The following is a 230,686-nucleotide window of genomic DNA, read 5'->3' as shown; positions in this document are numbered from 1 at the left end:
TACCCCGGTAGTACCCCTCCTGGGCATCCGGCAGGTACAGTGTGGTCTGGATAATTCCGTTCGACAGCTCAGCCTGCGGCCACTCCACTACGGGTACGGTACCAGCGCTTAAACCCCATACTGCACAAACGGAAATAAGAAGCTTTTTCAAAGTCGTCGCCTTAGTTGAAGTCCTGATCCGTTATCCACATCGAGCCCCATTTAGACAACCCGATGTGGACAACGTATCGCTTACTGATTCAAATTTGGGTTGATGGACGTATCTGAGTACGGCAGCGTAAACCAATAGTTCGCTTTGGTAATGGGCTTGATGGGCTGGAGGTCCTCAGGGCTCTTTTTGGCATTGGCCTCTTCTACCTTTTCGAGCCGGATCAGGTCAAACCAGCGCGTGTATTCACAGGCAAACTCCCAGGCCCGCTCCTGCACCACGTCGTCGGCAAACTGAGCCGCCGAAAGGCCATCGGCTGGCGACAATGGCTTGGTTCCGGCGGCCCGGCCGCGCAATCGTACCTTGTTCAGCGCATCGTAAGCTGCCTGGTCAGGGCCGCCCGTGCCCCGTGCTTTGGCTTCGGCATACACCGTTAATACGTGTGGATAGCGCATCATAACCGATGGCAGCGAAATGCTGGACGTAACAACATTGCCTTTAATATACCACTTTTTGTAGTACGGGTGCTTCGTCAGGCTTTGCTGCCAGGGGATTGTCGTGGCACCCAGTCCAAACTGCGTCCGGAAAGTGGCGTCTTTGCGGGGTCCTTCGGGGAAATCGCGGAAAAAGTTGAGTTCGGCAAACATATCGTCCCAACCGCCTTCTTCGCCCGGCATGGTGGTATTTCCGTACGTAGCGTTGGCCGTTCCGCTGCCGCCCGTAAATCCATTGATCTGGAAAACTGATTCCGGAAGAATAGCTACTGCCGGATCATTCGCAAATACCTCCGCAAACGTAGGCAGCAAGGCAAACCCGTATCTGGTGCTGTTGTCGATCACTTCTTTGGCTTTAGCCGCGGCCAGATCGTATTTGTCGGTTTGCTTGAGCGGCCAGCCCGCCATGGTCAGGTACACATCGGCCAGATACGCCTTCGCAGAACCGGCATTGGGCCGACCCGGATCGCGCCGAGTGTTCGGCAGCATCGTTTCCGCTTTTTTCAAATCCTCAACGATCAGCGCGTATACCTCTGCCGGTGTCGATTTTTTAACGGTAAGCAGATCCGCCGAATATTCGCCCACCGTAATCAGCGGAATATTGCCGTAAAAGCGGGTTAGCCAGTAGTACGAGAACGCCCGGATGAAGTGCGCTTCGCCCGCAATGATGTCGATCGTGGCTTTGGTACCGACCGTTTTCTGGTAGTTATTGATCACATTGTTCGCCCCCTGAATGGCTTTGTAGCAGCCATTATACACCGCGCCCGAACGCTGGTTAGTGGTCGATACGTTGAACTGATCGAATTCGCGCCAGTCAGCTTTGTTACTCGCCGGGTGCGTCGTTACGTCGTCGCTGCCAATGGTAGCTGCGGTAGCCGATGGATGCAGAAAGCCGTATCCCCACTGGTTACCCAGGCCCCGGTAAGCGCCGGTCAGCGCCGATTCAAGCCCGTCCTGCGTCGAAAGCACGTTACCACCGTATAACAAGCCGGTTGTATCTTCTTCCAGATAACCGGTGCAGCCCGCCGTCAGCAGAGCCGCTATGCCAATGATTACTAATTTTTTCATGGTTGCTTAAAGAAGGTTAGAAGCCCAGGTTGATGCCGAGCGTATAGGTTTTCGCGTTTGGATAAGAACCGTAGTCGATGCCGATGGCCGTGTCGGTGCCCGAACCGACCCGCGCCGACTCTGGGTCCGGTCCTTTGTACTTGGTGATCGTCAGCAGATTGGTCGCGCTGGCAAATACCCGAACGTTGGCCTTATTGCGCAGAATACCACTGGGTATGTTGTAGGACAGGCTCACGTTTTTCAGCCGAACGAAGCTGCCATCTTCCAGGAAGCGGCTCGACTGGGTGAAGGGCTGATACGTTCTGGTAAAGGCCGGAATATTCGACGTTTCGTTGCCCGGACGGTAGTAGTCCCGGATTTCGGACAGAATGAACTGGCGGGCGTCACCCGAACCCGACAAGGCAGCCGCCCGGGTGTAGTTGAGTTTATCGACGCCGAATACCCCGTTAAAGAATACGTTCAGGGTCAAGCCTTTGTACGTAAGGGTGTTGTTCCAGCCACCGGTTGCTTTGGGAAAGGCGCGGCCAATGATCTGAAAATCGTCGGTCGTGATGGCATTATCGCCGTTGAGGTCCTGATAATGCGGATCGCCCGGAACGCGTCCCTGCTTGGCCGCCTGATCGGCTTCGTTGGGTTTCCAGGTACCCAGGTATTGCAGACCCCAATAGGAACCCAGCGGCTCACCCGGCAGCAGCATGAACTCGTTGGTTGTCGACATACCGGCCCCTACGCCCGTACCCTGGCCCAGCCGGGGGAGCCCGCCCAGGCTAATCACTTTGTTTTGCAGGGTCGAGAAGTTCAGGTTGGTCTCCCAGCGGAATCCGGCGTTGTCGACGGGCGTACCACCAATGGAGAATTCAAATCCCCGGTTCTCAATTTCCCCGACGTTACGTGCCTGCGTACCACCCCCGGCATAGCTCGGTATGGCTACGTTCAGAAGCAGATCGACCGTGTTTTTCTTGAAATAATCGGCTTCAATCCGTATCCGGCCGTTCAGGAATTCCATTTCCAGACCTGCGTCAATCTGACGGGTGGTTTCCCATTTGAGGTCGGGGTTACCGGGGTTGCCCAGGATGACACCCGCGGTTGCGGCCGTGTTGTTGAACGCCGAAACGATGGTATTGTAAGTCGATAACGTAGCGTACGGGTTAATGGCCTGGCTGCCCGTCATGCCCCAACTGCCGCGTAGTTTCAGGTTGCTGAATACGTTGAGCTTCTGGATAAACGCTTCTTCCGACAACCGCCAGCCGAGGGCGACGGACGGAAAAACGCTGTACCGGCTCGACGGACCGAATTTGGACGATCCATCCCGACGAACTGCTGCGGTGACCAGATACTTATCTTTAAAGCCATAGTTGACACGGCCCAGCAATGAAAGCAACGTCCATTTCTGATAACCCGATCCAACGGTAGCCGCGGTATTGCCCCCAATATTGTTGTATCCTAACTGTGGAAACCGTAAGCCCGACGCACTAGCGGTAAAGTTTTGATCTGTAAACTGCTGGGTTTCCAGCACGGCTACCGCATTAATAGAGTGGTCACCTACTTTAAGGTCGTAATTCAGTTGGTTCGTGTTTTGCAAGGTTAGCTGCTCGAACGACTGCCGACTAGCGGTTGGGTTATTATTGGACAGGCGCTTGCCGTTCAGGTTCAGGTTTTGCGCATTTACGTAATTGATCGCGTACTGTAAATCGAGCGAGAGGCCCTTGATCGGAAGTTTATAGTTCAATCCCCCGTTAATATTTAAACCGGTTCGGTTCTGATCGACCGACTGATCATAGAGGTAATCTAGCGGATTTCGGTAAACCGAGCCGATGGGGTCGGTAAACGTCGGCTGGCCATCCGCACCATACGCCGGTGTGGTGGGTGCCCAGGCCAGCGCCTGCACAATGGCGCCCCCATCGAGGGTGTTGTGGTTCTGCGTACGCGTACCCCATAGGTTCAGCCGCAGCGAAAGCTTGTCGTTAATCTGCGTATTGATGTTCGAGCGCAGAATGTAGCGTTTGAACCCACTGTTATTCACAATACCGTTCTGATTCAGATAGTTGCCGGAGATCAAAAACGTGGTTTTGTCGCTGCCGCCCGATAAGGTAACCTGGTGCTGCTGACCGCTTCCCGTCCGGAAAACCAGGCTCTGCCAGTCGGTGCCGCCGTTCTGCCTGAACTGGGCAATCTGATCGGTAGTAAACGGCAGCCCCGAGCCAACGGCCGTAGCGCGGGCATTCACGATTTCGGCAAATTCACCAGCGGGTAATACGTCGTACCGTTTGATGTTCTCGGCCAGGCTGAACTGCCCTTCGTAATTCACTTTAAGTCCTTTAGCGCCTTTTTTGGTTGTGATGATCACCACGCCGTTGGCCCCCCGGCTACCATAAATCGACGTAGAGGCCGCGTCTTTCAGGACCTGAATGGTTTCGATATCATTGGGGTTCACAAAGTTAAAGTTGGCCCCCACGAACCCGTCGACTACGTATAACGGGTCATTATTGCCTAATACAGAGTTGGCACCCCGAATCCGGATGCGGGCATCGCCACCGGGTGCGCCATTCGTCTGGGTGACCTGTACACCCGCTGCCCGTCCCTGCAAAACCTGATCGATCCGGGTAACGGGCTGCTGGGCAAATTCTTTCGTAGAAATAGCCGTTAAGGCCCCCGTTACGTCTGTTTTACGCTGCGTACCGTAACCGACGACAACGACTTCGCTGAGTGTTTTCTGATCTTCTTCCAGTTGCACATTGATAACGCTGCGTCCGTTCACCGGCACGGTTTGACTCACGTAACCGATGTTCGAAAATACGAGGGACGCGTTACCGGCTACGTTCAGGGCAAAATTGCCGGAGGCATCGCTGGATGTCCCCAGCGTGGTGCCGCTCACCTGCACGTTAACGCCCGGCAGACCTTGATTGTCGGGGCCGGTCACTTTGCCGGTCACCCTGCTGGTTTGCGCAAAGGCATAGCTCCGGCACAACAGCAAGACTATAACAAAAAGCTTTACACAGTTTTTCATGGGTAATTTATAAAAAGGATTAAGAAATGTGACGTTGTTACAGCCTGGTTACCAATCGACTACTGACCCGTCGAGGGCGTTGTACGTTTCGGGGTTCTTCCAGTCGTGGCCGATCTTGTCTTTCATCTGGGCTTCGTCGAGTTCAATGCCTAACCCCGGCCCGCGTGGTATCAGAACCGTGCCATCCGACTGGAGCTTGAACGGATTTTTCAGGTAGCCTTCGCCCAGCGAAACCTGTTCCTGGACGAGGAAATTCGGCACACTGGCGGCCAGATGAAGCCCTACCGCCAGCGAGATCGGTCCCATTGGGTTATGGGGGGCGATGGGTACGTAATAGGCCTCGGCCATACCGGCGATGATACGTCCTTCGGTAATGCCTCCGGCATGGCAGAGGTCAGGCTGAATAATGCTGACCGCCCGCTTTTCGAGCAGTTCGCGAAAGCCCCACTTCGTGAAGATGCGCTCGCCAGCGGCAATGGGCAGGTGCGTTCCCCTGGCGATGTCGGCCAGTATGTCTACGTTCTGCGCCTGCACCGGCTCCTCAACGAACATGGGCTTATACGGCTCCAGCTCTTTAATCAGAAGCTTTGAGGTTTGGGGCGGAATGCTGCCATGGAAGTCAATGGCAATGTCCATGTCGTCGCCCCCGGCATCGCGCAACGACGCAAAGTTGTCGATGGCGTACTTGATAAATTTCGGGTTCTCAACGATGTTGGCCGGGTTCTTTTTGGCAACGCCGGTCTTAATAACCGTGTAGCCTTCCGCCTTTCGTTTCTTCATATCCTCGGCGTTGCTGGCCCGGCCGTATACGCGCACCCGATCGCGCGTTGGTCCGCCCAGCAGTTCATACACCGGTACGTTCAGCAGCTTCCCTTTAATGTCCCACAGGGCATGATCTATACCGCTCAGGGCGCTCGTCAGGATAGGGCCACCCCGGTAAAAGGCGTGCCGGTAAATTGCCTGCCAGTGGTGCACGACCTGTCGGGGGTCTTTACCCAGCAAGTAGGGCTCAACTTCTTTGATTGCCGTTTGGATAGTCAGTGCCCGGCCTTCGAGCAGAGGTTCGCCTAAGCCGACAATGCCTACGTCGGTATGAATTTTCAGAAAAATCCACCGGGGCTTAACCAGAAAGGTTTCGAGCTTCGTAATCTTCACTTTACCATAGTCCGCAAAGTGGCCGGGAGTATGGGCATACGACGCTTCGGGCAAAGCCGTTATGCTCGCTCCAACAGCGCCTAATACCGACTGTATAGCTGTTCGGCGGGATACAATACCAGTTTTCTTCATACATATTGTCGGCTAGGGGTCAATTTAATCGTTTAAGCAGTAAAAGGGTTAAGTATAAGTTTGCAGTGGGCTTACCAACCTATGTAAGTCATTGTGGTGTCAGGTTTAAGAACCTGACACCAGGGTAATGCCATGCTGTTCTTTATGGCCGAATGATCGTCCCGTCCATCTTCCGTACCTGCCAGTTCGACTTGGTCGAAATCGGGTATTTAGCCGCTTCTTTCTCGTTGATATCCACCCCCAGGCCGGGTACTTCGTTTACCGACATGTAGCCTTTGTCCATAGTTGGGCAACCGCTGAATACGTCCTTCATTTTATCGGAAAACGATACGGCTTCCTGTATCCCGAAATTCCAGACGGCCAGGTCAATATGCGCGTGCGCTGCGTGCCCCACGGGTGATACGTCTCCCGGTCCGTGCCAGGCGGTACGTACGTTGAACCACTCACCCAGCCGGGCCACTTTCATGGCGGGCGTAATGCCCCCGATCTGCGAAACGTGAATCCGGATGTAGTCGAACCACTGGTTCACCATCGGCTCCTTAAACTCATTGATGTTGTTAAACAGCTCCCCCATCGCGATCGGCACGGTGGTTGTCTGGCGCAGTTGGGCGAACCATTTCATGTTCTCGGGCGAGAAGGGGTCTTCAATAAAGAACGGGCGATAGTCTTCCAGCTTTTTGATCATGTTGATGGCTTCCATTGGCTGCACCCGCTCATGGATGTCGTGGAGCAGTTCAATCTCTTCCCCGCATTGTTTGCGTACTACGTCGAACATCTTGGGCACCGATTTTAGATAGCCCTGTACGTTCATATAAGCGTCACCTTCGTAACCAAAATTAGCCGTTTTGAAGTCGGGCTTATCGGTGGTTGAGCCAACAGCACCATAGCCGCCCTGTTGAATTCGAATGTATTTGAAGCCCTGTTCCATGAACTTCTTCACACTCTCGGCGGCTGCTTCGGGTGTGTTACCACCGGCGTGGGTATAGCAGGGAACGGCAAAGCGAACCTTGCCACCGAGCAGTTGGTAGACCGGCATGCCCGCCCGTTTGCCTTTAATGTCCCACAGGGCCTGATCCAATCCGCTCAGGGCGTTATTCAGCACCGGTCCGTTCCGCCAGTACGAGCTTACGTAGGCCGATTGCCACATGTCTTCAATGTTGTCGACATCTTTACCCACGCAGAAATCATTGAGGTAGGAGTTGATGGCCACCACCACAGCCGCAGCCCGCTGGGTAAACGTAGCGCAGCCTAAACCGTACAGACCAGGCTCGGTGGTTTCAACTTTAACGACAATCAGATTTGAGCCCTGCGGAGCCGTAGCAATGGCTTTTACACTTTTGATTTTAACGGGTGCCGCTCCTTTTGCATAGGCTGGCGTCTCTTTCTGCGCCTGTGCCTGGGCAGTCGAGTTGCCCCCAAATAAACCGAGCATACCGGCCGATGAGCCGAAGCCAAGCATTTTCAACGTTTCCCGGCGATTGTAATCCAGTTGATTCATAAGAAAAAAGACTTGATAAGTTTACTACGTGACGGACGGCGCTTTACCCCTCCACTCGTTCTGGTGAAGGGGTAAAGGGGTAAATCCTACTTTTTATCCCACCACACGCGGGTATCCAGGGTGTTCGGTCCCTGGCGGGTGATGGCTTCGTTCAGTTTGCCGGAGTTGACAATAATCTCACTATCCGGATAAGGCAGCCGGCGGATGAAGTCGCCCTTGACTTCCGAGCCGGGATACGGGTTTTTCTTCAAGGCTGGATAGCCACTGCGCCGGAAGTTGGCCCAGGCTTCGGTACCATCCAGGAAACTGGCCACCCAGTATTGCGTATTGATCAGTTCCAGTCCATTGGCGGCATCGTACGGATGCGCATCCAGATACGCCTTAATCGAAGCTTCGGGAATAGGGGTGCCATAGGCGGCCATTTGTTCCAGATTGGCCCGGATACCTTTGGCGTAGTAATCTGCCGCCGTTCCGGTTACCCAACCGCGTGTAGCCGCTTCGGCCAGCAGGAGCAGGGTTTGTGCATACGTAACGTGAAACTCGGGAGAGTCCAGTTTCAGCACCGTACTAAGGTTGACCTGGGTGTAATCCCACAAACTGACGACTTTGTTGGCCGCAAACGTGCTGGCAATCGATACATCGTTATAGCCCATCGGCATTCCGATCTGAACCGCCGGGTCCGACGAGGCTCGTGCGGCAACCTGCTCCTGACCACCTTTGGCCCCTACGTAACGTACCGCGAAAATGGGCAAACGTGGGTCGTTGTTGGCTTTCAGGTAATCGACAAAGGGGGCCGCCAGGTAGAAATTGGTTTTCTCCCGGGCTTGCAAGTGATTGGCAATGTAATTGTTATACAGCGACGTATGCCGAAGCGTCGAATTGTCGGCGTTCGACTGGAATACACCACCCGCCACGGCTTTTTTCACGTACGACTCCGCCATGGCCGGGTCAACTTTGGTCAGGCGCATGCCGGCCCGTAGCATGAGCGAGTAACCCAGCTTTTTCCATTTCGCTACGTCGCCCCCGTACAGAATATCCGTCACCACGGCGGGCTGAGCGGTGGTCAGCGCGGTCGAAGCCTCGTCCAGTTCTTTCAGAATATCCTTGTAGATGTCCTGCTGGGCGTCGTATTTGGGTGTAATGATTTCAGTTGTATACCCCTGTCCCGCTTCCGTATAAGGAATATCGCCATACGTATCGGTCAGAATCATAAACACATACGCGCGCCAGATGCGGGCGGCCTGATACGTATTGATTTGCAGCGGATCAGACTTGGTTTGATCAAGTACGGCCACCAGCTGTTTCACGACGTTGCGGTAGAAATTCTGCCAGACCAACGGCGTATTGCTGTTGTTGACCTGGTCATAGTTCGCGCCGGAAAGCGAGCTGCCATAAGGCGTAATGATCTGTTGCACAATGCCGAAGTTATACGTCAGCATGCCCAGCGTACCGAATCCGTCGAGGTAGCTGGTGTTGATGATGGCTTTGTTCAGCACCATCGACGCAGCCAGCGAAGTCGGATCTACTTTGTTGGTGTTTACTTCGGTAAAGCCCTTATCGCAGCTCGTCAACAACCCCAGCGAGAGCGTTAACGTGAGAATATACTTGAGATATTTTTTCATGTCTTTACGTCGTTACAACGGCTGGGTTTAGAATCGAACATTGAGGTTGAATCCCATCGTACGGGTTGGCGGAAGGCCGGGCCAGAAATCAAGTCCAACCGAGTTGTCCGACGATACCATGGCTTCTTCAGGGTCCATGTTTTCAGTCCACTTCTTGATCACCAAGACGTTATTGGCGACAGCGCTCAGCTTAATGCCTTTGATGAACAGGCGCTCGGGTAGCAGTTTGGTGAAATCGTAGCCAATCGTGATCTGACGCAGCTTCCAGAAACCAGCGTTGTTCACAAAATCTTCGTGGATGCCCAGCGGGTTGAGCGACTCGTAGAAAGGCTGTACGGCAGCTTTGGTTTTGTTGATTTCACCGTTCGGGTTCACGCCATCGCCAATCACGTAACCTACATCGCGACCGGGTAATGTCCGTTTCGACAGCCCGTGACGCAGGTAATTAATGTTACGCCCCGTGATCATTTTGTGGCCCAGTTTGAAGTCGATCAGGGCCGATACCGTAATGCCCCGGTAGGTAAACGTATTCGTAATCCCACCAAAATAGGTTGGCAAGGCGTTACCCACATTCACCAGCGTATTGTTTCGGAGTGGCATCCCGCTGTTGGCGTCGTACACTTTACGCCCCTGCGCATCACGCAGGTACATGAAGGTGTACAACTGCCCGATGGGTTTTCCCACGACCTGATTCAGCACCCGGCCGCTGCCACCGCTAACTGTAATCACCGTATCGTTCGGCGACAGACCCAGCTGCAGCACTTTGGATGTATTGTACGATACGTTGGCGTTGATATCCCAACGGAAGGCGTTCGTAACTACCGGCGAGAAGTTGACGGCCAGCTCAAGCCCCTGGTTCATACTACGGCCTACGTTGATCAGCTTGTTGGTATAGGAAGAAGCATCCGAAACCTGAGCGGCCAGAATCTGGTCGTTGGTGGTTTTGTGGTAATACGTGAAATCTAAGCCTAATTTGCTATTAAACAGCCTCAATTCCAGACCCACTTCGGCTTCCTCGATACGTAATGGACGCAGGTTTTTGTTCGGAACCGTCGATGCATTAATGCCACCTACCGGCACGAGCTGACCCGCCGGATTCGGGAACGAGTTGTTATCGACCTGATAGTAAAGCGCGTTCGAATAGGGCGCTACGTTGTCCGAACCGACCTGCGCGTAAGCTGCCCGGATTTTGCCGAAAGAAATCCATTCTGGCAGTTTGGGGAAGGCCTGCGAGAACACGAAGCTCCCCGTTACGGATGGGTACAGAATGCTGCGGTTCGATTCGGCCAGCGTTGAGAACCAGTCATTACGGGCCGTTGCGGTCAGGAAAAGATAATCGTTATAGGAGACTGTAGCCGAGCCGAACAGCGAGTTGATTTTTTTCTCCGACAAGGCGTAAACTGGATTTTTGACTCGTCCGTTCGCTACTGTATACAAGCCCGGCTGCACGAAATCCTGGACTGTTACGCTGTTATAATCGTTGCGTGCGTAGCGGGCATTACCACCTAGCGCAACATCCACGCCAATTTTGCCAAACGTTTTGTTACCGCCCAGAATAAAGTCGATGTTCCGTTCGGTATTCTGGCGTACGTCCTGCGTGTACGAACCGTTTACGTAGCCGGTAGGCGCTTTAGCGATAGGCGCGTAACCGTTCGGAATATTATAGTCCTGATTCCGAATGTAGTAATCCTGTGCGATACGTCCCTGGAGGTAGAGCCAATCCGTTATCTGGTAGCGAAGAGCGAGATTACCAAAAATGCGGTCGCGGAGGATATTTTCGAAGTGGTAGTTCATCGAATAGTACGGGTTGTTGCGTACCAGAAAGCGCGAGAACACAAATTCATCGCCATTTGGCTGGGTCTGATTCTGACGCAGCGCATCGAACGGCATGGAGTTCGCCAGCGTGAAAATTACGGTCGATACCGAGAAATCCTGCGCGTTCAGCTGGGGGGGGTTGATGTTATTCTCTTTTGAATAATTAATGTTTCCCGAAGCGGTCAGTCGGCTGTTGATGTTCTGCGAAAAACCCAGGTTAATCACCTTTCGGTTGAAGGAGTTGTTCTCCATAATACCCTTGTTATCGGTATTACTGAACGACAGGTTGAAGCCGCCATTTGGCCCGTTGTTGGACACCGCTACCGTATTGGTAAAGTTGGTACCAGTGCGGTAAAACTGTTTCACCCGGTTCCGAACGGGCTCATACGGCCAGGTTTCGTTGTCGAACAGCACCTGCGTCATGCCCGGCTCGAATTTTTCGCCAAAGCTCCAGACGCCAGAAGTTGGATTAGCTGCCGTGGGCCGTTTTCCACCTTCACCCTGGCCGTATTCGTATTGAAAATCAGTGAAGTCCAGCGCCGTTTCGGTGGTGAAGTTTGTGTTATACGTAACGCCAAAGCCTTTGCCTGCGCCCCGACTTTTGGTCGTGATCATCACCACGCCATCTTTTGCGCGGGAACCGTACAGGGCGGCTGCCGTACCGCCTTTTAGTACGGTCATGGTTTCAATGTCGTCGGGGTTAATCGACGACAGACCATCGCCACCGTCGGAGTTGTTCATGGCGCGGTTACCAAAGTCACCGCCGAGCGAGTAGTTGGAGTTGTCGATGGGAACGCCGTTCACTACGATCAGCGGGTTGTTCTGACCACTGAACGACGACTGACCGCGAATCCGAATCTTTGCCGTTCCGGCCGGTCCAGAACCCATCGTCGTAATGTTGACACCGGCCATTTTCCCCTGCAAACCGCTCACGAAGTTGTTGGTGCGGTTTACCGAAATCTGGTCGGCACTGACCGTTGCGGTTGCATAACCCAGCGTCTTTGCTTCCCGCTTGATACCAAGCGCCGTAACGACAACTTCGTCAATGGCTTTCGCATCTTCTACCAGTTGCACGTTGATGACTGATCGGTTCTTAACCGGAATCGTCTGCGTTACATAGCTAATAAAGGAAAACACCAGCGAGGCATTGTCAGAAACGGTAATGGTGTAGTTACCCGAGGCATCGGTAGCTGTACCCGTCGTACTACCATTCACGACAACGTTCACCCCCGGCAGCCCCTGGCTGTCAGACCCGGTCACTCGGCCGGTCACCCGGTTAGTCTGAGCAAACGTAATGCAGACGCCCAGCAACAGATAACACAAGGTAAGGATTAGAGATTTTTTCATATTTGAAAAGGATTAAAGGAAAAGGAATAGGCACTGAATTCATCTGGGTTAAAGGATAATAAAAGCTTGAGTAGTTAAATTTTCTTCAGCGTACGAAAACACGTTCTCACTCCAGTACTTTTCCGGACCAACATCGTTCTGAGCGCTGTATACAGACTTTATATAATTCGAGAAAGTGTTTGCTTACCAGTTATGGATTGCGCCGTCGGGGCTTTTCAGAATCGGGTGTGGAAACTTGGTTTTCTCGGTTATTTCCATGACGAAGGTGGCCTTCTTCGGATCAAACTTGACGCCTAGACCCGGATTGGGATTCAGATACAGCTTCCCATTTTTGAAGTTTATGTAATCTTCGTTGAAGTAAGCGGGGCGCTCCGGCTCTCCGCCACCTAATTCCATCAGGCACCGATTGGGACTACTCGAGCCTAATACGTGGACCAGTGCCGCCGTTGATAAAGGGCCCGTAAAATGCGGGATCATGCCTATGTAATGCGTTTCGCACAGGGCAGCTATCTTCTTTAGCTCTGAAATGCCACCCGTATTCGGTAACGTAACGCGGGTGTAATCAATCAGGCGATCTTCGATCAGTTCGTTAGTATCCCAGCGATCGCCGAACTGCTCACCGACGGCAATCGGTACTTTTGTCATGGTACGTACCGTCTTATAAACGCCGGGATTTTCGGACCGGACAATGTCTTCGATGAAATACGGCTCTAAGTTTTCCAGGGCCGAGCAGATTTTAATTCCTTCGGTCAGGTCAAACCGGGTGTGCAGGTCGATGGCCCACTTGCCCCCACCGCCTACGGCCGCATCAATACGTTTACAGAATTCGATCGTCTTTTTGGCGTTATCATAAAAATCGAACGGCTGATCGCCATTACCCCCGGTCGGTCCAATCCGGTAGGCACGTAGCCCCGCTTCAATACAATCGCGGGCGCGCTCTTCTTCGGTTTTAGCTTTCGAAGCTCGGAACCCGGTCGCGTAACACTCCACGTAATCACGGGTAGCCCCGCCGAGCAGTTCATACACCGGTACGTCAAGCGCCTTGCCTTTGATGTCCCAGAGGGCCATTTCGAGAGCACCTAACGCATGAAGTTTTTCGCGGCCGGGCGGATAAAACATACCCCGGTACACATTCTGCCAGATGTGCTCAGCGCGGAATGGATCTTCGCCAATCATCATTTGTGCGCACTGCTCAATAACGTCTTTGAAACCGCCTTCACCAATACCGACTATGCCTCCGTCGGTTTCGATCTCGACAATACCACGAGCCTGATTAAAAAGCGGCTTATTATAGCCCGGTGCGCTGTAGTAGCGAATTTTGGTGATTTTCAGCTTCGGTGCGCTTTGAGCTAAACTCGCCGGTATACCAGTCCATAAGGCGGTAGAACCGATTAAAGCGGATTTTATGAAATTACGTCGTTGCATGAAAAGTTAACGGTTTGGGAAAAGCTTAAACGATTAAGCACCTAGTTAAAACTATATCGGAATCAGTCGTTTTGTTTCTGAAGACGCTTTGGCAATTAACTCTGCTTCCATACGTATCTGGGCGGGTTCTTTCAGCTGACCTTTCATTTTATTGACCAGTACCTCAACAGCCGTTTGGCCTAAACGGACAATAGGCTGCTTTAAGTAGGTTATCGGGCAGTAGTAAAGCTCAAACACCTCAGCCTGACCGAAACTGACAATAGCCAGATCAGTCGGCACCTTCAACTTTAGTTCGTTGATGCGTTTCAGGCCGTTAATGGCCAGACTATAGGTTGCGAATAGTATAGCATCGACCGCTGGCTCGGCGGCAAGCATGGCGTTGAGAGCGGCTTTAACCCCACGATCAATGTCGTTTATTCGAACCTTTTTCAACCAGGCTTTCTGAACCACGATGCCCTTATCGGTAAGTGATTCGGTATAGCCTCTGATCCGTTCCTTCATATGGAACATCGCTGATTCGTAGGCAATCATGCCAATTCGCTGGTAGCCGTTCCCGATCAGGTGTGTGCCAGCGTCGTAAGCGGCTTTATAATGGTCGGTGGATACGAAATCAGTTGATATATCGGGAAAATACCTGTCCAGTAAAACGAACGGTACGTTCTTATCTTTCAGAAAATGAATCTGCTCTTCGGAACCTTCGGACGACACGATAATGAAGCCGTCCACTTGTCTATTGATCAATACGTTCAATAAGTCACGCGACTTATCGGCACTTTCGTCGGAGCTACCGATAATGACCGTGTAGCCGTAATGCTTCGCTTCGTCTTCGACCACGCGGGCGATGTTGGCAAAAAACGGGTTCGATATATCGGCGATAATCAACCCAATGGTGTGCGTTTTTCCGCTTCGTAAACTTTTCGCCAGATGGTTCGGGCGATAGTTCAGTTCCTCAGCGATCTGCCTGATTTTAATGGCGATCTCCTGCCCTACCCGACTCTCTTTTTCTTTCCCGTTCAGCACGTACGACACTAAGGCTATGGAGACGCCTGCCCTTTGTGCAATATCCTTTAAGGAAGTTTTTTTAGTATTCATCCACGATCAAAAGTATGCTTAATCCTTTAAACAAAAAATATTTCATACTTTTTTTTACGAAACTGAAACAAGTAGGTGATGTAACCGACGCAAATCCGCTGGCTGAACAGCCTTAAAAAAGCACGAGCAGGCTCTGAACGCCCACTCGTGCCATGAGTACTATAAAAGTCGAAACGCCCTTAAAAGCCTTCTGCTTTAATTTCCTTTTCTGTAATAACTCCGTATTTTTTCACCTTGTCCCGGATAGCTTCGGCCTTACCAATCAAGACAAATTGCAGGTTATTCTTCGGGAAATATTTATCAATGATTTCACGCGTCTTCGCCACGGTCAGCCCATCGACGTTCTTCTGAAAATTGTTAATAAACGATTCATTGAAGCCTAAACTGAACATATCGGTCAGGAGGTTTGCCAGTGAACTAGCCGATTCGTAGTTAGGCGGAAAATCCCCCTTTACGTAGTTCTTGGCCGAACTCAGCGTTTTTTCGTCGATACCCGTGCGGTGCAGACTATCGAGCACCTGCAAAGCCATATCGATTGCCTGCGTGGTGGTGCTAACCTTGGTGAAGGTTGAGATAGCGAACGTACCGCTGTTTCGATACGTACCAAAGCGGCTATTGGCACCGTAAGTCAGCCCGGAGTTTACCCGCAAGGCGTCGTTCAGCCAGGAGGTAAAGCGCCCACCCAGAATCGTATTCACGACCACAACGGGAATGTAATCGGGATTACTCTGCGTAATGCCTTTGCCACCGATCAAAAACGTCGTCTCGCGAGCATCGTCTTTGTTGACCAGCAGCACCCGATTCTTATCGAACGTAAACGTAGGTTCGGCTAGCTTGGATGACGTAGCGGCCGCCGTTTTCCAGTTACCGAACAGGTTCGTAATGCGCTTTTTCATGTCGGCGGTGTTGAAATCACCGACAACAGCAATGGCCGCCCGATCAGCCGTGTAGTTTTTCTGGTAGAACTGACGGGTATCATTGGCGCTGATGGCCGACACAGCTACAGGCGTACCCGTAATCGGGTTGGCATACGGATGGCTTTCGAACACAAACCGGTTAAAATACGAGCTAACCACCGATCGAGGACTTTCTTTCTGCTGCGTCAGTTGGAGCAATTGCCGCTGCTTGTACTTATCAAACTCGGCCTGGTCGAAGGTTGGCTTTGTAATGACATCCTGAATAATGTCGAACAGCAAATCCTGATCTTTTACGGCAAACGAGGCCGAAAGTTTAGCTACTTCCTTACCGGCATACGTATCAATGCTGGCACCAACGTACTCAGCCTTTTCTTCCAGTTGTGCCTTGGTGTACTTCGAGCTACCGAACAGCAAGGCATCGGCCGTCATGTTGGCCAGCCCATAGCGGTTACCATCCTGCACCGCCCCGGCATCGAATACAACCGAAACGTTAATTAAGGGCACCTCACGTTGCTCCATCAGGTAAACAGTAAGGCCGTTCTTCAATTTAAACGTTTGGTAAGGCGGCACCTTAAACGTTTGCGCCATCGACACCCCCGCCAGGAGCAGCGCCGTAATCAGGGTAAGTATGAATTTCATGTATGGTCGTAATGAGGAGATTAGTTAGAACCGGCCGACTTTTTGGGTTCGGGAAGCAGGTAGCCAACGGTACGGTTACGCGTTGTCAGATAGGTTTTGGCTACGCGTTGTACATCTTCTTTGGTTACTTTCTCGTACAACTCCGGGGCCTCGTAGAGCTTTCTATAGTCACCAAAGAACAGTTCGTAGGTGCCCAGCGAGTTAGCTTTACCGTTAATAGTCTCCATCGTCCGGTAGAACTCCATCAGTTTCTGATTTTTCAGCTTCTGCAACTCAACATCGGTGATGCCTTCGTTAGCAACTTTGTCGATCTGATACAGCACCGACCGTTCCAGTTGCTCGGCCGATACGTTGTTGGCCGCAATGGCGTAGACATAAAACAGGTTTGGATCAAACGATTCGCCGAAGTTGGTGAACGTGCGCGACGCAATGGTTGAGTCGAGCACCAGCGATTTCACCAGACGCGACGAGTTGCCACCACTCAATATACCGCTCAGCAGATCCAGCGCGTAATAATCAGAATGGCGGGTAGCGGGCGTATGGTAAGCCATCAGAATGTTTGGCGTAGCAATGTCTTTGTACGTCGTTACGCGTCGCTCACCGTTCTGGAGAGGTTCTACCGTACGCAGGCTATCGGGTGATTTTTGAGCCGGAATTGGCTCGATGTATTTCTGGGCTAATTGCTTAACCTGAGCCGCCGTGATGTCGCCAACGACAACAGCCACTGCGTTGTTCGGCGAATAATACGTTTTAAAGTACCGCTCCAGATCCGCCTGCGACCATTTTTTGATGTCCGACTCAAAGCCAATAACGGGAAACATGTACGGGTGCTCGGTAAACGCGGTAGCTTTCACCAGCTCACTAATAACCCGATAGTTGCTGTTTTCGAGCCCCGTGCTACGTTCCGACAGCACCACACCCCGCTCGCTCTCGACCATCTTCGGGTCAATGGCCAGATCGCGAATGCGGTCGGCTTCGAGGTCGAAAATTGTTTCGAGGGCTCCACTTTGAAACCAGTCGGTATACACCGTAGTATTTTCGGTCGTATAAGCGTTGTTCGACCCGCCGTTCGCTTCCATAACCCGGTCGAATTGCTTAGGACCGTATTTCTTGGCTCCGTTGAACATCATGTGCTCGAAGAAGTGCGACAGGCCCGTAATACCGTGCACTTCATTACGGGCACCCACCTTCCAGAAGGTATAGAAGTTCGCGTTGGGAATCGAGTGGTCTTCGAGAACCATGAATTTCATGCCGTTCTTCAACGTAAATGTCTGCACATCTTCGGGCTTGGGCTTATTTTGCGCCACGGCCACGACGGCAGCCGAAAGCAGCATCCCCGCCAACAGACTCATTGGTTTGTTCATATTACAGGTAATGTGGTTGGGTAACCCCTAAAATTAAGCGTGGCTGAGCGTATTACAAAAAGGTACTTTTGCCGTGTTGACACGTGAAGAACACCTAAACGCTAATTCCATGAATCAATCGATATGGTCGCTGAGCGGCCAGCGTGCCCTGGTTACCGGCGGCACCAAAGGCATCGGCGAAGCCATTGTGCGGCAGTTTCTCGACCTTGGCGCTGCCGTCTTCCTGGTCGCTCGCGACAATGAACTATTACAAACCCAATTAGCGGGCTACCGGCAGCAGGGCCATACGGTTGAGGGCATTGCTGCCGATGTCAGTCAGCCCGGCGTAGCGACTCAGGTCATTGACGCCGTTCGGGCCAAGTGGGATAGCCTGCACATTCTGGTCAATAACGCGGGGACGAACATTCGTAAACCTACCGCCGAATACAATACGGATGACTACAACCATGTGCTGAATACCAATTTGCGCTCGGCCTACGAGCTAACGCAGGCTGCTTACCCGCTTCTGAAAGCATCGGGCGATGGCAAAGTCGTGATGGTATCGTCGGTGTCGGGCTTGTCGCACACAAGCAGTGGTTCACTCTACGGTATGACGAAAGCCGCCATGTTGCAGTTGACCCGCAATCTGGCAGTTGAGTGGGCGGGTGATTCGATCCGTGTGAATGCTGTAGCGCCCTGGTACATCAAAACGCCACTGGCCTCGCCCGTGCTTACAAATCCCGAAAAACTGGAAGGAATCTTAAAACGGACACCGATGAAGCGCGTCGGCGAACCCGATGAAGTAGCCTCAGTGGTGTCATTTCTGAGTATGCCCGCATCCGGTTACGTCACCGGCCAGACCATCGCCGTAGATGGTGGGCTCTTGTCGTGGGCGTATTGATTGGTACCGCGGGCTTTAACACCGTTGTTAATAGAAAGGCTGACACGCAGCCGCGCTGCGTGTCAGCAAAATGCTGGCTGCTAATCTTAAAGACAGGCTAAAGTTCGTACTCCGAACTACACACCTTTTACCATCGCTTTCATCTTCTCGAAAGCCGTTTTGGTTACGGTCAGCGGGTCCTGGGCGTAGTAATTTTTGTTGAACACTTCCAGCGATAACACAATTGGACGATCGGGCCGTTTGATTTGCGTCAGCGTTTCCCGAATGGGAGCCACTCCATCACCGGGGAACACGCGATCAGCATCGGTGATTTTCTCCGGGGTAAAATCGGCGGTATAGTCGTTGACGTGGAAAATTTCGATGGCCGGTTTGCCCACTAATTTGAGGCTGTCCCGGCTAGAGCCTCCTTTATAGAGGTGATAGATATCCAATAATAACCGGGCTGATGGGTGACCGCTTTCGATCGCAACGAACATTACCTCGCTCAGCTTGTTCAGGTTTTTTGAAAAGCCCCACAGTTCAAGCTGCGGAATAACGCCCGTCTTGTCACTTACTTCGAGAATTTTTCGGTAGCGCTCTGCGATTTTATACAGATCAAGTTTTGGGCTGTTCGGTGCCTGAGCGCCAACGGCTGGGGTCGCCACGCGCTTACAGTCGATTTGCGCCAGCAGTTCCATCTCCCGTTGAAGCTGCTCGACACCTTTGGCACGGGCTGCATCATCGTCGATAATCCAGGGAGCAAAGCCAATCGCGTTTTCTACGCGTATGCCTAAGTCACTAAGGCGTTTTTTCAATTCTGGCAGCGTTCCGCCCGATTTAAGGTACTCCTGAAGGCTGTCGATCCAGATTTCAACGGCTCGAAATCCGCCTTTCGAGGCTGTTTCCAGCTCTTTTACCAAACCGAGCTTATGCCCTCGGATGGTGCTCAGGTTCAGGCAGAGGGTAAAGCCAGGGTCAGCGGCTACAGAATTCGCTGGCGAACCGGATACTGCCGCCGATGCGTCATTGGAAACGAACGGTAAGGTGAAACTAGCAGCTACTGCCGCCAGGGTCTGGCGACGGGTTACGGATTGGGACATAAACGTTGGACGATCGTGCAGGTTGGTTTACGTACGAACAGTAGGCGTCAGCTTGTCAGAGCTGACGCCATATATAGCTTTAAACCTAAAACCGGGCCTGTCCTACTCTAACAGGCGTTTCTTTTATAACAAAGGCTCATCAACCTGCGTATCGAAAACGCCCGTCAGCACGCGCCCATTGCGCTTCACCTGCACCCAGATACGATAGTGCCCCGCCCTCGGAAACGCATAGGGAAACTGCACCATATTGTTGGTCGCCATCGTATGATCCATCTGGGGCATAGCTGCCATTAGCATTCGATTTTTCTCAGCCTCGGGCAACGTTTTCAGCTTAGCTACGTACGTATCGATACTGTCGCGGAAATGCTTTGCATCGGGGTAATGGAATGTCCGGGACGTATCAGCAATGCGCCCAACCAGCGACTCTTCGGCAGCCATCGAATACGTACCGACCGGGTGAAGGTGGATGTAAACGGAACCGTCGGAACGTAAGATTGCCGCGTGACCGCCCATACCCAAATACGGCTCCAGCGCAGCGGCTTTGCCCTGCGAATCAGCTACGGCAAATTTCAGGTTATACAATTTCCCGGACTCCAGCACTTTGCCGGGTTTATCCATCCAAAGCATCGTTGACCCGTCATCGAGCTTCACACTGGCGCCGGGCTTACCGCAGACAACCATGTCGTTGTCCAGGTGCGGTACGTTTAAGGCATTCGCCTTTATACCCATTGGTTCGGTCACGACCCAACTATCATCGGAGTCGGTGAGCTTAGCCGCTGCGGCTGCACTCGCATCTAGTTTCAACGACGGCACCTCAACCGTATCGGTCAGCGTTTCGGTAAAGCCGCTCCGGTATACTATGTCGGCGTAGATTAAATAGCGTCCGCCCGGCAACAGCGGCAGCTTTGACTCGTAATGCAACGTATCGCGTCGCTCCGGGTGAAGGTGCGCAAAGGCATCAAGCCCCGGCGTCCGCACCATAAATACGTGCATCAACTTACCATGATCGGGTAGAATATAGCTCAGCATCCGGCGCTTTTGCCAGTTTTTACCGAAACCCGTTGTGTCCAGCTTTATAGTCAGTTGCGGTTGCGACTCCGCCCCGCGAACCGACGCATGAATCGGCATTGGCTGATAAAGCTGCTCGTTGCGATACTCCTCGGCCGAGCTGTTCCACCAGGACCGCCAGCCCGTTAGCATCAACGCCAGCACAACAGCCCCAACGCCCATACCGACCAAACGGCGACGACGTAATGTGGCTGGTATTGCTTGTCCAGGGACAACAACACCGTCGGCATTACTGGCTCCGATGATGGTGATCATCATCACAACCAGCAGCAAACCCAATAAGGCTAACCCGATACCCGTACCTTCGGGCATAGTACGCATAGCGGTGGCCACTGACATCACCGGCACCACCACCGTTTCGTGACCATCCGGCCCGTTCAGTTCAATCTCGATACTCGACGAACCCGAATCCATCAGCCACAAGTCGCCGGTATACCGATTGTTCTCTACCCGCGTCAGTTCATCATGGCCAGGCGACCCTTCGTCACCCGATCGGAAATATACCGGCCGCGCCCCCAGCTGATTCACGCGCCCCTGCTCCACAAATACAGTAACCTGAGCCGTGCCGGGCACCACATCGGGCGGCTGAACACTGATCAGAAGCCGGTATTTACCAGCCTGTTTCTGCACGATCACGCCCGCACTGCCGACGTGCGCTTCCGCACTGGGCGAAAGGGTGAATAAGTAAATGAGCGACAGAAGCAGTACAAACCACTTTCGACTATATCTGATTTTCATGTTTTCAGTATTCACAGTTTTTAGCGCACCACCCGTTTCATCCAGTTCCCCCACAGCAAACCGATTCGAGCCGAAAGCGTGGCGTATATCAATGCTTTTCCGAAGCCAATCCAGAAATCAGTGGCTGTCTGCGTATGCCAGGGCGCAAAGGCGTATCGATATTCCCAGTCCGGTGGGCTGTCATACCCCCACGAATAGGATAAGAAAAATCCATTACGAGCCAAGGGAGATACTTGCAGGAACTCCCCGAAAGGCCATTGCACGACCAGGAATACGAACATGAACGCAACGGCCAGCAAGCCCGCCAGAAGCCAGTCGCTCCATTTGCGACCCTCCCCGTTCGATCTGTCAAAACGGTGCATGAGCCAATCAACCACAAAGGCCGGAATAATCAGTAACAGGGGAAAATGGAACGGCTGGTAGTGCGTGATCGGATTGAGCACCGGGCCGAGTCGTGGAGTGGCCGGAAAGTTTTGCAGTATCCAGCTTGGCACAACTAACACCAGCATATACACACCGGCAATGGCTGTGATTGACCAGCGCAGTAACGACGCCCGGCCGACGGCCAGCAGAAAGAACGGAAAAATAATGGCCGCCGTGGCATAATAGCTTGACTGATGGGATTCGTACGGCCCTAACGACTCCGAAGCCAGCCCAAACAGCATCGTTAATAACAGTCCGGCACTGATGGCAAATAACCACTTCAATCGGTTTACGGCTGGTTGTGGTGACCCGGCAAGGTCACGGTATTTGTTTTGCAACGCCAATACGCCCACCATAGCCCCGAACTGCACCGTCATAATACCAATGATCAGGATCGTGTGGGGCGGGGTAAGAATCTGCACATCCAGCCCGTAGGTATTGTGCCACCAATCGTCGAACGGGGCCGACGTTAGCATGGCCAGCGCGCCCCATACCGAAAACATGGCCCCCAGCGGCCCATAAAAAACACCCCAGAACGGCACTGCATTGATACGTCCCGGATGGTTTCTGACCAGCGTAAGCCGTAAAATCTGATACGTCGAAAACAGGCCGGACACGATAGCGCCAACGTAGATAACGACGTGAGGGGGAGCAAACAGTCCGTCCCGGCCGATGCTGATATGCCACATAATGTCCCAGAGCAAGCCCCAGACGACGCAGAGCGAGGCAAAAATTACGGCGTAGATATAGGGAGGAATGGACGTACTGGCCTGAGCTATTAGCGTAGTCGACGGCCTAGTTTCGGCCTGCTGGTGAGCAGGTTGAAAGGAGGAAGGAATAGCGGATTCCATAGACAACAGATTTTGAGAATGGGCTATGAAAGATAAAAATAAGGTAGCGGTTTAACACATAAACCCTAGCTGAACCAGCGTAAAAATGATCTGAACCGACAAAAAACTTGACAAGATGTACCGAACATAGACAACTGATACTGAACAGCTTCTGGCATTTTGAGTTAGTGGAACAATATGTTAGCTGATTTAGCCCGTTATTCGTATAAGAATTTCCTGCGTTCACCGCCATGCGACTTTTGCCGAATTCCCCTCTAAGACATCTCATTGCTACGTTACCCTTATTCATCAGCTTAACTTTTCTGATGAGTGGATGTATTCCCGACTTTCTGGCGTCTGACCCGGACTGGGTGGTCATCGAAGAAGGCGATCACGAACCCCTGCCCAAACGTAAAGTGGGCGTGGTTATCGCGCCGGAAGAGATTTCGGCAACCGTTACCTTCGATAGCTCCTGCATTTACGACCTTGGCGCGGTCGATGCCGACGACTGGAACAAGGTAATTGGCTTGGGGTTTGTGGGTTCTAAAGATCAGGACGTAACAACCGGCGTTCCTCCCCATCAGGTAGATGGTGTGCGGGTAGGCTGGCGATGGAACTCCCAACGTGGCCGTATTGACCTGGGCGCTTACATCTACGTTGCCGGAAAACGAACCGATTTTAAAGTTGCCGAAGCGTTTATCAACGTACCGACGAAACTGACGATCAAGATCGATTACAACCGAAAAATGTATCAGGTAATCGGTGGTCAGACGGTACCGTTTACGCATAACAAGACCTTCGCGTATAAAACGGGCTTATACTTCGGCGGTAACCAGCCCGCTCCTCACCGCATCCGGGTCAAGATCGAGGATTAAACCTACACGCGCTTCTTTGACCGTTTCTTCGTATCTGCGAAAGTAAGTTGATTTGCCTATCGCCAGAAGCTAAGCTGAATACCGGAAAGTGGTTGCTGGCACGTAGCGCGGCTACGCGTCAGTCTTTTACAATTCGCGCTACGTTAAATCACCTGCCAGACACCGTACACGCTGACGCTTAGTATCGAGAGGATACTAAGCCATAGCCAAAGATCGTAGACAATGGATGGTTTCAGGATGGTGGGTAGTTGTCGATAACGAAACTGAATAGCCGCCCATACGACGACCAGCAGCAGCACCGACGTAGCGATACCGCCCAGGAGAATCATCAGTACGGGTAGTTTGATGAACAGAAACAGCAGACACCACAGCGCCGGAAATGCCCACGACAATGTAGCAATGGCCTTACGCCGAACGATTGGATCACCGAAATTGATCCAGCCCAGTTGGCCAAAGGCATCCGCAAAAATCCGTGACCAGCTGGCTGTTGCGGTAAAAAGTGTAGAATACAGGACAAAGAAAGCGCCGATCATAAATACCACCTTGGCACCAGGCCCCAACGTAACGGTAAACAGCCGCGACAGCGTTTCGACCATGGCATACCCTTCGGGTACGCCACCGCCTTCGTGCAGCAACGACGCGCCGAGTACATAAAAAGCTGCCGTAACCAGCGTGTACACCACCATAGAGCACAGGGCGTCCAGCGTCATCACCCGAATCCAGCCGCGGGCTCGCTCTGCCCATTCGGCCGTATCCTGATAAGGGCCCGTGTACGCGGCATAGCCTTTTTCAATGCACCAATACGTGTAATACATGATTTCGTCGCCACCAACCCCCGTAATTCCAAAAGCAGCCAGGGCAATGCCAACTGTGGCGGGCGGTAACGAAAAGGTAAACCCTTCGGCAAGCTGTGCCCCGCTGATGGCGTACTCAGTACGTTGCAGCATCAGGAGTGACACCAGAATCATGCCCGTGAACAGCAAAATCATGAGCAGCGACCCCTTCTCTACCCAGCTGTAATACCCCCGATAAATAAGCAAAGCAGCCGATGCTGCTGATAATAGGGCCCATACACTCGCGGATACGGCGGGAAAAGCCATATTCATTACCAACGCAACACCGCCTACAATGCCACCCACCTGCAAAACCTTCAGCGTCTGTAGACTTAACCAGAGCCAGATCGTCCAATGCCCTTGACCTAGTCGCGGCCCCGACAATCGGTTAAGTGACTGCATCGTCGGTAAGCCGCTATAAATGGCATTTTTGCCGAATTCGAGCTGCAAGGCCACTTTGACAAAACAGCTGACCAGAATTACCCAGAAAGCCACAAAACCTGCTTTAGCACCGAGTGCCGTGGTGGCAATCAACTCGCCCGAGCCAACAATAGCCGCCGATAAAATAAAGCCCGGCCCGAGGTGACTTAGTTGTCCTCGAAGCGTGGTGGGAGCGGGTTGAATCAGGCCAGACGAGCGGGTATATAAGTCAGCCGCAACCGGCGTCGGTGGTGTTGAAGAGCTAGAAGGCGTCAAGGCTGTCGGGATAGGGTTCGTTCTACGTAAAAAGTAGTAGAGGCTAAAGGACCTACCGTTCTGATTCTCAAATTACGTTGATTGCGTCATCCATAAAGAAAAATTGATTTCACTGGACTAAGCAGACCAATTTTGGTAGTTTGCCCACATGACGATTTCACCCTTCGACCTGATCCTGCTGCTAGGCGCTACGCAAGGCTTTATCCTGGCTTTGCTGCTATGGTCCAACCGGAAGGGTAATCGATTGTCGAATCGCTTATTAGCCGGGCTAATCGGCTTTATGGCGTTGATGAGCTTTTGCGTCGGTATACCTATTCCTAACCGATACGTTAGTTTGTTCATTGATCTGGTTCCAATGATCAATGCGATGCCCCTGGGTCCGCTGATTTACTTTTACACGAAGTCAGTACTTAACCCTGACTTCCGATTGGGTGAACGGGAACGGCGGCAGTTCTACCCCATTGTGCTTGACTGGGGTGGTAACTTAATTGCCTGGACGTTTGTGATCGGGGCAATTCTTCGTTTTTTTCCAGAGCAGGAAGGTCCCTCATGGGGGAATGTAATCAACGAATACAACACCTACGTCGATATTCCACGGTGGCTGTCCATGACCACCTACGTAGTGCTGGCGTACAACCGGCTCAATGCTCATTCGCGGTCCGAACGTGAATTCAGCGTTCGCTGGCTGCGCCAGTTTCTAACGATTCTGCTTGTATTTCAAGTCATCTGGCTAGTGCATCTGGTGCCGTACATCATTCCCGACACGCGTTCGGGGTTGCTGAACAAATTTGGCTGGTATCCGATTTATATCCCCATTACCGTTATGATCTACTGGCTGGGGTTAAAAGGGTATCTGGTTTCACGCAATAGCGCTGTGGAGCCCGTTGGCCGAAAAACCAGCCCAACCACCTTACCCAGTGAAACAGTAACGCAAGTTGCCGACTCATTGATAAAAATAATGGAATCAGATAAGCTGTACCTTGATCCCGAACTAACGGTTGAAAAGGTAGCCCGACGTTTACAGGTACCGGCTAGAACCATCTCGTTTGTGCTTAATCAGCATTTGCAAAAAAGCTTTAATACGTTCATCAACGAGTATCGTATTGAAGCGGTCAAGCAGCGATTAACTGATCCGGCCAGTGAACACCTTACCTTGACGGGAATTGCCTTCGAGTGCGGGTTCAATTCGCAGGCTACCTTCCAGCGAACGTTTAAACAGTTTACCCAGCTGTCTCCTTCGGCCTTTATGGCTCAGTTAGCTTCACCGTCGTCACGCCAATAAGCTGAAAAACTAACGTACCACCAATAAGACATTGGTGGTACGTTATAAAGGCTGGCACTATGTCCTGAGCGGAGTCGAAACGTTCCGCTATGGCGGAGCCTACCACTGGTAAATTATAGCTACCGGAAGCAAAGACAAACTTACCTTACGCTATAAGCTTTTTTACTGAAAAGCCGCGCGTAACTGCTTAGCGGCCAGTTCCTGTGCTTGGGCCGCTTCTGGCACAATAGCATACATGCCAAAAAATTCATGTGTCACACCCGTATATAGCTGGTAGGTAACAGGAATTTGAAGCGATTGTAGTTTATCGGCCAACTGTTTACCTTCTGATTGCAACGGGTCAATTTCAGCTCCAATAATAGTAGTTGGTGGTAAACCACTTAGATCAGCCACATCTACCAACGAAATTAGTGGACTATCACCGTCGGCTGGCGTGTTGAAATACTTGTCGACAAACCACTGGACTAAGGGCTTGCTCAAGGGCATTGCATTAGCGTATTTATTATAGGAGGGTGTATTCAGATCGTTATTGGCAACTGGGTACACGGACAAAATATGCACAGGCAAGCCCACTTCTTTCCGATCGCGGGCCATCATACTAACCGTTACAACCATGTTTCCCCCAGCACTTTCGCCTGCCACGGCAACTTTGTTCGCATTTCCATTCAGAGAAGCGGCATTCTGTTTTACCCATTTATAAGCCGCATAAGCATCTTCGTGAGCGATAGGAAATTTGTTTTCAGGAGCCTTACGGTACTCAACCGAAACCACAATTGCGCCCGTATTCTGAGCCAGTGCCAAAGTCGAATACTCGTATACTTCCGGATTAGCAATTACCCATCCACCGCCATGGTAATAGACAATAACAGGAGCCATCGGCGATGCGCCTACTGGTGTATACACGACCGCCCGAATGGGTACTCCTCCGGCACCTGGGATCATGCGTTCGCTCTTCGATACGCTGGCCTGAGGTTGGCTAATGCCATTCTTGCTGAGTAAGCTATTGACCGCATCCTTAAAGCTGGGTTTAGCACGCGCTTCCTGCGGGGTCAGCGTGTACAAGGGAACGGGATTTAGTCGCATCAACTCTTCGATAACAGCCAGATTTTGGGGTGTAATAGTCGGCCCCCAATCTGGTTTAGGACTGTTCGATTGAATACCTTGGCCTGGTAGAGGGATGCGGTGGTCCTGGCAGGAAGTCAGTGCAACAGTGAGCCCACAAAGAGCGAAAAAACAAAGACGGCATAAGCCATTCACGTAATTGGGTAAGTGGTTTTTCATCATGTTGAGTATTTATGTACAACCCTTAACCTGGTTCTACCTGGTTTGTTCAGTAAATACGACGGAAAGCGCTTTGTAACCAGACAAATTGATTAAGCGACTTTTTGACTTATAAGACAACTCCAGCTATGATGCTAAGTGAGCGATGCTCAAGAACTGATCCATTTTTCCTTTTACCCCAGTCTTTACAGAGGACAAGAGAGTCTATAATTGTAAATAGACGTAGCCTCTCTATAGTCTGGGTGTATGATATAGGGTACAAGTACACACAAAACTCTGCTCAAATCCGGATTTGAGCAGATATAAGCAATCGGTTTAGCTTGTTTTGAGGCATAAACCAACGTCCGATGAAAGCCCTCCTCTGTCTTTTATTCTTAATTCCATTGTTAGCCAATGCCCAGCCTGCAATCGATTCGTTAGCTGGCAAAACGCTGCAACCAGCCGATATGCAGGCCGACTTCCGTTATCTGCGTCGGATGCTCGAAGAAACGCATCCGGGTTTGTATCGCTATACGTCCAAGTCGGTCATGCAGGCAAAACTGGATAGCATCGACCGCAGTCTGAATCAGCCGATGTCGTTTTATGCTTTTTATAAAACCATTGCGGCCCTCATGGCCGACATTCGCTGTGCGCACACGCATGCTCTACCCTATAAGAAGTATAGCGAGCAGTTCATGCACACGCTGAAAACGATTCCGTTTTTCCTGTTTCCGTCTGAGAAGCGAGCTTACGTATTGATGAATGGCACGACCGACCAAACCATCAAACCCGGCTTTGAACTTCTCAGCATCAATGGCCAACCTATGGAAAGCATCCGGCAGCAAGTGGCTCGCTATTACTGGGCGGATGGCTACATTGAATCGGCTAAAGCAGCTACGCTGAAAGGTGAATTATTCGCGTTGTTCTACTACTGGTTCATTGATCGACCGGACACGTTCAAGCTCACGTTCCGCACCATGACCGGTGATACCGTCCGGTTCGAGACACCCGCAACATCATTCGGTGCTTCGCTGCCAATCATGAAGAAAAACCCCGTCAACAAACAGATGGTAGCCTGGTACGTAACGAAAACACCCAAGCGTCCGTGGCGGCTCTATTTTCCGGATACCCTGGCTAGTACAGCCTATCTACGGCTTGATGGCTTCGGCAGTAAAGGCATCAACAGTAACGAAGAGGCCGTCCGGGTGTTTAATCAGTTCATGGACAAGAGTATGAGCAGAATTCAGAAGAAGCAGTCCAAAAACCTGATTGTCGATGTTAGAGCGAACACCGGCGGCTGGGATAGTCAGGGCATCGAACTACTTACGTATCTCCTCAAAGCCGACACCGCCGTAGCTTATTACGCCCGGCAGCACAGCATAACGGATAATGCGGATTCTGAGTTTATCAGACTCTCCGATCTCTCCGAAGCCGATCGTAAAAACGTAGAGAACGAGTTGATTCCCGAGCCCGACGGTACGTTTACGCTCAAACAAGGTAGTGATACACGCGAACCAAAACGGTACGTCCCTAAATCGAACCGCTTCAAAGGTCAGGTGTACATTCTGATGGACGGCCAGAGTGCCTCTACGGCATCGGAGTTTCTGGCCGTTGCCCACGCGAACCGGGTAGGTGTGTTTGTGGGTGAAGAATCGGGCGGAGCCTACGAAGGGGGCAACGGCAGCAGCTTTGTCCATCTTGAACTACCCAAGTCGGGTATACAGGTCAGTACTCCTTTGGTGTATTACAACACCGCCGTACCGACACCGAAGCAGAAAGGCCGTGGTACCATGCCCGATTATTCGGTACCCCTTACCATCAGCCATATTCTGAACCACACGGCTCCTCAATTCAATTTGGTCAAAGAGTTGATTCAGAAGCAAAGCCGATTATCCGATTGAAGTCAATTAGTCGCGAGAAAAAGAAAAGGTAAACAGCAGATTTTTGGGTTGCAAGTCTTTCAACAACAGGTATAGCACAACTTCGCCCAGCCACCGTCGGACAATGAAATCGTTAGCCCTGATTTTACCGCTGTCTCTATTACTCATTAGCCAGAAAATTACCGTATCTCCCGTTGTAGAAACGGACATAAAATCAGACAGTACGTGGAAGCTGGTATGGGCTGACGAGTTCAATACCGACGGTGCCCCCAACCCTAAAAACTGGAAGTTTGAGCAGGGCTTTGTCCGAAATAACGAACTCCAGTGGTATCAATCCCAAAATGCGCGTTGCCAGGGTGGCGTGTTAGTTATTGAAGGACGGCGTGAGCGCAGGGCTAATCCGATGTATCGAGCTGGCAGCACCGATTGGAAAACAAAACGCCAATACATTAACTATACGTCCTCCTGCTTACAAACCGCGGGCTTGCACAGCTGGAAATATGGCCGCTTCGAAATGCGGGGACGTATTGAAACCCGTTCCGGCCTATGGCCCGCTTTCTGGACGCTGGGTGTAGCTGGAGAGTGGCCGTCTAACGGCGAAGTCGACATCATGGAGTACTACCGAAACAAACTGCTGGCGAACGTGGCCTGGGCAACAAACAAGCGCTACACGGCCGAATGGCGAACAAAAACAAAACCCATCAACTCGTTCAACGATCCTGATTGGGAAAAGAAGTTCCACGTCTGGCGCATGGACTGGACCGAAACGGCTATCGACTTGTATGTTGATGATTTGTTGCTGAACCATGTCGATCTCAACGAGACAACTAATGGCGACGGTTCAAACATCAACCCATTTCACCAACCGCATTATATCTTACTAAATCTGGCCATCGGTGGTGATAACGGCGGTGACCCTGCTGCGACTCCGTTTCCAAGCAAATACGAAGTCGACTACGTACGCGTCTATCAGAAATGAGCCGTTAATTAAACCAGCGCTCTCTCTTAGCGGTTAGGAACGCATGGCTACCTACAAACATCTTCACGACTGGACAAATATCTCACCTGCCGAGGCTGTTGCGCTCCAACAGCAACTGCGTTCGCAGATACGTATTGAACCGCTAACGAAAACGCCCCAAACCATTGCGGGCTGCGACATTTCGTTTAACAAGTTCGAGGAGACCGTCTACGCTGGCATTGTGGTGCTGAATCTGGAAACGCTGGAGACGGTTGAGGAAGTCGGCGTAATCAGTTCGGCTACCTTTCCTTACGTACCGGGATTGTTATCCTTTCGCGAAATTCCGTCGCTGCTCGAAGCGTGGCAGAAATTGAAGACCGAGCCTGACGTTGTCATGTTTGACGGTCACGGCACAGCGCATCCGCGCCGGATTGGAATCGCTTCACACGCGGGTCTGTTTCTGAACCGGCCCACATTTGGCTGCGGGAAATCGGTACTGGTCGGTAAGTACGAAGAACCCGCCCTGGAACGTGGTTCGTGGTCGCCGATGATGCATTACAAAGACGTAGTGGGTGCGGCACTACGTACTAAGAACAAAGTCAATCCGGTATACGTATCGCCCGGCCACCTAATTGATTTGGAAACCGCCATCGCCCTTACCCTGCAATGCGACGGCGGCTACCGAATTCCCGAACCCACTCGACGAACGCACAATCTGGTCAATGCCTTGCGAAGAGGTGAGCGCCAGCCCGATTAAGCAATTAATTGACATTCAACGACCGCTCTCTAAAAAATATGCGCAATGAGTGTTAGCTAAAGCGTAACTTTTTACGACAATCAGGTTCATCGGCAAACGGCAACGTCTTGTCACCAAGATCAATTGTTGTAAACAAACTTTAGTTATGAAAACTGCCTTTCTAATCACCTCATTGTTACTCAGCGCAACCTGGGCTAAAGCACAGGCTGATTCAGCTTCAACACCTATGACAGTGTTCACCGTCGTGGAACAGCCACCCGCGTTTCCGGGAGGTATGGCTAAATTAAGTACATACCTCCGACAGAATCTGCGTTATCCCGAAGCGGCCCAAAAGGCAGGTATCAAAGGCCGCAGCTTTGTTAAATTTCTAGTCGCTGATACAGGTGAGATAAAAGACGTACAGCTCATAAAGAGCCTGAGTCCGGAACTCGATGCTGAAGCTATACGGGTTGTTAGTGAAATGCCGCGCTGGTCACCCGGTCGCCAAAATGGCAGACCAGTTAATGTGGCTTATAATCTGCCGATCAATTTTCCTTGATGAAAGATGATAGTCACCCTTGTCATCACGACTTCTCCTCTCCGAGCCTATAATCTGGCCTAGTCACTTAGGCGCAGGGGAGTTCAGGAAATAAATATAGTTATTCCAGCTAATCATTTACCAAGAGCCATCGATTATCGCTTAATACCTCTGTTAATAGCGATAGTTTATCCTCCCACCCCGTCCTGGCACCGTACGTTGATAGTAAGGTATTTAAGTCTTCGCATAAGGATACGAAGTAATCTTTTCGCTCAAGTTTCTCAGTTTCTGAGCTAAAGTAAAGTTGAGAGGCTGCTCCCATAGCCTGGCGAAGCACAATCTCTTCGTTGTGTGGGTAGGCCTGAGCTAGGCCTGCCAGCTCAGCGTACCGAGCTTCGGCCTGAGCCTACTGCTGAGCGGTGCCGTAGGACGTAGTCAAATTATAGTGTAAGCCTGACCAGTCTATCCAGGTTAATTCATCCGTTATGGTAGGTCGGCTGTTTTCCAGGTAAGCACGCGACTTTTTACCTGAAAAATTGGGAAAGTCACTGCATGTCAACCAAATTGTCCACCAAGCCCCGGTTGATCCATCATCCCATGCAGTCTGTAAGAGCGCCTTTACGGTATCTTCACCAATAAAATCGTCATTCAGTAGTTGGTCAATGCGTTTCAACACATAGTATTCACCGATCAAATCTGGCTGTAGCCCTTCGTACACCTTCTCTGTTTCCCCTTCTGGTGAGTCGTTCTCTTTAATGTTGGATAGGCGCTCGTACAAGTCCGTATCTGGTCGGCGTTCGGGCAGCCACTCTATTCCGCGTTTAAAAATATCAGCTAACCGTTGTGCTGATAACCCCCGTGTCAATGTTGTCAGAACCAACAGGTTTTTATGTCCTTCGCGACACCGTTCATCCTGCCATTTTGGGTGGTGTCTCCATACATTATTTTCTTCACGCTGTAATAGATTGTCCAGCAGATCGTGCACATCCCACCGGCGAATATCCTCACCATCAGCTAAGGCCATTCCCGTCAAAAATGCAAAAAGCGGTCTGCCTTCAGAATCGATCTGGGCTATTTTTTCTAAGGTATACTCCCGGCTAACCTTTACCAGTTTATGCTGCTTGCGGTGTACTTCCGTTATTATTTGCCAGCAGTTTGTATCGTCGAAAGGGCGTAAGGCCAATACCTGATGCGGACTAGCAGCATAATAACTACATTCGGCTACATTGCGGTCAGCTAAAAATCGATTCCACCAGTCGTCACGGGTTTCGCGCTCTAGCAACAACACACGTACTGGCTGCTTTAAGAGCTTATTTTGAGCATTAATATTAAGGTCCGCAATCATTTGCCTGACTGGCTCTGCATAAGCAGCTACATAATCTACGACCAGTAGGGTTGGGTAAGCCGGTCGCCAATTACTCCAATCGAACGTAGCAATATGGCGGCCTTCCAGAAAACCAACATGGTGGTTTACGCATCGGGCTTCTAGGCAAAATTCCAGTGCCAAGCGACTCTTTCCCATACCACCAGGCCCAGTGATCAGCCACCAAAGCATTTTTCGGCTAGACTGGTCATTCAGGAACCCCATAACTGGTTGATCTCCTCTTCACGGCTAATAAAACTTGTATAACGTAAAGCGTACTGGTAACTGAATGAAGTAGGAAGGTTATCAGGATTTAAATCGGGAATGTTTAATACAGGCTCATACCGTTCGTCGATACGCTGTTTAAAATCGGCAAAATCATTAACAAAAACTTGTAAGTCAACCCGTAGCTTCCGTAATGAGTCATAGATCAACTGCTGCGACTGTGCAATCTGTCGCAATAAATCGGTATGTTCTTGCTGAACCTGTTCAACATCATTAAGAGCTTGGCTAATCTCTTGCAGAACAACAGCGTTATCTTGATTAACCCTGGCACTATACTCTAAGAGGTGAATGAAGTAAGCCGTTTTTGCCTTATCATTTCCTTTCAGTTCTTCATTGATGTACCGCTGAGCATATGGCTCCAAATTCTTAAGCAGAAACTCGATCAGCTTTTGGCTTGTTTCATCAGTCAATACAAGAATAAATACGTCGGCAATACCCCCAACCTCGGTTGGTTCATTGTTTGCAGGTAATTCATGTACTCGTTTTAACAAATTGTCGAAAAATTCTGACCGATCAAGTATGTATTCGTTTACTAGATCATCAGTTAATTCCTTATGGCTGATATGATAGATCAGCGATCGAAAGTATAACCTGATTTGGTCAGCCTCCTGGTTTGATAGCGTCTCTTGGGCAAAAAAATCTGTTTGTAGTTCAGCTAATGCATGGCCCATACCACCTTGCATGGCTCCTTGCAAGTCATGGTTAATTCCAAAATGAGCATTACTTCGGATCTCTTTGTAATAGTCGCTTAGCTTACCGGAAGCTAAGCTGCTGACGATCTCACAAGCCCCACCAATGTGTTCGGCTCCGACGCCCACAGTAGCAAGTGCTGCTGCCAGTTCTGTGCTGCCAGTTAAGTGCTTAGATAACGCGGTAATCCCTAACCAAAGACCAAACTTACCTAATGACGGTAACGCTTTCTGTAAAGCGGGGGAAGTTGACATGTTTGTAAACTGATGTGGTAGTATTGTCTTACCAAACTAGCCAATGAAGCTGTTTAAACTTTCGTTTTACGTTTGATTTTGCGCAGGAAAATGACTGAGAATGCGATAAAATGCAGGCTCATCCAGTTTTTTACGGAAAATTCAAACCGCACTAACAGGGCCTTCAAGCCATCCATCCAAGCATTGGCATGTTCGATCACCGAACGATCCGCATACAGTTCCCCATCGAACACATGCGTACCCGTTTGGTAAGGGAGTTGGGCGGAGTTGACCGAATTACGCCTGTTCGCTTTCACATTGGCGATGATTTCTTCCTTTTCACAAGCCGCTTTAAAATCAACTGAGTCAAAGCCGGGGTCGGCATTTAGAAACAAGCCTTTCAAATCAAGACCTGCTTCTTTGAGAAGGCTACAGATTTCGTCAAACAACGCTTGAATTTGAAACAGATCGTGTTGCTGCCCTTCTTGAGGTGTGGACATGGCCAACATAACGCCCTGACTATCTGAGATAAACAACGCATTGGTGGTCTTGCAGGCTTTTCGGCCTTGAAAGCCCACCGCATCTCCCCCGTTTTTTGCCGGGCTATGGCTACCATCAAATTCGACACTTGACAGATTCAGAAATTTGCGGTTTTTGAGCAGGATATTGACCCAAATGGTGCGCCAACAGTCGGCCTTACTCCCTTTATTGTAGTAGTAAAAGACCGAATTCCAATGCAAAACGTTGTCGGTAAAGAACTCTTTAGTAGGCAACTCTCGCCACTGGCAACCAGTTTTCAGGCGATGAAAAATACATTCTACAATTTCACTAAGGGGTACGGTGGTCTCAAAACCGCGCGTTCCGATGGAGAGATGTGGCAAAATCCATTTTTCAATCATAGCTTTGTCAATAATCCCCATTGCTGTGTTTATTTGAAGTTCGCACCTCAAAATTCATACGGTTTTGGGGATTTTTTGTAAAGTTTAAACAGCTTCAATGTTTACGACATGTCAGTAATTAAACTCACTATGTTTTTCTAATCAATAACTATTCTCTTCGAGCTTCACCTTGCCCCGAAAGGTCCAGAACATAAACAGCATATACGTACGTGCATAGTGATACAGACGAAGAACAGAACAGCGAGGAAGGTTTTGTTCTGTTGGTGGTATACCACCAACAGAACGAGAAGAAACAGTAAATTTGTTATAGATTACAAAGCAAAATCAGTTTAGCTATGCAACAACTAAGTGGCTTGAATGACGTGCAGCTCAGTTTATTACGAATGTTCAACCGACAGATGAGCTACGAAGAGTCCGTCGAAATTAGAGATTTACTGGCGAAACACTATGCCGAAAAACTTTTCGATGAAGTAGACAATGTAGTTGCCAGGAAGAACATTACAGAAGCCGATTATGAAACCCTCCGTAATCAGCATCAGCGCACTAAGTCTAACCAGGAATGACCTTTTCAGATCTGCCCTCCCTTCCTCTGGTCGTTATTGACACAAATGTTCTCATCGCGACAATCAATCGCAGGAACACAGAATTTTTTGTATACGAAGCGTTTGCCGCTAAAAAGTTCACTTGGGTTGTTAGCACCGAAATCCTGAATGAGTACGCCGAAAAATTGACGGAGTTTTACTCACAAAACACAGCGAATTATATAATCGATATTTTATGCACTGCCACCAATGTGACATTTCATGAGCCCTTTTATCGCTGGAGGTTGATCGAAGTCGATCCGGATGACAATAAGTTTTCAGACCTCGCTCTATCTGCGAATGCTTATTGTTTAGTTACGTTCGATAATCACTTCAATTTATTCAAATCGCTCCCATTTCCTTCGCTTCGAATAATGGCCCCTAATGAGTTTAAGCAGTTTCTTGACCGATAAACCGCCCTACACTCATTCAATAACTGTGCTCTTCGAGCTTCACCTTGCCGCGGAATGTCCAGAACATAAACAGCGTGTACGTAGCGACCAGCGGCATACCGATGAAGGCGAACAGCAGCATCGTGCGCAGTGAGCCATCCGACGAAGCGGCTTCGTAAATACTGATGTGTCCTTTCGGATCAGCATTTGACAGTACAAGGTTCGGATAGAGTCCCATCGCGAATAGAATTAACAGCAGCGCTGTCGTAATCGCCGATGAAACAAACCCACGGCGGTACTGCCGCTTCTCGATACTCCGACGGATGTTCAGCACGATCAGAACGGCCGCGACCGGCAAAACGAACAGTTCCGGATAGGCTTTAAAAATGGCCGTCATGTGCGGCACGTAAATCAGCGTTGCCAACGACGTTGCGATAAAGCACAGGATGAAAAACTTACTCGTGTTGTTCGCAATGATGGTTAGCTTGGCGTACAGCCGGTCCTCCGTTTTCATGATGAGGTACATCGCTCCGTGCATCATAAACAGCGCTAGAACCGTAACGGCGATCAACCCAGCATAGGGATTAAAAAAATCGCTTAATCGACCGATAAACTCGTGATCAGCATTCAACGGAATACCCTGAATCAGATTACCTAGAATCAGACCCAGCAGAAGAGAAATCGCGATGCTGGACACTGAGTAACTAACGTCCCACAGCGTTCGCCACCACTTCATCTCTTCTTTGCTCCGAAACTCGATCGAAATTGCCCGGAAGATGATGGCGACCAGAAACAGAATGAACGGCAGATAGAAAACCGACAAAATAGTACCGTATACCAACGGGAAAGCCGCAAACAATGAGCCTGCTCCAATCACAAGCCAGACTTCGTTCCCATCCCAAACGGGCCCAATGGCATTGAGCGCAATGCGACGGCTTTGCTCTTTACGAAAAAACAGGTGGAGCGCCCCGGCACCAAGGTCGAAGCCGTCCAGGATGCCGTAACCGCTAATGAGTGCGCCAATCAGCAAAAACCACCAGGTTGGCAAATCTATACCAAGAACAGTATCCATAGTTTGAAAGAGCGAATGAGTGAATGAGCGAAAGAGTGAGTATTCTGCATGTGGTGTCAGGTTCTCAAAGCCGGTATCACCTTACTGTATATTTTAAAGAGTGGATGAGCGCTGGAGCGCTTATGTATTCACTATTTCACTCTTTAATTAAGTACTGGGTTCATGCGGGAACTGGGCTCGTGCTTGTCTGAATCCACGTCGGGACCGTGCTGAATCTTTTTGTTCAGCAGGTACAGAAACAGGGCAAACAGCATGACGTAGATAAACGTGAACAAGATCAGGGAAGCTAGTACATGCTCAGCTTTGACCGCTTGCGACAGCGCGTTTGAGGTTCGGAGCAAACCATATACAACCCACGGCTGACGACCTACTTCGGCCGTGTACCAGCCAACCTGATTGGCAATCTGAGGCAACAGCACCGAAAAGACGAACACAACCATTAACCAGCGCGTCTGGAACAGCTTGTTCCGATACAGCATGAACAGACTGAACAAGGTCAGCGCAATCAATGTCATGCCGATTGCGACCATCAGATGGTACGTCTGAAAGACGAAGTTGACAGCCGTTGGGCGGTTTTCCGGGCGGATGCTGTTGAGGCCGGGAATTGGTTTCCTGAAGTCCTGATGCACCAGAAAGGACAAGCCACCCGGAATTTTAATACCCGACGTTTTCTGTTCTTTGGCGTTCACCCAGCCGACCAGGTACATATCGGCCGGGGCTGATTTCTCGAAGTGGCCTTCCATAGCCGCCAGCTTAGCGGGTTGGTATTTGGTAACGACCTCCGCCGATTGGTGCCCGGTAAACAACTGCCCCAGCGACGACACAGCCGCCACCCACAACGCAATTTTAAAGGCAGCCTGCGCATGAACGACGTGTTGTTTCTTAAGGATGTACCAGGCGCTGACACTCAGCACCAGGAACGAACCCGCCAGAAACGCCCCGATCAGTACATGTGAGTAGCGCTCGATAGACGATGGATTGAACACCATCGCCCAAAAATCGGTCACAATAGCGCGGGCCTGCAATCCCTTTCCTTCGATCCGGTAGCCCGAAGGCGTTTGCTGCCAGGAGTTAGCCACCACAATCCAGAGCGCCGAGAAAATCGAGCCAAGCGCGACCAGCACCGTAGCCATGAAGTGAACACGCGGACTCACCTTGTTCCAGCCGAAAACCAGAATACCCAGGAAAGCCGACTCCATCGCGAAAGCGAAAATTCCCTCAGCAGCCAGAGCCGAGCCGAAGATGTCGCCGACGTAGCGCGAGTACGTAGCCCAGTTGGTACCGAATTCAAACTCCATCACAATGCCCGTGGCAACGCCTATTCCAAAAATAAGCGCGTAAATTCTGACCCAAAAGCGGGTCAATTCTTCGTAAACCTTGTTTTTAGTTTTTAGATACAGTCCTTCCATAACCACCAGACAAACGCCAAGGCCGATACTCAAGGGCGGGTAGATGTAATGGAAAGCGATGGTGAACGCGAACTGTATGCGAGAGAGGAGCTCTACATTGTCCATACGTGTAGCGATAGCCGGGACAATCGCCAAAGCTGCACACCGACAACGCAGCCAGCAGCACAACTGACGAGGAAACTATCTATCGAAGGTACAACCGGAACGAATAGGAGAATCTTGGTTCAGACAAAGATTTTATAATTTATACAATCGTTTACATTCTCCAGATAGAAGCGCTACATTGACCATGCTGTCCTCTTAACTCTTCTGTTCGTGCAGCCGACTCGTCCGCATACTTTTTCTCAGCAAGCCCGCAACTACATCGTTGCTTTTTATCAGACGCAACGTAACGCGTTTGTAGTGATTGTTACGTTGCTGATCGCCTTTTATGTCCTGACGGGTCCCGACCAGGCGGAAGACATGATCGATGCCGTTATTTCGACAAAAGTCTTCAGTGAGCTGTTTCAATATATTCTATTCAGTACGTTCATCTGGAGCTGTGTCGTGTATGGCTGCACCCGCATGATTCTGCACATTTCACCGGTTGGATTACGCATTAATCGACAGTGTGATTGGCTATTACGCTGGCTGCCTAAACTAGGCGGTGTAATTCCGTCGCTGATCTTGGCTTATGCGTTTTGGGAACCTCGTCACTGGCATTTCTATCTACTGCTGCTCGAAAGCGGTTTGCTGCTGGTTTTATTCCTGTGGCTCGAAAAGAACGTAGTCGTTTTTGCCATACCAACTCGATGGAAGTTCTCAAACCGCTACACGAGTTTCAAACAAGACATTCGCGAGTTGTGGCGGCATCCGCTAGGCCGACGAGTCGTCACGGCTGGGCTTTCCTTGACGGTTATTTTGATTACGTTGTTCAGCTTGCCGGTTGAGTGGGAAATTGCCCGGCGGCTGCGTCCCACGGCCGTTATTATATTCGGTATTACGCTCTTTACGTTCTGGGGCAGCTTAGTGGTGTATTTCAATGACTATCGCTACCGTCCTTTGGTCCTGATTGTGTTCGCCTATTTCGTTCTTGTCAGCGCCTTCAACGATAACACAGCTGTACGGCAGATTGATGTACCCATCTCATCGAGTACCCAGCGCCCAACGGTGAAGGCGCATTTTGAGCAGTGGGTTGCCGCTCACCGCCTGGAAGACCACGATACCATTCCGCTTATTCTGGTAGCAGCTGAGGGTGGCGGCATCCGCGCGTTGAACTGGACCGCTGAAACCCTGATCCGACTCGATTCCATCATTCCGGGGTTTAGCCGCCATGTGTATGCACTTAGTGGTGTATCGGGCGGTGGGGTTGGTACCGTCTTTTACACAGCTTTTCTGCGCGACGTAGCCGAATCGCAGCGAATCAGCCGGTTCGACCGGTTTCGCAAGGTTATTCGCGACGATTACCTGTCGGGAGTATCGGCGGCTCTGTTGTTTCCCGAATCCGTTCAGCGAATCCTGCCTTTTCCCATCTCCTCCTTAGAACGGGCTAAATGGCTGGAAGACTCCTGGGCCGACTCGTACCACGACAATCTTGCGCTTAATACGCTCAACGAATCGTTAACCCAGTTATACCAGACGCCGGCCGGCTACAATTACAATCTGCCATCCCTGCTGTTGAACGGAACCTTGGCCGAATCGGGTCAGAAAATCATTACGTCGAACCTGAACCTTGATCCGAGCTACTTCAGGGATGTAGTATCGACGCTTGATATACTGGGTGCCGATGTGCCACTCAAAACGGCCGCGTCGCTGTGCAGTCGTTTTCCGGTGGTTACCAATGGTGGATTAATTCAAAAAGATACCGTTACCACCAGAAACAGAAAGCAGACGTACAGCGGACACGTAGTGGACGGCGGTTATTTCGACAATTCAGGCATTGAAACCTGTATGCAGTTGCTCAACAACCTTGTACCGTCTATTCGTCAGCTAGACGCGACCGAACACGTAAAAATCATTCCATACATAGTATTCATTCAGAATGGCAATACGGTCGGAAAACTACCTCGCAAACGGTCTGTCCTGCAGGAAATTCAGGTGCCATTGCTGGCTTTCTTCAATGCCTGGGATAACGGCTCCATCACCCGCGATTATATGTTCGACTCGTTTATGGATCGCTTTGCCAACCCTAAGACAAACTATCTCACCCTACGCCTGAAGTACAACAACAAATATCCGCTGGGCTGGTTTCTATCTGATAGCGTTGCCAGTAATTTGAGCAGACAGGCTACCGATTCAATCAGTTTAAACAACGAAAAGTTACGCGAACTTAAGCAGTCGTTTAGACGAATGGGCATAAATCCGGTTAGGTAGTTAACCAACCCGTTGTCGCCTTCAATCAACTGTCTTTCTCGCTAACTAATCCAATGTCCAGCCCTACCTTTTTGCTCTACGGTGCTAATGGCTATACGGCTCAATTAATCATCGGGCAGGCTGCCGCATTCGGACTAACTCCAACTCTGGCCGGTCGTAGTGAGACTAAACTGAAACCACTGGCCGACAAATTTGGTCTTACGTACCGAGTAGCTGACTTAGCGAATCAATCAGCCTTGGATAAGATACTCGTTGATGTACCCGTCGTTCTGCACTGCGCCGGTCCGTTTTCGAAAACAGCTGCACCAATGCAACAGGCCTGCCTACGAACCGGTACCCACTACCTCGACATTACCGGCGAAGTAGCCGTTTTTGAACAGGGAATGGCGCTTCATCAACAGGCACTTGAACGTAACGTCATGCTCATGTCGGGCGTAGGGTTCGACGTAGTACCCACCGACTGTATGGCTCGCTATCTGAAAGACCGGCTTCCTGACGCAACGCACTTGCAACTGGCGTTTGCGAATGAGGGCGGTGCACTTTCGCACGGCACCGCGCAGACAGCTCTCGAAGGCATGGGCGTCGGCGGTATGGTTCGGCAGGATGGCCAGCTCAAAACGGTCCCTTACGCTCATAAGACGCTATCCATCGATTTCGGTAATGGGCAAAATCTGCCCTGTATGGCCATTCCGTGGGGCGATGTAGCGACCGCTTTCTGGACTACAGGTATTCCAAACATCGAAACGTTCATGGGCTCATCGACGGGCCAGATCTGGCTGGCCAAGCTTGGGAATTACCTCGGCGGGTTACTACGTTATCGGGCGGTACAGTCATTCCTGCAAAAACGAATTAGCAGTACCGTTACAGGTCCTGATGAATCAACTCGACAACGAGCGAAAACCCACGTGTGGGGTAAAGTCTGGAACGAAGCCGGGCAAACTGTCGAAGCCCGGTTACACGGACCTGAAGGCTACACACTTACCGCTCAAACCGCCTTGCTGATTACCCAGAAAGTTTTGAATGGCAACTGGAAGGCGGGTTATCAGACGCCTGCTGGCCTATATGGCGCCGACTTAATTCTGAAAGTAGCCGGTACGACCCGCGACGATAAGATGTGAGTGTTGGCACACATAGCTTCAGGTGTTACATGTTAACTCCCGATGCATATTTAAGACAGTTGCGCAAATACGTTAGGTATCAATGAAGCACATCTGACTCGCCCTCTCTGCCGACTGGAATTGCCTGGTCACAACGTATAAGTTACTCAATGAGGCTGCCAAAGCCATGCGTATGCCCTGTAAACGCATTAGGCAGCAAGTACCCTCTTGACTCGCGGAAAGGATACTTACCGATCAGCGATTTTTCAACTCGTTGCATACCGCACGTTTTCAGCCGCCAAGGCTGACGTCAATCGAGAACAATCACCGACTTTCCAATGCTGTTACCCCGACGGGCTCCCTGGTAGGCTTCCCTGACGTTGGTGAGGGGATACGTCTTATCCAGCACGATCTGCAGGTCAGTTTCAGCTAGCTTCGCCAACGTATTGAGCCCTTCAGCGGTCGGTTTCACGATCAGGATTTTATGTTTTTGGCCGGAGAAGATGTTATTGATGAACGAAGTAATAAGTGCCACCGGAGAGGGAAGCGTACTGACAAAAACGGCTTTTCGCTTCATCAGGCTCTTGGCCTCGTTAAAGGACAGCTTGGTAGATAGGTCAATAACCGCGTCGAACTTCTGATTCAGGAGGTTAATAGGTTGCTTTGTGTAGTCAATTACGGTATCTGGGGCCCATTTTTGGGCTTCGGCAACGCCTTTCGTACTGACAACCGCCGTCACCCTGGCACCGCGTTTTTTGGCAATCTGCACGGCAAATATGCCAATCCCACCAGTAGCACCGTTGATCAATACGTCCTGGTTCGGACCGACTGCGGCCAGTTGGTCGATGATTTGCAGGGCTGACAGTCCGGTTACAGGAAGAGCAGCTGCCTTCTCAAACGAGATGTTAGCCGGTTTCAGGGTAATGTCGGTCTCTTTCAGGGCAACGTATTCGGCCAGTGCTCCACCTTTGAATACGTCCAGTAAGCCAATGACCGCATCGCCCACCTTGAAGCGTGTAACGGTGCTGCCCGTTTGTTCGACAATACCCGAGAAATCGATACCCACCGATTTAGGAAACTTAGAGCCCGACATCAGTTTCATTTCTCCGCCATACACTTTCCAATCCAAAGGATTGATCGAAACCGCTTTCACCCGGACCAGCAGCTGATCTTTCTCGATACCTGGCACTGCCTGCTCGACTAACTCCAGTACGCTTTCGTCGCCAAACTGGTTATAAATTACGTTTCTCATGATTTTTGTGAGTTTTAGGTTGAATAATAAGCCCGGTCACGGAAGAAGGCGCCGGGCCTTGTAGGAAGCTATACGAGTTGGGCCAACTCTTCCAATACAGGATAATCGGTGTAGCCTTGCGCCCCAGGGGTGTACAGGGTTATGTAGTCCACCTCATTTAAGGGACTGTTTTTTTCTATCCTCCTCATGAAGTCTGGGTTAGACAGGAAGCTTCTGCCAAAGGCTACCAAATCGGCCGACCCCTCCTGCAATTTGGCTTCGGCGGTTTCCGCGGTTAATCCATTACAGTAGATTAGCGTATTGAAAAAGGCCTTCCGGATCGCCTGATGCGTTTTCTGTGGTATCAAAAGGCTGTCAGAAATGTGAATGTAAGCGATGTCCAGGCGGTTCAATTCGCCACTCAGGTAAGCATAAGTCTGGTGTACGTCGGCCTCTTCGTATGCGGGCATATCGCTCAAGGTAGAATAGGGAGAAATGCGAAGGCCAATCTTAGCTGTACGAATATTTTGGCACCGTCCTCATGAACGCCCTTTGTGACAGCTTTCCAGCCTTCGACCTGCGCTTCGGAAAAATACCCGGAATACGTGGGTAGCCCAACCCTTCCGGGCTAGGTGAGGTACCTTCAGTAACGATCAAGCCAGCTCCGGAACGCTGCTTGTAATAGGTAGCCATTAATTCATTGGGGATATTATTCAGCGCCCGGCTGCGGGTCATCGGGGCCATAACGACATGGTTCTTTAACCTGAGTGCGCCTTTAATAAAAGGCATTACTAACTTTTTCATTGTCGTGTGTTTTAATTTCAACACAGCAAAGTTGGGACTGCTACAGACGGGGAAATAGCGCAAAAAGCCGAAAAAACAGTCGAATCCGACGAGGCCGGTTAAGCTGGATGACTACGCAGCAATGTGGTTTTAGCTGATTACCAGACAAGGCCGTGGATTGTAGGATCTGGTTTGTCTGATACGACTGATTTACGGTCACATCGGAATATTTTCCAACCTGAAGCCTTCCGAGCTTTGTGGCGTATTTACATCAGCTATCATGGAAAATCACAAAAAACCAATCACTGTAGGCGCTGACGAAGGGAAAAGCATTTCCGTGGTTGGCGGCACCTACCGAATTCTAGTCAGCGGGGAAGAAACAGGAGGAGCTTTCGCCACGATTGACATGCTTATCCCGCCCGGTGGTGGCCCTGGACCGCACGCCCACGCCGATTTTGAAGAATCCTTTTACGTGCTCGACGGCGAAATCGAAGTGAAATCCGAGTTTGGCCATTACACGGCGACTAAAGGATCATTTATTAACATTCCTAAAGGAGGTGTGGTGCATGCCTTTAGAAATAAGACTCAGCAAACGGCCCAGTTGCTTTGTACGGTGGTTCCTGCCGGTCTGGAAAGATTTTTTGAGGAAATCGGCCAGCCCGTTGCTGCGGGGCAGTTTCTTTCTCCACCACATTTCGACGAAGCAACCATTAAAAAACTACAGGCTACTGCTGCCAAGTACGGTCAGCAAGTATTCCCACCCAATTATCTGGGGTAACAATGGCGTTACGAATACGAGTACCGCTTCGGGTTCAGGCCATAATGCTTTTCAAATAGTCGGCTAAAGTGGCTCAAATTGGAAAAGCCCAGCTCATAGCCTACTTCGCCAACGGAATGTTTGCCCTGTTTCAGGAGGAAGGCGGCTTCTTCCATTCTGGCTTGCTGGTAATAATTATAAATCGTGTTGCCAAACGTCTGCTTGAAAAGCTGTTTTAGTTTGGTTTCGCTCATGGCTGCGACTTGTGCCAGTTCACGGATTACCGGCGGTACGCTCAGGTCGCTGATGATCTCATTCCGTACATACAGGAGTCTTTCCGCGTCGGCGCTGTTAATTGTTTGATGAGCAGCGCTTTCGCGTAAAGACAATTTATGGAAAACCAGATAAAGCAGTTCCTGCACTTTGATCTGCATATAGAAATTGCTCAGGGTATCATTCATATCCATGGCTGTCAGGTTTTTAAGCAACAGCTTGGTCTCGGCAGCCATGGATTCAAAAAAGAGAAAGGAATTGCCGCTGCCGGTTATAGTTTGAAGAACCGAATTAGGATCACTGACGGCTAATAATTCGGTTAAACGAGGTGGCTTTATGGCGACAACTACGTAATGAATCGTTTGATGGGCAGGAAAACGGATAGTCGAACTGAGATCGTTAGACGTAACCTGGATAGCCGACTCGTCGCGCTGAGAAAACAAGACCTGGGTGTCATCATTGAAAGCGATCTGGAGCGCCTGTTCGTTGTTGTAAAAAAACACGGTGATCAGGTCGTTTCCCTGGCCGGATGTACTGCGTTTAATGATCAGATCTTCCTTGAGACAGTAACGGTGTATGGTGATCTTAAAGTCCTGCCCGAATGATAATTTACGTATGTAACCCTGTCCAAGATAATCCGGTATCGTTAGGAGGCCATTCTGTACTGTTGCCTGTATGTGACGGGCAAAGTACGTCATAAAGTCAAAATCGGGTGTAGCGGTGAAGCTGAATAGCATGGCGACCGTAGGTTGCTGACGTTTAGCACTCTTTCAGAATCGTAATTTATAAGTACAGATTTAGATTTGAAAACCGTTCCCGTAAGCCAATAACGTTTCTGCTATCGTATTTTAGCGTTCGTTACACACGAATAGCATGAATACGTTACGCATCAACGGCCGCATCTGGCTCGAAACGACCTCCACCGACGCCACCGAACGATTCATGGGCATCGGCCGAATGGAGCTACTCGGCCATATTCAGCGTACCGGCTCAATCAACCAGGCGGCAAAAGCCATGCGTATGTCGTATAAGCGGGCCTGGGAACTGGTGCATTCCATGAACACCCAGGCCAATACCCCTTTAGTCGTGACCCAAACGGGGGGTGATAAAGGGGGCGGTGCCGTTGTCACCCCAGAGGGCGAAAAATACCTTACTCATTATCGGGGTCTTCACGAGCGGTTCCAGCAATTTCTGGCCAATGAATTAGCCAATCTTCCTGCCTGATCACTGTCCGTTTCTAAACCAAGTTTGTCCACTTACGGACATATCTTACTGGTTCAATACGCTATAAACAGGCGTTTCCAGCCTGTTCTGGCCTTTTAGCTAGTTTGGTCACAGATTTGTACGATAAAATATAAACTAATCCTCAAACCAATGCGTCGCACGTATCTAGGTGAGTTTGAAGAGATCGTTTTGCTCATGGTGGCTATCCTCGATGGGCAGGCGTATGGCGTTACGATATCGCAGGAGATCGAGCAACAAGTGGGTCGTTTGGTGACGTTCGGTACTGTACATAACACGTTGATTCGCTTAGAAGAAAAAGGATTCGTGACATCCGAGTTAGGCGGAGCTACTACCGAACGCGGAGGACGGCGCAAGCGCCTGTTCAGAGTCACAGCCCTGGGTAGCCGGGCACTGCAGGATATTCAGCAGCTCCGAAACGAGCTGTGGCAGCTGGTACCTCCCAATGCATTAAAGCTAAGCGGCCTATGAGCTCCTCCGGCGTACAACCACCGCGCTGGGCCGAGCGGCTGTTAATCTGGCTGCATCCTTCCAACACCCTGGAGGAAGTGCAGGGCGATCTGGATGAGTTATATGCCTATTGGCACCAACGCGCCGGTGAACCCCAGGCCACGCTTCGCTACGTACTCAATGTCTTATCCGTCTTGCCCCCACTCGTGCGCAGGCGCCCTCAACCTGACCATTATTCGCAACCGTCATCCGTTCATCCTGACATGATCCGCTCGTACATCAAAATCGCTTTGCGTAACCTCTGGAAAAGCCGGGGCTATGCAACTATCAACGTAACGGGTCTTGCCGTTGCGTTCTGCATCTGCGTGTTCCTGTTTCTGATCGCGTACCTACATCTAACGTATGACTCGTTTCACCAGGATGGCGACCGGATTTTCCAAACATATACCTTTTCAAACGACCCGGAAAAGCCAGTAAAGAGCGGTTCAGTGCCTTTACCACTGGCACCTGCCTTAAAGGTAGACTATCCTGAACTGGAAGCCGTTACCCGGGTTGTAGTCGGCCGGAAAAGCTTAGTAGAAGCGAATGGAAAGTATTTTGACAAATTGATCAATTATACCGACCCTGATTTTCTAAAGATGTTTTCGTTTCCGCTTGTTACTGGAAATCCGCAGACAGCCCTGCGCGGATTAGGCAGCATCGTTATCAGCGAAAACATGGCGAAAGACGTATTTGGGTCGGAAAACCCGATTGGCCAGCGCCTGCGAGTTGGTAACGATAACGATCGAAAAGACTTTATCGTAAGCGGTGTTATAACTGATGCTCCCGAAAATTCATCGGTCCGCTACGATGCTTTGGTGCGGATTGAAAACATCCCCAATTATCAGCGTAATAAAGACCAATGGAATGATAGAAACTTCACTGTGTTCGTTAAACTACCGGCTCAAATCAACCAGACTGAATTTGAAAACCGGTTGAAGCCGTTCGCCCACAAATATTTTCCGACCACGTTCGACGAACTTAGTCAGAAGAAAGCCAAGCCCGATCAGTATGGCGATGTGTTCGCGGTACGTTTGCAGAAGCTCTCCGATATTCATTTCAATCGCGAAATAGCCGGTAACAGAGGGACACCCGTTGCGGTGATATACGTATTGATGGGCTTAGCCTCCTTTATCCTGCTGATTGCCTGCATCAACTTCATCAACCTGAACATTGCCCGGTCGTTCACACGGGCGCGTGAGGTGGGCGTTCGCAAGTCGCTGGGTGCCCTGAAACGTGGCTTGTTCGTTCAGATCTGGAGCGAGTCCGTTCTTGTATGCATGGTGGGCTTTCTGGGCGGTTCGCTGCTGGCCTACCTGCTTATTCCCGCCTTTAACGCTACGTTCGGCTCCAGGCTTAATTTAGCGAATGCCTTTCAGCCAGGTTTTATCGCGTTGATGCTGGGGGTGATGCTGTTAGTTACGCTGGTTGCCGGTGGATATCCGGCCTGGCAAATGGCTAGGTTCAACGCAGTCGATGTGCTAAAAGGGAAATTGGCCGTCAAGCGGCCCGGCGTCCTGCGTAATTCGCTCATCGTTACTCAGTTTAGCTTATCTTGCTTACTAGCTTGCTGCACTATTATTGCCTATCAACAAGTCGGACATTTACGCCAGAGTCCACTGGGTTTCGACAAAGAGCAGGTCATTAGTATTCCAGTGGGTAATCAGGTGAACGGTCGTCAGGTGCTCGGACGCCTACGTAACAAGTTTGCCAACGACCCGACTATTCTAGCCATTACGGGGTCGGGGGTTAATCTGGGTAAGGGAAAAGACCACGTAACATCCAGAACAACCTTAGGCTTTACGTACAAGGGCAAGGATATAGCTACCGACTTGCTGCTGGTTGATTATGACTACCTGAAAACGCTGGACATCAAACTGGTTGCCGGACGTGACTTTAGCCGGGCTTATGCATCCGATTCGGTTAACCGGGTTCTGATCACGCAAAGTATGGCAAAGATGATGGGCAAAGAGAACCCCGTGGGTATGTTACTTGGCGATGATAATGACAGCACGGGCACTAAGTCACAGATCATTGGCGTAGTCTCCAATTTCCAATTGTATTCCATAGCCGACGAGGCCCGGCCAATCACTATGCATGTATCGAACACCGAACCAATCAGTTACATTTTCGTACGGGTGACACCGCAAAGTTTAGTTGGTTCGATGGAGAAACTAAAACAGGTATGGACCGAAATAGCCCCGCAGTCGGAGTTTATCGCATCCTTCCTGGATGAAAACGTCGATGCCTGGTACGACAATGAAGAACAACTGTCAAGAATTTTGAGCCTGGCATCGAGTATTGCCATTTTGCTGTCGTGCATCGGCTTGTTTGCGATAGCGCTACTCATGATTCAGCAGCGGACCAAAGAAATTGGCATTCGAAAAGTAATGGGAGCCAGCATTCCCGGCATTGTTCTGCTGCTGTCCCGCGACTTCGTCCGGTTAGTGTTAATAGCTCTCTGTATCGCGGTACCACTCGCCTGGTTCGGCATGCAGAAATGGTTGGATAACTACTCGCAGCGGATCGTGGTGAGCCCGTGGGTTTTCGTAGCCGTCGGCCTTTCGGCCGTCCTGATTGCCCTGATAACGATCAGTTTCCAAAGTATTCGGGCTGCGTTAATGAACCCGATTAAATCATTACGCTCCGAATAGCACAGTTCTTGAACGATTCTACTCATGAAACTTCTATTGATAACCCTGCTATTGGGCATCTGTCTGAGTACGAACGCCAGAGCCTATACGCCAACCTATCTCCGGACACGTATCTCCGACGACGGTACAATGCTTTTGATTCAAATAGACGCTTACAAAAACGGTCGTATGATTCATTTTAAGCAGACAACCGACGTATCAGGTCTAAACCGTCTGCAAACAGAACTGGTTATGTACCGCGCGTTCAACTCACAAGGCATATTCTTACCAGTTCACAAGATGCCTACACTGTGTACGATGGCTTTTGGTTTAGTGGCGCTGATTGGTATGCTGTTAATAGCGGTATACAGAATCAGACAAACCAGCCAGATGACTCAGGTACAGACCGTAACCAATTACTAAAACACTCTACCTGAATTTCCCGTAACTAAATATTTGTCTGTCAACCCAGCGTTATTTTCCTAAAAACAGAACGGGTCGTTATATTTCAGCAGAAATAACGATCCGATGAAGCCCCTTTTCTACTTTTTACTTCTACTCAGTCAACTCAGCAACGCGGGCACTCCGCCCGACAGCACTATAACGCCTACGGATTCGTTACGTAAAATTCAACTTACTGAAATTGTCGTAACGGCTTCGCGGATACCTGAAAATGTCTTAAAATCACCGGTAAGCATTGAACTGCTGGATGCTCGTCAGATCCGGCTGTCGGCCCAGCCTTCTTACTTCGACGCGATTGAAAATCTGAAGGGAGTTCAGCTGCTAACGTCCAGTTTAGGCTTCAAAGTGTACAACACGCGGGGCTTCGCCAACCCGACCAACGTTCGGTTTGTGCAGCTCGTCGACGGCATGGACAATCAGGCTCCGCATATCGGTGCTCCTATTGCCAATGCCCTGGCCCCGTCAGATCTGGATATTCAACGGGTCGAAATCGTACCGGGGGCAGCATCGGCGCTCTATGGTCTGAATGCGCTGAATGGCCTGGCGCAGCTGATCACTAAAGATCCGTTTACCTCGACTGGCCTGAGCATCAGCCAGAAAACAGGGGTTAACCACGTCAACGACCCGCTGGTTTCCGCTAAAGTCTACAGCGAGACAAGTCTACGGTACGCCAGGACGATTGGCTCTCAGATTGCCTTCAAAGTTAACCTGACGTATCAACGGGGCTACGACTGGATCGCCCGCGACGCTTCGGACCTCAACCCGAATGCAAACACTTCGTTGGGGCTGGTGGGCGCAGACAATCCCGGTCGTGATTTAGTAAATAACTACGGCGATGAATCGGCCAACCGGCGTTCGCTGACGCTCAACGGCAAGCGGTACGTAGTGGCCCGAACGGGTTATTTCGAAACCGAAACGGCCGATCTGCGACTAAACAACCTGCGGGGAGACGCAGCACTTTTCTGGCGTATCCGGCCTAATCTTACCGTTTCTTACCGCTACAAAGCCGCTACGCTTGACAATATCTACCAGCGCACAAACCGCTTTCGGCTCGACAACTACCGGCTCGATCAGCATGGCCTAACGCTGGAATCTCCATCCGTGCAGTTGCGCGTTTATCGAACTTCCGAGAACACGGGTGATTCCTACAACATCCGGTCAATGGCCGAAAATATTGACAAGTCGTTTAAATCGGACAACCAATGGTTCACTGATTTTACGAATCAGTTTAATGCCAGCACCCAGGCTGGTCAATCGGTCACGAATGCGCTTCAGACCGCTCGGACAACCGCCGACGCCGGGCGACCGCAACCGGGCACTGAAGCCTTTGAGACCCAGGTCGCCAAACGTCGCGACATCAATAACTGGGATATTGGTGCGGCCCTACGCGTAAAGTCGTGGATGTATCATGCGGAAGGACAGGTCGAACCTACACGGGTACTTTGGTCAGGCTTTCGCGAGAAAACAGGAATCAACCTATTGGCCGGATTCGATTACCGTCAGTACGTCGTTTTTCCCGATGGCAATTACTTTATCAATCCCGACGGAACAGACAAGAACCTGATTTATTTTAAAACAGGCGGGTTCGTGCAGGCATCCAGGTCGTTTTTCAACGAACGACTCAAAATAGCCGGCTCGTTACGTATCGATAAGAACCGCTACTTCGATGCTCGATTAAATCCACGCATTTCGGCGGTATTTTCGCCAACCGACGACCATAACTTCCGGCTGTCTTACCAGACCGGCTACCGGTTTCCATCGCTGTTCGAAGGGTTTTCCAACGTTAACTCGGGGGGCGTTAAGCGGGTTGGCGGCCTGAAAGTTATGTCGCAGGGTATTTTCGAGAATTCGTATCTCCGCACCTCAGTTGATGCCTTCCAGGCGGCTATCAATACCGATATTAACACCAACAAGCTGACTACAGATCAGGCCATTCAGAAGAACAAAAACTTATTGAAACCAAACACCTATACGTATTTGAAACCGGAACAGGTCAACAGCATTGAAGTTGGCTACAAAGGGTTATTTTTTACTAGAAAATTGTATGTAGACGTAGATTTTTACTACAACGTGTACCGCAACTTCATTGCCCAGGTTGAAGCTAACGTTCCCAAAGGTCGTAACCCTGACTCGCTGGCTTACGATTTGGCCGATCGTAATCAACAGGATCGTTACAGACTCTGGACAAACTCAAAAACAAAAGTGTATAACTACGGAGCGAGCCTGGGGTTCCGGTATTCGGCCGGACGTAACTGGGTATTGTCGAGCAATGCATCGTTCGCTCAGCTTGACCGTACGGACCAGGGCGACGGCCTGGAAGAAGCGTTTAATACACCTAAGTGGATTACAAACGTGAGTGTTGCAAACCCGTCTCTGTGGGGTAATCTGGGCTTTTCAGTCAATTACAAATACCAAAGTTCGTTCTTATGGCAATCGTCGCTGGCTACGGGTATCGTTCCGGCCATCAATACCTTCGACGCACAAATCAGCTACGCACTGACTAAGCCCAACATATCATTTAAACTTGGTGGTACTAATCTATTCAATCGACCGTACACGACCTTTACGGCTGGCCCGAGCGTGGGCGGCCTTTATTATCTGACGGTGGTGCTGACGGTACCTGAATGATTGGCGGTGTTTCAATGCTGAACCAATGCTTTACCAACGCGATCGATATGTTCCTGTAAAGCAGGTTCGTCAATCCGATTATAAAGTATCAGATCGAACTTAAACGGCAGTCCTAATTCATCAAGCGCTATAGAAACGGTTAGAAGATCATGAAGAGCCAGACGCGATCACCCTTTAAAGCAATATCGATATCTGAACCAGGCCGTTGAGTGCCTTTAGCCCGGGAGCCAAACAGAATAGCCTGTTGTATTCGTGGGTTCGCCACGATCGTATTGACGATGTCTAGTAGGTGGCTATCACTCAATCCATAGCGCATTTTAGTCTGTATCAAACAAAGATGACCGAGGTCCTTGCCGTTCAGTGTCTAACCGGGCGGCTACATCGTTGAGCAGATTAACATACTCATCTCTGACCGCTTCAGCAATTTCATTGGCCGTTTCTTCATTATAAGTGTGACTGGTTAAGTTACGGCTTTTACCCAGGCTAATCCATCTATACAACCATCCTGAAACGCTTGTTCAACAACAGGTTCTGGCCCTGCTATATCTGAATAGTCTTTATCTCTCAAAAAATCCTGAAATGTCTTCCAGGCTAATTCGTTGATGTATTCGAAGGCCTTTATTAATCCTTGCTCTTCCAGTTCGTTTAATTGACCCTTAGCAACGGATCTGTTAAGCTGCGATAACGCCTTGTTAAAATTAACGAACCGTTGCTGCCAACGAATATCCTGTTCTATAATCAAATTTATGACGTTCTGAAACAAAACGGCCCTAACGCATCGAGCTAGGGCCATTTTCCCGAAAGCTGATTTACTTCTTCGCGTACATCACCCGCCAGACAGTTCCCTGTACCGAATCGGTGATGTAAAGCGATCCGTCAGGCCCTTGAGCAAGCCCCATCGGGCGGTGTTTTGCGTCGCCGGGGCTAGCCAGATCCAGCTTACCTGCGTTGGCCGTTTCGCCGGGCTTACCTAACTCAGGCACACCCGCAAAATTCTCGGCGAATACTTCGTACTTACCCGATGGCCGGCCGTCTTTACCGAACGGAATGAAGGCAACAAAATAGCCGCCCTGCTTCATTGGAGCGCGGTTCCAGGAGCCGTGGAAGCAGACAAAAGCGCCGTTCTTATACCGGGCGGGGAAGGCGTTCGCGCCCCCGGTGCCTCCCGTATAGAACAAGACATCATTGGGTGCCCAGTGACCAGGGAACGCCATAATTGGTTTTTCTTTTCCGGCGCAGCGATCTTCCGTTTTGCCATCGCCACCGTACTCAGGCGCTAAGAACTTCTTACTCTTCGAATGGTCGTTATAACAATAAGGCCATCCAAAGTCAGACCCTTCTTTCACCATCAGAAACTCCTCCGAAGGCAATTCAGCGCTAATCGAGTCGGTGAACACACCACCCCAGTTGTTGAGGTTATCGCGGCCATGTTGCAGCGCATACAGGGTGTTGGTTGCGGTGTTCCAATCCAGCGCAACGGCGTTTCGGATACCCGTGGCGTAACGCTTCCCATCCGACTGGCGCTGGTTTTGCTTGTTGGCATCGAACACCCAGATACCCGCATAGTTTTCCAGGATGGGGCAGGGGTCCATCCCTTTCGAGCCTTTCTGCCGATCTTTTTCCTGACAGGCGTTTGAGGGCGCTCCAAAGTTGACAAACAGCCGACCGTCGGGCGAGAGGGCCAGCGACTTACTGGCGTGCTGGCGCTGGAGCGTTAGGCCCACCACAATCGGTTCAGCTGGTGTTGTTTCCATTACCTTGCCGTTGGTGAGCTTATAGCGATACACCGACGTATCGGACGACGCGTACAGATAGCCGTTATAGATACCCATGCCCGTACCGGGGTAGTTGCCGAACGTAACGGTTTGGTCGGCCCGGCCGTCGCCATTTGTGTCCCTTAGCTCAACAATGCCCTTTCCATCTTTCAGGCGTTCGAGCTTAACGAAGACCGTTCCCGTTGTGGGGTCTACGGCAGCATGACGAGCGCGGCCCAGGTTATCCGCGAAGGTCAGCGCCCGGAAGCCAGTTGCCAGTTTAAGACCTCCATTGTCGGGATCAGGGGCAGGCATTGTGGTCTTCGGTGACTTTGCCTTGGGCAGTTTTACAGGAGGGCCATCGTAGTGGCCAGCTAAGGCAATCGACGTAGTAGCAGCGAACAGGAGTAGGCTTACTTTCATAACAGGATGGTAATTAGTTTTGGGGCTTGATTTGTCTCGCGTGATGAACAGCCTGTTCCCCGCGAAAGTTTGGCGAGAGAAGCCGGTCATTAACAGTTACGTGTGCTGATGTAAAAGTAGCGCTCGTTTTTATTTCCGCGTTATTCAATACGTACCGAATGCGCTATCCTGGTTTGTAGCATACATTCGTCAATATCAATCCGTTTATTCATGAGTCAATCCACTACGTTAACCTGGGCCGAATTCGAACAGGTTGACATCCGTACGGGCACTATCATTACCGCCGAGCCATTCCCGCAGGCCCGTAAACCAGCGTATAAACTAACGATTGATTTCGGCGATTTCGGCATTAAACGAACTTCTGCACAACTGACGAAGCGGTATCAGCCTGAGGACCTCATCGGCAAACAGGTCGTAGCCGTGGTTAACTTTCCGCCTAAGCAGATTGCCAATTTTTTCAGTGAGTGCCTGGTTCTGGGCGCGGTTGCTGACGACGGAACCGTTACCCTACTCCAAACCGAACGCCCAACCCCGAATGGCTTACGTATCGCCTGAGTACAGGCTGCTTCCTGCCTTCTTTGCTGATCTGGCGATAGTATGCGTTAGCGTACCGGACTAGCGAGTCTGCCGAATAATAAATAAGCCAGGCAGCAATGGCTTATTCAGGGTAGTGTTGTTGCTTTTTTACGCGCTCTATTCGCTTAAACCCGCCAGCCGTTCGTTTACTCATTATGCGAAACGCTTTTTTTCTCACCGTACTGCTTTTTATCTCCCTAACCACTTCCGCCCAGCGCCGACGCGATGAGGATACCTCACATTACCGTACTGTACCGATTCCGGCGCACCTGATGCCCATTGAGCGAGCGTATGGGTCATCGTCGCTAGGCAGTGTTTATTACTACGGCGGCAAAAAGTTATCGTCACCCTATTCGCTGGAAGTACCTTTCTACGAGCTGAACGACCCCACGGTAAATCACCATTTTCAGACGTATCGCACCATGACCACGCTCGGGCGGCTGACGGCCCTGGTGCCTCTGGGCTATATTTTACTACGCAGCAGTAAAAACAATGCGACGTACTGGACGGTCTATGGTGGCTCGATTGCCGCTACGTTGGTCTTTACCATCATCGGTAATGGCCAGGTGAATAAAGCCGTGACCCGGTACAATGAGATGTTGCGTCAGCCCCGCGTTGGTCTGTCCGTATCGTCAGTGCCGTTAACCGGGCAAACGGCCGTAGGAGCCGGAATCGCCTGGGGATTTTAAGATTCTCATACCGATCTACCATCTACGGGCCTACGGTTGGCGCTTTTTTGTTAGCTTCGCCTACCTAACGATAGGCTTCATGAAAAAACAATTCCTTTCTGCTTTACTCATTTCATCATCAATCTCTGCTGTCGCCCAAACGACCATTAACCGCGATCCTCAAATCGCTGATCTGGTCGCCCAGGTCTCGGCCGATAGTCTGCGGGCGCACATCAATGGCTTGGTTGGCTTCGGAACCCGTCACACGCTGAGCACAACTACCGATCAAAAGAAAGGCATCGGTGCCGCCCGGCAATGGATACTGGGTAAATTCAATCAATATGCCAGACAATCGGGTGGACGCTTGACGGCTCAGCTCGATACGTGGACGTTACAACCCGACGGTCGTCGTATTGATAAACCGGCGGATATGGGCAACGTAATGGCCACGCTGAAAGGCACTGACCCCAACGATACGCGGGTGTTTCTGGTGCAGGGCCACATGGACAGCCGCGTAACAAACGTCATGAACCGCGATGCCAACGCCCCCGGTGCAAACGACGACGGTTCGGGGACGGCCGCCGTTATTGAACTCTGCCGCGTGATGAGCAAGTCGCAGTTTCCGGCAACCATCGTATTCGTTACGTTGACCGGCGAAGAACAGGGCCTGCTGGGCGCCGAACACCTCAGCGAGCGGGCTGTAAAGGAAAAATGGAACCTGGAGGCCGTGCTGAACAACGACATTATAGGGTCGAACAACAGCAACGAAACCCGCATCATCGACAATACGCGGCTACGCGTTTTCAGCGAGGGTTTACCCGGCAACCTGTTAAAAGATACGACCGGCCGCATTGGTCAGATTCGGCAGTTCGGCAACGAAAACGACGGAAAAGCGCGTAGCCTGGCCCGGTACCTGAAAGAAGTCGGTGAACGGTACGTGGAAAATATGGAGGTGGTGATGATTTACAGAAATGACCGCTATCTACGAGGGGGCGACCATACACCGTTCGTCCAACGCGGTTTCGCAGCCGTGCGTCTGACCGAAATGAACGAAAACTACGACCATCAGCATCAGGACCTACGTACTGAAAACGGTACTGAGTTTGGCGATTACGCCAAGTTTATGGATTTCGATTACCTCCGAAAAAACACGGCGGTTAACCTGGCTACGCTTGCTAACCTGGCAAAGGCACCGGCTGTACCACAAACGGTAACGATTGAAGTACGCAACCTGACCAACTCGACCGCACTCTACTGGAAAGCACCCACAACCGGGAAAGTGCGGGGTTACTACGTCCTGATGCGCGAAACGCACTGGCCCTTCTGGCAGAAGAAGTTCTTCACTAGCAAGCTGGGCATGACACTCCCGTATTCGAAAGACAATTATTACTTCGCCGTTCAGTCGGTCAGCGAAGATGGCAACGAAAGCTTGCCTGTGTTACCCCTTCCGAACCTGCGGTAAAGGCGCTTTTTTTACGGATAAATGTCCCTCTTTGCATCAGTAAGTCATATTTAGGCGTAATACTGGTTGTCTATCTAATTTTTTCGTAGTTTACAGCCATTAGTTCCCCATACTCCGAATCGTTAAATTCATTTATTATGAAGCGTTTTCTATATACATTTTGCCTTATAGCTTCACTGGTAGGATTAAATTCCTGTAAAAAAGATGAAGCGGCTCCTGCCCCGGCCGTTGTGGGTAAATGGTCGTCTGATTTCCTTCTGACAAGTGGTTTCGTAACTCCCTATACGGACAATAACGGACTAAAACTCAACCCGCTTCTTTATGGCATCAACGATGTGTATGACATAAAAGCTGATAAATCATTTGTGTTAACAGATCGTTCATCAGCAGTGATTCAGACTTTCCCCGGCACCTGGGATTATACAGGAACGGAGTTGAATCTTAAATATGATGACGGTAATACCGAAAAGCTAACCTATGACGCAACAAACGGTACTCCTCGGTTGGCATTCCCAGTTGTTGCCGTTTCTGATACGCTTCAAAACCCCACGACGAAGCTCAACGAAGTGGTGCGATACAACATTCAATTGATCTACAGTAAACAGTAACGTTCTTTTCGTTTAATTAGGTAGCAGCTAACGCAGCTCTTCCCTGGCCAATGATCATTCATCGGCCTTTTTTTGTGGTTGGTTAACGCGCTAGATCCGTAAAATGCTTTATATTCCTGGACGCTGTCGTTGCTACTCACCTTTCCCTATTTAGCAGGACGTATCTCTGAGCTTGCTCAATAGAACCAACCTGAACTTTGGTAACTCTCCACAGTATCAATGGCAACCAGCCATATTTTCTAAAATCAGACACAGATACATCAGCCATATTCTAAGTAGCTGCCTGAAACCGGCCCCAAAATCGATTTACAAATATCCTACTGTATAAATGACATTATAGTCTTGAAAATTTTACAAAATAGACTATTAATAAAATTTTCTCAGGTGTTTCTTAAAAAAGAATCACTTTTTTATTGTCAGATTTCGTAGATTCACAACGTACTAATAATGAAGGAGTTAGTTTTTGTTTTACTTTTATTTAATCTACGATAAATACAAAAAGAAGATGTCATCACAACTAACTCGCCGGGATTGGCTCCGGACTAGTGGCCTGTTGACCGCTGGTCTGGCTACGGGGCTGCGTTTTTCAAAAGCCGCTACGCTAAACACCTATAACCAATCCGTATTCGTTAATGAGTTCGCTCCGCTGGTCGCTCCGCCCGACATGCCTAAGCTTCGGGCCCGGCTGTTCGCCAACGAAAATCCGCACGGTATTGCGCCCAGTGCCAAAGACGCCCTCGTTAAAGCTACCGAACTCAGCAATCGGTACGCCTGGATGGAATTTGCTCAACTCAAGCAACTCATCGCAACGGATGATAGTGTAAAACCCGACAACATCATGATAGCACCTGGCTCATCGGATATTCTGATGGCGGCTGCAACGCACGTTGCTTCCAGTAAAGGAACAATCCTGACCAGCGTCATGACGTATGACGATCTGCTGGAGCGAGCGCAAAAGATGGGCGCTAAAGTTGTGGCGATGCCGATGACCAAAGACTACAAATTTGACCTGAACGCGATGAAGGCAGCCATTACGCCTGACGTCAAGATGGTCTATATCGTTAACCCCAATAACCCGACGGGTACCATTGTTCCAACGGCCGATCTGGAAGCGTTTTGCCGCGAGGTAGCGCCTAAAGTTCCGGTCTTTATCGACGAAGCCTATATCGATTTCTACGAACCCGCCGAGCGCCCAAAACTCGGAAAACTCGTTGCCGATGGTCTGAACGTAGTGCTGGCCCGGACATTCTCGAAAATCCACGGCTTTGCCGGTCTTCGTTTAGGGTACGCCATCGCCCAGCCCAACATGCTGAAAGCGCTGAAGCCGTACACCAACGGCGAATTTGCGGTCAGCATCACTACGTTGATGGCCGGCATTGCCAGCTACAAAGACACCGCCTGGCAGAACCATTGCCGCGCCGAAAACGCCAAAGCGCGAACTTATACGACCAAAGCCCTGACCGACATGGGCTACGAGGTAATTCCATCGAGCGCTAACTTCATGCTATTCCCCATTCGGATGAAACCGAAGTCATTCGAGAATCAGATGTTTGCGAACGGCATTGGCATTCAAACCCGCGAGTTCAACGGGCAGCCGTTCTGTCGGGTCAGCATCGGTACGATGGAGGAAATGGCCATGTTCATGGATGGATTTAAGAAAGTAGTGGGGTAATTAGTAAGAAGTCAGGAGATAGAAGCGAGGAGTGAGAAATTACTCAGGTACATAACGGCATATTGATTCTCACTCCTCGCTTCTATCTCCTCTCTCCTAACCTATACATGACAAGACGCGATTTCATTAACTCGACGAGTGCCAGTTACGCCAGTTTACTGGCGTGGGGGATGTTACAGCCGGCTCCGGCATCAGCCCTGAATCTGCCTGCCAATGGCCGGAACGAGGAGGGGAAGGCCCGAAAAGTCATCATACTGGGCGCTGGGCTAGCCGGTATGGCCACTGCTTACGAGCTTGGTAAACTGGGCTACGACTGCACTGTACTGGAAGCCCGTTCGCGCTCAGGAGGCCGGGTCTGGACAATTCGGGGAGGTACCAAAGAAACGGAACTGAACGGTGGTATGGCGCAAACCTGTCAGTTTGAAGACGGTTTGTACTTCAACGGAGGAGCCGCCCGGATCCCGCACCATCACCAACTTACTCTACAGTACTGCCGGGAACTGGATGTACCGCTCCAAATTTTTAACGGCAACAACGAAGCCGCTTACCTGTATAATAATCAGCCCGATGGGTCGGGTAACTTAGCCAATCGTCGCTTACGTATAAAGGAGTACCACAACGACATGCGTGGCTATACGGCTGAACTGCTTGCCAAAGCCTTAGACCAGTCTGCGCTTGACCAGCAACTAACCAAAGAAGACATTGAAAAGCTGGTTGACTTTCTGAAAAATGAAGGGGATCTCAACACCGCTCATCTGTACAAAGGCACGAATCGACGCGGTTACAAAGCCAAAAGCGAACCGGGTGCAGGCACAACCCCCGGCGAACTAACCGACCCCTTTGGACTGACGGATCTACTCCGGTCCGGTTTTATGCAGCCCGTTTTTCATAACGTCGGCGATTACATCTACGAACAGCAAACGACGTTGCTGCAACCTGTGGGCGGCATGGATGCGATTCCGAAAGCACTGGAGAAAAAACTGATGGGTAAAATTCTGTTCAACGCTCCAGTCAGTGAGCTTCGCAAAACCGAAAACGGCGTGCGGGTTGTGTACCAGAAGGATGGTAAACCGACAGAACTAACCGGCGAGTTCTGTGTCTGCACCTTGCCACTGCCCATGCTTAAAAATCTGGAATCTGACCTTTCAGGGACGGTGAAGCGAGCGGCTGACTTTGTGCCGTACATCAAAACCGGGAAGATTGGCCTGCAGTTTAAACGGCGATTTTGGGAAGAAGACGACTGGATTTACGGCGGTATTTCGCGCACCAATATGGACATTAACCAGATTTGGTATCCGTCGTTCGGCTTTCAGGACAAAAAAGGCGTCCTGATTGGTTATTACAATTTCTACAGCCGGGCCGAAGCCGTCGGTGCCCTGTCGATTGCTGAGCGGGAGAAGATAGCCTTAACCCAGGGAGCTAAAATTCACCCGCAATACTCGGCCGAGTTCGAAAACTCGTTTTCGCTGGCCTGGCACCGTACGCCTTATAGCGGAGGGGGCTGGGCTACGTACGACGACAACACACGCCGAAAGCATTATCCAGCTTTGTTAGAAGCCGACGGCAATATCTATTTTGCCGGAGAACACACGACCTACCTTACCGCCTGGATGGCCGGAGCTTTTACATCAGCCCGCCGAGCCGTCGAAGCGATCCACGCCCGAGTGGGTGTATACACCAAAAAGTGATGATTTCTGTCACGTTGACATTACGTTAAACTATGAAGAACAACCTGCTTTCTCTCGTATTATTCATTTGCTGCGCTGTAGCTACTCAATTACTGAGCCAGCGCGTTTCGGCGCAAACGGCGTCAACCTCGGGCATGACCCTCGACCAACTCAAGGCTGTTAAGGCCATTAAAATAGCTAACCTGGACAAAGACACCTATTTCAAGTCGGGCGGCTTCATCCTCGACCGCTACGAAGAACGCCCTGCGTATGTATTTGCCTACAGCGATGGCGTTACGCGTAAAATCTATCTCTATAAAGTATTTGCTGCCGAGGATACCAAAGAACTTGGCTTGCTGGCCATCTACCAAAACGGTAAAACCAACGAAGTGAAGTCGTTTGTCATTCCCGGCGGATCGGGCGAACGTAAAGCCTGGGACGCTTACATCGACGACCTCAAATACGTTGGGGAGAAAGAACCCGGCCTGATGTCCACCCTGACGTTTGTCTTATCGCGCGAGATGGCTAACCTGTTGGCTGGCGGCACCGGTAAAACTGACGATGGCGGAGATAAAAAGAAAGAAGAATATAACTTTTGCTTCGCGGCCGATGCACCCGTTACGTTGGCGGATGGTTCCGCGAAGCGCATCAGCGACGTAACAGCTAATGACATTGTACTCGGCTACAGCCCTAAAACGAAAGCGGTTGACCCGACTCGCGTTACGAAAATCGACAGGCACGAAGGCAGTTTCACACTAGTTGGGGTATGGCTAAATCCAGTAAATGACGTAACAGCCTCAACCCAAACCGGACTAACCACGCCAACCTTGTTTGAAGCGACCGCCAATCACCCCGTGTTGACAGCCACCGGTCGGAAAGCCCTGGGCGAGGTTAAGGCTGGAGAGCTGTTGTATCGGTATGAGAACGGCAAGGTAGTTCCCTATAATGTGGTTGGGGTCGAAACGCAAAGCCGCACCATATCAACGGTTTACAATTTAACTACTGAATCGGGTGCCTATCTGGTTGGCGAAACAGTAGTCCTGGATAAATAAGCACAGGCTAACCGAGTCTAAATCACAGGAATGGTTGATTAAAATAACGTATTGTGCGTTGTTTTAATCAACCATTCCTGTTTTCAGTAAAGAAAGTATCAAATAAGATCAAAACCATTGACCGGTTAAGCTTTTACGGTTACTTTTGCCTCTATAAAACCGTATGCATGCATACTATTTTTAGACGAAATTATGGCAGATGCTTTCATTTACGATGCCGTCCGGACACCACGCGGCCGGGGAAAAAGCGACGGTTCGCTGCATGATATTCAACCCATCACCTTGCTCACCAATGTGCTGAAAGAGCTTCGTAATCGGAATCAATTAGACACATCCTTAGTCGACGACGTTATCATGGGCTGCGTTACGCCCATCGGCGAACAGGGTGCCGACATTGCCCGTACGGCCGCTCTGGAGGCAGGCTACGCTGAATCCGTGGCAGGGGTACAACTGAACCGTTTTTGCTCATCGGGACTCGAAGCCATCAACATGGCCGGTGCCTACGTCATGTCGGGTCAGGTGGATGCCATTGTAGCCGGGGGTATCGAATCGATGTCACGCGTACCGATGGGCTCCGATGGTGGCGCTATCTTCATGAACCCGCAGATCGTAGCACGGCATAACATTGTTCCGCAGGGCATCTCCGCCGATTTGATCGCCACAAAATACGGCTACTCACGTAACGACGTAGACACCTTCGCGGCTGAATCGTACCGACGGGCCGTAGAAGCGCAGATTAACAATCGCTTTTCGAAGACGCTTGTACCCTTGAAAGACGACATTGGTATAACCGTACTCGACCATGATGAAGGCGTGCGCCCGGGAACAACCGTCGAGAGCCTTGGTAAGCTTAAGCCTGCCTTCGAGATGATGGGACAAATGGGATTAGACGCCTTAGCGCTGCTCAAGTACGCCCAGTTCGATAAAATCAATCACGTTCACCACGCGGGCAACTCGTCGCAGATTGTCGATGGGGCGGCTGGCGTTCTGATTGGCAGCAAAGAGTTTGGCGAAAAAGCCGGACTTACGCCCCGCGCTCGCATTAAAGCCTTCGCCATTGTCGGTTCCGAGCCAACGATCATGCTTACGGGACCTGTTCCGGCTACGCGGAAAGTGCTCAAAAAGGCAGGTATGACTATCAGCGATATTGATTTATTTGAAGTCAACGAAGCTTTTGCTGCCATTCCAATGCTGTTTATGGATGAGTTTGGCGTCGATCATGGTAAGCTAAATGTGAACGGCGGAGCTATTGCCCTCGGTCACCCACTGGGCGCTACGGGAGCCATTATTTCGGCGACGTTGATCGATGAACTGGAGCGTTCTGGCAAAGAGACAGGGTTATCCACGCTCTGCATCGGGGGCGGCATGGGTATCGCCACCATCTTCGAACGGATGAACTGATTTGATCAGTTTAAGTCTGCTATGCTCTGAATCAATTGTATGCCCTCACCGATACAGGCCGGAGCGAAATCTGAATCGTAACTGGCAAGTTGGCTAATGCCATTGAGTTTGCAGGTCGCTAAAATTAAGGCATCGTTCGGCAGTAAATTGTACTGCTCCATGTATTGCAGGTAAAGCGGTACAACGGCTGGACCAGGCTCAAGAAAGGTTAGCATGCTCAACACACCAGTTGGATTATGTTGTTTGACAATAGCAGGAATTGTCTTGTCACGCTTTAACGTCAGTGGAGCCTTTCCTCCCTCAATAATTAATAAGTAGAAGGTATATTCACTCAGCACAATCTGATTGATACACTTTTCATAATCAGTATGTTCGGTTAGGTAACCATACAACTCGGGGTTTGCCCCCTTTCTATGAGAATGGAACTGTCGAGGAAGATTCTATTGCTCATAAACGTTGTAGTCCTCCTCATTAAAATCGGTTTTTACTCGTTCAAGTTTATCAAAGAAGGCTTTGGAAGCCTCAGCTAACCCGGCATTAGGACGGTTCGGCTGCTCCTCCCGCATAGGCTTGAATTCAATGACGATTGTTTCGTCACGCATTTCTTCAGGGACAGTAAACGTTATCTGGCCGTTTTCTGGCTTTTGAATAATTCGGATGGCTCCCATACACGAGTCTTTTTGTAAAACTACTAAATACCCAGTGCATGATAAACTACACCGTTGACCAAAATGTGGCAGTCATTTCGTGGGAAATGACTGCGGCCCCCATGAACGTCCTCAACGACGAATCAATCCCGCAGTTCGAAGCCGCTTTGCAACGCGCCTACGCCGATGAATCTGTAAAAGGCATCATCATTACGTCGGCAAAGCCCGAGTTTGTCGCCGGTGCTGATCTGAAAATGATCCTACGTAACAACGACAAAGATCCGGCCGAAATGCTGAAAGTTTCGTCGGAACTGAACCGCGTCTTTCGGAGTATCGAAACAGCCGGCAAACCAGCCGTAGCTGCGATTAACGGCACTGCCCTAGGAGGTGGCTATGAAATCTGCCTGGCCTGTCATCATCGCATCGCCTTGAACAACGGAACGTCCGCCCGGCCACAAACGCTGATTGGACTCGTTGAGGTAACAATCGGCTTGTTACCCGGTGCCGGTGGTACGCAGCGGTTACCCCGCATGATAGGTATTCAGGCGGCTCTACCTTTGATTGTCGAAGGCCGAAAAGTGGGCGTTCAGGAAGCGAAAACACTGGGCATGATCGATGATATTGCCGAAACGCCAGCCGAAATGCTGGCCAAAGCCCATGCGTGGATTGCCGCTAATCCGAAACCGCTTAAGCCCTGGGACGAGGTTGATCGCAAGACGGGTAAGATCGTTGGTAAGGATAACTTCAAAATACCCGGTGGCAACATTCAAAGCCCTGTTGGCGCGCAGACCTTCGCGGCTGGTACGGCCATGCTGATGGACAAAACCAAAGGCAACTACCCTGCCCCACTCGAAATCATGGCTTGTGTGTACGAAGGTCTGCAAGTAAACATCGACCGGGCGTTGGTAATCGAAGGGCGCCACTTCGTTAAGGTTGCTACGTCGAAAGTAGCCAAGAACCTCATCCAGACCATGTTCCTGGGGATGAACGAAGCCAACAAAGGAGCCAGCCGCCCGAAAGACCAACCAAAAACGGAAGTCAAAAAGTTGGGTATTCTGGGCGCGGGTATGATGGGTGCCGGCATCGCTGACGTATCAGCACAAGCAGGTATTGAAGTTGTTCTGAAAGACGTGTCTGTTGAAGCCGCGGAAAAAGGCAAAGACTACTCGCGTGGCCTCTTGAAAAAAGGTGCCGAGCGAGGCAAGGTTGACCCGTTAAAGGTTGATAATGTCCTGAATCTGATCAGGCCCACCGCCGATTATGCCGATATGCAGGATTGTGATCTGATCATTGAGGCCGTGTTCGAGAACCGCGACCTGAAAGCTCAGCTAACCAAAGAAGCCGAACCAAAGTTGACCGAAGGCGGAGTGTTTGGTTCTAATACGTCTACTCTCCCCATCAGTGGCCTGGCCGAAGCGTCGGCAAAGCCGGAAAATTTCATCGGTATTCACTTCTTCTCGCCCGTTGACAAGATGATGCTCGTTGAGATCATCATGGGTAAGCAGACATCGGATTACGCGCTGGCTGTCGCCATTGATTACGTCCGCAAGATCCGTAAAACGCCGATTGTGGTTAACGATTCGCGAGGTTTTTATACCTCACGCTGCTTTGGTACGTACACTGCCGAAGGCATGGAACTGCTCAAAGACGGCGTCAATCCGGTGCTCATCGAAAATGGTGGGAAAGACGCGGGTATGCCAGTCGGGCCGCTGGCCGTAACGGACGAGGTAGCTTTAGATCTGGTCTATAAAATTTCAGGGCAGGGTATCAAAGACGGTGCTTTACGCGAAGACGATACGAGCTACCAGGTCGCCAAAACGTTTGTCGAACTGGGACGCTTAGGCAGAAAAGCGAAAGCTGGTTTTTACGACTACCCGGCAGAAGGCAGCAAACCGCTTTGGCCAGGATTGGCTGACTTGTTCCCGGTATTGGAGCAACAACCAACGCTCGATGAAGTCAAAACACGGCTCTTATACCGCCAGGCCCTCGAAGCAGTCCGGTGTTTTGAAGAAGGTGTCGTTCGAACAAAATTAGATGCTGACCTGGGCTCAATTCTGGCATGGGGCTTCCCGGCCTACACGGGCGGAGCGCTCTCATTCGTAGATTTCGTCGGCATTGATACGTTCGTCAAAACCCTCGACCGCCTGGCTGATCAACATGGCGAACGCTTCCGCCCAACCCAGAGGCTCCGCGAGCGAGCCGAACAAGAACAACGTGAGTTAGTATAACAATGCAGTGAGTAGACTATGTGTAAGAGGACAATTAGCACTTGTTGGCACTGCTATACCAACCGGAAACTCATCCGATGGTAAGGCGTCGGCCCCAGCTCCCGGATAGCTTTGCGGTGAGCGGGTGTCGGATAGCCGACGTTTTGCGCCCAGCTATATCCAGGAAACTCTTTGTCGAGCCGCTCCATTAACGTATCGCGGTGCACTTTGGCCAGCACCGACGCGGCCGCGATCGACAGAAAATGCGCATCGCCTTTCACAATACAGGTATGCGGAATCATGGGGTACGGCGTAAATCGATTGCCATCGACCAATAGATGCTCCGGACGAGTCGAAAGCGCGTCAACCGCACGGTGCATCGCCAGAAAACTCGCTTTCAGGATGTTGATCCGGTCAATGTCTTCGTGCGACACTTCGGCCACGGCCCAGGCCAGGGCATCCCGTTCAATGTCGATACGTAATGTTTCGCGCTGAGCGCGGGTAAGCTGCTTGGAATCGTTCAGAATGGGATGCGTATATGTGCTGGGTAAGATCACCGCGGCCGCGACAACGGGGCCTGCCAGGCAACCGCGTCCTACTTCATCAAGTCCCGCTTCGAGGAGATTAGCGTTATAAAAGGATCGTAACAACCGGATATAGACGAATAATAAACGCCAGCAAAACTACTCGATTTAACGCGCAAATCAGTTCTCGCCAGAGAAGCAAGCCGCTACGTCAGGCCAGTACGTCACCCCGTTTCGCTATCCAGACCCGCTGTCAGGTGGCTTCTATGAGTTACCGCTGTTTCGGTTTATCCTGTTCTATGAGCAGCTCATGGTGTCTTTCTTGCACTTCATCCTATTTAACGGTTATCGTACTGTAGTGCTTCTCTACTTTTGCTTGCAGTAGACAACACCTATTCCGCTGTAAACGCAATCAAATACTATGGAAACACTACTCTTACCTGATTTCACAAACAGACGTTCGGTTCCGGTTGCTTCGATTGAATACCTGGAAGCGATGGGCAACTACACAACCGTACACTTAATTGGCCAAAAGCCAATGCTGGTTGCCATTACGTTAAAACGATTCGCCGAACGGCTTCCTACGTTCCTGCGCATCCATAAGCGTACACTGGTCAATCCGGCTCACATTGTCTCCTACCGGCTCCGGTTTGTTGACACTCCATTTGTGCAGCTTTCTCAGGATAGAACCTTAGCAATCTCCCGTCGGCAAACCAAACGCCTGCGGCCTCAGTTGACCTCTTTCCCCTTGTGCACCACCCATTCATAGCTAGTTAATGGTTAGTAGCGACCATTTCCGGTAACATAGCTGGCCTGGCTACATTACCGGAAATGGCCGCTATGCTTATAGCGCACGATGGCAACTTTCTGATGACATTTTATGTGCTTAGGACGGCAAAAAGCCGTTTCTTTGTATATAGATATGCAATTGTTCATCACTTCGTTAAATTCGGGCAGCAACGGAAACTGTTATTACGTCGGCAATGAGCAGGAAGCTGTTCTGATCGACGCCGGCATCTCGTGCCGGGAAACCGAACGGCGTATGGAGCGGCTGGGTTTATCGCTGCGGACCGTAAAGGCGATCTTCGTTTCCCACGAACATACCGATCACATCAGCGGTATTCCGCAACTGGCCAAAAGGTACCAACTGCCCGTTTATATTACGCCGACTACGTTACGTCGGTCGCGGCTCCCCCAATCGGACTTCCCGATGCGGGCCTTGCAGGGCTACGAGCCCGTCTGGATTGGCGATCTTTGTATTACGGCGTTTCCCAAGCTGCACGATGCCGCCGATCCGCACAGCTTTGTCATTACGTATCAGAACACCAAAGTCGGCGTCTTTACCGACATCGGCGCACCCTGCGAACACCTCATCCAACATTTCAGCCAATGTCACGCGGCTTTCCTGGAAGCGAACTACGATGAGGATATGCTGGATCGGGGTCGGTATCCGTATTTTCTGAAACACCGGATCCGAGGAGGGCTAGGTCACCTCTCTAATCAGCAGGCCCTGGATCTGTTTACAACCCACCGGCCTCAGCACATGAGTCACGTACTGCTGTCGCACTTATCGAAAGAAAACAACTCGCCCCAGGTCCTCAGCGACTTGTTTGCGCCACACACGGCTCATACGAAGGTAGTGATTGCATCCCGCTATAAGGAAACGCCGGTTTATACGATCAACGCATCGGTGGAGACGGCTTTGCCATTGGAGAATTAGCTATTACGTTCTAATCTTCCAGCACATTGCCAAAGATGGTGTTTTTGAGCAGGAGCGCCCCCAGCAGAAAGACGATTGACCAGGACAGGTAGATGCGGTAATAATCCCGGATGTCTTCGTACACCCGAACGCGAACGGGTGCTTTCTCCAACCGACTGATCTGCGCGAATACAGCCCGCAGACGCCCTGCATCCGTAGCCCGGAAAAAACTTCCGTTACCGATGGTGGCAATGGTCTTCAAAATTCCTTCGTCGACTGTAGCCGCCTGATCAGCGGTTCCGTCGGGGCGTCCAACCGCAATGGTGTATACTTTAATCGAAAACGCTTTTGCCAGCCGGGCTGCCGTAACGGGATCAATGTTTCCGGCCGTATTATCACCGTCACTCAACAGAATCACCACTTTGCTACGTCTGCGTTCCGTTTGTTCATCCGCGTTCTGGCTTGTATCCGTAGCCGAAACCGAGCGATCGCGCATCCGGTTTATACACCGGGCCAGGGCATCGCCGATGGCCGTGCCGGAGGTCCGGATCATCTGACCGTTGATGTCGCGCAGGTATTGCTTTACCAGTGCATAGTCGGTCGTAAGCGGACAGACCGAAAACGCTTCGCCCGCAAAAACCACCAGGCCGATCCGGTCGTTTTGTCGCCCGTTCACAAAGGCCTGAGCCACGCGCTGGGCCGCAGCCAGCCGATTGGGCGACAGGTCGGTTTCGCTCATGGACTCCGATACGTCGAGGGCGATCATAATGTCGATGCCTTCGGATTGTTCCTCGCGCAGTTCCCGCACGATCTGCGGTCGGGCCAAAGCAACCAGCGCCAGACTGACGCCGATAAACACCGTCAGCGGCAGGAGGTAGCGCAATGAACTGAGCAGTGCGTTTGCCGCTTTCGCCCGATCCGGCGCCATCCGTTCACGCGGATTGTCATTTGTTCCATACGGGTCCAGCGACATATTCAGCCGCTGCTGAGCGTTCCGGTGCAGGTAATAGCGCAGGGCGAACAACAGCAACACCGTGGGAATCAGAGATAAGGCCAGCGGATAGGCGAAATGAAATTGTTTCCACTGCGCGGGGCTAAACCATTGAAGCGAATACCAGGGTGCCATGTAATCAGGAAAAAGAGGATGGTGATTCAGACTGGCCAAGTTCCTCCTCCGTGTCGGCCTGTTGGTTGGCCGGCGTTTGCAGTTGTCCTCGCCGACGATGATACGTCTGGGTTGCTACGTCGCTCAGAACGCGCAACGCCGATTGGGACTGACTCGAAAAAGCCCCCCCGTAAATCATTCGGTCAGCCTCCCGGAGTGCATTTGTCACCCGGTCGTCGTTCATGCGATCGGCTATTTCCGACGTGGTTAGGGACGCATACGGTTGCCGGTCGAGTTTTTCTAAATACGATTTCCACATAATCACCACCTGATTCGCGGTTTCGGCCGCCGAGTGCGGACTGATGTTGCTACTCAGCCGGTTGTAATCCCGCAGGAATCGAATATGCCGCCGGTTCATCTGATACAAACGCCATTGCCGCCGAATCGCTCGTCCGAATATCCCGTAGATCAGAGCGAACAGCAAGCCGGTCGTAAACAGACCAATGCCCAGAGCAGGGTAATTAAACTGCTGTTGTAAGGGTGCCAGGTGCGTTTCGGTTGCCAGCGTCAACGATTGCGGCCCGCCTACTCGGTTGTCCAAAAGCTTTGATCGCAAAAAAACGGTATCGGTCTGGCTCATCAACGCCGTACAATCAGCCGCGTTAATGATCCGTACCGGCACCTGTAACAACTGCATTGAATCGGTCTCAAACGATACCAGCGTATACACGGCACTATCCCGGCTGATGGCATCGAGTCCGGAGCCCGTCGTCTGCGTAGCAAATACGGCAACGTGCTGCACTCGATAAGGCGAGAAATGCCGGGCGGTATCGGGAAATAATACGTCGACCGCCGACGGATGCCGATACGTAAGCGAGTACCGGAATGGCCGACCGATTTCAATGCTGTCGGTCAGAAATTGACCGACGGGCAATGGCTGAGCCGGTGGTTGCATCATTCCGGGTATAGACCGTATCTCGTGCATCGGCAGTTAATCATTGGTATTTACGCACCCGAAACAATTCGACAAGTTTAGGAACAAAGTCTTCCTGCGAATCAAGCGCGAGGTAATTGGCATTAAACTGTTTGCAGAGACGCTCCAGCCGGGTCTGGCTCTGCCGGAACGTATTGCGTAAGCCGCTGCGAAACGAAGGCGAAGACGTATTTACCCAAACCGTTCGGCCCGACTCAGTATCGTGTACGGGAATAATTCCCAGCCTGGGCAGATTCACCTCGCGCTGGTCGTACAGGTGAATAACCACCAGATCATGTTTCCTGGCCAGCGCTTTCAGGTTGTGTTCGTAGCTTTGATCAATAAAATCGGACAGCAGAATCACCACGCTACGTCGCTTGAGGGCGTTAAGCGTAAACAGCAGGGCATCGGCAATGCTGGTCCGGCCCGATTCGGGTTGCAGCTTGAACAGGCTCATAATGAGCTGGTAGCCCGTTTTCATGCCATTCGCCGGTTTGATATACCGTTCTTTCTGGTCCGAAAAGCAGTACATACCGACGTGACTGGCCTCGCGAATGGCCGATAGGGCCAGTACCCCACACACTTCTTTGGTGGTGTCGAGTTTGTCGCGGTGGCGGGGACCTACATGCTGCGATGCGCTGACGTCTACCACGAAAAAAACAGTCTGGTCTTTTTCCTCCCGAAACACCTTCACGAACGTACCGTGCCCCTTCGACGATACGTTCCAGTCGATGGCCCGCACGTCATCGCCATACTGGTACGTCCGCAAATCGCTAAACTCCAGCCCGGTCCCTTTGAACACCGACCGAAAACTGCCGCGCATCTGCGAATTTACCGCCTTTCGAATGCGAATATCGAAATTGCGCAGCTTGGCCAAGAACTCGTCCATAGGCAACGGGCGTTATATGTTTTTAACGAGCATTCCCGAACTTTGCCAGCCGGGATTAGCTTACAAAGCTATCATTTTAAACGTATGCGCTGGAATCGTTATTACCCTCTTTTGTGGAGCCTGCTGCTGAGCGGATGCCTGCTGGCCGCTTGTTCAGCCCCGGCTGACGACCGCCCCGACAACCTGGTTCCGCCCGATCGGATGGCCGATATTCTAACCGAAGTTCATCTTGCCGAAGCCCGCGTGAGCCGGCTTGGCCTGCGCTCGGTCGATTCATCGAATATCGTGTACAAGCACCTCGAAAATCAGATTTTTCAAAAGTTCAAGGTCGATACAGCCGCCTACCGGACGAGTTATATCTATTACTCATCGCACCCCAGCGACATGGAGGTTATTTATAAACAGGTAACCGGAAAACTGCAGAAAAAGATGAACGCTGGAAAGCGCACTCAATCATGACAGTAGGTATTATTGGCGCGGGTATTTCGGGCTTAACGCTGGCGTATGAACTGCAGCAACGTGGCGTGCCATATCAACTCTGGGAAGCGTCGGGCGAAGCCGGGGGCTACATTCGCTCACGGCGGGAGCCAGGCGAAAACGGAGCCACATATCTGCGTGAGCTAGGGCCTAACTCGCTTTTAGGTGATGCCGACCTACTGCTGTGGCTCGACCAGCTAGGCTTAACCCCTGAACTTGTGTTCAGTAAGCCCGTCAGCAAAGCACGTTATATTTTCCGGAGCGGCCAGTATCGGCAGCTGCCCTCAGGCCCACCGTCGCTGCTGTTTGGTAATTTTTTCAGTTGGAAAACCAAGCTGGCTATTTTTAGAGAGCGCAACAACAAAACGACCTCCCCCCCCGGCGAAACCTTAGCGGCTTTTTTCCGGCGTCGCTTCTCCGATGAGATTGTAGACTATGCGCTCGGGCCGTTTGTGGCTGGTATTTACGCTGGTGACCCCGAACATTTACTCGTGTCGGAGACATTCCCTATCCTTCTACAGTACGAACGGGAATATGGCTCCGTACTGCGCGGCCTGATTAAAAACCAATCGGCAACGGGCCGTCGGCAGTCGTTCAGCTTCCGCGATGGGATGCAGATGCTCCCGAACACGCTGGCGGCTGCGCTGACCAATCTGTCCCTGAATACTCCGGTTACCCGAATCGAACGCGGTGATGCGGGCTGGCACGTAACGAGTGGTAACGGCACAACGTTCGTGGATCAACTGGTGCTGGCTGTGGGCACGGATGCGGCTGCTCAATTAGTAGCTCCTCATTACGCGAACGTAGCGGATGCATTACGTCGGGTTACGTACCCGCCCATGACCGCGGTTCACACGGCCTATAAGCGGGCGGATGTTCAGCACCCACTGAATGGCTTCGGGGGCCTGAATCCTAAGATTGAAGGGCGATTTGCGGCTGGTCATATCTGGAGCAGTTCAATCTTTGACGGACGCTGCCCTGAGGATGAGGTATTATTTACGACCTTTGTGGGCGGGCAGTCGTCGCCCGAAAACGCTCGTCAGCCCGATGGTCGCCTGACCGAAACCATACGGCGGGAGCTAACCGAAAGCTTTGGCATTCGGGCCGGGAAGCCGACCTTTCAGGCTGTTTATCGCTGGGAGCGGGCTATTCCGCAGTACGACGCCGGTATTGTGGCCGTTAAACGGCAAATCGAAGCGCTCGCGAACGATCACCTGCACGTTTGCGCAAACTGGTACGGGGGCGTTTCGCTGTCCGACTGCATCCGTAAAGCCCGGAGCCAGGCCGTTACGTTATCGGCAAACGCCTGATTAAGAATTTTTAATGGTTTATAGAGACAAAAAACGGGGTCTTTGCTGTTTTATACATACCATCTCATTAACTCACTTGACAATCCGTGAAAGAACGCCTAGTCGTTATTCCGACATATAATGAAATTGAGAACATCGAAGCGATTGTCCGTAAGGTTTTCAGCCTGCCCGAACCATTCGATGTGCTCATCGTGGACGACGGTTCACCCGATGGAACTGCCCAGCGCGTTCGCGACCTGCAGGAAGAGTTTCCGCCCACTGGCTCGTCGCACTGGGATGCCGGACCACGGCTTCATTTGCTCGAACGGCGGGGTAAATTAGGATTAGGCACCGCTTATATTGACGGATTCAAGTGGGCCCTGTCGCGGGGGTATCAGTACCTGTTTGAGATGGATGCCGATTTTTCGCATAATCCCGAGGACTTAATTCGCCTGTACCACGGCTGCGCCGACGAAGGGCCAAATCGGGCCGACGTTGCCGTAGGGTCACGTTACATCCGGGGCGTTAACGTAGTAAACTGGCCTATGGGCCGGGTGCTGATGTCTTACTTTGCGGGCGTTTACGTTCGTTTTATCACCGGCATGTCCATCATGGACCCAACGGCGGGTTTCATTTGCTACCGACGCGAAGTGCTGGAAGTGATTCTGCACAATCCGATTAAATTTGTCGGCTACGCGTTCCAGATCGAGATGAAGTTTACGTGCTGGAAATACGGGTTCCGCATAACGGAAGTACCGATCATTTTCACCGATCGTACGAAGGGCGTATCGAAAATGTCGTCCAAGATTTTTAAGGAAGCCGTATTTGGCGTCTTGCAGATGAAGATCAGCAGCTTTTTCCGCCATTATATTCCTCGGCGGGAAGCGACCAAAGCGGAAGAGCCGGTCGACGCTGTTTAATGTATACGATTTTACAACAAAAATCCCTCTCTATTACGGAGAGGGATTTTTGTTACGTCAATCTTCCAAGCTTTTCTTCGATCTCATCTTCTTTGGCGTCAATGTCAATGCGTTTGTAGGGATTGGTGAACCCGGCAACAATCGTTACGTTCGATTTAGCGACACTGAATTGTTTGGCCAGGAATTCAACCAGGTAGGCATTATCCTTCCCATCCTGCGCGGGGGCTTTGACCTTCGCGTTCAGTTGTCCGGCGGCATCGTAGAACAGCTGGTCGACTTTACTGCCCGGCTTAACTTTCAGATGAAGAACCACGACGCCTAGATGTTGATGTTGTAATTTAGCTTGATCTCGTCGCCAGTCATACCCCGAAACCCCCAATTAGGCGGGGGACTTTCCAGAATACAGATTTCCAGATCGGTAACGGCCAGGCCGACCTGCTCTCCGATTCGCTCGTATAGCAGATGAATCAAGTGTTTCTTCGTCTCAACCGTGCGGCCGCTCATCATCATAAACTCCAGGATAACGTAGCGCTCCGATGCGGTGGCGGGCATCAAGAAATCGTCCCGGTCGAGGTAAAAAAACCGATGCGCCCGCTTGTTTTGCGGAAACTGAAGGGCTTCGACCACGCAGCTATGAATGACGTCGGAAAGATGGTTCCGGATGGGAAGCAGGTACTCGCGAACCCCGTAGATTTTCACCTGACTCATACCACTTCGCGCTTCAATTGTTCCGCCAAGGCGGCAATCCCTTCTTCAAACGTATGTGGGTTGTACCCCAATACAGTACGGGCCTTATCGAGCGTGAAGCCGGTGCGGGGTGGCCGCCGGGCAACCTGCGTGAACGTAGAGGCATCGGCCTGAGCAATCAGCGATTTATCCAGCCCAAAATAATCAGCGGTTTTGATGGCCATATCGTATGGGGTCAGCACCTCTTTGCCCGATATGTTGAAAATACCTTCGGCTTCTTTATCGGCAATCAGGTAACAGCCCATGGCCAGGTCTTCAGCCAGCGTCGGACTACGCCATTGATCCGTAACGACTTTGATTGCTTTCCCGTCTTCCAGCGACTTCTTGACCCAGAGAATAATGTTGCTCCGGCTCATATCGTGTGCGATACCGTACACAAGCACCGTCCGGGCGATGGCCCAGCGAATTGTCGTACCAGTCTGACCGGCGCAGCGCACCACCTTTTCGGCTGCATATTTACTCCATCCGTAAAAACTGATCGGATTGCCTTCGGCCGTTTCATCGTACGGCCCGGCGGCTCCGTCGAAAATGAAATCGGTGGAAACGTGCACCAGAAAGGCATTAACGGCCCGACAGGCTTCGACTAAGTACTCTACAGCCATTACGTTCTGCGCCCAGCAGGCATCTTTCTGAAGTTCGCATTTATCCACATCGGTCATAGCCGCTGTGTGGATAACTACGTCAGGACGAGTCTCACCGATCACCGTCAGGACTTGGTCCCGGTCCGTAATATCCATCGACTGATAACTATATCCGTCCGAATAAGGCAGCCGATTCGCGCCCCGTGCGGTAGCGATTAAGTCTACATCGGGTTGTCGTGTGAGCAAGTCAACCAGCTTTTGGCCTAGTAATCCGTTTGCGCCGGTAAGCAGAATTTTCTTCATAAAGTCGATTGTAGTATCGCGGAGAACGATTGTTAGCGCTTCGAAGCGACGGGCTGATAGGAATATCCGTATTGCTTCGTTATTTTCTTTTTCTTAACCCATTCACCGCTCATGGTCATGCGGATGTCTTTGAGTGGACGGTCCTGCGGATCGCGCGGTTGTTTAGCAATACTGTCTACAATAGCCAGCCCGTCGATCACCTGCCCGAAAACGGTATAACCTCCGTCCAGGTGAGGGCTACCGCCCAGGGTTTTGTAAATCTGCTTCTGCTCTTCGGTAACGGTACGTTCGGGAGCGCGGCTGCGGCCTCGTTCGATCTGTTTCTGTAATTCATCTTCGGTCCAGACGCGGCCCTGCACTACGTAAAACTGACAACCGCTGGAGGCTTTCTCCGGGTTATTGTCGCGTGCAGCGGCCAACGCTCCTTTCTGGTGGAATAGATTCGGCATAATCTCGGCCGGCACTTTGTAACCGACATCGCCGTTGCCCAGCGGCTGGTCGGCCTCTGCCTTCCGTGAATTTGGATCACCGCCCTGAATCATAAACCCCTGAATGATACGGTGAAATAACAGGCTGTCGTAAAACTTCTGGTTAACCAGCTTTATAAAATTCTCTTTGTGCTTTGGCGTCTGATCAAACAGCACAAGGCGCATGGGGCCGTAATTCGTAGTCAGCGTAACGAGATAATCTTTCTTTTTTTTGTTTTGCGCCAGCGCGAGAACCGGCATCAACAGGAGTAATAAGAGCGTTTTTTTCATGGAGAAGGCAAGCGGATGGCTACAGGAGAACCTGGTTTTGGAAAACATCTTTCAGCCGCTGATCGTGCGTGACGACGATCAGGCTCGCGCCGATCTGCTCGGATTGTTCGCGGAGCAGGCGCACAACACGCTCCGTATTTTCGTCGTCGAGGTTAGAGGTTGGCTCGTCGGCAAGAATAACCGTCGGTTGATTCATAACGGCCCGGGCAATGCTAACCCGCTGCTGTTCGCCCTGACTAAGTTGATTGGTTTTTTTAGGCAGCTGATCGCCAAAGCCGAGCTGCTGCGCCAACTGACGGGCGCGGGCCTTATCCTGTGGCTTATTGGCCAGATAATTCGCCATCAGCAGGTTATCCAGTACCGATAACGAACTAACGAAATGAGGTTTCTGATAAACGATGCCGACATGCTGAGCCCGAAAGGCGGCCGTTTGGGACACGCTAAGCTGCGTCAGGTCGGTCTGGTCAATAACCACCGAGCCACTTTTCGGACGAAGCAACAAAGCCAGCAGGTGAAGCAGGGTTGTTTTGCCCGTTCCCGAGCGTCCTAAGATCAGCAGGGCTTCACGATCGGCACAACGCACGTCTGGAAACGTAAATTGTTTGGTCGGGCCGTATTCAAAGGTGAGTTGATGGGTTGCCAGCATCGAATTATAGCGACTACCGGCAAAAATAGGTAAAAGTTGTAATTTCGCCGGAAACCAATCCATATAATGGTCGGAAACAAAGCGCTGTACGCTACCCGTCTTGTTCTGTTTGTGAACCGTTAACCCTTGTCTCCGTTGAAACGCATCGCTTTATTTGCTTCCGGCTCCGGTTCCAATGCCGAAAAAATTGCGGACTATTTTACGGGTAACCCTGACGTTGAGGTTACCTTACTGCTCTCCAACAATGCGAAAGCCGGTGTGATCGATCGGGCTCGGCGTGGTTTTGGCAGGGGGGTACACGTCCCGGTGCTGCTCTTCGATCGGACGACTTTTTACGATACTGACCGAATCACACAGATTCTGCAGGCGCAGCAAATTGACCTGATTGTACTGGCTGGTTTCATGTGGTTGATGCCCTCTGGGTTAGTGCAGGCGTTTCCCGACCGGATCATCAACATTCACCCGGCGCTGCTGCCCAAGTTTGGCGGTAAGGGGATGTACGGCCACTTCGTCCACGAAGCCGTGGTGACTGCGGGAGAAACCGAATCGGGTATAACGATTCATTACGTGAACGAGCGCTACGACGAAGGACAGACTATTTTTCAGGCCAGTTGCCCTGTTTTGCCAACGGACTCGCCCGAAGAGGTCGCGCGAAAGGTGCAGCTTTTAGAGCATGAGCACTACCCAAGAGTTGTCGGGGAGGTCTTACAATCCAGGAATGACGTATCATGAAGGTAATCCGGCAGCTACTTTGCGTACTGGTCGTTTTCGGGGTTTCGGCCAGCTGTTTTAAACCAATTGTGTACCTGCAAAACAGCCCGAACTATCCGGTCGATGTGTTCTACGAGAACCAGCGCCCCGAACGCCCATTTGAGCCCATACAAGATCTGGAAACCAAAGGAGACGTGCCGCTGGACCAGCGACAGACGGCCAACAAACGAATGCTCAGTCGCGGCAACGACATGCAGCAGAAGGAACTGCTGCTCGCCCGGCTGACCATGGAGGCCAAAAAACTGGGGGCCGACGCGTTGGTGGGCGTACGCTACCAATACTACACCTCGATGACCACCAACGGCTACCTAATGACCGGGCTGGCGGTGAAGTACCGAAAAGAATACTAACTATTTAACTTCTTCGTAATCAACGTACTCCCCGCCTTTGAAGCTGGAGCCGTCTTGTTTGGTCTGACGTTTATCGACCTTTACTTCGCCTTCCCGACGTTTACCGTATAAATCCCCCTGACGCTTCTGCTCCTTAACCAGTTGCCGCCCTACCAGCAGATAGAACACAAACCGGCGCACGGGAGGCACAAACAAGATGATCAGGGTCAGGATAAACAGATATTTAAAGAGCATATTGATATCGTTGATGTAAATTAAACGCTCGTCGGAACAGATTAGTTTGCTAGTCCTTCCAGTACCTAGAAGGACTAGCCGTTAAGTGCTTACTGTCCATATAACGCTTTTCCGGCCGCTTCATACTTATCGCCCGGCGACCATTGCGGGCGAGTGGCCCGATCGGCAATCAGGCGGGCGGTGTGCGCAAAAGCCTGGCAAAAGCGGTGAACGTAGTTAAAATCCAGTGATTCCGGATTATCGATGGCCTGGTGGTAGTACTTGCCAATAGCTTCGTCGAATGATTTGAAACCCGCCGAGAACGTAGGAGCCGGAATGCCCTTTGCCGCGAAACTTACGTTATCTGACCGATCGAAGAGACCTTGCTCGGGCGATGGCTCGGCAAAAACGCCGAGACCAACGGCTTTCGCGCCGGCTTCTATTTCGGCTCTGGCACCGGTTCGCTCCAGGCCTATTACGGATACGATGGTGGTATCATTGTACCCGGCTCCGTCCGTGTTTAAATCAAAAATCGTTTGCTTTAAAGGCACCAGCGGATGTTCCGCGTAGTACCGGCTGCCCAGCAGGCCAACTTCTTCGCCCGTTAGGGCCAGCACGAGAACCGATCGCTTCGGATGTTGCAGCGCCAGCGCTTTAGCTGCCGTTAATAAGGCCGTAACGCCCATGGCATTGTCGCGGGCACCGTTGAAAATACTGTCGGATGGCTGATACGCACTACCACCCTGCTTCCCAACGCCAATGTGGTCAAAATGGCCCGATAAAATCACATACTCTTCTTTCAGCTTCGGGTCAGATCCTTCAATAACGCCCGCTACGTTGGCCGACGACACCGAAGTTTGAGGCCGCCCGGATGTCTGAAGTTGAACATTTGTACCGGCTTCTTTCAACTGCCGGTATTGGTTGTTGGCGTTGTTGACCCACAAGTGAGCCAGGTCTGTATTGCCAACTGGCTCGGCTACGGCAACCTGTTCCCTGGTGAAATACTGGTTAACAAATCCCCACGGAATGGATTCGCTGTATAGTTCCAGCAAAGCTGCGGCTCCCTTTTCGGCTGCGATCTGCCGCTTACGACTGGCCGCACTAAAGATTTCACGGGGTCCTTTCGCATCGGGTGAGCCGCCCTGCGCAACCACAATCCGGCCTTTTACATCCCGTCCTTTGTAACCATCTTCGCCATCGGTCAATCCATAGCCGACGTAAATGACTTCGCCAGAAACAGCCGTTGGTCCACCGGCCATCACGACCAGTTCTTTACCGAGTTTCAGGCTGTCGTTCCCAATAACCATAACCGCCGAACTAGCCGCTTTGACCTTGTTCAGGTTGATTCGCTGAAAAAAATCCGGTTGGCCCGGTGCAGGTTTAAGCCCAAATTTCTGATAGTGCTGGGCAATGTATTCGGCAGCCTTCTGATTGCCGGGCTCACCCGTCCGCCGTCCCTGCAGGGCATCGGAAGCTATATATCGGGTATGTTCTTCGACCTCGGCGCGTGAGACGTTGAACTCCGGTAGTCTGGCAGTAGCCGTTTGAGTGCGTGAAGCAGTTGATTTTGCAGATCGTTTCTGCGCTTGTACAGACGTAACGGTTAAGGTAAGTCCGACAAGTAAGGTTACGAACGGAGTCGTTTGCATGTTGGAAGCGATTAAGGTTGTAAAAATACAAAAAAGACCGGCGGCTTTACGTCCTCTGACGCTACGTCCTCAACGCTTCGGTCAGCCTCCTGCAACGAGCGTATCGATACGCCTTGGCCTCCGGTCTAGGTTCATTTAGTTTTGCTTTGCTTTTGATCTGGTTATGCCGTTCCCATTCACTGGATTATCTACTGATATCTCTGTTACGTTTACCGCTAAGTCCGAGCGCACCTACCTGTTTATTGCCTCCGGACTGCTAGCACTGTATGTGTTTCCGTACCTCTGGCTTGGCGAAGACGCATACGTAACTATTCACGATAACCTGGACAGTGATTTTTTGTAGCTGTACCTGCTGAAAATCACCGGCACTGCCTTTGATTTCGACCGGAACACCGCCTTACCCAACATCATGAACGGCGCTCCCCGGTCGGCGTTACGTTCGGGGCTAAACCTGGAAGTTCTCCGTTCTATTTATTACCGCCCTACGCAGCTTATGCTAGTAACCTGGTGGCGGTACATGGCATTGGCTTCGCGGGCATGTATCTGCTGCTGAAACGGCATGTCTTGCCGGAGCAGACCTGAGGCCTGACGCGGGTGGCCGTTGCATTTCTGTTTGCGCTTGTTCCTACTTACATCGTTCATGGCGTATCGGTTACTGGTCAGCCAATCCTGCTTTATTCATTCCTGAATCTGCTTACCCGAAAACAACCCAACTGGACCGACTGGCTGATCATTACGTTGTTTCCCTTTTATTCATTTTTCGTCTGGTCAGGCTTGTTCATCTGTATTGCGCTTGCCGTACCTGGTTTTGCGATCATGCTTAAGCGGAAACGGATCAACTGGTCTTATGTGGGTGGGCTTGTGCTGCTTTCGCTGCTGTTTCTGGCCAGCGAATGGCAGATGATCTACTCGTTCCTGGCCAAAACGTATAGCTCTCAACGTACGGAATACGATTACGCCCGACTCCTGCCGCTTACCATCGCGGACAGCTTCCGCAAAACATTCGACTTGTTTACCCGAACGTATTACCATAGCGGCTCCTTTTCAACACTTTGGATATTGGCCGTCGTTGGATTTACAACGTTGCGCAGCCATTGATCAAGCGGTTACACGCTCAGGCGCGGGTTAGTTGTGGGTGTGGGTATAACGTTGCCGATCTGCTTGCTCAGCGGTTTTTATCGATTCCCGGCCGTGTGGTCAGGTAAAGGCGGCCCGCTACAAGTTTTCCCGTTCGACCGGTTCTATTTTCTGTTGCCGCTATTGTGGTTTTATCTGTTCAGCCTGTCGCTGCGGGCGTATAAGTCCAACAGTTTTTTGAACCGGCTCTTTCTAATTGGGCAGTTCATGGTCATGCTTATGGCGAACCACAGATGGGCAATCAATATCGGAAAGATGACAGGCCAGGTAAGTGATGAAGAATATCCGTCTTACCGGGCCTTCTATGCACCTGATTTGTTCAGCAAGGTACGGGATTACATCGGTCGCCCGCAGGCTGCGTATCGGATAGTAAGCGTAGGTATGCATCCGGCCGTTGCGCTGTACAAGGGTTTCTATACGCTCGACAGCTACCAAAACAATTATCTGGTTTCCTACAAGCATTCGTTCCGCCGGGTGATCGCCCGTGAACTCATCAAAGCACGCGCAATTGTAACCTACTACGACGCCTACGGTTGCCGTTGCTATACGTATTCCGCCGAACTAGGGATATCGCCAGAAAGCGCTTTTTGCGGAAAACACAAAAAACGGAGCCTTACTAAATTGGCTCTTGATGCAGTAGCGCTTCAATCGCTTGGCGGTCGATACGTCTTATCGGCCGTTCCTATTCGCAACGCTATCGAAAACAAACTTCGATTACGCAAAGAGTTTGACGACCCAGCCAGCTACTGGCGTAGCTGGCTGGGTCTACGAGATCATGAACTCAGCAACAAAACGCCCGATCCTTTATCCTTTCTTGTAATGCTGGCGGGCGAACCGCATAAACGTATCGGCTAGTCCTCCGCCAACCCCTTGTAGTTGAATCGAATAAAAGTCGCGCTGAATGGTGAGTGCCTGAACATCAACTATTTTTAGCGCCCCTAGCCGTAATTCATCCTGCACGGCAAACACGGATATAAACGCCATACAACGCGAATTACTCAGGTACGACTTAATGCCTTCGGTGCTGCCTAAGTGCATTTCTACGGTCAGGTCAGTTAGTCGAAGTCCTACACCACGCAGGGCGTGTTCTACGACTTCAAGGGAACCCGAGCCCCGTTCACGCAATACGATCGGCACTACCCGTAGTTCATCGAGCGTAATCTCGTCCCGATCGGCCAATGGGTGATCAGCCCGGCAAACCAGCACCAGTTCGTCTTTCACAAATGGCGTATAGCGGATGTCGCTGTGATGAGTTCGTCCTTCTACAAGGCCCAGGTCGATGTCGTCGTTGAGGAGTCGCTGCTCAATCTGTTCCGTGTTTCCGCTTACCAGGGAAATAGCCACGTCGGCCGATTGTTCATGAAAACGCGCCAGCACGGGCGGGATTACGTACTGTGCGATCGTTGAACTGGCTCCAAGCCGCAGAGTACCGCCGGGTTGGCCTTTGAGCGCGTTCATATCGAACTCCAATTGGCGGTACGTTGCCATAATTGCTTCGGCATGACGCAGCAGTATGCTACCCGCCACAGTCAGACTGATCTGATTACCACGTCGATCGAACAGAGCCGTACCGAAATGATGCTCAAGTTCCTGAATATGCTTCGTTACCGCAGGCTGCGTCACAAACAATTCGGCGGCCGCTTTGGTAAAGCTTAGCCGCTTGGCAACCGTGTAAAAAACGTTCAGGCGAAAGTCGAGCATAAATGAATGGGGTTACGTGCAAATAAACGCATTAAAAGTATACCCCACTTACCGAAGCGCCTACCGCTCCTTCGGGCGCTTATACAACGGCACGGTGCTGCAGGGCTCGCCGAACAGCAGGCTTTGTGTAACCGGGCGCAACACTCGCGTTAGTTCAACGTAAGCCGCCGTAGGTACGGGGACTTTAGAGCATCCCTTCACCACCACCCGAGCGTCTTTATAATCAGCGGGGTTTATGCGGGCGATGGCATCGAAATACAGCTTCTCTTCCAGGTCAGCCAGGGTGCCAAAAACGATCATATTAGCGTAAGGCTCCAGCTGAATGGTGAGCAGCATATACGCCCAGGTTGGAACGATTGCGTCTTCGGAACAGGTTAACGCTACGTTCTTGCCCGCGTACTGGCTCCAGTCGTACTCTTTCAGGAACGCGCGGAAGTCTTTCTCCTTTAAGATCAACCCCATGAACAGGTTATCTTTCAGGTCGTACACAACCCGCTCGCCGGGGTGATAGTACTCTTCCAGATCGAGCGTAATGAGGCCGCTGTTGGCCACCCGGTTAACGATTTCGGCTTCCATATACTCAATAGATTAAGGCTCATAGTCTGTCCTTATCCGCTATTCATACTACATTAACCATTCGCCGATAGTTCGCTTAAAAAGGCAACAGGCAGGTCGGTAATTTTTGTTACTTTTGTTCTTATATCTAATAACGAACCGTCCTTAAACGATTGGCCAATGAAATTTATCGTTTCCTCGTCCGTCTTACTCAAAAACCTTCAGAATATTAACGGCGTCGTGGCGACCAACCCGATTGTGCCGATTCTCGAAAACTTCCTGTTCCGCATAGAGGACGGTACCCTTACCGTAACCGCGTCGGACCTGCAAACGACTATGACCACGGAGATTCCGGTCGAAGCGAGCGAAAATGGGGCTATTGCAATTCCCGCCAAACTCCTGCTGGATACGCTGCGTAGTCTGCCGGAACAACCCGTAACGGTGAACATCGATACCGATACGTTCGGTACTGAAATCCTGACCGATAACGGCCGCTACAAACTCTCGGGCGAGAACCCCATCGACTTTCCGAAACTGCCGACGGTTAACAAAAACATATCGGTCGAAATGTCGTCCGACGTTCTGCTCGGAGCCATTAATAACACTGTTTTTGCCACCAGCACCGACGATCTGCGTCCGGCTATGACGGGTGTATACCTGCAATTGACTGATGACAATGCAACGTTTGTGGCAACGGATGGGCACCGGCTTATCCGCTACCGCCGGACTGATCTTGGTTCATCGGCCAGTACGTCGATCATCATTCCGCGTAAGGCACTGCAATTGCTGAAGGCTTCTCTGCCCGAAAACACGCCCGTAACGGCGGAATTCAGCCAGGCAAATGCCTCCTTTACGTTCGGACCTACGCAACTCATCTGCCGCCTGATCGACGAGCGCTTCCCCGACTACGAAAACGCCATTCCGACGAACAATCCGAACGTAATGACCATTGGCCGGACGGATCTGCTTAACTCACTCAAGCGGATTATGATCTACGCCAACCGGACCACCCACCAGATTCGTCTGTCCCTGAAAGCCAACTCGCTCACGATCTCGGCCGAAGACCTGGACTATTCCAACGAAGCGAACGAAAAACTCTTGTGCGACTACGATGGTGACGCAATGGAAATTGGCTTCAACGCCAAGCTGATGGCTGAGGTTTTAAGCAATCTGAGCGCTAAAATGATAACCCTTGAACTATCGGCGCCGAACCGGGCAGGGCTGCTTATTCCAGCCGATAAAGAGGAAAACGAAGACATCCTCATGCTGGTGATGCCGGTCATGCTGAATACATACGCATAAATCAGGATGAAAGGTAGGAAAGGGATGAAAGGGAGAAGGCCAAATGGCGACTTCCTTTTATCCCTTTCTTACGTATATTCCTTTTTCCCTTTCTATGAAACAACGTACTGCCCCGGCCCTGATCTTTATCTTCATAACACTTCTCATTGATGTTACGGGGTTAGGGATTATTATTCCGGTTTTCCCAAAACTAATTGAGCAGCTCATTGACGGCAACATCAGCCAGGCGGCCAGTTACGGTGGCTGGCTGACGTTTTCGTATGCGGCCATGCAGTTCGTTTTCTCACCCATTCTGGGCGGGCTAAGCGACCGGTTCGGGCGGAGGCCAGTGCTGTTGTTTTCACTCTTTGGGTTCGGGCTCGATTATATCCTGCAGGGGTTTGCACCGAGCATTGGCTGGTTATTCGTAGGACGTATGCTGGCGGGCGTAACGGGGGCCAGCTTTACAACCGCCACTGCCTACATTGCCGATATTAGCACACCAGAGAAGCGCGCACAGAATTTTGGGCTCGTTGGTGCTGCATTTGGCGTGGGGTTTATTCTGGGGCCAGCCTTGGGTGGTTTTCTGGGCCAGTATAGTCCACGCATGCCGTTTTTCGTGGCTGCGGGCTTAACCATGCTCAATTTTCTGTATGGGTTGCTAATTCTTCCTGAGTCGCTGGCCCCCGAAAATCGTCGGCCGTTTAACTGGCGACGGGCTAATCCCGTTGGCTCGCTGATGCGGCTCGGCAAATACCCGGTGATCCTGGGCTTAGTGGCCTCACTGGTGCTTATCTACATCGCTGGGTTTGCCGTACAGGGTACCTGGACGTTCTACACCATGGAGAAATTCAAGTGGGACGAGAAGACGGTCGGGTTGTCGCTAGCCGCCATTGGGTTGTCATTTGCGATTGTGCAGGGTGGTCTAAGTCGACTGATTATTCCAAAACTTGGCCAACAACGATCCGTTTACGTCGGCTTGCTGTTTAGTGCCTTAGGATTTGCCTTATTCGCTCTGGCGAATCAAAGTTGGATGATGTTTGCCTTCATGGGTGTTTACGCCTTAGGGGGTATTGCCGGACCATCCGTTCAGGGTATTATTTCTAATCAAGTTCCTTCAAACGAGCAAGGCGAACTACAGGGTGCTTTAACGAGTCTGACCAGCACAACGGCCATTTTCGGACCGCTCATTATGACTAACCTGTTCTCGTTTTTTACGAGCCCCAGCGCACCAGTTTATTTACCTGGTGCGCCCTACCTCCTGGCCTCCGTTCTGACAATTGTCAGCGCTATTCTGGCTCGTCGGGGATTTCGTAAGCCCCGGTTTGTTGATTCTCTACCCGCCAGTCAGGTTCCGGCGGGCGAAGCCTGAAGCGCAAACACAATATTAAATTTAAGCACCATATCATCTTCCGTTTTAAGGCCCATCAACGAAGGTCGTTCGATGCTATGGTCCGACATTTTAATCGGAAACTCGCCGGTTAGCGTCATTTTCCCACCTGCCTCTTTACGGGTAGCCTGCAACGTAACCGGTTTAGCAACACCATGAAAGGTTAAGATTCCTTTAGCGGTCAGCGCACCATTATCGCCTGCTTTTACCTCGGAGCTAACGAACGTTACGTTTGGGTATTTTAGTCCCTCCAACACCTCAATCGCGTGCGAATCGCGGTTGTTGTTCTGGCTGTCAAACGAGGCCACTTTAATAGAGACCGCCACCGTTTCGGGCTGCTTCGTTTCATCGTTGTAGATCATGGCGCAGTTGACATCCCGGCTAACGCCCTCCCAGTTATGAAGCGGGTGCTTAGCTGCATACGTAACGGTCGACACGCTCTTGTCGGCCATTAATTTTCGCTTGGCTAACGGCTTGCTAAAGGCACAAAGAATCGAGATGGCTACCAGGCAGCCATAAAAGGTTGTCTTTTTCATAAAGCTAGAACGTTAAGGCAATGATTGAAGCCGCGTAGGCCCCGAACGTAGTGTAGGCGGCTGCCCGATGATACGGCTTTAAAGTAAAATCCTTCTCAATCATGTGCGCCAGCACATTGGTAGCTACCATTCCGGTCAGGTGAACAACGGCCAGGTACTTATGCAGCTTGATCGACGTAAACCCGCGCTTGGCCCCGACTACCGGGGGTGGAGCGGTTAACGATAACGCCAGCGTTGTTCCATACGAGATGTTGATGAACGTAGCAGTTCGTTCGTGCCAGCGTCGCGTATCCACGTACTCCTGTCCCTGCGCTTTGTAGAGCTTAGCTCCCAGCAAACCCTGGGTAATAAAACCAGCCAGCGTAATGAACCCACCGATCTGATGGGCAACCAGCATGGTCCGACGAATTTTCAACTCTTTCGCGCGACCTTCTGCCGTCAGTGGAGCAATGTTCGTGGTACGTAACAAGCCTTTAGGACCCCAGAAAGCGCGCTGCGTAAAAATCATTTTGTGAGGCAGAAGCGGCTGTGTTTCAGTGGGGTCAGATAACCCCGCCAGCAGATCAGCACCCGTTGTATCAGTTCCGACCGGTGTCGTATCTGCCAAACTAATGGCCTGGTCCGAGATTGAGCTAAGCGTCGTGTCAGCAGGACCATTGTAGCCGTAGGTACTTATGCTCATGACCAGCAGTCCTAAGAACCAACTTACTTTTCTTCTCATGTGATGTGCTGACAAATACCGTATGACAAATGAAGGATGGCTTTTCAATTTTTATTCCGTGATCTGCAGCTTATTCCCGTCGGCGCTAAGGGTTGCCTTATATAGTTTCATGGCTCTGGCTGCGGGCCCGGTCTGAACGCTCCCGTCTGTTTTAAAAACGGACCCGTGGGTGCTGCAATTAAAATTATCGTCGCTTAACTGGTAGGATATGGTGTCGAAACCTTCGTGCGTGCAAAGCCGCTGAATAGCTACGTACTTATTGCCCTTTGTGTTGGCGACCAGCACACTGCCTACTTTTACGAACTTCCCTTCGGATTTTAAGGTGCTGAAATCAGCATTCGTCAAGTCCAGCGTAAAGTTTACGGCCCCTTTCGACGTATCGGCATTGCCCGTTAAACCCGTTGACGTTACGGGAGTAGTGGTGCCGTTGGTTGAGCCGCCGGGAGCCGGGTCATGACTGCTGGAACAGGACGTCAGCGTGCCCATGCAATAAAATGACATTAAGGCTGCACTGCTTAAGCCCAGGCTGCGAAGAAATTCACCCCGTTTTATCAGGTCGGTAGTCAGGTTAGTTTTCATCGTTATATTTCGTGTAGTTACATTGATTAAGACGCTGAACAGGCGTTTAAATGCCTGGAAAGAAATTTTCAGAGTTTATAACGAATGGAGAAAAAGGCTCCCGTACTCAGCAGATTGAGTTTATAATAGCCAATCTTCTTTAAAGGCATTTTTAGAAATGGCTCAATCTGCCAGGACAAGCGTCGGCTGAACGTTCGTTCGTAGCCCGCCGAGAGGTTTAACTGACTAAACTTATAGTCTCCAGTGTTGCCATGCCATCCCCTCCTGTCCGGATAAATGTGGGGATTATTCGGATCAGCATATTCATAGTCATAATCTTCCTGCCGCATGATATAGCTCGTTGCGCCCCCACTTACAAACCACCGGTTCACGCCCTGACCGTTTGGCGCGGGACGTAACAGTAGGTCATATCGCAGATTAATGGGAATATCAATCATATTGCATCGTCCGCTAACGCCTTCTGGCTGCACCTGCCAGTTTGCGGTGTATGCAGGCAGGTCATAATAATCCGTCGACGCTCTATACACTTTTGTACTACGCAGCACTCCAACCTGAACGCTCCAGCGGGATGCCAGCCGATATTCCAGCATCATACCAACGTTGGTGCCCGGCCGGGTGAAGTCATGCAACCCAATCGTACTTAAATCCGGCGATACCACGAACCGAACGCTCAATCCTTTCTGGAATGGCGGGTTTTGAGCACTTATGCGACGCAGAGTATCGGGCTGAACCGTTACGTCCCGGCCGACTGCCAGCACCGGTTTGGACCAAAAGCCGGGTTTAGCCCGAAGTTCCGTCAGCGCGGGCAACTCAACCGGATTCGCCTGATCGGAAACGGGCGGTAACTGATTGTTTCCCGTTTCTGAGCCGACATCTACAAACTTCAACTCCGTCTTACCGGGTTTTTGCCGACGTTTTTTAACCGACGAACCTTCATTAGCTTCGTAACGAGTACCCGAAAAAAGAGAACTGCCCGTATACGTGATTGAGGTCATCCCTTGTTTATTCTGGCGGTTAACTTTCTGCAGCGAAAAACGGCGGCTGTTACGTTGCGAGCCGGTTGCCCCCGAACCAGATACAGCAGTTAAGCGCGAACGGCTGGTCCGGTTGGCTTTTACCACCCCATACGTCGGCGCTGCGCCTTTTGTTGCAGAGACCTCAACTGGTTTACCAGTAGTTGACGACATTGGCAATGGAGCAGCGTCATCGGCAATGGGTAACGTCTTTCCGTTCGTGCGCGGCTCTTTCGTGGCTTCGGTTTGCTCGGGCGTCATCCGTGCCGATTCATCCCCCGTCTTCTCGGGTGTTACGTCGGTTACCCGCTTCTGCCTGCGCGTAAGCACTCGCTCATTAGGTGTTGCAGTTGCGACCCTGCTATTGACCGTAACTTCCTGCTTAGTTACAGCTGACGATGCCACTGGCTGACGTTGGTTATACGCCAGCCAGATTATACCGGTCAGAAGCAGCACTAAAACGGGTAATCCTAAGCGGAGTAAGTACTTCGAAATCGGTGATTGCCGCGGTCTGGTCGCATCATGGGCGTCTAACCGACTTTCCATGGCCTGCCAGGCTGCCGGGTCAAATGGGGGATCGAACTCTTCAGCCGACTTTCTGAAGAGGCCGTCCAATTGGTCATCGGTTAGCTCTTGCATACTCATCGTAGTTTATCTGCTTCAGTAACAAGCGTAGATTCTCCCGCGCCCGGGCCAGGTTCGACTTCGACGCGCCCACCGAAATTCCAAGTTGCCCAGCAATTTCTTCGTGCGTGAATCCATCCATGACATATAAGTTAAAAACCAGCCGATAGGCAGGCGACAGCCGCTGAATGAGCAGCAGCAGATCTTCGTGCGCTAACTGGCTATACGCATCGGCCGACTCCGAGACTACGGTATGTTCGGCCTGGGCAACGTCTTCGTGGTTATGATGTTTTACTTCCTGCCGATAATGATCCACAGCCGCGTTGATCAGGATGCGTCGAAGCCAGCCTTTGAAGGGTTGGGCCGGATCGTACTGATCAAGCCGGGTAAACACCTTCAGAAACCCATCGTTCAACACCTCCAGCGCACCTTCCCGGGTGGGTGCGTAACGCAGACAAACGCTCATTGCATAGCTGTAAAATTGCCGATAAAGTAGCTCCTGACTCTGTCGATGGTTGCGCAAACAACCAGCCAGTAGATCGGGCAAGGCCTGTATGTTCGGAGCGTTAGCCATTCTTAAGTTGGATAATTATCTGCAATAAAGCCAAAGCGTCGGCTCTTCAATCAAAACGGCACGCATTCACTTTTACAACCTCATAACCTTGATGAACGAGACTCCTGGCTTAATTCGGCGCTGCGGGCGACGTAGTATTGACCACCGGCCAAACACCCGGCCGCGGAAAACTTACGCCTTTCGTATTCCCCCGCTCCGTATCGTTTCCGAAATAATAAAGTGGCCATCCTTTGTAACTAAGCTGCGCTTTTCCGACGGCATTGGTGGCAGTGGTAAAGTCAGCCCGGTTAAGCACAGATGGAATTTCGCCTAGATTCGATGCCGACAACTCGAATAGCGGCCAGGTACCATTGTTACTCATATCGGCTTTCGTGTACGTGTTCTTATCCTTTTTATCGGGAGCGAACGCGTACAGGGTTCGGCCCAGGCTATCGGTTAAAAATAAGGAGTTGCCCGTACCTTCTTTTGTATCGAACAGATAATTTTTTCCGTCATTCCCGACCAGCTGCCGCGATGCCATCATCAACGTGTAATTGGGCTTCGCCACCATCCAGACGTTATTGACTTTGTCACCGCTTACGTCACCCGCTTTGGCATCGTTTACGTAATAGTAGAGTGGCCACCCTTTAAATGTTGTCTGTTTGCTGCCGTCGGTTCGGGTAATTGTAGCAAAATCACTGGCTTTTAGTCCCGCGCTAAGGCGTGGCGTTTCTTTGTAGAATACTGGCCATACGTCTTTGCAGCCCCCAGTGCAGTTAGCCTGACCGGCAACATCACTCGCAAAAAAATAAAGCGTTTTCCCGTTCTCCCCGGTAAGCACTTTACCCACCGACGTAGTAGCCAGACCGATGTCATCGGTAGGTAGGGCTGGATTGTCTTCCTTACAAGCCAGCGTAACCACGGTCAGCATGGCCGACGCGAGTACCAGGCGACTTTTTGCAGCGAATGAATTCATTGTATCAACTGTGTTAGAGGTTAGAAACTGAACAGTTGAACCGGTTCATTCAGCAATACGGACGCTTGTCAGCAAGGGTTGCGTAACCGAAAAATTTATTTTTTATTCTTTGTCGGCCCGCCGATCCGCCCGGATTTCCGGAATCGTATCGGAGTCAATCAACCCCAGGCTGGCCGCGTGTTCGGCCGCAGCCACCGTATCCGTCACCAGCAACATCGGAACATTGGCCGCTTCCGTGACTCGGATCAGTTCTCGTACCGACTCATCGCGCGTATCGGGTGATACGTCCCGGATATAAATAGCACGTATACGTCCCGGATTTTCGCGTACCACTTGGGTGTAGATTTCGGGGTCCTGCTGGCCGCTGTCGCCGATAAGCACAAACGGCAGTTGCGGATTTACATCCAGCACTTTCCGGATCATGGACAGCTTGTGCGTGTGGTGCGATTGCGAACTTAACAGTTTTACATCCAGTCCAAGGTCGCGCAACAGAATCGGACCTTTAGGAATACCCTGAATCCGGAAAAAGTCAACTAGCAAATCATATAGATTCCAGGGGCTGCTCGATACGAAGTAGATCGGGTTAAACAACGTAGTAACCGGACCACTCTGCAACGCCCGGTAGAAAGCCGCTACGCCCGCAAACGGTAACCGCGTATACGCATTTCCCAGAAACGTTAGCCGGGCCGTTTGCAGCAGACTCGTTGCGCCCGTAACCAGCACCGTATCGTCGATGTCGGATATAATCCCGAACTGGCTGAATGACGGTGAAACCATTAAATATCCATCTTTGATCACCGGCTCCTGCGTAGTGGGCTGAACGATACCATCCAGCGAATAACGGACCGGAAACCAGACTCGGCCGGGCGGTAAGTCATTTGGGGGATTAATGGTCACCTCAAAATACCCTTCTTCGTCTGTAACAGCCGTGTGCGCCTGACCGAAGGCCTCTATACGTACCGTTACCCCCGCCACTTCATCGCTCTCGAAGCGCTGGTAGGTAGCTAATAAATTTTGCCAGAACGTATCGTTGTCGGAGGGTGTACTCAGGTCTTTCTCACGTAACACCCGACCTTTTAACCATACCGCCGTTGGACTGCCAAACCCGCGGTAATAAACAATCTTGTAGGGCTTGGCTGCGTCAAGCCGGCCAAAGAGCCGATTTTTAAGTCGATCAAACTGAACTTCGGCATCCGCGGATGCATTTATCAAAAATTCTTTCCAGGTAGCCATTACGTAGTAAAGAGTTCACAGTCGACAACTCCGTACGTCACCCAAAGGTTAGTCTAAGCGAGTGATACGGTATTTTATTACGTCAGAAACCAGAACTTGCCCAAAGCGGCCCGACTACGTTCAGCCAGCTATAAGTTTGTGGAGCGCCGAAGCGGTGGTAACTTGCGGCCAAATTTACGGTTAGTGTTTAATCACTCGATCAACACTGACAAATCACAAGTAAAATTATGAGCAAGCAAATTGTTTATACAGACCAAGCCCCCGCGCCGATCGGGCCGTACAGCCAGGCCGTTATGGTCAATGTCCGGGACGCCGGCTCGATGCTTTTTGTCTCCGGGCAAGTAGCCATTGACTTAGCGCCACAGGGCGATATTCAGGCCGAAACCCAACAGGTGATGGAAAACATTGGCGCTATTCTAAAGGCGGCCGGGTTAGACTACTCGAACATTGTCAAGAGCAGCATTTTCGTCAAAGACATGAACAATTTTGCGGCTATCAACGAAGTATATGGCCGTTTTTTCACGTCTGAACCACCCGCCCGCGAAACCGTAGAAGTCGCCCGCCTGCCCAAAGACGTTAACGTTGAAATTTCAGTTATAGCAGTTCAATAAAGAGTGAATGAGTGAATGAGCGAAAGAGTGCCTGGATATAACACACTCTTTTATTCCGCTTCGACGGGGCGCTTCGCTCTTTCACTCTTTCGCTCTTTCGCTCTTTAAAATTTATGTCAACTCCTGTTCGCGTTCGTTTTGCGCCTAGCCCGACTGGCCCGCTTCACATTGGTGGCGTACGAACCGCCTTATACAATTACTTCTTCGCCCGGAAAATGGGCGGTCAGATGCTGCTACGGATCGAAGACACGGACCAAAACCGCTTCGTACCGGGTGCCGAAGACTACATTCTGGAAGCTCTGAACTGGGTCGGTATTCAGATCGACGAAGGCCAGGGTGTCGGTGGTCCGCACGCGCCGTACCGTCAGTCAGAACGCAAAGATATTTACCAGAAAGAAGCCGAGCGTCTGGTTGCTGAAGGCAAAGCCTATTACGCGTTCGATACGGCCGATGAACTGGACGCCATGCGTAAGCGGCTCGAAGAAGCGAATGCACCAGCCGCCCAGTACAATTCTATCACACGGATGCAGATGCGTAACTCGCTTACGATGAAGCCCGACGACGTGAAGGCTCGGATGGATGCGGGTGAACCGTATGTGATCCGGTTGAAAACACCCCGCAAAGAAGAAGTTCGGCTGAACGACCTCATTCGCGGCTGGGTGAACGTGCATTCGTCGGCCATTGACGACAAGGTTCTGTTGAAGTCGGACGGCTTACCAACGTATCATTTAGCGAACATCGTCGACGATCACCTGATGGGCATTACCCATGTTATTCGGGGTGAAGAATGGCTTCCATCGGCTCCGCTGCACGTGTTATTGTACCGGTATTTAGGTTGGGAAGACACTATGCCACAGTTTGCCCATCTGCCCCTGCTGTTGAAGCCCGAAGGCAATGGTAAGCTGAGCAAGCGCGACGCCGACCTCGGCGGTTTCCCAATCTTCCCGCTTCAATGGACAGACCCCATAACGGGACAAGTCGCCAAGGGATTCCGGGAAGATGGTTATCTACCCGAAGCAACCGTTAATTTCCTGGCTCTGTTAGGCTGGAACCCCGGCACCGAGCAGGAACTGTTCACGATGGACGAACTGATTGCCAGCTTCGACATTGCGCAGGTTCACAAGGCCGGAGCCCGGTTCGATATTCAGAAGGCGCAGTGGTTCAACCACCAGTACATCCGTCAACGGCCCGATGCCGAATTAGCGCCAACCGTGCAGCAACAAGCCGAAGCCGCTGGCTTTGCCTGCCCAATTGATAAGGCTGAGAAGATCGTTGCTTTATTAAAAGGCCGCGTCAACTTCGCTCGCGAAATATTTACCGAAGCAGGTACCATCTTCAATGCCCCTGTTACCTACGACGAAACCATTGTTGCCGCCAAATGGAACGACGATGCCGTACGCGCGGTAACCGCCTTCCATGATGCCTTACAAGGTTTTGAAGGTGAGTTTGTGGCCGACTCGATCAAACATTCTTTGTCCGATGCCATGCAACAGGCAGGTATTAAGCAGGGAAAAATCATGCAGGCCATGCGCTTAGCCCTCACCGGCTCCGGTGCCGGACCAGACCTTATGCTCACGATGGAAATCATTGGCAAAGACGAAACCATCAGCCGCCTGTCGAAAGCATTGGCAACGCTGAAAGTAAGCGCATAGCCTTGGGTATTCTAGTGCCGTTTAATATCTTAAGTTGGGATAAAACGGCACTAGAAGTCTACCTCCTGATTAGTTAATCGATATTATTCCCCAAAATGGAAGTTGTAAGTATGCTGATATCAGCAATTAACTTCAATACATTAGCAACCATGCCGGAGTAATAAGGTGAATTTGCGACTTTATGTATGCTGTTTGTTAGTCCATAAAGTGCTTCAAAGTCTGGGTTTCGTACGCTTTGTCGCATGAACCAACGAATCAGGCTGACAAGGCTTGGTGACAATCAGAATAGCTCTAACTGTGCCTTTAATTTTGGTAGTCTTGGAAATGTAGGGTGGAACGTACCTATAATAACGAATGGATTAGGCGCGACAAAATGGTATTGCTTTGTTGTCCCTAAGAAGAAGTATAAATCTTTTGTCTTAGCGAAGTCGTCAAAATACTTTTGTTTAACTTTCTCACAAGCCACTTTTTCATCCGTAGCATAACGCCAAAACAGCGCACCAACTTCCCAATCTTCAATCATCATAGTTCGACGTTTACCATCAACGTCTTCAAAAACATAACTAAATTTATAGGGTAATTTACGCACTACATTGCCACTATTTCCTTGCTCAAATAGATTTAATTGCTGCATTCTGGCAATTTTTGCGTTATCCCATTCCCTTTCTACTTCCTCCCAAATGAAGTCAATAATTTTAGTTGGCTTGAATACCGCTAGCGAAGTACCTATTTGTTTGTCTTTCGCTTCTGCAATCAACAAACTCATATTATCGTACACTTTACTTAAAACAGTTCCTTTACGTTCTGCCCAGTCATTATCAGTCTCAACTTTTCTAATTCGTTGAGGCTCGGCATCTAAAGTGCGAGGACGAAAGCTTTCAGGGCGAAAATCCCCCTCGTTTTTCACCAAGTCGATTTCCACCCACTCATACTTTTTGTACTGGTTTTCGTAACCAAGTTTTCGAAATCGGATCGGGTATATTCTAATCCATTTTCCCTCTTCAGTGAAGCCAGCAGTGCAAACTAGCTCATCATATTTAGTCGAAATAGTTGGGTAAGTCTTAACTGCTATCAGAACTTTGGTCATGCTACTACAAGTGTACTAATTGGTGTTTCCATTCGGGTAACTCAGTGATCCCCTTAGATACCTTGCTTCTGTGGCACTGACAAGGCAAAGCTTCAAAACATGTTAGAGCTACACGGCCATATTTATCAATTAGCGACAATATACTATAAAGATTGTCTGTCTGATTAATTAAGTGTGTACTCTCAAAATCAGCAAACAAATTATCGTAATCTTTTTGGGTTTTAAGGTTCTGCCTTTTCTCAGAAGGGATTCCTAGACTCGGAACGTGAATGTATTTGATGTCAAGTGATGTACAGATGCTACTTAATGTGCTTTTCGAGAAACCAACTTTTTGGCTAATAGCGTTACGGCGTACATCACAAAGTACCTTTACGTTGTTGCGTATCAGCTTATTAAAGTACATTTCGATTGTAACGCCTTCGTAACCAATAGTGAAAAGTGTTTTCGAAGCATCAGTAGGTGCGTATTGCTGTACCTTTCTTAGTTCCTCTGCGCTCAATAGCTTTGAAGCTTTTTCGCTTCTTATTGCGTAATAAGGAAATTTAAGATACGTCGTTTTAATGAGTTGGTCTGTGCTGTAATTTTTATAAACTCGCGCTACGTGATTTATGTGAGATTTGTCATCGTTAGTTAACATACCTCGATAATCTTCAGCTTTTGCAATATGCCAACCAGTATCGGATTCAGAGACGACCCCGTATGCTTTCAAAGCCCTTAGGTCCCAACTTGATTGATAAGAATAACATCCGAATCGGTGCGGTACAAAATCAAATGATGGCTTGTTCTGCAACTTAGAGACTATCAATAATAGTTTCTGAAGGTCAGTCTTACCCAATTGGCCATCAAAGGCTTGCAAAAGTGCCAATAAAATTTTCCTACGGTAATACAGCATATTTGTAAAAGTAGCTAATTCTGTGCCGTTTTGAGTATGTTTTGCACCTTTGGGTGGTAAGTCAGTTCTTCAGCGACAGGAAGTAGATCACAAGGTAAACGCAAACAACCTAACCGTCCATGTGATGACACGAAGCAGCCAAGTAATAACTGACTATGGCATAGTACACAGTAGCCGACAAGTACATAGAATAAAGTAAACAGCTGACCTGTTTATGAGACCGGCTGGTCAAATCTAAGGGCATCTATTCCACTTGGCCGGTTGCCGAAAAATCCGTTACCTTTGGCCTACAACTTTAGGGGTGTCAGTTCCAGTGTCGGGCTGACTGAGAGAATACCCTTACCACCTGATGCAGTTCATACTGCCGTAGGGAAAAGTTAGCCTCGCTTACTGGCCTGCCAGATTGCGGTCTTTTCTCCCCTGAGGTTGTCGTATCTTCTTAACGCAGCCTATTATGACCGCAACAGCCCAATCGATCTGGAACGACATAGAGCAAATTCGTACCCAGTCGCCCCTCGTTCAAAGCATTACCAACTTCGTTGTTATGAACAACACGGCCAATGCCCTATTAGCCTTGGGTGCCTCCCCCGCTATGGTTCATGCCGAAGACGAAGTCGACGACTTCGTTGCCATTGCCAGTGCACTGGTCATAAACATCGGTACACTCGATCAGAACTTCGTAGCGGGCATGAAACGGGCCATGCGCAAAGCCCATGAACTAGGTAAGCCGATTATATTTGACCCCGTTGGTGTTGGTGCTACTAAGTACCGAAATGAGGTTAGCCGTGAACTACTAGCCCTGGCTGCTCCGACCATTATTCGGGGAAATGCGTCGGAGATTATGGCACTGGCCGGGTTAAGTGCACAAACGAAAGGCGTTGACAGTGTGCATGGTTCTTCGGCGGCACTCGACAGCGCCCGGCAACTCCACGCGGAGCTGGGTAGCATTGTGGTTGTTAGCGGAGCAGAGGATTATATCGTCGGAATCGATCAGGTAGCGACCGTAGCGAATGGTCACGCCATAATGACCAAAGTAACGGGCATGGGCTGTACCGCAACGGCGTTGACCGCTGCCTTTGCCGCCGTGAACACCGATTATTTCCAGGCAGCTGTGCACAGTATGGCGGTTATGGGCATTGCGGGCGAACTAGCCGCGCAACATTCGCCCGGCCCAGGTAGTCTACAGCTGAATTTTCTGGATACGCTCTATCAGTTGACGCAGCAGAATGTATCTGCGAACCTCAAACTGGGTCAGCTATGAGCGATGCCGTGTATTTAGTGACCGATAGTGTCATCTGTCAGCAGGCAGGTCATACCGTGCCCTTTGTTGTGGAAGAAGCCTGCCGGGCGGGTGTTCGCTGGATTCAGTTGCGGGAGAAAGCCATGACGACCCGATCGTTTATTGAGCTAGGCACTACGCTTAAAACGATTACGCAGCGTTATGGTGCTCAGTTAATTATTAACGACCGCGTTGATGTGGCACTGGCGGTTGATGCGGATGGTGTACACATCGGTCAGGCCGATATGCCGTATCCACTGGTTCGCTCGCTGCTTGGGCCGGACAAGATCATTGGTTTATCCATCAATAGTGCAGCGGAGGTGCTTGCCGCGCAGAGCTACGACGCCATCGACTACCTGGGTGTCGCTACCATCTTCGCTACCGGTACCAAACTCGATACGGTTAGTCTGCTGGGCCTTCCTGGTTTACAAGACCTCTGTAAGCACACCCAACTGCCGACGTTTGCGATTGGCGGCATCAACGTCACAAATATCCAGCCGGTTATGCAGACCGGCGTTACGGGTGTAGCTGTCGTGTCTGCCATTTGCGGCCAGGCTTCCCCCTACGAAGCCGCCTGCGAACTCATTCAATTAACTCAATTCGATGAAAACATACACCCGAGTGCTCACGATTGCCGGCTCTGATAGTGGTGGTGGTGCCGGTATTCAGGCCGACTTAAAAACCTTTTCTGCCCTGGGATGCTATGGGCTTTCGGTCATTACAGCCTTGACGGCGCAAAACACGCTGGGCGTAAGCGGTATTCATTCGGTACCACCTGCTTTCGTAGCCGAGCAGCTTAAAGCCGTACTGAGCGACATTGGCGTTGATGCTGTCAAAATCGGGATGCTTCACTCGCCGGATGTTATTCGCGTTATTGCTGATACATTGATGGAGTTTGGTGTACAGACAATCGTAATTGATCCGGTTATGGTGGCTACCAGTGGCGACAAGCTCTTACAGGACGAAGCCATCGACGCCCTGAAAACGTCTTTGCTACCCTTGGCAATGCTAATCACGCCGAACCTTCCGGAAGCCAGTGTCTTGCTGGATCGTTCCCTCAATACGTTTGCGGATTTACAGCAGGCAGCCGCCGACCTTGGCCGTCAGTACCCTGGGGCAATTCTGCTGAAGGGCGGGCATTTACACGACGCGGAGAGCACGGATTTGCTGTATATCTCTCCTGACGAGCAGATTCTGTTTCCGACGAAACGTATTGATACGCCTAATTCGCACGGTACGGGCTGTACACTCTCATCAGCTATCGCGGCAGGTTTGGCCAAGGGTTTATCCCTGCATGAAGCCGCTGACCAGGCGAAAACGTATCTGACCGGTGCGTTAAAGGCCGGTGTCGTTTACAAGCTAGGTCATGGCCACGGCCCAGTTCACCATTTCTTTTCCACCTGGCCCTAAACAATCATGCGTTTCACCGATCAACTCTGGCAGCAGATCATACCTTTGTATGAAACGACCGTATCGCACGCCTTTGTGCAGGAACTCGCTGCCGGTACGCTGCCTGCATCTAAGTTTCAGTACTATATCCAGCAGGACGCCCTCTATCTGACTGATTTCAGCCGGGCACTGGCGCAGTTGGCGGTTAAAGCATCAACACCTGCCGATATTTTAGCCTTCGCCGAGTTTGCCGCTAATGCGATTCGGGTCGAACGTGTTCTTCACGAGACGTACTTTGCCCTTTACAACATTCAACCTGAAACTGAAAAAAAACCCGCCTGCTTTGCTTATACTAATTTTTTGCTGGCTATGACAGCGACTCAGTCGTTGGCGGTGGGAGCAGCCGCCGTGCTTCCCTGTTTCTGGATTTACCGGGAAGTTGGCAAATACATTTACGGCCAAGCTCATCCACAGAATCCTTACCAGGCCTGGATTGATACCTACGCCGGTGACGCCTTCGATCAGGCCGTTAACCAAATGCTCGACCTTACCGAACGGCTAGCGAGTGAAGCGAGTCCAGCCGAGCGCGAAAAAATGCAAACGGCCTTCGTCCAATCAAGCCGCCTGGAGTGGTCTTTCTGGAACGACGCGTACCAGCTAACTAACTGGCTGGTTTAAGATGGGTTGTACATAAAAAGCTGGCGCACTGCCTGTTAATCCATTACGTTGATCAGGCCGAATCAACAATTACCAGCTGGTTTGTTCAGTGAAACCGTCTCACCTCAAAGGGCTCTCAATTATTTGGGTAGATAAATAGTGCACTTCAGTAAGATAGAGTCGAAATTTACAGACACGTTTTCATGTACTTAATACACCCGATACATTAGAAACGGTCACTGACCGCTTGATGTACCCATTCCGAATGACGAACATTCTCCTCCTTAAAATGACGCTCATGCCGACCATCATAGCCTTGGTCACGCTGGCGATTCGGAGGTGGGGCAACAAAATTGGGGGACTAATCGGCAGTATGCCCTGGGTAGCCGGGGCGATTTTGCTGTTCTTCATTCTTGAACAGGGTAAAGCCTTTGGCATTCATTCGATTCAAGGGACAATGACGGGTATTTTAGCCTTAATCAGCTTCTGCTTCAGCTACTCCGTTTTTGCCCGAAAGTTCAGTTGGTTACCGACGCTCTTACTGTCATACGGCTTGTATATCGCCACAGCGCTAACTTTCAATTATTTACAACTCAGTTTATATTTGAGCTACGCGCTTGTGATTGCGTATGTCTTGCTGACTTTGTGGCTCTTCCCTAAGCCGTCGGATCAATCCATAAAAGCCCGGCGTTTACCATTCGATATTCCAATACGTATGGTTGTCGCTACTTTATTTGTGCTGGTTATTACTGGCCTCGCCAGCGTATTAGGTCCGGGCTGGAGCGGTATCTTAACGCCCTTTCCTATCCTAACTTCGGTTCTGGCTATTTTTTCGCACACACTTCAGGGGAGTAATGCCACTATCGCAACCCTGCGCGGACTCGTGATCGGTTTACTCGGCTTCACTACGTTCCTATTCCTGCAGGCCTTTCTATTACCGCTGTTTTCGGTTGGCGTATCCTTCGGGATCGCTTTCGTTGTAAACTCTATCATCAACGTAATTGCCAACCGGGTGTGGTAGCACTTACAAATCGCCAACACACTCCGAATTGTCACGAAACATGTTACCGGCCGACGTTGTTAAAATGGCTACTGTCCATTTTCAAAATTGCGCTTACCTGTACGTTTGCTTACCCCATAGACCGCTTAATCATGGCTAAGAAAAAAACGAACCCCGACGAAAACGAAAAGCCACGTGTTCATAAAGAACTCGAAGGCTTCGATATTCAGATAAACTCCTTTGGTGAGATTACCACGAGTTTCGATATAGACAAGATCAATCAGTTTCTGAACAAGACAGTTGACGATAAGAAACTGCGCCATCGAACGGACCTGAACCTCAAAGGTGAGCCCAACCCCGACGATACTGATGAAGAGTCGACGGATGAGGAACGGCTGTTTGATGAATCAGACAACGATCTGCCTGACGATGTTAATTCACGCTAAGCGAGAAATTCATGTTTCCTCGTTTGACTCACGTAGAAGCTCACGAAAAATACAATCTAAGATTGCGTTTTGATGACGGTACTCAGGGAGTCATCGATCTGTCAGCACTAGTCGGGAAAGGCGTGTTTTCAGCATGGGATGATGGCAATCTTTTCCTGTGTCCATTTATTAGCGAAACGGGGGCCATAGCTTGGAATGAGTGGCTCGATATTGATGCCAACAATGCCTACTTAACGTTGAAAAAATGACTTTTGACGAATGGAAGCATAACAAGCTTTTACATGCCTCAGATTAGCCGATTCTTCGGGATTATTATCGCGATGTATTATGTGATCATAATCCGCCCCATTTTCACGCCAAATACGGTGACAGCGAATGCCTCATTAGCATCAATGACTTAAGTCTGCTTGAAGGTAAGCTATCGTCTAGAGCCTTAGGCATGGTCATTGAAAGGACTATAATGCATCAGGAGGAGCTATTGCTGAATTGGGAATTGGCAAAGAATTTAAAACCACTCAATATTATTGAACCCCTTAGCTAGTTCCAAGCCTTTTTACCCGACCTGCCAAAACGCCCGGTCGGGCTTTTTTTGTGCCGTTTGTACGAAAAACAGCCAGGCAAATCGCCTGAAATACGTAGTTTCGAACATCGAACACAACTTATTTCCTAGCTAAAACTACGTATGTACTCCCACGAAATCGACTACAAAATCATTGGTGAAGACATCCAGATTGTAGAGATCGAACTTGACCCGCACGAAACGGTCATTGCCGAAGCGGGCTCGATGCTCTTTATGGAAGATGGCATTGAGTTTGAAACGAAAATGGGCGATGGTTCGCAGCCAAACCAGGGCTTTATGGGGAAACTGCTCCAGGCTGGCACACGTGTGCTAACCGGTGAATCGCTGTTTATGACCCACTTCACTAACCGGGGCGCGGGCAAAAAGAAGGTAGCCTTCGCAGCTCCCTATCCAGGCACAGTGATGCCGATCAACCTGGCCAACACGTACGGCAATACGTTGATTGTGCAAAAAGACGCGTTTCTGTGCGCAGCCCTCGGAACCAAGTTGAGCATTCAGTTCAATCAGCGCCTTGGTTCAGGTTTTTTCGGAGGAGAAGGTTTCATTTTGGAGAAACTACAGGGCGATGGCATGGCGTTTATTCACGCGGGCGGTGTGGTAATTGAGCGCACCTTAAACAACGAAATGCTACGTGTCGACACGGGCTGCGTGGTCGGTTTTGAACCAAGTATCAACTTTGATATTCAGCGGTCAGGTGGCCTTAAAAGCATGATTTTCGGTGGTGAAGGCTTATTCGTCGCTACGTTACGTGGCTCGGGTAAGGTCTGGATTCAGTCGATGCCAATCTCTAAACTCGTACAGCGCCTGGCTCCCTACAGTGCCCAATCGCACAAGGAAGGCGGCTCAGTAATCGGGAAGTTAGGTAACCTGTTTGAAGATTAAGCGGGAATCTGTTCTGCCGAATAGCTGTTATCTTTGTCAGGATTTGGAGAGAACGAATTATGGAAGTCATTTGCACCAACGATAATTTTCCCGCGCCAGTACTGGCTTTCTACGCCGAGTTCGGTGTTCAGACGCCCAAGCGCGATCAACTGTACACAGTTCGTCAGGTTAAGCGCCACACAACCGGCGAGACGGGTGTGCTGCTGAACGAAATTCAGAACCCAGAAGTGCCCGTGAAGCATCCGGTTATGGGTGAGGTCTGGTTTGAACCGACATTTAACATTAACCGGTTTGCCACCTTACTCGGCCAGCCTGTTCGTCAGGAAGAGCTGGCTGACGTTAATGTATAAATCCATTGTATTCCGAAAGCAAGCCTGGCACCAAACTGCCGGGCTTTTTCGTTGTTTTGTAGCCTGACCGGGCTATCGAAAGAAATTAATGATAAAGCACTTATTTGTCCTTCTGATTGCGCTCTTATCAGCGGCCTGCGGAACCAGTTCATCCGAAAATTACACGCCCAAACCGAAGGGGTATCCACGCATCGACTTACCAACCCCGAAGTACACCTTACTTGAGCCGACGCATCCCTATCAGTTCGAGTACAATAGCATCGCCCGAATCTTACCCGATACGTTCGCCCGCTCGGAGCCGCACTGGATTTTTATCAACTATCCAGCCTATCATGCCAGCGTTCAACTAACGTACAAGCCCATTAATAACGACATGAATCGACTACGGGCAATACTCGAAGATTCTTATAAGCTGGCTGCTCGTCATAATATCAAAGCCTATTCAATTGAGCAACGAAAAATAAGGCTGAAATCGGGTCTGGAGGCTAGTGTTATTGATCTGACTGGCGAAGTGCCCAGTCAGGTGCAGTTTGTCACGACGGACTCAACCACTCATTTCCTACGGGGAGCCCTGTATTTTAACACGGCTACCCAAAACGATTCATTACAACCCGTTATTGACTATATTCGGAAAGACGTGCTGCACCTGCTGAATACGCTTAAATGGAGAAAATAACGGTCTCATTTGCCCGGTAATCACCTTATGAAAGTTTTCCTTATCCTTATCGCCTGTTTGTCAATCACGGCCGCTGTTGCACAAACGCAGAAGCCAGTTTCCAGACCCGCTGCACCCGCCAAAACGCCTGGCCAGATCATCTACGAACAAAATTGCCTTACCTGCCACCAGGTTAACGGCTCGGGCGTTCCCAACTTGAACCCTCCGCTACGTGGTACGGATTGGGTTGTAGGTGATAAAACCCGGCTTATCAATGTTCTTCTGAAAGGCCTGCAAGGTCAGGATATTGAAGGCGAACCCTACGACAATGCCATGCCATCCCACGACTTCCTCGGTGATCAGCAGATTGCCGACGTATTGACGTACATCCGCAGCAATTTTGGCAACAAAGCCTCAGCCATAACCGCCGACGAGGTAAAAGCCGTACGAGCTACCAAGTAGTTCGTCCAGTTAAATTAAGGTGAGTTATGAACAAATGGCTTTCCAAAACACCTAGGTCTGAATCACCCCAACGGAAAATGGCTTAGTGATTGGTGCGTGATTGGCAGCGGCTATTCCTTCTGAAAGAATTTGCCGGGTTTGAAGGGGATCGATTACGGCATCAATCCACAACCGGGCAGCTGCGTAGTACGGCGAAAGCTGTGTATTATACTGATCCGTTATCTTTTGCAGCAAGGCTTGCTCAGCTTCGGGCGTAATGATCTCTCCTTTTGCTTTGAGCGACGCGACCTGAATCTGAAGCAGGGTTTTAGCCGCCGAAGCGCCACTCATCACCGCCATCTGCGCCGTTGGCCAGGCCAGCATCAGGCGTGGGTCATACGCTTTTCCACACATGGCATAGTTACCGGCCCCGTACGAATTTCCAATAACGACCGTGAACTTAGGCACAACCGAATTGGCCATGGCGTTAACCATCTTTGCTCCGTCTTTGATGATGCCGCCCTGCTCAGCCCGGCTGCCAACCATAAATCCCGAAACGTCCTGCAAAAACACGAGTGGAATACGTTTCTGATTGCAGTTCATAATGAAGCGGGCAGCTTTGTCGGCAGCATCGCCATAGATAACCCCGCCCATTTGCATTTCGGTCGGCTGACCGGTACGTCCTTTCGCCTTCACCACCTTCCGCTGGTTCGCGACGATGCCCACCGCCCAACCGTCGATACGGCCGTAGCCACACAGCAGCGACTGGCCATAACCGGGTTTATACGCATCGAAAGCGGAGTTATCCACAAGTCTGTCCACAAGCTCCTGCATATCGTAGGGCTTTACACGGTCGGCCGGTAGAATCTGATAGATTTCTTCGGGATTTTTGGTAGGTAGGGCTGGCGTAATGCGATCGAAACCTGCCGTTTCGGTATGGCCCAGTTTGTCGAAAATGCGCTTGATGGCATCCAGGCAGGTTCTGTCATCCGGGTATTTGTTGTCGACCACACCCGAAATATCCGTGTGCGTCGAAGCGCCCCCGAGGGTTTCGGCATCGACATCTTCACCAATGGACGCTTTAACTAGATAGGGCCCCGCGAGGAAAATAGAACCGGTGCCTTCAACAATCAACGCTTCATCGGACATAATCGGCAGATAAGCACCACCAGCCACGCAGCTACCCATTATGGCGGCTACCTGCAAGATCCCCATCGCCGACATCTGCGCATTGTTCCGGAACGTACGGCCAAAGTGTTCTTTATCAGCGAACACCTCGTCCTGCAACGGCAGATACACACCGGCGCTGTCAACCAGATAAATAATAGGCAGGCGGTTCTCCATGGCAATTTCCTGCGCCCGAAGGTTCTTCTTCGCCGTAATCGGGAACCAGGCACCGGCCTTCACGGTGGCATCGTTGGCAACAATCACACTTTGCCGCCCCGATACGTATCCTATGCCAGCCACAACGCCACCCGATGGGCAACCACCGTGTTCGGCGTACATACCGTCGCCCACAAAAAGGCCAATTTCGGTAAATGGCCGGCCTTCGTCAATGAGGTAGTCAATACGTTCACGGGCGGTAAGTTTTCCTTTCTTATGCTGATCGTCGATACGTTTCGTGCCACCGCCCAGTTTGGTTTGGGCCGATCGGCGGTTTAATTCGTCAAGGAAGGGGACTATCGAATGAAGATTTTCTGTGGTCATGGGCGAGTTGATGAATTCAAGTAAACACAAACGGGCGACCTGCCGAGTCGCCCGCTAATAAAACGCAATTTTCTTCAGTATGTTAGCCAAAGGCTGTTGGCATTTTCAGGAAGCGGTGTTCACCGCCCGATCATACACTTTTTGTAACGCAGCCGTCAGCTCAATGCGTTGAATGCTAAACTGGCCTGCTGAGTCATTGGTTTGTTCCATTAACGTCCATTGACCGAGGTAAGTTCTTACGCCAAACCTCAACGGCTATCCGCTGCGAGTCGATCAAGACGTATTCCTGAAAAGAGGGAATGGCTCGATACCGCAGAAATTTTCGGCCATGGTCATAATCTTCCGTTCCCTCAGAAAGCACCTCGATGAGCACCGTTGGATTCAGCAGGTTGTCAAATTCGCCCGGTAAAAACTGCGGCTTCCCGCAGACGATGACCATATCCGGATACGTATACACAAACCTGTTTCGGGCAAATGCACCCGCATATCCGAAGAGAATGACTGGCAGGTACTATTGTCGAGTGATGCGCCAATCCAGACCGATAAATTCTCTTTAATGCAGTTGTGATTACGGGTCGCGCCTGCCATGGGGATTAGTTCGCCATTGAAAAACTCACTTTTGTCAAGGGCCTGCCGCTCTACCGCTAAATACTCCTCTGGGCTAATCACCCGTTATCCGACCGCTATCATATCTCAGGAAATTTGCTCGTATGAAAATACGGTATCGACAAATTAAACGCAATTAACTCCGAAAGAGTCCTTAACGGCCTGATACTTGACGCTACTGGAGTCGCGTTGAGTCAACCTTAGTGTTCGTAACCGTAGTTGTGGTGACGGTTTCACTGCCGGGTTTAGCAGGAGCAGCTTTGTCTTTCCTGCCGAACAGCGAAAAATGAACGTACCGTTTCGGATTCTCACGCAGATCGGTCAGGAGTTTTTCGAGACTGGCCGTGGTAGCATTGACATTCTGGTAAAGCTGTTCGTCGGAGGTGAGCTTACCAAGCGACCCTTTACCGCTGTTCACATCAGCCAGAATCCGCTGGAGATTATCAACCGTTTTATTAACAGTAGCCAGCGTTTGTTTAAGTTGCAAACCCTGAAGCGAATCAGCAAACGTATCAGCTTTAGCCAGAATAGGCTTGAGCTGCTGTTCCGTTTCCACCAGCGAAGCCGACAAGCGGCTTACGTTCGCCAGCGTGGCCTTTAAGCCCGCGCGGTTTTCTTCAATCGTGAGGTCAAGCGTTCTGACTCCCTGGTTGGCACTACGTAGCGTTTGATTCAACATAACCCCGGTTTGATCGAACTGGGCCACCACCCGGTTAAGCTGATACGTCAGGGAGTCGACGTTGTTCAATACCGGCAGGGTTTTTTCCCGAATCAAAGCCGATAAACCCGATTCTTTGGCAGCCACCAGCATGCCACCGTCTTCGAGCTGCGGGGCACCCGGCTTGATGGTCAGCAAAATGACTTTGCCACCGAGTAAGCCATCATCGGCCAGCACCGCGCGGGAGCCACGGGTTACAATAATTTTCTTGTCGAGGTCTAACGTAACCAGTAGTTTATTGTCTTGATTCTGAAGGATTTCAATCGCTTTGACCCGACCAACCACCAAGCCATTAATCCGGACCGGGTTTGAGGCTGTCAATCCGTCAATATTGTCGTATACTACCTGATACCTCGTTGACGATGAAAAGAAATCGGATCCTTTCAGAAAGTTGAATCCGAAATAAAACATCAACAACGTTATTACTGCCAGTAAGCCAACTTTTACTTCCTGTGAAACTTTCATGCGTGTAAGAAGAAGAATGACCGTTCAGGGTCACGCCAACCGATTTGGCTTCACGTATAACCAAGTTTGGTGCGTGTTTGTCCCGTAAAGTTGGCGAAAATGGTAAACGGTTCTCCGAAGAACTGGATAAACGGCCAGCTAGTTTGCCGTTTCAATCTCCTGCTTATACTGCGCAAAGGCTTTGTAGATGGCCTCTGAAATCTCATCCTGACCTTCTTCCGACATCAGGTAAAGCTCTTCGGTAGGATTGGTCAGATACCCCGTTTCGATGAGTACGCTGGGCATAGTCGTGCGCCACAACACCAGGAATCCGGCCTGCTTGACGCCGTTGCTTTTTCGGTCGGCATTGTGCCGGAAACTCCGTTCTACTTTCTCGGCAAAATTGATACTGCTTCCCATAAACGCGTGCTGATAGTTGGCCAGCATAATGTGGGCTAAGGGCGAATTGGGGTTAAACCCTTTATACGTCTGCTGGTAGTTTTCCTCTTTCAGAATAACGGCGTTCTCCCGTTTGGCTACGTCCAGATTGCCGTTCGTTTTGTGAAGCCCCATCGTATAGGTTTCCGTCCCATAGACCCGGCTCGACGACGGGCTGGCATTGCAGTGAATCGAAATGAAGAGATCGGCCTTATTTCGATTCGCAATGGCCGACCGTTCGGCCAGTTCAACAAAATGATCCGAAGCACGGGTGTATATTACCCGTATATTCGGCATCTCTTCCTTAATTTTACGACCAAGTTGCAGCACGAGTTTAAGCACCACCCGGGATTCACGCGTCCGGCGGCCAATACAGCCAGGGTCTTTACCGCCGTGCCCGGCATCGAGCACGACCGTGCGGAGCCGGTTAGGAGCCGACTCGGTATCCTGACTGGCTTGGGCCCGACGGATCGTGTCCTGATACAGGCCGGGCGCAGGCAGCACCGTCAGCGCCAGCAGGGGTAGTGCCAGCAGTAACGTTGTTACTATTCCGGGCACCGGACGAAGACGGCGAAGGCCGGTTGAATTAATAATTTTTAACAACGGAAAACGTTCCAAAGCAATAGTGGGATAACTGTTCGTGAATACCTTTGTAAGCCATAGACTTAACGGTCTTTTGGCAAATATAATTTTTCTTATAAATCTGAAAAAAGGATACCTTATTTTGCGGCCTCAGCGGATACGACAGATTTGGGTGCGGATTTTGGCCTGCATTACCGGATTACTATGGGTTGTTACGGCAATGGGACAAAGCAACCCGACGCCCCGACAACCCGGCAAAGGAGGCCTCCCTCCGGCTACGGTACCTGCCCAGCGGGTGCCTGATGCGCCCTCGGGTACACCGTCTGGCAACACGCCTGCTTCGCGTACATCAACCAACAATCCCGCTGCGGGTACGACAACCCCTGGCTCCCAAACCACTGCCGCCCCCCAAACGACACCGGGCATTGTATCACCCAACGTAGTTCGGCCACAATCCCGCATTGGAGCTGACACCTCCCGAATAGCCGCGAATGATTCGGTGAAACGGGACACGGCCCAGACTGCGGACTCATTTCAAACCACTGTCAAATACCAGGCCAAAGATTCAACCATTTATGCCGCTGATGGTCAGACGGTTGAATTATTCGGCGATGCCAGCGTAATATACGGCGATATATCCCTAAAAGCGGATTATATCCGTTTAAATTATCTAACCAACGAGGTATACGCCAAAGGCCGGTACGACTCAACGGCAAAGAAGCAGATTGGTCAGCCTGTCTTTCAGGATGGCGAAGGCAAATACGACGCGAAGGAAATTCGCTATAACTTCAAATCGAAAAAAGGGCGGATTCAGGGCGTGATCACCCAACAGGGCGAAGGCAACATTCGGGGCGTAACGGTGAAGAAAGACGCCGAGGATAACCTGTACATTGGGAAGGCCATTTACACAACCTGTAATCTGGCCACTCCGCACTTCCACATCAACGCCAGTAAACTCAAGGTTATTCACAACAAACAGGTCGTAGCGGGGCCGTTTAATCTGGTTATTAATCAGATTCCGTTACCCATTGGGCTTCCGTTTGGCTTCTTTCCGTTTCCGAAGCGAAAAGAAATTGGCGTTTCGGGCATTCTGGTTCCGCAATACGGTGAAGAACCCAACGGACGGGGATTTTACCTACGCAATGGCGGCTACTACTGGGCGGTGAGCGAAAACCTGGGTATGCAGTTTACTGGTCAGATCTACTCGCGCGGCAGTTGGGGCGCGGGCGTATCAACGGCTTACAATAAACGCTACCGCTATAGTGGCGGAGTTAACTTTCAGTTCAACCGGAACCGCTCCGGCGACCGGGTCGATACCACCCAAACGCCACGTAACGACTTTTCCTTTACGTGGTCGCACTCGCCGGTGCCGCGTGGTCGGGGCAGCTTCTCGGCGAACGTGAACGTCAGCAGCAACAGCTATAATCAGTTTAACTCGTTCAGCACCCAGCAGTATATTTCGAACGTAGCGGGGTCTTCGGTGCAGTATAGCCGCACGTTTGGTCAGTACGTACGGGCCGGGGCCAACGTTCGGGTGAACCAGCAGTTTGGCCAGGTCAACCAGCGAACCGGTGTCCGCGAAAACGGGAAAACCGATATTTCGTCAGACTTCAACATTGGTATCAATCAGATTTCGCCTTTTGCGCTGAAGGGTGGCACCGGGCGGTGGTACGAGAGCTTTCGGGTTGGTCTGGATATCAGCGGCTCGATTGGCGTTAGCAACACCATCCGGCGGCAGGTCGATACCACGGGGTTGGGCTTTCCGGTACTGACGGATATTCCAACGATCAATACCGTTCAACGGCTTCTGGACAGTACCCGGCGGGCCAATAACCTGCGTCTGGGTATTGTTGAGTCCGATCCAAACCTGATTCCGTTCAGCGCAGCAAATGCCAATCGAATCTGGCAGAACCGCGTTGTTCAGGCTCGTTACAGCATTCCGATCTCGCTGCCGAACATCAAACTGTTACGTTATATTAACCTGACGCCGGGCTTCTCGCTGCAAGGAGATATTTATACGAAAAAGCTGAATTACGTATTCTTGCCCGACAGCAACAAAGTTCGGATCGACACCGCCCGTGGTTTTTTCCCCTCCTACAATTTCTCGATTAACGCGAGTATGAATACCCGCTTCTACGGTACGTATTTCATACGCGGCAAACGTATCGAAGCGATCCGTCATACGGTAGCGCCGTCCATATCATTCAGCTACGTTCCTAACTTTAGTGACCCATCCTTTGGACAGTTTCAAATATTGCCCAACACGCCCGGAACAGCGCTGGCCGACTTACCCCTCTACCGCCGGACGCTGTCGGTCTTCCGGGGGTTGGGCGGCAGCGGTGGTAGCGGCAGCACACAGGCAGCCTTTATCTCATTTGGGATTGTGAATCAGCTCGAAATGAAAGTGCGTACCCGTAGCGACTCATCCGGACAGGAGTTTAAGAAAATCCCAATTTTTGATAACTTTAGTCTGACGGGCAGCTATAACCTCTTGGCTCCTGACTTTAAGTTATCGCCCATCGCCGTCAGCGCAAACACGCAGATATTTAAGAATATTAGTTTTAACTTTTCTTCGACCTTCGACCCGTATGCGTACCGCGAATACGGCGGAACCGTTGCTTACGATTTAACTACGTATCCAATTGGAGAAACGCCTGTTACGCCCTTAAGCTATTCGCCAATTCTTTTAGACCCTAACAAGCTAAATAAGGAGAATCCACAATACATACGGGTTCCAAATTTATACGCGGTCCAGGCCGGACAGGGGTTACTGCGCTTAACAAACGTACAGGCCTACGTTAGTGCCCGGTTTGCACCCAAACAGGCGAATAAGCCGAAAACAAGCGCCAATGCAACCGATGCTACGTTGAAGGCTATAAACAACAACCCGGAGCTATACGTTGACTTCAACATCCCCTGGTCGATGAATGTCAGCTACACCTTTGGGTTGTCGAAGATCACCCCTGTAACGCCACAGATCATTCAGGCATTAACGCTGACGGGCGATTTAAGCCTGACCCCGAAGTGGAAAATAACGGTCAACACGGGCTACGATTTCACGTTCAAGAGCCCAACGCTGACCACCATTGGCATTAACCGTGACCTGCACTGCTGGGAGATGGCGTTCAACTGGACCCCGTATTCGGGTAATAACTTCCGGTCGGGTAACTACTCGTTTGATCTACGGGCCCGGTCGTCGATTCTTCAGGAGCTTAAACTCAGCCGTCGCCGGAGTTTCTACGATAACGGCGGATTTTACGGGCGCTAACGTACCGCAAAGAGCGTCTCGCCTTTATCGTAAAAACTGGATGGCCGCGTAGACCGTACCGGTTTGGTTAGTCGTTATAGTAACCTATGAAAATCGCATCGCTGCGTACGATTCTTATTCTTGCGGCTATTCTGGCGGTCAATCTGCTGTCGGCCTTTGTTTTCTTTCGGCTTGACTTAACCGAAGAGAAACGATACACCCTTTCTGAAGCGACCCAGACGCTGTTGCGCGATTTACCAGACGACGTTCACGTTGAGGTCTACTTAACCGGCGACTTGCCACCGGGCTTCAAACGACTCGAAACCGCCGTTCGGGAGACGTTAGACGAATTTCAGGCTAACGCGGGTCAAACCGTTACGTATCGTTTCACCGATCCGGACGCGATTACCAAGGCCGATGAAAAAGCGAAACTGATTGACAAGCTGCAACAGCGCGGTTTGCTGCCCACTAATCTGTTCGCCAATGAAGGTGGTAAGCGGATTGAAAAGCTTATTTTTCCGGGTGCCGTCGTATCCTATAAAGGTAAAGAAGCGGCCGTTCAGCTTCTGAAAGGCAACAAAACCGCGTCTCCGCAGGAACAGCTCAACCAATCATATGAAGGCATTGAATTTCAATTGGCGTCGGCTATTCGGAAACTAACCCAAACCGAAGGCAATCGGCGACGTATCGGTTTGCTGTACGGACATACGCAGGTTCCCCCCTCCCGATTTGCCGACCTACTAGCCTCCGTTCAGGAGAATTACGATTTGTTCTTTATTGATATGAGCAAACCGGGACCAATTGAGGGGCTCGATGCGGTTGTAGTCCCGAAGCCCGACAAGGCCTTCTCTGAAGACGAAATTTTCAAGATCGACCAGTTCGTTGTCAAGGGTGGCCGGGCCTTGTTTTTTGTGGACGGACAGCGGGTTGATTCAGTCAGCAACGAAGGCACGTATGCGCAGCCGCTTGATCTGGGCCTCGACGATCTGTTTTTCCGCTGGGGCATTCGCCTGAACCGCGACGTAATCAAGGATTTTTATTGCGCGCCCATTCCACTCAATGTCGGCAATCTAGGTGATAAGCCGAACATTCAGCTAGTCCCTTGGCGGTTCTATCCGCTGATTAATAACTTCGGCACGAGCGGTAACCCGATTGTCCGCAATCTGGATGCGCTGTTAAGTCGCTTCGTGAGTACGCTTGACACAGTACGGGCACCGGGCATTCAGAAAACACCGTTGCTGTTAACCTCTCCCTATACCAAAGTCTTGAAAGCCCCGGCGCTGATCTCGTATAACGAAGCGCGGCAACAGCCGGACCCGAAAACGTATACGGATGGTGTTAAGATTGTCGGCTGTCTATTGGAAGGGCGGTTTCAATCGTTGTTCGTAAACCGTATTTTACCCGGTGATCCACGCGCCAATGGCTTCCGGGCCGAAGGTGAATCCTCACGAGTCCTCGTCTGCTCGGACGGTGATCTGATCATCAACGATGTCGATTACAAGCGAAACACCCCCTATCCGCTCGGCTTTGACCGATTCACCCGTACTACGTTTGCCAACAAGGATTTTGCCTTGAATTCCATCGACTACCTGGTAGACCCCAATGGAGTTATTGCCGCGCGGGCCCGGACCGTAACGCTTCGGCCGCTGGACAAGATCAAGGTTAACGAAAATCGTACGGTTTGGCAGCTTCTTAACCTACTTGGTCCACTCGTTCTGGTTGGCCTGACAGGAATAATCTGGCAGGTAGCCCGCCGACAGAAGTATGCGAAGTAGTTAGTGATTAATGCTTATTAGGAGTTATTTGTAATAGAGAGTTGCTGGCGCAGCGTCAGCTTTTTCATAACCAGCACCAATAACTACTTTTCTCTAGCTCGCTTATAAATCAGGATACCCGCCATGAGCAGAGCAGTAAACGCGACCAGCCCCAGCAAGCCCCACAGCATTCCGAGTGCATCTTTGACCACAACCAGGAATACAATGCTGAATAAGAACAACGTAGCGACTTCGTTCCAGATGCGCAATTGGGTTGACGTGTAACGTAACTCCCCGCGTTGCTGCTGCCGGAACAGGAAATGGCAAATGATGTGATACGCGTAAAGGCCCGCGACAAACATAAGTTTGTAGATCAGCCAGGAAGGCGTGGCACCGTAGTTATACCAGGTGCTTAGGCCCAGAAGGAGCGTAAGCAAAGCCGATGGCCACGTAATGCCGTACCACAGGCGTCGCTGCATAAGGGCCAGTTGCGTTTGCAGAATTGTACGGGTGGGTTCTGGCTGCTCAGCCGCTTCGGTAACATAAATAAACAGGCGCGGTATGTAAAAAAGACCCGCAAACCAGGTGACCACGAAAATGATGTGCAGAGATTTTATGTAAAAAAATGCCATCCGTCACAATACCTTATTCAACCGCAAATTTCATAAGCCATTGCGCCACCGTCGCGCTTGTTACGTTAAAAACAAGGTTTGGAAACAAACCCAGCGCTAACGCCATAAACCCAAGCGGGATTAATAGCAATTTTTCGCGGGCTGTCAGATCCGTTAATGTCACTCCGGCTTCGTGCCGACTCCAGTATGGACCGAAGAACATCCGTTGCAAGGTCCACAGAAAATAGCCCGCAGCTAACAGAATACCCGTTGTCGCGACGGCCGTCAGCCAGCCGGGGAGCCAGGCCGACTGGAAACTTCCCATCAGCGTAAACAACTCCCCAACGAAGCCCGAAAATCCGGGGAGCCCCAGCGATCCAAAGAAGGCAACGGCGGTTAAGGCTGCGTATTGCGGCATTGGCTGCATCAGTCCCCGGTACGAGTCGATCCGTCGGTCGTGGGTGCGGTCGTATACAACCCCGGCAATCAGAAACAACATGGCCGACAGAACGCCGTGGCTGACCATTTGGTACACGGCGCCGTTGATACCTTCGGCGGTCAGCGAAGCTACGCCCAACAGCACGAAACCCATGTGGGAAACTGACGAATAGGCGATCATCTTTTTGACGTCGTTCTGCGCCAGGGCGTTTAAACCACCGTATACAATAGATAGTGTTCCTAATATTGCCAGCGTTTTGGCGTACTCCGCCCCACCGTCGGGAAAGAAATTCCAGGCAATCCGCAGGAATCCGTACCCACCGATTTTCAGCAATACGCCAGCCAGTACCACCGATACAGGGGTTGGAGCCTCAACGTGTGCATCGGGCAGCCATGTATGCACCGGAACAATAGGCAGTTTGATAGCAAAGCCGATAAACACCGCCCAGAAGGCCAGCATCCGGGCGGGCAAGCCCAACACGATTGGCTCGGCGGCTGGATTCAGAAAAGCGTCGGGCAGGTAATTTCCCCCATCAGCCAGGTAACGCATATCGAAAGTATGAACGATCTGCGCCGGATTAAGCTGTCCATTCTGCAGGTTCGTCTGAACAAGTTGATAAATCTCGTCGGAAACCAGCGACGGATCGTCAACATACCCAGCCAGAACCGCCGTACTCACCGGGTCGATAACCGACAGGTACAGCCCGATCATAACCAGCAAGATCAGGAGCGAGCCCAATAGTGTATACAGAAAAAATTTGATCGACGCGTATTCCCGACGTGGCCCGCCCCATAAGCCGATCAGAAAATACATTGGCAGGAGCATAAACTCGAAGAAAAGAAAGAACAGGAAGAAATCGAGCGCCAGAAAGCAGCCCATGATCGTGCCCGTCAGGAGCAGGTAAAGCGCGTAGTACGCTTTGCTTTTTTCGGTAATGGTCGTCCAAGAAGAGATTACACCGACAACCATCACCACCGCCGATAAGACAACCAGCGGCAGGCTCATACCATCGACACCGACCAGATAGTCGATAGAGACAATACCCAGATTACCAAGCGGCAAGGTGATCCAGTCGGTTTGTTCGAGCAGCTGATAACCGGCCAGGCTTTTATCAAAGGCGGCATAAACCATAATCGCCAGCACCAGGTCAGCCAACGTAACGCCCAAAGCAATTTTGCGAAACTGCGCGGTTTGACCTTCCGGCAGCAAGGCTACCAGCAACGACCCAAGCAGTGGAATAAAAATCAGTAGCGAAAGAATCATATATATATCCGGCAGCACCCGCTACCGGCCTTTAGGACAACGACAGCTCAGCGCTGCCGACGACAGTTAAAGCAACCACCAAAGCACGATCAATAACCCAACAACAGCCGCTGTAATGTATGACTGCACCCGACCGTTTTGCACCGACCGGGCAATTCGCCCGAGCCGGCCGGCCAGCCAGACCGCCCCGTTCACGAGTCCATCGACGCCGTACCGGTCTACTCCGCTGGTCAGATAAGCCAGTACCACCGTTGAGACGCCCGCCCCGTTGACAGCCCTATCAACCGCCCGTTGGTCCGTGCGAGTTAAAAGTACCGCTAGTTTTAGCGCTGGGTTGATGATGAAGTATTGATAGATTGTATCCAAAAAGCCGTACTCAACGGATAAGCGGACGTAACTGCGCGTATGGTTCGGTTCTTTCATCCGGAAGCCTATCCAACCACCCAGCAATACCAGGCTAATCGACGCGGGTGCTAACCACCAGCTGGTATGTTCCTCGGCCATCGGCATCACCGCAAAGAACCAGCTTCCATGCGCCGAAAACGGATTCAACGAAAACCAGAATGCAATCGATAGTACGGCCAGCACGACCATCGGACCGCGCATAAGCCAGTCGGGTTCGTGTGCCTGCGCCAGTGGCTGGTTTTGGTTTCTGTAGTCACTGAAGAAGATCAACCGCCACTGTCGGGCCATATAGAGCGCTGTTAAGCCAGACGAAATCAGCAGCGATACGGGAATCAGGTACGATAAGCCATCACTTTGTGCATCTGCCCAGGCGAAGGCTCCGCCTAGAATCGCTTCTTTGGACAGAAAGCCTGAAAATAACGGAAGTCCGGCTAAAGCGGCTGCACAGATCGAATAAACCAGAAAGGTTGTGGGTAAGGCTTTACGCAACCCGCCCATGTGCCTCATATCCTGCGTATGCACCGCGTGAATAACAGCTCCAGCGCTCAGGAAAAGTCCGGCTTTGAAAAAGGCGTGGGTAAGCAGATGGAACATAGCGCCACTCACATGACCAGTACCCATCCCGGCCACCATCAGCCCTAATTGCGATACCGTCGAGAAAGCCAGGACCTTCTTGATATCCGTTTGAAACAAGGCCGAATACCCGCCCCATACGGTAGTAATTGTACCAATCAGCGTAATCACGACCAACGCATCGGGCGACAGCAACGGGTGGATACGGGCCAGCAGAAAGATACCGGCGGCTACCATCGTTGCCGCGTGCAGCAGGGCCGATACGGGCGTCGGGCCTTCCATGGCGTCGGGAAGCCACGTTAGCAACGGAAACTGGGCTGATTTACCGACGCATCCCATAAACAGGCACAAGCCCACGGCAGTCGGCGGCACAGCAAACGCCCCATCGGTCAGTAAAGCCGACAGCTCTAACGTACCGTAATAGTGATAGGTAAGAAAAATACCGATCAGGAAACCCATATCCCCTACCCGGTTCATCAGAAATGCTTTCTTAGCGGCCTGACTCGCACCAGGTCGTTCGGCATAGAACCCGATGAGCAGATACGACGCCAACCCGACCAGCTCCCAGAATCCGTACAGGACCAGCAGGTTACCGGCCAGCACAATACCCAGCATGGAGCCGATAAACAACTGTAAATAGGCAAAATAACGGGCGGCCTGACTCGGGCTATGCGCAAACTCCTCCCGCATGTACGAGACTGAAAACAGTTGAACGAGCAGCGCAACAAAATGAACCAGGATCAGCATTAACGCCGTAAGCGCATCGAGCCGGAAACTAATCGGGAATGTGAGCTGGGTAAACGTGGCCCACTGCGCCTGATACGTTACCGGCTGCTCAGGCAACTGAATGGCCAACACCACCGAAGCAACGAGTCCAACGGTAGTTATGGCAACCGCCAACCCGCTTACCGTACGCTGCTTGATAGCCGCCAGCACCAGCGCTCCGCTAAACGGCAATCCCAGCAAAATAGCAATCAAAAGGCGTAGTCGTGCGTCGTCGGGCATCGGTGCTGATTAATCCTCGCGCAAATATCCCCAATCCAGCGTCTCTAAACAAACTCGGTTACTGACTACCCAGAGGTGAACAGAATTGAGCAGCAAAACACACCTGTTTATTGGTTCGTTGTTGTACGGCTTTATAGCCAATCGGACCAATCAGTCAGGCTATTCTTTTCTTATATAACCGCACCTGCTATCGCTATTCGGCCTCAAATTGACCCGTATCACCAGCGTTTCGACCTACGCAACGGCGCGCAACGTAACACCACCGCTTAATGATGACTGAACCGCTCATTCACAGCAAATTATGACTTCGGATAAGTAAATAGATAGGGGACGTGCAAGTGGTATGTCTTTTTGATAGATTTGCTTCTAATCGCCTTCTACACCTCTTATTCTCAGTCACATGACAACCACGGCTACGATTAATCTACCCTGGGTCGAATCGCCATTTTTCAATCAGGAACTTCAGGCTGCAAATCTGGACCCAGCCACCGCCGAGCAGGTACGCCGGTATGCTGACGATGGCTACTTGATTTTTGATCCCGAAATCGACGAAGCAGTACTCGACCGGGCTGTTGCGGAGGTACAGCCGCTGTATGGTAATGACCTCAGGAAGCAGGATGCCTGGCAAACGGTTGAAGCCGTCCGGCAAATTGCGCTGGCTCCTAAAATCATGGAGACGCTTCGATTGCTGTATCGCCGGGAGCCGATTCCGTTTCAAACCCTGAACTTCCCGGTCGGCACGCAGCAGCGCACACACTCGGATTCGATTCATTTCAACTCCATCCCCCAACGATTCATGTGTGGGGTTTGGGTAGCACTGGAAGATGTCCGCGCCGACAACGGGCCGCTACACTACTATCCCGGCAGCCATAAACTTCCGTTTTATGATTTGATCGACATGGGGCTAAAAGGCTCGGAAGCGCAGACGGTGGAAGAGATTTACGGCGGAACATACGCACGATATGAGGAGCGACTAGAAGAAATTGTTCAGGCACACGGTCTGAAAAAAGCCGTTCTCAACATGCCGAAGGGCAAGGCCATTATCTGGTCGGCGAATCTGCTGCACGGGGGCGAAAAAATTCTGACACCCGGCGCATCACGGCATAGTCAGGTTACGCATTACTTCTTCGAAAACTGCGTGTATTACACGCCCCTGCGGTCCGACGCTACGTTAGATAAGCTCTACGTTCGCAAGATCACGAACATTGCCACCGGCCAGCCCGTACCGAACAAGTATTTCAATCAACAACTGGCCTACGACAGTGAGGGTTATGCCAAACGCTACACAATTCCGGCTCCGGTACGGCGGTTAGGTCGGTTTGTACCCCGTTTCCTGATCAACATAATCAGGCGTTAGAACAAAGCCGCTGTTTTTAACCAGCCCGTCACGCTGAGCCGTTCGCGGGTGGCGGGTAATACTTCGTGTTCCAGTCGGCCGCTTTCGAAGCAAACCAATCGCCCACCCAGGGGCGCAATCGTCAAGGTTTTTTCGGTGCCGTCCGGCTCGGGTACGTACAGAGCCAGTTGCCCACCGTCACTTTCCTGCCAGTCGGTGTTCAGGTAGCAGATCACCGAAAGTTTCCGACGTGAGTCGCTGCGAAACTGATCGAGGTGGCGTTTGTAAAAGGTACCGGGCGGATACAGCGCGTAGTGAAATTCGTAATCCCGCAACCCTAAGTAGCAGGTCTGGTTTACGTAGTCGACGAATTCGCCGATCCGTTGCAAAAAAGCGGTTTCTTCAGGGGTAGCCGTATCGGCATCGAGCCACAGGATTTCATCGCCCCGAATCTGGCTCTCGACCGTTACCTGCTGGTTGCCGATGGCCGCAGCCCTGAACTGCCCGGCCTGTCGGCGTTCGCGGAGTCGCGTAGCCAGCGCGGTGACTTCGTCAGCCGTCAGAAAATTATCGTGAATGCCGTAGCCATCGGTCGTAATACTATCGATGATCGGCTCGAAAAGCGTTTCCATACGCATGCAAACAACTAGTAGTTAGTGTTTCAACTCATTAAGTTCGTCCAGTTGCGCCGTGCGGAAATGGCGATACACCTGAAGAACAATAGCCAGCGCAACCGCCGACTCAGCAGCAGCCACAACCATCACGAACAAGCTGAACATCTGCCCCTGCAACCGATCCGGATCGTATTGACTAAAGGCAACCAGGTTGATGTTTACCGCATTCAGCATTAGTTCGATACCCATCAGGACAACAATAGCGTGCCGTTTCAACACCACTACGGCCAGACCGATGCTGAATAACGCGGCTCCAACCAGCAAAAACAAATGACTAGGAACGGGTTCCATTTTTCAGGGTTTTAAACGAGGGAGCTGCCAGATAAGTTGCGCCAACTAAAGCGGCCAGCAACAGAATACCGGCTATTTCGAACGGGACTACGTACTCGGTCATCAGTTGCTTGCCTATCGTATGTATGGTGCTTTGCCAACCAACCGGTTGCTTCAGCAGAGCAAAATCGGCTCGGACCAGCAGGGTGTACAGAGCAATAAACAGACTAGCCGTTAGTAACAAAGCCGCAATCCAGCTTCGGTTGGCCGTCAGAACGCGGTTAGGAGCCTGACTATTTGTATCCGCAGGCGACTCCGGCTTGTGCGTTAGCATGACGCCAAAAATAACCAGCACCAAAACACCCCCGACGTAAATCATAATCTGGGCCACTGCCAGAAAGTCAGCGCTGGCCAGCACGAACAATCCGGCAACGCCCAACAGGGTTAGTAGGAGAAAAAAAGCCGCATAGAGCACATTTCGGGTGAGCAAAATGGCCAGGGCACTGATTAGGGTAAGCGCGGCAAAGGCGTAAAAAGCAAGCTGAACCACGGATTCGGTTAGTTAGGTGAATGCAGATACGATTTATTCAGGCCTACACAGTTTCTCCGTCGTTTTCCGGTTTCGACTGGTCAGCATCGGGTTTTGGTCGCATGGTCGGTCGGAACGCAGGTTTAGGTTTAGGCGGCTGTTCGGATGACGACTCGGTTTGCTCCTTCCCGGCTGAGGCTTCGCTCGTCGGTTCTATGGTTGCCGGGCTCGTCGGCTTCATCGTCGGCCGGAAGGCGGACTTCGGCTTTGCCGGTTCCGACGTAGCAGCCCCATCCGGCTCCCCTACGTCCGGTGCCTTCGCAGCCGGTTTCATGGTTGGCCGGAAGGCGGGTTTTGGTTTGAGCTCCTCAACTGGCGGTGTTACGTCGGCCTTGGCCTTATTTTCCTCGCTGGCCGCTTCGGCGTTGGGCTTCATCGCCGGGCGGAATGTCGATTTCGCCTTGGGGACTTCGGCATGCAACGGATCAGTCGTTGCTTCTGCCGGAGCCGCTGGTTTCATCGTTGGTCGGAACGCAGGCTTTGCTTTCGCCGGTTCAGCCGTTGACTGCGAATCGACCGCTTCTGACGTATCAACTGGCTTAGGGGGCTTCATCGTCGGGCGAAACCCAGGCTTGGGTTTGGGTGCTTCCGCATCCGGTTGCACAACTGCGTTAGCTTCTTCAGCCGCCGTCGGTTTCATCGTCGGGCGGAAGGCTGGTTTTGGTTTAGGTGTTTCAGCCGGAGCTTCAGCGCTGGGCACTTCCGGAGACGTCCTGGGCGTTGGTGGCTTCATCGTCGGCCGGAACGCGGGCTTAGCCACCACTGGCTTATTTTCCTTATTGGCTTCGGTCTTGTTTTCCGCAAGTGGCGGTTGAGCCTGGTCAGGAACCGGAGGGTGGCCAGCGGGCCTCTGAGTTGGCTTGAATACAGGACGTTTCTTAGCTTCCAAGCCACCCTGCGCGATCTGTTGCATTTCGTCCGGCGTGGCATCGGTCACTGGGTGCTCAATAGCCCCGTGGGTCGAGTTTTCGGTGGGGTCGGGTGGGGCAGCCGGTTTGGCAGTTGGCCGAAACACGGGGCGCTTGGGTGCCGCTGCGGTCTCACTCGCTTGGGTAGCCTGTGCCGCCTTGGCAGCGACTTGGGCGGCTTTAGCTTCTTCTTTCTCTCGAACGAACTGTTCGTAGAACGCCCGTTTTTCGTCGGCCTGTTCCGGGGTTAACTCAGCGAAACTGTAAGTTAACTTACCTAACTCGAATTCGCTGTAATCAAACTTTTTGTCCATCGTCAGGCACTCCGTAGGGCATACCACGGTACACAGCCCACAATAGCAGCACTTGGCCATGTCGATGTCGAACGTAGCGGCATACAATCGAATGGGCGACCCATCCGACGCACGGCCTATCTCTTCAGTTGCCTTGATGGCGTCGATTGTAATGCAATCGACCGGGCAAACCTTCGCGCATTTATCGCAGACGATACAATCTTCGATTTCGTTACGTAGCCGATAGCGGCCATTGTCGGGAATGGGCAGCTGTTCGTGCGGATATTGAAGCGTAACGAGGCCGTTCTGCTGATCGAAGTAGTTATCGCTCGCAATGCCCATCGGCGTCCGGCGCTGCGTGGCATCGCGCAGGTGACGTAACGTCAGACTTAGCCCCTTAAGTGTCGTCCGAATACCGGACTTTATATCGTCAAAGTAAGGCATTTAAAAGAGTGAAAGAGCGAACGAATGAAAGGGTGAACTGACAAGGTTGATAATCCGCTCTTTCATTCGTTCGCTCTTTCGCTAAATGGTTGGAAACCGGTTGGGTTCGGCCTCGCTCATCAGCGAATACACGATCTCAATGACATCGTCAACGTTCGGTTTCGAAAAATAATCGCCGTCGGATCCGTACGGCGGACGGTGGGCTTTTGCAGCTAACGTGCGCGGAGCCGAATCCAGATAGCGATACGCGTTCTGTTCTTCAACCACTTTCTGCATCATATAGGCCGATGCGCCACCGGGTACATCTTCATCGGCAAACACCACCCGACTGGTTTTTTGAATCGACTGCACAATGGACTCATGCACATCGAACGGCAGCAGCGTCTGTACGTCAATCACCTCTACGTTTATGCCCAACTGAGCCAGTTGCCCGGCTGCTTCCAGGACAATCCGGCACATGGAACCGTAAGTCACAACCGTTACGTCCGTACCGGCCCGCAATATCTCTGGTACTCCCAATGGAACACAAAACTCCGCTAGATTGTCAGGAACCCGTTCTTTTAACCGGTATCCGTTCAGCGATTCGATGAGCAAGGCCGGATCATCGCCCTGAATCAAGGTGTTATAAAACCCAACGGCCTGGGTCATGTTGCGGGGTACCAATACGTGTAATCCCCGTAAGCTGCTGAGCATAGCCCCCATGGGCGAACCCGAATGCCAGATTCCTTCCAGGCGGTGCCCCCGTGTCCGGATAATTACCGGCGATTTCTGGCCGCCTTTCGTCCGATAAAGAAGCGTGGCCAGGTCATCAGTCAACGTAGCGAGGGCATAGAAAATATAATCGAAATACTGAATCTCAACGATGGGCCGCAGGCCTCGCATGGCCAGCCCAATGCCTTGTCCGATAATCGTTGTCTCACGGATTCCGGTGTCGGTTATACGAGCTTCACCGTATTTCTCCTGTAAACCAGCAAAACCCTGATTCACGTCGCCAATGAGGCCGACATCCTCGCCCAACGCCACCACCCGAGCGTCGCGCCCGAACAGACTATCGAAGTAACGCTGCATTAACAGGTAGCCGTCAACAGTTGGGCTTTCGTCGGTATACTGCGCGGGTACACCTTCGATGAGCATAGGCGACTCCGGCGATTGACTATATAGATGCGAGCTGAACCGTTCGGCATTCTCGGCATTGGTCCGTTCCAGCCAGGCGTATAACCTTTGGCGGCCTACCCCCTGGTCATTACGTAATATCCGCAGGGCCTTACGTACAGCGGCTGTTGCATCACGGCGCAGGGGCGAAAACGCTTTACGCAGTTCTTCGCGAACAGCCATCAGTTCGGCTGATTTGGCATGATGGCTAGCCGCCTGCTGCAACAAATCAAGCGCTTCATCGAAGTCGCTTTTCATCGACGTTTGGAACGCATTCCAGGCATCCAGACGTGCTTTCTTGGTTACCTGCTTCGCTTCGTTTTCAATCGCGTCCAGCTCATCGTGCGTGGCATAACCGTTTTCCAGAATCCATTGCCGGAACGTTACGTTGCAGTCGTGCGCGGCTTCCCAGGCCAGGCGCTCTTTTGATTTATACCGTTCGTGCGAACCAGAGGTCGAATGGCCTTGTGGCTGCGTAAGCTCCTGTACGTGAACAAGGACTGGTACGTGTTCCTTACGGCAGATGCGGGCCGCCCGTTGGTACGTTTCCAGCAAGGCAACGTAATCCCAGCCTTTCACGGTAAAAATCTCAAAGCCCCGCTCCTCAGCATCGCGCTGGAAACCAGCAAGTGCTTTTGATATACTTCCTTTCGTGGTCTGGTACTCAACCGGTACCGATATACCATAACCATCATCCCAAACCGACATCAGTAAAGGCACCTGCAACACACCAGCGGCATTCATGGTTTCCCAGAACATGCCCTGCGAGGTGGAGGCATCACCAATGGTAGCGAACACTACCTCATTGCCATTGCGCGAAAACTGAGCTAGTTCACTCAATGCCGGATTGGTCCGAAAGAGTTTAGACGCATAAGCTAAGCCAAGCGACCTGGGAATCTGACCGGCCGTTGGCGCGATGTCACAAACGGAGTTGAACATCTCGGTCTGATTACGCCATAGGCCCTGATTGTCCAGCCAGCGCGTAGCGTAATGACCGTTCATCGACCGGCCGGCCGTATTTGGGTCACGCGTTACGTCTGCATCAGCATACAATTGAGCGAAAAACTCGGTCCACTGCAATTCGCCCAGGGCCGCTACAAACGTCTGATCCCGATAATAACCCGACCGGAAGTCACCTCGCTCAAAGGCGTGAGCGGCAGCCAGTTGGGCTAATTCTTTACCATCGCCGAAAATACCGAATTTGGCCCGCCCGCCCATTACATCGCGCCGTCCTAACAAACTAACCTGTCGGCTTTCGCAAGCCAGCCGGTAATCGGATAGGATTTTTTCGGGGACCAGAATATCAGTCGAGCGAAGTTGTTCGTTTGCTATCACAACAGAGCTACGGGTTGAAAGCGTACAACAATCAATTTATTGATGAAGTGTTTGGTAGCCAACAAGTCAGCAACCAAGTGAAAGTAAAAATAAGGTAAAACATCACAGCTTTCAAAAAAACGATTTTCTGCGTTTCTTTGTTGACCGGACAGCGACCAACAAGAATTTGGCAAACTGTTTGCATTAACAACGTTTTTTGAAGTACATTATCTTAACAACCAAACCATAATTCCGTTTAGTCCAATGAAAAAGTTTTTTTCACTTTTCGTAGCTTTATTTGTGTTCGTCGCAGTTGGCTACGCTCAGAAGGGAGTAATGAAATTCTCTGAGGAAACGCACGATTTTGGTAAAATCGAGCAAGGTAAGCCAGTTACGCACGTGTTCACCTTCAAGAATACAGGTACCGATCCAGTCATTATCAACGATGCGCAGGCATCGTGCGGCTGCACCAAGCCAAGCTGGACTCGTGAGCCGGTTATGCCCGGTAAAACAGGTACTGTATCGGCTACGTTCAACGCGGCTGCGGGTGGCCAGTTCACCAAAACGGTGACGGTAACGAGCAACGCGGAAGCAGGACAAACGGTTTTATATCTGAAGGGCGAAGTGGTTTCGCAAAAAGCAGCTGAAACAGCTGCGGCCCCAGCCACATCGGCTCCCGCTAAGAAAAAAGGCACAAAAACTTCACGCTAACACGCTGAAGGGTTAATAGTGTGGTTGAGAAAGGCATTTGGTAGTGTACCGAATGCCTTTTTTTATTTCTTTTCATCACTTATCCAGCTCTGTAGCCGACCGGCAGACCCAGTTTCCACTCTTCCCAAACTTGCTACACCCCTTGACGCTAAGGCTTATCTTCGCCTTGTGTTCAGCTTCGCACTACGCCCATGGCACCACCTCAGTACTGGTAGCTTTCCCTTCTTTTTGATTGCCTCACTTCCGCTTTTATCCACACACTGACGAAGCAGTTTACTGCTGTACAGTACTAATGGGTTGAACGCAGCAAAAATCCGTTTGTGCTACGTTGAATACCTACCGCCTTAAAATCACATATCTTCATGTTTTTCATAATTCTCGGTATTTTGGTGCTTATCACCGGATTTGCCGTTAATACTCCTGCGCTCACAATCTCGCGCTTTTCCCGTCCTCTCAAAGTAATGGGCGTCATTCTGATGGCGCTTGGCTTACTTACGGCCAGTATCCGTCAAATTGACGCAGGTAGTGTAGGCGTCATTTCACTGTTTGGAAATGTAAGCGATCGTTCGCTTAACTCCGGCTTAAATTTCGTCAATCCGTTAGCTACTGTTACCGAGTTTGACATCAAAACTCAGAACTATACCATGTCGGCAACGCATGACGAGGGAATGAAAGAAGGAGATGATGCCATTCGGGTTCTAACGGCCGATGGGCTGGAAGTCATTATTGACCTAACAGTTCTGTACCGGGTCGTACCTACCGATGCGCCCAGAATATACCAGCAGATCGGGCCTGATTATACTAATAAGATTGTTCGTCCCATCACTCGCACTCGTATTCGGGATAATGCTGTTTACTACGATGCTGTAGCCTTGTATTCAACCCGGCGCGATGAATTTCAGGGACGTATCTATAAAACGATCGAATATGATTTCCGCAAGCGGGGCCTGATGCTGGAGCAGTTGCTGATTCGCAATATCGATCTGCCCGCTTCGGTCAAGAAAACGATTGAATCAAAAATTAATGCCGAGCAGGAAGCTCAGAAAATGCAGTTTGTTCTTCAGAAAGAACGTCAGGAAGCCGAACGAAAGCGCGTAGAAGCCCAGGGGATAGCCGACTACCAGAAAATTCTTTCCACCGGTCTTAGTGACAAGCAGCTCCAATACGAGCAGATTAAAGCGCAACGTGAACTGGCCGCATCGCCGAACGCTAAGATTGTCATTATGGGCGGGCGAGGCAATGTACCTCTAATTTTAAATGATCGATAAGCGCATACCAATCTGTATTCTGCTCAGCATTTGCAGGTTTTAACATCAGGACAGCCGCGCGGCTGTCCTTTCTTTTTGTAATTTACCGATCCCTTCCTAAAATACTTTTTTGCATGCAAACTGCTACCAATACTGCCCAGGAAACCGCCATTGCTCAGCCAGCCCCTGTCCGACGTTTACTTTCGCTCGACGCGTTACGGGGCTTTGATATGTTCTGGATCATGGGTGGGGAAGAAATTTTTCACGTACTGGCCAAAACAACCGGCTGGGCCTGGGCTATTCTGATGGCAGATCAGTTTACGCATGTCGACTGGAACGGATACCGGCCGTACGACAATATTTTTCCGTTGTTTTTATTTCTGGCGGGCGTATCTACTCCTTATTCCGTTGGTAGCCGACTGGCAAAAGGAGATTCTAAAGCAAAGCTGTCCCGGAAGATCATCACACGCGGGCTCCTGCTGGTAGTGCTCGGCATTATCCATAACAATGGCTTATTCGAAAACTCATTCGACGAAATGCGCTTTCCGAGTGTACTGGGCCGAATAGGTCTGGCGGGCATGTTTGCGCAGCTGATTTATGTGTACGTCCGTAACGAACGAGCGCGCTACGGAATTTTTGCCGGATTGCTATTGGGGTATTGGGCGTTGCTGATGCTCGTGCCAGTACCGGGTTACGGTGCGGGTAATCTGACGATGGAAGGCAGTCTGGTCGGCTACGTAGATCGACTGCTTATACCAGGTCGACTGTATAAAGTGGTGCATGACCCCGAGGGATTGCTCGGTATTTTGCCCGCTATCGGCACCGGTTTGCTGGGCATTTTCGCCGGAACGCAGCTGCGACGCCGGGACATTGGCGAAGGGCGCAAACTTCAGCGTCTAGCCTTGGCGGGCGTTGTCTGTCTGGCTATCGGCTGGCTATGGCATTTGGTGTTTCCAGTCAACAAAAATCTGTGGACCAGTTCATTTGTGCTGGTAGCAGGCGGCTGGAGCTTGCTGCTGCTCAGTTTGTTCTATTGGATCATCGACGTACGTAACAATCGTCGGTGGGCGTTTTTCTTTGTCGTTATCGGCATGAATTCCATCCTGATTTATCTCGTTGGCGATGTCATTGATTTCGAGCACACATCGCGCTATCTGTTCAATGGCGTGCTTCAGTTCTTCGCCAAACCCGTTCAGGCCCTAGGTGCCGTACTTGGATTTCTGGCCGTAAAGTGGGCGTTTCTTTACTTTCTGTACAAAAAGAATGTATTCCTGCGTGTGTAGATGGGGCGGTGAGTCTGTCTGCCGCACGTGCCGACTAACAACGTAGCTCAGGTCGGCGAAGCGCATAGTTTGGGGAAGATTGCCTAATTTTGGCTATTCATCTGTTAACTATTATGGCCTTAAAACAACAAATCGACGCCGATATTAAACAAGCGATGCTGGCTAAAGACCAGGACCGTCTGCGGGCACTGCGCGCTATCAAATCCATGATTCTGCTGGAAGAAACGAAGGAAGGCGCTCATGGTGAACTGAAGCCGGAGGACGAAACCAAAATCTTAACGAAGGCCGTCAAGCAACGTAAAGACTCGGCTGACATCTACCGCCAGCAAGGCCGCGAAGACCTGCTGAAAACGGAAGAAGTGGAAATTGCGATCATCGAGAATTACCTGCCAAAACAGCTTTCAGAAGACCAATTAAGAGAAAAGCTACAGGCGATTATCTCGCAGGTCGGTGCGTCGGCTCCCTCAGATATGGGTAAGGTAATGGGCGTCGCTACTAAAGAGCTTGCCGGACAGGCCGACGGCAAAGCCATCTCAACGATGGTGAAGCAGCTTTTGCAGTGAGGAAATGAAAGAGCGAACGGCTGAGTCACTCTTTCATTTCCTCTTTCACTCTTTCAAAAGTTGAATACCCTCGACATTTTTATGATTATCCCCCTGGCGTGGGGCGCATTTAACGGATACCGTAAAGGCCTCCTGATTGAGATCGTTGCGGTTATTGCGTTTGTTATTGCCATGATCGTCGGGTTCAAGTTTCTGGCGTTCGGCATTGACCTGCTGAGTCCGTACACCAGCCGGGAACTGGCTCGTAAACTTTTGCCATGGCTAGGCTTTTCAGTAATCTTTTTCCCTACTGTGTTCATGGTCAACCAGATGGGGTTTGCCCTGCGTCGGTCGCTCAAATACACGATGCTGGGCACGTTCGACAGCGTAGCCGGTGCTGCGGTAGGTCTTTTTACGTGGGTTTTTGGAATTAGTGTAATCCTTTGGTTGTTCAGCTATATGGGGGTTAAAATGCCCCCCCGCCATACCGACGGCGCGTTCTTATATCCTTACATTCTGCCTGTTGCGCCGAACGTGATGGACAAAGCTGCCGTATGGGTGCCGAAAGGATTAGAAGCCGGAAAGAAGTGGCGGGCAGATACTATAAAGAGTGAATGAATGGATAAACTATATCGCCCATGCACTCTTTCGCTCTTTAACTAATGAAAAAAGACATACGTAAGCTAACGGCCGCACAGCTTAAAGACTGGCTGACGGAGCAGGGGGAACAGGGATTCCGGGCGAAGCAGATTCACGAGTGGCTCTGGAAGAAATCGGCCTTGTCGTTTGAGCAGATGACCAACCTGTCGGTGCCGACGAGAAATCTGCTGAATACGCATTTTGAAATTCGCCCCCTCACAGTCGATCAGCAGCAACGTAGTAGCGATGGTACCATTAAGTCGTCGTTTCGACTGTTCGACGGAAATCTGGTAGAAGGCGTTCTGATTCCGGCTTTACGGAATGACGACAATAACCGGATGACGGCCTGCGTATCGAGTCAGGTGGGCTGCTCACTGACGTGCAAGTTCTGCGCCACGGGTTATATGGACCGGAAGCGGAATCTGGAAGCCTCCGAAATTTATGACCAGGTTGTCGCCATTGACCGGCAGGCGAAAGAGAACTATAATGTTCCTCTGTCGAACATTGTCTACATGGGCATGGGCGAGCCGTTACTGAATTATAAGAACGTACTGGAATCAGTTGATCGCATTACGTCGCCGGACGGCCTGGGCATGTCGCCCAAGCGGATTACGGTGTCAACGGCGGGTATTGCCAAGATGATTAAGCAACTGGGTGATGACGACGTGAAATTCAACCTGGCGCTGTCGTTGCACGCGGCCAATGACCAGAAGCGCGACCAGATTATGCCCATCAACGAAAGCAATACGCTACAGGCCTTAGGCGATTCATTGGGTTACTTCTACAAGAAAACAGGCACTCGGATTACGTTTGAATATATCCTGTTTTACAATTTCAATGATACGCTTCAGGACGCTCAGGAGCTTTGGAAGTTCACCAGGCGCGTACCGGCCAAAGTAAACATCATCGAGTACAATCCGATTGCGGAAGCAAACTTCAAAAATACCGATCCGCAAACCCTCGACCGATTTGCCGATTTTCTGGAGAATAAAGGCGTTACGGTAAATGTCCGGCGAAGTCGGGGTAAAGATATTGATGCGGCCTGTGGGCAATTGGCAGGTAAAAAATGATGGGGCTTACGAGCCCCATTTTTGTTGCTTAACAATTTGGTAATATGGCTCTCCCTTGTTTGCCGTACTTTTGCAAACATAATTGGCTCACAGATCCGCTGTTTGCCTGATCATAGAAGACAAACCTCTCATGTTTGGATTAGAAACGGATGTTTTTATCCTCCTGTTTATCAGCCTGTTCGCTGCCTGCGCTTTTGAATTTGTCAACGGGTTTCACGATACTGCCAACGCAGTTGCCACTGTCATTTATACCAATTCGCTAAAACCAACCATTGCGGTTGTCTGGTCAGGTATCTGCAATTTCACGGGTGTTCTGCTGGGCGGTATTGGGGTAGCGATGGGTATCGTTAACCTGTTGCCAGTTGAATTACTAGTTGATCAGAACGTTTACCACAGTATAGCGATGGTGCTAGCCTTGCTGATTAGTGCTATCATCTGGAACCTCGGTACGTGGTACTTTGGGCTGCCCAGCTCTAGTTCGCACACGCTCATTGGCTCCATTCTTGGCGTTGGACTTGCCTTTGCTACGTTGCCCGATAATAAAACCGGGTCGGCCGTAAACTGGGAAAAAGCCATTGAAACGGGGCAGGCCCTGTTACTATCTCCACTACTCGGGTTCAGCCTGGTCATTATCATCATGTTTTTTATCCGCCGGACAGTGCCCCAAGAAACTAAGGATCAGCTTTTCAAGGAGCCTAAGAAAAACGCGCCCCCACCAGCCTGGATTCGCGGCATCCTGATTGCTACCTGTTCGCTGGTTAGTTTCTTCCACGGCAGCAACGACGGTCAGAAAGGCGTTGGCCTGATAATGCTTATCCTGATCGGAGTTGTGCCCTTCCATTTTGCAATCAAAACGGACCTTGACCCTCGTCTCCTTCAACCTAATATCGCAGGTATTGAGCAGACCGCTGCGGCCATCAATGCCAAACAGCTTTCTCCTACTAATCAGGCTCGCCTGGCCCGCACCCAGACCGAACTGTCGGAGTTGAAAGCCTTAATCAACGGGCCGCTGGTCGACAATCGCATTCCGCAGGAAAAACGCCTGGACGTACGGCGGGACCTGTTGCTGATCAATAGTAACATGAACAAGATTGTGGAAGATGAAGGAGCCAATTTGAGTCCGAACCAACTTACCGTTCTCAAAACCAACCTGAGCGAAGAAAGCGGATTACGCCGGTATACGGACTACGCTCCGTTGTGGGTCATTTTAATGATTGCGCTTTCCTTAGGGCTGGGCACCATGATTGGCTGGCGCCGGATCGTCGTTACCGTCGGCGAAAAGATCGGGAAGCAACATTTGACCTATGCGCAGGGCGCGTCGGCCGAATTAACCGCAGCTACCATGATCGGGCTGGCGTCCTGGATGAAACTGCCCGTTAGCACTACGCACGTCCTGTCTTCGGGGATTGCGGGCAGCATGGTCGCCAACAAAGGAATTAAGAATTTACAGGCTGGAACCGTTCGGAACATCGCGCTGGCGTGGGTGCTTACTTTACCCGTTTCCATGCTGCTGTCGTTTACCCTGTATATTTTCTTCCGCTGGGTCCTATAACGAATTGGTAATGCCTGTTCACTTTACCCATTCCGGAGCGTCCTGCTCGATGGCGTGTCTGACTTTGGCAACAATATCGTCAACGGACTCGTCCGGACCGAATTGCAGCGGCTCTTTAAAGCGAACCGTGAGCAACGTATTGCGCTTCTTAAACCGCAGTCCTTTCTTATCAAATGCTCTGCGAAATCCGTTAATCACCACCGGCACTACAATTGGTTCATTGTTTTTGATCAGGTGGCCGGTTCCCTTTCGTACGGGCGCATAAGGGCTGGTGGTTCCCTGCGGGAAGCTGACGACCCAACCGTGCGCCAGTGCTTTGGCTATTTTGTCGTTGGCCGACGTATCGACAGACCGCTGAACTTCACGGCCCTCGGCTCGCCACGAGCGCTCAATCGTCAACGCCCCTCCAGCCGCGAATATGCGCGGCACGAAGCCTTTGTTCATCGTTTCGGAAGCTGCTACGTAGTACTGTCTGGCGCGCGGCCCCAGTAGATAAACGGGAGGAAGCATGGTATTCTGAAACCCCCATTTGACGGCGCAGAAAATGTGAAAGAAAGCAATCACATCGGCAAAATACGTCTGGTGGTTCGACAGGAATAAGACGTTGTTGATTGGGAGATTTTCCAGATTCTCCGTGCCTTCGATCTGAATTCGATTGACAACTGTGTAGCGTGCATACGTAAGCCAGCCCACGATGGCAATTAGCATTCGCCTTACCAAGAGTGAATTGCCAAACGGGTCACGCTCGAAAATGCCGAGCACATCCAGCGGCATCAAAAACTTGGGCAGGTAGCTGAATTTAGTTGGCTTAATGTATTTCATGGAGGTTAAGCTGGCACGTAGTCAGTAAAGTTACAAGGTCGTTACAATGTTTTCAAGAAATAGTGCAAACGGCCAAATCACAAATAAAAAGCCTGCAAGAGCCGTATGCAAGTTCGGGCTTACGAAAGTAAACCAATCCGAAATTTAGCCTGTTTGTCTTCGCAATTGATATAATTCCTAGCGAGTGCCATTCCAGATGTAATTCCGACCCTAACCGCCTGGATACTCTGCACATGCACATTGCCTGAACATTGGCGCTGGATAAAGACGTAACGGTTGCTCAACAATGGCAATGTCAGGCATAAAATCTGCTCATGGTATCTAACCTACCATAATACAAACGCAGTCTGAGCAGATATCCAGTCAAGCTACTCACCTTTAGTCCGTTATAAATAATTTGAAATTTAATTAATCCTTTGGATGGCTACACTGTCAAACCGGCATATCGCACAAAAACACAACCTGCCTATTGCCGACGATCTACACAATTACGCTTAGTTTACTTCTTTACCAATCTGTTTTCCCTCCAAAGTCATGAAACGAATTGTGCTCGCTGGTATCGTTGCCCTTGGTTTATCATTCGCTCAAACAGCAGTTGCTCAGGTGCAGGTCGGCATCCGGGGCGGAGCAAACTGGGCCTTTGCCTCTAAACCCGAGTTCCTGGGTAGCCTGACGCCCGACTTCCATCCATCGCCCGGCCCCACGGGTGCCATTTTCCTGGACATTCCGCTGAGCGACTACGTATCGTTCCGGCCCGAGATTTCGTACATACAAAAAGGGTTTATGGTTAAAGAAGGCGTTGACCTGAACCTGGGTGGCGTTTCACTACCGATCGGGGCCCGAATTGCCTACCAGTCGCAGAACCTCGAAGTGCCCCTGCTGTTTAAAGTGAATTTTTCGGATGGTCCGGTCCAACCGTATCTGATTGCCGGTCCGGCCGTCGGCTATGCACTCGACGGACGCGTTCGCAGCCGGGCTACAGCCCTGCTTGTTACCTCTCAGCCTATTGATGTAGACGTAAATTACGGCGGTGCCTTGAATCGCTGGGATGTGAGCGCCGTAGGTGGCTTAGGTGTAGCGATGGATGCTGGCCCTGGCAAATTCTTCATCGAAGGCCGTTACACCCACGGCTTCACGCGCCAGGTACAGGTGCCCGTTGTCAACGTGAACGTACGTAACCGCGGAGTAGGTGTCTCGCTGGGTTACTCGTTCCCCATAGGTTATTAACTGAAGTAAGGATAGTGGTGTAGCATCTAGTCCGTACCCCCATTCACTCGCTACATTCACTATCCTTACTTCACTGAATCAACCACCATTCCTATTTATTTTGTTGAATCAACCTGAATCAGTAAAAGCGAAGCCAGTCGGCTTCGCTTTTCTTTTTGATGAATAGACGGTTAAAATTGTAGGGTTTTAGCAAACACATGATTGCATCAACTGAAAAGGTGTTATTTTTACCTTTCGTTATTCACCGAATTTGTTCTGGCGACACCCAACTATGGCAAGATTAACCGATTTTGTTCGCTCAACCAGTACCGAACCCCACCGTATTCGTACCCGGCAAATCCTGAAATCGCACCCAGAAATTAAGAAATTAATTGGTCAGAAGAACCCTACGACATTCTGGGTCATTCTGGGTTGTGTTTCGCTCATGACCGGCATGGCGTATCTGCTCAGGGATCAATCGTGGTGGCTTGTTGTGGCAGCGGCCTGGTTCATTGGCGCCTTTCCGGCGCATACGCTGTTCGTGTGCATTCACGAAGCTGCGCACAATCTGATCTTCCGCAAGCCAGCGGCCAACGCCTGGGCAGCTATTTTTGCCAACCTGCCAACCGTATTTCCAACCGCTTTATCATTCAAAAATTTCCATATCAAGCACCACGCATTTCAGGGTGTCCACGAACTGGACGCTGACCTGCCAGATTGGTACGAAGCGAAGCTCATCAATAACTACGCGATCGGAAAAGCGATCTGGTTGCTGCTGTTCCCTATTTTCCAGGCCATACGGACTATTCGCATGAAAGAGTTGGCCGTCATCGATAAATGGGTAGCCGCTAACATCATCGTTCAGCTTGCCTTCGACGTATTGGTGGTAACTTTGTTTGGGTGGAAGGCGCTTATCTTCATGCTGTTGTGCCTGTTTTTCTCAGTTGGTCTTCACCCACTAGGGGCCCGCTGGATTCAGGAGCACTACCTGACGCTCGATCCGGAGCAGGAAACCTACAGCTACTATGGTCAGTTGAACGGCGTTAATTTAAACGTAGGATTTCATAACGAGCACCACGATTTCCCCTCTATTCCCTGGAACAGACTTCCTGAGATCAAGAAATCGGCTCCCGAATATTACGATACGTTAAAATACCATACGTCTTATGTTCGGTTGTTCTTCCGCTTTCTGTTCGACCAGGAAATATCGCTCTACTCACGGATTGTCCGTAAAGAACGGGGCCGTGTAGCCATCGCCGACCAGTCGAAGCCCGATATGGAGTTGGTTCAATCGCACGCTATTCCCGCCGAAAGTGCAGCGTAACTGAATTAACTTAGCTACAAGCATCAACGAAAAAGCCGAAGCAGTCAGTTGCTTCGGCTTTTTTGTTGGTAACCTTATCGATTAAAACTTTGCTGTTCCAGAATCCAGGAACGTAACGAAATTATCAATGCTACGGTCGTAATTCTTAGGCGCTACCAGGAGCTTACCCTCGCTGTTTACCAGGCAATAGTGCGGTTGCGCATTATTGTTGTACTGCGTGATTTGCAGGTCGGCATTCTGGGCACCGATTGTCTTTTTCACCTTCCCATCATAGGTAGAGGTGTACCAATCTTTTTCAGGCAATTCCGTTTTGTCATCTACATAGAGCGCAACGACTACGTAATCATTCTGAAGCCGGGACAGAACGGCGGGATCTGACCAGACACGGGCTTCCATTTCCCGACAGTTCACACAACCATGACCCGTAAAGTCAATGAAGACGGGTTTATTGACCTTCCTGGCGTAATTAAGCGCTTGCTTATAATCGAAAAAGCCCTGCAACCCTTGCGGCAGCTTAAACAGGTTGGCGTACTTAGGCGTTTCGCCCAGGGTATTACTCGCTTCGTTTCTTGAAGAAGATGAACCGGCAGCCAGACTAAAGTCCTGCGACGTGGCAGGTGGCAAGTAGCCCGATAGCGCTTTCAACGGGGCTCCCCACAGACCTGGAATCATGTACACGACAAAGGCAAACGTAACAATGGCCAGCAGCAGGCGCGGCACGCTTACTGTCTTCGTTTCGCTGTCGTGAGGCATCCGCACTTTACCCAGAAAGTAAAAGCCGATCAGGGCAAAGATCACAATCCAGAACGACAGGAATACTTCCCGGTCGAGCAGCCCCCAGTGGTAAACCTGATCGGCAATGCTCAGGAATTTCAACGCTAGTGCTAACTCCAGAAAGCCCAATATCACCTTTACTGAGTTGAGCCAGCCGCCCGACTTAGGCATACTCTTCAGCCACTGCGGAAAAGCCGCAAACAACGTAAACGGCACAGCGAAAGCAGACGAGAAAGCCGTCATACCAATAATTGGCTTGATGACCTCTCCACCCGCCGACGCAACGAGCAGACTGCCCACAATCGGCCCAGTGCAGGAAAACGACACCAGAACGAGGGTAAACGCCATAAAGAAAACGCCACCTAAACCGCCCCGTTCGGCACGGGCATCCGCGCTGTTTACTAAAGAGCTAGGCAGCACAATCTCGAACAAGCCCAGAAAGGATAAGCCAAAGACAAAGAAAATAGCAAAGAAAAGCACATTGGGTAACCAGTGCGTACTGACAAAATTGGCAAAAGCCGGGCCGTTTATGCGCGAAACAACGGTGCCCACCAGGACGTAAATACCGATAATCGACGCACCGAACAGCAAGGCTTTCCAGCGGCCTCCCGACTGATTGGTGAAGAAACTTACCGTCATCGGAATGATGGGAAACACGCAAGGTGTCAGCAAGGCCAACAAGCCCGATAAGAAAGCCGCAACAATAAAGCCGAGCATGGACGTATCGGCAGGTGTATCCGACGCGGCTGTTCCCACGATTTCCTCTGGTGTTTTGAGGGCCTCTTTCACACCCGCGTCGGATACGCTTACTCCAGGTGTAGCCGTATCGAATGGTGTGGCAGCCGCAACGGCAGTTTCCGAAGCGGGAGCTGTCGTAACTGAACTGGTTGCGGGAGCCGTTGCTACCGAAGCAGCCGAGGTCGACGGTGGCGCTGTTGCCGCTACCGCACTGGCTTTGATGTCAGCGGAGAACTCGACTTCGGCCGGTGGCAGGCAAACGCCGTCTTTGTCGGAGCATACCTGATATTCGGCCGTACCCGAGAACGTACCGACAGGCTTAAGAAGTTTTACTTTCTGCTCAAAAACGGCTTTGTTTTTAAACTGTCGCACCTTTGCGGCCCATACCTCTTCGAAAACTTCTTCTACCCCAATCGGTGTCGGCTTTCCAACCAGCGAATAGGCGTCGGAACTGTTAAACTTGAATGTTGTCGGAATTGGGCCAATATTGGGGTCCAGGTCGTTCGAATACATGTGCCAGCCGTTGCCGATGGTAGTCTCGATCCGAACGCTGACTACGTCGCCGACCTGAGCGGGTTGTTTCACTACTTTCGCCGACCAGGAAGTCGGGTCTTTACGGATTTGCGCTACAGTCATAAAGCTGATTAACAGCCCAATCACCAGCGCGAACATTGATTTCATACCGCTTTGGGTAAGTGATGGTTTCTTGATGAACAGAAATACCACAAAAATATTTCCATTTCGTACCCGAACCAACAAACAAAACCCTGGCCACGGCCAGGGTTTGCAAATGAACTACGTAACGAACTCTAGTTAGGTACGGCTTATCGACTAAACAAAACAGGGTTAAGCGCATCCTGTGGCGTACCGCCGATGGGAGCGTTAGCCAGCCACTTGGTATGGTCAGCGACCTGATAGGTGTTGCGAGGCTGCATGATTACCTGGTCTCTATCCATATAAATCATGGTCATTACCTTACGGGGTTTGCTCGACAGGTTTGGCCCAGCCCGGTGGAACGTCCAACCCGCGTGGTAGCTTACCTCACCGAGTTCGAATGGCGTATCATTGAGCGGAAAATTCTGTTTTTGCAATGTATCCGCCAGAATCGCTTCGCTCTCATCGCTAATTTCAACATCACGACCAATCTCTACGTGCTGACTGCCTTCCGCAAAGGCCAGCGGTCCCATTTCCATAGGCGTTTCCTGCAGCGGAATCCAAACCGTTACGGTATTGGGCGACGCTAAAGGCCAGTAGAATTGATCCGCGTGCCAGGGAGTGATACCACCGGATGGTTCTTTATACAGGGCCTGATCGTGGTAAAGCCGCACGGCTTCAACACCCATCAGATCAGCCGCGATTTTGGCCAGACGTTTCGAAAAAACGAACGCTTTCGCCTGCTCATCTTCCTGCCAGAGGTTCATGACCTGAAGAAACGCCCGTTCATACGTAGTGCGCTCTTCCATTGGCTTGGTTAACGTATTGAGCCGAAATACCAGGTCGGTGATGATGTCTCCGTAATAGCTGAGCACGGCCTGACTCAGCACTTGTCTTAGCTTAACGTACCCGTTCTGGCGGTAAAAAGCGATTGCCTCCGGGCTTAGTGCGTAGGGTGTGTTTAATTCTTCAGACAGAACAGCTTTGTCGATGGTGGCTTCCATAGGGTTGGGATCGTGCAAGGTTTGAGTTTATGACTAATCGAGTAAGACAAAACTAGCGCCACCAGATCTACTGAAATAAAGCAGCATTCACCAATTTATAGTCATTATTGACCATTTTCAGTTAACTATTCCGTTCTTGCTGGTAAGAAAGCGCATGTATGAAAGCTCTATTCGAAAAGGTGACCATCAATGAACGTAGCTCGCTTCTGGTACGTCGGTTTCAGTTGGCGTATTTCGATGCGCCCTGGCACTATCATCCCGAATACGAGCTGACCTACATTGTCCGGGGGCATGGCCGTCGGTTTGTTGGTGACCATCTTGAATCCTTCCAGGATGGGGATTTGGTATTGCTTGGCCCCAACCTGCCTCATTTCTGGCGTAATGATGAGTCGTTTTACCAGGCCGACTCCGATAAACAGGTAGAATCGATAGTTATCCAGTTTCCCGTTACGTTAGATCAGCAGGTCCTGGCGGCTATTCCGGAAGCAGAACCCGTTCGGCGGCTGTTTGAACGCGCCCGCTATGGATTATGCTTCAGTCCGGCGATGCGCCAGCGGGTGGCGGCTGAGCTTGATGCCCTGCCCGCCCATACGGCTTTAACGCAGGTTGTCAGCCTGCTTACCATTCTGAATACGTTAGCAACCGACCGGGATGCATACCTACTGGCTAGCGAGGGTTATCAGCTGGCACCTGGCGCGGCTGAGACAGAACGCATGAAACGCATTCTTGACTGTATACTCACCCACTTCCGGGACGAACTGCCGCTTGAGCAGGTCGCGTCCATTGCCGGTATGACGCCGGCCGCTTTCTGCCGCTATTTTCGGAAACGAACCCGCAAAACATTCGTTGAATACGTAACGGAACTGCGCATCAGTTACGCACGTAACCTATTAGCCCAGGGGGATCTAAGCATTAGCCAGGTTGGACTCGAATCGGGCTTTACAACGATCTCCCACTTTCACCGGCACTTTAAACGCCAAACCGGTCTGACGCCCCTGCGCTACCAAGCTGTAGTTCGCGGAGGTACCTGAGCCCCTAAAGTTAAAGCAGAGCGACCGCGTAAAATCTTCCTGATTCTACCATTTTCTGCCGTACATTTGTCTATACTAAGCTAACTGTCTGAGGGGCTCCTACGTAATGGAATTGAAGCCGACCATCAGCGCTTTATACAACCAAATACAAACCTACGCGCAGCATGACGACCGCGACCACCACCGCCCGCGATACGCAGGTGTTTGACCTGATTGCCAAAGAACAACACCGGCAGGAATCAGGTATTGAACTGATTGCTTCCGAAAACTTCGTGTCTCCCCAGGTGATGGAAGCAGCCGGAAGCGTTCTGACCAATAAATATGCAGAAGGTCTTCCCGGAAAACGGTATTACGGCGGCTGCGAAGTAGTTGATCAGGTTGAGCAGATTGCGATCGACCGCGCCAAAGAACTGTTCGGGGCTAGCTGGGTTAACGTTCAGCCGCACTCGGGCGCACAGGCTAACACGGCGGTGTTTCTGGCGTGTCTGCAACCCGGCGATACAATTCTGGGCTTCGATTTATCGCATGGCGGGCACCTGACCCACGGCTCGCCCGTGAACATTTCGGGTAAATACTTCCGGCCTACTTTTTACGGCGTAGAGCGGGAAACAGGCGTCATCAATTACGATGTCGTGGAAGAAACGGCAAAACGCGAACGGCCAAAGATGCTGATCTGTGGCGCGTCGGCCTACAGCCGCGACTGGGATTACGCTCGCCTGCGGGCTATTGCCGACGAAGTTGGCGCGTTGCTGCTGGCCGACGTATCGCACCCGGCAGGTCTGATTGCGAAAGGCCTGCTGAATGACCCACTGGCCCATGCCCACATCGTAACGACTACTACGCATAAAACGTTACGTGGTACGCGGGGCGGCATGATTATGATGCGGACTGATTTCGAGAATCCATTCGGTATTAAAACGCCCAAAGGCGAAACGCGCCTGATGTCGTCGCTGCTCGATTCGGGCGTATTCCCGGGTACGCAGGGCGGTCCACTGGAGCACATCATTGCGGCTAAAGCCATAGCCTTCGGTGAGGCTCTGACCGACGATTTCTACGAGTACGCCGTGCAGGTGAAAGCCAATGCGCAGGCCATGGCAAAAGCATTCACTGACCGCGGTTACGCTATTATTTCGGGCGGCACGGACAATCACCTGATGCTGATCGACCTGCGTTCGAAAGGATTAACGGGTAAGCTGGCCGAAAATACGCTGATCAAAGCCGACATTACTATTAATAAGAACATGGTACCGTTCGACGATAAGTCGCCAATGGTTACCTCAGGTATGCGCGTTGGTACCGCGGCTATGACCACTCGCGGGCTGAAGGAATCGGACATGGAGCAAATTGTCGTATATATTGACCGCGTGCTGATGAATCACGACGACGAAGCCACGCTCGCAACCGTTAAAGAAGAAATTAATGAGTGGATGAAAGCGTTTCCACTCTACAAAAGTTAAGCATTAAAGCGTGAAAGAGCGGAAGAGGAAATGAGTGACTTATATGCTAATGCCCATTTATCTTCGCTCTTTCACGCTTTCACTCTTTCACTCTTTTAGTACACATGCCACTCGACCAACTGACCGACGAGGAGATTGACACTGAAGGCAAAGAGATGTCCTTTCTGGATCATCTTGAAGAACTTCGTTGGCATATCATTCGTGCTGTAGGCTCCATTTTCGTGTTTGCCATCATTGCCTTCGTTTTTATCGAAGAGATCTTTGATAAGGTAATTCTTGCCCCTAAGCGCCCGGACTTCTGGACGTATCGCATGATGTGTAAGCTGGCGGACATGACCGGTTACGCCGACCTGTGCGTGAAGAAGCTGAATTTTGAATTGCAGGCACTGGGTATGGCCGATAACTTCACGATGGCCATGACGTCGTCGCTGATCATCGGCTTATCGTTCGCTTTTCCCTACGCCTTCTGGGAAGTGTGGCGCTTTATTAAACCGGGCCTGATGCCAACCGAAAAAAAGGCCGCCCGTGGAGCTGTGTTCTACGTATCCTTTCTATTTATGCTGGGGCTGCTGTTCGGGTATTATATCGTGTCGCCCCTGGCCATCAACTTCTTAGCTAATTTTACGATTTCGCCGGAAATTAAGAACCAGTACGATATTACATCGTATATTTCTACGCTGGTAACGCTTTCTTTGGGTTGTGCGCTGATTTTCCAGATGCCCATGATCGCGTTTGTGCTCTCGAAAGTAGGGGTTCTGACTCCGGCCTTCATGCGGGAATACCGCAAACATGCCTGGATTGTTATTCTGATCGTAGCGGGTATCATTACCCCATCTCCTGATATTTATAGCCAGATTCTGGTAGCGCTTCCGTTAACCTTACTGTATGAGGTTAGTATCCTCGTCTCTGGACGCGTCCAGCGGGCTCGACTCAGGGAACAGCAGGCACTGGAAACCAATGAGAATGCTTAGAAACTAAAAGAGCCCTCCTGCGCAGGAGGGCTCTTTTAGTTTCTGGATGGTTGTGGTATATTTACTGTAAACGAATACGTGTATGCAGGCTTTAGAGAAGATACGGCTCAGCGACGCACAGGAGGCTATGCTGGAAGCAGGTGAACTGATTCGTATTCCGGCTTCGTGGGAAGAGTTTGAAGAGTTCCTGACCGAAACAAACCATCGCGTAGAGTACCACGACGGCCATATCGTTATTGTGGGTTTAGCTATAATTATTCACGAGTTACTGGTAAGCTGGATAAACTATATCTTGACAGGCTTTTTCCCCGGGAAACCGTATTACGTGCTGGGCAGCAATGCTGGCATTCGTGAAGACGGTAAAAAAGGCCATTACAATGGTGATGTACTGGTCGTAAAAGGCCAGCCTGTTTATCAGGGAAAGTCCCGGTCTATTATCACAAACCCATATTTAATCGTCGAGATTCTTTCCAAGTCCACGCTGAACTACGACTTGGGCGCCAAGCGTCAACAATACGAAAAAATGGATACGGTTAATGAATTGATTTTCGTTAATACATTTGACCGTGAAGTTGTTGTGTGCCGCCGTACTGATCAGGCAAATGCCGGGTTAGAAACAACGTATTCTAAACCGGAAGATCAGGTAAGTATAGACGAGTATCAGGTTCGGTTAGGCGATGTGTTCGCCAATCTACCCGAAGAAGAGTAATAACAATGCAGTACGATTTCAGAAAATACCACTACCGCTCCATTAACGCAGCCACTGACGCTGAACGAGCCGAAATCAATCAGGAGTTAAAAGACCTCTACGCAGGTTTGCCCGACGACGAAAAGCAGGAGTTCAACCGCCAGCTTCAGGCTTTTTTGGCGAAAGAGATGGGACGTATCAAGTCCGATTATGAGTCAGTAAAAGGCGGGTTAGGCAACAATTAGATCATACCCCGCGCTTTCAGTTCAAGGTATTTGTTGACCGTATTGGCAGTCAGGTTTTCCGGAGCGGTCAGAATGGTTTGAATGCCATATTGGGCCAGCTCTTTCACAATCTGCTTTTTCTCGAAGGTAAACTTCTCCCCGATCGTTTTCAGATAAATCTGCTCGGTATCCGCAGCAGGCTGATCAAGCAGGGCGCGGAGTTCCGTGTTCTCGAAGAAAATAATCAAGAGCAGATGATCTTTAGCCAGTCGGCGGAGATAAGGAAGCTGCCGGTGCAGCGCACTCACGGTTTCAAAGTTGGTGAACAGGAGCAGCAGGCTTCGCTGGCGAATGTGGGTACGAATACTAGCGTATAAACTCTCATAATCGGTTTCCAGAAAGCGCGTTTTCTGACGGTAAAGCACTTCGAGAATCTTGAGCATGTGCCCCGAACGCCGGTCGGCCAAAACCAGTTGACCCACCTGATCCGAGAAGGTCAGGATGCCGGCTCGATCCTGCTTCATCAGCGCGATATTGCTCAGCACCAGACTGGCATTGATGGCGTAATCGAGCAACGTCAGCCCATTGAAGGGTGATCGCATCACACGACCTTTGTCAATCAGGCAGTAGATGGGCTGCGACCGTTCGTCCTGGTAGGCGTTAATCATCAGCGAAGCCCCCCGCGGATCGGTACGTCGGGCGGTAGCTTTCCAGTTTACCGTACGCACGTCGTCGCCGGTCGTATACGGACGTACCTGCTCGAACTCCATGCTATGCCCAATACGTCGAATCCGTTTAACGCCGACTTCGTTCAGGCGGTTGGTGGCCGCTAAAAGCTCGTACTGCCGCATTTGCAGAAATGACGGATACACGGCCACCGTTTTCCCCTGCTCAAACTGATACCGGCGTTTCAGCAGACCCAGAGGGGTCAGTACGAATACGTTTACGGCCCCAAAATTATATTCACCCCGACGGGTCGGTCGCAGCTCATAACGAATAGCTTTTGTTTCGCGCGGCACAAGCTGACTCCGGAACAGAACATCGCGTCGCTGAAACTGAAGCGGAATCTCGTCAATTACTTCGACGTCAGCGCGGAAAGAATACCGGTTCTCGAGGTATATAGTCAGTGGATTTTCATCGCCGTTCGACAGTCGTTCGGGCACTTCGCGCCGGGCGAAAAAGCCTGATTTCTGGCGAAATAACAGCCAGACATCTATACCTATGGCAATCAGAAACAAGATGAAGCCTAGCTGCACTACTGGTAGCAAAACCGGAAAAGCGTAGGCGGCAACGAACCCCAGCACAAAGGCGATCAGCGCAAGCCACAACCGCGTAGCAACGAAAACAGATCGTAAAAATTTCAATGGTTTGCGTTTTTTAAATTAGCCAGTGCCTCCTCAATCTCCGACTCAAAAACGGGGTTAAAACTATCCTCCTGATAGTTGCCCGCCCGTTCGTATCGTAGCGCTTTACAAAAGAAAGACGCATCCTGAAAAGCCGTCCGGGCATCAGCCGGGCGGTTAAGTTGCACAAGAGCCTGTCCCCGGTAATAGAAAACGAGCGCACTCCGTTTAAAATTCCTGATTGCTTTATCCAGATCAGCCAGGGCTTTTTCGGGTTGTTGCGTGGCCAGGTAACTCACAGCGCGGCTAACGTAATGCCGGTAGTTAACCCATTCGGCACCGTGCTTTGCTTCGAGCGGCTCAATGCTGATTGAAAACTGTTCGATCGCCTTCGAATGATCGCCTAAGCTACGATACGTCAGGCCACGCAGATAACTCACGGGGTTGTTGTTAATCATATCATCGAAAGTCGGCGTCAGGGCATCGAAAGCGTTGAGGTGCTGCAAGGCACGCGGGTAATCGTGCAGCATTGATAGATAAACTTCGCCAACGGCTCCGTGCTCTTTCGGGAACAGATCAGCCGTTTTTTCGAGCCAGTAAGCCGCCTGTTCGTATTCTCGCAGCCGGACGTATCCCAGCGCCCTGAAGCGGTAGTTTATGCCGGAGACCGATGCGGTATCGGGCCCGGCCTGCGCTCGTTTGAAGCCCGCCCAGACGTACGCAGGCGGTACGGTACGGTTAACGGCAAGCGCAGATGCGTATGCATCCAAACTTTCCTCACCGGTTTGAGCAAGCACCGAGAAAGAATACAGCCAGCAAACCAAGCAGAGCCACTTCATGGTAAAATGTCGGTCAAACAGCCATCTTTTAGCCGAAACGTAAGTGATATAGCCGAATCCTGCGGTCGATAAGCGGCCGGGTCAGCCGCGTTCACCGCCAGGTCGGCGGGTAAGTGTTCGCGGCAGATTTTCACCAACTGACTGGCAATTTGTGCCGCAAACGATCTGGGACAATAATCCTCGCCGAAACCGGCTACATCGAACAGACCGCGTTCGCCCTGGCAGTTGATCGCAAACCGTACGCGAACCAAACCCGACTGCCCCGGCTGATTAACGGGCTGATAATACGTCCTGACGAGTTGCGCTACGTTGTATTTTTCATTTCGACCGCCGAAGAAACCGTTGTCCATGCGGGAAAAACAGGCAGCGCAAGTTTGAAACCCGTTTGGCTTACAGGAGTCCCCAGGCGGTATCTGCTTAACACACCGGAAGCTTTCAGTCGCTACGCTTCGACCATTCCAGCCAATTGCCTGAAACCGGCTGGCGGTTACGTCGGTAAGCTGCCAAAGCAGTTTGTAGCCCCCATTGCGATTGTACAGCGTTCCGTTGACGACCAGAAACATCGATGTGCCAAACCTGGCTAACCGCCAGTAATGCACCGTACGCTGGTTTGTGCAGGCATTTTCCAGGCTGACCCGGCCATTGGCATATAAATTCACGATCAGGCTGTCCGACTGCCAGGTCCGCCCCATAACTTGCTTATACGCATTAGCCGAGTCGATGGGCACATTTTGGAACCGCCGAAACTGCATGGGGTAATAAGCGCCTAGTTGGAGCAGGTCGTTGTGCAGATGAACAAGCCGGGGAGCGTATCGAATCGTATCCAATCGAAACGCCTGGCTTGTAACAGCCCAGGTTGACAATCGCTCAGTTGCCGAGCCATCAACCATTCCGAAATGATACGTACTGTCGGCATCCAGTTGCAGGTAGATGGGCAGCGGGCAGTACGTGTCCAGGTCAACTTCCGTATGAATGCCAATCCAGGTGCCAACCAGTTGTTCATGCGTTGGCGTCTGCGCAGCTACAAGCTGGCAAACCCACAAGCAAACGGACAGCCAGACAGCCCTCTTCATCTCGGAACCTCAATTTTCTGGACGAGCTGCGCGACAACGTCATCGGCCGTACCGCCTTCCATCTCCCGCTCGGGCGTGAGTAAAATGCGATGCCGAAGCACCGGAACCGCAAGTTCCTGCACATCTTCGGGCGTAATGAAATCGCGTCCCCGGAGCGTTGCAAGGGCTTTTGCCCCGTTGAGTATAGCTACCGAAGCGCGGGGGGACGCACCCAGGTACAGCGACTTGTTCGCCCGGGTAGCCTGTACAATTTTGGCAATGTATTCGAAGAGTGTGCCCTCAACATTAACCTGATGAACCTGATTGCGTAGCGTTGCTAATTGGTCAGCAGTTAGTACCGCACTTACCGCAGCTACAGCATCGGTCAGGTTACGGCGTTGGTGGTGACCCCGTAAAATATCCACCTCCTCATTGGTTGCCGGATAACCAACAACAATCTTGAATAAAAACCGGTCGAGCTGTGCTTCGGGCAGCCGGTAGGTCCCCTCCTGCTCGATCGGGTTCTGCGTCGCCAGCACCATGAATGGCTCACTGAGGTGATAGGTTGTACCGTCGTTGGTCACCTGGCGCTCCTCCATCACTTCAAACAAAGCCGCCTGCGTTTTGGCGGGAGCGCGGTTGATTTCGTCGATCAAGACGATGTTCGAAAAGATAGGCCCTTGCCGGAACTGAAAGTCGCCGGTTTTAGGCATGAACACCGACGTACCAAGCACGTCCGACGGCATCAGATCAGGCGTAAACTGAATGCGGCTGAAATCGACCGACATCGTCCGGGCCAACAACTTCGCCGTGAGGGTTTTGGCTACGCCCGGAACGCCTTCGATCAATACGTGCCCATCGGCCAGAAGCGCGGTTAGCAGCAGATCAATCGTTTGCTGCTGCCCGACGATGACTTTACCAACTTCGGCGCGGATCGCGTCGATGGCGGCTGTGAGCGGGGTAAGATCTATACGAGATTCAAATGGAGTCATGCTTGTAGGTTTATCATCCTGATTGGCGGGATGACCAAAATTACACAGTTATAAGTTTATTGAATTTTTCGATAGCGTCGTTGAGCGCAAGTAAATCATGTTCGGAAAGATCAATACGTTTCTGAACGTTACGTAGTTGCCTGACCAGTTCGTTGGTTTCTTCCAGCGAAGCCCCACTCTTACGGGCCAGTGTCTGCGTAAACTCGTTGTCAAGGTTGTTTGTATTCAATCCATAGCGGTCGCGCAGTTCCGCCAGAAAATACTGAACCTTCTGACGAGCCAGATTATCATGATCGCCCTGCTGAAAATATAACCGCCCAACGGTTTTGACGAAATCCAATGATGTGTTTTGAATGGGTTCGACAACCGGAATAACACGTTGCGTTCGTTTACCGGCGAAAATAGCGTAGAAAATAAGGCCGAATACGATCAGGTAATACGCCCAGTTCAGCCCGGGTTGCGAACGAACGTAACGTAGAATCGACTGCTGCTCCTCATCAAATCGGCCCTGCTTCTGGTACTCGTCCCAGTACGTTGGTAAGGCCGGTAAATACGATAAGGCCTTAAACGCGTAGTCCGACGTTATCTGGTCGAGCACGTAATAATTGGTAAACGCCAGAGGCAGATTATGGATAAAGAACTGTCCTTTGCCGTACTGAACTCTGATAAAAACAGGTTCTTTTCGGGCATTACATCCCAATACAGTAATGTTCCTGGCCTTCTGGATGATCAGGTAATTCCGGCCGTCGTCATGAAAAAAATTATAGCCTTTAGCCGTGCGCAACTGGGGATTAACGAAGTTTTGGCGTAAGGTTGTATCGGCTTTATTGGGCTCCTGAACCTCGGCTTTGAACCCAAGCGCTACGCCAAGAGAATCCGGAAAATCATACGCTGAGATCAACGCATTATTGCCCTGGCTAACGTAACGCAACAGCAGCCGCTGGTCGTTTCGGTCGGCATTGAAATCGCGGCAGATCACGACGTAGTTGCTTGGTCTTGGCAGCTTCGTTTCAGAGAAAAAATTATAAACCGGCAACCGCACCGTTTGCACCGCAGGCTGCTGCATCAGATCTGGTAAGAGTTCATACAACGCCTGGGTGCCAAACGGAATTTTGTCGTCGTTCTCGTACGTAGGCTGCCAGTCAATCGGCTTCGGCCGGTAATACTCAAAGAGCATGTAAGAGACGATCGTCGCCAGAAGTATGAGCAGGTATTTGTTGGCCTTCAGCAAAGGGATTGTGGGATTAAGCGTTTACGGGATTGAGCCGCGATGAGTTGAACCGTCTGAACTGATCCCGGATGGCCAGAAAACGCGCTTCGTCGACCGGAAAATCGCCGTACCAGACGAATTCAAACTGCTGCGTCAATCGCTCAAAATCGGCCTGAAGCGGTGAGCCCGCCAGTTCACTGACGTACTGCCGATTCGTTTTATCAGGTTTATACTGAATCAGCCCGGCGTCGGTTAGGCGCTTCAGCGACTGTAGATAAAGCAGGCGGACCGCCAGTCGAAAACTTCGCTGGTTAATAGCCTCTTCAATAGCCTGGTCGAAGTTAATCTCGTGAATATTTTCGGCAATGTCTTCGTAATCCAGTGAACCGGTCATTGCTTTCTTCGGAAACAGATACGTGAACACCTCAGCTTTCAGAAGCAGATAGATTACCAGCCCGGCAATACAGGCCAATACTACGTACTGCCAGAAATTCTGGTAGGCTTCGCTGCTCAAAAAATTCGCGAGTCGACGGTACAGATAATCAATAAACCGGGCAAAGGGATTATCGGGCGGGGCCACATCACGGCCGTACTGATAATCCCGGTCTGTCTGATACTCCTTCAGCCGGTTGGGCACGGGGTAGCGTACCCGCATTGGAGCGCGGTCATCGGGTGCCTGAACTGTGGTTACCGACGCTGGTTTCTGCTGCGCTCCAGCACTAATCGGCTTAGCCAGGCCTATCAGTAAAACCAGAAAGTAGCTAATGTGGCGCGTAAAGCCATTCTGCCAGTAAAACCGTATCTTTTTCATTAATAATCGCCCTCATCCGTAGCTCGGGGCTGGGTTGGCGTTGTGCCGATAGAATCAATCGCCGAGAGCAGCCCCCGCCCCTCCTGGCGCTCCACTAAGTTCGTGTATTGAAATCCAATCGCTACATAAATTAAACTGCGCAGGAGCGTACCGCCTACCGTACCGATTACGTTGCCCAGCACAATCCAGAAGCCTGATACGTTGGGTAGGAGCTTGGCCGCAACCAGAAAGTTGATGATACCCGCCGGTAGCGTGAAAATTAAGCCGACAATTCCCGAAATAATGCCCATGACCAGCACGAGCCCAAAGGTCGACCACCATTTATCGCGAATAAGTTTAAAGCAACGATCCCAGGTCGGACCAAAGTCGGTCCCCTCGAATGTGGTAACGGCCAGCGCCAGCACAAGCACAATGGCTACGTAAACGCCAGGAATGACAAAAAATAAGAAGCCAACCCCCGTAATGATGGAGCCCAGCAGACTGATGACTAAACCGCGCCCGATAACCGGCTGCATCTCCTCCCAGACTTCGGCAACGGTAACAAACCCGCCATTTTTTCGAGCGTACACCTTCATGTGGGCGTAAGTGGTCAGACTCACCACCAGAATCGCCAGAATACTGAAGAGGATCGTCACCCAGAACGCGGGCGAAAAGATGCTGCTCATCAGGCCAAAAACCGCCGTTGGGTTATTCTCCGGATCAAAGTCAGCGCTGCGCCGGGACAAGTTCAGCACATTCGACTGAAGAATCCCGGAAGCAATACCGGCGATCAGGGCAACCGGCCCCACAATGTAAAGCAACGCCAAACCCAGACTGCGGAAATTCTGGGAGACGTATTGAAACGTAACGTTGATCTTATCGCCAAAGTCGCGTTGCTGGAAAAGGTTAATCATGGCCCAGGCTTCGGTTTAGATAAATTGGGTACAGAATAAAATACCAGATGATGAATGCCGCTGACACCAGAATGATGCTTCCACTAACAAGCGGGGGCAGCGTTAACCGCGTAATAAAACTCTCCAGAAAGCCAGCCGTAATAAAAATAGGAACCAGCCCGACCGCAATCTTCAACCCTTGTTTGATGCCTCGTTTAAACGACTCCAGCCGGGAATACGTACCAGGAAACAACAGACTATTGCCAACCGTCAGGCCGGCGCACCCCGCAATCACAATCGCCGATATTTCGAGCGTTCCGTGAATCCAGATTTTTAGAATTGAGTCCAGTAATAAGCCCCGCTCGTAGAAGAAATACTGGAACGAGCCCAGCATCACACCGTTATAGAACAGCATAGCAATCGTACCGAACGAAGCGAACAACCCAAATATGAACGTTCGGAAGGCAACAAAAATGTTGTTGAGGGTGATCTGGATAAACATGGTCGCCTGATCGCTGCTGTTGTACACGCCTAAGGGATCTCCCTTCTTGATGTTTTCGAGCGTCATGTTGACGTATTGATCGCCCAGAATCAGCCGTACGAACGTATTGTCGTGAGCCGCCGATACCCAGCCCAGCACCCCAGCCAGCACGAAAACCAAAGCCGAAACCGCCAGCAGCCGGTGCGACTGCCGAAACAGAAGTGGTAGTTCATATTTCCAGAACGTAATGAGCCGTCCCCGCTCTTCGTGCCGGTTCTGCATGAGCCCCCGGTGCACCTGAGCCGCCAGTCCGTTCAGGTAGCGCGTTACGTTCGAGTCGGGATAAAACGTGCGGGCATACGACAGATCATCGGTCAGTTCAATGAATTGCTTGGTTAACTCGTCGGGGTTGGCCTGGGCTGTTTTTGTGGTCAGCTTAGCCTCAATGTCTTTCCACTTTTCGGTGTTACGTTTCACAAAAAGGGCTTCACGCATAGCCAGTTGCTCTGTAGATTCGTTGTTAGTAAGGTTCGGGATGGCCGAAAGCGAAAATTTGGCAAATAATGTGCGAACGGCAAAGCGTCTGGATACTATTTTTGAAAACTAGTCGGAGCCTGTGCGTCGACTGACCCTTACCTGATCGCTTTATTCATGTCCGTTGCTGTCCGCACGTCTCAAAATGTTCTGCTCGAATACGAACCCGCCAGCATTGGCGAACGGATTCTGGCCACGCTGATCGACTACCTGGTTTTTTTGGGCTGGTTTCTGCTACTGGCAGCCGTAACGGCCGGATTAAACGTTCAGGTCGGAAGATTCTACAGCGCCTTATTCGTGCTTCCTATCGTTTTTTACGACCTGCTGTGCGAATGGCTGCTGAACGGACGTAGCGTCGGTAAACTGGCGATGGGCATCCGGGTCGTTAAACTAGACGGCTCTCCGCCGAACTTAGGCGCCTATTTGATCCGGTGGGTGTTACGTATCGTGGAGTCAGTGGCATTCCTGGGCGGACTTATCCCCATCATTACGGTGGCGGCCAACGGAAAAGGCCAGCGGTTAGGCGATATTGCCGCCGGCACAACCGTCGTTCGACTAAAACCGGCAACTACTTTAGACGATGTGCTGACCAGTCCCTTACCTGATAACTACGTTGTGCAGTTTCCTGATGTACGTCTGCTGACCGACCGGGACATCAGCGTAGTGCGGGAAGTATTACGCCGGGGTGATGAGGGTGTGCTGATGCGCACAGCCGATAAGATTCGGGAAGTGACCGGAATTGAAAGCAGCCTGCAAAGCCGGGCGTTTCTGGAAACGGTCATCACCGATTATCAGTTTATAACAACACAGTAACGCGGGCTTGCTCCCGCTAACTTAATCAGCGGTTTCTACCCGCGTTATGTATGCTCGAATCAATCAAATCACTCGCCCGCCAGTATGCGGCTGATATTGTGCAGACGCGTCGGCATCTGCACGCGCATCCCGAACTCTCGTTTCACGAACGAAACACCGCCCGCTTTGTGGCCGATCAGCTTAAAGCCATTGGCATAACGCCCCAGGAAGGCGTAGCGGACACGGGTTTGGTTGCCATTATAGAAGGACGTAACGCAGGCAGTAAAGTAGTGGGACTACGCGCCGATATGGATGCGCTGCCTATCCACGAAGCGAACGACGTACCGTATAAATCAACGGTCGACGGGGTTATGCATGCCTGCGGACACGATGCGCATACGGCGAGTCTGCTGGGTGTGGCCCGTATTCTGCACGTCCTGCGCGACCAGTTTGAGGGTACCGTGAAGCTGGTATTTCAACCGGGCGAAGAGAAAGCGCCGGGCGGGGCGTCACTGATGATTAAGGAAGGTGTTTTACAGAATCCGGCTCCGGTGAGCATGATTGGTCAGCATGTAGCGCCGAATATTCCGGTGGGCAAAATCGGCTTCCGGGAAGGCATGTATATGGCCAGTACTGACGAGCTGTACCTAACCGTTCGGGGTAAGGGCGGTCATGCGGCCATGCCCGATAATCTGGTCGATCCGGTTCTGATTGCCTCGCATATCATCGTAGCCTTGCAGCAGATCATTAGCCGTAACCGGCCCCCGGCCAGCCCGTCAGTCCTATCATTCGGGCGATTCATTGCCGACGGTGTAACCAACGTAATCCCGAACGAAGTGACCATTCAGGGTACATTCCGGTGCATGAACGAAGAATGGCGCGCTGAAGGAAAACGCCGTATGGTTAAGCTGGCCGAAGGCATAGCCGAAGCGATGGGCGGCTCGTGCGAATTTGAGATTGTGCACGGGTATCCTTATCTCCAGAATCATCCTGAACTTACCCGCCGACTACGGGCACAGGCAGTTGACTACATGGGGGCCCAAAACGTGGTTGACCTGGACCTCTGGATGGCGGGTGAAGATTTTGCGTTCTACTCGCAGGTCGTTGACTCCTGCTTTTACCGACTCGGTACCCGCAACGAAGCGCGTGGCATTACCTCGGGCGTTCACACCCCTACCTTCGACATCGACGAAGCCGCTCTGGAAACCGGTGCCGGACTAATGAGCTGGCTGGCCGTTCAGGAGTTGAACACCGTATAAAGTAGCATGAGCGTACTCCAAGAATACTATTGTACACGATTGCTTACTTCAATAGCGGGTGACTAAAATCACCCGCTATTAGTCGAACACGTCCTTCGGAATGTGCGTAATCCGGCAGGCTAGATCGACCTCACCAGAAGCAACAATGTAATAATCTCCGGCGTCGAGGATACCCGTCGTGAACACGACGTCGGAAACGTACATCTGTTCTTTCAACTCTTCAAGTAAATCAGGTCGCGATTCAAGAATGGGCGTCTGATCTTCGAGCCGCAGAATCGTGGTAGGGTCGTTGGCGTCGAGCAAGGCCCAGAATGTCCGGTAAATACCGACTATACCCTGTCGCTCAACGCCGTGGTACAGCAGCAGCCAACCTTTATCGGTCAGAATGGGCTGGGTTCCTCCACCAATTTTCGAGGTCGATGTAGACGCTCGTCTGGGCCGGATAAAGGGCTCATCGATGGGTTTCCAGTGAAGTGCATCCGGCGATTGGGACAGGTTAATGGCTGGCCCCGGCAGATACGGACTGCCTGGCGCATACGCAAAATACAAGTCGCCGAGCGGTCGGGTCAGCGCGAAGAATTTGTCATTGACCTTGCCTTCAAACAAGACCATGTCTTTGTTCTGGTGGTCCAGAATAATGCCCTGCAACGTATAATTCAGCCCGTCGGTCGAGGTGTAGAGCGTTGTGCTATGTCGCTCGGCGCTGACCGAACAGGTCGTCATGTAATACGTATCGTCAACCTTCGTAATGCGGGCGTCTTCGACACCGTATTCCTGATACGTTTTCTGCGGAGCAATAATCTTGTCGTAATGAACTTGCCGCACTTTAGTGCCGTCTTCATTTAACTCAACGGGCAGCAGCCAAGATAACGACGTCAACGCCATCACCCGAACCGGGTAATTGAGTACCTGAAATTTCCGTGGGTCAGCTGCATTCACCTGATCTAACAGGTATTCATCCAAGACGTATCCAGCCTGCGCATCCCAGCGAATGGTATGAATATGCGTACCAACAATAGGCTGACGTAACGCTTCGGCCACCCGAACCATGATGAGCAGATTCCCGTTGGGTAAACGGGCCAGTCCCGGATTAAAAGCCCCTAACACGTACGTTTCAGCCTGGATCGTATTTCGAAACGGTGAATAGTGCAGGTCAACATCGTTTGGGCCGAAGACAATCAGGTCAGTTGGGAAAGTCATACGTTCAGGCGCTACGTACTGAAATGAGAGAACACGAAAAACCGTCCTGTTCGCGTAGCAGAAAGGTTACGTTAACAGGACGAGATTAATCAAATACTTAGATTAGCTGCATGTGTGGCCGAATCTGCATCGATACCACATCGCACCGGTGCGGCTGCGTCAATACGTAATGAACGGCAACGGCAATGTCTTCGGCCAGGAGCATTTCTTCTTTCTCGATTTCGGGCCTTTGTTCTTCAGCGGTGGTACCATGAATATCAGACTTCACTTTACCGGGTTCAATCAGGCTTACTTTTATACCTTGTTCGTTGACTTCCTTGCGGAGTGCCTCGGCAAACCCCTGAATACCCGTTTTCGTAGCTACGTACACCGAACTACCACCCTCCCGAACGTCGGCGCTCATGGAACCAATAAACACAATATGGCCCTTTTTGCCTTGCTGCATTCGCGAAACGGCTTCTTTGGTGCAGGCCATGTAGCCTAACAGATTCGTTTCAACTACGTTCCGCCACTGGGCATTATCCATATCAGCGATTGATTCGGCGGCCAGAGCTGCGTTGCTAATAAAAATATCGAGGCCCCCTAATATCTGATCCGCCTGTTGAAACACGCGTTCAACCTCTTCCTGTTTCGATAGATCAGCGATCATGCCATCGGCCTGCCCACCGGCTTCCCGAATCCGGCCCAGGGCTTCGTCGAGCTGCTTCTGGTGACGACCCATCGTAAATACATGAGCCCCGTAGGAGCCCAGCAAAATGGCAATAGCCTGCCCGATACCGGTGGTACCACCGGTAATCAGAATCCGTTTCCCCTCTAAGGGCTCTACCTGCGTGTGTCCTTTGCGATTTTCCATAGCGTTGTATGTTGGTTATAATCAACTTTTTTTCGTCCGGCTTGTTGGCTTTCGTTCCCAATCGATTCGGAATCGGGAACCACCCGGCACCCGAAACTCGTAGAGGTCATCGGTGTGAGCTTCGGCTTTACATTCGCGCTCCGTACCGGCCGTTAACTGAACCAGACGAACCAGGGGCAAACGCTTCTGATTCGCCAGCACGCGAAGGCGACAGGTGAAGTCTTCCGTGCCGGAAATCGTGAACGTAACCTCCCCGCTCCCAGCCGTTCGGTTCCGAAAATCAGCCCTGAGGATGGGATACTCGGTGTAAATGATGACCGGAACGCTGGGCAGGCGCAGGTAAGCGCTGGTTGCTAAAACCAGGGCACTGGCGCTGCCGTATACTTCCTGGCCAACCTGACCCGCCTGCTGCCAGCCGGTTCGTAAATCTTCGAGTGGAATCGGCAACATAGGCTGAATGTGGCCCTCGCGGGGTTCATCGGCAACCGCATCGTCGGGCAATTCGGCCGGCAGATAATACCGACCGCGGTGTAGCAGGTACTTCATGTACTCGGCCAGTAGCATGCCCAGCGCAGGCGACACCTCGAGTTCGACCAGCTTCAGGTATTCCAGGGCCGCAGAAAACGCTTCTTCCTCTTCGTAAGACGCTACGTACTCCGCATCCTGAAGGCAGGATACCCCCATGAACGTAGTATAGTGTTTGGCATACCCGAACTGACAATCCCACATCCACATCTTAGCAACGACACTGGCCATGCATACTTTACTCAGATCAAAATACAGCCGGTTGCTGGTGATCCGCCAGAGTTTAGCCATCGTTACCGCGCTCATAATGGTGTTGTTGGTCTGATAAAGCAGTTCGAAGCCTTTGCCCATCAGCATTCGGGCCGATGTTTCGGCTTCTTTCAAATACTTTTCATCCTGCGTAAGCTCATAAGCCTGAATCATTACGTGCGTAAACAGACCGGGCACGTCGTGCTCACCCGTAGTGCCGGGCTTTGGTTTGTCTTTGTATACTTTCAGGCTGTGTATATTGTAAAAAACCGGCCACTCATAGTCAAAGTGATGCGCGGCCTTAATAACGAATACCAGTGAGCGTAGAAACATCTTCTGCGCTTCTTGGTCGCCCGATTTAGCGAGTCGCCCCAGGTTCAGTAGACTATACAGTAAATACCAGGAATCCATCCGGACCTGATCTTCTTCCTCGCTTAGGTCAGCATCCGCCTTCGTAAAGTCAGTGCCGGGTAGCCACCGGACAATCGTGCCCAGTTTCTGATCGAAAAAGGAGTAAACACTTTTCCGAAGCTGATCCGCGAGGTCTACCGAATTACCCGTCCAGATTTGATAGTCCAGCAGCGGCAGTAAAATCGCCATCTGTACCATACTCTCGGGCGGCTTGTAATCCGAACCGACGTAGGCGTTGAGGTAAAATTTGCCGTTGATTCGCCGACCGCAGGCATCCGACGACGCCAGCGTTCGCAGGGTCTGCGTAGCGGCCGATGGCCAGTCGTAGTACTCAGTTTTGGGCTTGGGAATGTATCGGTAGATCTGAGCAATCGCTTCCAGAAAGTGATCGGCCGCTTCGTATTCGTCGACCGGAATGGTTTCGGTCAAGAACAGGTACGCATCCGAAATGACCAGCTCTTTTCCGCCAATCAATGGTTTCTCAGACGTAGGCAACGAAAGACCAAGTTCTGGCCATTGCACCCCTACAGTACCACTGGGGTCCGTTTGTGTCTGCTGACAATACGCGTTCAGGGCGGTCAGATTCTGAAAATACAGCACTGTACCGGTACGTGGCTGGTCGACGGAAAAGAAGACGGTACCCGACGTAGGCCCGTTCTGGGACGTGTAAACCCGACCCACAGTTTCGTGGGGTTGGTAGTGTGCGTCCAGTACATACACATCGCGGGGCAACGATTCCAGCGTAAAACTCTGATGCGAACGAAGGGATGTTGTATAATGCAGCATGGGTTGATCGGGGTTTGGCCACTCAACCCGCACCGTAAACACCCCCAGTGCGCCCTCGATCTGGTACCGGATGCACGTATCATTTTCCGGGTGTGCCGCACAGGACGTAAGCCTACCAGGGTCGAAGCAGGTCCGTAATGCCAGCTTCCCGCCTTTGGGAAAGCTGAAGATCACCCAGAACGACGTAGCGTCCAGGCAGGTTTCCAGTTTCCCGATGGAGATCGACAGGGGAGCCGGATTTCGTTTTTCAGGCTGTTTCAACTCTTCCTCAACGCCCAGCGTCCATTGCGATACAACCTGGCTGCTAACTCCCTGATTTGATGTAGAGGCTTTAGGCATATACGTAATGATTTGCCCCTTTAAACTTATCTCTTCCCTAAAAGTTAGTTACAATTCGTAACAGGCCGCCAACCACATAACAGAATGGGCTGCGAACGCTAGCCGCATCGTATTTTCCAGATCGCTGATGCAGCGATCTGCTTTAAGTGAATCGTCTCCGGCTGTCAGAAATTCGTTACATTCACCATCTGCCAGCCCGTCGTTTCTTACTTTATGAATCAGCCAGTTACGTTTAGCCTCACATCAGCTTTTAAAGCTAAAGTTATTTCTCTGAAAGCATGAATATTTTGCGCAAACATATCTGTAAAATCTCCTATTCAGTCCTTGATTTTTATACATTTGTACTTCGTTACATCGTTCTATTTTGAAAGTATAACTGCTTTACGCACATGAACAGAAGAGACGCCCTCATGCGGGTAGCCGCGCTGGCTGGCGCAACGATGTCGTTGCCCGCGCTGGCCGACACGCTCGAAGCCTCGGCTGCCCGGCGTGCCTTAACTGGTAAGCCGCTTTTCTTTACGGCCGATCAGGACGCGACCGTTGCTGAATTAGCCGACACCATTATCCCGACGACAAGCACGCCCGGTGCAAAGGCCGCCAAAGTGAATGAGGTGATCGATATAATCCTGAAAGACTGCTATAAACAAGACGATCAGAAGCGTTTTATTGAAGGACTGGCCCAAACTAACAAGCTAAGCCAGGACGCCTACGGCAAAGCCTTTGTGCAGCTCGATCCAACGCAGCGCATCGCCATTGTGAAGCAACTCGAAGCGGATGCTAAACAACAGCGCGCGAAGATGGCCGCTCAGCGGGCTGCGGCTAAAGTAGAGAACTCCCAGGCCGATTTGCAGATGCCCGAAGCGAAAAAGACGTATACGCCTTTCTTCACCATCCTGAAAGACTTAACGCTAACGGGTTACTTCACTTCAGAAATCGGCGCAACTCAGGCGCTTGAATACGTAGCGGTTCCTGGGCGCTATGATGGCTGCGTGCCGCTGAAACCCGGTCAGAAAGCCTGGGCAATCTAATCCTGTTTGTCTGTTTCGCTGTGCGTTTGTTCGGTTGTTCTCAGGCCGGGCTATATAAACAAGCAAACGACCAAACAATCAAACAATTCAATCATGAATCTAAATATTGACGCTAAAAAAGATATGACCTACGACGCCATCGTTGTAGGATCAGGTATATCGGGTGGCTGGGCAGCCAAAGAGCTGACCCAGAAAGGCCTGAAAGTATTGATGCTGGAGCGCGGCCGCGATATTAAACACATCGAAGGCTACGTAACGGCAACGAACAATCCGTGGGATTTCCCGCACCGCGGCCGGATTACGACGCAGGCCGCCGAAGAATACTGGGCGAATATGCGTACCGGCTACACAGCCAATGAAGAGTGGCGTCACCACTTCGAGAACGATAAAGAAAATCCATACCTCGAAAAACCAGGTCGTCAGGTTGACTGGATTCGGGGTTACCACGTCGGTGGGCGGTCGCTCATGTGGGGGCGGCAAAGCTACCGCTGGAACAAAGAAGATTTTATGGCCAATGCCAAAGAAGGTATTGGTGTCGACTGGCCGATTCGCTACGAAGACCTGGCTCACTGGTATACGTACGTAGAAGCATTCGTCGGCGTTTCGGGCAATAAAGACGGGATCGATGTTTTACCCGATGGCAACTTCCTGCCCCCCATGCAGCTCAACTGCGTGGAGAAAGAAGCGAAAAAGCGAATCGAGAAAGCGTTTCCGAAACGTACCGTTACCATCGGCCGAACCGCTCACTTAACTGATCCAAAACAGCAGCATTACGATTTAGGCCGGGCGGCCTGCCAGTACCGGAATCAGTGTATGCGCGGTTGCCCCTACGGTGCTTACTTTAGCACGCAGGCGGCAACGTTGCCCGCGGCCATGAAAACGGGACGCTTAACCCTGCGCCCGGACTCAATCGTGTCGGAAGTCTTGTACGACGAGAAAAAAGGCAAAGCAACCGGCGTTCGGGTAATCGATCAGAACACGAAGGAAGTACGGGAGTATTTCGCCCGGATTATCTTCCTGAACGCATCAGCGTTTGCCAGCACCTCTATCCTGATGAATTCAAAGTCCAGCCGCTTCCCGAACGGAATGGGCAATGAGTCGGACCAACTCGGCCGGAATATCATGGACCACCACCTGGCGGTTGGTGCTGCGGGTACCTTCGAAGGCATGGAAGACCAGTACTACTACGGTCGGCGGGCCAACGGGGTCTACGTACCTCGCTACCGGAACTGGGCCGGTGACAAACGGGACTATGTCCGTGGCTTTGGCTACCAGGGCGGTGCCGGTCGGGGTGGCTGGAACCGGGGGAACGGCGTTGACGGGTTTGGGGCTGATTTCAAAGAAAGCCTGACGAAACCCGGTCCGTGGACAATGAGTCTGGGTGGATTTGGCGAAATGATTGCCGATCCAAACAACCGCATGACGCTGTCGCCTGACCAGAAAGACAAGTGGGGTCTGCCGCTGATCGTGTTCGATGCCGCTTATGGCGAAAACGAACGGAAAATGCGGATCGACATGATGAACGATGCGGCCGAAATGCTCGAAGCCGCCGGGTTGAAAAACGTAACGCCGTATAACGACGAATCGAAACACCCTGGTATCGGTATCCACGAAATGGGTACGGCGCGCATGGGCCGTGATCCCAAGACGTCCGTTCTGAACGCGCACAATCAGCTTCATGCCGTTAAAAACGTCTTCAATACCGACGGAGCCTGCATGACCTCGGCTTCCTGCGTAAACCCATCGCTCACCTATATGGCCTTAACAGCCCGTGCCGCTGACTTTGCGGTTAAGGAGATGAAGAAGGGGAGCCTGTAAGCGTATACGTATATTACACCAAAGCGGCAGACCAAAAAATCTGCCGCTTTTTTTTGGCCTATTCGAGCCGTCAATGCGGTTTTGTCATTTTTTTTAAACCTGAAATCGAACAACTCTATCGGAATAGTGTTATTTATCCGAATGTCAAAGAAATTTGATAAGCGAACACAACTCAACTATGAAAAAATTAATTGTAATGGGATGTATGCTGGCAGCCGGCATCACCCTTAATGCGAACGCACAGACGACCAATTCAACCGGTACGGGAACAACCGGTACGACCACAGGTACGTATTCAAATGGCTCCAATACGAGCACGAACTCAGGTACGTACCAGACCCAACCGCCAACGACCAATTCAACCGGAACGGGTACGATGGGCACAGGAACGACCGGTTCAGGCACCATGGGTACTACCCAACCCCCAACGACCAACTCAGGTACAATGGGAACAACAGGTACCTATAATTCAGGCACGACCACCGGAACCGGTACCACAACGGGCACGGGAACGTATCAGAATCAGCCCCAGACTGGTACAACGACCGGAGCAGGCAGCCAGTATAACAACGCCGGAACGGGCAACTCGACCAGCGGTACAGGTTCTGTAACAAACGGTGGTACCTCAACCTACGGTACGGGTACAACGGGTAGTGGTTCAACAAATTCGGGCTCGTATTCAACCGGAACGGGTTCGATGAACAGCGGAACGACGATGGGTACCCGGGATCAGTCAAACACGACGGATCGGGTAAATGGCGGTTCGACGGGAAACAATAGCCGACGGAATAAGAGCAAATCATCTCGTTCGTCTTCGTCGTCTACGACAACCACCACTCCTCCAAATAAGTAATCAGGAGTTGTTCATAAAGTTGACCAGGGCAGTACCTTTGTTAAGGAGACTGCCCTGGTTTTTTATGTCTGATACAACACCACTGATTTCACTTACCAACTTAACGCTTCAACGAAATGGATCGACACGGTTAAAAGACGTAACGTTTCGGTTGCGGCCCCACGAGTGCTGGGCAGTAGTCGGCGCTACGGGCAGTGGCAAAACCTTACTTTTGCAGACGCTGGCGGGCCAGTTCTCAGTGCATCCAGACAGGCTGGCCCGTCGGGCACGCCCCGAGTTTGTTGCCTTCAAAGAAGAATCGCACCAGTTTTCGTACAGCGGTCTGTTTTATCAGCAGCGCTACCAGGCGACCATGACCGAAGATCGGAATGGGGACAAGATGCCAACGTTACGTGACTATCTACGCTACACCGACACGCCCGAGAACAAAGCGTTAATTCAGCGGCTGGGCCTGGACGCGTTATTGACTATGCCGTTTTTAACGCTTTCGAACGGCCAGACTCGTAAAGCCCGGATTGGAAAGGCGCTTTTACGTCACCCCGATGTGTTGCTGCTCGACAACCCCTTTGTTGGCCTCGACAACGGATTTCGAGCGCAGTTAGCTGAATGGCTTGGCGAATTAGTCCACCATGGGATGACGCTCATGCTGGTGGCAGATCAGGATAATATACCTGGCTTTGTTACGCACGTCGTTGAGCTCAATCAGGGCCGCATTCAATGGGTGGGACCAAAGGAAGCGTATACGTTCCAGCCCCTCCCAGGTACTCACCCAAACGTTCCGGTCCTGCAAACCCCTCCCAAACCGGTCGACTTTTCGGAAGCGTTCACCCTGTCGGACGTAACGGTACGTTACGGCGATACGGTCGTACTGGCCGATATCAACTGGACGGTTCGGGCTGGTGAGCGCTGGTGTCTGCTGGGGCCAAATGGTGCTGGCAAATCGGTGCTGTTGAGTCTGCTCTACGGTGATCACCCTCAGGCCTATGCGAATCAGATCAATGTCTTTGGTTACCGACGTGGTAAAGCGGGCGAGAGTATCTGGGACGTAAAGCGACGCATTGGCTTTGTATCGCCTGAATTGCATCTGTACTTTCCGCAACATCTACCGGTCAGGCAGGTCATACTTACTGGTTTAACCGATACGCTTACCGTGCCGAACCGGGTTTCGCCCGATGCGGATGCTGACCTATTGCAACTGCTATCCTATTTTGGACTGGCAGAAGCTGTAGATCGCCCATTCGGAACCTTATCAACCGGTGAGCAGCGCCTAATTCTGTTGATCCGCGCCATGCTGAAAAACCCACCCGTACTGCTTTTGGATGAACCCTTCCAGGCGCTGGATGTCCGCAGTGTTGAGCTGGCCCGGCGGCTCATTGATCATCTACCGCCCAAAACCGTTTTATTCATTACGCATGATCAGCGCGAATTACCCAACTCCGTCAATCGGCTGTATCAGCTAAAGCCCAATCGAACCACCGGTTTACCACTTGATTGAAGCTGACACAGCGGATAAATGCCCAGCCTTCGTTGAAACGGACCATTCGCTTCGGCGATCAGCGACTACGACAGACGTAACATTGGCATAGTTTGTGAGGAATTAAGCCGCCTTTTTTTCATATAACGATCAGGTCGTTTGCTCAGCTAAGCTGCGGGTTGCGGCACCGTTCACACAACGCTTTAAGCTTAAAAAAGCCGAAAAATGCGCTTGGCATGATATTCGTCCTATATAACTGTGATAAGCTGGACGTATGATAAAACGATTACTGGATAAATTTATGAGTACTTATGGATGGGTAATGGTATGGCTAATCGCAATGCCATGCGCCGTGGCCGGATCCTATCCGGATGCCGATACATGCCAGCATCCGAATCCGCCTGTGCTCACCGGTACTGCTACCACTATCTGTCGAAACGAGACGGTTACCCTGACGGCTGTGGGCTGTTCGGGAACGATTATCTGGTCGACGGGAGAGACAGGTCCTACTCTAAACGTCCAGCCCCAGCAAACCACCACATATACCGCCATTTGCCGGTCGCAGCCCGGTTGTATCAGTTGCTTTGCCGAGCCCTGGAAAGTTACAGTAAACACACCAAAAGCACCGATTGTCACTTCTTCATCGCCCTTAATTTGCCCCAATGATCCCGTTACGTTAACGGCTACGGGCTGCTCAGGTATTATTCATTGGCCCGACCAAATGACGGGAGCAACCTGGACGGGTCAACTTCAACAGACGACAACGTTCCAGGCAACCTGCGAACAGAATGGCTGCGTCAGTACGGTATCCGCGCCCGTAGCGGTTCAGGTATCCGCGCCAACCATTCCACAACCGTCTGTTGATAAAGACGAACTATGCGCCGGGCAACCCGTTCAGCTATTGGCGTCGAACTGCATAGGCCAGGTCTTGTGGTCCGATGGCGGATCGGGGTTGTCCCGCACGATAACGCCGACCCGAACAATCACCTACCGGGCCATCTGCCAGATCGGCTCATGCCGCAGCGATAGTTCTCAACCCGTCACCGTAGTTGTCCGGCCGACGGTAGCTACTGTAAACGTAACGCCTACCGCAATGAACGGCTGTCCGTTCCAAACCGCTGACCTCACTAAATCCGTACAGAATAGCGGGAATAACGCTTCGGGCTATTACGTATTCCGAACGGGACCGTCGCTCGATGCGCCCAGCGTACAATCGCCCTGGGCGGTGATTGGTAGTACGTATTACGTATTCGGCCGCACTGCTGATGGCTGCTATACCGAGCCCGTGGCGGTTGCCGTAACAATTACGCCCTGTCAGAACGCCATTACCCCCTGCCTGAGTAACCCCGCAACGGTTACGGCTCAACTCGACACACTCGACTGGGCGAAAGGTGTCATGCAGTTACGCGGTCAGTTGGGCGGTTCTGCCACGCAGGCGAACTGGCAAAGTGAAGGCGGAGGCTTGTTTACCAGTTCTGACCTGAGCACCCGATATATACTGTCCGAAGCCGATCGCCAGCGAAACACGGTAACCTTTACCCTCAAGGTTCCTGACCCGGACGGGAATGGGCCCTGTGTTGGCGCATCGGCGAACGTAACAGCGGCAGGTCCGAGCCTGTCACCCGAACTCGTTGGGTTAAGCAAGGAAGTCAGCACGCCAAGCTGGCTGGTCGATAATAACGCCCAGGTCGTTGAGGTAACGTATCAGTTTACAGCTAAAAACTTGGGCAAACACCGCTTAACGAACCTACAGATCTCGGATGACTTGGATGCGGCCTTTTCGGCCTACGGAGTTATGATCCAATCGGTACAGGTCCGGGCTGATAGTAACCTCGTCATCAACCCTGCCTACACCGGCCGGAGAGCCGATACTACGCTGCTATTGACCGGAAATCTTCCTGCGGGAGGGCAGAGTCGTGTATGGCTAACCGTGCGGCTGGATGTGAGTCAGGCCACTACGCTAACCTTTACAAACCGGGCACTGGCCCAGGCCGTTGATACAAACGGAGCTATCTGCCGCGATTGGTCTACCAATGGTGTCGACGCGGACCCCGACAAAAACGGCAATCCCGGCGACAACAACGAACCTACGCTGGTGACCCTGCATTCGACGCGGCCCGAAGTCGCCGAAAACGTGTTTATTCCGGAAGGCTTCTCACCCAATGGCGACGGTCTCAACGATGTCTTTGTTATTCAGGGCGTACCCGTCGGTACATCCGTTCAGGTACAGATTTATAACCGAATGGGGCATCTGGTTTACCAGACCATGAATTATAAGAATGATTGGGATGGTACATCGAACGTGGGCAGTGTGGTTTCGAATGCGAAGCAGGGCCTGCCCGACGGAACGTATTATTACCAGATTCGGCTCAGTGATGGCCGTGAGTTCGTCCGGTTTATGACGTTGGCGCGGTAAGTTTTTCAGCAATGATTTGTCGGCAATTTCGTTTGCCGAATGGGCGGAGGACAATGGTCCACAAGTTACATAAGTACGACACGGATGAGTAAGAAATGGGTGACGCAACTAGTGGGAGGATTGCTGTGGCTAAGCTTTACAACGGCTTGGGCACAGACCGATTCTCTATTGAGACAGGCCGACCGCCTGCTCAACTACAAGGCGTATGGACGGGCAATCGATGCATATACACAACTATTAAATGAACAGGGTACCCAACTTACACCTGCTCAGAAAGTTACGGCCCAGGGTCAGTTAGCCTTTGCCTATCAGCAGGTGGGTGATGGCCCTAAAGCAGAGCGTTTTTACCGGGAAGCGTTAACGAATACTACAGAACCGAATCTGCAGCACATGCTGCAATACGCGAAAGTTTTGGCGACCAACGGGAAGTTTCCGGAAGCCCAGCAGCAATACGAACGCTACCTGCAACTCAAAGAAAAAGCGTCGTCGCCCAGGCCAGTACCAACCGGTCAGGCTGCCAACTCGCGCAAAGAACCCATCCGGTACCGGCTCGAGTATTTAGATCTGAACACCTCGGGAGAAGAGTTTAGTCCCGCTTTTTATCAGGAAGGGCTGGTGTACGTAGCGGGAAAGAAAGGAGCCGCCAACATCGAAACGACCGGCAAGGGAGGTGGCGCTGGCTACCTTGATCTGTTCTATATTCCCAACCGGAACGACATCCTGGCGGCTGGTATTGTCAACGCTGACGGCAGCTTGACCAAAGTAGCAACGGAACGGCCTAAACCGCAGCGGCAGGTCGGCAGCGACAGTTATAGCCGCCCCACCCCAAACGACTCCCGAACGGTGCCGAACTACAATGCGAGTGTCGCCATTACGGAAGGGTTAGGGTATGAGCCACGCGCCGTGAACCCGACACAGCGCTTCAGCCAGACCTTAAATTCAAAATATCACGAAGGACCGGCTGCGTTCTTTCGGGATGGTTCACGCATTATTTTTACCCGCAACAATTACAACAATGGCCAGTCGGGCAAAAGCGCCGAAGGGGTCAACAAGTTAAAGCTCTATACGGCCCGCCAGCAAAACGGTTCGTGGGTCGATATCGCAGAGCTACCTTTCAACAGTGATGAATATTCGGTAGGTCACCCAACGGTAAGCCGCGATGGGCAGTCGCTTTATTTTGTCTCCGACGTACCTGGCGGCTACGGCGGTACGGACATATACCTGAGCCGCTACCAGAACGGGCAGTGGTCGAACCCCGTAAACTTAGGCGAAACCATAAACACAAAGGGAAACGAGCTCTTTCCGTTTGTCGATGATGCCGGGAATCTGTATTTCGCTACCGATGGGCGGAAGGGACTGGGCGGATTAGACATTTTTATGGCGACCATGACGAGTCCTACCACGGCGCAGTCGGTGGAGCGCCTTGACGCGCCTATCAATTCTCCTCAGGACGATTTTGGGTTCATCACGGACGTAAATCGCAGCGGGGGGTATTTCAGCAGCAACCGGCGCACGGGTAATGATGACATCTACCGGTTCGCTCGGCTAAGCTCGCTTTATGGCTGCCGTAACCTTACGATCCGTCTGTATAATACCAACACGGATCAACCGCTCGACAGCGTAACGGTGGTCGTCAAATCGCGAACCGAAGGGCGAATGAACCAGACCATTACGTCCGATTCCAACGGTTTTGTGCGGCTATGTCTGGACGCAGACAATGACTACACGTTTCAGGCCAGCCGGGATGGGTTTATCAATAGCACCGTTGGGTTCACAACCCGCTCTCTCACTGACGACCAGCCGAGCCGTTTAGAAATCGGCCTGATTAAACCAACCGTCGTTATCGATACCGTTGCTAACGCATCCGATCTGCCTGGCGGGGCCCTTACGCAGTCACGTATCCGCGGTGTTGTCATGAGCGAACGGGACCAGCGACCGCTGGATGGCGTAATCGTCCGTCTTCGGAATGAGTGCGATGGAACGCAACTGGAGTACGTAACAAAAGCTGATGGACGGTATGCGTTTGACCTGAACGAAGGGTGTGATTACACACTGATTGCGTCGAAAGCGCTATTCGGTACCAATACCAACAAAATTAAGCGGCTACCCAAAAAAGCGAAGCCTAAGGAATTATCGGCTGATCTGCGAATGCTCAGCGTAGGCGATGTAGTCATGATCGATAATATTTATTACGATCTGGGCGGTTATAATCTGCGCCCGGATGCTTCCCGCGAACTCGAGAAACTGGTGGCTACGATGCGCAAATACCCGTCGCTGATTATCGAAATTCGATCACATACCGACAGTCGGGGCGACGCGACCCGAAACAAAGCGTTGTCGGAACAACGGGCGCAGGCCGTCGCCAGCTATCTGGCCTCAAAAGGCATCAGCCGCAAACGCATGAGTACGACCGGTATGGGCGAATCGCAGTTAGTGAACAACTGCACCGATGGCGTTATCTGCACCGAAGCCGAACACCAGCGCAACCGCCGGACCGAATTCAAGGTAATTGAAATTAAATAGGTCAGGCTTAGGATATAGTCCGGGACGTAATGATTGAGGAAGTTTTAGCTTTGCGTCTCTGATTTTATCACAACCATGCTGGTTTTTCCGAATTGTAAAATTAATCTTGGCTTACGAATTACTGAGAAACGTCCCGACGGCTTCCATAACTTACAATCCTGCTTTTACCCCGTAGGCTGGAGCGATGTTCTGGAAGTCGTCCCGGCCGAAACGTTTGCCTTTAGCAGCAGTGGCCTGCCTATCCCCGGCGATCCCGCCAAAAATCTTTGCGTACGAGCTTATGAGCTACTGAAAACCGATCACGACCTACCGCCCGTGCAGATGCATCTCCTTAAAATTGTGCCGATTGGAGCTGGTTTAGGCGGAGGCTCTGCCGATGCGGCATTTGCCCTGAAGCTCCTGAATGATCGTTTCGCGCTGGGCTTAGGGGGGGCTGAGCTCGAAGCCTATGCCCGCCAGTTAGGTAGCGACTGCGCGTTCTTTGTCCAGAATCGTCCGCAGTACTGTATTGAGAAAGGAGACGTATTCGACGAAATTAATATTGGTCTGAGTGGCTACCACATTATGCTGGTGTATCCAAACCTGGCGATCTCAACCGCCGAAGCTTACGCAAACGTTCGGCCTCATCAACCCGAAATTCCTCTCAATCAGCAGTTAAACAGTTCTATCGAGACCTGGCGCGAAACTATTCACAATGACTTCGAAGATAGTTTGTTCCCGAAGTATCCGGTGTTGAGCGCCATCAAACAGCAACTGTACGAGCTGGGCGCGGTGTATGCCAGCATGAGTGGCTCCGGCTCAACCGTGTATGGGATTTTCAATGCCCCCGTTACAACCCCAAACCAATTTCAGGATTACAGCGTTTGGCAAGGTAGACTCTAGGTAAAGACGTAAGCGTGAGCAATTTCGTAACGAAACGGCGTGAGCCGTTCCGCTTTATGGTTTGGTTAGGCATCGGAAGCAGCGTTATGCTGTTCACCATCCTGCTGGTAGCCTATGTTATCCGGCAAACCGGACCGGGCTGGGCTGACATTAAATTGCCGAATGTGTTTTTGTTGAGCACCGTCGTTATTATGTTGAGCAGTCTTACGCTGAATAATGCCAACCAGGCCTTCCAGCACGAACGTTTCCCCAGTTATCGCACTAATATGGCGACGACGCTCGTGCTCGGCACGCTATTCATACTGCTGCAAGGCTGGGGCTGGCGGCAACTGATCCGAGCGGGGGTCGGGTTAGAAGGCAATCCGGCCGGTGGCTTTATTTATATCATCTCCGGCGTTCACCTGCTCCATATCCTGATCGGTCTTATTTTGATTGTCATCTCGCTGATCGAAGCCATGCGTCGTCGGCTGTACATCGACTCCTTTGTGTACAGTGTCAATCCACCGAACCGGCTCAAGCTAAAGCTGCTTACGTTATACTGGCACTTTGTTGATGTACTCTGGCTGGCGTTGTTCGTTTTTCTGCTTATTCACCACGGCGTCGATTTATCGCTTACGCTGTAACGGGTGGCCACCTGCTCATTTGCGCCGTGCTGAAGCAGCGCCAGTACCTTATTCTGTTGCTTTCTATCGTTATTTGTATAAAAACTGTTTCATTTCTCTTTTCATGAAGAAAATAGCTCTATGGGCGGGCATGTGTTGGGTTAGCGTAGCTGCGTTCGCGCAAACAGGCATAAGCACTACGTCCCCAGGGTCGAAATATGACCCGCTCGCTTTGTTTCACCCACTGTTTAACATGCAGCCGGGCAATGATTATCGCACGGGTAGCGGAGCCCCTGGGCCACGTTACTGGCAAAATCGCGCCGATTACCAGATCAATGTAACGCTCGACGATCAGCAAAATACGATCACGGGTGAAGTCACGATCACGTACAAAAATAACTCGCCGGAGACACTGCCGTTTTTATGGTTGCAGTTAGACCAGAATGCCTTCAGTGATACGTCCCGCGCAGCCCGAACAACGCCAACTACGGGTGGTCGGTTTGGCAACCTGGGTTTTTCGGGTGGTGTGACGGTTACCAGCGTAACGGTTGATCAGGGAAAAGGAAAATTTTTGGCAAACCCTTACACCATTACGGATACCCGGATGCAGGTTCGTCTGGCCGAAGCCCTGAAGTCGGGTGGCGACGTAAAGGTTAAAGTGGCTTATTCCTTTAAAATCCCGGAATATGGTTCCGACCGTATGGGACAGCTACGTCGCAAAGACGGCATCATCTATGAGATTGCGCAGTGGTATCCGCGCATGTGTGTGTATGACGACATCGAAGGCTGGAACGTACTTCCCTACTTAGGCGCGGGCGAGTTTTACCTGGAGTACGGCGACATCGACTACAACGTAACCGTTCCCTGGGATCACATTGTAGTTGGATCGGGCGAGCTGCTGAATCCGACCGAAGTGCTGACCGCCGACCAGATCAAACGGCTGGCACAGGCCCGGCAGAGTGACCAAACGGTGATTATTCGCGGTAAAGACGAAGTGACGAACCCCAACACGCGGCCCAAAAAATCGGGTACGCTAACCTGGAAGTTCCGGTGCCAGAACACTCGTGATGTCGCCTGGGCCTCGTCGCGCGCTTTTGTGTGGGATGCCGCCAAAATGAACCTGCCAAGCGGCAAACCATCACTGGCGCAGTCGGTTTACCCCGTAGAAAGCGCAACCAACGATTCGTGGGGCCGTTCAACAGAATACGTGAAGGGTTGCATAGAGTTCTACTCAAAATACCTCTACGAGTACACCTATCCCGTAGCCACGAACGTAGCCGGTATCGTTGGGGGTATGGAGTACCCCGGTATCGTTTTTTGTGATCACAAAGACAAAAAAGACGCGCTCTGGGGCGTAACGGACCATGAATTTGGCCACAACTGGTTCCCCATGATTGTAGGCAATAATGAGCGTAAGTTCCCCTGGATGGACGAAGGATTCAATACGTTCATCAATACGTTGTCGACGGCTAATTTTAACAACGGCGAATATAACCGCGAGCGGGGCACTATGCACGACCTTGCTCCAGCGCTGTTCTCGCCCGCCGAGCCAATCATGACGATCCCGGACGTACAGCAGTCTCGCGTTTTAGGTCTCCTGGCTTACTACAAGCCCGGTATGGGTCTGAAAATGCTGCGGGAATCCGTTTTGGGACCCGACCGCTTCGATTATGCGTTCAAGGTCTATATGAACCGCTGGGCCTTTAAACACCCAACTCCCTATGATTTTTTCCGGACGATGGAAGATGCGGCCGGCGAAGACCTTGGCTGGTTCTGGCGGGGTTATTTCTACGAAACCTGGCGGCTGGACCAGGGTGTTCGGGAGGTTAAATACGTTGATGGAGCAGCCGACAAAGGTTCGCTGATCTCGATTGAGAACCTGGAGAAAATGGCAATGCCGGTTACGATTGAGGTTACCGAAACGAACGGCAAAAAAGGTCGCGTGAACTTACCCGTTGAGGTATGGCAGCGGGGCGGCATCTGGACGTTCAGATACAATTCAACGTCTCCGCTGAAAACGGTTGTTGTCGATCCCGATGAGAAGCTGCCGGATGTGAACGAGAAAAATAACATCTGGCGCGCCGACGCCCAGTAGAAAAGCAAAAGCTAGCTAAAAAGGGCTAAAGAAATCGTTCGGTTTCTTTAGCCCTTTTTAGTTTCTCTACTTTTCGATCAGCATGGCCCCGTACGAATAGCCTCCGCCGAAAACAGTGATCACGATACGTTGTCCTTTTTCAAACGTATCCCACTGTTCAGAAAGCGCAATGGCACATCCGGCACATCCGGTGTTGCCAAGCCGGTCGATATTTGAAATCAGTTTTTCTTCGGGTAAGCCCAGTGTGTTCATAACATTCCGGGATATCCGCAGATTGGCCTGGTGGGGCAGTACGTAGTCAACATCAGCCAGCGTCAGCCCGCATTTCTCCAGCACCTGCAAACTCGCCTTCGGCATGTATTGGCAGGCATTGATGAATACATCGCGGCCGTGCGGCATGGTTACACCGCCTTCCATCGGTTTCATCATCACCGCTGTGGTCGCCTTGGCCGTATGTGCGGCCCCCCCCGTGAGCAACGCCCGAATGGCGAAGTCCTCATCGCTCTGGCGCTCTTTAGTAATCAGTAAAGCGGCTGCGCCATCGCCCCACAGGTGCCCCGATATTTTGTCCTGATCGTTATTATAAGCCGTGTTATGCTCCGACACAATGACTAAAGCGCGGCTGGCCTTATTTAAGGCAAAATAGCCTTCTACTACTTCAATAGCGTTCAGTAGCGATGAGCAGGCCGTCGATATCGACACGACCGGAATATCTGCGATCCCAAGGGCATGCTGGGCTTCGTGCGCGAGTGAAACAATGGTGTCGTAGGGCGTATAGGTAGCGCCAACAATTAAATCAACGGTCGATACATCTACTTTAGACATGAGTCGCTGAACCACCTCAAGCGTCATGGTATTTGTGTTCTCACCTGGGCCAGCTTTACGCCGTTCTACGATTCCAGTACGTTCAATAATCCAGTCGCTGGAAAGGCCGTTGAGCTGGGTAAAATGTTCATTGCCAATTACCTCAGTTGGAAGATAATGGCTTACTTCATGGATATACATCAGGCCGAAAATAAGGCTACTACAAGAAATAACCCGAATTAATGCCGAAAGTTAAATCCTTCCGGGAAAGTGTAGTATTACACATTAGAACAATACCACTATGTATTAGATTCGTTTTATTTAATCAAAATTTAATTTCGCTGTGGAATAGGTCAACACCAGGGTATAAAAATCCCGTAGCTTCCGGGCTTCACTCGTCCAGTTGTATTCCTGCTCAACGGCCTGACGCCCCCGTTGCCCCATGGCATAAGCCTGTTCGGGGTAATCGATCAGATATGCGAGCGCGTCGGCAATCTGCGCAGGGTTTTCGGGTGACACGCAAAACCCGCAGTTATGGCGCTCAACTACGTCTTTATATAACGGAAAGTCAGACGTAATGACTGGCAGACCCAGGGCCATATACTCAAACAGTTTCGTGGTATACGAATCGGGGTAATCGCCAATGGGTTTGAGTAAGGCCAGGCCGACCGTGGCCCCGGCCGCGTACGGAAACGCATCGCGCTGGTCGGCATAGCCATGAAACTGCAACTGAGGACGTAACGCATCATACTGGGCAACGCCTTCCAGATCTTTATCACCGAAGTTTCTCCGCCCGAAAAAATGGACGACAAACCGAGGATGAACAGATTTCAATAAGGCCAGAGCGCTCACCAGCGTATCAAAAGCGCGTTCAAACGTCAGCCAGCCGATGTAGAAAAACGAAGGATGATTCGAATCTGGTTTATACGGCTTTCGAAACGGCTCAATAAACGATAAGAGTGGATAATTATAGATGATCGAATACGGCTTTGCCAGCTCACGATACGTATCCAGGTAGCCATGCTCGGTAAAGATCAGAAAGAAGTGCTGCTGCGCGGCCCAATCAAACCAGCGAAACGCCTTTTCCAGCCAGTAGCCGCGGTTTTGAGTCCGAACGTGCAGCTTTTTGTGCAGGTTTTCCTGAACCTCGTAAATAACTGGTATGCCTAACAGGTGGAAGATAAATGCAAACGGAATAAACTCCGGTACGTAGACATGGATAAGTTTTGGCCGCAGCCACAGCCCTCGCAGCAACACCAGCGGACAGGTGATGAGGATTCGCCAGATCACCAGCCGGAAATAAGGCAATCGAATAAACCGAATAGTAGGCGCAATCGCTGAATCGGCACGCGGTAAGGCACAAAACACCTCGTATTCAGTAGACAGCGTCTGGCATTGTTTGAAAACGATACGCGGGTCTTGTGGCGGATGAGCCGTGCTAATATGCAAAATGCGTAATTTTTTCATAAAACCCATCTACGGGCACGGCCGATTAGTTCAAGACACCGAATGAGCGCAGCTCGGCATCGATCTGCTGATTCCAGCGCTCTTGGGCCGCCTGGTTCGTACTGTGGTTGGTTTCCAGATCATACCGCTGCTGCATCTGGTTCATTTCCCTGAAGGACTCTATAAATTGATACTGGATAATGCTGTTGTAATCCTCCAGAGTTAAGCTATCAGGCTGAATTTTTCGTTTAAACCGTTCAGCAATGATTTTCGCAATGTCAAAATGGCGTTGTTCGTGGTTAAGCGCGTACGCGTTTTTAGCATCGGGCCGCCCCCAGGATGAATTTTTGAGCATGTAACTCTTTACCGTTAGGTTCACGTTGATCACTCCGTTCCTAACCGCACTCTTGCCTTCGTACGCAAAGCTGGTAAATACTTCGGCTGCGTAATGGCTTCCTTTACGTGGTTCCGCCCGAAAATCGGCCCATACAAGCTTACGAGCCGGGTTGTAATGCACGGTATCATCATCCGTAATACGCGAGTCTTCGCTAAAATTCACCACCAGACGCGTTGCCAGCTTTTCGTTCTGGCCGGCCTCTCGGTTCATATATTCGTTTAGGCTGCGAAGCGACGCAACCAGCGCCTGACGGATGGTTGGCTCGATTACGGCCGTTTGCTGAATCGGACGGACGTAGTTGGCACTACCCCGGTACGTAGTCAGGCGGGTACTTGTCTCGCGGCCATCTTCTTTTCCTAGCAAGTCGAAAGCGGCTTCAAACGTAAACCGGCCCGTCACCCGATTGCCAGCGGCAGTTTCGGTCAGGCGGAGCTGTATGATTCGCATGGCGATCGGACGCAGTTTTTTGGTTTGAGTCAGCGATCGGCTGATAAACGTACGAACCCCTTCAGCGGCCCCCCCTTCCAGGTCAACCGGTTGAACAGGCTGGTTAAGAGCCACGGCTAAACGGGCAACGGCTCCGTGCTCCTGGCGCTGATCAGTAACCGCTGCGATAAAAAACTCTTTCGGCGTAAACGCTAGCTTTTCGGGCTGTAGCTGAATGGGATCATTTTTGGGCGACACCCCGGATAACACAGACAAAAACACAAACCATATTACCTTATCCATCGTATCAAAAACTGATTGTTAAGGACAAAAGTGCCTGTACCAAGGTAATGGCTGGATTGCATTTATCGGTGAAGAAAAACGGGAGGTGACTTAACTATGTTGAAGAACGAAAATAAACAGTTATTGATAAATAGGTCGATCACCGTGCCATACACTACTACTTATTTAGAAAAACGAATTGTGCGCCGGTTGAGCCGTTTCAAGTGGGTGCAAAGCGTCAGATGCTTACGCTCTAGCGTTTGCAACAAAGCCTTAGCTTCGACCCGAACCAATTGATTCAGACAATCATAGTGAGCCAGCACCAGGCGTCGAGAGTTTCAGCCACTAACATGAGTTTAAACGCTTTATTACAGTGCTAGCAAGCGCATGAGTCCGGCGACCAAAGATGAAAGCGACTACCTCACCAGTAGCGACATCTTCCATTCACCATAACCACCGAGGGAGCACCTTATAGCTCACAAAGCTTGCATTACGTCGACCTTAAGTCTGACAGTACCCCTTGGCTCATTAGTAACGTTAACGCTGTACGTTTATAATTCCGCCCAACTGGTATTTGTAAGTAATCTAGCTTTATACTATTGTGGGCAAACGATGTTACTTTATCAACGGCAACGATAAATGAGCGGTGAACCCTGACAAATTTGTTCTGCGGAAGCTTTTGTTCAAGATAGCTAATTTTTTGGTAACTGATTACCTCCTGTTTGGTTGTTCTTACACGTACGTAGTCACGGAGACTTTCGATGTAAATAATGTCTTTCAGGAACACTTTAATCATTTCACGATCTGCTTTCAGGTATAAATAAGCCTCTTCATTTATTACGTTATCCTTTTTGTCTTTTTCGGAAGGTGCATACCGTTTCAATTGCTTGATTTTGGCAATACTGCGAAGAAAACGATCAAAGCTGACGGGTTTCAATAAATAATCGACTACATCAAGATTATAGGCTTCAAAAGCATAATCACGATAAGCAGTTGTCAGGATGACATGGGGTTTGTTAGGTAAGGAATGGAGAAGGTCAATACCGGTAACATTCGGCATTTCTATATCAAGAAAAATAATATCAATCGTATCCAGTTGAAGGGTTGTCATTACATCAAGGGCATTTGAACAACTTTTCACCGCGACAAGCTCTTCTATCCGTTTCACATAAGACTCCATTAGTTGCCGGGCTAAGGGCTCATCATCAACAATAAGGCAACGCATAGACTATTTCAGATTTTAACTAGTTAGTTGCTAACCGTTTGCTAGCTTAAATTTGTGTTTAATGACAATTTCAGTACAGCCATATATGTATCCGCTTCGTCGAATAGTTGTAGGGAATGACGATCAGGGTATAAATAGCTCAATCGCTTAACTACATTTTCCAGGCCAAGCCTTGGCGACTCTGTTTTTTTCGGCTGATGTGGGGGTTTATTGTTTTCGACCTTTAAAATCAACATATCATTGATAACTTCCAGATCAATGTGTATCCAACTGTCCTGCAATTGGTTCCGCGCCCCATGTTTAAAACTATTTTCAACGAATGGCAGCAGTAGCAGCGGAGCGATCAGGTGCGTAGCCTCATTAGCATAATTAACAAAATGGACTTCAAGCCGGTCACCATAGCGAAGTCGTTCAAGGTCAATGTAGTTCTGGATATACTGAATCTCTTTAGCAAGCGATACTTCCGCCTGGTTGCTATCGCAGAGCATATAACTCATCAATTCAGATAATTTGTGAACCATTTGCGGGGCTTTCTCCGAATGACTCAGAGTAAGCACGTACAGATTATTCAACGTATTAAATAAAAAGTGCGGATTGATTTGTGATTTCAAGAGCTTAAGTTCAGCCGCCAGTTTTTCCTTTTCCAGCTGCTGGGCAGCCTGCTCAAGCAATTGAGTTGCCTGTTGGTGCTGATAATAGTATTTGATTAGATGAAAGGTTGACGCAATAGCCACCCATGAGTAGGTGTAAAAAATAGCGATCAGGATCTTGGGCAGGAAGAACAAGGGTATACTTAATCCCCCCGGATAATATACAGGATAAAGAATATAGTAGGAAATAACCCGAAGAATGAATCCGCAAATGGCCATTGAGCCAATCAGGAGCATTAGAAAGATTAAGTACTTCTTCAGTACCAGAAATCTGTCAATCAGAATATACAACGTGAAGTAGGCGGCACTGATTTTTATGGGCAGCTCAACTAGGGTAGAAATCAGTTTTTCACCATACTTCCCATCTACTAGTCCCCAGATCAGGACATCGTAAAATACAATTCCTACCCAGAATAAACTATGTAATACGAAGCGATAGCGGGAAACTAGCAGATTTGGTGTCTGGGTATGCATTTGTGCAATCGTTCGCATGAAACAAGAACGAAATTTATTATAACTGAGCGCTCTTTTTTAGACAAACAACCACAAGAGCAGACAAACGACCGATTCACATGTGGCTGGAGCCGCGGGCAAAATCAGAAAAAGCCTGACACACGTCCAACGCCGTTTAACTAATAGAAAACGTTGTCTGTCGGCTATAAGCGACACTCATCTAATAATTCTGGACATGACAATGTTTTTTAAAACTTCGCAGTCTTAAAAAGATATCGTCATGACAAAAATACAACTCACTGTAAACGGTGCTAGCCATTCTGTAGACGTCGATCCTCAAATGCCCCTGCTTTGGGTGATCCGTGACTTTATCGGATTGACAGGCACAAAATACGGATGTGGTATTGCTCAATGTGGTGCATGCACAATTCACCTCGATGGCAAAGCAGCAAGGTCATGCTCCTTACCCGCTTCTGCAGGTCTGAATAAAGCGATTGTCACCATTGAAGGATTATCGTTAACTGGCCAGCATCCTCTTCAAACAGCCTGGGAAGAAGAAGATGTACCGCAGTGTGGCTATTGCCAGGCTGGTCAGATCATGACGGCGGCAGCTTTTCTTAAACAAAACCCTAATCCTACCGACGAGCAGATCACAGCTGCCATGACGGGAAATTTATGCCGGTGCGGTACATATCTACGCATTCATAAAGCGGTGAAGCGAGCTTCATTAACTAAAGAATAATTCTTACAAACATGGACAGACGAAATTTCACTAAAGTGGCGACATTAGCAGGAGGAGGTTTCATGCTCTCGTTTCATTCTATTGCTAAAGATCAATTCATCAAAAATGAGGTCGCAAATAGTACAAATGAATTAGGAGACCTACTTAAAATCACTCCTGATGGCCAAGTGCTTTTTCAATTCATCAAACACGAAATGGGCCAAGGCGTATCCACAGCCATGGCGATGATTGTCGCTGAAGAATTAGAGGCAGACTGGCAGCAGGTAAAAATTGAATTTCCGGATACTGATTTAAAAAAGTTTCAGAATGATAAAAATGGAGGGCATGACACGGGTGGCAGTTGTACCATTACTTATCAGTACGATGTTCTTCGCAACGCAGGCGCAACAGCTCGTCAAATGCTGATCCTAGCCGCAGCCAAGCGCTGGAACACTTCCGTTGAGAATTGTTATGCCGAAAATCACTTTATCAACAATCACGTTACCGCTCAAAAACTTGGATTTGGAGAACTGGCCAGCGATGCTGCAACCCATCAGGCACCACCGACAATCGTATTAAAAGATCAGAAAGACTTTAAACTCATTGGTGAACCCAGAAAAGCCAAACTGATTACTTCCATTGTCACAGGAAAGCTTAAGTACGGACTGGATGTAAACCTACCGGGTATGCACTACGCGGTTATTGCTCGTTGTCCTGTATTTAAAGGTAAATTAAAAAGCTTCGATGCGTCGAAAACACTGCAGGTAAAAGGGGTCAAAAAAGTTTTTGACACGAAGCCAATCGCTGGTCTGCAAACGCAGACACCATACATGCCTCATGATATTCGCGAAGGCGTAGTTGTTGTAGCGGATTCCTTTTGGGCCGCTAAGAAAGGAAGAGATGCATTGATCATTAACTGGGATGATGGGCCTAATGCGCAACGAAGCTCTGAAGATTTTGAAAAGTTGGCGGCCCGGCGAGCGCTCCACCGAACAGACCCAACTTGCTACATTGGTGATGAAAATGCCGTATCAGATTTAAGACATGTTCGAAGGACATTGCGAGCATCTTATGTTTATCCACACCAGTTACACTCTTGCCTGGAGCCGCTCAACTGCACAGCTTATGCAATGAATGATCGTTGCGAGATCTGGATGGGGTCACAAGCGCCTAATCTGATTGTAACAGAATTGATGCGTGTTTTTAATATTTCTCAGGACACTATTAAAGTGCACTCGTTCCCATCCGGTGGCGGCTTTGGCAGACGGTATTATCCTGATATGGCTGTGGAAGCCGTATTTATTTCTCGCCAGGCCGGTAACATTCCCGTCAAAATGATTTGGACACGTGAAGATGATCATCAATGCAACCTTGCCCACCTTTTTCAACACATGGAATATCAAGTCGCTCTCGACAAAAATGATCGTTTATACGCATGGTACGAAAAAGAGATTCGAACGTATATGTGGGGTGCCAAATATGCCGATACCCAACTGCCCTTTATGGCTTACGATATTCCTAACATACGGTTCGATTTTGAAGACCTCATTGAGGAAGAGCTTGTTCACTCCTCGGCCTGGAGAGGAGTGGTAGGGCATGGCCGCTTTTACAGTGAGTGTTTTATCGATGAGATCGCAACAGCATTAAAAAAAGACCCTTACCAATTTCGTTTAGACTTATTGAAAGAGGGCCGCGATGTTTTTGTTGGCGATCTATATCCAATCTCCAGTTCGCGGTTATTGAGTGTGTTGAAATTGGCCGCAGGCAAAGCGGGCTGGGGGAAATCGCTGGAGCCAAACAAAGGTATGGGACTGGCTGTATGCCCGTATGGAAATAGTTATTGTGCGATAGTGGCCGAAGTGAAGGTTCAGAATAAAAAAATTTCCATCGTAAAAATTACCGTTGGTGTTGACTGTGGTAAAGTAATCAATCCGTCCGGAGCAAATAATCAAATTGCAGGTGGTATTGTCTGGGGGCTCACGGCATTGCTATACGGAGGTCTGCCCATAAAAAATGGCCGTGCCGTTCATACCAACTTTCATCAGAACAAATTAATGAGAATGGATGAATGTCCGGAAATAGCGGTTCATTTTGCTGAAACCGATGACGAACGACCCTGGGGCATAGGAGAAATATCCAGCCCGTTGGCTGTCCCTGCTGTATTGAATGCCATTTATGCGGCTACCGGTAAGCGGATCCGGAAAATACCGATCATTCCCGATGAGTTGCAGTAACGTTGTGGGTTGGTTGTACGTGGGCAGTAAAAAAGCAACAGTGTTGGCTACGATGGGTTAAGAATTTGGTAACAGAAGAGATCATTGTCTTGCTTTTCGGACGCCCTACTCAGTAAATATTTCCCCATCTGCTAAATCTGTTAGAGCAAGTCAAATTGAAGTAGTTAGGTAGATTACGGCCTCTTGGTGCCCAGCCGTCGGGTGTGGGTCTACTTTGATTGCCTGGATCAACGATTACATTTAGTCCGAAAAGCCTCCTTATAGAGTCTTAAGTGCAATTATCTCACTCTTCAAACGCGCTTGAAGCGACTGACCCGCCGAACCAGTTGCCTCCCTGAATCTGTGACGGCCTACGATATGGTAATCGGCCTTTAATCAGATTTTCTTCACCTACAAACGTAATTTAGGCCCAACCGCATCAGTAAAGACTGACTCAATAAAAATGCCCTCTGAACGGAGTGTTCGGAGGGCATCCAGGTAATCATCAATCAATTTATTCTATCAGCATCGCCTTACCGCTGACAACGTCGTTTTCAACGGTTTTGAATTTCACGTCGCGCTTAACCGAGCCATCGGCATACTGCACATTTACGCGGGCGTTCCGGTCGAGCTTAGCCACCCGCGCCGGAGCCTGGCGGGGAGACATCGGGGGCGCACCGGCTCCCATCGCGTTGTTTTCGGCCATGCGTCGTGCATACTCTTCAGGTCCCGTGGCCAGGTGATCGTCGTCAAAGTCCTCCATGTTGGTGTGCAACTCGGGCTGAGGCTGCGGCCGGTGCTGCGTGGGTGCCTGCCGAATTTCCTGTTGCACTTCTTCAACATCCTGGGCTGGAATGTCGGCCTTTGACAGGAAGCTGATCGTATCGAAGTTAACCTTATTGAGGAATCGGCGGAACAGCTCTACCGACTCAAACTTGTACACCAGCAAGGGGTCTTTCTGCTCAAATACCGCGTTTTGCACCGACTGTTTCAGGTCGTCCATCTCACGCAGATGCTCTTTCCATTCCTGATCGATAACGGATAGCGTCACCGCCTTTTCCATTTCCGTCACCAGATCGCGACCGCCCGACTCTACCGCTTTCTGAAGATCCGTTACAACCGTCAACTCATGCAGACCATCCGTGAAAGGAACTACGATGTTCTTCACCCGATCGCCCTGTTCGTGAAGCACCTGGGTCAGCACGGGCAGCGCCTTTTCGGCAATAGCCTGGTTCTTAGCCTGGTATTTTACTTCTACTTCTTCGTAAAGGTGCCGAACCTGATCGGCTTTCTTCATCTTGGTAAACTCGTCTGCAGTCAACGACGGCTCGAAACCAAGCGTAGTCAGTAGTTGCAGCTTAATCTCTTCGTAGTTGCCTTCCGCGTTCGTAATGGTTTCTTCCACTACGTCATACATCGTGTTGGCGATATCGAGCGGTAGCCGGTCGCCGAAGAGCGCATTTCGACGGCGTTTGTAAATGGCTTCGCGCTGGTAGTTCATGACGTCATCATACTCAAGCAGCCGCTTCCGAATACCGAAGTTATTTTCTTCTACTTTTTTCTGAGCCCGCTCAATAGACTTGGTAATCATTGAGTGCTGAATGACCTCACCTTCTTCCAGCCCCATGCGGTCCATTACTTTCGCAATTCGTTCGGAGCCAAACAAGCGCATCAGGCTGTCTTCCAGCGAAACAAAGAACTGCGACGTACCCGGATCGCCCTGACGCCCGGCCCGACCACGTAATTGCCGGTCGACCCGGCGCGATTCGTGTCGCTCCGTACCGATAATGGCCAGCCCACCAGCGGTTTTTGACTCAGGCGTTAGCTTAATGTCCGTACCGCGACCGGCCATGTTGGTTGCAATGGTTACGGTACCCGGCTGCCCGGCCGAGGCTACAATCTCGGCTTCGCGCTGGTGATATTTGGCGTTCAGAACCTGGTGCTGAATTTTGCGAATGGTCAGGAACCGGCTGAGTAATTCAGAGTTTTCAACCGACGTAGTACCCACCAGTACGGGGCGGCCTTTTTCGACTAGGCTGGCGATTTCATCAACGACGGCGTTGTATTTTTCACGAACCGACCGGTAGACTTTGTCTTCCTCATCTTTTCGGCTGATGGCGCGGTTCGTAGGAATTACCACTACGTCCATCTTATAAATCTGCCAGAATTCAGAGGCTTCCGTTTCAGCCGTACCAGTCATACCCGACCGTTTGTGGTACATCCGGAAATAGTTCTGGAGCGTTACGGTCGCGTAGGTTTGCGTAGCGTCTTCAACCTTTACGTTCTCTTTTGCTTCAACCGCCTGGTGCAAACCATCCGACCACCGTCGGCCTTCCATAATACGACCCGTCTGCTCATCAACGATTTTCACCTTACCGTCCATAATAACGTATTCGGTGTCTTTCTCGAACAGGGTATATGCTTTTAGTAACTGGTTGACAGTATTGATACGTTGCGTTTTAACGGCATAATCCCGAATAACCGCTTCTTTGCGGAGGATCTTTTCTGGTTCCGAAAAGTCAGAACTTTTATCGATGGCGTTCAGATCAATCGACAAATCGGGCAGGATGAAGAAATTTGGGTCTTCGCCCGAACCGGTAATGTAGTCGATGCCTTTTTCGGTGAGGTCAATGCTGTTATGCCGCTCGTCGATGGTGAAATACAAAGGCGCATCAGCTTCCGGCATCAACTTCTGATTCTCAGCCAGATAAATAGCTTCCGTTTTTTGAAGAAGCGCCTTGTTACCGGTTTCAGAAAGGAACTTGATAAGTGGCTTATGCTTGGGTAAACCCCGGTGAGCCCGGAACAGCGACACCCCCCCTTCTTTCTCATCACCAGCCGCAATCTTCTTCTTAGCCTCGTTTAGATAGTCGTATACGAGTTTCCGCTGCGCTTCTACGACACGGGCTACACGTGGTTTCAATTCGATATAGTCCTGTTCGTCGCCACGAGGTACTGGCCCACTAATAATTAACGGCGTCCGGGCGTCATCAATTAAGACCGAGTCAACTTCATCAACCATGGCATAATGGTGCTTACGCTGTACCAGCTCAGCCGGTTCACGGGCCATGTTATCACGCAGGTAATCGAAGCCGAACTCGTTGTTTGTTCCGTACGTAATGTCAGCCATATAGGCCCGCTTCCGGGCTTCCGAGTTTGGCTGGTGCTTATCAATGCAATCAATACGCAGACCGTGAAACTCAAAAAGTGGAGCCATCCACTCCGAGTCACGTTTCGCCAGATAGTCGTTAACCGTTACTACGTGCACCCCACGGCCTGCAAGCCCGTTCAGGAAGGCAGGCAATGTGGCCACAAGTGTTTTACCTTCCCCAGTGGCCATCTCCGCAATCTTGCCCTGGTGCAGCACAACGCCCCCAATGAGCTGCACGTCATAGTGAACCATATCCCATTTGATGGGGGTCCCGGCGGCATCCCAGCGGTTGGCCCAAAATGCCTGATCGCCTTCAATAACGACGTTGCTTTTGCGAGCGGCCAGTTCCCGATCAAAATCGGTAGCCGTAACCTGGAGTTGTTCGTTGTTGGTAAACCGGCGGGCCGTTTCCTTCACCACGGCAAACGCCTGCGGCAGAATATCCATCAGAACGCGCTCAAGCTCTGTGTTCCGGTCAGCTTCCAGTTTGTCGATCTGATTGAACACCCGTTCTTTCTCGTTAACGTCTACGTCTGGGTGGCTTACCTGCTCATTGAGCTCGGCCAGTTGATTGTCAATAGCGGCCAGCTCGTCTGCAATATGCGCTTTAAGTTCAGCCGACAGCTGACGAAGCTGGTCATTCGAGAGGTCTTTTAAGCGATCAAATTCGGCATTCACCTTCTCAACATACGGCAGGAGTTCCTTAATATCCCGCTGTGATTTAGTGCCGAAAAATTTGGCTATGAGATTAATCATTTTTCAGTGTGTAAGTCGGTAAGCTCATGGATAAGTTAGTAAGCGTTAATACGTATCAGTGACCTGTTTACTCGCAGACTTACGAACTTATTGACGGTTTTTTCTACAAATTTAGTGCATTACAGTGGTACTACAAGGTCAGTTAGACATTGATGGATGTACCTTACTTTATGGGAACAACGTTTTGAAACTAATCTATTACTTTTGCAGGATCAAATTTTGGCCCAACGGCCACTGTTCATGCGTACTACCGACAAATTGTCACATTATACCTACCGTATCCGTCCGTTTTTTATTATCGTATCTCTGCTATTGCTAACCGTATCATTCAGCGTAGTAGCTCAGCGGGCTGGTTCACGCGTGGACCAGTTAAGCGATGACCAGGTACTTGAGTTCTATCGGCGGGCGCAGGCGAGCGGCCTTAGTGAAGCTCAGATTGAGCAGGCGGCTATGTCGCAGGGCTACACACTTACTGATATTGCCAAGATGCGAAAGCGAATCACAGAAATTCGGTCGCAGAATCCACGGTCGTCAGGGCGTACACTGGTCGACACAGCGAGCGGTCGTCGGTTTCCCGGTGATCTGTCGCGTCGCTTTATCGATTCCTTGCCCGACGACTTTCGTCAGGACACGGTTAAGAAGTTGAAAGTATTTGGAGCTTCTCTGTTCGAGAATGCCAATTTATCGTTCGAGCCAAATTTACGGATTGCCACCCCAAGAAACTACATTGTTGGTCCCGACGACGAAATCAGCATTGACATTTCGGGGGCATCCTCCGATAACTTCCGCTTAAAAGTATCGCCGGAAGGTACCGTCAAAGTACCCAACATTGCAGCTATTTTCGTTGCGGGACTAACCATTGAGCAGGCAGAACAACGCATCATTGACCGGCTGCGCAAAGGTGGCTACCAAGGCTTGGGCGTTTCGGGAAGTGGCACTAGTGCTAACGTAGCACTCAGTAACATACGTAGCATTCGAGTGACCTTGGTAGGTGAAGTGGTACGCCCTGGTACTTATACCATTTCCTCATTGGGCTCGGCCTTCAACGCCTTGTATCTAGCCGGTGGCCCTAATCCAGAAACGGGTTCATTTCGCAAAATTCAAATCATTCGTGGCAATCGGGTTGTGCGCACTATTGATCTCTATGATTTCATTCTCAAAGCCGATCAGCGAGATAATATTCGGTTGCTCGATCAGGACGTAATTCGGGTCGCTGATTACGAAACCCGAGTTGAACTTACCGGTCAGGTCCGTCGGCCCGCTATTTTTGAAGTACTGCCGGGCGAATCACTGAAGACACTGCTCAGTTTTGCCGGGGGGTTTGCGGATGATGCCTATCGAGCGTCTATAACACTTAGGCGCAACACCGCCCGCGAACGGCGCATCGTGACCATAACAGAAGAGCAGATCAATAATTTTGTTCCCCAGCGCGGGGATAAATATGAGGTCGGAAAGATTTTGGAACGGTATGAAAATCGGGTTCAGGTCGCTGGTGCGGTTATGCGTCCGGGCGATTACGCCCTTGAACCTGGTCTGGAAACCGTTAAACAGCTTATTAACCGGGCTGAAGGCTTACGTAAAGACGCATTTACGAACCGCGCCACTATTATTCGGGAACGCCCCGATATGGATCGGGAAAACGTATCGTTCGATCTGGGAAAACTGATGCGGGGCGAAATTCAGGATATTCCGCTCATGCAGCAGGATAGCCTGACGGTTTTATCCATCCGCGATTTACGGGAAGAGTACTACGTAACGATTGAGGGAGCCGTTAACAAGCCCGACACAATTGAGTTTGTTAACAACATGAGCGTAGCTGATCTGATTGCACTGGCGGGTGGGTTTCAGGAAGGGGCAAAACCGAATTTAGTCGAAGTTGCCCGGCGCATCCGCCAAGACTCCGCGGGTGTTCGAACTACTACATTAGAGATTTATCGGTTTGCTTTAGACCGGAACCTTCAGATGAGTCCTTTGGAAACAACCTCAGGTCCCTCATCTGAGGAAGGACAGAAATTCAGGCTTCAACCCTTCGATATCGTGTACGTTCGCACTTCGCCCAATTACGAATCTCAACGTCAGGTATATGTATTCGGTGAAGTGCTGCATCCGGGCAACTATGCGATTGCGAACCGACAGGAACGCATCAGTGATGCTATTCAACGGGCAGGCGGTCTTAAACCTGGAGCCTATATGCCTGGAGCCCAATACAAGCGTTTAGGCCAGATCGTTGGGAGTGATCTACGAGGCATTCTGGATAATCCTAAATCTGAAGAGAATTTACTGCTTGACGATGGTGATACATTATTCATTCCCCGACGGTCAGAGATTGTATCCGTTCAAGGCGCCGTGTTGAATCCAGCATCAGTCAGCTTTAAATTGGGTTATAAATTTGATGATTATATAAGCGAAGCAGGTGGTTTCACAGATAATGCCCGTAAGAGTAAATCGTATATTATTTATCCAAATGGTCGAAAAGACCGAACGCATCGATTTCTATTTTTCACGTCGAGGCCCCGAGTTGAACCTGGCTCTACAATCGTGGCTCCATTTAAGCCCTTAGATAATAATCGATTAAGTCCTGCAGAGCGCATAGGGATCTTATCACTAGTGACAACATTAGCAATTACGCTTCTCAACGTACTGCGTAATTAACTACAATCATCGTTCATCATGTCCGTTGTAGAAGAACAGATTACCAGACAGCCTGACGAGGGTGAGGTTGAAATCAGGCTGGGGGACATCGTTTATTTTTTCAAACGAAACCGGCGTACCCTATTACGTTTTACGTTTATCTTTTTCATTCTGGGCGCTGTCTATGCGTTCTCCCAGCCGGATGAATATACGTCAACTGTGAAGGTGATGCCCGAACTGAAATCGCCAACCGGAGCGGGCGGATTAAGCGATCTTAAATCGCTGGCCGGTTTAGCGGGTGTTAGCCTTGATAACTTTAATAGTACGTCAGAAGCGATCCGGCCAGATCTGTATCCGGATATAGTAAAGAGCGTTCCGTTTACCTTGCATATACTTAACCAGCCGGTTCTGTCGGCTACATCCAAGAAGGCAACCTCTCTGCACACGTACCTTAAGGATCAAGTAGAATCTGGATGGCTGAGCCAGATTGATACATCAGACGATCCTGAAGAGCGCTTAATAACTCCTGCATCGGCTGATCCAGCAAGGTCTACTATAAAATTAACGCGCCAGCAAGAACAGTTGGGTGAAAGCATTAATGAGCGCGTGAATGTTTATATGGATAAAAAGTCGGGGATTGTAACGATTACTTCACAAATGCCTGATGCGGCTGTGGCAGCTACTGTAGCCCGCTACACATTAGATTATTTAACGGCTTACGTTACCAACTACCGCACCAGCAAAGCGCGGAAACAGGTTACGTTTTTAACCCAGCAGGTAAACAGAGCCCGCAAGCGGTACGAATCAGCAGAATACCAATTGTCGAGCTACCGGGACCGCAACCGCAGTTTATTTCTGAATACGGCCAAGATTGAGGAACAGCGCCTTCAAGCCGATTTTTTGTTAGCACAGACCGTTTATAATGACCTTTCGAAGCAATTGGAGCAGGCGCGTATCAAAGTACAGGAGGAAGCTCCTGTGTTCCAGATCCTGGAACCTCCTCAGGTTCCACTTCGTAAGAGCGGGCCGAAGCGAGTAGCTATTATTATGGGCTTCACTATTTTTGGTGCGCTTTTGGCCTTAATCGCTAGTTTTGTCTTTCAACTACTGAGAAGATAGCCTAACTGTATTACATGAAGACTGCGTTGATTTGTGGCGTATCGGGTCAGGACGGAGCCTATTTGGCGAAACTTCTGTTGGAGAAAGGCTATACAGTATATGGGGCATCGCGCGATGCCCAGATGGGTTCTTTCCAGAATTTAGTGCGTCTGGGCATCTATCAGCAGGTTCGCCTGGTGTCAATCAGCATAAACGACTTTCGAAGTGTCTTACAAACTTTGCAGAAGGTTCGGCCTGACGAAGTATACAATTTAGCGGGACAGAGTTCGGTAAGCTTATCTTTCGAGCAGCCGGTAGAAACCCTCGAGAGCATCAGCGTTGGCACCCTCAATCTTCTTGAAGCGATCCGCTTCAGTGATTTACCGATAAAGTTTTATAATGCTGGCTCCAGCGAATGTTTCGGAGACACAGGTTCACTGGCGGCCGATGAGACCACGCCTTTTCGGCCGCGTAGCCCTTACGGGGTTGCAAAAGCCGCTGCCTTCTGGCAGGTTGCTAACTACCGGGAGGCCTATCAACTCCAAGCAAGCACCGGTATTTTGTTTAACCATGAATCTCCGCTGAGACCAGAGCGGTTTGTTACGCAGAAAATTGTAGCAGCAGCGTGCCGGATTGCCCAAGGTAGCGATGAAATTCTGACGTTGGGTAATATTGATATTGCCCGTGATTGGGGCTGGGCTCCTGATTATGTGGAAGCCATGTGGCTGATGCTTCAGCAGGAACAGGCTGACGATTACGTGATTGCCACAGGACAGACCTCAAAACTGAGTGACTTTATCAACGTAGTGTTTGAACTAGCTGGTCTGAACTGGGAAGACCACGTTCGTATCGACCAGTCCTTTTTCAGGCCCACCGATATTGCCGAAGGCCACGCAAATCCAGCAAAGGCGTATCAACGTTTAAAGTGGAGGGCTAAACACAGCATGCAGGATGTCGCAAAACTTATGGTTCAGACGCGAATGGAAGCGGTTATGCTGGCAAATACTTAATTAGTGAAGTGTGGCGATGAGAGCTCAGTTGATGGAACATATCCAACGTGTACATCCCCGTACGCGTAAAGTTCAGATAAACACCATCATAAGTGTATTTTCGAAGGGGATGGGTATGTTGGTTTCTCTGCTGATCGTCCCCATAACGATTGACTACTTATCAAAGGATGTGTATGGTGCATGGTTGACAATTAGTTCGATTGTTAGCATGCTGGCTTTCATGGACATCGGGATTGGAAACGGCTTGCGTAACAAACTTGCTGAAGCCACGTCCAGACAGGATACGAACCTGGCTCGGTCCTACGTTAGTACCGCTTACCTCATCTTCGGCTTAATTCAACTCGGCGTAATCATTCTTTTTCTGCTGATTTTTAGATACGTACCTTGGCAGCTTATTTTTAATACTACCATTGATGCCAGCCAACTTCAAACGGTTGTATTGCTGACTGTTCTGGCGGTTTCGCTGAAATTAGTGCTGGATGTACTTTCGTACGTACTGCTGGCCATTCAGGATTCTAGCTTGGTAGGCATCATAACCCTCCTCTCCAACCTGTTTATATTACTGGGAACGTACTGCCTGACCCAATTTACGACCGGTAATCTGATTTACTTAGCCGCGGTTACGGTTTTTAGTCCGGTGCTTGTTTTGCTTATCTGCGGAACTGCTCTCTACAGAAGCAGACTTCGTGACATACGGCCTACATTAAACTTCGCTGATTTTAAGTACGCTAAGGGCTTACTGTCACTAGGCTACAAGTTCTTTGTTATTCAGATGGCTGTCATTGTGCTGTTTTATACAGACAATTTTGTGATAGCCCAGTTGTTTGGCCCTGCAGAAGTTACTACGTATAATGTAGCCTTCCGCTATTTTAACGCAGTGAATACAATGTTTGCCATTTCAATAACTCCGTACTGGTCTGCTTTTACAGAAGCATCTGTGAAAGCAGATGTTGTATGGATGAAGCAGAGCCATCGGCACATGCAAAAATTGTGGCTAATTTTGGTCGGTGTGGTTATCATCATGGTGCTTTCGTCCGATTACGTCTATAAAGTGTGGGTTGATCAGCGCGTAATCGTACCCATGTCCTTGAATATTTGTATGGGGTTATTTATAGTAGTCAGTTGCTGGAATAATATTATTGCCATGATTATAAATGGACTTGGCAAGATACAGCTACAACTGTATTACGCTTTGTTTTCTGCTTTCGTAAACATTCCTCTGGCAATTTACTTCGGGAAAATCCTGAACATGGGTAGTGCCGGAGTCATTTTAGCAACGGCTGTCTCGTTACTGGCTTGTTCAATTTTTGGCAAAGTTCAAATTGATAAGCTCATAGCTGGAACGGCAAAAGGAATTTGGAACCGGTAATACTAGATACGATGACTTGTCCGATCTGTGAATCGACTGCCAGTGAGTATAGCACTATAAAAGTGCTGGCTAAGTATAACGTTCAGTACTTTCGCTGCAATACGTGTCAGCACATGTTCACAGAAACCCCGTACTGGCTGGATGAAGCATACAACTCGGCAATCACTCAGTTAGATATAGGATTAGTGGAGCGTAATTTAGTCATGGCACCTGTAGTACAGGCTGTGGTTAATACATGGTATAATTCAGACGCTAGCTTTATTGACTATGGCGGTGGCTATGGCATGCTGGTTCGTATGCTGCGCGACCGGGGATTTGATTTCTACCGCTACGATATACACTGCGCCAATCTGTTCGCCGACTCATTCGATGTAGAAGATAAACCGCCATTTAAAGCCGAGCTATTAACGGCTTTTGAAGTATTTGAACATCTGATTGATCCGGTTGCCGAAATGCAGAAAATGCTGTCGTTAAGCGATACAATTTTGTTTTCAACAATCGTTCAGCCGAAGCCAGACATTACCCCTGATTCATGGTGGTATTTTACGCCGGAGACCGGCCAGCATATTTCTCTGTATAGCCGGGCCTCCTTACAGGTTTTAGCGGATAAATTCAACCTCAATTATTACTGGAACGACAAGCATATCCACATGTTTAGTCGTAAAAAAATAAATCATTCGTTATTTAAGGTTATTTCCCATCCTCGGATCGCTCGTATATACAACTCTATTGGCAAAAAAAATCATACTTTATTGAACAAGGATTATGCCTTCATCAAGGCAAAAATCAAGAGCTACATTACCCAATAAAGTCTCGTTTAATCATAGTTTGTTCAATGGTACTGTTATTTGATCATCAAACTTTCTCGCTACAAAACTATGGTGGTATATCGCGATATTTTAGAGAATTAATCGTAGGTATAAATGAAACTAATCCTGATCATGAAGTTAAATTAGCCATAAAATACTCTAACAATGCCTATTTATCTCATGAATGGGCAAAACCTTTTTTAAGCGGAATAGAATTTCCTAAAAAAAACAATCTATTATATTTGATAAATAAGCAAATTAGTATCAATAAACTGCGAACAGGAGCATTCGATATTCTTCACCCGACCTATTACGACCCATACTTTCTAAACTATATAAAACATAAGCCTTATGTAATAACTGTACTGGATATGATTCATGAAAAATTTTCATCCGTTTATAAGGAACTGGCTCATGACAAAAAGATGGTACACTGGAAAGAACTAGTCATTAAAAACGCTACTAAAATAATCGCTATATCAGAAAACACGAAGCGCGACGTTATTGATATTTATGGAATAGATCCGGATAAAATACAAGTGATCTATTTAGCAAACTCATTACTTGTAAACAACACTGAGCAAGCAAATTTATCACTTGTTACCGAACGTCCCTATCTACTTTTTGTAGGCAATCGTGGGTTTTACAAAAACTTTAATCAATTGATAACGGCAATTGCTCCGCTACTTAAGCGTCATGACATTAATTTAATCTGTGCAGGCGGAGGAGCGTTCACAAAAACTGAACTGGAACAGATTACTGATCTAGACGTAACGTCCAGGGTACAGCAGCAGCCTATCAATGATACAAAGCTAGTCGGTTTGTACAAACACGCTATCGCCTTTATCTTTCCTTCTTTGTATGAAGGGTTCGGGATACCGGTACTTGAAGCGTTTGCCTGCGATTGCCCAAACGTATTGACTAATAGTAGTTCACTACCAGAAGTAGGCGGTGATGCTGCCTTATATATGGATTCAAGAGATAATGACTCGATTAACGATGCGATTGAAAAAATCTTGACCGACTCTTCGCTCCGGGCGAGTTTAATAGCGAAAGGCAAAGAGAGATTGAAACAATTTTCCTGGACGCGTACTGTCGAGGAAACTATTGGCTTGTACCAACACGTATGACCAGCGAAAGTTACCGGCAGAATACTCCTCTTATTAGTGTTATAACCGTTACGTATAATGCAGCGAATACGTTAGAACAAAGTATCCTTAGCGTTATAAAGCAACAGACAAATCTGGAATATTTAATCATTGACGGTGGAAGTAAGGATGGTACAACAGACATCCTCCGCAAATACAACGATTCTATAAGTTATTGGATTAGTGAGTCTGACCAGGGGATCTATGATGCAATGAATAAAGGAATTGATATGTCGAAGGGTCAATGGCTTTATTTTCTTGGTGCAGATGATGAGTTATGCGACGGAGCGCTGAATGAGGTCAGTAAGCAGTTAACGTCTATCTACGATGTTGTATTTGGCGTTATACGAACAGATACTGGAAAACAGTTCTCATCGTCGATAAACTTGAAAATGGCACTTAGTAATACAATACATCATCAAAGTGCTTTTTATAACAGGCGATTATTTGATATGTTCAGATATGACACTGCGCAAAAAATAATGTCTGATTATGATTTAAATTTATTTATATATAAACAGAAAAGGGCATACAAACAAATTAATACCTGTGTTGCCATTTGTGGCTCGAGCGGTATCAGCTCGGTTGACAAAAAATCTTTACATGAAACAAATCGTATTCGTAGCAAGCACTATAACAGAGCTATGAATATCATAATATCTGCAGTATTACGGCTTAAATATTGGATTCATTATGACCTATTACGAAAAATATAATGTAGTCGTAGTGCTTATAGCACTTATAGGTGTTCTTAGCATTTTATTTTTAATATTTAAAAAAAATATAAGCTCTCTTATAGACCCAATCGTTTTTCACTTTATTTGGTGTGCAAGTTGTACTGCTTTACTTATCGGATATGTATATAAACATGGAATAAGTTCCAGCGTAATAATTTTTATTCTTTCTTTTGTTTTATATATTTTATTTTTATGGTTTTTTTTAAAAAATTTGTCCAATAGAAAGATAGACATAAAGAATTATGAATCAATTTCAAAGATCGAATCATTGTATTTACTAGCACTCGTTCTAACAATATACAGTAAAGTAGATTTCATTATTTTTGCTTACAATAAAACACCCATTGAGTGGTTTCTATACCGCTTTTACGCATTAGAAGGTCGTGACCCACTCCAATTCATATTTAAAATTGGCGCATCCCCCTTCTTTTTCTATTTCTCTTTCGTTCTTTTAGCGAAGAAACATGAATGGAAGAGATGGATAGTATTAGCATTAATCATTAATTTAATAACTGATATATTATCAGGCGGTAGATCATCAACACTAACATTTATATTTGGAATTGGTGCTTTCATACTTAAATGCCAATTTGAAAGCAAAACCTTGAGTAGAAAAGTTAATTTTTATGGGGCATTTATGATTGCATTTAGCCTTGTGCTAGCTATTATTGTAAGTTCATTTTATAGTAGAGATTCTAATTTAACTGATGGAATTCTAATTATATTCGACCGTATAATATCTGCTGGGGATGGTCTGGATATATACCTCACTAATAATGCAGAAAGATATCTTGACACAGGACTGCTTGCTTATTTGAAGTCGGCTTTTGGCATTTTTTTAGGTCAACTTTTTGGAGTAAGTACGAAAAGTGTAGGTTGGCGACTATACGAAATAGATAGCGGTTTAGACATTGACGTAGCTGCAGGTCCTAATTATATCATGCCATTACAAATAGCTGTTCTAGGCTATTGGTACATAGTCCCTTACACACTATTTTGTGCATACATAGTAGCTAAATTACGCTCTACATTAATTAAAGGTAAAGCTGGTAACGCTTTTAGCTACGCTATGTCTTACAATTGCTTTACGTTGATAACAGATGTTGAATATGCAATCTTAGTGTATGTTAGTATAATATTTGTGTACATATTTTTTATGTATCCTCTCTCTCGTTTCAAGTTGGATACGAAAATTAAAATCATTTTTTTCAAATTGCACAAACTTAAAGAATAATGATAAGTGTGTGTTTAGCCACATATAACGGAGAGAAGTTCATAGAGGAACAGTTATCCTCTATATTGATTCAGTTAGATAAAAATGATGAGATAATTATATCTGATGACCATTCTACTGACAAGACAGTAGAGATTATCCGAAAAATAAATGATACCCGAATAAGGTTATATTACAACGATGAAAGAAGGTCTGTAATAGCAAACTTCGAAAATGCTCTAAAGCGTGCTCAAGGTGATATAATCTTTCTTTCTGACCAAGATGATGTATGGCATCGTAACAAGGTTGAAAAAGTAATAAAGGAGTTAGAAGACGTAGACCTTGTCGTAACAAACTGTTTATTTATGGGTAAAGACACGCTCATACACCGTGAGTCGTTTTTTGAAGTATTTAACTCAAGGAAAGGATTTATAAAAAATATAGTTAAAAATACATACTTAGGCAACTGTATGGCATTCCATAGTCACTTATTAAAAGTTGCTTTACCTTTTCCGCCAGAGTTATTTAAGCTAGAAAAAATGTATGTATATCATGATATATGGATCGGCCTTTTAGCAGACATTTTGTTTACCGTTAGATTTATAAAAGAACCATTGTCTTATTTTAGACGTCATGAGGGTAATGCTAGTCCTACAGAGGACAGAAAAAAAAGCCCGAATAGTCTTTTAACGAAAATTAAATCAAGATGTATCTTATTGTATACACTTATAAAGCGAATATATTATAAGAAATAACGTTTTAGCTTTTTTCAGAGAACTAGTTTTCTGAAAAAATAATTGATAAACTAAGCTGAATATTGGTAGGACTAGGCACTTTACCGACTTATTACACCGTATGTAAGAAAGTTATAAGAGGCTGGTGGATAGGGTGCATTTCAAAACTGCCCGTCAAGCAGTATCTTGTCATACCATCTAACTGCTTTCCGTCCATGACCCGCGATGAGTTTCATGCCTTAGCCGATGCCCACTTTGATCGACTCAATGCCCTGCAAGATAAACCAACCTTCTTTGAGTTTGAAGAAGAGTTTACCCAGATATGGACTCAGTTGGGGCAGCAGGTCCTACAGGCCAGTCTGGGGAAACCCGCGCCTAACCCGCGAAAAAAAACAGTTGTCAAACCCGATTTGGCCAAGTAGAACTCGCGCGGTCTCATCGCTTTCGGGCTAAGGTTAACGGATTCTTTATCAGTCCCTATCTCCAGCATCTGATGGCGTTGGCTGGCGTGAGTGATGTCTATTCGGCAAGTAATGATTTGTTAGCCAACTTCTTAGGGATTGATTAGCGCTTAGCCAAGTCTATCGAGTGACTAACGCCGTTGGCAAGTCGTTGAGTCCTTGTCTGACACAGCCCGTCGAGCAGCCTGCACTGACCGTTGACGAAGTAGTCTATGCTTCTATGGATGGTAGTATGATTTTGACTGATACCGGCTGGCAGGAGGTGAAGCTTGGTCGAGTATTCACTAGTCAAAATCGAGTTGCTACTGGTAGCCAGGCTGACCAACAACCTCGCTTTAAACTCACAAAATCGACCTACAGTGGACATTTAGGGTCTTTTCACGACTTCATTCCTAAGTTTGAAGCTAGTTTAGGGGTGTACAAAACCCAGCCTGAGCGGCTAGTCTTTGTCACAGATGGTACCCTTTGGATTCAGCGTTATATTGAAAAAACCTACCCCACAGCTACGCATATTCTGGATTACTACCATGCTCTAGAGCATTTATCAACCTATGCCCGGCTTCATTTTGCGCATCCCTGGCGTAGAGAACAATGGCTGGGGAAGCAAGCCGACTACCTGCTAAGCAACGATTTAGATGATGTCTTGAGGAATCTGGCTGAATTGAAAAAACTCAGCCCTGGCGCCACTGCCGAACGGACGAAGCTGGTTGCCTACTATCAGCAGAACCGGCACCGCATGCAGTATGGTCGTTTTCGAGATCGGGGCTTGCTGATTGGCAGTGGTCCTATGTGTATATTCCGGCTTAAAGTGGTTCAGCGTCAAATTAGGTGAATTTGTGTAGTTTTCTTAGTTGAGTGGGTATGGATCTATCCCCACTCTTGCCGCCTGGATTCCAGTTCAGCCACCAGCAATTCACCCACGATGCGATTACCATTAGCTGGATAGCCACTAATCGGATAGGCACATGCCCACTTTGTCAGACGGCCTCCAACCGAGTGCATAGTTACTATCAACGTACCTTAGCCGACCTACCCATGAGTGGTAAACGGATCAAGCTCCTGATGAGGCTGCGCAAATTTTTCTGCTCCCTAGCCGACTGCCCTCGTAAAGTGTTTGCTCAATCATGCCACCCGAGCTGCAAGCCTTATGCTCGGAGACTGCTTAGAGCAGATCAGCAAATACAAGCCATTGGTTTGCAGGCTGGTGCCAAACCAGGAGCGCGCTTATGCCAGATCGTAGGCCAGCCAATTAGTGCCTCGACCGTCCTGCGGGTCATTCGAAAAACGTCGATTCCAGTGGTGGAAACGCCCAAACGGTTAGGCGTCGATGATTTTGCCTTTAAGAAAGGACGCAACTATGGCACCATTCTAATTGATCTGGATCAGCATAAACCCATTGATCTGTTGCCGGACCGCGAAGGTAATACGTTGGAAGCCTGGCTACGTGCTCACCCCGGTATTGAGTTGGTAACACGAGACCGATCCAGCATTTATGCCAATGCCGTTTCCGCTGCTTGTCCCCAAGCTACTCAGGTAGCTGACCGTTGGCATCTGTTAAAGAATTTGTCTGAAGCCGTCGAACGCTTTTTAGACAGCCAACGTCCAGCCATCCGGGAAGCCGCTCAATTCATTAGCCAGCAATCGGCAATTTCCTCAACAACCCCTTCTATTTCGTTAGCGGAAATGGATTTACCTAAACCAGTTAGCGAACAACTACCTGATGATCAGCACCCGGAACAACCAATTTATTCAGAAAAACGATATAGGCTTTATCAACGGGCTAAAGAATTACAGCAGCAAGGTCATAGCATTCGAGCCATTGCCACTCATTTAGGTAGTTCGCGAAATACAGTCAAGAAATACTTCAAACAAGCTCATTTTGTCCCCAAGACTAAACGAAGGAAACAAACTTATTGACCTATGAAGTCTATTTACGCCAGCGTTGGCAAGCCGGTGAAACCTGCGTCAAAACGTTATTTGAGGAAGTTAAAACCCAAGGTTATAACGGCCGCTATACCATCTTAGCTGCCTTTTTAGCAAATTATCCACGTCCTTCCTACGAGCCTACTTTACCGCCTGCCCAAAAAGAACTCAGCTATTCGAGTCGTCGTCTCAGTCGATTACTAGGCCAACCAGCCGTCGAATGGCCGGAAACAGATTGTCCTTTTTTAAAACACTTACTCGATTCCAATGAATTGATTGGTCAGGTGCATCAACTGAGTTTACGTTTCAAGCAACTCATGCAGGACCGCCAAGCGGACGAGTTAGCGAACTGGTGTGCCGATGCCGAAGGGATACGGGTCTTGAGTGGGTTTGTGCGCGGTATGCGTCAGGACTTTGCCGCTGTTGAAGAAGCATTTCGATCCGAGTGGAGTAATGGGCAAACAGAAGGGCAGGTAAATCGGCTGAAGACCATCAAGCGAACGATGTATGGCAAAGCGAAATTTGATCTATTACGACTACGGGTGTTAGCCCGAAATTGGACGACTCCCCCAAAGTGACGCTGAACCAGTTTACTCCGGAATATACACATCATGGCCCAGACTGGTCAGCAGACATAAAACCGCATTATAACTGATGCCCGATATGGCGAATAGGTCGGTTCGGAAATACTGATAAGCCAGATGCGACAGATTAAAACCTGGCGCGTGTTTAGCTGAACTGGAATCCAGGCGGCAAGAGTGGGGATAGATCCATACCCACTCAACTAAGAAAACTACACAAATTCACCTAATTTGACGCTGAACCCTTAAAGTAAGCCATACAATACGGCCATGACAGGCCATACATTCCGGCCAAATCAGGCCACCTGTGGATAAGTGTAAGAAGGCCCGTAGTTTGGCTGAGTGACAGATTTCCCCTGACTCTCAGCAGCGACTATGGCTAACCAACGCTTACCCATGTATCAGATCCGACGCATTCTTCAACTTCGTCAGCAAGGCTACAGCAAACGGGCTATTGCGGCCACATTAGCCTTAGCTCGATCTACTGTGGATCAGTATCTGGCCACTATCGAAGGCCATTTTGCCACACTGGACCAAGCCCTCAGCTGGCAGGACGACCAGCTCCATCGTTTATTGGCTCAGCCACTGGTCCCCAAAGTGGATCGTATCGGCGATCTCTACGAACGTTTTACCAGCTTCGACGCTCAGCTCAGCAAGCCGGGGGGTACCCGGTTCCTTCTTTGGTCTCTTTACAAGCAGCACAACCCCGACGGGCTTCAGTACACGCAGTTTTGTCTACGCTATAAGCAGTGGTTACAAACGCAACGGACAGTTATGCATATCGAGCATAAAGCCGGAGACAAACTGTTCGTCGACTTTGCCGGAAAGCGCTTGACCGTAATGGATGCTACGACTAATCAGCCCGTTATCTATGAGTTCTTTGTGGCCATATTGGGATGTAGTCAACTGACCTATGCGGTGGCCATGAACAGTCAGCGTAAGGAAGACTTTCTGACAGGACTCAGTAACGCACGGGCCTTTTTAGGGGGCGTACCGGCCGCCATTGTTCCTGATAATCTGAAAGCTGCCGTACAAACGGCCAATCGCTACGAGCCTGATCTGAACCAGACTATCCAGGACTTTGCGGCCCATTATGGCACGTGCATTTATCCGGCCCGCAGCCGTAAGCCGCGCGATAAGGCGCTGGTAGAAGGGGCGGTTAATATCCTCTATCAACGGGTGTACACGGCTCTTCAGGATAAACCGTTTCACAGTTTGCAGGCGCTTAACCAACAGATTATGCAACTGGTTGAAGCCCACAATCAGCTCCTATTTCAGGGCAAAACGTATAGCCGCCGACAACGTTTCGAGACACTGGAGGCTACTCAGCTACGATCACTACCAGCCGATGGGTATGAACTTAAAGAGTATCGACTGGCGAAAGTTCAACTCAATTGCCATGTGCTGCTTCAACCCGACAAGCATTATTACAGTGTGCCACACCGGTTTGTTGGTCAGCAGGTTAAGCTGGTATACACCCGGCAAACCGTTGAGCTATACCACCAGCACGAACGCATAGCGTTTCACTCCCGATGCCCGCTGACTCACGGGTATTCAACACGGCCCGAGCATTTACCCCCACAACAGCAGTGGGTAAACCAGTGGTCACCCGACTTTTTCCGGCAGCAAGCCCTTGAGGCCGGCCCCTGGCTGACCAAGGCCATTGAGCAGGTATTGAAACGCCTGGAGGCCCCTCTCAACGCCTATCCGCAACAGGTCTACCGCTCCTGCGCCGGTATTCTTTCACTGGTGAAAAAAGTGGAACCTGGTCGCCTGGAAAAAGCCTGCGAGCGAGCACTGCACTATGGGAGTGTATCCTACAAAATCATCCGTGGCATCCTGGATAGTGAACTCGACCGGCTCCCCCTGCCACCCCTGCCACAGGTAACCACAATGTCTATACCTGCTCACGAGAACATCCGGGGAGCCGTTGCATACCAATAAAATAACCACTAAACCAACTAAAAAAAGGTGAATAATCAGGCAACATTAGATCGTTTGAAGGGATTGAAACTCTGCGGGATGGCAACCCTTTGGCAAACACTGCTCCAGTTACCGGCCCATCAGTGGCCCCCGCAGGAACAATTACTGGACCGGTTACTGGATGCAGAATGGGAATATCGCCACCATCGGCGTACCCAGTTAGCCGTTCAGCAGGCCCGCTTCCGGTATCAGGCCTCACTCGAAGAAATCCGCTATAGTCCGGAACGTCAACTCGACAAGAGCCTGATTATAAGGCTGGCAGACCTATCGTTTATTCAACGAGGGGAAAATCTGCTGCTCACGGGTGCAACCGGCTGTGGCAAAAGCTATATAGCGACTGCTTTCGGGTATCAGGCTTGCCTGAAAGGGTTCAGAGTCGGTTATTTTGCTTTGCCAAAACTGATTCAAACTCTCCATCTTGCACGAGCCGATGGTTCTTTTGTCAAAGAACTGGCCCGTCTGGAGCGATTGCATGTGCTGATCCTGGATGACTGGGGGCTGGCACCACTGGACATGGATGCCAAGCTGGCCCTGTTACAGATTATGGAAGACCGCTATGGTCGTCACTCAACAATCATAACCTCCCAGCTACCTGTTGCTCAATGGTATGATTATCTGGCAGAACCAACGATTGCAGATGCCTTCCTGGACCGGTTATTACATCAGGCTCACCGTATTGAGTTGAAAGGACAGTCTCAACGAAAATAGGGAAAAGGGGAAGAAAAATCAGTATAGCGCTTACCTTTATATCCTTCTTCTTACACTTATCCACAGTGGCCTGATTTGCCGGAATACGTGGTCTTCGATTGCCGGAATATATAACTGATTCCAGATGGACACCACCTAGCTTAGCCTTCAAAAACGCTTTAACGGCTTCTCCCCGATGAATTGTCGCCCCATCCCAAATGACAAGTAGGTCGCGTTTGGGATACCAGCGACAAAGCTTGGTTAAAAACCAGACGATGTCCTCACCCGTGAAAGCCTGATCCTGACCCGCTACATACAACCGGCCATTAGGAGCGACAGCGGCAATCAGACTTAGATGAGCTCGACCGGCATGCTCCAAAATAACCGGCGTTTGGCCCCGAGGTGCCCAGCTGTGAGCCAGCAGGGGCAACAAATAACAAGCCGACTCATCCACGTACAAAATCACCCGTCCCTGGGTTTGGGCTTTTTTAAAGGGCGGGCAGGGTTTGCTCACGCCACTGAGCCACTGCTTGCGGGTTTTGCTGGCGCTCCTTGGCTTGGGGCTTCTGGCGGGACCAGCCTGCTTTCTTGAGTAATCGCCCTATTTGGGAGGGATCATAGCTAACCCTAAATAGCCGCTTCGGTGGTCCTATTTTTGATGACCTCGTTGACGCGGGTACGCGTCCAAATGTCACCCGCAAAGCCGTGGGCTTGTGCCCCTTTCTTTAACTCCAGTAGAAGTTGCTCGACTTGCGGTGAGGTCAATCGATAGGCAGGTCCTGTAGGCTTACGCCAAACTAGCGCATCTTGTCAATTGAGTCGATACTTTATCAAGGTTCGGCTGACCCAGCCCTGGGTTAATCCCAGGGCCTGAGCTATCTTGTTTTGTGGCCATCCTTGTTCTTTGAGTTGTGCCCATCGACGGCGCAAGAGTTCGTAGTCGGAAGGTTTGTAGCTTGCCATATCATCCAAAATAGCTTTATTTACAATCCTACTCACGCATCAATAAGTAGCGATAGCGTTAACTTCTCTTCGAAAAGGGGATCTTAGGCCGAACCTGTTGTAATAAATCGAAGACAAGCCTTGTACGCTTCTGCACACCAGCGCTATCTAAATGATAAACTGTATCAAAAAAATATTTATCATCAAATACAAAAGATTTTACATTACCGAGTATTGAGCATTTTAAAGAAGTTTGATATTGATGTGCTAATTTATCAAGTGCAATCTCATTAAGGTTGTATGCTGACTTTTGATACGCAGGAAACACAAAAAAAACCTTAGCTCCTCTTCGCTTACAGTAATCAATAAATATATTAATTTTCTCTATACCATTCGAGTAATTTGTATCGGAAAATACAAAACCTCCACTTACAAATGCTGGTTTAGGCTTGCCAAAATGGCTAACCAAATCCCCTTGACCAGTAAAAGCTTCGCGATAATAAATGGGATCTTTTTGCCTGTTTATAAGCTTATAATAAGAACTACTAATAGACCGCTGAAGATTGAAGACAATTAACTGCGCCTTGTCTATCCATGAGAGGTTCAACAATGACTGTGCATTTTGATTAATGTCTATTATCTGTGCTAAAAGTTTTTTGTCGGGCTTGTCCAAAAAATGTTCGATCGACAAGATGACTATATCTTTTGGGCGAATTTTTGATTTAACTTCGTTTAGTGGAAAATCCAAACCTAGCCCTCCATGTAAACCCATATTTATTACAGAATAGCCTGTTTTTTCACTCAAAAATTTGCTATTTAAGCCAAGAGCTAAGTTTGATCCACCAACAAATATAATTCTAGGATAATTAATACTATCTAATAATTGCTCTTTATCTAAAGAAGCAGCTAGATAGCTCGATTCATTTCGAGAATATGATGATAGAATACTAGTGACTACATAAATTGATAAAGCACAAAATATTGCTACAAAAAATATCTTGCGCAATAAATATATTAATTGTCTCATCAGAATTGAAAGTAAATAAATTGTTCTTGGATGTCAAAAACACCAAACATTAAAATCAACAGGATAAGAGATGAGTATACGCACACTCGCGTTATTACGTTTTGTCGGCTAACGTAGCTTCGGATATAGTTCTCACCTTGTAAATACTCTACAGCGAACAAAATAAATAGCATTAAGAAGTTAACTATATAGTCATACGTTGTCGACCCTAGGAATCCTGGTTTTAATTGGTTGACACTACTTACTAAGTTAGAAAATAAGTGCGAGATTATATACAAAGCATCTTGAACGTTTTTAGCACGAAAAAAAATCCATGCAAAAGATATTAATGAAAACGTACTGACTAGTTCTAATGTAGAAATAAGCAGTGATTTATCATTTAGTTTCATTAAACTATATACTTTTCTCCTGTAGTTTTTAGTTATACTCTCCGTTATTAGATATATACCGTTTAAACTGCCCCATATAATGTAAGTCCAATTTGCACCGTGCCACAATCCGCTGATAAAAAATGTCACAAATAAATTAAAATACCAACGCGAACGAGTTACTCTATTTCCACCTAAAGGTATATACAGATAATCGCGAAACCAGGTAGATAATGATATGTGCCATCTTTTCCAAAACTCCGAGATTGATCTGGAGAAATATGGCCTATCGAAGTTTTTCATCAATCTGAATCCTATTGCTCGAGCAGTTCCGAGTGCAATATCGGAATACCCAGAAAAATCACAGTATATTTGAAATGCAAACAAAATAGTGGCAAATATCAATGAAAACCCTTCAAATTGAGTAGGATGTCCATAAACATTATTAACAATTATAGAGAGCCGGTCGGCAACCACTACTTTTTTAAATAGCCCCCAAGCGATCAATTTTAATCCTTCAGAAATATTTACAGCTTTAAAATAATGTTTCTCATAGAATTGATGAATTACATTCTGAGGTCTTTCTATTGGGCCAGCTACCAATTGCGGGTAGAACATTACGTAAAGCGCATAAATACCAAAATGTTTTTCTGCTTTTTGATTACCTCTATACACTTCAATTGTATAACTCATTGCCTGAAAAGTATGAAAAGACAAGCCAATCGGCAACAATATCGTAAGAAATGGAAAAGGTGTATGTTGGCCAATATTTGTCAATAAGCTATCTAAGTTATAATTTATAAAATTAAAATATTTAAATACAGCTAATACTAAAATGTTAGCAAATAAACTGGAAATTAGAAAAAACCTTCTAATTTCACCTTGTGAGCGTTCTATGTATATACCAGCAAAATAATCAATTATAATAGTGAACCCTAATATAGCTATATATATTGGCACAAAAGCCATATAAAAATAACAGCTTCCTATCAGTAGTAATATCCATCTATACTTATGCGGTATAAGATAGTATCCACTAGTAATAACAATAAAAAATAAAGCAAATTGTAAAGAATTAAAAAGCATTTCTAATACGATTTTGCGAAGTAGTCAAAAATAGCAAATTTATTAATATGTATGTGATCTTTAAACTTCTAGACTTTGTTTTCATAAAACTCTAGAATTTATTTACAGATTTGCTTAATTTCTGCTTCAATAGCTTGTAAAAAAATTTTGGAAAATCAAAAAGGACACAGAGTCGTGACATCTTCGTATTGATCAAACTGCAAAGATATTGCTAAATAGTGGAAACCACTGCCCGACTCTCCGTAGACTGCAATTTCGCCTTTCTTCGACCTCGAACGCAAGAGTAAACACGATTTACGCCAAATAATAAATATAATCTTATAGTTGCTACGAACTGGTGCCCAATTTGGACGGGATCGCTGAAAAGTGGCCCGACTGGCAAGTAATTTACTACTATTATGAGTAATAGAAGCAGAATGGTAACTTTGAGCGGATCAATTTGGCACTGAATCAACTGATCGTAAACGAGTCGGTAGAAAAGTGTGTCCTTCCATTATGAATTTTATTTAACAGAGCGTTATACTAACTCATATGATCTGTTAGTATTGGGTACATACACCTATAAGCGAGTCAACGGCCGCAAGCGGTAATTTGTCCTCGATACACAAGGCCGACTTTGGATAGTGGCTGTTCATGTAACTAATCAAACCAATGGCCTTGCTGTTTTTCTCTTGATCAGGGCTATGCTTTATGAGTGGGTGAACGGCTAGGAAAATATGGAGATCAATTTTATAATGACGTTTTTGCCAAAGCGTTTAAGCACTCATTACGAAAACTCCCACTGAATTAATTGCCAGTAGCTTAGCTAAGCCGTGAGGAATTTAATGCTAATCAGCCCGGAGAACCAGTTTTGCAGAACGCTTATGTAAGCTATATTTCTCAATTACAAATGCTCTAATCCGAGAAATGAATCTTGATTCATCAAAACTTTCGGCATGTCGTCGTATAAAATTTGAATCGAACCGGTGTTCCATTTCTTCGAATTTCTGAACAGCGTCAATTATACTTCCCTTAGTTTGTTGGTTGAAATAGATAGCCGTTGCCTCAGCGGGGTTGTCTTTAACAGGGATTTGAGTTGACAATACGCCACCTATGCCATAGGCAATTACAGGCCGACCAGATGCGTTTGCTTCCAAGGGCGTAATCCCGTAATCTTCATGTTGCGGAAAGAGAAACGCTTTACAATTTGCGTATAAGTCGGCGAGCTCTTCGGCTGATAAGCCATTATAAAATGTAACGTTTGGTCCCGCAATCGCTTTTATCTCGTCCGCCTGTAATCCTTTACCTACTACGACTAGGGGATACTTTAATTCATTGAAGGCTTCGATAACCAGATCCACCTTCTTGTAGGATTCCAGACGGGATACAATGAGATAATACTCTTTCTTTTTAGGGGATATATAGAAATTATTAGCCTTAACCGGAGGGTTAATCAAATGGATTGAATTTTTGATTTGATACGAATCTCGCAACCTATCAGCCGTTTCCTCAGTCATTGCAACGTAATAATCAGGGCGCTGGGCCGCTTTGAAATCAACACCCCTTAAAATACTTAATACCTTATCAAAAATGGCTCGTTTCAACCCTTTCGACTGAGCATACTGCGCGTAAGACATAGGGTCCCAGGCCAATCGAAATGGAGTGAAACTGTAACTGATTACCAATGCTTTATCGGAGACTTCTACATATTTAGCGCAGTGCGTACCCGACATCAATACAACATTGAAGTCTGTAACGTCCTGCGCTTTCATAGCCATTACGCCCAGCGGGAAGAAAAGCCGTTTCATTGTATTATCCGTTTTAGCTATATACTGCAGCCAAGAGGGACGAACGTCGCAGCTTTGGAAATCGGGGAAAGTAAGGTGGGGCTGATAACACAGTGTGTAAATCGGAGCGTCTGGAAAAGCGAGGTGGAAGCATCTGGCTACCTGTTCTCCGCCCGCCTGACACATTAAACCATCCTGAACTAATGCTATTTTCATTCTCTACCCTATAATATTCGCAAAAGTAATAAATCTATCTAGTGATGATTACTTTCCAGGTGAGCCTTTATAATAACTTGTTAGAATGAGCTCAGGCAAGTCGCTACTAGTTATCACTTTAAACCGAAATTGTCGTAAGTATAACTAGTACGTATATTGTGAGATAAATACCTGTATTTCAATACATTAACATTTAATAATTTAAACACGCAAGTGAGTCAGTTTGCATGTCACGTATGTGTTTTACCCTCTTAATTCCCTAAATAACGTATAGCTGGTTATTCATAACATATAATTTGCCTTTTACGTTAAAGAACTTTACAATATCTAAAAATGGCCTACACTACCACTTATGCCAGTAAATGTTAAAGATCCTCAGTTTGGAGCTCGTGGTGATGGATCCGTTGATGACTCTGCTGCAATCCAAAGAGCAATAGATTTTGCTAGTACGCTAAGCGCTAATCCGTCTGCCAGATACTTAGCTACTATCTACTTTCCAGCAGGTTATTATTTAATTTCTAATCCTATAAATCTAACCGGGAAAAACGGAATATGGTTAGTGGGAGATGGAGGCTCTTACTTTAATTCTATCGTAATAGGAAATACAGGAAGTCGACCTATATTTGATTTCAGCGGATCATCGAATTCTGGCTGCGAAAATTTCACCTTTATACCATCAAACAGCCCTACTCCTTCTACCCTCGGCGTACAGTTTGCCTTGACTAATGCAGGTGGGTTAAATTGTGGAATTCGGAAATGCTATATACAAATGCCTGATTCGCCTTCGGCTAACAGCGGCTTTGGGTCAATAAGCTTGCTTAACATTCGAAGTGAAGAATTCTTTATTCATGAATGCCGATTAATTGCCAACACCCCGCTTATTCTTAGCAATAACCTCAGTCTTAGTGCAACAGGCAATAATTACACGGCTTCCAGCAATTTTCAAACGCTCACGCCCGGCGCAGGCTCCATGGGTGTGGTCAGTATAAATGGTACATCATTACAAGGGTTAGAAAGGCGGCAACCTGCCATGGTGCTGATTGGCACGAACAGCGTAAACTTCCAGGGCTACCTCGGACGTATCGTAGCCAATACGGGGAACAATGAAACCGCCATCCAGTGCATAAGCTTTACAACAAACCTGAAAATACATGCAACTGTTGAGTCGTATTCCAGGTTGCTTCAGGCACGCGACACAGGTTTTGGCAGCAGTGAAATCGACATCGTAACGGCCAACGCAACGGCACCTACCACGGAATTGATCGATGTGACGGGTTCCATAGTCGCTGGTCTTAAAGCGCGCGTTTCGTTACCGCTGCCCGCCGAGCGCTCAAACCGTTACGTTCTCTACCACGCACCTATCGGAGGAGGCAACCAACCAGCAGGCGGTACTATATCGAACAGTGAAATTACATGCTTCGATATTGCCAGCAATCAGTTTATTACGACGGGCAATATGCTCAAACGGGCAACCAATGTTGTTTTTAACACATCCAGACCTTTCGAGAAACGTAGTGGGCGTATACGTCAGCTAGTCAATAATAACACCTCAGCGGGGTCAAACAACGCCGTAACCACGGTTACAGCCCTGCAATTTTTGCAAGCGAACCAGCAAGCCATCAACAATACAAATGGTGGTTATTATCGGGTCTGGCTGGATGGCGTCGTGAGGGCTGGTAGCTATTATTCGGGGGCTGCGGCTACTCTGTCTTTTCAGGCCCAGATTCTGGTGAACCAGCGCCTGAATGGCGCATTCGATGCGCCTTCAATCACAATTATTACGCTGGACAAGAACGTAACGAATCCATCGTATTTAGATATTAGTGGAGTCGTTGTTACCATTACGTTTGCCAATGGAGCAGGTACCGTTACTGTTACCCCACGCGTGCTAGGCACTGCTAACAACGAACCCGTGATTTACGATGGCGAAGCCGAGTTACAGAGTGACTTTTTAGTTAATGACCCCATACCCTTATAAATGCTGTTTGTGTTGTAGAGGAGGTCAGACAAGATACAATCAGTGCCTGCTACGTTCTTTTTATTTAAAACCCGCGCCACCGTTTATTGCCATAGACTTGTTTTGTCAGTAAACACCCGCTGATGAAGCACGTAATAAAAAAGAGACCAGATCAATCATTCGGTCTCTCTTTTTTGTACTGTTGATAACTACTTCTTGATACTGACTCGATAAATAACGCCATTGTTATCATCGCTGAACAATACAGAGCCATCCGGGTGAACAGCGATTCCCACAGGCCTTCCAAACTGCGCCTGGTTGTTGTCAACTAAGAAGCCAGCCACAAAATCCTCAGACCGGACCGGTTTACCACCTTCAAAATGCACGCGAATTACTTTATATCCAGACGGTTGCGTGCGGTTCCAGGAACCCCGCATAGTAACGAATGCGTCGTTCCGATACTCAGCAGGGAAGCTGCTTGCAGCCGCCGAATTACCCGTATAGAATATCATTCCGAGCGGGGCGGCATGTGCTTCGTACAGAAGAGAAGGCAGGGTTGTCTTTGACAGATATTGAGCATATGTACTGTCACCCATTGGCCGCGGATGCGGATTATATTTTCCATCAGCGTATATGTAAGGCCAGCCATAAAAAGCCCCCTCTTTAATCAGGTTAAGTTCTTCCTGCTGCTGTTCGTCGCCTAACCAGTCGATGCCGTGGTCGAAGCCGTAGAGTTCTTTTGTCTCCGGATGCCAGCCAAACCCAATCGTGTTCCGTAAACCGCTCGCATAAATTTTTCGACCTGTACCGTCCGGATTCGCTCGTAGAATTGTAGCGTTTTCAGCGTTTGGTTCGGCGCAGGCATTACAGGTACTTCCCACTGTAATATACATCAGTCCATCAGGGCCAAAAGCAATTGTACGGTTAGGGTGCTGACCGGCATCAGGCAGATTATTGATCAATTGCTGGGGCGTTCCTAAGGTACCGTCTGCATTTAAGGCAGCGGCATACACTTCTTTGACCGCTACGAGATACATTTTACCCCCGTGAATTGAAAGGCCATGAATTCCCTTAATGGTAGCAACAACCTGTTTCTGGTCCGCCTGACCATCTTTGTTTGTGTCACGCAGCAACGTAACAGTGCCCGCTTCACGGCTTGTTACATAGACGTTCCCAGATTCGCTCACGGTTAACATCCTTGGCTTTCCGAGCTGATCGGCAAACTTAGAAATGGTGAATCCCGCTGGCACTTTAAGCTGGGCGATACGTTCGTTGGTAGCCGGTACCAGAGCTGGCTCAAACACATTGCCTTGTACCTGTGCTGTTGTCGGCTGACTGTTTGTCTCCGGAATCTGTGCATTAAACACCTCGTCCTCTTTATCGCAGGCGAATAAGGTTCCTGCCAGGACTATGCCCAAGAGATGAGCTTTTCCAGATAAACGTTTCATACGCTGTCTAATTATAATTAACGTTGAATAAGCAAACGACTATTACCAATCCCGTAAAAACGCAAGCTTCTACCTGTAATAATAGCCATATACGATAACCGCAAACGGATCGGCTGGTTACTTATCCGATGGTTATACTATTCAGTGGGCTAAAAATAAAAACCCGCTGTGATCACAGCGGGTCAAACATAAAAGTCAAGCATAAGCGATAAATAAACCAATACAGTCCTGGCTGGAAACCTTTATACGCCTAATTCATAATATGCGCTTAGTTGGGTGCTATTTAATTGCGCCTATCGAAGTCAGCCAGGCTTTGCAACTCTCCGGCCAGTTAGCAAGCGAACCATGCTTTGCAGTCCGTAGTCCATACCCATGTCCGCCCTTTGGGTACAAATGCATCTCCGCCGGTACGCCGTTTTTCAAACACGCCAGATAGTACAAAATGCTGTTTTCTACCGGCACCGTTTTATCATCTTCCGAATGAACCAGAAAAGTAGGCGGAGTCTGATCACTTACCTGAAGTTCGTTGGAATAGTAAGTAACCAGTTCGGGCGATGCGTTTTTGCCCAGCAGTTTGTCACGCGAACCCGTATGTGCTTTATCGCCGAACGTAACAACCGGATACATCAGGATTGAGAAGTTCGGTTTTGCCTGTTCACTAGCCTGCGGTCCCCGATAATAATGGGTAGAAAGCGTTGCGGCTAAGTGCCCGCCCGCCGAAAAGCCAATAACCCCAATTTTATCGGCCTGTATGCCATATCGATTCGCATTCTGCCTGATCAGTTTTATGCCCTGCATGGCATCCATTAGCGGCACCTCCTGCTGATTGGTCATAATCTTCTCATTAGGCAGACGATATTTCAAGACAAAAGCGGCTATACCCAGCGTATTGAACCAGCGAGCTATGTCTTCGCCTTCGTGGCCCGACGCCAGGATTGAGTATCCTCCTCCAGGGCAAACCATGATTGCCGCACCAGTTGCCTTGTCTTTTGAAGGCAGGTAAGCCGTAATTGTGGGCACTGATACGTTGCTAATCCGCTGAATCCCGTCATTTCCGGCTTCTGACTTCTCCGGAATCTGTACGCCCGGGATAGCATTCGGAACGGCTCCATCGGGCCATAGATTTATCACTTCCTGGGATAAGGCAACTTGAGTAAGCACAGTTGAGAAAAGAAAAACAAGGAGCGAAAAGCGCATAGATAGCTTAAAGACAGAAGTTGGGTTAAAACAGAAAAAGCCGACCTTATGGTCGGCTCTACTCATATTTCTACTTCATCGTCCTCATCTGCTGACTGGGATTTGGCTCCCTCATCCAAAATATCGACAAGTTCTTTAACTCGATACACCGTTTTGTTGTAGCGGTTGCCTAACATAATAATAACGTACTCATCTTTCGGGCTAAACCAAAACATCGTGTTATACCCTTTCCACCATCCTGAGTGATAAATGTATTCGGGCTGGTTGTTTACCTGGTTTAACATCATCCGAAAGCCGTACCCATAATTCTTTGCGCCCTTACGTTCAAAACTTCTGGGGATGAACGCTTCGGCAAGCGTCTGGCGCTTCAGTAGGCAGTCGCTGTTGAGTGCACGGTACCACCGAAACAGATCCCCTGTGGTTGAGTAGATTCCTTTGTCGCCAACCACGTCGTCGTAGTAATCTTTAGGGATTCGCCGATTCCATTGATACCCCGCCGTTCGATGCAGATTAATCGAATCGTTTTTAGTAGTAGCCACGAAAGTTTGGTGCATCCCCAGTGGCTCAAAAATATGCTTTCGAATGAATGTTTCGAAACTCTGCCCAGCCGCTTTCTCAATGATGGACGCCAGCACCATGTAATTGGTATTGCTGTAACTAAAGCCACGACCAGGTACGTTGTACCGCTTTGGCGTTGGTTTAACCGTAGCGAACCAGTGCATGATGACCGCGTTGGTTGGGTACGGCTTTTCTTTTTTGTAGAAGTTTACCTTCATACTGTCATCAAACGCGTACGCATAGTTGGGCAAGCCACTACGGTGACACAGCAACTCACGTATCGTAATATCGTGATACGGGAAATCGGGATAAAACTTCTGGATAGTATCTTCGAGACTAAGTTTACCGGCTTCGATCAATTTCAACGTCGCAACCGCTGTAAACGTTTTAGAGAGGGAAGCTAGCTGAAATTTAGAATTTTCGACCAGCGAGTCCCGCTGTCCCCGTTCGAAGTGTTCTAAGCCAAAACAGTTCTTGTATAAAACAATACCCTTCTGAGCAACCAGCACATTGCCGTTAAAGCCCTGACGGACTTTCTGATGGATAATTTCTTCGATTTGTCGGGTTTTTTCGTCCGCGTTTATCTGCCTTCGCATTACCTGTTCTTCAGTAGCAGTAAGCAATTGCCCATCGGCACAAGTACGTAGAGCACGTGTGGAGCGGTTCAACTCTTTCTGCGAGTTTTGCCCGCACGATACGCTTACGCTAACCAAAACCAAAAAACTAAACCAATGCCAAAGACTATTCATCCGCACCATCCGCACTCGCTATTTCACACTTATTATACCGACCAACTTCTACAAAAGTAGTAATTCCCCCTTAGCGGCCATTTTTTTCACGTATTAAATCGAAGAAAAACCAAAAACTACAAATCGCTTTTACCGAAAACGCGTTGGCGAACGAAGAGCACTGGAAGAACTAGACCCTGTGCCTAGTAATCCGGTCTTTCGGATGCCTATGTACCCGCCAATACTGTTAGGCAGCAATCCCCCTCCATCTACGGCAAACGATCCATTCAGCATGGTTCCACCCAAAACGTTTAACGGCACAGAAGCAGTCAGCAAGCCCGAAAATTGAGTCGGTACCGTTACATACGGCGTAGGATATGTACCAGCGTTACGACTAAACGATAGCTTGGTCAGCAGTTCAATTTTATTGAATAGTAACCCGCTGGCACCAACATGAAACACGCTAACCCGATTATTTACGACACCGGTTCGAAATGGCAACGAAGTACGAGCCTCCAATGGAGCAGTAATAAATGGAGTTCCGATCGTACGGCCGTAATAAGTCCATCCGTCAATAAACTGACTGTGATTGAAGTAATCATCGCGGCCGCGTCGTTTTGGGTCATCAATCACAAATATGTCACCGCCCTGGCTACCTGTGAACAGGTATTCAACCAACAGCTGCCGCAAAAAGAAGCCCGTACCAGTTGATTGCTTCAGATTTTTAATACGCAGGCCATTAAGTCCATCAACTAAGTTTGTGGCATTGAACAGCGACCCATCATCGTAAAGAAATTGCCGGTAAGCATACAGGCTCCAGTTCGGTAAATCTACGCTGGCCGCTACGTCAACTGATCCCAAATGGTTACCGATCCGGTTATCCTCAAACGACGTAACGTTCCGATCATTCGGATCAAACAGTCCTCGGGTGCCTAAAACCACAGCAGGAAAGTAACGAATGCTGGAAGGTAGGTTGCCGTTTACGGCTACGATCGGACTCAAATATTCTGAATAGCCAGCCCAAATGACTTCATGGTTGAACCCGGCATACAAATGGACAGGCCACGAAGGTTTACCCAGTCGCCCATAGAGATAAGCCTGATGCAGGTAAGAACCCGTAACCAAGCGGTCAGTATTTTCAAACCAGCCATGAGCGATTGCGCCCATGACAGAAACGACTCCTTTCGTAAACGGAATAGCGGTATACGTAGGTAAGCCTATTTGCACTTTCGGGATCGGTAGGGCATTACCAGACCAGGCATAAGCCCCAGTCGTCAGCAGAGTATCAACTAAACCAACTATTTCACGTCTACGGCCAACGTACAGCTCTAAAGCGCCTAGTCGACCCTTTACGTATCCTTCGGTTAAGAGAGCCTGCGTCCTTGTGCCGGCGTTAACAACACCATCGAATCCATAGCCCCAATCTAATAGACGTTTGCGCCTTGTGCTGTCAACCGCTCGATAATCTGAATGTAAGCGCGCGTTTAGTTGAACAAACGGACCACGTAGCGGAACTGTACCATACTGATTCGCCCGTAGCCAAAACGGGGTTTGATCCGTAGATGCTAACCCTCCTGCTTCCAGCCGATATTCAGTTACGCGTTGGGAATAAGATACCAGAGTAGTTAAACAGGCAATAACGCATAGAGAAAATCGACAATTGACTAGCATAGAAAGAGCAGGGAGAATTCCTCACTAAAGTGAGTGCAATTTGGTACGTTAACCGAGTTTATCAAATAAAGGCGTTATCACTCTATATCTATACGTACAGGGCTGGTATGAAGAAGATACGTTTGGCTATGAGACTGATACTGTATACTATAAAGCCGTAAAGCGGCTTTGTTACTTGCCGCGCCCTTGTGCCATGACCCGGAGTGTTTGGGCAATAATCCACATATCGAATAAGAATGAGCGCCGTTCGGGGTAAAGCAGATCATAACGCAACCGCTGCACCATTTCATCAATGCTAGCCGCGTACCCAAACTTAATTTGGCCGATCGAAGTAATGCCTGGCTTTACTTTCAATAAAGACCGATACTCAGGCGCGACTTCAACAATCTGATCGATGAAGAACTGTCGTTCGGGCCTCGGACCAACCACCGACATGTCGCCTTTTAGCACGTTAAAGAACTGAGGAATTTCGTCCAGGCGGGTCTGCCGCATAAACCGTCCCCAAGGTGTAATACGACTGTCTAACAAACCGGCGGAGAGAACAGGCCCCGACTTCTCAGCATCGACGTACATGCTGCGAAATTTATAGATATGAAATGGCTTACCATGTCTGCCTACACGTTCCTGTGCATAAAATATAGGTCCTCTGGAGGTTACCAACGTAATGATAGCCAGTAGTAAAAACACCGGCATTCCCACAATCAGAACGCTTAAGGAGAAGATTACGTCAAACGCACGTTTCAGGGTGTTTACCCGAAAATCGGCCAGCATCTGTGAAGACAGATTTAGCACCGGCAAAAAATCGTGGTACTCTATTGATGCTCCTTTTGTTAAAAAGCCTCTGAAATCAACCAGCAACTTTACCTGATAATCAACATTTTCTGCCTGATCGACAATGTTCTTCAACCGGGTGCTATCAATATAAGGCATACAGCAGTAGACGCAATCAATCCCTGCAGTTTTGATGTAACTTAACAACTCATCGTAACTGCCTTTAAGTAAGTTGGCATTGGAGACGTTAGGTTCATCGAAGTACCCATAAAACCGAAAGCCCATTTCGGGGTGTGTCTCGTAGAAACTTTGGATTGTAGCGGCTAGCTTTCCGTAGCCTACGATCACATATTTTCGGTTGTTGTAGCCGCGAGCGCGGTATTCCCGTAAGAATAGTAAGCTGCCTATTCGAAAAGCAGTGCCCAAACTTGTAAATAATACGTAACTTATCAGTAAGTGTTCGCGAGAGTAGTAATAGCCTTTTACCGCAACCCAAAAAACAGATATAACAGCTACGTGGATTACTAAAAGAATCAAAAGTTTTTTGATCAAATGGTCAACTTTGAAGAGTTGACGAGGGTAGATATATGGTTTTAGTACTAAAATTTCTATTAACCATATAAAATTAAATAGCCACCACAAAGAAGCATATGGCGATTTAGAAACATCATCTAAAGTGCCAAATTTAATCCAGTAAGCTCCCACAAACGCTGCATTCAGACTTAGAAAATCAACGAATATGTGAAGCGGAAAAAATAATATCGAATAACGATGCCTCATGTTTGTGACTTTACTCGCCAAGCCGGATAGCGCAATACCAAGCTTAGTACGCTAAAGTAGCGTATTCGGTTGATGTGTTGGCGTGAATATTATTGTACGGCTTACCGGACGTAGTCATGCGCTACAACTGCATTTGGTAGCTGAGAAATTTTATAATCAATCACTTAGAGTGGCAAAGCTAATCAACCTTAGTGGATTTCCACGTTTTACGGATGCTAAAATACGCTCCCACGCCCTGTTTGTAAAGCGTCCCAGCGTCGGCAGCAACCCTGGCGGATAACTCAAGTCCCCCTAACAACTGAAGCGGAACCATAACCCCTAAATAGCCCGAAAACTGATTACGCGTCGATGAATAGGGCACATCATACGTCCCTAGATTCTGGCTAAATGATAATTTAGCCTGGTAAGCGATGGGGCTGTCAAGGAGCGAGATCAATATCGGTAAATTACCCGCAATGCCAATATGAAGCACGCGTACACGGTTGTTAAGGGTAAATGTTCCAGATGGATATTCGTTATTAGGACCAAGCGCAGGTGGAACAAATGGTGTGCCAATTGTATGCTGTCGATACGCCCATCCATCTCTATACTGCTGATGGTTAAAATAGTTATCTTTTCCCCGACGCTTAGGGTCGTCAATTATAAATTCGGGCCCTCCCTGACTCGTAGTATTCAGAAATTCAACGAGTATATCTCTGATTATTGCCTTCGGATTATTCCGGCGTATTCGTATTCCATTTAATCCGTCTGCTATATTAATTAAGGAAAATAAAGAGCCGTCTTCGTATATATTTTGTCGGTAAATAAATATCGTATGCCTGACCAAATCAATTTCAGCTCCGACATCAATACTGCCTAAATGATTACCTACCCGGTTCGTGATTTCAAAATTTGTATATACACTCGAATCAGCCCGGCTGAACCGATCACCGATCACAACGTAATAGTAATCCAACAGGCTCGACGGTAACCTACCATCGTCCGGCACCAAACCTGTACCCTTTAGTTTATCGGTACGTCCACCCCAGATCACCTGGTGATTAAAGCCACCGTATACGCGTAAAACATCTTTCTCGCGCCCTAATCGAAAGTATAGCGATTTTTGGTGGAGCATTGTATTGCGAATGAACCCATTCGCACTTAGAAACCCATGTGCGTACGTGCCCTGAATCGCCACCCAGCCCTTTGTGAAGCCAATGGGCGTGAACGTTGGTATCGACACTTGAATTTTAGGTATTGGCATGGCATTACCCGACCAGGCATACGAACCAGATGACAAGGTTGAGTCAGCCAGACCAAACCGTTCGCGTCGACGTCCTGCATACACTTCGAAAATACCATACCGTGATTTTACGTAAGCTTCGGGCAAGAGAACCGCTTTTTCGTACGAAAGTGGATTAGCCGCAAAGTTCGCGACTACGTTTATGCCATAGCCTATATCAAACTTACGACGAGACTGTAGTCTGGTAGCCGTGTACGTTGTATCGTAGTCACTGGAAATGCCGACCCGAATGGTTGATGCTGGCGACTGATAGGATACGATGCCGTATTGATTTGCTCTCAACCAGAATGGAGTAGCCACCGAAGACGATACATAACCACCGAGTTCGACAGAATACTGGTCAGGCTGCCGGATCGGCTGGGCGACGCTGGCTTGAAGCAGAAACGTACTGGCTATGAGCGCTAAAAGCCACCTTCGTTGGTATAGATGCATTCGGCTATTGATCGACAGAAAAGCCAAAGATAAGCAAATAACAAAAAGGCCCTTACTTTACGCAAGGGCCCCTCTATCGTTGGTAGTCTGATTATCTCTTTACAATCCGACCAGAAATTTTCTGATCATTGGCTTCTATAATAGGCACATACACACCCGGAGCTGCTACGTCAGGCTGCCAATTGACTTGGTGTTTTCCAGCCTTTAACTCCTCATTGGTTATGATCTGCTTAATTATTTTCCCCTGAGCATCAGCGATCCATAAATTCACTTTACCGTCAGCGGGCAGGTAATATTCGATGGTCGTGAACTGCTCAAATGGATTAGGGTAAGCAAGCAGTCGCATGGAGATTTCGGCGGTAGCACTCATCGGTTTGATTGAAGCCACAAATCGACTACCCGCTTTGGCCTGGAACCCTGGCAATAAAGTTACTGACTGGCCTGCCCGGTAATCGACAGCCGCTCTTTTGCCAACTGTATTCACGGCTTCGATCGTCTCAACCGCTTGCTCCAGACGATACGTAGCGTCGTTATAAGTAGCATGAAGCCGTACCGACCGTTCCGCTTTTTGCGCCATACAGGTCAGTACTATACAGCATCCAATCAATGTGAACAGAACTCGCATACTACTTAGACGATTTAACCTTTAGTCTATTAACACGTTGTTCGAGCTGACTACTTGTCTTCTTAAGGACGTCATTCTGCTTTTTAAGCTCAATCACGTACAGGGTAAGCTCTTCTATTTTTTCAAGGAGTTTCGCCTGCATCTGCCCAACATCCACCCCTTCTTTCACAACTTCCTCAGCCGAGGGTACTCCAGGTAAGTGCTTGTGCTGAGCAATATACTGCTCAACCTCTTTAATTGTTCGCAAGCGGTACTGATTGGCAAACACTTTATCTGACCAATCATCTGTGGTTTTAACGGCCACTTTCACTTTCTCCGTTAGTATACCATCCGCTACATAAAGGCGGTATCCTTCGGGGGTGTTGGTTACACCAGGGCCTAGTACAATCCCCCCGGCATTCGTATTATACACATTATTCCCTTCGGCTTTCCATAAGCCATCGGCTTCGGCAGCTAGACGTCCTGCTCCGTTAATGCTCCCTAAAATAACATCTCCCTGTCCGTTAACCGTCAAAAACTTGGTTTGATTTAAGGCCGACGCTGTTGACGACGCTGTTAGGTTTGTGAAACGGAGTCCGCTGCTCCCCGCCGTTCCCTGTGTAATTTCCAGCTTCGCATTCGGGGCAGTATTACCAATGCCAACGTTCGCGTTGTTACCTAGAATTACGGAATTGGAGGCCGTTGCCTGCGCGTTATAGCCCAGAACCGTCACGTTTTGCAAGCCAGCGCCTGCTGGAACACCAGCATTATGGCCCACAAAGGTGTTGTTACTACCATCGGCGTTTTCCATCCCCGCATACGATCCAATGCTTACATTATTGGCCCCACGCTGGTTTTTACTACCTGCTGCCGAACCAATGTATACATTGAAGTTGCCTTCGGTATTAGCAAGGCCAGCTCCGTTTCCGATAAAGTTATTATTAGCTCCTACAGTGTTACCTTCGCCCGATGAGCTACCGATAAATGTATTATAGTTACCTCCGGTATTACCAAAGCCTGCCCGCTGGCCGATAAATAAGTTAGCCGTTCCATAGTTATTATTAAAGCCTGAGGTAAGCCCGATAAATACGTTAGCGCTACCCGTCTGGCTGTTACGCCCCGCCTGATAGCCGATAAATGTATTGTTCGCGCCGGTATTGCTATTTCCAGACTCAAATCCGATAAATGTATTTTGCGAGCTACCCACGTTAGCAGCCCCGGCTTTGCTGCCCAGGAACGTATTACTGTTTCCGGATTCATTGCTGGCACCGGCCAGCGAACCCATAAACAGGTTATTGCTACCCGTTTTATTAGCCGAGCCCGCATCAGATCCTAAAAAGGCATTGTCTGAACCGTTCGTGTTCGCATAACCGGCGCCGGTACCGACAAACGCATTGTTATTCCCGTCTTTGTTAAAATACCCGGCCCGCTGCCCTGTAAATAAATTGTTGTATCCGGACGAGTTGGTATAACCAGCCCCTGATCCGAGGAACGTATTGTTATTCCCCGTTACATTGGAGAAACCTGCTGAAAATCCGAGAAATGCGTTACCCTGACCTGACGAGTTCTGATTTCCGGCACTAGCCCCAACAAATACGTTTTGTGTTCCTGCCATATTGGTTATGCCCGCCCCCCGTCCAATCATCAGGTTACCTGCGCCACTCATATTTAGGTTACCAGCTCCTACGCCAACCAGCGTATTGTCTGAACCAGGCGCAGAAGATGCCGGCGACGTTGCCACGTAATTCGTCTGAGCGACTGACTCAAGAACCGGTAGGACCAACATTATAGGAAGTATAAGTAGTCTTCGCATAAACAGAATGTAGAGTATTTGGGGCAAGAATAGAGTGTAAAGATAAACAAATATACCCTTACAAATATGCTGACAAATTAAGAAGCCAACGGCTTAAAAGCTATTTTTTACGAATAAATAAAACTAATAGTTACTATCATTTTATTTTCATAAACTTAATTTTCTAATTGCTTAATAATAAACTACATTAAGCAAATAATATTCCAGACTGTTGATTTCAATTTAGAATAAAGATATTGTCATAAGTTACACCAGTATATCTTGTACACGTTCGCGCTGGAATCCCCAGTAAGTTAGCCCGTTCAAATCAAAAGGCCTCCGCAGAGAGACTATGCCGTTTACTGCCAGACCCTACGTAAAAAGCGCAGCCAATTACCGTGCATGACGTTCTGAATATCTTCGTCTGAGTACCCTCGCCCGCTAAGAAGCTCCGGAATCTTTTGCAAATCGGCAATCGTTTCCAGATCATAGGGACATTGCTCTTTTCCAAAGGCTCCATCCAGGTCAGAGCCAATGCCAATGTGGTGGGCGTTACCTGCCAGTTGACAAATATGGTCGAGGTGGTCAATAAGAACGGATAGTCTGCAATTGGTGGATTGCGGGGTTGACTGACCGCGTACCCAGCCCGGTACCATCATCCAGGCATCGAGCGCTCCGCCAATCACCGCATTACGGGCAATGAGCTCTTTGAGCTGCTCGTCACTGAACTGGCGATTATGGTTGACTAAAGCCCGGCAGTTGTTGTGGCTCGCCCACACGGGCCCACTGAAGTAGTCCAGGGCTTCCCAAAAACTATCATCACATAGGTGAGTAGCATCCAGAATGATGTTCAGCCGCTCCATTTCTTTGAGCAGTGCCTGACCAGCCGCCCCCATAAATCCCGTGGCATCCGTCCCCTGCGCGTAGCGGCCCGGACCGTAATGCGCTGGTCCGATTGCACGCAGACCGTAGTGGTATGCCCGTTCAACGTGCCGAAGCGTTACCAATGAATCAGCCCCCTCCAGACTTAGAATATAGCCAACCGGCTTTTTATCAGTAGGCTCACCGTTATTCCAGACCGCCAGGTGTTTTTCAAGACTAACCCGATCACGAATTTGAACCATCTCCCCAGCCTCGACCATTGTTTCATACCAGATTCGTTGCGCCTGTGTTTGCGCCCAGGCCTGTTCGGGCGATTGCCAGCCCGGTAGTGGATTACCCGGCGCAACGTACCGGGCAATCTGAGTGGCGACAACAAGCCCCACGTTTCCCCGGCGAAGATCGGGCAACGAAACGGTTGCTTTCTCGCGGTCGGGTTTATCCGTCATGCCCTGTTCCCGCGCCCGGATTTGGGCTACAGGCTGCCGCAGGTCACGGTTCCATTCCATGGCGTTCATGCTCAGGTCGAGGTGAGCGTCAATCGTAAACATAAGTCAGGTTGCTAGTAGATTATAACTCGATCGCGGGCCACTGTCCGCCATTCGCCAGATACATTTCCCTGCTCGGCGGTATAAGCTCGTTCGTATAAGGCACAGGTAGGGCAGATGTGATGCGGTAGTCCATATAGGACGTCCCCGATCTGATATGTATGTCCTTCACCCGCTTCAACAACCAGATGTTCTTCACTCTGCCCGATTGGTCGCAGTTCGGGTGCGTTGAGGAACGTAATGCGACGGCTTAAATCAGACTCAGCCGCAATCGATTTGTGGCCTATATCAATACAGAGTTTGGTTGCGTCGGGTCGCGAAATAACCCGGCCTACCACCAAGGCCGCTGGCCGGAACGGCTGTTCAGGGAGAGCAGTCTGGTAACCATTGTCCCAGTAAATGAACGTACCGGGACTACATTCCACATCCGGTCGTTGGGCGTGAATGGGAAACGTCGGGCTACCTCCGGCAATTACAATAGGGTCATACCCTCTTATCCGCAATTGATCACGAAGTTGAGAAACGGCCTCAAAAGCTGTGTTACATTCCACTGTCCGAGCGGCCAGATCCGTGTTCCGAATGTGGCCATCGTAAGCGTGCAGGCCCATCGGTCGCAGGCCCTCAAGCTGTGCTAATTCATCGTATAGAGCAAGGACCGACGCATCAGGCGTTGTGCCTGTTCGGTTCATACCAACATTCAGGTCAATGTATACCGGAATGGCAACTCCAGCGACAACCGCCTGCCCAGCTAATTGACGGGCGGTTACGACGTTGTCAACCAGGCAGGCAAACGTCGTTGCAGCATAGTGTCTGATTAAGTCAATGAAGCGTCCAATCTTGGCACCAACGGGCTGATACGCCAGCAGTACATCCGGTGCTCCACATTGCGCCAGCATTTCGGCTTCGGCAATCGTTGCGCATTTGAACTTATAAATACCGGCCTGGAGCAGCAGTTTAGTCGCTTCCGGCGATTTATGCGTTTTTACGTGCGGCCGCAGACGATCCACATCGTTTACATAAGTCAGTAGATGATTGATATTCTGCTTCACGCGCTCGGTGTACACAATAAGCGCAGGTGAATCAATCTGGTCGATATTGCTGATCTGGTACCAGTTTGCTTGCTCCATCATCACACTAATTCGAACAGCGCTTCGATTTCAACCGGAATGTTATCGGGTAACGATCCCATGCCAACGGCTGAACGAACCCCGATCCCATTGTCTTCACCCCAAATCTGAGCAAATAATTCACTGCATCCGTTGATAACGTATGGGTGACGGCCAAAATCAGAGACACAGTTGACCATACCCAGCACCTTAATGACCCGCTTGACCCGGTCCAGACTGCCCAGGTTCGTTCGGATGGTCGATAAAATTGTCAGGCCAACCTGCCGCGCAGCTAGTTTCCCCTGCTCAATGTCCATGTCCTGACCGATTCGACCAATTATCAGGCTTTTATCGTCTTGTACCGGCCCGTGACCCGATACGTAGAGGTACTTCTGATCAACTAAAAAGGGTTTGTAAACACCCAACGGTTGTGGAGCGGGCGGTAACGATAAGCCCAATTTGGCAAAAGCTGTTTCTGGCGAGAGTTCAGGTTGCATATGACGTTGGTGAATTTTAATCAATAGCGGAAGGCCATACCTATTATTAATGGTAACCTGGCCTTTTTTTTAAAAGATCAGGTACCAGGTTCAAAATTAAGTGAAGCGCATTGAATAGCCTTTCTTAATGGACAAATATAATGTGTGCATCAGCTACACTACTTGAATGAAGCAGCAACGTAATAGAGCACGGTAGCTTAGCTAAATTCCAGCTACTGCATTTGTCACTTTTACGCGCGCTATTTTTTACCAAAAAACGTATATTGCACATCGTTAATTTATACACCAGGGCATCCCTCTTACTGTTTCTAACATCACCGGCCTTCATTGGCTTAAAGGACCCATTTCTCAACGAATGATTAACTTTGATGTAGACGTCACAAATTGTGATCGCGAACCGATTCACATTTTAGGACATATTCAATCACACGGCTATTTAGTAGCTATTCTCCCCGATACGTACACCATTGTTCATGCTAGTGCGAACGTAACGGACCTGGTTGGCCAGCCGGTTAGTGAAATTCTCGGGCAATCGCTCGAAACCCTACTGGCGAAAACGAACCTGCCTGCCACGACCCTCACTGAATTATTAAACGTAGGCACACGGAATAACTCCTGGGAAAATATCAACCCACATCGGGTTCAGCTTGGCAATCAGTTCTGGAATTTAATTATTCATGAATACCAGGGACTTATGCTGCTGGAATGGGAGCCGACCGAAGAAAATTTACAGGTCTCGCTAAACCAGCGCCTGATTGCCGAAGCACTGACCGAGGTACAATCGAGTCGGCACCTCAACGACCTGCTGCAAAACACAGCCCGACGCGTTAAAGAAATTATTGGCTTCGACCGGGTTATGGTTTACCGGTTTGGGGCTGACTGGCATGGGCAGGTAGTAGCCGAAGCAAAAGAAGACCATCTGGAGCCATTTCTGGGTCTGCACTACCCAGCGTCTGACATTCCACGGCAGGCTCGCGAACTATACAAAATAAATTTGGTCAGGTTAATTGCCGACGCGAACAGTCAGCCCTCGTCGATTCTGTCGGTGCCCGACTGGCCTGCCAACCAACCCGTTGATCTGACTCACTCCACCCTACGAGCGGTTTCGCCGGTCCATATTGAATACCTTAAAAACATGGGCGTTCAGGCGTCGATGAGTATTTCACTGCTGTATCGGGGTGAATTGTGGGGGCTTATGTCGTGCCATCACTACTCACCCCGCTTTGTTGATTACTCCTCGCGGCAGTCGGCCAAATTCGTCAGTCAGTTGCTGTCGGCCGCGCTGGAATTTCATAAAAACGAAGAAAGTCAGACACTGCTCCGGCACAGCCGGGATAATGGCCAACGCTTGCAGGATCACCTGCTGGCCGATGAAGACATTACGCGGGCACTAACCCGGCATTCCACTACCGTGTTGGACGTAACCTCGGCTTCTGGGGCCGTATTGTTGTTTAACAATCAGCAGTACCGGTTAGGTAAAACGCCTGACGAAGCCGAAATAACGCAGTTGGTCGAGTGGTTAAAAACGACAGATACTGAAACTTTCCTGGAAACACAGGCTTTACCCATACTTTACCCACCCGCCGAAGCATTCCGGGATAAAGCCGCCGGTATGTTAGCCATTGTCTTATCCCGCGAACTGAACGAGTACCTACTGTGGTTCAAACCCGAACGCGTTCGACAGGTAACCTGGGCAGGTAACCCCGACAAAGCTGTCACCGTCGGCGAAAATGGACAGGCGCGGCTTAGCCCCCGCAAGAGCTTTGCAGCCTGGACTGAACTGGTGCACAACACATCGGACGCGTGGAGCGAAGTTGAGGTATCGGCCGCTATTAAGCTGCGCGAAGACATATTGCAGATAGTGACTCGCCAGGCCAACCAAATTCGGCTGCTCAATCAGCGACTTCAGATTGCCTATGAGGAACTAGACGCCTTTAGCTACACGGTTTCCCACGACCTCCGAACCCCGTTATCGTCGATCCGCTGTTATTCAGAGATTTTGCTGGAAGAATATGGCCAGGACTTCAATCCGGATGCCCGTGCGTTGTTCCAGAAAATTATGGATTCTACCGACCGGATGCGGGCGCTGATTCGCCATATTCTGTATTACTCCCGAATGGGCCGCACCGAACTCAACGCACAGGTTATTGATATGAAACAACTTCTGCAAACGATCCGGGAGGAAGTGCTGATTTCGGAAAAAGACAGAGCCTTAACGATTGATATTGAGGAAGCACCGGGTTTCAGCGCCGACCCGACCATGGTTCATCAATTATTTTCTAACCTGATCACCAACGCAGCCAAATACACCCGATCGCAACCCGAAGGGCAGATAAAAGTAAGTGGTCAACAGGTAGGTCAGGAAGTGATCTATTCAGTGGCGGATAATGGCATCGGCTTTGATATGAAAGAAGCCGGTAAAATGTTTGAGTTGTTCAAACGACTGGAGAACGCCCGGCAATTTAAAGGTACAGGCGTTGGCCTGGCCATTGTAAAACGAATTATTGGTCGGCACCAGGGTAAAATCTGGTACCATAGCGAACCGAACCGGGGGGCTACATTTTTCGTCTCGTTTCCCATTGTGGCGGTTAACTAAACATGATTGACATTTTATACGTAGAGGATAACGAAGATGATGCAGACATCTTCAGCCGATTGGTTCGCAAGATGGATCGTCCTGTCACCTACACCATAGTACGTAGTGGCTCCGAAGCCATCGATTTTCTAACCGCTCAGGGTCAGCACACGCCTTTACCCAAGCTGTTGCTGCTAGACCTGAATCTGATTGGACTGAGTGGTTTTGATGTGCTGCAATGCGCCCGCTCGACGAAGCGAACCCGCAGGCTGCCCGTGGTAGCGTTCAGCACGTCCGACAGCCCCAACGACATTGAACATGCCTACGACGCGGGAATAAATGCGTATTTGGTAAAACCCGGTAATTACCAGGACACAAAGGTACTACTGCAGCGGCTTTGCCAGTTCTGGCTGGAAGACAACACCCGGATTGATTAATCTATGACAAACCTGATGGAGCGCCTGCGCGAGGAGACTCGTTCGCTGCATGAACAAACCGAGCAGCTTTTGTTTGCCGATGCACTACGAGAGAGCACACTTGCCGCCGACGAATATAACCAGCTTCTGCTGGCTCACCTCGCCTACCACAGCGCTCTGGAGACCGCTATTGATCGACATCCCGAATACTTCGCCGATTATACGCCCGATGATCGCCGGAAAACGTCCTGGCTACAGGCCGATTTAGCTCAACTTCGACAGACAATTTCAGCACCGTCAGCAAACCTATTCGAGAACTGGTCACCAGCTGAACTGCTTGGCGCGGCTTATGTAGGCGAGGGGTCAATGCTCGGTGGAAAAACCGTTTGGCACTATTTGCAGAACAGCCCTGCCGTGCGCCCACTGCTGGAACACGCTCGTTTCTACCGGGGCTATGGCGCTGAAACCGGCCCTAAATGGAAGGCGTTTATTGCGTTTGTTACCAAGCAGGTTGCCGATGAGTCGGAGGACGTAGTAAAGGGAGCCCAACAGGCGTTTTTAACGTATCAATCGTTGTTTCGCCGGGTGCAACAGCAATGGACGGCAGAACTAAGAAACGCCTAAGAGCCTTTCTGATAGAGGGGCAGGAATATTTTGAACGTAGTTCCTTTGCCGGGCTGGCTATTTACATCAATGGCTCCTCCATGATTCTCAGCCACGCGCTGGCAGATAGCCAGTCCAATTCCGGTTCCACTGTATAGGCTGGCGTCATGTAACCGCTGGAAGGGGTGAAAGATCCGCCCCTTATACTTTTCGTCAAAGCCAAGTCCGTTATCGGCAACGGTCACCAGCCAGAACGCGGCTGACTGTCCTTGTAACTCAGCCGGAAGTTCCTCGGGCAGCGCCAGCCGTGCTTCAATGTCGACAGTGGCCTGCTGATGGGGTTGCTGAAACTTCAGGGCGTTGGCAATCAGGTTCTGAAATAACTGATGCAATCGGGATGAGCTTCCTAAAATAGTTGGCAGCTTTCCTACCGTTACGGTAGCCTTCTGTTCCGCAATGGCGATTTCGAGATCGCTTACTACGTCTTCCAATACGTTATGAAGAGAAACCGGCTTTAAAGGTGCCCGCTCCGTGGCCAGTTGCGAATACATTAGCAGATCCTTAATCAGCATCTGCATCCGTTTCGCCGATTTCTGGATGCGCCGGGTCATGTCCCGCTCCCCATCCGAGAGGTTATCCTCAAACTGACTTTGCAGAATATCACTGAATGCCTGAATCCGACGTAAGGGCTCCTGCAAATCATGACTGGCAACCTGCGCAAACTGCCGCAGGTTCTCATTGCTCTGCCGTAGCTCGTTCACAATTCGTTCCTGGTCGGCCGTCTGCTGTTCGGCCTGCAATTCGTTCCGCTTCCGGTCCGTGATGTCTAAGCCCGTAACGATGCACCCGTCGCCAAGTTTAGTAATAGACGTATCATACCAGATTTCTACAGCCGGATAATACAGCTCCAGTCGAACGGGCTGACCGGTTTCAATCACCTGAACGCAATGCCGAAACTGACCCGACTCCGGCGAACCTGGGTATACTGTCAATATCGTGTTACCAATCGCTTCAAGCCCCCAGCTATCCAGAACTGCCTGCCGGGCGGCCTGATTGGCAAAGCGGATGTGGAAATCCTGGATTTGACCATCGGCGTCACGGATAGCCTCGTACACAAACGTATTGCTGAGCGAAGCATTCAGGACATCCTCAAAGCGCTGTTGCTCTTCTTTTACCCAGCGCTGCTGACTAGTTACGTCGCGAAGGGTGGCAATCACACCATGATCGTACGGAGCCACGCGAATCGAAACGCTACGTCCCTGAGAAGCCTCGGTTTCCAGATATTCCATCGCCTGTCCCGATTCAACCACTGTAGCGTAACGCCTGACAATGGGCTCCCAAACGTCTTTCTGCTGCGGAAAATCGCGCAACACCTGTTCCCCTATCTGTAGCTGATGAGCAATCGAGGTCAGCTGCCTGAATAAGGGATTATAGTACATTAACCGAAAATCTGTGATTCCTCCCGCGGCATTCCGGACAGCCTCATAGTATACGACGCCATCGGGGAGTTTATCGAGAACAGCCGTAGCCGCTACAGGTAAAACAGAATTTGGGGATAAGGAGGCTGGCATTATTGACGAAACCCCTAACTACATCAAGCTATAGGCTAGGATTATGCAAAGGAACAAATTCGCTTTGAGCAAGCAAAACCAGACTAAGTCTGGGCTGGGCAGGCTGTTCGTTCGGTCAGAAAACGCTTGACGGAGTAACGCTTACCTTATTTTTACGCGAATCTATACGTAAACCAATGGCCATCGTATAGTTATCTCAATAGAAACCTAATATTTGTTGGGTAGTTTCTCTCTCCTTGCTCTATGAATCACTTGCTTCTACACGTAACCAGTTTACGTATTGCTTGTTTACTTATCCTGTCCTTCTCTGCCCAGGCGCAATCACAACGGGTGTGGTACAATCGTCCGGCGGCCAACTGGAACGAAGCCTTACCGGTTGGCAACGGTCGACTCGGTGTCATGGTCTTTGGAAAGCCCGCAGAAGAATTGCTTCAACTTAACGAAGAAAGCCTTTGGTCGGGCGGCCCAGCCAATCTGGACCCCAACCCTGGCGTCGCTAAATACCTCCCTCAAATTCGGGAAGCGTTGTTCAAAGAGGATTACAAGGAAGCCGCTAAACTAACCCAAAACGTACAGGGCCTGTACACCGAAGCCTACCAACCCCTCGGCGATCTGCTACTCAAGCAAACCTTATCGGGCCAGCCAACCAACTACTACCGGGATTTAAACATCAGCGACGCCACTGCCACAACGCGCTTTACGGTAGACGGCGTCGCGTTCACCCGGCAGATTTTTGTTTCGGCTCCCGATCAGGTAATTGTGATTCGGCTCACCGCGAACAGGAAGGGCGCGTTACGTCTATTGGCAAGTCCCCGTAGTCAGCACCCTGTCACTAAGACGGTTATCGGACGTAACGGACTGGCCATCCGGGGAAAAGCCCCGGCTCACGCCGATCCAAACTACGTGAATTATAACGCGAAGCCAATTAATTACGAAGATCCGGAAGGCTGTCGCGGGATGCGCTTTGACTGGCGCGTTACGGTTCGCTCGACGGATGGAACCGTAACGACGGATACGGCGGGCGTACAGATTCAGAACGCAACCGAAGCCGTGCTGCTCGTATCAGCCGCCACAAGTTTCAATGGCTTCGACAAATGCCCCGACCGAGAGGGACGTAACGAAAAGCAACTGTGCGATACGTATCTCCAAAAAGCAGGCAGCAAATCGTATGCAGTTCTACTCCGGAACCACCTCGCCGATTATCATCGCTACTTCAATCGGGTCAGCCTCAACCTGACGACCAGCGCACCTGGCAGCCGTTCAGCCGCTGACCTGCCAACCGACGAACGGCTCAAACAATACGCCGAGGGTGCCGTCGACCCGGACCTGGAAAGCCTGTACTTTCAGTTTGGCCGCTACCTGCTCATATCTAGTTCGCGCCCCAAACACGAAGCGGAGCCGGGAGTTCCCGCTAATTTACAAGGCATCTGGAACCCCATGGTGCAACCGCCCTGGAGCAGTAATTTTACGACGAACATCAATGCGGAGATGAACTACTGGCCCGCGGAAATGGTCAATCTATCGGAGCTGCACACGCCCCTTCTCGACTGGATCGGCTATATGGCTACCACGGGCCGGGCAACAACGAAAAATTTTTACAACGCCCAGGGCTGGACGGTACACCACAATTCCGACATCTGGGCGACTTCCAACCCAGTCGGTGACCGGGGCAAAGGTAGCCCGTCATGGGCAAACTGGGCAATGGGCGGTGCCTGGCTAAGCCAGCACTTGTGGGACCACTACGCCTTCACCGGCGACCGGCAGTATCTACAACGGTACGCGTATCCGCTTATGCGCGAAGCCGCCCAGTTTTGCCTGGACTGGCTGGTAGAAGATAAACAAGGCCGTCTGGTTACGGCACCAGCCACCTCGCCCGAGAACGTATTCATTACCGAAAAAGGCGAAAATGAGTCGGTTTCTGTGGCGACAACGATGGATATGGGGCTTATCTGGGACTTGTTTACGAATGTCATTCAGGCGTCTGAGCAGCTGAATACCGACGCTGATTTCCGGAATATGCTGCTCGAAAAGAAAAAATACCTGTTTCCTTTACAAATTGGCAGAAAAGGTAATTTGCAGGAATGGTATAAAGACTGGGACGATCAGGACCCACAACACCGGCACGTTTCTCACCTCTACGTACTTCATCCCGGTCGTCAGATTTCTCCACTAACAACGCCAGCCTATGCGGATGCCGCCCGGAAAACGCTTGAAATACGGGGCGATGGCGGTACAGGCTGGAGTAAATCCTGGAAAATTAATTTCTGGGCCCGACTTCACGATGGTAATCACGCTTATAAACTGCTGCGCGAACTGCTGAGACTTACAGGGGTAGAAGGCACCGATTATGCAAAGGGTGGAGGAACGTATCCAAACTTACTTTGTGCACATCCTCCTTTTCAGATTGACGGCAACTTCGGGGGCACATCCGGTATTGGTGAGATGCTGCTGCAAAGTCACGATGGCCTGCTCAACCTTTTACCCGCCCGACCCGACGCCTGGAGTTCGGGGGAAGTGAAAGGCCTGAAAGCGCGCGGTGGCTATGAAGTAGACATGAAGTGGACAAACGGAAAGTTAAACCGGGTCGTTATCCGGTCTGCGCTCGGCGGAAACTGTAGAATTCGTGTTCCCAATAACCTGACCAGCGCTGGTCTGGCTAGATTGCAGGCTGCCAAAGACCTTAACTCTAATCCCTTCTTTAAACTACCGGAAAACCAATACCGCACCCGAATGCCGGAAGAAGCCAGCAACGGAGTTAGGGTCTACGACCTACCGACAGCACCAGGCAAAGAATACGTACTTGTTGGCGCGAATTAACCATTTCTTGTCTGGAAAATGGCTCTTTATAAGGTATCATCTCCACGTCTGAACTGCTCAGACGTGGAATCACCGGTTAAGATCACAAGCCCTTTGCAACCGATTGCGTAATACGTACTAACTTGCCGTTTAATTAACTCTGTGTAGCATGTCATCTACTAACCTCACGCTTGGCGATCAAGTGTACTTCCCCTTCGTCGAGAAGCCCATCGCCTTTGAAGGACGAGAATCCGACAACCCCCTGGCCTTTAAGTTCTACCAGGCTGACCGAA

203 protein-coding genes, 4 pseudogenes and 1 riboswitch (1 of these 208 cut by a window edge) are annotated in these 230,686 nt (G+C 49.9%); of the genes and pseudogenes, 102 read left to right on the top strand and 105 right to left on the bottom strand.

What is annotated here, in order from left to right; all coding sequences use genetic code 11:
• The 11 genes from ACYVBJ_RS12570 to ACYVBJ_RS12520 form a co-directional block, all read right to left on the bottom strand.
• Positions 1 to 151: the beginning of a hypothetical protein gene (locus ACYVBJ_RS12570; protein WP_460982646.1), read on the bottom strand. It extends 824 nt beyond the left edge of the window; 151 of the gene's 975 nt are visible here — the first part of the coding sequence; its start codon is at positions 149 to 151; its stop codon lies beyond the left edge, outside the window.
• Positions 152 to 231: 80 nt separating this feature from the next.
• Complete coding sequence (locus tag ACYVBJ_RS12565) at positions 232 to 1,710, bottom strand: RagB/SusD family nutrient uptake outer membrane protein (protein WP_460982645.1); 1,479 nt, start codon at positions 1,708 to 1,710, stop codon at positions 232 to 234.
• Between the two features lie 16 nt (positions 1,711 to 1,726).
• The gene (locus ACYVBJ_RS12560; protein ID WP_460982644.1) at positions 1,727 to 4,717 is read right to left on the bottom strand and encodes a SusC/RagA family TonB-linked outer membrane protein; all 2,991 of its coding nucleotides are present in this window, start codon (positions 4,715 to 4,717) and stop codon (positions 1,727 to 1,729) included.
• Positions 4,718 to 4,765: 48 nt separating this feature from the next.
• Positions 4,766 to 6,004 (bottom strand): galactonate dehydratase, encoded by a 1,239-nt coding sequence (gene dgoD, locus ACYVBJ_RS12555; RefSeq protein ID WP_460982643.1) that lies wholly within the window; start codon positions 6,002 to 6,004, stop codon positions 4,766 to 4,768.
• A gap of 142 nt (positions 6,005 to 6,146) precedes the next feature.
• Positions 6,147 to 7,502 carry an enolase C-terminal domain-like protein gene (locus ACYVBJ_RS12550; protein ID WP_460982642.1) on the bottom strand — a complete coding sequence of 452 codons (1,356 nt, stop codon included), beginning with the start codon at positions 7,500 to 7,502 and terminating at the stop codon, positions 6,147 to 6,149.
• A gap of 86 nt (positions 7,503 to 7,588) precedes the next feature.
• Positions 7,589 to 9,124 (bottom strand): SusD/RagB family nutrient-binding outer membrane lipoprotein, encoded by a 1,536-nt coding sequence (locus tag ACYVBJ_RS12545; protein WP_460982641.1) that lies wholly within the window; start codon positions 9,122 to 9,124, stop codon positions 7,589 to 7,591.
• Between the two features lie 27 nt (positions 9,125 to 9,151).
• On the bottom strand, positions 9,152 to 12,286 hold the full coding sequence (locus ACYVBJ_RS12540) for a SusC/RagA family TonB-linked outer membrane protein (protein ID WP_460982640.1): 3,135 nt from the start codon (positions 12,284 to 12,286) through the stop codon (positions 9,152 to 9,154).
• A gap of 183 nt (positions 12,287 to 12,469) precedes the next feature.
• Positions 12,470 to 13,711 carry a mandelate racemase/muconate lactonizing enzyme family protein gene (locus ACYVBJ_RS12535; protein ID WP_460982639.1) on the bottom strand — a complete coding sequence of 414 codons (1,242 nt, stop codon included), beginning with the start codon at positions 13,709 to 13,711 and terminating at the stop codon, positions 12,470 to 12,472.
• Positions 13,712 to 13,762: 51 nt separating this feature from the next.
• Positions 13,763 to 14,803, bottom strand: a complete 1,041-nt coding sequence (locus tag ACYVBJ_RS12530) for a LacI family DNA-binding transcriptional regulator (RefSeq protein ID WP_460982638.1) — start codon at positions 14,801 to 14,803, stop codon at positions 13,763 to 13,765.
• A 179-nt stretch (positions 14,804 to 14,982) separates the two neighbouring features.
• Positions 14,983 to 16,359, bottom strand: a complete 1,377-nt coding sequence (locus tag ACYVBJ_RS12525) for a M16 family metallopeptidase (protein ID WP_460982637.1) — start codon at positions 16,357 to 16,359, stop codon at positions 14,983 to 14,985.
• 20 nt (positions 16,360 to 16,379) lie between these two features.
• Positions 16,380 to 17,723 (bottom strand): M16 family metallopeptidase, encoded by a 1,344-nt coding sequence (locus ACYVBJ_RS12520; RefSeq protein ID WP_460982636.1) that lies wholly within the window; start codon positions 17,721 to 17,723, stop codon positions 16,380 to 16,382.
• 109 nt (positions 17,724 to 17,832) lie between these two features.
• Between ACYVBJ_RS12520 and ACYVBJ_RS12515 the strand changes: the two genes are divergently transcribed.
• Positions 17,833 to 18,603, top strand: coding sequence for an SDR family oxidoreductase (locus tag ACYVBJ_RS12515; protein ID WP_460982635.1), 771 nt, complete (start codon positions 17,833 to 17,835; stop codon positions 18,601 to 18,603).
• 116 nt (positions 18,604 to 18,719) lie between these two features.
• Here the strand turns inward: ACYVBJ_RS12515 and ACYVBJ_RS12510 are convergent, their stop codons facing one another.
• The 3 genes from ACYVBJ_RS12510 to ACYVBJ_RS12500 all read right to left on the bottom strand — a co-directional run bounded on the left by ACYVBJ_RS12510 (position 18,720) and on the right by ACYVBJ_RS12500 (position 22,762).
• On the bottom strand, positions 18,720 to 19,682 hold the full coding sequence (locus tag ACYVBJ_RS12510; RefSeq protein ID WP_460982634.1) for a sugar phosphate isomerase/epimerase family protein: 963 nt from the start codon (positions 19,680 to 19,682) through the stop codon (positions 18,720 to 18,722).
• A gap of 123 nt (positions 19,683 to 19,805) precedes the next feature.
• Entirely contained in the window at positions 19,806 to 21,488 is a 1,683-nt protein-coding gene (locus ACYVBJ_RS12505) for a hypothetical protein (RefSeq protein ID WP_460982633.1), read from the bottom strand.
• A 20-nt stretch (positions 21,489 to 21,508) separates the two neighbouring features.
• Entirely contained in the window at positions 21,509 to 22,762 is a 1,254-nt protein-coding gene (locus tag ACYVBJ_RS12500; protein ID WP_460982632.1) for a hypothetical protein, read from the bottom strand.
• Positions 22,763 to 23,067: 305 nt separating this feature from the next.
• On the opposite strand from ACYVBJ_RS12500, the gene ACYVBJ_RS12495 reads away from it, so the two are divergent.
• Entirely contained in the window at positions 23,068 to 23,616 is a 549-nt protein-coding gene (locus ACYVBJ_RS12495) for a hypothetical protein (RefSeq protein WP_460982631.1), read from the top strand.
• Between the two features lie 143 nt (positions 23,617 to 23,759).
• On the opposite strand, the gene ACYVBJ_RS12490 is transcribed toward ACYVBJ_RS12495, so the two are convergent.
• Positions 23,760 to 25,145 carry an Nramp family divalent metal transporter gene (locus ACYVBJ_RS12490; RefSeq protein WP_460982630.1) on the bottom strand — a complete coding sequence of 462 codons (1,386 nt, stop codon included), beginning with the start codon at positions 25,143 to 25,145 and terminating at the stop codon, positions 23,760 to 23,762.
• A gap of 148 nt (positions 25,146 to 25,293) precedes the next feature.
• On the opposite strand from ACYVBJ_RS12490, the gene ACYVBJ_RS12485 reads away from it, so the two are divergent.
• Positions 25,294 to 26,427, top strand: a complete 1,134-nt coding sequence (locus ACYVBJ_RS12485) for a helix-turn-helix domain-containing protein (protein ID WP_460982629.1) — start codon at positions 25,294 to 25,296, stop codon at positions 26,425 to 26,427.
• 162 nt (positions 26,428 to 26,589) lie between these two features.
• Here the strand turns inward: ACYVBJ_RS12485 and ACYVBJ_RS12480 are convergent, their stop codons facing one another.
• Positions 26,590 to 27,510, bottom strand: coding sequence for an alpha/beta hydrolase (locus tag ACYVBJ_RS12480; protein WP_460982628.1), 921 nt, complete (start codon positions 27,508 to 27,510; stop codon positions 26,590 to 26,592).
• Positions 27,511 to 28,055: 545 nt separating this feature from the next.
• On the opposite strand from ACYVBJ_RS12480, the gene ACYVBJ_RS12475 reads away from it, so the two are divergent.
• The 4 genes from ACYVBJ_RS12475 to ACYVBJ_RS12460 all read left to right on the top strand — a co-directional run bounded on the left by ACYVBJ_RS12475 (position 28,056) and on the right by ACYVBJ_RS12460 (position 31,820).
• Positions 28,056 to 29,588, top strand: a complete 1,533-nt coding sequence (locus ACYVBJ_RS12475; RefSeq protein ID WP_460982627.1) for a S41 family peptidase — start codon at positions 28,056 to 28,058, stop codon at positions 29,586 to 29,588.
• Positions 29,589 to 29,691: 103 nt separating this feature from the next.
• Positions 29,692 to 30,546 carry a glycoside hydrolase family 16 protein gene (locus tag ACYVBJ_RS12470; RefSeq protein ID WP_460982626.1) on the top strand — a complete coding sequence of 285 codons (855 nt, stop codon included), beginning with the start codon at positions 29,692 to 29,694 and terminating at the stop codon, positions 30,544 to 30,546.
• Between the two features lie 43 nt (positions 30,547 to 30,589).
• Entirely contained in the window at positions 30,590 to 31,282 is a 693-nt protein-coding gene (gene nfi, locus ACYVBJ_RS12465; RefSeq protein ID WP_460982625.1) for a deoxyribonuclease V, read from the top strand.
• 145 nt (positions 31,283 to 31,427) lie between these two features.
• Positions 31,428 to 31,820 (top strand): energy transducer TonB, encoded by a 393-nt coding sequence (locus ACYVBJ_RS12460; RefSeq protein WP_460982624.1) that lies wholly within the window; start codon positions 31,428 to 31,430, stop codon positions 31,818 to 31,820.
• 385 nt (positions 31,821 to 32,205) lie between these two features.
• Here ACYVBJ_RS12460 and ACYVBJ_RS12455 read toward each other — a convergent pair whose 3' ends face one another.
• Genes ACYVBJ_RS12455 through ACYVBJ_RS12445 form a run of 3 tightly spaced genes read right to left on the bottom strand, consistent with a single transcriptional unit; the run spans position 32,206 to position 35,290 of the window.
• Positions 32,206 to 33,387 carry a hypothetical protein gene (locus ACYVBJ_RS12455; RefSeq protein WP_460982623.1) on the bottom strand — a complete coding sequence of 394 codons (1,182 nt, stop codon included), beginning with the start codon at positions 33,385 to 33,387 and terminating at the stop codon, positions 32,206 to 32,208.
• Positions 33,375 to 34,391 (bottom strand): hypothetical protein, encoded by a 1,017-nt coding sequence (locus tag ACYVBJ_RS12450; RefSeq protein WP_460982622.1) that lies wholly within the window; start codon positions 34,389 to 34,391, stop codon positions 33,375 to 33,377. The genes ACYVBJ_RS12455 and ACYVBJ_RS12450 overlap by 13 nt, the downstream gene beginning before the upstream one ends.
• A 53-nt stretch (positions 34,392 to 34,444) precedes the next feature.
• Positions 34,445 to 35,290 (bottom strand): transposase, encoded by an 846-nt coding sequence (locus tag ACYVBJ_RS12445; RefSeq protein ID WP_460982621.1) that lies wholly within the window; start codon positions 35,288 to 35,290, stop codon positions 34,445 to 34,447.
• Between the two features lie 314 nt (positions 35,291 to 35,604).
• Between ACYVBJ_RS12445 and ACYVBJ_RS12440 the strand changes: the two genes are divergently transcribed.
• Together ACYVBJ_RS12440 and ACYVBJ_RS12435 are read left to right on the top strand one after the other, a co-directional pair.
• Complete coding sequence (locus ACYVBJ_RS12440) at positions 35,605 to 35,832, top strand: hypothetical protein (RefSeq protein WP_460982620.1); 228 nt, start codon at positions 35,605 to 35,607, stop codon at positions 35,830 to 35,832.
• The gene (locus ACYVBJ_RS12435; protein ID WP_460982619.1) at positions 35,829 to 36,263 is read left to right on the top strand and encodes a putative toxin-antitoxin system toxin component, PIN family; all 435 of its coding nucleotides are present in this window, start codon (positions 35,829 to 35,831) and stop codon (positions 36,261 to 36,263) included. Before ACYVBJ_RS12440 ends, ACYVBJ_RS12435 begins: the two co-directional genes overlap by 4 nt.
• A 16-nt stretch (positions 36,264 to 36,279) precedes the next feature.
• On the opposite strand, the gene cydB is transcribed toward ACYVBJ_RS12435, so the two are convergent.
• Both cydB and ACYVBJ_RS12425 read right to left on the bottom strand, forming a co-directional pair.
• Positions 36,280 to 37,314: a cytochrome d ubiquinol oxidase subunit II gene (cydB, locus tag ACYVBJ_RS12430; RefSeq protein WP_460982618.1), complete on the bottom strand. Its 1,035-nt coding sequence runs from the start codon at positions 37,312 to 37,314 to the stop codon at positions 36,280 to 36,282.
• Positions 37,315 to 37,457: 143 nt separating this feature from the next.
• Complete coding sequence (locus ACYVBJ_RS12425; protein ID WP_460982617.1) at positions 37,458 to 38,828, bottom strand: cytochrome ubiquinol oxidase subunit I; 1,371 nt, start codon at positions 38,826 to 38,828, stop codon at positions 37,458 to 37,460.
• Positions 38,829 to 39,038: 210 nt separating this feature from the next.
• Here ACYVBJ_RS12425 and ACYVBJ_RS12420 point away from each other — a divergent pair, with 210 nt between their 5' ends.
• A complete protein-coding gene (locus ACYVBJ_RS12420; protein ID WP_460982616.1) occupies positions 39,039 to 41,075 on the top strand; it encodes a hypothetical protein in 2,037 nt (678 codons plus the stop codon).
• 53 nt (positions 41,076 to 41,128) lie between these two features.
• The gene (locus ACYVBJ_RS12415) at positions 41,129 to 42,193 is read left to right on the top strand and encodes a saccharopine dehydrogenase family protein (protein WP_460982615.1); all 1,065 of its coding nucleotides are present in this window, start codon (positions 41,129 to 41,131) and stop codon (positions 42,191 to 42,193) included.
• A gap of 289 nt (positions 42,194 to 42,482) precedes the next feature.
• On the opposite strand, the gene ACYVBJ_RS12410 is transcribed toward ACYVBJ_RS12415, so the two are convergent.
• The 3 genes from ACYVBJ_RS12410 to ACYVBJ_RS12400 form a co-directional block, all read right to left on the bottom strand.
• Positions 42,483 to 43,424 (bottom strand): NAD(P)-dependent alcohol dehydrogenase, encoded by a 942-nt coding sequence (locus ACYVBJ_RS12410; RefSeq protein WP_460982614.1) that lies wholly within the window; start codon positions 43,422 to 43,424, stop codon positions 42,483 to 42,485.
• Between the two features lie 68 nt (positions 43,425 to 43,492).
• Complete coding sequence (locus tag ACYVBJ_RS12405) at positions 43,493 to 43,873, bottom strand: oxidoreductase (RefSeq protein WP_460982613.1); 381 nt, start codon at positions 43,871 to 43,873, stop codon at positions 43,493 to 43,495.
• Positions 43,874 to 43,913: 40 nt separating this feature from the next.
• On the bottom strand, positions 43,914 to 44,207 hold the full coding sequence (locus tag ACYVBJ_RS12400) for an oxidoreductase (RefSeq protein ID WP_460982612.1): 294 nt from the start codon (positions 44,205 to 44,207) through the stop codon (positions 43,914 to 43,916).
• Positions 44,208 to 44,466: 259 nt separating this feature from the next.
• On the opposite strand from ACYVBJ_RS12400, the gene ACYVBJ_RS12395 reads away from it, so the two are divergent.
• Positions 44,467 to 44,964 (top strand): cupin domain-containing protein, encoded by a 498-nt coding sequence (locus ACYVBJ_RS12395; RefSeq protein ID WP_460982611.1) that lies wholly within the window; start codon positions 44,467 to 44,469, stop codon positions 44,962 to 44,964.
• 8 nt (positions 44,965 to 44,972) lie between these two features.
• Here the strand turns inward: ACYVBJ_RS12395 and ACYVBJ_RS12390 are convergent, their stop codons facing one another.
• Positions 44,973 to 45,953 (bottom strand): helix-turn-helix transcriptional regulator, encoded by a 981-nt coding sequence (locus ACYVBJ_RS12390; RefSeq protein ID WP_460982610.1) that lies wholly within the window; start codon positions 45,951 to 45,953, stop codon positions 44,973 to 44,975.
• Positions 45,954 to 46,089: 136 nt separating this feature from the next.
• On the opposite strand from ACYVBJ_RS12390, the gene ACYVBJ_RS12385 reads away from it, so the two are divergent.
• The 5 genes from ACYVBJ_RS12385 to ACYVBJ_RS12365 all read left to right on the top strand — a co-directional run bounded on the left by ACYVBJ_RS12385 (position 46,090) and on the right by ACYVBJ_RS12365 (position 52,670).
• Positions 46,090 to 46,440 carry a winged helix-turn-helix domain-containing protein gene (locus tag ACYVBJ_RS12385; protein WP_460982609.1) on the top strand — a complete coding sequence of 117 codons (351 nt, stop codon included), beginning with the start codon at positions 46,090 to 46,092 and terminating at the stop codon, positions 46,438 to 46,440.
• 150 nt (positions 46,441 to 46,590) lie between these two features.
• On the top strand, positions 46,591 to 46,929 hold the full coding sequence (locus ACYVBJ_RS12380; protein WP_460982608.1) for a PadR family transcriptional regulator: 339 nt from the start codon (positions 46,591 to 46,593) through the stop codon (positions 46,927 to 46,929).
• A complete protein-coding gene (locus ACYVBJ_RS12375) occupies positions 46,926 to 49,601 on the top strand; it encodes an ABC transporter permease (protein WP_460982607.1) in 2,676 nt (891 codons plus the stop codon). The genes ACYVBJ_RS12380 and ACYVBJ_RS12375 overlap by 4 nt, the downstream gene beginning before the upstream one ends.
• A 24-nt stretch (positions 49,602 to 49,625) precedes the next feature.
• Positions 49,626 to 50,003: a hypothetical protein gene (locus ACYVBJ_RS12370; protein ID WP_460982606.1), complete on the top strand. Its 378-nt coding sequence runs from the start codon at positions 49,626 to 49,628 to the stop codon at positions 50,001 to 50,003.
• Between the two features lie 105 nt (positions 50,004 to 50,108).
• Positions 50,109 to 52,670, top strand: a complete 2,562-nt coding sequence (locus ACYVBJ_RS12365; protein WP_460982605.1) for a TonB-dependent receptor plug domain-containing protein — start codon at positions 50,109 to 50,111, stop codon at positions 52,668 to 52,670.
• Between the two features lie 139 nt (positions 52,671 to 52,809).
• Here ACYVBJ_RS12365 and ACYVBJ_RS12360 read toward each other — a convergent pair whose 3' ends face one another.
• The 3 genes and pseudogenes from ACYVBJ_RS12360 to ACYVBJ_RS12350 all read right to left on the bottom strand — a co-directional run bounded on the left by ACYVBJ_RS12360 (position 52,810) and on the right by ACYVBJ_RS12350 (position 54,847).
• The gene (locus ACYVBJ_RS12360) at positions 52,810 to 52,986 is read right to left on the bottom strand and encodes a nucleotidyltransferase domain-containing protein (RefSeq protein WP_460982604.1); all 177 of its coding nucleotides are present in this window, start codon (positions 52,984 to 52,986) and stop codon (positions 52,810 to 52,812) included.
• A 1-nt stretch (position 52,987) separates the two neighbouring features.
• A pseudogene (locus ACYVBJ_RS12355) lies at positions 52,988 to 53,463 on the bottom strand (HI0074 family nucleotidyltransferase substrate-binding subunit).
• Between the two features lie 16 nt (positions 53,464 to 53,479).
• On the bottom strand, positions 53,480 to 54,847 hold the full coding sequence (locus ACYVBJ_RS12350; RefSeq protein ID WP_460982603.1) for a PQQ-dependent sugar dehydrogenase: 1,368 nt from the start codon (positions 54,845 to 54,847) through the stop codon (positions 53,480 to 53,482).
• A gap of 210 nt (positions 54,848 to 55,057) precedes the next feature.
• On the opposite strand from ACYVBJ_RS12350, the gene ACYVBJ_RS12345 reads away from it, so the two are divergent.
• From ACYVBJ_RS12345 to ACYVBJ_RS12310, 8 genes are all read left to right on the top strand, one after another.
• Positions 55,058 to 55,402 carry a tRNA-binding protein gene (locus ACYVBJ_RS12345; protein ID WP_460982602.1) on the top strand — a complete coding sequence of 115 codons (345 nt, stop codon included), beginning with the start codon at positions 55,058 to 55,060 and terminating at the stop codon, positions 55,400 to 55,402.
• A 176-nt stretch (positions 55,403 to 55,578) separates the two neighbouring features.
• On the top strand, positions 55,579 to 56,112 hold the full coding sequence (locus ACYVBJ_RS12340) for a hypothetical protein (protein WP_460982601.1): 534 nt from the start codon (positions 55,579 to 55,581) through the stop codon (positions 56,110 to 56,112).
• A 79-nt stretch (positions 56,113 to 56,191) separates the two neighbouring features.
• Positions 56,192 to 57,553 carry a M20/M25/M40 family metallo-hydrolase gene (locus ACYVBJ_RS12335; RefSeq protein ID WP_460982600.1) on the top strand — a complete coding sequence of 454 codons (1,362 nt, stop codon included), beginning with the start codon at positions 56,192 to 56,194 and terminating at the stop codon, positions 57,551 to 57,553.
• A gap of 137 nt (positions 57,554 to 57,690) precedes the next feature.
• Positions 57,691 to 58,161: a hypothetical protein gene (locus ACYVBJ_RS12330; protein WP_460982599.1), complete on the top strand. Its 471-nt coding sequence runs from the start codon at positions 57,691 to 57,693 to the stop codon at positions 58,159 to 58,161.
• 505 nt (positions 58,162 to 58,666) lie between these two features.
• The gene (locus ACYVBJ_RS12325; protein ID WP_460982598.1) at positions 58,667 to 59,833 is read left to right on the top strand and encodes a pyridoxal phosphate-dependent aminotransferase; all 1,167 of its coding nucleotides are present in this window, start codon (positions 58,667 to 58,669) and stop codon (positions 59,831 to 59,833) included.
• A gap of 107 nt (positions 59,834 to 59,940) precedes the next feature.
• Complete coding sequence (locus tag ACYVBJ_RS12320) at positions 59,941 to 61,521, top strand: flavin monoamine oxidase family protein (RefSeq protein WP_460982597.1); 1,581 nt, start codon at positions 59,941 to 59,943, stop codon at positions 61,519 to 61,521.
• A 32-nt stretch (positions 61,522 to 61,553) separates the two neighbouring features.
• Positions 61,554 to 62,552, top strand: coding sequence for a Hint domain-containing protein (locus tag ACYVBJ_RS12315; RefSeq protein WP_460982596.1), 999 nt, complete (start codon positions 61,554 to 61,556; stop codon positions 62,550 to 62,552).
• Between the two features lie 192 nt (positions 62,553 to 62,744).
• On the top strand, positions 62,745 to 63,953 hold the full coding sequence (locus ACYVBJ_RS12310; protein ID WP_460982595.1) for an acetyl-CoA C-acetyltransferase: 1,209 nt from the start codon (positions 62,745 to 62,747) through the stop codon (positions 63,951 to 63,953).
• A 5-nt stretch (positions 63,954 to 63,958) separates the two neighbouring features.
• Here the strand turns inward: ACYVBJ_RS12310 and ACYVBJ_RS12305 are convergent, their stop codons facing one another.
• Positions 63,959 to 64,291: a PIN domain-containing protein gene (locus ACYVBJ_RS12305; RefSeq protein WP_460982594.1), complete on the bottom strand. Its 333-nt coding sequence runs from the start codon at positions 64,289 to 64,291 to the stop codon at positions 63,959 to 63,961.
• Between the two features lie 102 nt (positions 64,292 to 64,393).
• Positions 64,394 to 64,621, bottom strand: a complete 228-nt coding sequence (locus ACYVBJ_RS12300) for a hypothetical protein (protein ID WP_460982593.1) — start codon at positions 64,619 to 64,621, stop codon at positions 64,394 to 64,396.
• A gap of 38 nt (positions 64,622 to 64,659) precedes the next feature.
• Here ACYVBJ_RS12300 and ACYVBJ_RS12295 point away from each other — a divergent pair, with 38 nt between their 5' ends.
• Entirely contained in the window at positions 64,660 to 66,828 is a 2,169-nt protein-coding gene (locus ACYVBJ_RS12295; RefSeq protein ID WP_460982592.1) for a 3-hydroxyacyl-CoA dehydrogenase NAD-binding domain-containing protein, read from the top strand.
• Between the two features lie 53 nt (positions 66,829 to 66,881).
• Here ACYVBJ_RS12295 and ACYVBJ_RS12290 read toward each other — a convergent pair whose 3' ends face one another.
• The gene (locus ACYVBJ_RS12290) at positions 66,882 to 67,457 is read right to left on the bottom strand and encodes a ribonuclease HII (RefSeq protein ID WP_460982591.1); all 576 of its coding nucleotides are present in this window, start codon (positions 67,455 to 67,457) and stop codon (positions 66,882 to 66,884) included.
• Between the two features lie 295 nt (positions 67,458 to 67,752).
• Between ACYVBJ_RS12290 and ACYVBJ_RS12285 the strand changes: the two genes are divergently transcribed.
• On the top strand, positions 67,753 to 68,100 hold the full coding sequence (locus tag ACYVBJ_RS12285) for a LytR/AlgR family response regulator transcription factor (RefSeq protein WP_460977916.1): 348 nt from the start codon (positions 67,753 to 67,755) through the stop codon (positions 68,098 to 68,100).
• Between the two features lie 153 nt (positions 68,101 to 68,253).
• The gene (locus ACYVBJ_RS12280) at positions 68,254 to 69,051 is read left to right on the top strand and encodes an MBL fold metallo-hydrolase (RefSeq protein WP_460982590.1); all 798 of its coding nucleotides are present in this window, start codon (positions 68,254 to 68,256) and stop codon (positions 69,049 to 69,051) included.
• Positions 69,052 to 69,061: 10 nt separating this feature from the next.
• Here the strand turns inward: ACYVBJ_RS12280 and ACYVBJ_RS12275 are convergent, their stop codons facing one another.
• From ACYVBJ_RS12275 to ACYVBJ_RS12265, 3 genes are read right to left on the bottom strand one after another with little or no spacing between them, the layout of a single operon-like run.
• The gene (locus ACYVBJ_RS12275; protein WP_460982589.1) at positions 69,062 to 70,156 is read right to left on the bottom strand and encodes a VWA domain-containing protein; all 1,095 of its coding nucleotides are present in this window, start codon (positions 70,154 to 70,156) and stop codon (positions 69,062 to 69,064) included.
• Between the two features lie 4 nt (positions 70,157 to 70,160).
• Positions 70,161 to 71,093 carry a hypothetical protein gene (locus ACYVBJ_RS12270; RefSeq protein WP_460982588.1) on the bottom strand — a complete coding sequence of 311 codons (933 nt, stop codon included), beginning with the start codon at positions 71,091 to 71,093 and terminating at the stop codon, positions 70,161 to 70,163.
• A 37-nt stretch (positions 71,094 to 71,130) separates the two neighbouring features.
• Positions 71,131 to 71,997 carry a DUF58 domain-containing protein gene (locus ACYVBJ_RS12265; protein ID WP_460982587.1) on the bottom strand — a complete coding sequence of 289 codons (867 nt, stop codon included), beginning with the start codon at positions 71,995 to 71,997 and terminating at the stop codon, positions 71,131 to 71,133.
• Between the two features lie 84 nt (positions 71,998 to 72,081).
• On the opposite strand from ACYVBJ_RS12265, the gene ACYVBJ_RS12260 reads away from it, so the two are divergent.
• The 3 genes from ACYVBJ_RS12260 to ACYVBJ_RS12250 all read left to right on the top strand — a co-directional run bounded on the left by ACYVBJ_RS12260 (position 72,082) and on the right by ACYVBJ_RS12250 (position 74,683).
• Positions 72,082 to 72,456: a DUF4296 domain-containing protein gene (locus ACYVBJ_RS12260; protein WP_460982586.1), complete on the top strand. Its 375-nt coding sequence runs from the start codon at positions 72,082 to 72,084 to the stop codon at positions 72,454 to 72,456.
• Entirely contained in the window at positions 72,453 to 73,784 is a 1,332-nt protein-coding gene (gene hemG / locus ACYVBJ_RS12255) for a protoporphyrinogen oxidase (RefSeq protein ID WP_460982585.1), read from the top strand. The genes ACYVBJ_RS12260 and hemG overlap by 4 nt, the downstream gene beginning before the upstream one ends.
• 86 nt (positions 73,785 to 73,870) lie before the next feature.
• A complete protein-coding gene (locus ACYVBJ_RS12250; protein ID WP_460982584.1) occupies positions 73,871 to 74,683 on the top strand; it encodes a polyprenol monophosphomannose synthase in 813 nt (270 codons plus the stop codon).
• A gap of 52 nt (positions 74,684 to 74,735) precedes the next feature.
• On the opposite strand, the gene ACYVBJ_RS12245 is transcribed toward ACYVBJ_RS12250, so the two are convergent.
• From ACYVBJ_RS12245 to ACYVBJ_RS12225, 5 genes are read right to left on the bottom strand one after another with little or no spacing between them, the layout of a single operon-like run.
• A complete protein-coding gene (locus ACYVBJ_RS12245; protein ID WP_460982583.1) occupies positions 74,736 to 74,996 on the bottom strand; it encodes a DUF167 domain-containing protein in 261 nt (86 codons plus the stop codon).
• Between the two features lie 5 nt (positions 74,997 to 75,001).
• Complete coding sequence (locus tag ACYVBJ_RS12240) at positions 75,002 to 75,391, bottom strand: tautomerase family protein (protein WP_460982582.1); 390 nt, start codon at positions 75,389 to 75,391, stop codon at positions 75,002 to 75,004.
• Positions 75,388 to 76,314 (bottom strand): SDR family oxidoreductase, encoded by a 927-nt coding sequence (locus ACYVBJ_RS12235; RefSeq protein ID WP_460982581.1) that lies wholly within the window; start codon positions 76,312 to 76,314, stop codon positions 75,388 to 75,390. Before ACYVBJ_RS12235 ends, ACYVBJ_RS12240 begins: the two co-directional genes overlap by 4 nt.
• A gap of 32 nt (positions 76,315 to 76,346) precedes the next feature.
• Entirely contained in the window at positions 76,347 to 77,072 is a 726-nt protein-coding gene (locus tag ACYVBJ_RS12230) for a peptidylprolyl isomerase (protein WP_460982580.1), read from the bottom strand.
• 19 nt (positions 77,073 to 77,091) lie between these two features.
• Complete coding sequence (locus ACYVBJ_RS12225; protein WP_460982738.1) at positions 77,092 to 77,718, bottom strand: ABC transporter ATP-binding protein; 627 nt, start codon at positions 77,716 to 77,718, stop codon at positions 77,092 to 77,094.
• A gap of 135 nt (positions 77,719 to 77,853) precedes the next feature.
• Here ACYVBJ_RS12225 and purN point away from each other — a divergent pair, with 135 nt between their 5' ends.
• Positions 77,854 to 78,450, top strand: a complete 597-nt coding sequence (gene purN, locus ACYVBJ_RS12220; protein ID WP_460982579.1) for a phosphoribosylglycinamide formyltransferase — start codon at positions 77,854 to 77,856, stop codon at positions 78,448 to 78,450.
• Complete coding sequence (locus ACYVBJ_RS12215) at positions 78,447 to 78,839, top strand: hypothetical protein (RefSeq protein WP_460982578.1); 393 nt, start codon at positions 78,447 to 78,449, stop codon at positions 78,837 to 78,839. The genes purN and ACYVBJ_RS12215 overlap by 4 nt, the downstream gene beginning before the upstream one ends.
• On the opposite strand, the gene ACYVBJ_RS12210 is transcribed toward ACYVBJ_RS12215, so the two are convergent.
• Positions 78,840 to 79,073, bottom strand: coding sequence for a DUF4834 domain-containing protein (locus ACYVBJ_RS12210; RefSeq protein WP_460982577.1), 234 nt, complete (start codon positions 79,071 to 79,073; stop codon positions 78,840 to 78,842).
• Positions 79,074 to 79,162: 89 nt separating this feature from the next.
• The gene (locus tag ACYVBJ_RS12205) at positions 79,163 to 80,701 is read right to left on the bottom strand and encodes a M28 family peptidase (RefSeq protein ID WP_460982576.1); all 1,539 of its coding nucleotides are present in this window, start codon (positions 80,699 to 80,701) and stop codon (positions 79,163 to 79,165) included.
• A gap of 163 nt (positions 80,702 to 80,864) precedes the next feature.
• On the opposite strand from ACYVBJ_RS12205, the gene ACYVBJ_RS12200 reads away from it, so the two are divergent.
• Both ACYVBJ_RS12200 and ACYVBJ_RS12195 read left to right on the top strand, forming a co-directional pair.
• Positions 80,865 to 81,044: a DUF6044 family protein gene (locus ACYVBJ_RS12200; protein ID WP_460982575.1), complete on the top strand. Its 180-nt coding sequence runs from the start codon at positions 80,865 to 80,867 to the stop codon at positions 81,042 to 81,044.
• 164 nt (positions 81,045 to 81,208) lie between these two features.
• Positions 81,209 to 82,693: pseudogene (locus ACYVBJ_RS12195) on the top strand (DUF6044 family protein).
• On the opposite strand, the gene ACYVBJ_RS12190 reads toward ACYVBJ_RS12195, so the two are convergent.
• Positions 82,643 to 83,539, bottom strand: a complete 897-nt coding sequence (locus ACYVBJ_RS12190; RefSeq protein ID WP_460982574.1) for a LysR family transcriptional regulator — start codon at positions 83,537 to 83,539, stop codon at positions 82,643 to 82,645. The pseudogene ACYVBJ_RS12195 and the gene ACYVBJ_RS12190 overlap by 51 nt on opposite strands.
• A gap of 60 nt (positions 83,540 to 83,599) precedes the next feature.
• A complete protein-coding gene (locus ACYVBJ_RS12185; RefSeq protein ID WP_460982573.1) occupies positions 83,600 to 84,115 on the bottom strand; it encodes a DUF2480 family protein in 516 nt (171 codons plus the stop codon).
• Positions 84,116 to 84,274: 159 nt separating this feature from the next.
• Between ACYVBJ_RS12185 and dnaN the strand changes: the two genes are divergently transcribed.
• Both dnaN and ACYVBJ_RS12175 read left to right on the top strand, forming a co-directional pair.
• Complete coding sequence (gene dnaN, locus ACYVBJ_RS12180) at positions 84,275 to 85,396, top strand: DNA polymerase III subunit beta (protein ID WP_460982572.1); 1,122 nt, start codon at positions 84,275 to 84,277, stop codon at positions 85,394 to 85,396.
• Between the two features lie 94 nt (positions 85,397 to 85,490).
• Positions 85,491 to 86,747, top strand: coding sequence for a TCR/Tet family MFS transporter (locus ACYVBJ_RS12175; RefSeq protein ID WP_460982571.1), 1,257 nt, complete (start codon positions 85,491 to 85,493; stop codon positions 86,745 to 86,747).
• Here the strand turns inward: ACYVBJ_RS12175 and ACYVBJ_RS12170 are convergent.
• The 7 genes from ACYVBJ_RS12170 to ACYVBJ_RS12140 form a co-directional block, all read right to left on the bottom strand.
• Positions 86,723 to 87,301, bottom strand: a complete 579-nt coding sequence (locus ACYVBJ_RS12170) for a YceI family protein (RefSeq protein WP_460982570.1) — start codon at positions 87,299 to 87,301, stop codon at positions 86,723 to 86,725. The two genes, ACYVBJ_RS12175 and ACYVBJ_RS12170, sit on opposite strands and share 25 nt — an antisense overlap.
• 4 nt (positions 87,302 to 87,305) lie before the next feature.
• Positions 87,306 to 88,022, bottom strand: a complete 717-nt coding sequence (locus ACYVBJ_RS12165) for a hypothetical protein (protein ID WP_460982569.1) — start codon at positions 88,020 to 88,022, stop codon at positions 87,306 to 87,308.
• 51 nt (positions 88,023 to 88,073) lie between these two features.
• Positions 88,074 to 88,601: a Rieske (2Fe-2S) protein gene (locus tag ACYVBJ_RS12160; protein WP_460982568.1), complete on the bottom strand. Its 528-nt coding sequence runs from the start codon at positions 88,599 to 88,601 to the stop codon at positions 88,074 to 88,076.
• Positions 88,602 to 88,669: 68 nt separating this feature from the next.
• The gene (locus ACYVBJ_RS12155; RefSeq protein WP_460982567.1) at positions 88,670 to 90,253 is read right to left on the bottom strand and encodes a porin family protein; all 1,584 of its coding nucleotides are present in this window, start codon (positions 90,251 to 90,253) and stop codon (positions 88,670 to 88,672) included.
• A complete protein-coding gene (locus tag ACYVBJ_RS12150) occupies positions 90,234 to 90,812 on the bottom strand; it encodes an RNA polymerase sigma factor (protein ID WP_460977940.1) in 579 nt (192 codons plus the stop codon). The genes ACYVBJ_RS12155 and ACYVBJ_RS12150 overlap by 20 nt, the downstream gene beginning before the upstream one ends.
• Positions 90,813 to 90,921: 109 nt before the next feature.
• Positions 90,922 to 91,767 carry a hypothetical protein gene (locus ACYVBJ_RS12145; RefSeq protein ID WP_460982566.1) on the bottom strand — a complete coding sequence of 282 codons (846 nt, stop codon included), beginning with the start codon at positions 91,765 to 91,767 and terminating at the stop codon, positions 90,922 to 90,924.
• Between the two features lie 102 nt (positions 91,768 to 91,869).
• A complete protein-coding gene (locus tag ACYVBJ_RS12140; RefSeq protein WP_460982565.1) occupies positions 91,870 to 93,000 on the bottom strand; it encodes an App1 family protein in 1,131 nt (376 codons plus the stop codon).
• Positions 93,001 to 93,227: 227 nt separating this feature from the next.
• On the opposite strand from ACYVBJ_RS12140, the gene ACYVBJ_RS12135 reads away from it, so the two are divergent.
• The gene (locus ACYVBJ_RS12135) at positions 93,228 to 93,611 is read left to right on the top strand and encodes a Rid family detoxifying hydrolase (RefSeq protein ID WP_460982564.1); all 384 of its coding nucleotides are present in this window, start codon (positions 93,228 to 93,230) and stop codon (positions 93,609 to 93,611) included.
• A gap of 113 nt (positions 93,612 to 93,724) precedes the next feature.
• Positions 93,725 to 95,263: a glutamate--tRNA ligase gene (gltX, locus tag ACYVBJ_RS12130; RefSeq protein WP_460982563.1), complete on the top strand. Its 1,539-nt coding sequence runs from the start codon at positions 93,725 to 93,727 to the stop codon at positions 95,261 to 95,263.
• Between the two features lie 280 nt (positions 95,264 to 95,543).
• Here gltX and ACYVBJ_RS12125 read toward each other — a convergent pair whose 3' ends face one another.
• Both ACYVBJ_RS12125 and ACYVBJ_RS12120 read right to left on the bottom strand, forming a co-directional pair.
• Positions 95,544 to 96,350 (bottom strand): hypothetical protein, encoded by an 807-nt coding sequence (locus ACYVBJ_RS12125; RefSeq protein WP_460982562.1) that lies wholly within the window; start codon positions 96,348 to 96,350, stop codon positions 95,544 to 95,546.
• Between the two features lie 4 nt (positions 96,351 to 96,354).
• Positions 96,355 to 97,242, bottom strand: coding sequence for a DUF488 domain-containing protein (locus ACYVBJ_RS12120; protein ID WP_460982561.1), 888 nt, complete (start codon positions 97,240 to 97,242; stop codon positions 96,355 to 96,357).
• 287 nt (positions 97,243 to 97,529) lie between these two features.
• Positions 97,530 to 97,632: riboswitch (TPP riboswitch) on the top strand.
• A gap of 64 nt (positions 97,633 to 97,696) precedes the next feature.
• Between ACYVBJ_RS12120 and thiM the strand changes: the two genes are divergently transcribed.
• The 12 genes from thiM (at position 97,697) to ACYVBJ_RS12060 (ending at position 104,942) form a co-directional block, all read left to right on the top strand.
• A complete protein-coding gene (thiM, locus tag ACYVBJ_RS12115) occupies positions 97,697 to 98,503 on the top strand; it encodes a hydroxyethylthiazole kinase (protein ID WP_460982560.1) in 807 nt (268 codons plus the stop codon).
• Positions 98,500 to 99,165 (top strand): thiamine phosphate synthase, encoded by a 666-nt coding sequence (gene thiE, locus ACYVBJ_RS12110; RefSeq protein WP_460982559.1) that lies wholly within the window; start codon positions 98,500 to 98,502, stop codon positions 99,163 to 99,165. The genes thiM and thiE overlap by 4 nt, the downstream gene beginning before the upstream one ends.
• Positions 99,125 to 99,931 carry a bifunctional hydroxymethylpyrimidine kinase/phosphomethylpyrimidine kinase gene (gene thiD, locus ACYVBJ_RS12105; RefSeq protein ID WP_460982558.1) on the top strand — a complete coding sequence of 269 codons (807 nt, stop codon included), beginning with the start codon at positions 99,125 to 99,127 and terminating at the stop codon, positions 99,929 to 99,931. The genes thiE and thiD overlap by 41 nt, the downstream gene beginning before the upstream one ends.
• A gap of 6 nt (positions 99,932 to 99,937) precedes the next feature.
• Positions 99,938 to 100,588 (top strand): thiaminase II, encoded by a 651-nt coding sequence (gene tenA, locus ACYVBJ_RS12100; RefSeq protein ID WP_460982557.1) that lies wholly within the window; start codon positions 99,938 to 99,940, stop codon positions 100,586 to 100,588.
• A 244-nt stretch (positions 100,589 to 100,832) separates the two neighbouring features.
• Positions 100,833 to 101,588, top strand: coding sequence for a hypothetical protein (locus ACYVBJ_RS12095; protein WP_460982556.1), 756 nt, complete (start codon positions 100,833 to 100,835; stop codon positions 101,586 to 101,588).
• Between the two features lie 131 nt (positions 101,589 to 101,719).
• Positions 101,720 to 102,013 carry a hypothetical protein gene (locus ACYVBJ_RS12090; protein WP_460982555.1) on the top strand — a complete coding sequence of 98 codons (294 nt, stop codon included), beginning with the start codon at positions 101,720 to 101,722 and terminating at the stop codon, positions 102,011 to 102,013.
• An 11-nt stretch (positions 102,014 to 102,024) separates the two neighbouring features.
• Entirely contained in the window at positions 102,025 to 102,261 is a 237-nt protein-coding gene (locus ACYVBJ_RS12085; protein WP_460982554.1) for a DUF2442 domain-containing protein, read from the top strand.
• Between the two features lie 50 nt (positions 102,262 to 102,311).
• The gene (locus ACYVBJ_RS12080) at positions 102,312 to 102,554 is read left to right on the top strand and encodes a DUF4160 domain-containing protein (protein ID WP_460982737.1); all 243 of its coding nucleotides are present in this window, start codon (positions 102,312 to 102,314) and stop codon (positions 102,552 to 102,554) included.
• A 141-nt stretch (positions 102,555 to 102,695) separates the two neighbouring features.
• The gene (locus ACYVBJ_RS12075) at positions 102,696 to 103,475 is read left to right on the top strand and encodes a TIGR00266 family protein (RefSeq protein ID WP_460982553.1); all 780 of its coding nucleotides are present in this window, start codon (positions 102,696 to 102,698) and stop codon (positions 103,473 to 103,475) included.
• A 59-nt stretch (positions 103,476 to 103,534) separates the two neighbouring features.
• Positions 103,535 to 103,825 (top strand): hypothetical protein, encoded by a 291-nt coding sequence (locus ACYVBJ_RS12070; protein ID WP_460982552.1) that lies wholly within the window; start codon positions 103,535 to 103,537, stop codon positions 103,823 to 103,825.
• An 88-nt stretch (positions 103,826 to 103,913) separates the two neighbouring features.
• Positions 103,914 to 104,501, top strand: a complete 588-nt coding sequence (gene gldD, locus ACYVBJ_RS12065) for a gliding motility lipoprotein GldD (protein ID WP_460982551.1) — start codon at positions 103,914 to 103,916, stop codon at positions 104,499 to 104,501.
• A gap of 27 nt (positions 104,502 to 104,528) precedes the next feature.
• Entirely contained in the window at positions 104,529 to 104,942 is a 414-nt protein-coding gene (locus ACYVBJ_RS12060) for a c-type cytochrome (RefSeq protein ID WP_460982550.1), read from the top strand.
• 51 nt (positions 104,943 to 104,993) lie between these two features.
• On the opposite strand, the gene ACYVBJ_RS12055 is transcribed toward ACYVBJ_RS12060, so the two are convergent.
• The 5 genes from ACYVBJ_RS12055 to ACYVBJ_RS12035 form a co-directional block, all read right to left on the bottom strand.
• Complete coding sequence (locus ACYVBJ_RS12055; protein ID WP_460982736.1) at positions 104,994 to 106,604, bottom strand: acyl-CoA carboxylase subunit beta; 1,611 nt, start codon at positions 106,602 to 106,604, stop codon at positions 104,994 to 104,996.
• A gap of 217 nt (positions 106,605 to 106,821) precedes the next feature.
• Positions 106,822 to 107,067, bottom strand: coding sequence for a Uma2 family endonuclease (locus ACYVBJ_RS12050; RefSeq protein WP_460982549.1), 246 nt, complete (start codon positions 107,065 to 107,067; stop codon positions 106,822 to 106,824).
• Complete coding sequence (locus ACYVBJ_RS12045; RefSeq protein ID WP_460982548.1) at positions 107,010 to 107,297, bottom strand: Uma2 family endonuclease; 288 nt, start codon at positions 107,295 to 107,297, stop codon at positions 107,010 to 107,012. The genes ACYVBJ_RS12050 and ACYVBJ_RS12045 overlap by 58 nt, the downstream gene beginning before the upstream one ends.
• Positions 107,298 to 107,409: 112 nt before the next feature.
• The gene (locus ACYVBJ_RS12040; RefSeq protein ID WP_460982547.1) at positions 107,410 to 108,417 is read right to left on the bottom strand and encodes an MlaD family protein; all 1,008 of its coding nucleotides are present in this window, start codon (positions 108,415 to 108,417) and stop codon (positions 107,410 to 107,412) included.
• 138 nt (positions 108,418 to 108,555) lie between these two features.
• Positions 108,556 to 109,383 (bottom strand): N-acetylmuramoyl-L-alanine amidase family protein, encoded by an 828-nt coding sequence (locus tag ACYVBJ_RS12035; protein ID WP_460982735.1) that lies wholly within the window; start codon positions 109,381 to 109,383, stop codon positions 108,556 to 108,558.
• A gap of 253 nt (positions 109,384 to 109,636) precedes the next feature.
• Between ACYVBJ_RS12035 and ACYVBJ_RS12030 the strand changes: the two genes are divergently transcribed.
• On the top strand, positions 109,637 to 112,684 hold the full coding sequence (locus tag ACYVBJ_RS12030; protein WP_460982546.1) for a putative LPS assembly protein LptD: 3,048 nt from the start codon (positions 109,637 to 109,639) through the stop codon (positions 112,682 to 112,684).
• A gap of 86 nt (positions 112,685 to 112,770) precedes the next feature.
• A complete protein-coding gene (gene gldG, locus ACYVBJ_RS12025; protein ID WP_460982545.1) occupies positions 112,771 to 114,438 on the top strand; it encodes a gliding motility-associated ABC transporter substrate-binding protein GldG in 1,668 nt (555 codons plus the stop codon).
• Positions 114,439 to 114,521: 83 nt separating this feature from the next.
• On the opposite strand, the gene ACYVBJ_RS12020 is transcribed toward gldG, so the two are convergent.
• From ACYVBJ_RS12020 to ACYVBJ_RS12010, 3 genes are all read right to left on the bottom strand, one after another.
• The gene (locus tag ACYVBJ_RS12020) at positions 114,522 to 115,049 is read right to left on the bottom strand and encodes a CopD family protein (RefSeq protein ID WP_460982544.1); all 528 of its coding nucleotides are present in this window, start codon (positions 115,047 to 115,049) and stop codon (positions 114,522 to 114,524) included.
• A 13-nt stretch (positions 115,050 to 115,062) separates the two neighbouring features.
• Positions 115,063 to 116,730: a complex I subunit 4 family protein gene (locus tag ACYVBJ_RS12015; protein ID WP_460982543.1), complete on the bottom strand. Its 1,668-nt coding sequence runs from the start codon at positions 116,728 to 116,730 to the stop codon at positions 115,063 to 115,065.
• A 66-nt stretch (positions 116,731 to 116,796) separates the two neighbouring features.
• The gene (locus tag ACYVBJ_RS12010) at positions 116,797 to 118,713 is read right to left on the bottom strand and encodes an NADH-quinone oxidoreductase subunit 5 family protein (RefSeq protein ID WP_460982542.1); all 1,917 of its coding nucleotides are present in this window, start codon (positions 118,711 to 118,713) and stop codon (positions 116,797 to 116,799) included.
• Positions 118,714 to 119,113: 400 nt separating this feature from the next.
• Between ACYVBJ_RS12010 and ACYVBJ_RS12005 the strand changes: the two genes are divergently transcribed.
• On the top strand, positions 119,114 to 120,070 hold the full coding sequence (locus ACYVBJ_RS12005; RefSeq protein WP_460982541.1) for a phytanoyl-CoA dioxygenase family protein: 957 nt from the start codon (positions 119,114 to 119,116) through the stop codon (positions 120,068 to 120,070).
• On the opposite strand, the gene ACYVBJ_RS12000 is transcribed toward ACYVBJ_RS12005, so the two are convergent.
• The 5 genes from ACYVBJ_RS12000 to ACYVBJ_RS11980 all read right to left on the bottom strand — a co-directional run bounded on the left by ACYVBJ_RS12000 (position 120,067) and on the right by ACYVBJ_RS11980 (position 125,714).
• On the bottom strand, positions 120,067 to 120,681 hold the full coding sequence (locus tag ACYVBJ_RS12000) for a 2OG-Fe(II) oxygenase (RefSeq protein ID WP_460982540.1): 615 nt from the start codon (positions 120,679 to 120,681) through the stop codon (positions 120,067 to 120,069). The two genes, ACYVBJ_RS12005 and ACYVBJ_RS12000, sit on opposite strands and share 4 nt — an antisense overlap.
• A gap of 21 nt (positions 120,682 to 120,702) precedes the next feature.
• Positions 120,703 to 121,014, bottom strand: a complete 312-nt coding sequence (nuoK, locus tag ACYVBJ_RS11995; protein WP_460982539.1) for an NADH-quinone oxidoreductase subunit NuoK — start codon at positions 121,012 to 121,014, stop codon at positions 120,703 to 120,705.
• Complete coding sequence (locus ACYVBJ_RS11990; RefSeq protein WP_460982538.1) at positions 120,998 to 121,543, bottom strand: NADH-quinone oxidoreductase subunit J family protein; 546 nt, start codon at positions 121,541 to 121,543, stop codon at positions 120,998 to 121,000. The genes nuoK and ACYVBJ_RS11990 overlap by 17 nt, the downstream gene beginning before the upstream one ends.
• Positions 121,544 to 121,586: 43 nt before the next feature.
• Positions 121,587 to 123,227 (bottom strand): 4Fe-4S dicluster domain-containing protein, encoded by a 1,641-nt coding sequence (locus tag ACYVBJ_RS11985; RefSeq protein ID WP_460982537.1) that lies wholly within the window; start codon positions 123,225 to 123,227, stop codon positions 121,587 to 121,589.
• 81 nt (positions 123,228 to 123,308) lie between these two features.
• A complete protein-coding gene (locus ACYVBJ_RS11980; protein WP_460982536.1) occupies positions 123,309 to 125,714 on the bottom strand; it encodes an alpha-ketoacid dehydrogenase subunit alpha/beta in 2,406 nt (801 codons plus the stop codon).
• A 243-nt stretch (positions 125,715 to 125,957) separates the two neighbouring features.
• On the opposite strand from ACYVBJ_RS11980, the gene ACYVBJ_RS11975 reads away from it, so the two are divergent.
• The 7 genes from ACYVBJ_RS11975 to ACYVBJ_RS11945 all read left to right on the top strand — a co-directional run bounded on the left by ACYVBJ_RS11975 (position 125,958) and on the right by ACYVBJ_RS11945 (position 132,737).
• On the top strand, positions 125,958 to 126,404 hold the full coding sequence (locus tag ACYVBJ_RS11975) for a DUF1573 domain-containing protein (RefSeq protein WP_460982535.1): 447 nt from the start codon (positions 125,958 to 125,960) through the stop codon (positions 126,402 to 126,404).
• A 362-nt stretch (positions 126,405 to 126,766) separates the two neighbouring features.
• A complete protein-coding gene (locus tag ACYVBJ_RS11970; RefSeq protein ID WP_460982534.1) occupies positions 126,767 to 127,672 on the top strand; it encodes a prohibitin family protein in 906 nt (301 codons plus the stop codon).
• A 113-nt stretch (positions 127,673 to 127,785) separates the two neighbouring features.
• Positions 127,786 to 128,934 (top strand): acyltransferase family protein, encoded by a 1,149-nt coding sequence (locus tag ACYVBJ_RS11965; RefSeq protein ID WP_460982533.1) that lies wholly within the window; start codon positions 127,786 to 127,788, stop codon positions 128,932 to 128,934.
• A gap of 113 nt (positions 128,935 to 129,047) precedes the next feature.
• Positions 129,048 to 129,497: a GatB/YqeY domain-containing protein gene (locus tag ACYVBJ_RS11960; protein WP_460982532.1), complete on the top strand. Its 450-nt coding sequence runs from the start codon at positions 129,048 to 129,050 to the stop codon at positions 129,495 to 129,497.
• A gap of 81 nt (positions 129,498 to 129,578) precedes the next feature.
• Positions 129,579 to 130,094: a CvpA family protein gene (locus ACYVBJ_RS11955; protein WP_460982531.1), complete on the top strand. Its 516-nt coding sequence runs from the start codon at positions 129,579 to 129,581 to the stop codon at positions 130,092 to 130,094.
• 44 nt (positions 130,095 to 130,138) lie between these two features.
• Entirely contained in the window at positions 130,139 to 131,185 is a 1,047-nt protein-coding gene (gene rlmN / locus ACYVBJ_RS11950; RefSeq protein ID WP_460982530.1) for a dual-specificity RNA methyltransferase RlmN, read from the top strand.
• Positions 131,186 to 131,315: 130 nt separating this feature from the next.
• Positions 131,316 to 132,737, top strand: a complete 1,422-nt coding sequence (locus tag ACYVBJ_RS11945; protein WP_460982529.1) for an inorganic phosphate transporter — start codon at positions 131,316 to 131,318, stop codon at positions 132,735 to 132,737.
• An 18-nt stretch (positions 132,738 to 132,755) separates the two neighbouring features.
• Here ACYVBJ_RS11945 and ACYVBJ_RS11940 read toward each other — a convergent pair whose 3' ends face one another.
• Entirely contained in the window at positions 132,756 to 133,559 is an 804-nt protein-coding gene (locus ACYVBJ_RS11940; RefSeq protein WP_460982528.1) for a lysophospholipid acyltransferase family protein, read from the bottom strand.
• A gap of 534 nt (positions 133,560 to 134,093) precedes the next feature.
• On the opposite strand from ACYVBJ_RS11940, the gene ACYVBJ_RS11935 reads away from it, so the two are divergent.
• Entirely contained in the window at positions 134,094 to 134,786 is a 693-nt protein-coding gene (locus ACYVBJ_RS11935) for a porin family protein (protein ID WP_460977979.1), read from the top strand.
• A gap of 271 nt (positions 134,787 to 135,057) precedes the next feature.
• Complete coding sequence (locus ACYVBJ_RS11930) at positions 135,058 to 136,089, top strand: fatty acid desaturase (RefSeq protein ID WP_460982527.1); 1,032 nt, start codon at positions 135,058 to 135,060, stop codon at positions 136,087 to 136,089.
• 81 nt (positions 136,090 to 136,170) lie between these two features.
• On the opposite strand, the gene ACYVBJ_RS11925 is transcribed toward ACYVBJ_RS11930, so the two are convergent.
• Positions 136,171 to 138,282: a protein-disulfide reductase DsbD family protein gene (locus ACYVBJ_RS11925; RefSeq protein ID WP_460982526.1), complete on the bottom strand. Its 2,112-nt coding sequence runs from the start codon at positions 138,280 to 138,282 to the stop codon at positions 136,171 to 136,173.
• A 143-nt stretch (positions 138,283 to 138,425) separates the two neighbouring features.
• Complete coding sequence (locus ACYVBJ_RS11920) at positions 138,426 to 139,259, bottom strand: phytanoyl-CoA dioxygenase family protein (protein ID WP_460982525.1); 834 nt, start codon at positions 139,257 to 139,259, stop codon at positions 138,426 to 138,428.
• A 158-nt stretch (positions 139,260 to 139,417) separates the two neighbouring features.
• On the opposite strand from ACYVBJ_RS11920, the gene ACYVBJ_RS11915 reads away from it, so the two are divergent.
• The 5 genes from ACYVBJ_RS11915 to ACYVBJ_RS11895 all read left to right on the top strand — a co-directional run bounded on the left by ACYVBJ_RS11915 (position 139,418) and on the right by ACYVBJ_RS11895 (position 143,651).
• Positions 139,418 to 140,290 carry a cupin domain-containing protein gene (locus ACYVBJ_RS11915; protein WP_460982524.1) on the top strand — a complete coding sequence of 291 codons (873 nt, stop codon included), beginning with the start codon at positions 139,418 to 139,420 and terminating at the stop codon, positions 140,288 to 140,290.
• Between the two features lie 164 nt (positions 140,291 to 140,454).
• Positions 140,455 to 141,747 carry a serine hydroxymethyltransferase gene (locus tag ACYVBJ_RS11910; RefSeq protein ID WP_460982523.1) on the top strand — a complete coding sequence of 431 codons (1,293 nt, stop codon included), beginning with the start codon at positions 140,455 to 140,457 and terminating at the stop codon, positions 141,745 to 141,747.
• Between the two features lie 104 nt (positions 141,748 to 141,851).
• Positions 141,852 to 142,718 (top strand): twin-arginine translocase subunit TatC, encoded by an 867-nt coding sequence (gene tatC / locus ACYVBJ_RS11905; protein ID WP_460982522.1) that lies wholly within the window; start codon positions 141,852 to 141,854, stop codon positions 142,716 to 142,718.
• An 82-nt stretch (positions 142,719 to 142,800) separates the two neighbouring features.
• Positions 142,801 to 143,427, top strand: a complete 627-nt coding sequence (locus ACYVBJ_RS11900; protein ID WP_460982521.1) for a Uma2 family endonuclease — start codon at positions 142,801 to 142,803, stop codon at positions 143,425 to 143,427.
• Positions 143,428 to 143,432: 5 nt separating this feature from the next.
• Complete coding sequence (locus ACYVBJ_RS11895) at positions 143,433 to 143,651, top strand: hypothetical protein (RefSeq protein WP_460982520.1); 219 nt, start codon at positions 143,433 to 143,435, stop codon at positions 143,649 to 143,651.
• Here ACYVBJ_RS11895 and ACYVBJ_RS11890 read toward each other — a convergent pair.
• Genes ACYVBJ_RS11890 through ACYVBJ_RS11855 form a run of 8 tightly spaced genes read right to left on the bottom strand, consistent with a single transcriptional unit; the run spans position 143,648 to position 151,725 of the window.
• The gene (locus tag ACYVBJ_RS11890) at positions 143,648 to 144,994 is read right to left on the bottom strand and encodes a DUF58 domain-containing protein (protein ID WP_460982519.1); all 1,347 of its coding nucleotides are present in this window, start codon (positions 144,992 to 144,994) and stop codon (positions 143,648 to 143,650) included. The two genes, ACYVBJ_RS11895 and ACYVBJ_RS11890, sit on opposite strands and share 4 nt — an antisense overlap.
• Positions 144,991 to 145,812, bottom strand: a complete 822-nt coding sequence (locus ACYVBJ_RS11885; protein WP_460982518.1) for a tetratricopeptide repeat protein — start codon at positions 145,810 to 145,812, stop codon at positions 144,991 to 144,993. The genes ACYVBJ_RS11890 and ACYVBJ_RS11885 overlap by 4 nt, the downstream gene beginning before the upstream one ends.
• On the bottom strand, positions 145,809 to 146,885 hold the full coding sequence (locus tag ACYVBJ_RS11880) for a hypothetical protein (RefSeq protein WP_460982517.1): 1,077 nt from the start codon (positions 146,883 to 146,885) through the stop codon (positions 145,809 to 145,811). Before ACYVBJ_RS11880 ends, ACYVBJ_RS11885 begins: the two co-directional genes overlap by 4 nt.
• On the bottom strand, positions 146,882 to 147,856 hold the full coding sequence (locus ACYVBJ_RS11875; protein ID WP_460982516.1) for an AAA family ATPase: 975 nt from the start codon (positions 147,854 to 147,856) through the stop codon (positions 146,882 to 146,884). Before ACYVBJ_RS11875 ends, ACYVBJ_RS11880 begins: the two co-directional genes overlap by 4 nt.
• A gap of 40 nt (positions 147,857 to 147,896) precedes the next feature.
• Positions 147,897 to 149,087, bottom strand: coding sequence for a DUF4350 domain-containing protein (locus ACYVBJ_RS11870; protein ID WP_460982515.1), 1,191 nt, complete (start codon positions 149,085 to 149,087; stop codon positions 147,897 to 147,899).
• A 13-nt stretch (positions 149,088 to 149,100) separates the two neighbouring features.
• A complete protein-coding gene (locus ACYVBJ_RS11865) occupies positions 149,101 to 149,877 on the bottom strand; it encodes a DUF4129 domain-containing protein (protein ID WP_460982514.1) in 777 nt (258 codons plus the stop codon).
• Complete coding sequence (locus ACYVBJ_RS11860) at positions 149,877 to 150,770, bottom strand: hypothetical protein (protein ID WP_460982513.1); 894 nt, start codon at positions 150,768 to 150,770, stop codon at positions 149,877 to 149,879. The genes ACYVBJ_RS11865 and ACYVBJ_RS11860 overlap by 1 nt, the downstream gene beginning before the upstream one ends.
• Positions 150,763 to 151,725: a stage II sporulation protein M gene (locus ACYVBJ_RS11855; protein ID WP_460982512.1), complete on the bottom strand. Its 963-nt coding sequence runs from the start codon at positions 151,723 to 151,725 to the stop codon at positions 150,763 to 150,765. The genes ACYVBJ_RS11860 and ACYVBJ_RS11855 overlap by 8 nt, the downstream gene beginning before the upstream one ends.
• 156 nt (positions 151,726 to 151,881) lie before the next feature.
• Here ACYVBJ_RS11855 and ACYVBJ_RS11850 point away from each other — a divergent pair, with 156 nt between their 5' ends.
• Positions 151,882 to 152,577 (top strand): RDD family protein, encoded by a 696-nt coding sequence (locus ACYVBJ_RS11850; RefSeq protein ID WP_460982511.1) that lies wholly within the window; start codon positions 151,882 to 151,884, stop codon positions 152,575 to 152,577.
• A 50-nt stretch (positions 152,578 to 152,627) separates the two neighbouring features.
• Complete coding sequence (locus ACYVBJ_RS11845) at positions 152,628 to 153,815, top strand: M20 metallopeptidase family protein (RefSeq protein WP_460982510.1); 1,188 nt, start codon at positions 152,628 to 152,630, stop codon at positions 153,813 to 153,815.
• A gap of 78 nt (positions 153,816 to 153,893) precedes the next feature.
• On the opposite strand, the gene ACYVBJ_RS11840 is transcribed toward ACYVBJ_RS11845, so the two are convergent.
• The 3 genes from ACYVBJ_RS11840 to ACYVBJ_RS11830 form a co-directional block, all read right to left on the bottom strand.
• Positions 153,894 to 155,015, bottom strand: coding sequence for a glycoside hydrolase family 130 protein (locus ACYVBJ_RS11840; RefSeq protein WP_460982509.1), 1,122 nt, complete (start codon positions 155,013 to 155,015; stop codon positions 153,894 to 153,896).
• A 97-nt stretch (positions 155,016 to 155,112) separates the two neighbouring features.
• Complete coding sequence (locus ACYVBJ_RS11835) at positions 155,113 to 155,868, bottom strand: SDR family oxidoreductase (RefSeq protein WP_460982508.1); 756 nt, start codon at positions 155,866 to 155,868, stop codon at positions 155,113 to 155,115.
• A 21-nt stretch (positions 155,869 to 155,889) separates the two neighbouring features.
• Positions 155,890 to 158,178, bottom strand: coding sequence for a hypothetical protein (locus ACYVBJ_RS11830; RefSeq protein ID WP_460982507.1), 2,289 nt, complete (start codon positions 158,176 to 158,178; stop codon positions 155,890 to 155,892).
• Between the two features lie 389 nt (positions 158,179 to 158,567).
• Here ACYVBJ_RS11830 and ACYVBJ_RS11825 point away from each other — a divergent pair, with 389 nt between their 5' ends.
• From ACYVBJ_RS11825 to ACYVBJ_RS11785, 9 genes are all read left to right on the top strand, one after another.
• Positions 158,568 to 159,206 carry a gluconate 2-dehydrogenase subunit 3 family protein gene (locus ACYVBJ_RS11825; RefSeq protein WP_460978002.1) on the top strand — a complete coding sequence of 213 codons (639 nt, stop codon included), beginning with the start codon at positions 158,568 to 158,570 and terminating at the stop codon, positions 159,204 to 159,206.
• Between the two features lie 93 nt (positions 159,207 to 159,299).
• A complete protein-coding gene (locus ACYVBJ_RS11820) occupies positions 159,300 to 161,024 on the top strand; it encodes a GMC oxidoreductase (protein WP_460982506.1) in 1,725 nt (574 codons plus the stop codon).
• A 178-nt stretch (positions 161,025 to 161,202) separates the two neighbouring features.
• Positions 161,203 to 161,877: a hypothetical protein gene (locus tag ACYVBJ_RS11815; RefSeq protein WP_460982505.1), complete on the top strand. Its 675-nt coding sequence runs from the start codon at positions 161,203 to 161,205 to the stop codon at positions 161,875 to 161,877.
• 64 nt (positions 161,878 to 161,941) lie between these two features.
• Positions 161,942 to 163,372 carry an ATP-binding cassette domain-containing protein gene (locus ACYVBJ_RS11810; RefSeq protein ID WP_460982504.1) on the top strand — a complete coding sequence of 477 codons (1,431 nt, stop codon included), beginning with the start codon at positions 161,942 to 161,944 and terminating at the stop codon, positions 163,370 to 163,372.
• Positions 163,373 to 163,703: 331 nt separating this feature from the next.
• Complete coding sequence (locus tag ACYVBJ_RS11805) at positions 163,704 to 165,767, top strand: T9SS type B sorting domain-containing protein (protein WP_460982503.1); 2,064 nt, start codon at positions 163,704 to 163,706, stop codon at positions 165,765 to 165,767.
• An 84-nt stretch (positions 165,768 to 165,851) separates the two neighbouring features.
• Positions 165,852 to 168,290 (top strand): OmpA family protein, encoded by a 2,439-nt coding sequence (locus tag ACYVBJ_RS11800; RefSeq protein WP_460982502.1) that lies wholly within the window; start codon positions 165,852 to 165,854, stop codon positions 168,288 to 168,290.
• A gap of 75 nt (positions 168,291 to 168,365) precedes the next feature.
• Entirely contained in the window at positions 168,366 to 169,172 is an 807-nt protein-coding gene (gene ispE / locus ACYVBJ_RS11795; RefSeq protein ID WP_460982501.1) for a 4-(cytidine 5'-diphospho)-2-C-methyl-D-erythritol kinase, read from the top strand.
• 14 nt (positions 169,173 to 169,186) lie between these two features.
• Positions 169,187 to 169,795, top strand: coding sequence for a cytochrome c oxidase subunit 3 (locus tag ACYVBJ_RS11790; RefSeq protein WP_460982500.1), 609 nt, complete (start codon positions 169,187 to 169,189; stop codon positions 169,793 to 169,795).
• Between the two features lie 103 nt (positions 169,796 to 169,898).
• Positions 169,899 to 171,869 carry a M1 family metallopeptidase gene (locus ACYVBJ_RS11785; protein WP_460982499.1) on the top strand — a complete coding sequence of 657 codons (1,971 nt, stop codon included), beginning with the start codon at positions 169,899 to 169,901 and terminating at the stop codon, positions 171,867 to 171,869.
• A 66-nt stretch (positions 171,870 to 171,935) separates the two neighbouring features.
• Here ACYVBJ_RS11785 and ACYVBJ_RS11780 read toward each other — a convergent pair whose 3' ends face one another.
• The 6 genes from ACYVBJ_RS11780 to ACYVBJ_RS11755 form a co-directional block, all read right to left on the bottom strand.
• Complete coding sequence (locus tag ACYVBJ_RS11780) at positions 171,936 to 172,874, bottom strand: 3-oxoacyl-ACP synthase III family protein (protein ID WP_460982498.1); 939 nt, start codon at positions 172,872 to 172,874, stop codon at positions 171,936 to 171,938.
• Positions 172,875 to 172,994: 120 nt separating this feature from the next.
• Complete coding sequence (locus ACYVBJ_RS11775; protein WP_460982497.1) at positions 172,995 to 174,140, bottom strand: glycosyltransferase; 1,146 nt, start codon at positions 174,138 to 174,140, stop codon at positions 172,995 to 172,997.
• A gap of 25 nt (positions 174,141 to 174,165) precedes the next feature.
• Entirely contained in the window at positions 174,166 to 175,245 is a 1,080-nt protein-coding gene (locus ACYVBJ_RS11770) for a hypothetical protein (protein ID WP_460982496.1), read from the bottom strand.
• Between the two features lie 161 nt (positions 175,246 to 175,406).
• On the bottom strand, positions 175,407 to 175,547 hold the full coding sequence (locus tag ACYVBJ_RS11765) for an IS1 family transposase (RefSeq protein WP_460978014.1): 141 nt from the start codon (positions 175,545 to 175,547) through the stop codon (positions 175,407 to 175,409).
• 167 nt (positions 175,548 to 175,714) lie between these two features.
• Positions 175,715 to 176,449: a LytR/AlgR family response regulator transcription factor gene (locus tag ACYVBJ_RS11760; RefSeq protein WP_460982495.1), complete on the bottom strand. Its 735-nt coding sequence runs from the start codon at positions 176,447 to 176,449 to the stop codon at positions 175,715 to 175,717.
• A gap of 41 nt (positions 176,450 to 176,490) precedes the next feature.
• Positions 176,491 to 177,591, bottom strand: a complete 1,101-nt coding sequence (locus ACYVBJ_RS11755; RefSeq protein ID WP_460982494.1) for a sensor histidine kinase — start codon at positions 177,589 to 177,591, stop codon at positions 176,491 to 176,493.
• Positions 177,592 to 177,832: 241 nt separating this feature from the next.
• Here ACYVBJ_RS11755 and ACYVBJ_RS11750 point away from each other — a divergent pair, with 241 nt between their 5' ends.
• On the top strand, positions 177,833 to 178,294 hold the full coding sequence (locus tag ACYVBJ_RS11750; protein ID WP_460982493.1) for a (2Fe-2S)-binding protein: 462 nt from the start codon (positions 177,833 to 177,835) through the stop codon (positions 178,292 to 178,294).
• An 11-nt stretch (positions 178,295 to 178,305) separates the two neighbouring features.
• Positions 178,306 to 180,507 (top strand): xanthine dehydrogenase family protein molybdopterin-binding subunit, encoded by a 2,202-nt coding sequence (locus ACYVBJ_RS11745; RefSeq protein WP_460982492.1) that lies wholly within the window; start codon positions 178,306 to 178,308, stop codon positions 180,505 to 180,507.
• A 493-nt stretch (positions 180,508 to 181,000) separates the two neighbouring features.
• On the opposite strand, the gene secA is transcribed toward ACYVBJ_RS11745, so the two are convergent.
• Positions 181,001 to 184,393 (bottom strand): preprotein translocase subunit SecA, encoded by a 3,393-nt coding sequence (gene secA / locus ACYVBJ_RS11740; protein ID WP_460982491.1) that lies wholly within the window; start codon positions 184,391 to 184,393, stop codon positions 181,001 to 181,003.
• Positions 184,394 to 184,633: 240 nt separating this feature from the next.
• Between secA and ACYVBJ_RS11735 the strand changes: the two genes are divergently transcribed.
• The 15 genes from ACYVBJ_RS11735 to istB all read left to right on the top strand — a co-directional run bounded on the left by ACYVBJ_RS11735 (position 184,634) and on the right by istB (position 200,798).
• Positions 184,634 to 187,045: an SLBB domain-containing protein gene (locus tag ACYVBJ_RS11735; RefSeq protein ID WP_460982490.1), complete on the top strand. Its 2,412-nt coding sequence runs from the start codon at positions 184,634 to 184,636 to the stop codon at positions 187,043 to 187,045.
• Between the two features lie 18 nt (positions 187,046 to 187,063).
• On the top strand, positions 187,064 to 188,143 hold the full coding sequence (locus ACYVBJ_RS11730; RefSeq protein ID WP_460982489.1) for a Wzz/FepE/Etk N-terminal domain-containing protein: 1,080 nt from the start codon (positions 187,064 to 187,066) through the stop codon (positions 188,141 to 188,143).
• Between the two features lie 14 nt (positions 188,144 to 188,157).
• Positions 188,158 to 189,132: a GDP-mannose 4,6-dehydratase gene (locus tag ACYVBJ_RS11725; protein ID WP_460982488.1), complete on the top strand. Its 975-nt coding sequence runs from the start codon at positions 188,158 to 188,160 to the stop codon at positions 189,130 to 189,132.
• A gap of 16 nt (positions 189,133 to 189,148) precedes the next feature.
• Positions 189,149 to 190,501 (top strand): oligosaccharide flippase family protein, encoded by a 1,353-nt coding sequence (locus ACYVBJ_RS11720; RefSeq protein ID WP_460982487.1) that lies wholly within the window; start codon positions 189,149 to 189,151, stop codon positions 190,499 to 190,501.
• Between the two features lie 113 nt (positions 190,502 to 190,614).
• A complete protein-coding gene (locus tag ACYVBJ_RS11715; RefSeq protein ID WP_460982486.1) occupies positions 190,615 to 191,310 on the top strand; it encodes a class I SAM-dependent methyltransferase in 696 nt (231 codons plus the stop codon).
• A 26-nt stretch (positions 191,311 to 191,336) separates the two neighbouring features.
• On the top strand, positions 191,337 to 192,440 hold the full coding sequence (locus tag ACYVBJ_RS11710; protein ID WP_460982485.1) for a glycosyltransferase family 4 protein: 1,104 nt from the start codon (positions 191,337 to 191,339) through the stop codon (positions 192,438 to 192,440).
• Positions 192,437 to 193,174, top strand: coding sequence for a glycosyltransferase family 2 protein (locus ACYVBJ_RS11705; protein ID WP_460982484.1), 738 nt, complete (start codon positions 192,437 to 192,439; stop codon positions 193,172 to 193,174). Before ACYVBJ_RS11710 ends, ACYVBJ_RS11705 begins: the two co-directional genes overlap by 4 nt.
• The gene (locus tag ACYVBJ_RS11700; RefSeq protein WP_460982483.1) at positions 193,152 to 194,429 is read left to right on the top strand and encodes an O-antigen polymerase; all 1,278 of its coding nucleotides are present in this window, start codon (positions 193,152 to 193,154) and stop codon (positions 194,427 to 194,429) included. Before ACYVBJ_RS11705 ends, ACYVBJ_RS11700 begins: the two co-directional genes overlap by 23 nt.
• On the top strand, positions 194,429 to 195,163 hold the full coding sequence (locus tag ACYVBJ_RS11695; RefSeq protein WP_460982482.1) for a glycosyltransferase family 2 protein: 735 nt from the start codon (positions 194,429 to 194,431) through the stop codon (positions 195,161 to 195,163). The genes ACYVBJ_RS11700 and ACYVBJ_RS11695 overlap by 1 nt, the downstream gene beginning before the upstream one ends.
• Positions 195,164 to 195,357: 194 nt before the next feature.
• Positions 195,358 to 195,564, top strand: coding sequence for a hypothetical protein (locus ACYVBJ_RS11690; RefSeq protein WP_460982481.1), 207 nt, complete (start codon positions 195,358 to 195,360; stop codon positions 195,562 to 195,564).
• A gap of 166 nt (positions 195,565 to 195,730) precedes the next feature.
• On the top strand, positions 195,731 to 196,435 hold the full coding sequence (locus tag ACYVBJ_RS11685; RefSeq protein ID WP_460982480.1) for a hypothetical protein: 705 nt from the start codon (positions 195,731 to 195,733) through the stop codon (positions 196,433 to 196,435).
• 29 nt (positions 196,436 to 196,464) lie between these two features.
• Entirely contained in the window at positions 196,465 to 197,520 is a 1,056-nt protein-coding gene (locus tag ACYVBJ_RS11680) for an ISL3 family transposase (protein ID WP_460982479.1), read from the top strand.
• Entirely contained in the window at positions 197,517 to 198,104 is a 588-nt protein-coding gene (locus ACYVBJ_RS11675) for a transposase (RefSeq protein ID WP_460982478.1), read from the top strand. Before ACYVBJ_RS11680 ends, ACYVBJ_RS11675 begins: the two co-directional genes overlap by 4 nt.
• 378 nt (positions 198,105 to 198,482) lie before the next feature.
• Positions 198,483 to 200,051: an IS21 family transposase gene (istA, locus tag ACYVBJ_RS11670; protein WP_460982477.1), complete on the top strand. Its 1,569-nt coding sequence runs from the start codon at positions 198,483 to 198,485 to the stop codon at positions 200,049 to 200,051.
• Between the two features lie 27 nt (positions 200,052 to 200,078).
• Complete coding sequence (istB, locus tag ACYVBJ_RS11665) at positions 200,079 to 200,798, top strand: IS21-like element helper ATPase IstB (RefSeq protein WP_460982476.1); 720 nt, start codon at positions 200,079 to 200,081, stop codon at positions 200,796 to 200,798.
• A 181-nt stretch (positions 200,799 to 200,979) separates the two neighbouring features.
• Here istB and ACYVBJ_RS11660 read toward each other — a convergent pair.
• The 7 genes and pseudogenes from ACYVBJ_RS11660 to ACYVBJ_RS11630 all read right to left on the bottom strand — a co-directional run.
• Positions 200,980 to 201,231 (bottom strand): annotated as a pseudogene (locus ACYVBJ_RS11660) (transposase); the annotation flags it as partial.
• Between the two features lie 34 nt (positions 201,232 to 201,265).
• A complete protein-coding gene (locus ACYVBJ_RS11655) occupies positions 201,266 to 201,382 on the bottom strand; it encodes a winged helix-turn-helix domain-containing protein (protein ID WP_460982734.1) in 117 nt (38 codons plus the stop codon).
• A gap of 22 nt (positions 201,383 to 201,404) precedes the next feature.
• On the bottom strand, positions 201,405 to 201,542 hold the full coding sequence (locus tag ACYVBJ_RS11650) for a hypothetical protein (RefSeq protein WP_460982740.1): 138 nt from the start codon (positions 201,540 to 201,542) through the stop codon (positions 201,405 to 201,407).
• A 45-nt stretch (positions 201,543 to 201,587) separates the two neighbouring features.
• Complete coding sequence (locus tag ACYVBJ_RS11645; RefSeq protein ID WP_460982475.1) at positions 201,588 to 201,740, bottom strand: helix-turn-helix domain-containing protein; 153 nt, start codon at positions 201,738 to 201,740, stop codon at positions 201,588 to 201,590.
• Positions 201,741 to 201,798: 58 nt separating this feature from the next.
• Positions 201,799 to 202,746, bottom strand: coding sequence for a hypothetical protein (locus tag ACYVBJ_RS11640; protein ID WP_460982474.1), 948 nt, complete (start codon positions 202,744 to 202,746; stop codon positions 201,799 to 201,801).
• Positions 202,746 to 204,200 carry an MBOAT family O-acyltransferase gene (locus ACYVBJ_RS11635; RefSeq protein WP_460982473.1) on the bottom strand — a complete coding sequence of 485 codons (1,455 nt, stop codon included), beginning with the start codon at positions 204,198 to 204,200 and terminating at the stop codon, positions 202,746 to 202,748. The genes ACYVBJ_RS11640 and ACYVBJ_RS11635 overlap by 1 nt, the downstream gene beginning before the upstream one ends.
• Before the next feature lie 827 nt (positions 204,201 to 205,027).
• The gene (locus ACYVBJ_RS11630; protein WP_460982472.1) at positions 205,028 to 205,987 is read right to left on the bottom strand and encodes a glycosyltransferase; all 960 of its coding nucleotides are present in this window, start codon (positions 205,985 to 205,987) and stop codon (positions 205,028 to 205,030) included.
• Positions 205,988 to 206,534: 547 nt separating this feature from the next.
• Between ACYVBJ_RS11630 and ACYVBJ_RS11625 the strand changes: the two are divergent.
• Both ACYVBJ_RS11625 and ACYVBJ_RS11620 read left to right on the top strand, forming a co-directional pair.
• Positions 206,535 to 206,798 (top strand): annotated as a pseudogene (locus tag ACYVBJ_RS11625) (glycosyl hydrolase family 28-related protein); the annotation flags it as partial.
• Between the two features lie 153 nt (positions 206,799 to 206,951).
• Positions 206,952 to 208,160, top strand: a complete 1,209-nt coding sequence (locus tag ACYVBJ_RS11620) for a glycosyl hydrolase family 28-related protein (RefSeq protein ID WP_460982739.1) — start codon at positions 206,952 to 206,954, stop codon at positions 208,158 to 208,160.
• Positions 208,161 to 208,348: 188 nt separating this feature from the next.
• On the opposite strand, the gene ACYVBJ_RS11615 is transcribed toward ACYVBJ_RS11620, so the two are convergent.
• The 11 genes from ACYVBJ_RS11615 to ACYVBJ_RS11565 all read right to left on the bottom strand — a co-directional run bounded on the left by ACYVBJ_RS11615 (position 208,349) and on the right by ACYVBJ_RS11565 (position 222,432).
• A complete protein-coding gene (locus tag ACYVBJ_RS11615) occupies positions 208,349 to 209,587 on the bottom strand; it encodes a PQQ-dependent sugar dehydrogenase (protein WP_460982471.1) in 1,239 nt (412 codons plus the stop codon).
• A gap of 279 nt (positions 209,588 to 209,866) precedes the next feature.
• Positions 209,867 to 210,784: an alpha/beta hydrolase gene (locus ACYVBJ_RS11610; RefSeq protein ID WP_460982470.1), complete on the bottom strand. Its 918-nt coding sequence runs from the start codon at positions 210,782 to 210,784 to the stop codon at positions 209,867 to 209,869.
• Between the two features lie 62 nt (positions 210,785 to 210,846).
• Positions 210,847 to 212,100 (bottom strand): serine hydrolase domain-containing protein, encoded by a 1,254-nt coding sequence (locus ACYVBJ_RS11605; RefSeq protein WP_460982469.1) that lies wholly within the window; start codon positions 212,098 to 212,100, stop codon positions 210,847 to 210,849.
• 120 nt (positions 212,101 to 212,220) lie between these two features.
• Positions 212,221 to 213,741, bottom strand: a complete 1,521-nt coding sequence (locus ACYVBJ_RS11600) for a capsule assembly Wzi family protein (RefSeq protein WP_460982468.1) — start codon at positions 213,739 to 213,741, stop codon at positions 212,221 to 212,223.
• A gap of 171 nt (positions 213,742 to 213,912) precedes the next feature.
• Positions 213,913 to 215,292, bottom strand: coding sequence for a sugar transferase (locus ACYVBJ_RS11595; protein WP_460982467.1), 1,380 nt, complete (start codon positions 215,290 to 215,292; stop codon positions 213,913 to 213,915).
• 178 nt (positions 215,293 to 215,470) lie between these two features.
• Entirely contained in the window at positions 215,471 to 217,006 is a 1,536-nt protein-coding gene (locus tag ACYVBJ_RS11590; protein WP_460982466.1) for a capsule assembly Wzi family protein, read from the bottom strand.
• A gap of 91 nt (positions 217,007 to 217,097) precedes the next feature.
• On the bottom strand, positions 217,098 to 217,583 hold the full coding sequence (locus ACYVBJ_RS11585; protein WP_460982465.1) for a T9SS type A sorting domain-containing protein: 486 nt from the start codon (positions 217,581 to 217,583) through the stop codon (positions 217,098 to 217,100).
• A 49-nt stretch (positions 217,584 to 217,632) separates the two neighbouring features.
• Positions 217,633 to 219,396, bottom strand: a complete 1,764-nt coding sequence (locus tag ACYVBJ_RS11580; RefSeq protein ID WP_460982464.1) for a beta strand repeat-containing protein — start codon at positions 219,394 to 219,396, stop codon at positions 217,633 to 217,635.
• A gap of 365 nt (positions 219,397 to 219,761) precedes the next feature.
• Positions 219,762 to 220,832: a dipeptidase gene (locus ACYVBJ_RS11575; protein WP_460982463.1), complete on the bottom strand. Its 1,071-nt coding sequence runs from the start codon at positions 220,830 to 220,832 to the stop codon at positions 219,762 to 219,764.
• Positions 220,833 to 220,843: 11 nt separating this feature from the next.
• Positions 220,844 to 221,959, bottom strand: a complete 1,116-nt coding sequence (locus tag ACYVBJ_RS11570) for a D-TA family PLP-dependent enzyme (protein WP_460982462.1) — start codon at positions 221,957 to 221,959, stop codon at positions 220,844 to 220,846.
• Entirely contained in the window at positions 221,959 to 222,432 is a 474-nt protein-coding gene (locus tag ACYVBJ_RS11565; protein ID WP_460982461.1) for a RidA family protein, read from the bottom strand. The genes ACYVBJ_RS11570 and ACYVBJ_RS11565 overlap by 1 nt, the downstream gene beginning before the upstream one ends.
• Positions 222,433 to 222,787: 355 nt before the next feature.
• Here ACYVBJ_RS11565 and ACYVBJ_RS11560 point away from each other — a divergent pair, with 355 nt between their 5' ends.
• Genes ACYVBJ_RS11560 through ACYVBJ_RS11550 form a run of 3 tightly spaced genes read left to right on the top strand, consistent with a single transcriptional unit; the run spans position 222,788 to position 226,047 of the window.
• Positions 222,788 to 225,028: an ATP-binding protein gene (locus ACYVBJ_RS11560; RefSeq protein ID WP_460982460.1), complete on the top strand. Its 2,241-nt coding sequence runs from the start codon at positions 222,788 to 222,790 to the stop codon at positions 225,026 to 225,028.
• Between the two features lie 2 nt (positions 225,029 to 225,030).
• Complete coding sequence (locus ACYVBJ_RS11555; RefSeq protein WP_460982459.1) at positions 225,031 to 225,444, top strand: response regulator; 414 nt, start codon at positions 225,031 to 225,033, stop codon at positions 225,442 to 225,444.
• A 3-nt stretch (positions 225,445 to 225,447) separates the two neighbouring features.
• A complete protein-coding gene (locus ACYVBJ_RS11550; protein WP_460982458.1) occupies positions 225,448 to 226,047 on the top strand; it encodes a biliverdin-producing heme oxygenase in 600 nt (199 codons plus the stop codon).
• Here the strand turns inward: ACYVBJ_RS11550 and ACYVBJ_RS11545 are convergent.
• The gene (locus tag ACYVBJ_RS11545; protein WP_460982457.1) at positions 226,044 to 227,597 is read right to left on the bottom strand and encodes a sensor histidine kinase; all 1,554 of its coding nucleotides are present in this window, start codon (positions 227,595 to 227,597) and stop codon (positions 226,044 to 226,046) included. The two genes, ACYVBJ_RS11550 and ACYVBJ_RS11545, sit on opposite strands and share 4 nt — an antisense overlap.
• 243 nt (positions 227,598 to 227,840) lie before the next feature.
• On the opposite strand from ACYVBJ_RS11545, the gene ACYVBJ_RS11540 reads away from it, so the two are divergent.
• Entirely contained in the window at positions 227,841 to 230,414 is a 2,574-nt protein-coding gene (locus tag ACYVBJ_RS11540) for a glycoside hydrolase family 95 protein (protein ID WP_460982456.1), read from the top strand.
• Positions 230,415 to 230,686 lie beyond the last annotated feature (272 nt).

It is taken from the genome of Spirosoma fluminis (assembly GCF_054778895.1).
This window is presented reverse-complemented; position numbering and strand designations above follow the sequence as displayed.

What these genes read in the sequence shown, in the direction of transcription:
- ACYVBJ_RS12565 (WP_460982645.1), bottom strand. Translation starts at nt 1,710, where the DNA reads ATGAAAAAATTAGTAATCATTGGCATAGCGGCTCTGCTGACGGCGGGC.
- ACYVBJ_RS12560 (WP_460982644.1), bottom strand. Translation starts at nt 4,717, where the DNA reads ATGAAAAACTGTGTAAAGCTTTTTGTTATAGTCTTGCTGTTGTGCCGG.
- dgoD (WP_460982643.1), bottom strand. Translation starts at nt 6,004, where the DNA reads ATGAAGAAAACTGGTATTGTATCCCGCCGAACAGCTATACAGTCGGTA.
- ACYVBJ_RS12550 (WP_460982642.1), bottom strand. Translation starts at nt 7,502, where the DNA reads ATGAATCAACTGGATTACAATCGCCGGGAAACGTTGAAAATGCTTGGC.
- ACYVBJ_RS12545 (WP_460982641.1), bottom strand. Translation starts at nt 9,124, where the DNA reads ATGAAAAAATATCTCAAGTATATTCTCACGTTAACGCTCTCGCTGGGG.
- ACYVBJ_RS12540 (WP_460982640.1), bottom strand. Translation starts at nt 12,286, where the DNA reads ATGAAAAAATCTCTAATCCTTACCTTGTGTTATCTGTTGCTGGGCGTC.
- ACYVBJ_RS12535 (WP_460982639.1), bottom strand. Translation starts at nt 13,711, where the DNA reads ATGCAACGACGTAATTTCATAAAATCCGCTTTAATCGGTTCTACCGCC.
- ACYVBJ_RS12530 (WP_460982638.1), bottom strand. Translation starts at nt 14,803, where the DNA reads ATGAATACTAAAAAAACTTCCTTAAAGGATATTGCACAAAGGGCAGGC.
- ACYVBJ_RS12525 (WP_460982637.1), bottom strand. Translation starts at nt 16,359, where the DNA reads ATGAAATTCATACTTACCCTGATTACGGCGCTGCTCCTGGCGGGGGTG.
- ACYVBJ_RS12520 (WP_460982636.1), bottom strand. Translation starts at nt 17,723, where the DNA reads ATGAACAAACCAATGAGTCTGTTGGCGGGGATGCTGCTTTCGGCTGCC.
- ACYVBJ_RS12515 (WP_460982635.1), top strand. Translation starts at nt 17,833, where the DNA reads ATGAATCAATCGATATGGTCGCTGAGCGGCCAGCGTGCCCTGGTTACC.
- ACYVBJ_RS12510 (WP_460982634.1), bottom strand. Translation starts at nt 19,682, where the DNA reads ATGTCCCAATCCGTAACCCGTCGCCAGACCCTGGCGGCAGTAGCTGCT.
- ACYVBJ_RS12505 (WP_460982633.1), bottom strand. Translation starts at nt 21,488, where the DNA reads ATGAAAATCAGATATAGTCGAAAGTGGTTTGTACTGCTTCTGTCGCTC.
- ACYVBJ_RS12500 (WP_460982632.1), bottom strand. Translation starts at nt 22,762, where the DNA reads ATGGAATCCGCTATTCCTTCCTCCTTTCAACCTGCTCACCAGCAGGCC.
- ACYVBJ_RS12495 (WP_460982631.1), top strand. Translation starts at nt 23,068, where the DNA reads ATGAGTGGATGTATTCCCGACTTTCTGGCGTCTGACCCGGACTGGGTG.
- ACYVBJ_RS12485 (WP_460982629.1), top strand. Translation starts at nt 25,294, where the DNA reads ATGACGATTTCACCCTTCGACCTGATCCTGCTGCTAGGCGCTACGCAA.
- ACYVBJ_RS12480 (WP_460982628.1), bottom strand. Translation starts at nt 27,510, where the DNA reads ATGCGACTAAATCCCGTTCCCTTGTACACGCTGACCCCGCAGGAAGCG.
- ACYVBJ_RS12475 (WP_460982627.1), top strand. Translation starts at nt 28,056, where the DNA reads ATGAAAGCCCTCCTCTGTCTTTTATTCTTAATTCCATTGTTAGCCAAT.
- ACYVBJ_RS12470 (WP_460982626.1), top strand. Translation starts at nt 29,692, where the DNA reads ATGAAATCGTTAGCCCTGATTTTACCGCTGTCTCTATTACTCATTAGC.
- nfi (WP_460982625.1), top strand. Translation starts at nt 30,590, where the DNA reads ATGGCTACCTACAAACATCTTCACGACTGGACAAATATCTCACCTGCC.
- ACYVBJ_RS12460 (WP_460982624.1), top strand. Translation starts at nt 31,428, where the DNA reads ATGAAAACTGCCTTTCTAATCACCTCATTGTTACTCAGCGCAACCTGG.
- ACYVBJ_RS12455 (WP_460982623.1), bottom strand. Translation starts at nt 33,387, where the DNA reads ATGGGGTTCCTGAATGACCAGTCTAGCCGAAAAATGCTTTGGTGGCTG.
- ACYVBJ_RS12450 (WP_460982622.1), bottom strand. Translation starts at nt 34,391, where the DNA reads ATGTCAACTTCCCCCGCTTTACAGAAAGCGTTACCGTCATTAGGTAAG.
- ACYVBJ_RS12445 (WP_460982621.1), bottom strand. Translation starts at nt 35,290, where the DNA reads ATGGGGATTATTGACAAAGCTATGATTGAAAAATGGATTTTGCCACAT.
- ACYVBJ_RS12440 (WP_460982620.1), top strand. Translation starts at nt 35,605, where the DNA reads ATGCAACAACTAAGTGGCTTGAATGACGTGCAGCTCAGTTTATTACGA.
- ACYVBJ_RS12435 (WP_460982619.1), top strand. Translation starts at nt 35,829, where the DNA reads ATGACCTTTTCAGATCTGCCCTCCCTTCCTCTGGTCGTTATTGACACA.
- cydB (WP_460982618.1), bottom strand. Translation starts at nt 37,314, where the DNA reads ATGGATACTGTTCTTGGTATAGATTTGCCAACCTGGTGGTTTTTGCTG.
- ACYVBJ_RS12425 (WP_460982617.1), bottom strand. Translation starts at nt 38,828, where the DNA reads ATGGACAATGTAGAGCTCCTCTCTCGCATACAGTTCGCGTTCACCATC.
- ACYVBJ_RS12415 (WP_460982615.1), top strand. Translation starts at nt 41,129, where the DNA reads ATGTCCAGCCCTACCTTTTTGCTCTACGGTGCTAATGGCTATACGGCT.
- ACYVBJ_RS12410 (WP_460982614.1), bottom strand. Translation starts at nt 43,424, where the DNA reads ATGAGAAACGTAATTTATAACCAGTTTGGCGACGAAAGCGTACTGGAG.
- ACYVBJ_RS12405 (WP_460982613.1), bottom strand. Translation starts at nt 43,873, where the DNA reads ATGCCCGCATACGAAGAGGCCGACGTACACCAGACTTATGCTTACCTG.
- ACYVBJ_RS12400 (WP_460982612.1), bottom strand. Translation starts at nt 44,207, where the DNA reads ATGAAAAAGTTAGTAATGCCTTTTATTAAAGGCGCACTCAGGTTAAAG.
- ACYVBJ_RS12395 (WP_460982611.1), top strand. Translation starts at nt 44,467, where the DNA reads ATGGAAAATCACAAAAAACCAATCACTGTAGGCGCTGACGAAGGGAAA.
- ACYVBJ_RS12390 (WP_460982610.1), bottom strand. Translation starts at nt 45,953, where the DNA reads ATGCTATTCAGCTTCACCGCTACACCCGATTTTGACTTTATGACGTAC.
- ACYVBJ_RS12385 (WP_460982609.1), top strand. Translation starts at nt 46,090, where the DNA reads ATGAATACGTTACGCATCAACGGCCGCATCTGGCTCGAAACGACCTCC.
- ACYVBJ_RS12380 (WP_460982608.1), top strand. Translation starts at nt 46,591, where the DNA reads ATGCGTCGCACGTATCTAGGTGAGTTTGAAGAGATCGTTTTGCTCATG.
- ACYVBJ_RS12375 (WP_460982607.1), top strand. Translation starts at nt 46,926, where the DNA reads ATGAGCTCCTCCGGCGTACAACCACCGCGCTGGGCCGAGCGGCTGTTA.
- ACYVBJ_RS12370 (WP_460982606.1), top strand. Translation starts at nt 49,626, where the DNA reads ATGAAACTTCTATTGATAACCCTGCTATTGGGCATCTGTCTGAGTACG.
- ACYVBJ_RS12365 (WP_460982605.1), top strand. Translation starts at nt 50,109, where the DNA reads ATGAAGCCCCTTTTCTACTTTTTACTTCTACTCAGTCAACTCAGCAAC.
- ACYVBJ_RS12360 (WP_460982604.1), bottom strand. Translation starts at nt 52,986, where the DNA reads ATGCGCTATGGATTGAGTGATAGCCACCTACTAGACATCGTCAATACG.
- ACYVBJ_RS12350 (WP_460982603.1), bottom strand. Translation starts at nt 54,847, where the DNA reads ATGAAAGTAAGCCTACTCCTGTTCGCTGCTACTACGTCGATTGCCTTA.
- ACYVBJ_RS12345 (WP_460982602.1), top strand. Translation starts at nt 55,058, where the DNA reads ATGAGTCAATCCACTACGTTAACCTGGGCCGAATTCGAACAGGTTGAC.
- ACYVBJ_RS12340 (WP_460982601.1), top strand. Translation starts at nt 55,579, where the DNA reads ATGCGAAACGCTTTTTTTCTCACCGTACTGCTTTTTATCTCCCTAACC.
- ACYVBJ_RS12335 (WP_460982600.1), top strand. Translation starts at nt 56,192, where the DNA reads ATGAAAAAACAATTCCTTTCTGCTTTACTCATTTCATCATCAATCTCT.
- ACYVBJ_RS12330 (WP_460982599.1), top strand. Translation starts at nt 57,691, where the DNA reads ATGAAGCGTTTTCTATATACATTTTGCCTTATAGCTTCACTGGTAGGA.
- ACYVBJ_RS12325 (WP_460982598.1), top strand. Translation starts at nt 58,667, where the DNA reads ATGTCATCACAACTAACTCGCCGGGATTGGCTCCGGACTAGTGGCCTG.
- ACYVBJ_RS12320 (WP_460982597.1), top strand. Translation starts at nt 59,941, where the DNA reads ATGACAAGACGCGATTTCATTAACTCGACGAGTGCCAGTTACGCCAGT.
- ACYVBJ_RS12315 (WP_460982596.1), top strand. Translation starts at nt 61,554, where the DNA reads ATGAAGAACAACCTGCTTTCTCTCGTATTATTCATTTGCTGCGCTGTA.
- ACYVBJ_RS12310 (WP_460982595.1), top strand. Translation starts at nt 62,745, where the DNA reads ATGGCAGATGCTTTCATTTACGATGCCGTCCGGACACCACGCGGCCGG.
- ACYVBJ_RS12300 (WP_460982593.1), bottom strand. Translation starts at nt 64,621, where the DNA reads ATGGGAGCCATCCGAATTATTCAAAAGCCAGAAAACGGCCAGATAACG.
- ACYVBJ_RS12295 (WP_460982592.1), top strand. Translation starts at nt 64,660, where the DNA reads ATGATAAACTACACCGTTGACCAAAATGTGGCAGTCATTTCGTGGGAA.
- ACYVBJ_RS12285 (WP_460977916.1), top strand. Translation starts at nt 67,753, where the DNA reads ATGGAAACACTACTCTTACCTGATTTCACAAACAGACGTTCGGTTCCG.
- ACYVBJ_RS12280 (WP_460982590.1), top strand. Translation starts at nt 68,254, where the DNA reads ATGCAATTGTTCATCACTTCGTTAAATTCGGGCAGCAACGGAAACTGT.
- ACYVBJ_RS12275 (WP_460982589.1), bottom strand. Translation starts at nt 70,156, where the DNA reads ATGGCACCCTGGTATTCGCTTCAATGGTTTAGCCCCGCGCAGTGGAAA.
- ACYVBJ_RS12270 (WP_460982588.1), bottom strand. Translation starts at nt 71,093, where the DNA reads ATGATGCAACCACCGGCTCAGCCATTGCCCGTCGGTCAATTTCTGACC.
- ACYVBJ_RS12265 (WP_460982587.1), bottom strand. Translation starts at nt 71,997, where the DNA reads ATGGACGAGTTCTTGGCCAAGCTGCGCAATTTCGATATTCGCATTCGA.
- ACYVBJ_RS12260 (WP_460982586.1), top strand. Translation starts at nt 72,082, where the DNA reads ATGCGCTGGAATCGTTATTACCCTCTTTTGTGGAGCCTGCTGCTGAGC.
- hemG (WP_460982585.1), top strand. Translation starts at nt 72,453, where the DNA reads ATGACAGTAGGTATTATTGGCGCGGGTATTTCGGGCTTAACGCTGGCG.
- ACYVBJ_RS12240 (WP_460982582.1), bottom strand. Translation starts at nt 75,391, where the DNA reads ATGAGTCAGGTGAAAATCTACGGGGTTCGCGAGTACCTGCTTCCCATC.
- ACYVBJ_RS12235 (WP_460982581.1), bottom strand. Translation starts at nt 76,314, where the DNA reads ATGAAGAAAATTCTGCTTACCGGCGCAAACGGATTACTAGGCCAAAAG.
- ACYVBJ_RS12230 (WP_460982580.1), bottom strand. Translation starts at nt 77,072, where the DNA reads ATGAAAAAAACGCTCTTATTACTCCTGTTGATGCCGGTTCTCGCGCTG.
- ACYVBJ_RS12225 (WP_460982738.1), bottom strand. Translation starts at nt 77,718, where the DNA reads ATGCTGGCAACCCATCAACTCACCTTTGAATACGGCCCGACCAAACAA.
- ACYVBJ_RS12215 (WP_460982578.1), top strand. Translation starts at nt 78,447, where the DNA reads ATGAAGGTAATCCGGCAGCTACTTTGCGTACTGGTCGTTTTCGGGGTT.
- ACYVBJ_RS12210 (WP_460982577.1), bottom strand. Translation starts at nt 79,073, where the DNA reads ATGCTCTTTAAATATCTGTTTATCCTGACCCTGATCATCTTGTTTGTG.
- ACYVBJ_RS12205 (WP_460982576.1), bottom strand. Translation starts at nt 80,701, where the DNA reads ATGCAAACGACTCCGTTCGTAACCTTACTTGTCGGACTTACCTTAACC.
- ACYVBJ_RS12200 (WP_460982575.1), top strand. Translation starts at nt 80,865, where the DNA reads ATGCCGTTCCCATTCACTGGATTATCTACTGATATCTCTGTTACGTTT.
- ACYVBJ_RS12190 (WP_460982574.1), bottom strand. Translation starts at nt 83,539, where the DNA reads ATGCTCGACTTTCGCCTGAACGTTTTTTACACGGTTGCCAAGCGGCTA.
- ACYVBJ_RS12185 (WP_460982573.1), bottom strand. Translation starts at nt 84,115, where the DNA reads ATGGAAGCCGAAATCGTTAACCGGGTGGCCAACAGCGGCCTCATTACG.
- dnaN (WP_460982572.1), top strand. Translation starts at nt 84,275, where the DNA reads ATGAAATTTATCGTTTCCTCGTCCGTCTTACTCAAAAACCTTCAGAAT.
- ACYVBJ_RS12175 (WP_460982571.1), top strand. Translation starts at nt 85,491, where the DNA reads ATGAAACAACGTACTGCCCCGGCCCTGATCTTTATCTTCATAACACTT.
- ACYVBJ_RS12170 (WP_460982570.1), bottom strand. Translation starts at nt 87,301, where the DNA reads ATGAAAAAGACAACCTTTTATGGCTGCCTGGTAGCCATCTCGATTCTT.
- ACYVBJ_RS12165 (WP_460982569.1), bottom strand. Translation starts at nt 88,022, where the DNA reads ATGAGAAGAAAAGTAAGTTGGTTCTTAGGACTGCTGGTCATGAGCATA.
- ACYVBJ_RS12160 (WP_460982568.1), bottom strand. Translation starts at nt 88,601, where the DNA reads ATGAAAACTAACCTGACTACCGACCTGATAAAACGGGGTGAATTTCTT.
- ACYVBJ_RS12155 (WP_460982567.1), bottom strand. Translation starts at nt 90,253, where the DNA reads ATGCAAGAGCTAACCGATGACCAATTGGACGGCCTCTTCAGAAAGTCG.
- ACYVBJ_RS12150 (WP_460977940.1), bottom strand. Translation starts at nt 90,812, where the DNA reads ATGGCTAACGCTCCGAACATACAGGCCTTGCCCGATCTACTGGCTGGT.
- ACYVBJ_RS12145 (WP_460982566.1), bottom strand. Translation starts at nt 91,767, where the DNA reads ATGAATTCATTCGCTGCAAAAAGTCGCCTGGTACTCGCGTCGGCCATG.
- ACYVBJ_RS12140 (WP_460982565.1), bottom strand. Translation starts at nt 93,000, where the DNA reads ATGGCTACCTGGAAAGAATTTTTGATAAATGCATCCGCGGATGCCGAA.
- ACYVBJ_RS12135 (WP_460982564.1), top strand. Translation starts at nt 93,228, where the DNA reads ATGAGCAAGCAAATTGTTTATACAGACCAAGCCCCCGCGCCGATCGGG.
- gltX (WP_460982563.1), top strand. Translation starts at nt 93,725, where the DNA reads ATGTCAACTCCTGTTCGCGTTCGTTTTGCGCCTAGCCCGACTGGCCCG.
- ACYVBJ_RS12125 (WP_460982562.1), bottom strand. Translation starts at nt 96,350, where the DNA reads ATGACCAAAGTTCTGATAGCAGTTAAGACTTACCCAACTATTTCGACT.
- ACYVBJ_RS12120 (WP_460982561.1), bottom strand. Translation starts at nt 97,242, where the DNA reads ATGCTGTATTACCGTAGGAAAATTTTATTGGCACTTTTGCAAGCCTTT.
- thiM (WP_460982560.1), top strand. Translation starts at nt 97,697, where the DNA reads ATGACCGCAACAGCCCAATCGATCTGGAACGACATAGAGCAAATTCGT.
- thiE (WP_460982559.1), top strand. Translation starts at nt 98,500, where the DNA reads ATGAGCGATGCCGTGTATTTAGTGACCGATAGTGTCATCTGTCAGCAG.
- thiD (WP_460982558.1), top strand. Translation starts at nt 99,125, where the DNA reads ATGAAAACATACACCCGAGTGCTCACGATTGCCGGCTCTGATAGTGGT.
- tenA (WP_460982557.1), top strand. Translation starts at nt 99,938, where the DNA reads ATGCGTTTCACCGATCAACTCTGGCAGCAGATCATACCTTTGTATGAA.
- ACYVBJ_RS12095 (WP_460982556.1), top strand. Translation starts at nt 100,833, where the DNA reads ATGACGAACATTCTCCTCCTTAAAATGACGCTCATGCCGACCATCATA.
- ACYVBJ_RS12090 (WP_460982555.1), top strand. Translation starts at nt 101,720, where the DNA reads ATGGCTAAGAAAAAAACGAACCCCGACGAAAACGAAAAGCCACGTGTT.
- ACYVBJ_RS12085 (WP_460982554.1), top strand. Translation starts at nt 102,025, where the DNA reads ATGTTTCCTCGTTTGACTCACGTAGAAGCTCACGAAAAATACAATCTA.
- ACYVBJ_RS12075 (WP_460982553.1), top strand. Translation starts at nt 102,696, where the DNA reads ATGTACTCCCACGAAATCGACTACAAAATCATTGGTGAAGACATCCAG.
- ACYVBJ_RS12070 (WP_460982552.1), top strand. Translation starts at nt 103,535, where the DNA reads ATGGAAGTCATTTGCACCAACGATAATTTTCCCGCGCCAGTACTGGCT.
- gldD (WP_460982551.1), top strand. Translation starts at nt 103,914, where the DNA reads ATGATAAAGCACTTATTTGTCCTTCTGATTGCGCTCTTATCAGCGGCC.
- ACYVBJ_RS12060 (WP_460982550.1), top strand. Translation starts at nt 104,529, where the DNA reads ATGAAAGTTTTCCTTATCCTTATCGCCTGTTTGTCAATCACGGCCGCT.
- ACYVBJ_RS12050 (WP_460982549.1), bottom strand. Translation starts at nt 107,067, where the DNA reads ATGGTCATCGTCTGCGGGAAGCCGCAGTTTTTACCGGGCGAATTTGAC.
- ACYVBJ_RS12040 (WP_460982547.1), bottom strand. Translation starts at nt 108,417, where the DNA reads ATGAAAGTTTCACAGGAAGTAAAAGTTGGCTTACTGGCAGTAATAACG.
- ACYVBJ_RS12030 (WP_460982546.1), top strand. Translation starts at nt 109,637, where the DNA reads ATGGGACAAAGCAACCCGACGCCCCGACAACCCGGCAAAGGAGGCCTC.
- gldG (WP_460982545.1), top strand. Translation starts at nt 112,771, where the DNA reads ATGAAAATCGCATCGCTGCGTACGATTCTTATTCTTGCGGCTATTCTG.
- ACYVBJ_RS12020 (WP_460982544.1), bottom strand. Translation starts at nt 115,049, where the DNA reads ATGGCATTTTTTTACATAAAATCTCTGCACATCATTTTCGTGGTCACC.
- ACYVBJ_RS12015 (WP_460982543.1), bottom strand. Translation starts at nt 116,730, where the DNA reads ATGATTCTTTCGCTACTGATTTTTATTCCACTGCTTGGGTCGTTGCTG.
- ACYVBJ_RS12010 (WP_460982542.1), bottom strand. Translation starts at nt 118,713, where the DNA reads ATGCCCGACGACGCACGACTACGCCTTTTGATTGCTATTTTGCTGGGA.
- ACYVBJ_RS12005 (WP_460982541.1), top strand. Translation starts at nt 119,114, where the DNA reads ATGACAACCACGGCTACGATTAATCTACCCTGGGTCGAATCGCCATTT.
- ACYVBJ_RS12000 (WP_460982540.1), bottom strand. Translation starts at nt 120,681, where the DNA reads ATGGAAACGCTTTTCGAGCCGATCATCGATAGTATTACGACCGATGGC.
- nuoK (WP_460982539.1), bottom strand. Translation starts at nt 121,014, where the DNA reads ATGGAACCCGTTCCTAGTCATTTGTTTTTGCTGGTTGGAGCCGCGTTA.
- ACYVBJ_RS11985 (WP_460982537.1), bottom strand. Translation starts at nt 123,227, where the DNA reads ATGCCTTACTTTGACGATATAAAGTCCGGTATTCGGACGACACTTAAG.
- ACYVBJ_RS11975 (WP_460982535.1), top strand. Translation starts at nt 125,958, where the DNA reads ATGAAAAAGTTTTTTTCACTTTTCGTAGCTTTATTTGTGTTCGTCGCA.
- ACYVBJ_RS11970 (WP_460982534.1), top strand. Translation starts at nt 126,767, where the DNA reads ATGTTTTTCATAATTCTCGGTATTTTGGTGCTTATCACCGGATTTGCC.
- ACYVBJ_RS11965 (WP_460982533.1), top strand. Translation starts at nt 127,786, where the DNA reads ATGCAAACTGCTACCAATACTGCCCAGGAAACCGCCATTGCTCAGCCA.
- ACYVBJ_RS11960 (WP_460982532.1), top strand. Translation starts at nt 129,048, where the DNA reads ATGGCCTTAAAACAACAAATCGACGCCGATATTAAACAAGCGATGCTG.
- ACYVBJ_RS11955 (WP_460982531.1), top strand. Translation starts at nt 129,579, where the DNA reads ATGATTATCCCCCTGGCGTGGGGCGCATTTAACGGATACCGTAAAGGC.
- rlmN (WP_460982530.1), top strand. Translation starts at nt 130,139, where the DNA reads ATGAAAAAAGACATACGTAAGCTAACGGCCGCACAGCTTAAAGACTGG.
- ACYVBJ_RS11945 (WP_460982529.1), top strand. Translation starts at nt 131,316, where the DNA reads ATGTTTGGATTAGAAACGGATGTTTTTATCCTCCTGTTTATCAGCCTG.
- ACYVBJ_RS11940 (WP_460982528.1), bottom strand. Translation starts at nt 133,559, where the DNA reads ATGAAATACATTAAGCCAACTAAATTCAGCTACCTGCCCAAGTTTTTG.
- ACYVBJ_RS11935 (WP_460977979.1), top strand. Translation starts at nt 134,094, where the DNA reads ATGAAACGAATTGTGCTCGCTGGTATCGTTGCCCTTGGTTTATCATTC.
- ACYVBJ_RS11930 (WP_460982527.1), top strand. Translation starts at nt 135,058, where the DNA reads ATGGCAAGATTAACCGATTTTGTTCGCTCAACCAGTACCGAACCCCAC.
- ACYVBJ_RS11925 (WP_460982526.1), bottom strand. Translation starts at nt 138,282, where the DNA reads ATGAAATCAATGTTCGCGCTGGTGATTGGGCTGTTAATCAGCTTTATG.
- ACYVBJ_RS11920 (WP_460982525.1), bottom strand. Translation starts at nt 139,259, where the DNA reads ATGGAAGCCACCATCGACAAAGCTGTTCTGTCTGAAGAATTAAACACA.
- ACYVBJ_RS11915 (WP_460982524.1), top strand. Translation starts at nt 139,418, where the DNA reads ATGAAAGCTCTATTCGAAAAGGTGACCATCAATGAACGTAGCTCGCTT.
- ACYVBJ_RS11910 (WP_460982523.1), top strand. Translation starts at nt 140,455, where the DNA reads ATGACGACCGCGACCACCACCGCCCGCGATACGCAGGTGTTTGACCTG.
- tatC (WP_460982522.1), top strand. Translation starts at nt 141,852, where the DNA reads ATGCCACTCGACCAACTGACCGACGAGGAGATTGACACTGAAGGCAAA.
- ACYVBJ_RS11900 (WP_460982521.1), top strand. Translation starts at nt 142,801, where the DNA reads ATGCAGGCTTTAGAGAAGATACGGCTCAGCGACGCACAGGAGGCTATG.
- ACYVBJ_RS11895 (WP_460982520.1), top strand. Translation starts at nt 143,433, where the DNA reads ATGCAGTACGATTTCAGAAAATACCACTACCGCTCCATTAACGCAGCC.
- ACYVBJ_RS11885 (WP_460982518.1), bottom strand. Translation starts at nt 145,812, where the DNA reads ATGAAGTGGCTCTGCTTGGTTTGCTGGCTGTATTCTTTCTCGGTGCTT.
- ACYVBJ_RS11880 (WP_460982517.1), bottom strand. Translation starts at nt 146,885, where the DNA reads ATGAAGAGGGCTGTCTGGCTGTCCGTTTGCTTGTGGGTTTGCCAGCTT.
- ACYVBJ_RS11875 (WP_460982516.1), bottom strand. Translation starts at nt 147,856, where the DNA reads ATGACTCCATTTGAATCTCGTATAGATCTTACCCCGCTCACAGCCGCC.
- ACYVBJ_RS11865 (WP_460982514.1), bottom strand. Translation starts at nt 149,877, where the DNA reads ATGAAAAAGATACGGTTTTACTGGCAGAATGGCTTTACGCGCCACATT.
- ACYVBJ_RS11860 (WP_460982513.1), bottom strand. Translation starts at nt 150,770, where the DNA reads ATGATTAACCTTTTCCAGCAACGCGACTTTGGCGATAAGATCAACGTT.
- ACYVBJ_RS11855 (WP_460982512.1), bottom strand. Translation starts at nt 151,725, where the DNA reads ATGCGTGAAGCCCTTTTTGTGAAACGTAACACCGAAAAGTGGAAAGAC.
- ACYVBJ_RS11850 (WP_460982511.1), top strand. Translation starts at nt 151,882, where the DNA reads ATGTCCGTTGCTGTCCGCACGTCTCAAAATGTTCTGCTCGAATACGAA.
- ACYVBJ_RS11845 (WP_460982510.1), top strand. Translation starts at nt 152,628, where the DNA reads ATGCTCGAATCAATCAAATCACTCGCCCGCCAGTATGCGGCTGATATT.
- ACYVBJ_RS11840 (WP_460982509.1), bottom strand. Translation starts at nt 155,015, where the DNA reads ATGACTTTCCCAACTGACCTGATTGTCTTCGGCCCAAACGATGTTGAC.
- ACYVBJ_RS11835 (WP_460982508.1), bottom strand. Translation starts at nt 155,868, where the DNA reads ATGGAAAATCGCAAAGGACACACGCAGGTAGAGCCCTTAGAGGGGAAA.
- ACYVBJ_RS11830 (WP_460982507.1), bottom strand. Translation starts at nt 158,178, where the DNA reads ATGCCTAAAGCCTCTACATCAAATCAGGGAGTTAGCAGCCAGGTTGTA.
- ACYVBJ_RS11825 (WP_460978002.1), top strand. Translation starts at nt 158,568, where the DNA reads ATGAACAGAAGAGACGCCCTCATGCGGGTAGCCGCGCTGGCTGGCGCA.
- ACYVBJ_RS11820 (WP_460982506.1), top strand. Translation starts at nt 159,300, where the DNA reads ATGAATCTAAATATTGACGCTAAAAAAGATATGACCTACGACGCCATC.
- ACYVBJ_RS11815 (WP_460982505.1), top strand. Translation starts at nt 161,203, where the DNA reads ATGAAAAAATTAATTGTAATGGGATGTATGCTGGCAGCCGGCATCACC.
- ACYVBJ_RS11810 (WP_460982504.1), top strand. Translation starts at nt 161,942, where the DNA reads ATGTCTGATACAACACCACTGATTTCACTTACCAACTTAACGCTTCAA.
- ACYVBJ_RS11800 (WP_460982502.1), top strand. Translation starts at nt 165,852, where the DNA reads ATGAGTAAGAAATGGGTGACGCAACTAGTGGGAGGATTGCTGTGGCTA.
- ispE (WP_460982501.1), top strand. Translation starts at nt 168,366, where the DNA reads ATGCTGGTTTTTCCGAATTGTAAAATTAATCTTGGCTTACGAATTACT.
- ACYVBJ_RS11785 (WP_460982499.1), top strand. Translation starts at nt 169,899, where the DNA reads ATGAAGAAAATAGCTCTATGGGCGGGCATGTGTTGGGTTAGCGTAGCT.
- ACYVBJ_RS11780 (WP_460982498.1), bottom strand. Translation starts at nt 172,874, where the DNA reads ATGTATATCCATGAAGTAAGCCATTATCTTCCAACTGAGGTAATTGGC.
- ACYVBJ_RS11775 (WP_460982497.1), bottom strand. Translation starts at nt 174,140, where the DNA reads ATGAAAAAATTACGCATTTTGCATATTAGCACGGCTCATCCGCCACAA.
- ACYVBJ_RS11770 (WP_460982496.1), bottom strand. Translation starts at nt 175,245, where the DNA reads ATGGATAAGGTAATATGGTTTGTGTTTTTGTCTGTGTTATCCGGGGTG.
- ACYVBJ_RS11760 (WP_460982495.1), bottom strand. Translation starts at nt 176,449, where the DNA reads ATGCGTTGCCTTATTGTTGATGATGAGCCCTTAGCCCGGCAACTAATG.
- ACYVBJ_RS11755 (WP_460982494.1), bottom strand. Translation starts at nt 177,591, where the DNA reads ATGCGAACGATTGCACAAATGCATACCCAGACACCAAATCTGCTAGTT.
- ACYVBJ_RS11750 (WP_460982493.1), top strand. Translation starts at nt 177,833, where the DNA reads ATGACAAAAATACAACTCACTGTAAACGGTGCTAGCCATTCTGTAGAC.
- ACYVBJ_RS11745 (WP_460982492.1), top strand. Translation starts at nt 178,306, where the DNA reads ATGGACAGACGAAATTTCACTAAAGTGGCGACATTAGCAGGAGGAGGT.
- secA (WP_460982491.1), bottom strand. Translation starts at nt 184,393, where the DNA reads ATGATTAATCTCATAGCCAAATTTTTCGGCACTAAATCACAGCGGGAT.
- ACYVBJ_RS11735 (WP_460982490.1), top strand. Translation starts at nt 184,634, where the DNA reads ATGCGTACTACCGACAAATTGTCACATTATACCTACCGTATCCGTCCG.
- ACYVBJ_RS11730 (WP_460982489.1), top strand. Translation starts at nt 187,064, where the DNA reads ATGTCCGTTGTAGAAGAACAGATTACCAGACAGCCTGACGAGGGTGAG.
- ACYVBJ_RS11725 (WP_460982488.1), top strand. Translation starts at nt 188,158, where the DNA reads ATGAAGACTGCGTTGATTTGTGGCGTATCGGGTCAGGACGGAGCCTAT.
- ACYVBJ_RS11720 (WP_460982487.1), top strand. Translation starts at nt 189,149, where the DNA reads ATGAGAGCTCAGTTGATGGAACATATCCAACGTGTACATCCCCGTACG.
- ACYVBJ_RS11715 (WP_460982486.1), top strand. Translation starts at nt 190,615, where the DNA reads ATGTTCACAGAAACCCCGTACTGGCTGGATGAAGCATACAACTCGGCA.
- ACYVBJ_RS11710 (WP_460982485.1), top strand. Translation starts at nt 191,337, where the DNA reads ATGGTACTGTTATTTGATCATCAAACTTTCTCGCTACAAAACTATGGT.
- ACYVBJ_RS11705 (WP_460982484.1), top strand. Translation starts at nt 192,437, where the DNA reads ATGACCAGCGAAAGTTACCGGCAGAATACTCCTCTTATTAGTGTTATA.
- ACYVBJ_RS11700 (WP_460982483.1), top strand. Translation starts at nt 193,152, where the DNA reads ATGACCTATTACGAAAAATATAATGTAGTCGTAGTGCTTATAGCACTT.
- ACYVBJ_RS11695 (WP_460982482.1), top strand. Translation starts at nt 194,429, where the DNA reads ATGATAAGTGTGTGTTTAGCCACATATAACGGAGAGAAGTTCATAGAG.
- ACYVBJ_RS11690 (WP_460982481.1), top strand. Translation starts at nt 195,358, where the DNA reads ATGACCCGCGATGAGTTTCATGCCTTAGCCGATGCCCACTTTGATCGA.
- ACYVBJ_RS11680 (WP_460982479.1), top strand. Translation starts at nt 196,465, where the DNA reads ATGGATCTATCCCCACTCTTGCCGCCTGGATTCCAGTTCAGCCACCAG.
- istA (WP_460982477.1), top strand. Translation starts at nt 198,483, where the DNA reads ATGGCTAACCAACGCTTACCCATGTATCAGATCCGACGCATTCTTCAA.
- ACYVBJ_RS11645 (WP_460982475.1), bottom strand. Translation starts at nt 201,740, where the DNA reads ATGGCAAGCTACAAACCTTCCGACTACGAACTCTTGCGCCGTCGATGG.
- ACYVBJ_RS11640 (WP_460982474.1), bottom strand. Translation starts at nt 202,746, where the DNA reads ATGAGACAATTAATATATTTATTGCGCAAGATATTTTTTGTAGCAATA.
- ACYVBJ_RS11635 (WP_460982473.1), bottom strand. Translation starts at nt 204,200, where the DNA reads ATGCTTTTTAATTCTTTACAATTTGCTTTATTTTTTATTGTTATTACT.
- ACYVBJ_RS11630 (WP_460982472.1), bottom strand. Translation starts at nt 205,987, where the DNA reads ATGAAACGGCTTTTCTTCCCGCTGGGCGTAATGGCTATGAAAGCGCAG.
- ACYVBJ_RS11620 (WP_460982739.1), top strand. Translation starts at nt 206,952, where the DNA reads ATGCCTGATTCGCCTTCGGCTAACAGCGGCTTTGGGTCAATAAGCTTG.
- ACYVBJ_RS11615 (WP_460982471.1), bottom strand. Translation starts at nt 209,587, where the DNA reads ATGAAACGTTTATCTGGAAAAGCTCATCTCTTGGGCATAGTCCTGGCA.
- ACYVBJ_RS11610 (WP_460982470.1), bottom strand. Translation starts at nt 210,784, where the DNA reads ATGCGCTTTTCGCTCCTTGTTTTTCTTTTCTCAACTGTGCTTACTCAA.
- ACYVBJ_RS11605 (WP_460982469.1), bottom strand. Translation starts at nt 212,100, where the DNA reads ATGGTGCGGATGAATAGTCTTTGGCATTGGTTTAGTTTTTTGGTTTTG.
- ACYVBJ_RS11600 (WP_460982468.1), bottom strand. Translation starts at nt 213,741, where the DNA reads ATGCTAGTCAATTGTCGATTTTCTCTATGCGTTATTGCCTGTTTAACT.
- ACYVBJ_RS11595 (WP_460982467.1), bottom strand. Translation starts at nt 215,292, where the DNA reads ATGAGGCATCGTTATTCGATATTATTTTTTCCGCTTCACATATTCGTT.
- ACYVBJ_RS11590 (WP_460982466.1), bottom strand. Translation starts at nt 217,006, where the DNA reads ATGCATCTATACCAACGAAGGTGGCTTTTAGCGCTCATAGCCAGTACG.
- ACYVBJ_RS11585 (WP_460982465.1), bottom strand. Translation starts at nt 217,583, where the DNA reads ATGGCGCAAAAAGCGGAACGGTCGGTACGGCTTCATGCTACTTATAAC.
- ACYVBJ_RS11580 (WP_460982464.1), bottom strand. Translation starts at nt 219,396, where the DNA reads ATGTTGGTCCTACCGGTTCTTGAGTCAGTCGCTCAGACGAATTACGTG.
- ACYVBJ_RS11575 (WP_460982463.1), bottom strand. Translation starts at nt 220,832, where the DNA reads ATGTTTACGATTGACGCTCACCTCGACCTGAGCATGAACGCCATGGAA.
- ACYVBJ_RS11570 (WP_460982462.1), bottom strand. Translation starts at nt 221,959, where the DNA reads ATGATGGAGCAAGCAAACTGGTACCAGATCAGCAATATCGACCAGATT.
- ACYVBJ_RS11565 (WP_460982461.1), bottom strand. Translation starts at nt 222,432, where the DNA reads ATGCAACCTGAACTCTCGCCAGAAACAGCTTTTGCCAAATTGGGCTTA.
- ACYVBJ_RS11560 (WP_460982460.1), top strand. Translation starts at nt 222,788, where the DNA reads ATGATTAACTTTGATGTAGACGTCACAAATTGTGATCGCGAACCGATT.
- ACYVBJ_RS11555 (WP_460982459.1), top strand. Translation starts at nt 225,031, where the DNA reads ATGATTGACATTTTATACGTAGAGGATAACGAAGATGATGCAGACATC.
- ACYVBJ_RS11550 (WP_460982458.1), top strand. Translation starts at nt 225,448, where the DNA reads ATGACAAACCTGATGGAGCGCCTGCGCGAGGAGACTCGTTCGCTGCAT.
- ACYVBJ_RS11545 (WP_460982457.1), bottom strand. Translation starts at nt 227,597, where the DNA reads ATGCCAGCCTCCTTATCCCCAAATTCTGTTTTACCTGTAGCGGCTACG.
- ACYVBJ_RS11540 (WP_460982456.1), top strand. Translation starts at nt 227,841, where the DNA reads ATGAATCACTTGCTTCTACACGTAACCAGTTTACGTATTGCTTGTTTA.